We start from the raw sequence: 177,192 nt of genomic DNA, 5'->3' as shown, positions 1-177,192 counted from the left end.
GAGGGTTTATGGTGTTTAGGTGATCGGGGAATAGCCTTCGATTTCATCCGGCCAGGCGGTGAGGATTTCGAAGCCGGTTTCGGTGACCGCAACCATATGCTCCCACTGCGCCGACAACGAGCCATCCTTGGTCAGCACCGTCCAGCCATCCGGCATGTTCTTCACGTGACGTTTGCCGGCATTGAGCATCGGTTCCACGGTAAAAATCATCCCCGCCTTAAGCTTCATGCCCTGGTTGGGAAAGCCGTAATGCAGAATCTGCGGCTCGTCGTGATAGACCTTGCCGATCCCGTGCCCGCAATACTCGCGCACAACGCTGAAGCCTTCCTTCTCCGCCAGGCTCTGGATCGCGTGGCCGATGTCGCCCAACGTCGCGCCCGGTTTCACCACGCGAATACCCGCGCACATCGCTTCGTAAGTGGTCTTGATCAGGTGCTGCGCCTCAGGCGTCGCCTCACCCACCACGTACATGCGGCTGGTGTCGCCGAACCAGCCGTCCTTGATCACCGCGATGTCGAGGTTGACGATGTCGCCATCCTTCAGCGGTGTGCCCGACGGGATGCCATGGCACACCACATCGTTGACCGAGGCGCAGACGGTTTTCGGAAAGCCGTGATAGCCGACGTTGGCCGGCACGGCTTTCTGCACGTTGACGATGTAGTCATGACACAGTTGATCGAGCTGATCAGTTGTGACGCCCGCCTTGACGTGCTGCACCAGCATTGCCAAAACTTCAGCGGCGAGTTTGCCGGCAGCGCGCGATTGCGCGATGTCGGCCGGGGTGTTGATCTTGATCTGGTTTCTCATGCGCTGACGGCTTCCTGAGTCAGTTGTTGCAGATCCAGCCCGCCGTTCTGTTCGGCGCGGATCAGCAAGCGGCAAATGGCGCTGTGGTCGAGGTTGGGGTGCAGTTCGGCGAGCATGCCGATGCGCATCCAGTGCTCGGCCTGCGCGTTGATCGAGCGGCTGAGCGCATTGCTGGAGATACGCAGGTTCTCGTGCATGTCCTCTGAAATCTTTACGATGCCCATATATGAATCCGATACGATGTGTATATGGATCGTATATTAGCCAAGCATCCACCAAAATTGCAAACACACACGCTGATCGTTCCCACGCTCCTGCGTGGGAATGCAGCCCGTGACGCTCCGCGTCACTGGACGCGGAGCGTCCCTAGAGGCATTACCACGCGGAGCGTGGGAACGATCAGTCGCGGAGCGTGGGAACGATCAACAGCCAAATCGCGGGCAAAAAAAAGCTGCCAAATTCGGCAGCAAAAACTTTAAGAACACGCGATGTATTGGCCTCAGCATAGACGCCGGATAATGACAGTGTCATGACAGCCGCAAATTCATTGAACCGCCCCTGCCCCGTCATCAGGATGTCATCAAGATCACGGCAGAATCCTCGCAAACCGTCTTGAGCCTCGCGACGGATGCTCTGCAAGGATTCCCATGAAAGACGACGCCTCGCTGTTTGCCGCCATCGACCTGGGTTCGAATGCCTTTCGCCTGATGATCGGCCAGTCGGTGCGCAGTCGAAAGGGCTTGCAGATTCAGGAAGTGAAAACCTTGCGCGAACCGGTGCGTCTTGCCGAAGGCTTTGACGGTGGCGCGCTGGATGCGTTGGCGCTGGATCGCGGCTGGCAGGCGTTGGCGCGGTTCGGCAAAAAGCTGCGCGGTTTCGAGGCCGGCCGAGTCCGTGCGGTGGCAACCAGCGCAGTGCGCGAGGCTGATAATGCGCAGCTTTTTCTCGCCAGTGCCGAGCGGCATCTGGGGTTTCCCATCGACGTCATTTGCGGCCATGAAGAGGCGCGGCTGGTCTACGCCGGCGTGACTCACGCCTTGCCCAGCGCCGAAGACATGCGCTTGGTGGTCGATATCGGCGGCGGCTCCACGGAATTGATCCTCGGCCAAGGCTCACAACCGTTGCTCACCGAAAGCATCGCCATTGGCAGCGGCACCTTGAGCACGCGGTTCTTTCGCGGCGGTGATGTTTCCGCCGGCGCGCTACAGGAAGCCGAACGCTTCGCTATCCTGCAGTTTGAAAACGTCGCCCGGCGCTATCGTGCTCAGGGTTGGCAGCAAACCATCGGCTCTTCCGGCACCGCGCGCATGCTCGCCAAAGTGCTCAGGGCCAATCGCCTCAACGACTTCGGCCAGGACGGCATCACCTACGGTGGCCTGCTGCGTCTGTCGCTGCTTTTGCTGAAAGTGAACAATGTGCAACAGCTCAAGCTTGCCGGCCTGCAAGCACATCGTCAGAGCATTTTGCCGGCCGGTCTGGTGTTGATGCTCGCGGCGTTCAAGGTGTTCGGCATCGCGCAAATGCTGCCCTCCGAACCGGGCCTGCGTTTAGGCGTCTTGCACGGTCTGATGAGCCAGCACTAATCCTCGCCGCAACAGATTCGTCTCCCCTTCAGCGGCTTGATCGACTACCATGCCGCCGCTGGTTCCCGAACGGGACTAATAGGGAATCCGGGGTGTTTGCACAGCATTGACCGGAACTGCCCCCGCAACTGTAGGTGCCGAGCCTGCTCCACGACTGCCACTGGGTGAATCCCGGGAAGGCCGGAGCCAGGCGATGACGCATCAGTCAGGAGACCTGCCGGCACAGTGATTACTAACCGGCGGGGTGTCCGGGAAGGACATCGTGCCGTGTACTTCTGCTTTTGATGACCGGCCTTGCGCAGTTTCCCTGACCGCGTTCGATGGTGTGTTTCCAGACCGTACTCTCCCGCTCCCCGTACGGTTCCCCTGGAGACTGCCCCATGCTGCTGCCTCGCATCGCCACCCTCATCACCGGCCTGAGCCTTGGCGCCATGGCGCAAGCGGCACCGACGGTCTATCCGCTGACGGTCGAAAACTGCGGCAGCACACTCAATTTCCAGCACGCACCGACGCGCACGGTGACCATCGGCCAGGCCGGCACGGAAATGCTCTACGCCATGGGCCTGGGCGACAAAGTCGTCGGCACCTCGCTGTGGTTCAACAATGTGCTGGACAAATACAAGGCACAGAACGACAAGATCGAGCGTCTGGCCGATAACGAACCGAGTTTCGAATCGGTAATCGGCAAGCGCCCGGAACTGGTCGCCGTGGAGCTGGAATGGATGGTCGGCCCGCAAGGCGCGGTCGGCACCCGTGAGCAATTTCATGAATTGAAGATTCCGACCTACCTGCTGCCCTCCGATTGCGAAGCCAAGGACAACCTCGTCGGCGCCGACGGCACGCGACTGGCGCCGTTTCGCATCGAGACAATTTACAAGAGCGTGAGCCAACTGGCGCAAATCTTTGATGTGCAGGAGCGTGGCCAGCGGCTCAACGACGAACTCAAGGCCAGCCTCGCCAAGTCGATTGCCACCGCCCAAGGTAAACAACTGAAGGACGCCAGCGCGCTGGTGTGGTTCTCCAGTGCACAAATGGACATCGAGCCATTTGTGGCCGGACACAAAGGCATTCCCGATTTCATGCTCAGCACCCTCGGCGTGCGCAACGTGGTGGCGTCCGATGAAGAGTGGCCAACGGTCGGCTGGGAAACCATCGCCAAGGCCAACCCGACTTTCCTTGTGATCGCGCGCATGGATCGTCGACGCTTCCCCGCTGACGACTATGAAAAGAAACTCGCCTTTCTGCGCAGCGACCCGGTGACGCGCAACATGGACGCGGTGAAACACAACCGCATCATCATTCTCGACGCCATGGCCATGCAGGCGAGCCTGCGCATGTTCGACGGCATCGAGCAACTGGCCACGGCCATCAACGGCTATGACCTGTCGCAATGAGTGCCAGCCTGATCCGTACGTTGCTGGCCCTGGCGACGCTGTTGATTGCAGTGGTTGCGGGCGTGGCCATCGGTGAAACCTCGATTGAACCGGGTGTGGTGGTGCAAGTGCTGGCGAACAAGTTGTGGAACGCCGGTTACGCGCTCGACCCGATCGATGAAGGCATCGTCTGGAACTACCGCCTGACCCGCGCACTGGTCGCGGCCGCGTGCGGTGCGGGTCTGGCGACGTGCGGGGTGATTTTGCAGTCGCTGCTGCGTAATCCGTTGGCCGATCCCTACTTGCTGGGGATTTCTGCCGGCGCCTCGACCGGGGCGGTGATGGTCGCGCTGCTTGGCGTTGGCGCGGGGATGATCTCATTGTCAGTCGGTGCCTTCGCCGGCGCGGTCACGGCGTTCGTGCTGGTGATTCTGCTGGCGCGAGTCAGCGGTTCGGCCAGCGGCACCGGGCAGATCATTCTTGCCGGGATCGCCGGTTCGCAGTTATTCAATGCGCTGACGGCGTTTCTGATTACTCGTTCGGCCAGCTCCGAACAGGCGCGCGGCATCATGTTCTGGCTGCTGGGCAATCTCGGTGGTGTGCGCTGGCCATCGGTGTGGCTGGCAGTGCCGGTTGCCGTGCTGGGACTGGTCGTGTGCCTGTGGCATCGGCGGGCGCTGGATGCGTTTACCTTTGGCGCGGATTCGGCGGCATCCCTCGGTATTCCGGTGCGACGCGTGCAGATTTTGCTGATTGGTTGTGCGGCGCTGGTGACGGCGGTGATGGTGTCGATTGTCGGTTCAATCGGCTTTGTCGGGCTGGTGATTCCCCACGCCGCGCGGCTGTTGCTCGGTACGGGTCATGCGCGATTGCTGCCGGCCAGTGCCTTGGGCGGTGCGGTGTTTTTGATTGCTGCTGATGTGCTGTCGCGCACGCTGATCAAGGGCCAGGTGATTCCGGTCGGGGTGATTACCGCGCTAGTCGGTGCGCCGGTGTTCGCCTTGATTCTGGTTGGCCGCAGGTCCGCGCGATGAACAGTGTTTTGAGTTGTTCTGGTCTGAGCTTCAAGGTACGCGGCGCCGAGTTGCTCAACGGTGTCAGCCTTGACGTCCGGCGCGGCGAAACCTTGGGTATCGTCGGGCCAAATGGCTCGGGCAAATCCACCCTGTTGAAGTTGCTGGCCGGGCTGCGTGAACCGAGCGCCGGCGAGGTGCTGCTCGAAGGTCAGCGTCTCGGCAAAATGGCCCGGCGCAGCATTGCGCAGAAGCTGGCGGTGGTCGAACAACAGGCCGACACTGATGACGGCATTCGCGTGTTCGACGCGGTGGCGCTGGGGCGCACACCCTGGCTGTCGGCGCTGCAACCGTGGTCGCAGGCAGACGACGCCATCGTCCAGCAGGCGCTCACCGATGTAGACGCCATGCACCTGCGCACGCGTCTTTGGCGCAGCCTGTCGGGTGGTGAGCGGCAGCGAGTGCATATCGCTCGGGCACTGGCGCAGCGGCCGCAGATTCTATTGCTCGACGAGCCGGCCAATCACCTCGACATTCAGCATCAACTGACCATTCTCAATGTGGTGCAGGCGTTGCCGGTGACCACGCTGATCGCGCTGCATGATCTTAATCAGGCGTTGAAGTGTGATCGTCTGGCGGTGCTGGAGCGCGGGCGGCTGGTGGCGTTGGGCGCGCCGCTGGAAGTGCTGACACCGCAGCGGTTACAGGACACTTTCGGGGTCAGGGCGCATTACCTGACGGACCCGTTCGATGGGGCGCAGATTCTCCGGTTTCACTCATGAGATTGTGCATGTGGGTTGTTTGCCAGACCGGGTCAGCGTCGACATCGATAATCTCGAAGCCTTGGCGCTGCCAGAACGCGATGGCGCCCGGCAGAAATGGATGAGTATGCAGGTAGATCACTTCAACTCCGTCGGCGAGTGCCAGGTCTTTGAGTGATCGATACAGCGCACCGGCCAGGCCTGAGCGGCGCTGTGATGGCAGGACAAACAGACGGACGATTTCCACCACTTTAAGGTCCGGATAGAGCAAGTGCGGGAAGCGTCGGTCGTAAGGGAGATAGCCGATTGAGGCGACAATCTGCCCTTCGTGACGAGCGATCAGAAAGCGCCCTGCCCCACGCAGATAAGCCTCGGCAAAACGCGCCAGATCGTCGGGCATGCCGGTCGCGCTGAGCTTGGGGAAAAGCTCGGCGCGGGCGCTTAGAACAAAATCCAGCACCTCGGGAATGTCTGCGTCGGACACGGTTTGGATAACGGGTTGATCACTCATGTAGCGGCAAATACCTAGGATGCGGCTGGGCACAGTAGCAACAGCTTTTCGGCGATGCCATGAGAATTCCCGTTTCTGAAAATACATACACAACCCCTGTAGGAGTGAGCCTGCTCGCGATAGCGGTGTGTCAGTCACCGATGATTTGACTGACACACCGCTATCGCGAGCAGGCTCACTCCTACAAGGGGTTGTGTTTATTCAGGTGGTTAAGGTGTCAGGCCAGCTCTTTACGCAATTGCCGGGCGGCGGTGACCATATGCACCAGCGCCGCTTCCGTCTCCGGCCAGCCACGGGTTTTCAGGCCGCAGTCCGGGTTGACCCATAGCCGCTCGGCCGGAATACGCTTGGCAGCCTTGCGCAGCAGATTAGCCATTTCCGAAGCATCCGGAATGCGTGGCGAGTGGATGTCGTAGACGCCCGGGCCGATGTCGTTCGGGTAAGCGAACGCTTCGAAGGCCTCCAGCAATTCCATGTCCGAACGCGAGGTTTCGATGGTGATCACGTCGGCATCCATCGCCGCGATGGACTCGATCACATCGTTGAACTCGCTGTAGCACATGTGCGTGTGGATCTGCGTTTCGTCGCGCACACCGGAAGCACACAAACGAAACACCTCAGTCGCCCAGTCCAGATAATGCTGCCACTGCGCCTGACGCAACGGCAGACCTTCACGGAACGCCGCTTCATCGATCTGCACGATCTTGATGCCGGCGGCTTCCAGATCCACCACTTCATCACGAATCGCCAGCGCCAGTTGCCGCGCCTGCACTTCACGGCTGACGTCTTCACGCGGGAACGACCACATCAGCATGGTCACCGGCCCGGTCAACATGCCTTTCATGACCTTGTCGGTCAGGCCTTGAGCGTAGCGGATCCACTCCACGGTCATGGCTTTCGGGCGGCTGAGGTCGCCGAAGATCACTGCCGGTTTGACGCAACGCGAACCGTAACTCTGCACCCAGCCAAACCGGGTGAATACGTAGCCGTCGAGTTGCTCGGCGAAGTACTCAACCATGTCGTTGCGCTCGGCTTCACCGTGTACCAGCACATCGAGGCCCAGACGTTCCTGGATTTCCACCGCGTGGCGAATTTCGCTGTGCATGGCTTCGGTGTATTCGGCTTCGGTCAGCTTGCCTTGTTTGAACGACTGGCGAGCGAGGCGGATTGATGCGGTTTGCGGGAAAGAACCGATCGTCGTGGTCGGGAACAGCGGCAGATCCAGACCGGCACGCTGCTTGGCGATGCGCTGGGGAAACAGCGACTGACGCTGGCTGTCCTTGGCCGTAATCGCGGTGACACGGGCCTGAACAGCCGGTTTGTGAATACGCGGCGAAGCGGCACGCGCAGCCTGCACCGAACGGCTTTCGGTCAGTGCGCGCAGCACTTTCGGCGCTTCGGGTTCATTGACGGCATGCGCCAGAATCGCCACTTCTTCGCACTTCTGCACAGCGAAGGCCAACCAGCTTTTCAACTCGGCATCGAGCTTGTCTTCGCGGCCCAGATCCACCGGGCTGTGCAGCAGCGAACAGGACGGCGCCACCCACAAGCGATCACCCAAACGCTCATGGGCATGGCGCAACGTCGCCAAGGCGTTTTCCAGATCGCAACGCCAGACGTTACGCCCGTTGACCACGCCCAGGGACAACACTTTGTAGGCCGGCAGACGATCGAGAATGGTCGGATACTGCTCCGGGGCGCGCACCAGATCGATGTGCAGACCGTCGACCGGCAGGTTCGCCGCCAGACCGAGGTTTTCTTCCAGACCACCGAAGTACGTGGCGAGCAGTTTTTTCAGCGGATCACGCTGAATCTGGTTGTAGGCACGCTCGAAAGCGTTCTTCCATTCCTGCGATAGGTCGAGTACTAGAATCGGTTCGTCGATTTGTACCCACTCGACACCTTGAGCAGCGAGGCGCGCGAAGATCTGCCCATACAACGGCAGCAAGCGATCGAGCAATTCCAGCTTGTCGAATTCGGCGCCCTTGGCCTTGCCCAGCCACAGATACGTCAACGGGCCGATGATCACCGGTTTGACGTTGTGGCCCAGCGCACGGGCTTCTTCGACCTCTTCGAACAACTGCTCCCAGCCCAGTTGAAACTGCTGATCAGCGCTGAATTCCGGGACGAGGTAGTGGTAGTTGGTGTCGAACCACTTGGTCATTTCCTGGGCGTGCGCCCCGCCGCAGCAACTGTCGCTGACGCCACGGGCCATGGCGAACAGGGTGTGCAGATTGGCTTTGCCATCGTGCGGGCGGAAGCGCTCAGGGATCACACCGAACATCAGCGAATGCGTCAGCACCTGGTCGTACCAGGCGAAATCGCCGACCGGCAGCAATTCGATGCCAGCGTTTTTCTGCAAGTCCCAGTGAGCCTTGCGCAGCTCGCGACCGACTTCACGCAGGCCTGCCTCGTTCAGTTCTCCTTTCCAGAACGCCTCTTGCGCTTTCTTCAGTTCGCGGTCGCGACCGATGCGCGGAAATCCAAGGGAATGGGCCAGTGCCATAACAAACAACTCCAGTGTTCTGTTGATGGCGGCCATTGTCGGCAGTGGTCGCTAGTGAGACAAACTCAATTTAATCTTGATCAACACAAGTTTCCCTCATGATCAAATGATCGCAGTCTGTCTCCTGAAAACACTCCGAGGTGAGAGCGTTTGGCACGGCTGAGCGTTTTTTGCGGCGGGAAACTTGTCGGCAATTCAAGCTGTTCGTCGCCATGAAGACGCCCTTTGAAAACTCGATGACGCCTCTGTGTAAACGCTCTCGAACCCGCCCCGGCAGGTCTTTGATTTCGATCTATCGTTAGATCGAAATGGCTGAATTGGCGACCGACTAAAGGTTGCGACAGCTGATGTCTGAGCCTATGTTGCACGCGTGTCTTTTCCCCGCGATTGGAACGCGATCAACACCACCAAGAGGTGAAGAAATGTCAAAGGAATCACGCCCTGCCGTACTTGGGCTGATAGGCAACACTCCGCTTGTGCAGGTCACCCGCTTTGATACCGGGCCGTGCACACTGTTTCTCAAGCTTGAATCGCAGAACCCTGGGGGTTCGATCAAGGATCGCATCGGTCTGGCGATGATCGACGCCGCCGAGCGTGATGGTCGTCTGCAACCCGGCGGCACCATCGTCGAAGCCACCGCCGGCAACACCGGCCTGGGTCTGGCCCTGGTAGGCCGCGCCAAAGGCTATCGCGTGGTGCTGGTGGTACCGGACAAAATGTCCACCGAGAAAGTCCTGCACTTGAAGGCCATGGGTGCCGAAGTGCACATCACCCGCTCCGATGTCGGCAAGGGTCATCCCGAGTATTACCAGGACGTCGCCGCCCGTTTGGCAAAAGACATTCCCGGCGCGTTTTTCGCCGACCAGTTCAACAACCCGGCCAACCCGTTGGCCCACGAATGCAGCACCGCGCCGGAGATCTGGGCGCAGACCGAACATGATCTGGATGCCATCGTTGTCGGTGTCGGCTCGGCCGGCACGCTGACCGGTCTGAGCCGCTTCTTCAAACGCGTGCAGCCGGATCTGGAAATGGTCCTCGCCGACCCGGTCGGTTCGGTGATGGCGCAATACAGCCGCGATGGCTCGCTGCCGACGCCCGGCTCATGGGCGGTGGAAGGCATCGGTGAGGACTTCATTCCATCGATCACCGACCTCTCCAGCGTGCGCCACGCCTACTCGATCAGCGATGAAGAAAGCTTCGATCACGCCCGTCAGTTGCTCAAGGCCGAAGGCATTCTCGGCGGCTCCTCGACCGGCACCCTGCTCGCCGCCGCATTGCGTTATTGCCGCGAACAGACCGAACCGAAACGTGTGGTCAGCTTCGTTTGCGACACCGGTACGCGCTATCTGTCGAAGGTCTACAACGACCAGTGGATGACCGATCAAGGCCTGTTGCAGCGCAAGGGTTACGGTGATTTGCGTGACCTGATCGCCCGCCGCTTCGAGGACGGCCGCGTGATCAGCGTCGGCCCTGACGACACCCTGCTGACCGCGTTCCAGCGCATGCGCCTGGCCGATGTTTCGCAATTGCCGGTGCTGGTGGAAGGCAAGCAACTGGTCGGTGTGATCGACGAATCCGACATCCTGCTGGCGGTGCACGAAGACGCCGCGCGCTTCAGCCAATCCGTCTCCAGCGTGATGACCGACAAACTGCAAACCCTTGCCCCTGGCGCCAGCCTTGCTGAGCTGGAAACGGTGCTCAGCCGTGGCCTCGTCGCGATCATTGCCGATGCATCGGGCTTCCATGGCCTGATCACTCGCACCGACATGCTCAACCAATTACGGAGATCCCTCGCATGAGTCAGCACGACGATAAATCCCAAGGCTTCGCGACCCGGGTGATCCACGCCGGGCAGACGCCGGACCCGACCACCGGCGCGCTGATGCCGCCGATCTACGCCAACTCCACGTACCTGCAAGACAGCCCCGGCGTGCACAAGGGTTTCGATTACGGCCGCTCGCACAACCCGACGCGTTTTGCCCTGGAACGCTGCGTGGCGGACCTGGAAGGCGGCACCCAGGCGTTTGCCTTTGCTTCCGGGCTGGCAACGATTTCCACGGTGCTCGAACTGATCGATGCCGGTTCGCACGTCATCTCCGGCAATGACTTGTACGGCGGCACGTTCCGCCTGTTCGACAAGGTCCGTCAGCGCAGTGCCGGACACCGTTTCAGCTACGTCGATCTGACTGACCTGGCGGCGTTCGAAGCGGCGCTGCAGGACGACACACGCCTGGTGATTGTCGAGTCACCGACCAACCCGCTGCTGAGCCTGTCGGACCTCGCCGCTATCGCCCGTATCTGCCGTGCACGCGGGATCATCAGCGTGGCCGACAACACCTTTGCCAGCCCATATATTCAGCGGCCGCTGGAGTTGGGTTTCGACATCGTGCTGCACTCGACCACCAAGTATTTGAACGGCCACTCCGATGTGATCGGTGGGATCGCCGTGGTCGGCCAGAACCAGGAACTGGCCGAGAAGCTGGGCTTCTTGCAGAACGCGGTCGGTGCGATTGCCGGGCCGTTCGATGCGTTTCTGACCCTGCGCGGGGTGAAGACGCTGGCGCTGCGCATGGAGCGTCATTGCAGCAATGCGCTGGACCTGGCGCAGTGGCTGGAGCAGCAGCCGCAGGTTAAACGCGTCTACTATCCGGGTCTTGAGTCACATCCGCAGCATGAGTTGGCCAAGCGCCAGATGCGCGGTTTCGGCGGGATGATTTCCGTCGACCTGAACAGTGATCTGGACGGTGCACGCCGTTTCCTCGAGAACGTGAAGATCTTCGCCCTCGCGGAAAGTCTCGGCGGCGTGGAAAGCCTGATCGAGCACCCGGCGATCATGACCCACGCAACCATTCCGGCTGATACCCGCGCAAAACTGGGGATTGGCGATGGCCTGGTGCGTCTGTCGGTGGGCGTTGAAGACGTTGAAGACCTGCGCGCCGACCTGGCGCAAGCGCTGCAATCGATCTGACCTGGCAAGAACGACAAAGCCCGCACGAAGCGGGCTTTGGTGTTCGAGTAGGCGGCCAGTGCTGGTCTCTGGCTTACAAGGTTTATCGGGCTTCCCACAGTACCGGGTCAAATTGAAAGTTAGTGCCTCGGCTGCTTCACACGGCATAAGGGCTGGATCTCAGCGCGGAGATCTTTCTAACCGTGTACCTTTCGGAGCGCGCCCCACGCCCCCTTGCTATCCGATTGCGCATCAGTCTGCGTCTTCGCCTACACCTTTGAGCCTAGCAAAGCCTCGTGGACTTGAATCAGAGTTTTTAGACTGATTTGAGCTTTGCTCAAAACGGGCAGGAAGATAAGCGCCTAAAGGCCGCCGATCCCCCCGCCGTACCGCCTCGCTATCGCGATCTATACTCAATCAGTTCGATCATGATTCTGTCGACACCCGCACGCCTGACGGTGTGCCCGTGCCTTTCGCCCACCAGACTGACCCAGGCCAATGAGTCATAACGCCAGCGAACAAGCGGCGGACGATGCCTTATCGCTTTGTGGCTGCCGGGTCATGGAGAAAACTATGAAACACAAGCTGTTGTCAGGCGTGCTTCTGGCGGTCGTGGCGACCGTGGTGGTGCCCAATGTCTGGGCTGCACAACCGCAGGCGTTGGCTTCCGATGGATCGGATCACGTCGGGGCCGGAGCGGTGGCTTCTGATGGTGCCGATCATGTCGGTGCAGGTGCGGTGGCTTCCGACGGCGCCGACCATGTCGGTGCAGGCGCGGTAGCTTCCGACGGTGCTGATCATGTCGGTGCAGGCGCCGTGGCTTCTGATGGTGCTGATCATGTCGGCGCGGGTGCGGTCGCTTCTGATGGCGCCGACCATGTTGGCGCGGGTGCGGTCGCCTCTGATGGCGCCGATCATGTCGGTGCAGGCGCAGTCGCTTCAGATGGTGCCGATCATGTCGGTGCAGGCGCCGTGGCTTCTGATGGTGCTGATCATGTCGGCGCGGGTGCGGTCGCTTCTGATGGTGCCGATCATGTCGGCGCGGGCGCAGTCGCTTCTGATGGTGCCGATCATGTCGGGGCAGGCGCAGTCGCTTCTGATGGTGCCGATCATGTCGGGGCAGGCGCAGTCGCTTCTGATGGTGCCGATCATGTCGGTGCAGGCGCATTGGCGGCAGATGGCGCCGATCGCACAGGCATCAACCGGTTTGCCTATTCTCGTGTCGGCGTTGGTTCTGATCGCGTCGCCTCCGCACTGATGACCGGCAGTTATTCCGACCAGTTCAACAGTCCCCAGTAATCCTCCTTCGGCGCAACAGGCGGTTTTAGCGAGCTGCCTGTTGAGCGCCGCACTAGCACATTTGTGCTAATCGACCGGCCTGTCCGCTGGCGTTATATTCCCCCGCAACCCCCGATGTTCCTCAACGTTGCCTGTTCGCAGCGTGCGGGATCGTTGTGCCTGGAAATCAGAACAACACCAAGGAAGAAACACCATGAAACTCCCTGCAAACCTCACCAAAATCGCCGTATTCGGTGCCGTGCTGCTCAGCGTGGCCGGCTGCCAGACCGTGAAACCGACTGAAGCGAGCATGAAGGAACGCGCTCAGACGGTGATCGGTAAACCGGTGTCGAAAATCGACAACATCCGCAACGACAGCACCCTCACCTACTACACCGCGTACACCCCGGCCGGGGAATACAACTGTGAATTGCCCAGCGGCGTAATCATCGCCGTGGCCAGCATGGGCATGATGTCGCCGCCGCTGTCGTGCCTGCCGAAAGGCGCCTCGCCAATCCCGCTGCAATAACTTCTCCGCCCGGTAAAGGACTCCGTTTGCTCATGAAAATCTTGATCGCGACACTCACCCTCAGCGCCCTGTTCCTCACTGGCTGCGCCACGCCAAAACAATGGGAAGCCACTGGCGGCAGCAAAAACGATGGCATCGTCCAGGTCTCCTATGAACTGGGCCAATTCGAAAGCGGCCAGACCAGCGCCGAACAAGGCCTGACCGTCGCCGCACAACGCTGCAAGACCTGGGGCTACAAGAACGCCGAAGTGACCGGCTCGGAGAAAAACATCTGCCGCACCATGGGCCAATACAACTGCCTGCAAACCACCATCACCCAGGATTACCTGTGCAAACGCTAGACGCTTGACCCTGTAGGAGCTGTCGAGTGCAACGAGGCTGCGATCTTTTGATCTTGCTCTTCTCATCAGCATCAAAAGATCGCAGCGTGCCGCAGCTCCTACAGCCCCATGGACACCTACAAGGCATTTTCGGTGGGTTCGGGCTGGCGATCGCGCAGGGCTCGCAAGGTCGCGCGCAGTTCGGCCGGGCGTACCGGTTTGGACAGGATGGCGATGTCGCGGTCGTGCAGGGCTGCCTGGATTTTCTCGACGTCATGCCCGGTGATGATCATCGCCGGTACCGCCCAACCGCGCTGCCTGCGCACATCATCGATACATTCGATGCCGGTGGCATGGGTGCCGAGGTCATAGTCGGCGACGATGATGTCGCAGTCGGTGACCAGATCCTGAGCCGTCAACTCGGCCTGAACCACACAGCCCCAGCGCTCCAGCAACGCTGAAGTCGCCAGCAGCACATTGCGGTCATCTTCCACCAGGCACACCTTCAGCCCGGTCAGCAAACCGACTTGGCGCGCCTCATTCCGATTAATCGTTAACGGCGCTGGCGCGGCGATCGGCAACCCGTACAAAGTCACCGCCGTTCCGCGCCCAAGCCGCGAACGCAGAGTAACGCCGACACCAATCAACTCACCCAGACGCTTGACGATCGACAGCCCCAAGCCCACGCCTTCGACGTCTTTGTCGCGCACTTGCCGTACCCGATAAAACTCCTCGAACACCTTGGCCTGATGCTCCTCGGCGATACCGTTGCCACGGTCATAAACCACGATTGACAGCCCTGCCCCGTGCCGACGCACACCGATCAATACCGGCCGATGCGCACCGTATTTGAAGCAGTTGGACAGTACGTTCTGCACCATGGTCGCGAGCAACGCCGGATCCGTGCGCACCCAATATTCACAGGGGCGCACATGCAATTCGACCCCGGCCCAACGCGCGGCTTCAGCGTTCTGGCGAATCAGATCCGCGAGCCATTCCCCTAAATTGAGGGTTTGCAGTTTGGGCAGAACCCGGCCGTTATCAAGGGTGTACAGATCGAGAATCGAGCGGAACAGTTGCGAAACGTTGAGCAACGAACGGTCGATATTGTCGACCAAGCGCCGTTCCTCCTCGCCCAGTCTCGACTCACGCAGACAGGCAGTAAACAGACCGATGGAATGAATCGGCTGACGCAAATCATGACTGGCCTGGGCGAGAAACCGCGACTTTTCCAGATTCGCCGCCACCGCCTCTTCGGAGGCCTTGCGCGTGCGTTCCAGCAACAAGTGCGCATAGAACGGAATCACCGTGCTGGTGAGCATCAGCATCAACACCATGAACGGTTGCGCCTGCCACACCGGCGTCAGGCGATAAACACACAGCAATGCCAGCAGCGCCAGCGCCGTGGCAATCGCCAGATAGCGCGAGCCATAGCGCATGCCATTGCCGAGGTTGACCCAGATGATCACCGCGTACAGCGGCAACGCCATCTCGCCGCCCACCACCAGACCAAAGCAGGTGCCGGTGTAATCATGGATCATGGCGAAAATCCGTCGCGCCGGGTAATGCCCTGGCCAGCGCGCAATCGCCTGACGCAGGGCGATCGAGGCCAACAAAAACACAATGATGTAGGTAATGATCGGCAGGTATGTATCGAAGCGCTGGCCTGGCAAAAAACCCAGTATCAGCATGTAAACCACGGCAATACTGGCAATGATAATGCGCAGGTTGGCCTGATCGAGTTCGGTGTTTTTCTCGAACTTCATGGTTAAACGTCCTTGTGCGGCAATCGTCAGTTTCCGAATCAGCCTACAGGCAACCTTCGCGCCCGGTGCTAAGGTGCAAGCCTTGAGTAACGCCTGACCCAGGGAGGGTCATGCCATGACCTGCCGAATTATCATAGCCGACGATCACCCGCTGTTTCGCGAGGCGATGCTGCGCACGGTGCAGCGGTTGCTGCCCGAAGCCGTTATCGAAGAAGCGGGCGATCTCGACGCCGTACTGGCGCTGCTGCCTTTGGGCGAGCCGGACACATTGATTCTCGACTTGCGCTTCCCCGGGCTCACGTGTGTGAGCCAGCTCGCCGAACTGCGTCGACGCTTGCCGCGTACCACGCTGATTGTGGTGTCGATGGTCGATGATGAGTCGCTGATCAGCGAAGTCATGACCGCTGGCATTGACGGTTTTATCGGCAAAAACATTGCCCCCGATGAAATCGGTCAGGCGATTCTGGCGATTCGTGAAGGTGAGGTGCTGGTGAAGTTTGCGCCGTCCGGCTTGCTGCCGCTGGAAACCGGCGCCGCCCTTACGCCTCGTCAGCAAGACGTCCTGCGCTTGATCGCGCAAGGCAAGACCAACAAGGAAATCGCCCGTGAACTGGATATTTCCCCGTTCACGGTGCGGATTCATGTGTCTTCTTTATTACGCACACTGAACGTGCCCTCACGGGCGGCTGCCGTGAAATACGCCGGAACTCTGTAGGAGCTGCCGAAGGCTGCGATCATTTGACTTTGTTTTTTAAAAGACAAGATCAAAAGATCGCAGCCTTCGGCAGCTCCTACACGAGGCGGTGCGTTATGGATCGACTTGCGCCATCAGCTCCGGCACCGATTCCGGCCGTTTCGCATAACGCTGAGCGAGCACCGCGCAGACCATCAATTGAATCTGATGAAACAGCATCAACGGCAGGATCAACACGCCAATCGTGCTGCCGGCAAACAACACCTGCGCCATCGGCACGCCAGTGGCCAGGCTCTTTTTCGAGCCGCAGAACAAAATGGTGATGCGATCTTCCTGGCTAAAACCGAACGCCTTGCCGAGCAGCGTCGACGCCAGCAAGACCAGCGCCAGCAGGATGCAGCAAACCACCACCAGCCCGAGCAGTTCGACTAGCGGGATCTGATGCCAGATGCCTTCGTTGACCGCTTCACTGAATGCGCCGTAGACCACCAACAGAATCGAACCCTGATCAACGAACTTCAGCCAGTTCTTGTTGCGCCCCACCCACGCGCCGATCCAGCGACGGGCGATCTGTCCGGCAATGAATGGCAGCAACAACTGCACGCTGATTTTCAGAATTGCATCCAGCGTAGAACCGCCATCACCGTGGACGTCGAGCAGCAGTGTTACCAGCAACGGCGTGAGGAAAATCCCGAACAGGCTCGATGCCGCAGCGCTGCAGATCGCCGCCGGAATATTACCGCGCGCCAGCGAAGTGAAGGCGATCGCCGATTGCACCGTTGCCGGCAGTGCGCACAGGTAAAGCATGCCCATGTACAGCTTGTCGCCGATCAGTGGAGACAACAGCGGTTTCAGCGCCAGCCCGAGAATCGGGAACAGCACAAAGGTCAGGCCAAATATCAGCAAGTGCAGGCGCCAGTGACCGGCACCGGCGATGATCGATTCGCGGGACAGTTTGGCGCCGTGCAGGAAAAACAGCAGCGCGATGGCGATGTTGGTCAGCCAGCCGAAGCCGACGGCGACCTGGCCGCTGGCCGGCAGGAAACTGGCCAGCAGTACGACGCCGATCAGCGTCAGGGTGAAGTTGTCGGGCAAAAAGCGTGGGCGAGTCATGGTCGGTTCATCCGGGGGTTGCCAGGGCGTGCCGACGACTCTAACGTGACTGCGAATTACCGACTAACGCCGAAGGGCCACAAGATGCCGCCTAAAGGACATGACAAAAGCGTTCGGCGCAGCATTCCCGGGCTGCCCAGCCTGCCGCGTCCACTGTACGGGCGCACCGAATCGCTGCCCAATCGCGCCCTGACCCGGCGCCACAGTCACCCGTGGGTGCAGTTGTCCTATGCGATTCAGGGCGTGCTGGAAATCCAGACCAGCGCCGGCCGCTTTGTCGCCCCGCCCGAACGCGCGGTGTGGATCCCGGCGGGCGTACCGCATCGGGTGTTCAGCTCGCCGCACACGGAAATGCGCAGCCTGTACATCGATTGCAGCGTCGCCGGGTGGGCGCTCGAGCGCTGTCATGTACTCGGCGTCAGCGATCTGCTCAGGGAGCTGATCCGCGCGTTCAGTCAGGTTCCGGTGGAGTACGACCAGAGCGGCCCGCATGGACGTCTGGCGCAAGTGATCCTCGATCAACTGGCCGAAGCGCCGCAGATCGACCTGATGCTGCCGCTGCCGCAAGACGCGCGCTTGAAGCAGATCTACCAGAGCCTTGAACAACACCCGGAACAACAGACCACGCTGAGCCACTGGAGCGAGAAGTTCGGCGTCACCGAGAAGACCCTCACCCGCCTGTTTCTGCGCGACACCGGCCTGACCTTCCGCGCCTGGCGCCAGCGCTTGCGCCTGCTCGGCGCGCTGACACCGCTGGAGAAAGGTGAACGCGTCACCGACGTCGCGCTGGCCTGCGGTTACGACTCGACATCGGCGTTTATCGCGGCGTTTCGTCAGCAGTTCGGTGAAACGCCGGGGGAGTTCTTTCGTTGATCAGCGATCCGCCAGCTCTTCCAGTAAATCCGCCGACGGCACGAAATACAGGCTACCGGTGACCGCCGTGCTGAAATCCAGCAACTTGTCGTAATTACCCGGCGGCTTGCCGACGAACATGTTTTCCAGCATCTGCTCCATCGGTTCCGGCGAGCGCGCGTAACCGATGAAGAACGTGCCGAACTCCCCTGCTCCAGGACGGCCGAACGGCATGTTGTCCCGGAGGATTTTCACTTCCTCGCCGGCTGCATTGGTGATGGTGGTCAGCGCACTGTGCGAGTTGCTCGGTTTGACCGCGTCGTCCAGTTCGATATCGGACAGTTTCGTGCGACCGATGACGCGCTCCTGCGCTTCAACGCTCAGGCCGTTCCACGCGGTCATGTTGTGCAGGTACTTTTGCACCAGCACATAACTGCCACCGCTAAAGCCCGGATCTTCGTCACCGACGATGGTGAAATTGACCGCTTTGCGTCCGACCGGGTTTTCCGTGCCGTCGACAAAACCGATGATGCTGCGCATGTCGAAATAGCGGAAACCTTGCACTTCGTCGACCACCGTCACCGCATCGCCGAGAACCGCCATGATTTGCGTGGCCAGTTCAAAACACAGATCCATTTGATCGGCGCGAATGTGCAGCAGCAGATCGCCCGGGGTTGCCGGCGCGTGCCGCCCTTCCCCGCCAAATTCGCGAAAACCGTGCAGCGATGCCGGGCGTGGATTACCGAAAAGTCGATCCCAGGCGTTCGAGGAAAAGCCGCAGATACAGGTCAGATTGCCTGTCGGTACGCGCTTGCCCACCGAACGCACTAGCCCGGCGACATCGCCGCACCAGTCTTTGACGGTTTGCGCGGCTTCAGCCCCGTCGTTGAGCGTCGCAACGATGAAAATCGCGCTGCTGGTGATCGGACTGCACACCGCTTGAGGTTCGAGAATGTCGGTATTCATCGCTGAAAACATTGCTCCGTAAAAAGTGCCCGAGCTGTTAACGAGGGCGGATAGTTCGTTTTTAACGAACTGTTGCGCAGAAATAAACGATTTTTCTTTGCCGCAAACTGGTCGCTAGCATGGCCTCGTCTGACCCCAATCCAAGAATAGACAGGGAGCGTGACATGCCAGCCACCAACATCAATATCGGCGAACCATGGATGTGGGGCGCCTTCATCGTCTTCGTACTTGCCATGCTGGCATTGGACCTGTTTGTCTTCGGTGGGCGCAAGGCGCATCGGGTCTCAGTGCGCGAAGCCTTGTCCTGGGTCATCGCCTGGTGCCTGCTGGCACTGAGTTTCGCCGCCCTGCTCTGGTGGTATCTGCACGGCGCGTTCGGCGCCGAGATTGCCCGGGAAAAAACCCTCGAATTCCTCACCGGTTATCTGATCGAGCAATCGCTGTCGATCGACAACATGTTCGTCTTCGTGATGATTTTCAGCTACTTCGCCGTGCCGCCGGAGCTGCAACGGCGGGTGCTGCTGTACGGCGTGCTCGGCGCGATCGTGATGCGCGCGGTGATGATTTTTGCCGGGGTGTGGCTGGTGTCGCAGTTCGAATGGCTGCTGTATGCGTTCGGCGTGTTCCTGATCTTCACCGGGATCAAGATGCTGGTGTTTGCCGACCACCAGCCGGACCTGGACAAGAATCCGCTGCTGCGCTGGGTGCGCGGGCATATGCGCATCACCAGTGGTTTTCACGGCGAACGGTTTTTCATCCTGCAGAACGGCGTGCGCTGGGCCACGCCGATGTTTCTGGTGCTGGTGCTGATCGAGGCCAGTGACTTGATGTTCGCGGTCGACAGCATCCCGGCGATTTTCGCCGTGACGACTGATCCGTTCATTGTGTTCACTTCGAATATCTTCGCGATCATGGGCCTGCGCGCGCTGTACTTCCTGCTGGCGGACATGGCGGACCGCTTTCACTTGCTCAAGTACGGGCTGGCGATTGTGCTGGTGTTTATCGGCGGCAAGATGGTGTTGATGCCGTGGTTGCACATGCCGGTGGAATGGTCGCTGGCGGTGGTGGGTGGGGTGATCCTGAGTTCGGTTCTGCTGAGTCTGGTGATGACTAGAGAATCCGAACGCAGCACGGAATGACACACCACAAAACCTTGCAGGAGTGAGCCTGCTCGCGATAGCGGTCTGTCAAACGACGCGATGTTGACTGATCTGGCGCTATCGCGAGCAGGCTCACTCCTACAGGGGGAGCGGTGTTACTTATCGGACTTGATGTTGGTCCACACGCGGGTGCGTACACGCTCAAGTTTTTGCGGCAACGGCTGCACGACGTAGAGGTTTTTCAGCGCTTCCGGGGTCGGTGTCAGGTTCGGGTTGTCAGTGATTTCCTTGTTGATCAGCGGCATCGAATCCTTGTTCGCATTCGGGTAGCCGAGGAAGTCGCTGATCGGCGCAATCACTTTCGGGTCGAGCAAGGTGTTGAGGAATTCATGCGCCTCGGCGACGTTCTTCGCGCTCTTCGGAATGGCGAAGGTGTCGAACCAGATCGGCGCGCCTTCCTTCGGCAAGCGCCAGTCGACCACCACGCCGTTTTTCGCCTCTTTGGCGCGATTGCCGAACTGGTAGAAGCTGCCGGAATAACCGATGGCCACGCAAATATCGCCGTTGGCGATGTCAGTCATGTATTTGGCCGAGTTGAAGTAAGTCACGTACGGGCGAACCTTGAGCATCAGCTCCTTGGCTTTTTCATAGTCGGCGGGGTTCTGGCTGTTCGGGTCGAGGCCCAGATAATGCAGGGCCAGCGGCAGGATTTCCGTCGGCGAATCAAGCATCGCCACGCCGCAGGATTTGAGCTTTTCCATGTTCTCCGGCTTGAACACCAGATCCCAACTGTCCACCGGCGCGTTGTCGCCCAGTGCCGCTTTGACTTTGGCCGGGTTGAAGCCGATCAGCACGGTGCCGACCATGTAAGGCACGCCGTACTGATTGCCCGGATCGTTCTTGCCCAGCAGTTTCAACAGTTCCGGATCCTGATGACTCCAGTTCGGCAGTTTCGATTTATCCAGTTTCTGAAACACGCCTGCCTTGATCTGCGTTTCAAGGAACTGATTCGACGGCACCACCAGGTCGTAGCCGGAGTTGCCGGTCAGCAGTTTGGCTTCGAGGGATTCGTTGGTGTCGAAGGTGTCCCAAGTCACTTTGATGCCGCTTTTTGCGGCGAAATCCTTGGGCACGGACGGCAGGATGTAATCCGCCCAGTTGTACACGCGCAGTTCGCGTTGCTCAGCCTGGACGGCGCCGGCCAACAGCGACAGCCCACACACAGTGGCACCCAGAATGCGTTTCATCGTGACCATGGTTGTTCCCCAAAAGGCAGCGTGAGTTCGATGGTTTTTATGTTCTGTACACGGCAGCGGCTGTAAAGGTAGCCAAGGGTAAAAAGGGTCGAGCGTCTCGTTGTGGTTTTGATTCTTGCTGACAGCGTAGCTGGAGCACAGTGGGGGATGGGCCAAAAGGGGATCGATGTGGCCAATTTGATTGACCGCCGGGATGCGTAAACAACAATGCCCGGCGAAGGGCCGGGCATTGTGCTGAAGCAGATCAGGTCAGTCGGTGTAACCCAACCTGGCCGCCCTGCTCTGCTGAGTCTGGCCGCGTGTCGCCAGGCAGTAATACAACGGAACGGTCACCACCAGGCCGACCAGCCAGGACAAGTCCGCGCCCTCAACCAGATTGGCGTACGGTCCGACGTACAGCGAGGTGTTGGCGAACGGCAACTGCACGAGGATGCCGATAAAGTACGCAATGATCGCGTGCAGATTGAAGCGCCCGTAAATCCCGCCATCGGCGCGGAAGATCGAGGTAATGTCGTAGCAGCCGCGCTTGATCAGATAGAAGTCGATCAGGTTGATCGACGCCCACGGCACCAGCACCAGCAGCAGCGCCAGAATCAAACCGATGAACTCGGAAATGAAATCCGCCGACGCGCCCAGCGCAACCACGCAGCAACCCGCGAGCACCACGCTCGACAACACGACGCGCACCTTGATGCTCGGCGTCCATTGGCTGGCGAAAGTCTGGATCGAGGTGATGATCGACAGCACAGCGCCATACAGATTCAGCGCGTTGTGGCTGATGATATTGAGCAGAAACAGCACCATCAGAATCGGCCCGAGCCAACCCGTCGACTGCTTGACCGCGACCATCGCTTCAGTGCCTTCCGGGGTCGCCAGCACGGCCACCGCGCCGAAGCTGAACGACAGAATCGTGCCCAGCGTCGCGCCCAGATAAGTCGCCCAGAACGGTTTGGCAATGCCAATATCCGCCGGCAAGTAACGCGAATAGTCGGACACATACGGCGAGAAACTGATCTGCCAGATGATCCCCAGCGACACCGTCGCCAGACACCCCGACAGGTTAAAACTGCCGCGAGTGAGAAAGTCCGCCGGTAAGTCATGGGCGAAGATATAGATGAAACCGGCGAGCAACGCGCTGCCCATCACCCAGGTGCCAATGCGGTTCAGCGTGTGAATGAAGTTGTAGCCGATCACCCCGATCGCCGTGGCCGCCAGTGCGCCGATCAGAATGCTCAGCGGCGCCGGCACCGACGGCGCAATGCCGACGATGGATTTGCCGGCGAGCACGATGTTGGAAATAAAGAAACCGATGTAGATCAGCGCGGCGAAGAACACGATCAACAGCGCGCCATAACGGCCGAACTGGCCGCGACTCTGGACCATCTGCGGAATGCCCATGCGCGGGCCTTGCGCCGACGCCAGCGCAATCACCACGCCGCCAATCATGTGTCCCAGCGCAATCGCCAGCAGCCCCCAAAGCAAATCGAGGTGGAACACCTGAACCACCATGGCGCCGGTGACGATGGGCAGTGGCGCAATGTTGGTGCTGAACCAAAGGGTGAATAGGTCGCGGGCCTTCCCGTGGCGTTCCGCGAGTGGGACGTAGTCGACCGTATGGTTCTCGATCAACGGATCTTGCCGGGACATCTGGGACATATGCATGAACTCGAGTTTGTCTGTTCTTATCGTTGTATGAAGCCAAACCGGGAGGACTCTATGGTCGCCCCTCAGATGCTGACCATATTATGGTATTCCAAACAATTCACAAGACTGATCCGCAGTTTGCGGCGCTATCTGATATGCCATGCTCGCTGAATCCTTGGTCTGCAGACCAGCCGAAAGCCCCATAAATGCTGAGTTTCCGACGAACGCGGCACGTTTATCGGTTCAGCTTAAAAGCCCTTGCAAAGATTGAATACTGGTATACCATCAGACCAACAAACACATAAAAACAGCAGCACCACACCCGAGGACCGACCAATGATCGATGCCGCCATCTACAAACAAGTCATGGGCTCGTTCCCGTCCGGCGTAACCGTTATTACCACCCTGGACGATGACGGTCAGATTGTCGGCCTGACTGCCAGTGCGTTCAGCTCGCTGTCGATGGACCCGGCGCTGGTGCTGTTCTGCCCCAACTACAGCTCTGATTCCTACCCGGTACTGATCAAGAACAAGCGTTTTGCCATCCACGTTCTGTCCGGCGGCCAGCAAAGCGAAGCCTACGCCTTTGCCCGCAAAGGCAAGGACAAGGCCCAAGGCATCGAATGGACCTTGAGCGAACTGGGCAACCCGATCCTCGCCAACGCGACGGCTATCATCGAATGTGAACTGTGGCGCGAATACGAAGGCGGCGACCACGCCATCATGGTCGGCGCGGTGAAGAATCTGATCGTCCCCGAGCAAATTAGCGGGCCGCTGGTGTACTGCCACGGCAAGATGGGCGCCCTGCCCGTCCTGGCCTGATCGTCAGCCCCGCACAATTCAACTGTAGGAGTGAGCCTGCTCGCGATAGCGATTTATCCGATGTCGATATGTTTTCTGACACACCGCCATCGCGAGCAGGCTCACTCCTACAAGTTTTGTAGCCTCAACAACAAAAAATCCGAGGAAGCGTCATGAAATTTTCCCTGTTCATCCACATGGAACGCTGGGACGAAAGCGTCAGCCACCGCCAACTGTTCGAAGACCTCACCGAACTGACCCTGATGGCCGAGGCCGGCGGTTTCAGCACCGTGTGGATCGGCGAACACCACGCGATGGAATACACCATCTCGCCAAGCCCGATGCCACTGCTCGCCTACCTCGCCGCCAAGACCACCACCATCCACCTCGGCGCCGGCACCATCATCGCGCCGTTCTGGCACCCGCTGCGGGTAGCCGGTGAATGCGCGTTGCTCGACGTGATCAGCAACGGTCGCATGGAAGTCGGCCTGGCCCGTGGCGCCTATCAGGTTGAATTTGATCGTATGGCCGGCGGCATGCCTGCCTCCAGCGGCGGCCAGGCATTGCGCGAAATGGTCCCGGTGGTCCGCGCCTTGTGGCAAGGCGACTACGCCCACGACGGTGACATCTGGAAATTCCCCACCTCGACCAGCGTACCGAAGCCGATCCAGAAGCCGAATCCGCCGATGTGGATCGCCGCCCGCGACCCGGATTCGCACAACTTCGCCGTGGCCAACGGCTGCAACGTGATGGTCACGCCGCTGATGAAGGGCGACGAAGAGGTCCTCGACCTGAAGAACAAGTTCCAGACCGCACTGGACAACAATCCAGACGTGCCGCGTCCGCAACTGATGGTGCTGCGCCACACCCACGTGCACACCGCTGATAATCCGGACGGCTGGAAAGTCGGCGCGAAAGCGATCTCGCGTTTCTACCGCACCTTCGATGCGTGGTTCGGCAACAAGCAAACCCCGGTCAATGGCTTCCTCGCGCCAAGCCCGGAAGAGAAGTTTGCCGGGCGTCCGGAATTTGAGCTGGAGAGCCTGCACAAGACGGCGATGATTGGTACGCCCGAAGAGATCATTCCGCGGATCAAGTACTACCAGGAACTGGGCGTGGATGAGTTCAGTTTCTGGTGTGACAACAGCTTGCCGCATGAAGAGAAGAAGAAATCGCTGGAGCTGTTTATCAAGCATGTGGTGCCGGCGTTTCGCTAAGTAACCTGGCATCGGAAAGACTTGAAACACGTCATCTGTGGCGAGGGGGCAAGCTCCCTCGCCACACTGAATCAGTGTTCTACGCCAAGCCGCGTCGCCACATCTGCGGGGCCAAGCGTTCGGCCATCGGCAGACTGCAATTCCAGCTTGCGAATGGGCTGGCGGTCCCTTGCATCGACCATCACCGAACCTGGCTCACCCGGCCCATACATGAACTCTCCCCCCCACTGCGATAGCGCAACGATCACGGTCTGCAAGGCTTTGCCGCGCTCTGTCAGCACGTATTCCTTATAGGCACCGCCATCAGCAGCCGGCGCGGTTTGCAGGATGCCCTGCTCCACCAGCCCCTTTAAGCGCGCACTGAGCATGTTTTTCGCGATATCCAGACTCTTCTGAAAATCATTGAAACGGCGAATTCCGTCCAGCGCATCGCGGATGATCAGTAGTGACCACCAGTCGCCGATCAGGTCCAGCGTGCGGGCAACGGGGCAAGCGTTGCCCTGCAAACTTTTGCGTTTCACTTAGACGTACTCCCTCGTATCAGTGGCCGACCGTGCGGCTTTGGGTTGCATCATACAACTCTGGAGCGGCTCCATGGCCGAACCGGCGCAAAACCAGCACCTGCATACAAGTAGCCGGCGCGCTTTGAGCTGATAGTGAATGCCGCCATTTCGGCACTGAACCCCGAAGCAGGAGTTTCCATGAGCACCTTCACCACGCAAGACGGTACCGAGATTTACTACAAGGATTGGGGCAGCGGCAAACCCGTACTGTTCAGCCACGGCTGGCCGCTGGATGCCGACATGTGGGAATACCAGATGGAATACCTGAGCAGCCGTGGCTTTCGCACCATTGCGTTCGATCGCCGTGGTTTCGGCCGTTCCGATCAGCCGTGGACCGGTTATGACTACGACACCTTCGCCGATGACATCGCGCAATTGATCAATCATCTGGACCTGCGCGACGTGACCCTGGTCGGCTTCTCCATGGGCGGCGGCGACGTCAGCCGCTACATCGCCCGGCATGGCAGTGAGCGGGTTGCCGGTCTGGTGTTGTTGGGCGCGGTGACGCCACTGTTCGGCAAGAAAGCCGACTTTCCACAGGGCGTCGACACCTCGGTGTTCGATGGCATCAAGGCCGGCCTGCTGCAGGATCGCGCGCAGTTCATCGCCGATTTCGCTGCGCCGTTCTATGGCACCAACCAAGGCCAGAAAGTCTCTGCCGGCGTGCTCACGCAAACCCTGAATGTCGCCCTGCTGGCGTCGCTCAAAGGCACGGTGGATTGCGTTACCGCATTCTCGGAAACCGACTTCCGCCCGGACATGGCGAAAATCGATGTGCCGACGCTGGTGATCCATGGCGACGGCGATCAGATCGTGCCGTTCGAAACCACCGGCAAACAGGCTGCCGCACAAATCAAAGGCGCCGAGTTGAAGGTCTACGCAGGGGCGCCACATGGCTTTGCGGTGACCCATGCGCAGGCGTTGAATGAGGATTTGCTAGCGTTTCTCAAACGCTGAATATTCGCCATTAAAAAAGTCCGTCGGCATCGGCTTGACGGACTTTTTTGTTACCCTCGTCAAATGACCCCTTCCGACCTCAACGCAATGGACGAAGACATCTCTGTGCAAGCCGCCGATTGGTGCATGCGTCTGCACGATGACGATTGTCTGCCGGCTGTCCGCCAGGATTTCCAGCGCTGGATAGAGGTCGACCCGCGCCACGCTTTCGAGTACGCCAAAATGCTCGAGATCTGGGATCTCAGCGGTCAATTGCCGGATGAACCCGAGACGGCGAAAAAACTCCTCACCGCTCATGGGGTAGCGCCTGAGCGCAAGCGTGAAATCTAGCCGCCAGGTTTTGCCCTTCCCTTCCCGCGGCCAGAGCTGCAGCCCGCATTGTTAAAGGCTTTCGCCGCTCTGCATCAGAATTTTATCTTCACATCCCAGCTTAATAATATTTTACCGATATCCCCCCTCTCCCTAGTCTGACCTCAAGCCAAACGGACAAGCCAACAGCGGCCCGAATCCCACTGCCTTGCTAGGAAGGATGTAGAGATGACCCCTGAAATAATAAAAACAGACACGCTGATCGTGGGTGCCGGCCAAGCGGGCGTGGCCATGAGCGAGCACCTGAGCAAACTCGGTGTGCCGCACCTGGTGCTGGAGCGCAATCGCATTGCCGAACGCTGGCGCACCGGGCGCTGGGACTCGCTGGTTGCCAACGGCCCGGCGTGGCACGACCGCTTCCCTGGCCTGGAATTCGATGACGTCGATCCCGACGGATTTGCCCCGAAAGAACGTGTGGCGGATTACTTCGAAGCCTATGCGAAGAAATTCAATGCGCCGATCCGCACCGGCGTTGAGGTGAAAAGCGTGGTGCGCAATGTCGGTCGCCCGGGTTTCACCGTCGAGACATCCGAAGGTGTGATCGAAGCCAACCGCGTGGTCGCCGCGACTGGCCCGTTCCAGAAACCGGTGATCCCGGCGATTGCTCCGCAAGACCAACGTCTGTTGCAGATCCATTCCGCTGATTATCGCAACCCGCAGCAACTGCCGGCAGGCGCAGTGCTGGTAGTCGGCGCTGGTTCTTCCGGGGTGCAGATCGCCGATGAACTGCAACGTTCCGGCAAGCAGGTTTACCTGTCGGTCGGCGCCCATGACCGCCCGCCTCGCGCTTATCGCAACCGGGATTTCTGCTGGTGGCTGGGCGTGCTCGGCGAATGGGATCAGGCGGCGATGAAACCGGGGCGCGAGCACGTGACCATCGCCGTCAGCGGCGCCCATGGCGGTCGCACCATCGATTTCCGTGGTCTGGCCCATCGCGGCATGACCCTGGTCGGCGTCACCGAATCATTCAATAACGGTGTGGTGACTTTCAAGCAGGATCTGCTCGGCAACCTCACTCGCGGCGACGAAAATTATCTGGCGTTGCTGGATGCCGCCGATGCCTACATCGAGCGCAACGGCCTCGACCTGCCGGAAGAACCGGAGGCGCGCGAAACCTATCCGGACCCTGAGTGCGTGAAGAATCCGCTGGCCGATCTGGATCTGGCCAAGGCTGGCGTCACCTCGATTATCTGGGCCACCGGGTTTGCCGTGGATTACTCCTGGCTGCAAGTGAAAGCATTCGATGACAAGGGCAAACCGGTGCATCAGCGCGGCGTGTCGAGCGAGCCGGGGGTGTATTTCCTCGGGCTGCCGTGGCAGTCACGCCGGGGGTCGTCGTTCATCTGGGGTGTGTGGCACGACGCCAAGCATGTTGCCGATCACATCGCCACCCAGCGCAAGTATCTGGACTACCGCGATGCCGAGCAGCGTGAAGCCGCACTGCATTCGAGCAGCCACAACAAAGCCGCCGATACCGTCGACGCTTGATTGCCTTTTTTCGCTCCGGCGCCGATTGCGCCGGGCCAACCTTCTTCAGGAGCCTTTCATGAGCCAGCCCACCCACACTCGCATCCGCATGTTCAACACCAAAGACACCTACCCCAACCAGACGCTGGACAACGATCTGTGCCAAGCCGTGCGCGCCGGCAACACCGTGTATGTGCGCGGTCAGGTCGGCACGGATTTCGACGGCAATCTGGTCGGTCTCGGCGACCCGCGCGCGCAGGCTGAACAAGCGATGCGCAACGTCAAGCAACTGCTGGAAGAAGCCGGCAGCGACATGAGCCACATCGTCAAAACCACCACTTACTTGATCGACCCGCGTTATCGCGAGGCGGTGTATGGCGAAGTCGGCAAATGGCTCAAGGGTGTATTCCCGATTTCCACCGGGTTGGTGGTGTCGGCACTGGGGCAGCCGCAGTGGCTGATGGAGATTGATGTGATTGCGGTGATTCCTGAGTAAGGCATCACACGGCGTTATGGCCATCGCTGGCAAGCCAGCTCCCACAGGTATCGGGTTGATCACAACATCTGGGCTTAACTCAAAACCCTGTGGGAGGAGCTGGCTTGCCAGCGATGAGGCCCTCAAGGACAACATCTTCCTAGAAAGGAATAAGCAGATGACCTTTTCAATCACAGCCCGCTGCGCCGAAACCGGCCAGTTCGGTGTCGCCATCAGCTCCTCCAGCATCGCCGTCGGCGCCCGCTGTCCGTGGCTGCTGCCGGGGGTCGGCGCGGTGTCGAGCCAGAACATCACCCTGCCGTCCCTCGGCCCGGAAGTCCTTGCGCTGATGGAGCAAGGTTTGACGCCGGACGATGCGCTGGACAAAGTCCTCACCCGCAACGGCTACAGCCAGTACCGCCAGATCACCGCGATCAACCACCTTGGCCAGACCGCGCATTTCAGCGGTGCGCAAACCCTCGGCGTGCACAACGCCGTGACCGGCGAACAGTGCGTCGCCGCCGGCAACATGCTCGCCGGGCGTTCGGTCATCGAAGCGATGGTCAGCGCCTTCGAGGATGGCGAAGGTCAACTGGCTGATCGCCTGCTCAAAGCCCTGCACGCCGCACAAGCGCTCGGCGGTGAAGCCGGCCCGGTGCATTCGGCCGCCGTTGTGGTGGTCGGCGAGCAGACCTGGCCGATCGTCAACCTGCGCGTGGATTGGGCCGATGAAGACCCGATCGGCCAGCTGCAAAAACTCTGGAACGCTTACGAGCCGCAGCTTCAGGACTACATCGACCGCGCCCTCGATCCGGCCAAGGCACCGGGTTATGGCGTGGCCGGGGATGATCGATGAACAGTGTCGAGTTGCTCAAGGCGCTGGTGGCGTTCGACACCACCAGCCGAGAATCCAACTTGCAGCTGATCGAATTCGTCCGCGATTACCTCGAAGGTTTCGACGTCCCGTGTGCGCTGATTTACAACGACGAGCGCAGCAAAGCCAACCTGTTCGCCACGATCGGCCCGGTGGATCAACCGGGCATCGTGCTGTCCGGGCACACCGATGTGGTGCCGGTCGATGGCCAGCCGTGGACGCTGCCGCCGTTCGAACTGACCGAACGCGACGGCAAGGTGTTTGGGCGCGGTACCGCAGACATGAAGGGTTATATCGCCTGCGTGCTGGCCTTGGTGCCGTTGCTGGTTAAAACGCCGCTGCGCCTGCCGGTGCACATTGCCCTGTCTTACGACGAAGAGGTTGGCTGCCTCGGCGTGCGCTCGTTGCTCAAGGTCTTGCAGCAACGCCCGATCAAGCCATTGCTGTGCATCATCGGCGAACCGACCGAACTGAAACCGGTGCTTGGCCACAAAGGCAAACTGGCAATGCGCTGCGATGTGCACGGCCATCCGTGCCATTCGGCGTACGCGCCGCTCGGCGTCAATGCGATTGAATACGCCGCCGAACTGATCGCTGAGCTGGGTCGTCTCGGTCAGCAACTGAAAGCGCCGGAGCATCACGATGCGCGCTTCGACCCGCCCTACAGCACGGTGCAAACCGGGGTGATCAGCGGCGGCAAGGCCTTGAACATCGTGCCCGCCGATTGCCGTTTCGATTTCGAAATCCGCGCCCTGCCCTCGCAGGATCCGGCGCTCGTTGCCGAAGCGCTGCAAACCTATGCTGAACGCGAAGTGCTGCCGCGTATGCGCGCGGTCAGTGCGCAGAGTGATATCCGCTTCAGCGCCTTGTCGGCGTATCCGGGATTGGCCACCGATGCACAAAGTCAGGCCGCCGAGCTGATTTCAGTGTTCTGCGGTTCAAAGGATTTCGGCACTGTAGCGTTTGGTACCGAAGGCGGACTGTTTGATGCCGTAGGGATTCCCACGGTGGTCTGCGGCCCCGGCAGCATGGATCAGGGCCACAAACCCGACGAGTTTGTCAGCCTCGAACAGTTGCAGGCGTGCGATGCCATGCTGCAACGGATGTTGTCTTTCATCAGCCTCTGACCAGCGGCTCGACGGCACTCACGAGTGCAGTCGGGCCAACTCTTCGCGGCAATGATCGACAAACAACTGCACCGGTTTGGTCAGTTGCACCCGCCGCAACCAGGCCGCCGACAAGCCCGACCCGGTGACGTTTTCCGCCAGCGGCACACAGACGACTTGCTGGCCGTCGTAGGTGTAGTCGCTGAACGGTTTGGTCACCAGAATCGAGAAGCCGAAACCGTTGCCGACCATGCCGCGCACCATCTCGATCGATGGCGAGCTGAAGACGATGTTCGGCGTCAGCCCGCGCTCTTCGAAGATGCTCACGAAATAGGTGCGGCTCGGCACCACGTCGAGCAGAATCATCGGTTCCAGCACCAGATCATGCAGCGAGACTTTCGCCTGTTGCGCAAAGCGATGGCTGGCCGGCAGCAACGCATAAGGCTGCTGCGGCGGCATCAGCGGCGTGGTTTCAATGGTGCTGTCCAGATCGTGCTCGAACATCATCGCGACGTCGATGCTGCCAGCGGTCAGAGCCTGCACCAGCTCTTGTTGCTCGCCATCACGAATGCGGATTTCCACGCCCGGCCAGCGCGCCTTGAACCCGGCGATCAGGCGCGGCAGGTACAGCGGCGCGACGGTTTCGAAACAGCCGATATCGATCTGCCCCGCGACCACATCATTGTCGGCCAGGGCGTTCTGCTCAAACTCATGGGCCACCCGCAGCAACTCCAGCGCCTTGCGATAGAACCGCGAACCGCTGGGCGTCAGAGAGACCCCTTGGGCGTGATGGCGAATGAACAACTGCACGCCGAAACTTTCTTCCAGATGCTTGATGGCCGTGGAGACCGAGGGTTGCGCGATGTAGAGCTTGCGCGAGGCTTCGGCGACGCTGCCGCAATCAGCCGTGGTGACGAAATATTTGAGCTGGCGCAGGTTGTAGGCGGCCATGTGAGTCTCCCAAAGAGCGCGGGTGTTCGCCCTGTTTCCCTGGCGCACGATCAAGCTTGAACATACCGGACGCCGGCGCCAGCCGAAGCATATTTTTTTTAAGGTCTGAAGCAACAAACTTACTAATTTATCTATGCCGATGCTTTGCACATGATCACTTCAACAAGAAATGCGCCGCCCGTGCCGGCGCTTGCCGAAGTACGTCCACGTACTCATCCTTGCCTTGGAGTTCGTCATGGCTACCCCTGCAGCATCCTCCGCTCCGCTGATTGAAAAACACACGATAGGCTACGTGCCCCCCGAAGATCGCCACGGAAAGGTCAGGGATCTGTTCACGCTCTGGTTCGGCGGCAACATCGCACCGTTGCCCATCGTTACCGGTGCACTGGGCGTGCAGTTGTTTCACTTGAATCTGCTCTGGGGCATCGTCGCGATTCTCGTCGGCCATCTGGTCGGCGGCGTGCTGATGGCGCTGCACTCGGCGCAAGGCCCGCAGATGGGCATCCCGCAGATGATCCAGAGCCGCGCGCAGTTCGGCTCCCTCGGCGCATTGCTGGTGGTGTTGATTGCCGGCGTCATGTACATCGGCTTTTTCGCCTCCAACATCGTGCTGGCCGGCAAGTCGTTACACGGCGTAGTCGACAGCGTTCCGGTGCCGGTCGGCATCGTCATTGGCGCAGTCGGTTCGGGGATCATCGGCATCATCGGGTACCGTTTTATCCACGTGCTCAATCGCATCGGCACCTGGGTGCTGGGGATCGGCATCGTCGTCGGTTTCGGCTACATCTTCACCCACATTCAAACTGACGACTTCCTCACCCGGGGCAGCTTCAACCTCTCCGGTTGGCTCGCCACTGTGTCGCTGGCCGCGTTGTGGCAGATCGCGTTTGCCCCTTACGTGTCCGACTATTCGCGTTACTTGCCGGCGGACGTAAAAGTCTCGTCGACATTCTGGACCACCTATCTGGGTTCAGCGCTGGGTTCGAGTCTGGCGTTCATCTTCGGTGCCGTCGCCGTGCTGGCAACCCCGGTGGGCATGGACACCATGGACGCGGTCAAACTCGCCACCGGTTCCATCGGCCCGCTGATGCTGGTGCTGTTCCTGCTCAGCGTGATCAGCCACAACGCCCTCAACCTGTACGGCGCGGTGCTGTCACTGATTACCTTGGTGCAGACCTTCGCCTACCGCTGGATCCCCACCGCCAAGAGCCGCGCAGTGATCTCGATTATCGTGCTGCTGGCCTGCTGCTTTGCCGCTGTCGGTGCATCGAAAGATTTCATCGGCCACTTCGTCGACATGGTGCTGGTGTTGCTGGTAGTGCTGGTGCCGTGGACGGCGATCAACCTGATCGACTTCTACGCCATCCACAAAGGCCAGTACGACATCCAGTCGATCTTCCAGGTCGACGGCGGCATCTACGGGCGCTACAACCCGCAGGCGTTGCTGGCTTACGCGATCGGCATCGCCGTGCAAATTCCGTTCATGAACACGCCGCTGTACGTCGGCCCGGTGTCGGCGCACATCAACGGTGCGGATCTGTCCTGGCTGGTGGGACTGCTGGTGACCTCGCCGCTGTATTTCTGGCTGGCCAACCGCGACACCTCTTATCGTCGGCGAATGATGGGCGGGAAACTGGCGAGCAGTCTGTGAGATTGATGCGCTGAAAAAGAAGGCCCGCACTGTGCGGGCCTTCTCCGTTACGCTGTGGTATTTCTGTAGGTCTGACGACAATTGGGTAAGGGACATCCAATGCTGCGAATACTCGGTAAAGCCTCATCGATCAACGTGCGCAAAGTGCTGTGGACTTGCGCTGAATTGCACATTCCTTTCGAGCGCGAAGACTGGGGGTCGGGCTTCAAATCGACCAACGATTCGGCGTTTCTCGCGCTCAATCCCTGCGCCATGGTGCCGGTGATTCAGGACGGTGATTTCACGCTGTGGGAATCGAACACGATCATTCGTTATCTGGCCGCACGGTATGACGGTTCGCACCTCTATCCAACTGACGCGCAAACCCGGGCGCGGATCGATCAGTGGATCGACTGGCAGGCGTCGGAGCTGAATCGCTCGTGGTCGTACGCCTTCATGTCGCTGGTGCGCCAGTCGCCCGATTATCAGGACAATGCCGCGCTGGCGAACGGCATTGAGCAATGGTCGAAGACCATGGCCATCCTCGACCGGCAACTGGAAAAGACCGGCGCCTACGTCAGCGGCGAACAGTTTTCCCTGGCGGACATTCCCATCGGACTGTCGGTGAACCGCTGGTTCGAAACCCCACTGGTTCACCCGGATTTTGCCGCGGTGAAAGCCTATTACGAGCGCTTGAGCCTGCGTCCCGGCTACGTGCTGCACGGTCGCAACGGCACGCCGTGATCGAGGTTATTTGCTTTTGAACGCCTCACGCCGCGCCTGCCGTTCGGCGGCGTAGGCGGCTTGTGGCTGGCTGATCAGATCCTCCCGACGCAACGGTTCGCCGCAGTGCTCGCACAGCGGCCCGAGGCCGGCGTTGTGGTTGCAGCTTTTGTGGGTCATGTTCACCGCCAGCCCCTCTTCCGGTGTTTTGCACCAGGTTTCTCCCCACGCCCGCAACGCAATGATCACCGGATAGAACGCCTCGCCCTTCGCGGTGAGGTGGTACTCGTAGCGTTTCGGTCGCTCGTTGTACAAGCGGCGCTCGACCAGCCCATCCGCTTCCAGACATTTCAGACGCGCGGCGACCATTTGCGGCGTACCGCCGGTCTGCGCCTGAATCTCGTCATAGCGATGATTGGCCATGAACAACTCGCGCAAAACCAGCACCGTCCAGCGGTCGCCGACGATCGTTTCGGCCCGGGAAATCGGGCACAGCGTGTCGGGAAGACTATCGTTTACTGCCATTAGGGCTTGCCTCTTTTACAGTTACTATGATTATCATATCTACAGGATGCCGGGACAAGCCCTGTGCACCGATAATCCCATTGCCGGAGCAAGCCGCCATGTCGAATACCGCCTACCCGCTGGACAGAACCGCCTATCTGCTGGTCGATCCATACAACGATTTTCTGTCGGACGGCGGCAAGATTTTCCCTTTGATCAAACCGATGGCTGAACAGAACGGCCTGCTCGACAACCTGCGCAAACTCGACCGCACGGTGCGCGAGCTGAACATTCCGGTGGTCATCGTACCCCATCACCGCTGGGAAAAAGGCGACTACGAAAACTGGGATCACCCGACTCCCACGCAATGCAAAATCATGCACATGCATCATTTTGCTCGGGGCGAATGGGGCGGTGAATGGCACCCGGATTTTGCGCCGAAGGACGGCGATATCGTGGTTCAGGAGCACTGGGGTTCCAGCGGTTTTGCCAACACCGACCTGGATTTTCGCCTGAAGCAGCAAGGTGTCACCCACGTGATCATCGTCGGCTTGCTGGCCAACACCTGCATCGAAGCCACCGCGCGCTATGCCTCGGAACTGGGCTACCACGTCACCCTGGTCCGCGATGCAACGGCGGCCTTCAAAGCGGAAATGATGCATGCCGCCCACGAACTCAACGGCCCGACATTCGCGCACGTGATTGCCAGCACGGACGAACTGATTGCTCGACTCAAAGCCCAGGGTGAAGCGCAATGAATCTGACCGGCCACTTGCTGATCGGCGCGGCGGATGTCGCCGCCACCGAAGGCACGATGAAAGCCCTGAATCCGGCCACTGAACATTTGATCGAACCGGACTTCGCTTTCGGCGGTGCGGCACAGGTTGATCAGGCAGCGACACTTGCCGACGTGGCATTCGACCGCTACAGCCACACCTCGCTGGCCGAGCGCGCGGCGTTCCTCGAGAGCATCGCTGACAACCTCGACGCAGTACGCAGCGAACTGGCGGCACGCGCGGCACTGGAAACCGGACTGCCCGAAGCTCAGCTTGAGGGCGAAGCGTTGCGAGCCGCGACCCAGTTCCGCCAGTTCGCCGATGTGGTGCGCCGGGGCCGCTTTCTGCAATTGGCCATCGACCCGGCGCAACCCGAACGTCAGCCGCGCCCACGGATGGATCATCGCCTGCAAAAAATCGCCATCGGCCCGGTGGCGATTTTCGGCGCGAGCAACTTCCCGATTGCCTATTCGGTGGCGGGCGGCGATACCGCGTCGGCACTGGCGGCCGGGGCAACGGTGATTCTCAAGGCACACAACGCGCATCCCGGTGCCTCGGAAATCCAGGCCCGCGCCATTCGTAAAGCCGTGCAGGCGCATGGCTTGCCCGAAGGTGTTTTCTCGATGGTGCGCGGTGGCGGCAATGCCATTGGCCAAGCGCTGGTCGATCATCCGCTGATCAAAGCCGTGACCTTCACTGGCTCCGAACCGGGTGGCATGGCGCTCTATCGCCGCGCGCAATTGCGTCCCGAGCCGATCCCGGTGTTCACCGAGATGACCAGCGTCAACCCGACCTTCATCCTGCCCGAGGCACTGGCAGCTCGCGGCGCCGAGATCGGTGATGGCTTTATCGAACGCATGCTGGTCAACGTCGGCCAGGCCTGTTTGTGTCCGTCGATCCTGATCGCCATCCGCGGTGCGGGGTTTGATCAGCTGCGCAACGCCATGCGCAAACGGGTCAGCGAGGCACCGGCAAGGACAATGCTGACGCCGGGCATTCATGGCGCCTACGTCGAGGGGCTGATGGCCATGGAACGTGCCGGCGCGCAGCTGATCGCGGCAGGCACACCGGCCGAAGCCACGCTCGCCGGACGTGCTGCGTTGCTGGAAGTCGAGGGACACCAATTGCTCGGCGAACCAGAGTTGGCCCTCGAAGTGTTTGGTCCGTCGGCGCTATTGGTTGCTGTCAACGATGAGGCCGAGCTGCTGGCCGTCGCCCGTTCGTTCAAGGGTCAGCTCAGCGCGGCGATTCACCTTGAAACTATCGATCTGGAAGTGGCGCGGCGCCTGCTGCCGACTCTCGAACGGCGCACCGGACGCATCGTAGTCAACGCCTTCGCCCACCCACAGGAGGTGACCTTCGCCACCGTACACGGCGGGCCGTTTCCGGCTACATCGGACAGCCGCTTCACGTCGGTCGGCATGACCTCGATCGAGCGCTTCTTGCGGCCCGTGGCGTATCAGGGGTTTCCCGATGAGTTGTTGCCAGAGGTGTTGCGCGAAGGGAATCCGCTGAATCTGCCGCGCAGCGTCGACGGGCAATAACGGCGATCCGGTGCGCGGCAGCTGCGATCAAGCATCTGCACGCACCACCCCGCGCTCTTCCAGCAAGCGCACAAACATGCTCAAACTGCGCGACACCGTGCCCCGCCGCCACACCAGCCAGGTGGTCAGATAACGAAAGTCCGCCGCCAATGGCCAGACGCTGACGGTCGCACTGCCGGGCATGCTCTGGAGCATTTTGCGCGGCATCAAGGCCAGCCCGGCACCCGCACTGACACAGGCGAGCATGCCGTGGTACGACTCCATTTCGAAGATCTTGCCCGGGACCGCCGCGTCGGTGCTGAACCATTTTTCAAAGTGGTGACGGTAGGAGCAGTTGGAGCGGAAGGCATAAATGTTCTCGCCGTTTACGTCCGCTGCGCGCTCGACGGGGGCGTGATTGATCGGGGCGATGATGACCATTTCTTCCTCGAACGCCGGCACGCCTTCCAGCGTCGGATGCAGCACCGGGCCGTCGACAAAGGCTGCGGCCAGGCGCCCGGAGAGCACGCCGTCGATCATTGTGCCGGACGGCCCAGTGGACAGGTCGAGATCGACTTTCGGGTGCAACTGGTTGTACGCCGCCAGCAATTCGGGAATGCGCACCGCCGCCGTACTTTCCAGCGAACCCAAGGGAAAAGCGCCCTGCGGTTCCTCCCCCGCCACCGTCGCCCGCGCCTCTTGCACTAAGTCGAGAATGCGCCGTGCATATTCGAGAAAACTCCACCCTGCCGGCGACAGGCGCAAACGGCTTTTCTCGCGAATAAACAGATCAACACCCAGATCCTGCTCAAGCTGTTTGATCCGCGTGGTCAGGTTCGACGGCACGCGATGGATCTGCGCGGCGGCGGCACTGATGCTGCCGTGTTCGGCAACGGCTTTGAAGATTTCCAGCTGCACCAGATCCATAGTCATTCTCCATTCGTGAAAGAAACGATCTTTATTATTCAGTTTCCAGAAAACAAACACCACCCTACTCTAGGCTCATCCGACGAACCTGCAGGACGAAGCCATGAGCCAGATTTCCAGCCAGACCCACGCCATCTCGATCAACCCCGCCACCGGCGAGCAGATCGGCCACTACGCGTTTGAATCCGCCGCCGCCCTCGACGCCGCGCTGACCCGCGCAGCTTTCGGCTTCGGCAAATGGAAGCGCAAGCCGTTGCAGGATCGCTCGCGCTTGTTGACCGCGCTGGCCGCTGCGCTGCGTGAAACCAGCGATGCCATGGCGACGATGATCAGTCAGGAAATGGGCAAGCCCATTGCTCAGGCCCGTGGCGAAATCGAAAAATGCGCCAAGCTCTGCGAGTGGTACGCCGAGAATGGCCAGGCGATGCTCGACGCTGAGCCGACCCAGGTTGAAGGCGGCAAGGCGCGCATCGAGTACCGTCCGCTCGGCCCGATCCTCGCGGTCATGCCGTGGAACTTCCCGATCTGGCAAGTGCTGCGCGGTGCCGTTCCGGCGTTGATCGCCGGCAACACTTACGTGCTCAAACATGCGCCGAACGTGATGGGCAGCGCCTATCTGTTGCGCGATGCCTTCACCCGCGCCGGTTTCGCCGAAGGTGTTTTTGAGGTGATCAACGTCACTCCGGAAGGCGTTTCCACGGCCATCGCTGACCCGCGCATTGCCGCCGTGACCCTGACCGGCAGCGTACGTGCCGGCATGGCCATCGGCGCTCAGGCCGGTGCCGCATTGAAAAAATGCGTGCTGGAACTCGGCGGCTCCGATCCGTTTATCGTGCTCAACGACGCCGATCTGGATGAAGCAGTGCAAGCCGCTGTGATCGGTCGCTACCAGAACTCCGGCCAGGTTTGCGCCGCCGCAAAACGCCTGATCATCGAAGAAGGTGTGGTCGAGGAATTTACCCGCAAGTTCGTCGAGGCTACGCGAAAGTTGAAGGTCGGCGATCCATTGTCCGCTGAGACCTACATCGGCCCGATGGCGCGTTTCGATCTGCGTGATGAACTCGACCAGCAAGTGCGCGACACCCTGGAAGAAGGCGCGACGCTGTTGCTCGGCGGCGGCAAGTCCGAAGGTCCAGGCAACTACTACGAGCCGACCGTGCTGGCCGATGTCACCGACCGCATGACCTCGTTCAAACAGGAACTGTTCGGCCCGGTCGCTTCGATCATCACCGCCCGCGATTGCGCGCATGCTGTGGCCCTGGCCAATGACAGCGAGTTCGGCCTGACCGCAACCATTTACACCGCCAACGTGGCACTGGCGCAGCAACTGACCAGCGAACTGGACACCGGCGGCGTGTTCATCAACGGCTACTCCGCCAGCGATCCACGGGTGACCTTTGGCGGCGTGAAGAAGAGTGGCTTCGGTCGTGAGCTGTCGCACTTCGGCGTGCGCGAATTCTGCAACGCGCAGACCGTGTGGCTGGATCGCAAATAACCCAGACACCGGAAAACCCTGTGGGAGCGAGCCTGCTCGCGATAGCGGTGCATCAAGCGATGAAGATGCTGAATGCACCGGCCCCATCGCTGGCAAGCCAGCTCCCACAATGACTGCGGTGTAACCACTGATGCTGCAGACACCCTGGAACCCTGTGGAAGCTGGCTTGCCAGCGATCGCGGTGCATCAGTCGACGTTTATGCCAACTGATAGTCCGCTTTCGCGAGCAGGCTCGCTCCCACATTGGGTTTATGCGGCAGCCTGTTGTGGCTCTGTGACGCTGCGATCCTTGCTCAACAACCCCAGCACCACCGCCGCCGACACCAGCGTGATGACCGTCAGGATGTGCAGCAGATACTGGAACGCTGACGCATACCCTTCCACCAGACGCCCGTTGGCCAGCCCCGGAACAGTATTGATCGCATGCGCCATATCACCCGTGGTCACCCGGTGCGCGGTCTCGGCGATCAGCGACGCCTCGGCACTGCCTGTCACCGCGTGTACGGCACTCGACAGATCAGCGTGCAGCAATGACGCCAGCATCGCCGCGACAATCGCCAATGCAATCCCCTCACCCGCCACTCGCACGGTGCTGAAGATGCCCGCCGCCATGCCTGCGCGCTCTTTTGGCACGACACTGACCGACAAACCATCCATCAGCCCCCACGGCAAACCGGCGCCAATGCCGATCAGCAGCATCGGCACCACCAGCGCAAATTTCGCGTCACCGACGTTGTACAGGCTCAGCCAATGCAGGCCCACGGCAGCAATCAGGAACCCCGCGCCAGACAAGATGCCAGCGGAAACAAAACGCGCCAACGAGGCCGCCAGCATCGGCACCACCAGCATCGGTGCGGACAACGCCAGTAGCAGCAGACCGGCATCGATTTCGCTCAAGCCCTCAACGCCGATGAAGCGCAGCGGCAACATCACCACCAGCACGATGTAGCAGAAACACGTGCCGATCGGCAGCATCTGCACGCCAATGAATCGCGGATAACGGAACAGGGTCAGATCGAGCATCGGCCGTTCGACACGCGTTTCGACGATCACAAAAGCTGCCAGCAACAATGCCGAAGCGCCCAATAAAGTGATCACCAAAGGACTGTCCCAACCACTGTCCGGCGCCTGGATCAGGCCAAACGTGAACAGCGCCAGCATCACACTGAAAAGCAGTGTGCCCGGCCAGTCCAGCCCCTTGGCATCGGGGTCGCGGGTTTCGCGCATGCGCGGCAGACCGAAGACCATCGCTATCACGCCGATCAACGCCGTAAAGACAAAAATCGCCCGCCAGTTGAAGGCTTCAATCAATGCCCCTGCCACCAACGGCCCGAAGGCCAGACCAATGCCGAACGTCGTGCCGAGCACGCTGTACGCGCGGGTCCGGGCATGCCCTTCGAACTCCTGCGCCAACGCCGCCGAACCGCTGGCCAGCGCCGCTGCGCCCGCCACACCTTGAACGGCACGCAATACATCCAGCCAGAACACCGAAGGCGCCAGACTCTGCGCGATCGACGCGGCGGTAAACAACAACATGCCAACGGTGAACAGGCGTTTGCGTCCGTACACGTCAGCCAGCGCGCCAGCGGCCATCAGCAAACTGCCGAACGACAACATGAACGCATTGGTGATCCAGGTCAGCGCCACCGGACTACCGCCCAGATCGCGACCAATCGCGGGTGTCGCCACCGCACCGCCGGTAAAACTGAGCGGCAGCACCAGAGCCGAAAGGCACACGGCCGCGAGTATGAGCAACTTGTCGCGCGTTCCGTGCGGCTGAGTCATAGCGTTCATCATTCCATCCTTTGAGAATCAAAAAGCTGCATTACGCAGCGAATAAGGCGTGAAAAATCCAGAAAAATCCACCGAAGTTTGCAGGCCGTGAAAGTGAGAGCGAGCGGCCTCGAACGGGTCGAAGTTAAAGCGACTTTAAAGGCGTGCTACTGATGCGATAATCCCAACAATTTTGCATGACTTTGTGAAAGGCGTTCACAGATGAAATCGCCTTCAGCGGCGGATCTCAGCGTTTTCCTGTGCACCGCGCAGCACCTGAACTTCAGCAAAGCGGCCATCGAACTCGGCCTGAGCCCCTCCGCTCTTAGCCATTCAGTGAAGGCGCTGGAAAATCGCCTGGGCGTGCGTCTGTTCAATCGCACCACCCGCAGCGTGGCGTTGACCGAGGCTGGTGAGCGCCTGTACGCGCGATTGAAACCGGCCTTTCGCGACATCGACGATGCGCTGGAAGACCTCAACCATTTCCGCGACAAACCCTCGGGTAATTTGCGCATCACCTGCGGGCGGCAAGCCGGCGAATTGGTGTTGCTGCCGATTGCCAGTGAGTTTTTGCAGGTGTATCCGGACATTCGTCTGGAAGTGGTCGAGAGCGATGCGCTGCTGGATATCGTCGCCAATGGATTCGATGCCGGGGTGCGCTTCGGCGATCGCCTGGAGGCCGACATGGTGTCGCTGCCGATTGGCCCGACAATGCGTTCAGTGGTGGTCGGCTCACCGGCGTTTTTCCAACGCCACGCGGCGCCACAAAAGCCTGAGGACCTGCACGGACTGCCGTGCATCCGCCACCGCTACCCCAGCGGTTCGATGTACCGCTGGGAGCTTGAGCGCGGTGGCATTGCCCAGGAAATCGAAGTCAACGGCCCGCTGACCCTCGGCGATGTCAGCCTGATGGTCGGGCCAGCGCTGCAAGGGCTTGGTCTGGCTTATGTGTTCGAAGACATGGTCAGCGAACACCTGGCCAGCGGGCAGCTGGTGCAAGTACTGGCTGACTGGTGCCCCTGGTATCCGGGTCTGCACCTGTACTACCCGAGCCGGCGTCATGTGCCGGCAGCGCTCAAAGCGTTTATCGACTTCGTGCGCAACCGGCACTAGCGCTTACAGGTACTTCAGCCAGGCGATGTCGCGGCGACGGGCCTTCAACGCCGAGAACCAGCGCACCGCCGGGAACAGCGCAATCGCCAGAAAAACGGCCGCCAGCCAGATCGCCGAGACGGACGAAAAACCGAAATAGCTGCCCTGATTCATCCCGAACAGGGCCACGCCGATCAGGTACAACACCTTCAACGCGTACAGATGCAGCAGGTAGAAAAACATCGGTGCCGAACCGAAAACGGTTAGCCAGCGAATCCAGCGACGATCCTGTAACCGCTCGAACGCCAGTAGCAGCAACAGCCCGACGCTCACCGTCAGCGCGATAAACAGCAACGACGGTGGGTACTTGGTGATGTTGAAAAAACTCATCAGGGTTTGCAGCAGCGTGTCACCCACGGCCCATGGTTTCTCGCCATAACCGTTGATCAACCGCAACCCGACAAAACCCAGCAGTCCGGCGCTACCCGCAATCAGCAGATGCTGTTGACGAAACCCCGCTTCAACGCCGCGAGCAAACCACGGCCCCAGTGCATAACCGAGAACGATCACACCAATCCACGGCAACAACGGATAGGAGGTACGCAAACGCAGATTTTCGCTGACGTCGATCCAGCCACGATCATGCAAAATCGCCCAGGGCACATGCAGCGCCGACTCAATCGGAAAGTGCACCGCGTCGAGCAGGTTGTGTCCGGCGATGATCGTCAGGCTCAACGTCAGCAACAACCAGCGCGGCAGCCAGACCAGCAGCGACAAGGCGATCATGCTCAAGCCGATGGCCCAGATCACTTGCAGATAAATTACGCTCGGCGGCAACTGGAAGGTCCACGCGAAGTTCACCAGCGTGAACTCCAGCACCACCAGAAACAGACCGCGCTTGAACAGAAACGCACTGACATCGGCCTTGCCCGCGTACTTTTCACCGAACAACCACGCCGACAACCCGGTCAGCAAGACAAACACCGGCGCGCACAGATGCGCCAGAGTGCGGCTGAAAAACAGTGCCGGCTCGGTGCTGGCAATGTCCATCGGGTCACTGACCTGGCGGTGCAGCAAAAAGGTTTCGCGCACGTGATCCAGCAGCATGAACAGAATCACCAAGCCTCTGAGGGCGTCAATGGACAGCAGCCGGCCAGTGGTCAATGGGGCAGAACGAGGGAGCACAATCGTCATAAGCGTTTCGCAATCGAAAGGAAAACAACAGGGGCCACAAGGGCTACCCCTTAAAATTTGCGTTACCTTATAACATCAAAAAACAAAATCCAAACCCGGATCGACCGCGATATTCGGAAAAAACCCAGCTGATCGCGCCGCGCCATTTGCCCAATAGCCTCAGGCTTCTATAGTGATCAGGTCTCCCTTGCCCTTGCGGCCTGCTGTCGAGCGTTGTCCATGGTCAACACCGAACACCTGATCATCTGCGAGCACTGCGACTGCGTGTACGAAAAAGCCGTGCTGGCCAAACACCAGAAAACCTTGTGCGTGCGCTGCGGCGGCGTTCTCCAGCGTTTCAACGGTCTGAGCGTCGAACAGCGTTTGGCCCTGACATTCACGGCGGCGATGCTGTGGCTGTTCGCCAACTTCTATCCGGTGATGAGCATCAGCCTCAAAGGCCTGAAAAACAGTGCGACGCTGTGGGATTCGGTGCTGGCGCTGAGTCAGGGACCGATCACCTTCATGGCGATGGTCGCGGCGATTTCGATCATCATTGCCCCGGCGTTTCAACTGGTGCTGCTGGTCTGGGTGCTGAGCTTCGCGTTGTCCTCCCGACGCGCGCCGGGCTTCAAGCTGTGCATGCGCTGGCTGGAAACTCTGCGGCCGTGGAGCATGCTCGAAGTGTGCCTGCTGGGGGCGATGGTGGCGGTGTTCAAACTGGCCGGATTGCTCGACGTGTTGCCCGGCATCGGCCTGTTCGCGCTGGCCGTGCTGAGCTTGATGATGATCAGGATTGCCGGCCGCGACATCCGCGACCTCTGGGACATTTTATGAAACGGCCACCGACCGCCAGCGAACTCAATCTGTGCTTGTGCCACAGCTGCGGACTGGCCTGCGACATGACCGACGAGCCGCATGAATGTCCGCGTTGCGATGCGCCGCTGCACCGACGCAAGACCAACTCGCTGACCCGCACCTGGGCCTACATGCTCGCGGCGCTGGCGTTTTACGTGCCGGCCAATCTGCTGCCGGTGATGAACACCACCATGCTCGGCAGCGGCGCCGACAGCACGATCATGAGTGGTGTACTGGAGTTCTGGGAGCACGGCGCGTGGGACATCGCCCTGATCATTTTCATCGCCAGTATCGCCGTGCCGGGAGTCAAGTTCGTCGCCCTCACGCTGCTGTTGATGACCGTGCAACGCGACAGCGCCTGGGCGCGCAAGGAGCGCTCGAAGCTGTACCGCTTCGTCGAGCTGATCGGCTATTGGTCGATGCTCGACGTGCTGGTGGTGGCGCTGGTCGCAGCATTGGTGAAGTTTCAGGCGCTGGGCGATATCGAACCACGACCGGGCATTCTGTTTTTCGGCCTGGTCGTGGTGTTTACCATGCTCGCGGCGATGAGTTTCGATCCGCGCCTGATCTGGGACAAGGACACGGGCGACACCCTCAGCGACGCTGAACCTCAAGCAGCACCTGCAACGGATGACGCAGTGCCTGATCCGACTGGCGCTTGACCTGACTGCGGCACGAATAACCGGTCGCCAGTGCTTCGCCCTGCTCCGCCGGCGCGTCGACCTGACGGGCCCACGACTGCTCGTAGATCACCGCCGAGGTCTGGCGATTGCGCGCCTCGTGGCCGTAAGTGCCGGACATGCCGCAGCAACCGGTGGATTGTGTGGCCAGCTTCAAACCAGCGCGTTCGAACACCTGCTCCCACTGTCGGGTCGCGGCCGGGGCGTTGGTTTTCTCGGTGCAATGGGCGAGCAGTCGGAACGCTGCGGTTTTATCCTGCGCCGCCTGCTCCGGCATCACCTTGAGCAACCACTCCTGCACCAGCGCCACTTCCGGGCATTGCTGCATACCGGGGACTTTCAGGTATTCCTGGCGATACACCAGCGTCATCGCCGGATCGAGGCCCAACAACGGCACGCCCACATCGGCCAATTCGCGCAACTGTCGGGCATTGCGCAGTGCCGCGCGGTTGAACGCCGAGAGGAAGCCCTGCACATGCAATGGCTTGCCGTTGGCGCTGAACGGTGCGAGATACACCTGATAGCCAAGGCGCGAAATCAGCTCGACCAGATCGGCCAACAGTGGCGCTTCGAAGTAGCGCGTAAAGGCGTCCTGCACGATGACCACGCTGCGCTCGCGTTGCGCCTCGGTCAGCGCCGACAGAGTCGACACCGTCGCCGGTTGCACCTGCCAACGGCGCATCGCCGCATGGAAATCAAAACGACTGAGTAACGGCACGTCGATCATGCCGCCGACCCGTTCCAAGCTGCCGCGAACAAATGAAGCGCTCATCAAGCCGTTGTACAGCGCCGGAATCCGCGCCATGTACGGAATGCTGTACTCCAGCGAAGCAATCAGATAATCGCGTGCCGGACGCAGATAACGGCTGTGATACAGCTCGAGAAAGCGCGAACGAAACTCCGGCACATTGACCTTCACCGGGCACTGCCCTGCGCAGGATTTGCACGCCAGGCAGCCGGCCATGGCGTCGTAGACTTCGTGGGAGAAGTCTTCGGCCTGCGTACGGCTGTTGCGCCAGCGCTGCCACAAGGTGCTGAAAAACGCCGGTTTGCGAATGGCATCGGACAACACGTCGACACCCGCCTCGCCCTGCAAACGCAGCCACTCGCGAATCAACGAGGCGCGGCCCTTGGGCGATTGCGCACGCTCGCGGGTGGCTTTCCACGACGGGCACATCGCATCGTCAGGGTCGAAGTTGTAGCAGGCGCCGTTGCCATTGCAATGCATGGCGGCGCCGTAGTCCTGCCAGACTTTTTCGTCGATCTGCCGATCCAGTTCACCGCGCAAAGTCACTTCGTCGATTTTCAGCAGCGCCGCGCCGGTGTTGGCCGGGGTGGCAATTTTGCCCGGGTTGAACTGGTTGAACGGGTCGAACGCGGCTTTCAAGGCTTGCAGGGCCGGATACAGCTCACCGAAAAATGCCGGCGCGTATTCCGAGCGCAAGCCTTTGCCATGCTCGCCCCACAGCAGGCCGCCGTAACGTTGGGTCAACGCGGCGACGCCATCGGACACCGGACGCACCAGCGCCGCTTGCTGCGGGTCTTTCATGTCGAGGATCGGCCGCACGTGCAGCACGCCTGCATCGACATGACCGAACATGCCGTACTGCAAACCGTGGCTGTCGAGCAGGTCGCGCAACTCGGCGATGTACTCGGCCAGGTGCTGCGGCGGCACCGCAGTGTCTTCGACAAACGGCTGCGGCCGCGCTTCACCGGCGACGTTGCCGAGCAGGCCTACCGCACGTTTGCGCATGCCGTAGACTTTGTTCACCGCTGCGTGGCCGACCGCCAGCGTGTGGCCCAAACGCTCAACCGTGCGGTCGCTGCTCAAGTGTTCGACGAATGCTTCGACCCGGCGCTGCAAATCCTCCGGATCGTCGCCGCAGAACTCCACCAGATTGATGCCCAGGGTCGGGCGCTCGGCGCTTTCCGGGAAATACTCGGCGACGCCGTGCCAGACGATGTCCTGCATCGCCAGCAGCAAGACTTTCGAGTCTACGGTTTCGATCGACAACGGTTTGAGCGCCATCAAGGCGCGGGCGTCGCGCAACGCGTCCATGAACCCGGCGTAGCGGATGTTCACCAACATCGTGTGTTTGGGGATCGGCAACACGTTCAGACGCGCCTCGACGACAAACCCCAGCGAGCCTTCAGCACCGCACAGCACGCTGTTGAGGTTGAAACGGTTATCCGCCTCACGCAGATGCGCCAGGTCATAACCGGTCAAGCAGCGGTTGAGATCGGGGAAACGCTCTTTGATCAGCTCGCCCTGTTCATCAATGATCTGCCGCGCGCAACGGTAGACTTCACCGACGCGATCGTCGCGGGCGCACAGTGCTTCAAGTTCACTCTCTTCCAGTGGCTGGCCGTGCAGGCGCTCGCCACCGCGCAGGACCATATCGAGTTCAAGCACGTGGTCGCGGGTCTTGCCGTAGGTGCAACTGCCCTGACCGCTGGCGTCGGTATTGATCATGCCGCCGACGGTGGCGCGGTTGGAGGTCGACAGTTCCGGGGCGAAAAACAGCCCGGCGGATTTCAGCGCAGCGTTGAGCTGATCCTTGACCACCCCGGCCTGCACGCGCACCCAGCGCTCCTCAACATTGATTTCGAGGATGCGGTTCATGTGCCGCGACAGGTCGACGACGATGCCATCGGTCAGCGATTGGCCGTTAGTGCCGGTGCCACCGCCGCGCGGGGTGATCACCACTTGCTGGTACGCCGGTTCGGCGATCAGTCGTGCGACCCGTGCCACGTCATCGGCATCCATCGGAAACACCGCCGCTTGCGGCAGGCGCTGGTAGATCGAGTTGTCGGTCGCCAGCACCACGCGGCTGGCGTAATCGGCGCTGATTTCACCGCGAAAACCGCTGTTCTTCAGGGCGTTGAGGAACTGTTGGTAATCGCTGGTCAGGACTTTCGCGGGGGACAGCTGGGCAATCATCGGTCAGGTTATCTCGGTCAAATCGGGCCGTGTGGCGGTGAACAGTTGTACGCAACGAATGATTGCGTCAGGCTCCGCCATCTCATGGTGCCCATGTTCATTGCTGGCGAACGCCGGGACAACCGTAAATTCGACCCGCTATTGATGACTTTTACGAATGAATCCGCGCACGCTCACGCCCTCCATGTCGTTATTGCTGGCTTTCGAGGCCGCCGCGCGCCACGAAAGCTACACCCGCGCCGCCCATGAACTGTCGCTGACGCAGAGTGCGGTCAGCCGTCAGGTGCAGATTCTCGAGAAAATGCTCGGCATGCGTTTGTTCAGCCGCGAAGGCCGGCAAGTGGTACTGACCGATGTCGGGCGCATGTATCAGCGCGAACTCGCCGAAGCGCTTGGGCAGATTCGCAGCGCGACGTTGCAGGCTATGGCATTTGGTTCGGGCATTCACAGTTTGCGCCTGGCGACGCTGCCGACCTTCGGCTCGAAATGGTTGCTGCCACGGCTGAAGGATTTCTACACCGCGCATCCGGGCATGACCGTGCATTTGCATTCGCGGATCGAAGCAATCGACTTCGATACCAGCGAAATCGATGCAGCGATCTGTGTTGGCGGCGGTGACTGGCCGGGATTGACCGCCCTGCCCCTGCATACCGAAGAATTGGTAGTGATCGCCAGCGCGCAGTTGTCCGACGCCGAACGCGATGACGCCCAACAGCACATCGCCGGGCAACTGCTGCTCAATGTCAGCAGCAATGCTCAGGCCTGGGCGGAGTGGTTCAGTCATCACGGCTTGCCGCACCGCAGCATGCGCATCGGCCCGAGTTTTGAAATGACCTCGCACTTGATTCAAGCGGTGCGGGCCAATATTGGCGTGGGGCTGGTGCCGCGAATTCTGGTTGAGGATGAGTTGTTGAATGGTGAACTGCTGCAACTGGGTGAACCAATTACCAGTCGCCGCAGCTATTACCTGGTATATCCGCCGCGCAATGAGAATTTGCCATCGCTGAAAGCGTTTCGGGATTGGCTGCTAGAAACGTTGTAACCATGAGGACGCCAATCGCGAGCAGGCTCACTCCTACAGTTGGAATGCGTTTCCCTGTAGGAGTGAGCCTGCTCGCGATGGCGTCAATTCAGACACCTCAAAATCTCGGCTTGATCGCCCTCCAATCCGGCTTGTAACGCTGCATCTGCCGCACATCATCACGCTGGCGAATCCCGCACGTCAGGTACTGATCATGCAGCTTGCCCAACTGATCATGGTCCAGCTCCAGCCCAAGCCCCGGCGCCCGAGTGATCTTCACGCAGCCATCGACAATCGGCAGTTTGCCGCCCTTGATCACTTCTTCGTCCGGTTCCTGCCACGGGTAATGGGTGTCACAGGCGTAATCCAGATTCGGCACCGCCGCCGCGACATGCGCCATCGCCATCAGGCTGATGCCCAGGTGCGAATTGGAATGCATCGACACACCAACGCCGAATACATCGCACATCTTCGCCAGCGTTTGCGTGTCGCGCAGGCCGCCCCAGTAATGGTGGTCAGCAAGGACGATCTGCACGCTGTTCTGCGCAACGCTGCGACGGAACTCGGCGAAATCGGTGACCACCATGTTGGTCGCCAGCGGCAGACCAGTGCGCTTGTGCAGTTCGGCCATGCCGTCGAGGCCAGGGGTCGGGTCTTCGTAATATTGCAGATCATCGCCGAGCAATTCGGCCATGCGAATCGAGGTTTCCAGTGACCAGTTGCCATTCGGATCGATGCGCAGCGGGTAGCCGGGAAAGGCTTTTTTCAGCGCCTTGATGCACGCCACTTCATGCTCCGGCGGCAACGTACCGGCCTTGAGCTTGATGCTCTTGAAGCCGTACGCCTCGATCATCCGCGCAGCTTGCGCAACAATCTGTTGTTCGCTGAGTGCTTCGCCCCAGTTGTCCGGTTTATAGGGCGAATCGACATGCTGCGCGTACTTGAAGAACAGATAGGCGCTGAACGGTACCTCATCGCGAATCGCGCCGCCGAGCAGGTCCACCAGCGGCACATTCAGGTAATGCGCCTGCAAATCGAGGAAAGCCACTTCGAACGCCGAATAGGCATTGCTCACCGCTTTACTGGCGTGGGAACCGGGGGCCAGTTCGGCACCGGCGAGACTGGCAGGTTTGTTCGCGGCAACGGTCGCCTGGACGATGGCGCGCAACTGGTTGAGATTGAACGGGTCGAGGCCGATCAGTTGCGCCTGCAATTGCTGCTGGATCGCCAGCGCCGGGGCATCGCCATAACTTTCGCCGAGGCCGATGTAGCCGTTGTCGCTTTCGATCTCGATGATCGAGCGCAAGGCGAAGGGTTCATGAATGCCGCTGGCGTTGAGCAGCGGCGGATCACGGAAGGCAATCGGGGTCACGGTGACTCGGGTGATTTTCAAGATAACGCTCCTGACAGATCAACAATCAATTCAATGGCTCGCGGCCGGGCTGGCCGTCACAACAACGGCGGTCTCGTCATGGGGCTTTGCCAGGGATTTACCCTTGGCACCCGGCGCGGTGCGGGCGAAAAAGATCACCACCGCAGCGATCAGCGACGTCGCCGCCAGGCCATACAGTCCGCCCTCAATGGAGCCAGTGGTTTCTTCGAGGAAGCCGAACGCCGTCGGCGCAACGAAGCCGCCGAGGTTGCCGATGGAGTTGATCAGCGCGATCACCGCAGCGGCGATACGCGCATCCAGATAGCTTTGCGGAATCGGCCAGAACAACGCCGACGCAGCCTTGAAGCCGATGGCGGCGAAACAGATGGCAACGAAGGCGAAGATCGGCCCGCCAATGGTCGACATGAACATGCCGATCGCCGCGATCACCAGCGTCAGCGCCACCCACGCCTGCTGGAATTTCCACTTGCCGGCCATCGCCGCAAAACCGTACATGGCGACAATCGAAATGATCCATGGGATCGAATTAAGCAGGCCAACCTGAAAGTCGCCGAGATTGCCCATTTTCTTGATCATGCTCGGCAGCCAGAACGTCGCGCCGTAAATGGTCAGGGCAATGGAAAAGTAGATGAAGCAGAACAGCGCAATCTGCCGGTCCGCCAACAACTTGAACATCGACGGCTTGGCCACCTGCACCGCTTCGCGGGCACGCTGTTCTTCGGCAATTGCCGCCACCAACGCCTCACGTTCCTCCTCGCTCAACCACTTGGCCTGACGCGGATGCGATTGCAGCCAGAACCAGACAAACGCGCAAAGCACCACCGAGGCTGCGCCCTCGATCAAGAACATCCACTGCCAGCCATGCAGACCCAAGCCGCTGATGTGCAGCAGCGCACCGGACACCGGACCGGAGATCACCGAGGCAATCGCCGAACCGCTGAGAAACACCGCCATGGTCTTGCCGCGCTCGGAGGCTGGCAGCCATTGGGTGAAGTAATAAATGATTCCCGGAAAGAACCCCGCCTCGGCCGCACCAAGAATAAAGCGCAGCACATAGAAACTGGTTTCACCTTTGACGAAGGCCATGGCCATGGCGGCAGCGCCCCAGGTGAACATGATCCGCGTCAGCCAGACTCGCGCGCCGTAACGTTGCAGAAGCATGTTGGACGGCACTTCGAACAGCGCATAGCCAACGAAGAACAATCCGGCGCCGAGGCCGTAAGCCGCCGCGCCGATGCCCAGATCGGTTTCCATGTGACTGCGCACGAAACCGATGTTGACCCGATCGATGTAGTTGACGATGAACATCACCACGAACAGCGGCAGCACGTGGCGCTTGACCTTGGCGGCGGCACGGGCGAGCACCGTGACGTCCAGCGGACTCTGGAGGGTTTTCAAAGGCGACTCCCGATCTTGTTTTTTTAGGGATGGCGTGAAGCGTTGAGCCGATCATGGACGGGGTCATTGATCCCGTCTAATCTAACTTGGCATTCGATTGATACCCGGATTAGATCAATGTTCGAACTGACCCAACTGCGCTGCTTCACCACCGTCGCTACCGAACTCAACTTTCGCCGCGCCGCCGAACGGCTGAACATGACGCAGCCGCCGCTGAGCCGGCAGATCCAGTTGCTCGAACATCACCTCGGCGTCGAGCTGTTCACCCGCAGCACCCGCAGCGTCGCGCTGACCGCCGCCGGCCGTGCTTTTTTCATCGAAGCCCAGAACCTGCTGGAACGCGCGCAGCAAGCGGCAGTCACCGCCCGGCGGTTTGCCGAAGGCGACATTGGTTCAGTGAACATCAGTTTTGTCGGCAGCGCGGTGTATGAGTTTTTGCCCAAGGTGATCGCCGAGGCGCGACTGAAACAGCCGCAGGTGAAAATCGATCTGACGGAGATGAACACTTACCAGCAGCACGAAGCCCTGCGCGCGCGCCGCATCGATCTGGGCATCGCCCGTGCGCCATTATTGGAGCCGGGCTACGCGACTGAATGCCTGGTGCGCGAGCCGTTTGTGCTGGCAGTGCCGAGCGGTCATCCCTTGGCGACGGCGGCTGAAGTGGCGGTCAGTGACCTGGATAAACAACCGTTCCTGATGTATTCACACGCAGCTTATCCGCCGTTCAACGAATTGCTGACCGGCATGTTGCGCTCAGCGCGGGTTGCGCCGGATTACGTGCAGTGGCTGGGCTCGTCGCTGACGATTCTGGCACTGGTCAATGCGGGCATGGGCCTGGCGCTGGTGCCGCGTTGCGCCACCAGTGTGGTGTTCAAGAATGTAGTGTTTCGCGATATCGATTTGGGCGAAGGGGTGCAGAGCGAGCTGCATCTGATCTGGCGGGAGAACAACGACAACCCGGCGTTTGCGATGTTGCTGGAAGCGATTCGCCGGGCGGTGGCTGAGGGTTGGGGGTGAAAGGATGACGGTGCTGATCAGCGCTTTGGTGGAGGGGGCGCACTTGGCCCTTTGACTAGCGGTTTTGCCAATGGCTTGCCGTCTGGCCCCACGAAGAGACGCGCCACGTGAGGTGGCATGGGATTGGGTGCTTTGGCGCTCATGAAACAACCTCCTCGACAGAATTGAATTCGACCCACTGAACTTTCGAGGAATCTATCACCATTAATTCGGCGCCAAAAGTGAGCACCTCGCCACCATCGCCAAGCCATTGTGGATTCAGCAAGATGAATTGTCCTTCCGAGGGACCGGAGGGCCACTCCAAAGGCCAGCCAAACAATCGCCTCTCGTCATTCAGTTGCAAAGTGACAAGGCGATCCTGTCGCTCAAAGGCGCTGTACCACTCGCTAGGATGGGAGCTTTTGCGTGTCGGGTGTCGCTTGCGTAGCCACACATGCAACACCCCGTTTGAAGCCAGATAACAGAAAAGCCCTGCGAGACATACTGAAACAATAAATGCCCACAATGCCTCCGCCCGAGCATCCCATTTCCCTACAGAAAAGCCTTTCGAACCCACCCACAGACAAATTGCCCCAATCCCCAATACCGCGCCCTGAATCACAAACGTGAAAATCAGCGCCTGCACAATCTGCCGGAACGTATCGGGTCGCTTGAACGCCGTCAGCGAGTAAAAAATCCACGCCGACAAAAACCCGGGAATCAAGTACTGCAACAACGGGATAACTTCTTTGACCAGATCATCCATGATCCGCGACTCCTTGAAAGACCGGCCGATCTGACTATCGACCGCCCCTCAAAAGCCTAGTGCACACGGAAAAAACCCTTCGTGCGCAACTGTCACCGTTCATTTCGCGAATCAAATCCACACCTTTCAGCCTCCAGGCAGCCAAAAAAAAGCAGAAACCGACGATACGGCTTCTGCTTTTTTGCCCCTGCAGGCGTCGTTACAGGCAGTCACGCACCGATTGGCGCAACGACCCGGACTTGGCCCACGGCGGGCCCTGATACAACGAAACCCGGCTGCCGTCCTTGTATTTGACGATGTCGAGAATCTCGTCCGCCGTGATGATGCTCGGCGCAGTGATGCGGTAGCCGTTGGAAATCGATGTCTGATAAGTCTTGGCTACATCCTTCTGCCACAAGGGTAATAAACACGCAGCATAGTCTTTGGGCGACTTGGCGCTGGTTTTGCTGATATTCGGCTCACCCGGCACCAGCGACGCCGGCAACGAGCAGCCTGCCAACAGGGTCAACGCCAGACTCCCGATCCATATCCGCATGGTGTATTCCTGATCTGAAAAAAAGTGAATGTAGCGTGTAAGCGGCGCTACATCCATCGTGGCACCGCGCCCTCGGCGCAATCTGCACAACTTTTCACAACCGTTCAGCGTGCTGACGAACAGGCTTTGCCCATCGACGAAAAATGCGACTACTCTTTTCTACCGAGAATGTTCTGGAGGTGATCATGCGGCTCAATGAATACGAACACGAACTTCAACGCGACCTGCAAAGCGTTGCATCGGACTTGAGATGGTCGGCGGTCGACCTGAAACGTATCGCAGAACAACTGCGCAAATCCGGCAATGAGGCAGATGCGCAAAGCGTGCTGAGATCCTGTGAGGTGCTGCAAAGCGATGAAGAACGGCTGCAACTCTATGCCAGGGAAGTGAAAGCCCGCGCCATCAGCCGGACCAAGGTCCACTAAGCCACTCTCCCCCCAAAAAACAGAAGCCCCGACAATTGCCGGGGCTCTTTCATTACAGCCAGCCTGTCAGTGGGTTTTGTGACTTTGCGCGCGCGCCGAGCGTTTTTTGTAGCCAGGCAGGGCGGCGGCGTAGGCCAGCGCTTCCTCCCGGCTGCCAAACGACGCCAGCCGATCGCCCTGAGTACAAACCCGCCATGGGCCATTGTTCACGCTAAGCACGTCATAGCCGTTCATGTGCATCTTGTTCAACATCGGCATGCTCATGGACACCTCCATTTTTTGCTAACGGTCAGATCCAGCTTCACGCTTTTACCTTACACCTTGATTCGCACGAAATACCGACCGAGTGTCGCAAGCCGCGACAGTCACGGTGTCGGCACTTTTCGCCGCTGCGAACGCTCCAAACTTCAATGAAACCTTTGCCGCAGGCTTCGGCTCAAATATTGCAGTTTTATTTCTATTTTGTGACAAGCGGTAAACAGGTAACAGATGAAAGTACGCGCAACCGTTATATGCGAGCAGGATCGCCACGTTCTCCTGGTACGCAAACCCCACTGCCGCTGGACATTGCCCGGTGGCAAGGTCGAGCCCGGAGAAACGCGAGCGCAGGCCGCCGTACGTGAATTACAGGAAGAAACCGGCCTGGATGCTGACGCTGTGCTGTACCTGATGGAACTGCACAGCGGCAGCACGCAGCACCATGTCTACGAGGCGTCCGTGTCGGACTTTGAGCAAGTGCGCCCGCAAAACGAGATCATCGATTGCATCTGGCATCCGCTGGATTCAGTGCGCAATCTGCACACCAGCGAGGCGACGCTGCGCATCGTTCAAGCGTTCCAACGGCGTTTATGAGGCATTAGCCGGCGAAGGCTCGACGACCAGCGCTCATTTCGGTGCGTAATTCACCGATGAAATTGGAAATGTCACGGATCGTGACGAGGTGCTCCGGGGAAACGCCATTCAATAGTAATTCGACGCGTCCGCTGTCCGGCTCGTACACCTTGATTTGCAAAAGGCCTTGCGAACTCGGAATGCAATCGCACTTGAACGCAGGAAAGCCGGATTCGACAATCCGGCAGATATCGTCAATGGCAAGCATGAGTGAACGCCTCGCAGGCGGGTCGATCGACTGGTTGAGCATAGATGAGCAATGTGTGACCCGCCCGGTACAAAAATGCCAACCCGATCACAACTTTCCACCCTGCCCTCAGTGCGCATCGTGATCCCAAACCCAGTTCCACATTCCCGGCAAATTCACTGGCTCCGAGCTTTTACCCACGGTACGCGCCAGCGCAGCTTTCTCCAGTTCGGCGTGATCATCGTAGAAAGGCTTGTCCGCCAGCTTCACGCCTGTCGCGGCGGCGCTATCGAGCAGAATCTGCAGGTATTCGCGCGTGTGCCGCGCGGTATAGCGGTTGAGATCATGAAACGTCACCACCACCGGAATCACCCCGTCCACAGTCGGCAACTCGCCGAGGGCAATACGTTCACGGACTTCCGATAACTGCCGCAGCATGTTTGCCCGACGCCGGGGGCTGGCATTGAAGCCCCAGATCTTGCCGTCGTTGGCACTTAAATCCGTCAGCAACACGTGCAAACCGTGCTGTTGATAGGCGGCGAAGGTGCGTTTGTCGTAATTCCAGAACGGCGGGCGCAGCAACGTCGGCGGCGCCCCGGTGATGGCTGCGATATCAGCCGTGCCGTTGGTCAGTGACTCTTCGAGTTCTTGCGGGTCGAGCAAGCGATGATTGGTGTGCCAGTGGGTGGCCGTGTGAAACGCCAGTACGTGCCCCTCGTCATGCTCACGCCGCATGATGGCGCGACCGATGTCACTGTTGCCCGCTCGTGGCGCGCGCGTCTGCACGAAGAACACCGCTTTGATATTCGGCAACAGCGGATTGTCCTTGAGGCTGTCGAGCACCGTCGCCGACGGATTCCAGAAACTGGATGCACTGGGGCCATCGTCAAACGTCAACAGAAAGCGCACCGGTGCCTGGGTTTTCAGGCGTGATTCGGTTTGCGCAGTCATTTCTATCGGGGCGGCGATACAACCGGCCAACCCGAGGGCGATGAGCGCTGCACAGAGAAACTTGAATCCGGATGTCATGTTTTGCCTTGAGCACGGCGACGGCCGTCATGTTGTCGATTGGCAAAACTCCCTCGCCCTTATCCATCCTTGCGCTCCGATACGCGAGCGGAGGTTGGATAAGGTACACAGGGTTTGGTTCCGGCGCTCGCTCAGTGCGCCAATGCCTGTTGAAAAGACGTGTCGATAATCCCGGCGGTGGCCAACGGTGCCGGCAGCGCTTTGACTTTGAACAGGAAGTCGGCGGTGCTTTGCAGGTCCGTCGCCGCTTGCGTGTCGACCGGTCCCACCGTCATGTGCGCCTGACGTAACCAGTGGCGCGACACCTGCTGATCGAGATTGGCTTTCTTCGCCCACAGATCGGCGTACTCATCCGTATGACTATCAACCCACGCCCGTGCCTGTTTCAAACGACCGAGAAAATCCGCAATGGCCGCACGTTTGCTGTCGATCGACGGCGTCGATGCAGCGATTGCACTGAGCCCCGGCATCAGATTTTTTGCGGTCAGGATCGGCCGCGCGCCGGAGAACACGACCTGCTGGGAAATGTACGGTTCCCACACCGGGAAGGCGTCGATGCTGCCCTGTGGCAGGGCTGCGGCGGCATCAATCGGCATCAACTTGACGAAATCGACGTAGTTTTCCGGCAGACCGCCCTGCTCCAGGGCGCGCAAGGTCAACTGCTGACTCCAGGCGCCGGGCCAGTAGGCAACTTTCTTGCCCTTCAGGTCGGCGATGGTTTTTACCGGCGAATCCTGCGGCACCAGCAGCGCGATGGTGTCCGGGTTTTGCCGCGAAACGCCGATCAGCTTTACCGGCGCCTGCTTGGCGGCCAGAAACAGAAAACCGGAATCGCCCAAAAAGCCCAGATCCAGCGAACCGGTTTGCAAGGCTTCCGCCAAGGGTGCAGCGGCCTGGAAGTGTTTCCAGTCGACGGTGTAAGGCGCGTCTTTCAACACGCCGGAGGCCTCCACCGAGGCACGGATGTTGTAGTAGTTCTGATCGCCGACATGCAGGACCAATGGCTCATCTGCATGGGAAAGCGGCGAGGCAAACAGTGCGGTGATTAGCGCACTGCGCAGGAAACGAGAAAGCTTCATGGGCTGACCTGCAAAGGGAAATTGCATAGACCATAACGCTGTTATTTCCTGGTTTTGAAATTCGATTAACGCATAAGCTCATCACCGTTGATCACGGCTGTTTGCTTGGCAACAGTGACGAATCACAGTGTTGCTCAAGCAACAGCTGGATTCCTGCAACATCCCCTCAAGCCCTTTTAAAACGGCGCTTTCAAGTACATGGCACAGAGCCTGCAATATTCCATTCATGCAGGAAGCATTCGATAAAAATATCTTTTTGGACATAAGAAATCTGTGCCTTTGCCGGAGCGCCCCATGACATCGTTCTTTCCTCGACTCAAAAACCTGCTGGCTGCCAGCGCCATGGTACTGAGCCTGCAACCGCTCGCCCACGCGGCTGAAACCGCGCCGGCAGAAGTGCATCTCGACTACGCCTATTACTCGCCAGTCAGCCTGGTGCTCAAGCACTTCGGCTTCCTCGAAAAAGCCTTGCCGCAGACCAAGGTCAGCTGGGTACTGAGCCAGGGCAGCAACCGCTCGCTGGAATACCTCAACAGTGGCGGCGTGGATTTCGCTTCCAGCGCCAGCCTCGCCGCGGTGCTGAGCCGCGCCAACGGCAGCCCGATCAAATCGGTCTACGTTTACAGCCGTGCCGAATGGACAGCATTGGTGGTGCGCAAGGATTCGCCATATCAGACCATCGCCGACCTCAAGGGCAAAAAGATCGCCGCCACCAAAGGTACCGACCCGTATCTGTTCACCCTGCGCAGCCTGCAACAGGCCGGGCTGAAAAAAGACGACGTGGAACTGGTCCACCTGCAACACCCGGATGGTCGCACTGCGCTGGAAAAGGGCGATGTTGACGCCTGGGCCGGACTCGATCCGCACATGGCCGCCAGTCAGGTTCAGGCCGGTTCGCGCCTGCTTTATCGCAACCCGGCGTTCAACAGTTACGGCGTGGTCAGCGTCACCGAGCAATACGCCAAAGAACATCCGCAAACCATCGACACCGTGATCAAAGCCTACGAACAGGCCCGCGACTGGGCGCTGAAAAATCCCGATGAGTTCGCCGCCCTTCTCGCCAAAGAGTCCGGCTTGCCACTGGACGTAGCCAAGCTGCAACTGTCGCGTACCGATCTGAGCAGCCCGCAACTGACCCAACAGGACATCAGTGCCTCCAAGGCAGCGGCGCCGATTCTGGTCTCCGAGGAACTGGTGCGCCGTGGGGTGAATGTCGATCAAGTCATCGATCAATTACTCGACAGCGGCGTGCAGCAAGCCGTCGCCCACCAGTAATCGATCAGTCTCACGATACATCCGCTGCTGTCGCGGATGTGTCGTGAGCGGAGCTCAACCATGACCACTCACAGCAAAGACTTGCCCGCGCCACTTGCCGTGTCGCGCCAGCGCCCGGCGGGTTTCAGTCCGGCGTGGCAGCGCCGTTTCAAAGGCTTGGCCGTGCCGCTGCTGATCATCATCGCCCTGGAAATTATCGTACGCATCGGTTGGTTGCCGTCCTACCAGATGCCGGCGCCGAGCGAGATCGCCCTGACCCTCACCGACCTCGCTGAAGGCGCACTGTGGAAACACATCGGCGCCAGCCTGATTCGCGTGTTGCTGGGTTTTGCCATTGGCGCCAGTCTCGCGCTGGTATTTGCTGCCTGGGTCGGTTTGAGCCGCGAAGCCGAGGCCTATCTGGAACCGACTTTTGCAGCGCTGCGTTCCATTCCGAGCCTGGCCTGGGTGCCGCTGCTGCTGTTGTGGCTGGGCATCGACGAGACCTCGAAAATTGTCTTGATCGCTATCGGCGCGTTCTTTCCGGTGTACGTCAATGTGGTCGCGGCCATTCGCAACATTGATCGCAAACTAGTGGAAGTCGGCCGCATCTATGGCTTCAGCCGCTTGCAACTGGTGCGACGAATATTGCTGCCCGCTGCCCTGCCCGGCCTGTTCACCGGGTTGCGCAGCGGCATGAGTCTGGCGTGGATGTTTCTCGTGGCAGCAGAGTTGATCGCGGCCACCAAGGGCCTGGGCTATCTGCTCAGTGACGGCCGGGAAACCTCGCGGCCGGACATCGTGCTGGCTGCGATCATCGTGCTCGCCTTGCTCGGTAAACTCAGCGACGGCTTGCTGGCCATGCTCGAACGCCGCTGGCTGAGCTGGCGCGACACGTTCACCGGCCAAGGTGCCAGCGACTAAGCTGAAATCTCCAACCGGAGATTCAGCCCATGTGCGGAAGACTCTCGCAGTACCGAGGCATTCATGACTTCGTCGCGGTGCTGAGCATTCCCGACGCGTTGATCAATCATGTTGGCGATGCGCCGCTTGATCGCTATAACGCGGCGCCGACCACCGCGCTGGCCGTCCTGCATCAACAAGGACGGCACCTGCAGGCCGACAATCTGCGCTGGGGCTGGCGCCCGCATTGGGCCAAGGATCGCCCGCCCCCCATCAATGCCCGGGTCGAGAAAGTCGCCCATGGTCCGTTCTTCCGGGCGATCTGGCGACATCGCTTGATTGTGCCCGTGGACAACTGGTTTGAATGGGTCGACAGCGGCGACAAAACCCGGCAACCCTGGCTGATTCGTCGCGCGGATCATGCAGCGGTTTTCTGCGCCGCCATCGGACAATTTCCGACAACCGAAACGGCGGCCCGGGATGACGACGGTTTCGTGATTATCACCGCCGACGCCGCCGGCGGCCTGCTCGACGTCCACGATCGCCGACCGGTGGTATTCCGCGCAGAGTTGGTGCGCGAATGGCTCGACCCGGCGACACCCGTTGAACGCGCTGAGCAAATGTTGCTGTTCGAAGGTGAAGGCAGTGAAGTGTTCGAGTGGTACAAAGTCGGCAAAGCCGTCGGTAACGTGCGCAATCAGGGGGCCAGTTTGATTATTGAGCAGACTTAAACATTTGCCGACTTCACGCGTCTATCAATGTAGGAGCTGTCGAAGGCTGCGATCTTTTGACGCAGCGCTATATGAGATAAACCCATTGCAAATTTTAGCAACTCATAAAGCGAATCACTGCCGTTACAAACCCTGTTTCATTTTTGAGACGGCGCACATAAAACACACGTTCGAATGAACTAACCGCCTGTCTGACATTTCAACCGTCATACATACATTTAGATGCACTACGGATAGCATGCGCGCCGCATTTCCATTTGGTATACCAGTTGACCAAAGAGTCAACAAACCAGGAATCCCCTAACGTCTACAAGCCTTGCAGAGAAATAAGTTGCGCGACGATTTTGCAATCAAACAGGTCAGCGACCTGGAGTGTATTTATCTGTCGATGACAGAACGCTTTGAACTCGACTGTTTTATCGGCCACTACATCAAGACCCGAAACCTGCGTGCCGTACCCGATATCGAACGCGTCCTGCGCACCACACTTGAAGGGTATCCCGGCCACGCGCCGGTGATGGTCAACGAGCTGAATGCGTGGATTGATCGAACCTTGGGATATCGGGCCACACACCCCGATTTCACGCAGTTGGACGATCTCTGAAACCGTAAAAAAGCCCTGCGTTTGCGGGGCTTTTTCGTAGAAATCACTCAAAACTTGCGATCGGGGTCTGAAAGCTCTCTGCCGTCATCGTGCTTCCAGGTTTGTTCCTTATGCTTCTCCCGCTCTATTTCCTCTTCAGTCGGCTCATCCGTCTCTTGCTCATCCGTCTCCGGAAGCTTCTGCTCAGTCGCCATGTGCACCTCCCGTTATCAGTAAACCTGCATGCCTGAAGCGTAGAACAGACAACTTACAACCACCAGCGCAGCAAAAAGAAGAACGCCATGCTCAACAGCATGCTGAGCAAAGTATTGCGCGTGTATATCACCAGTGCGATCGCCACCAGCGAACTAAGCAAATACGGATTATCCCATTGCAGATTCAGCTGTTTGTCCGGCATGAAGACAATCGGCCCACAGATAGCGGTCAACATCCCCGGTACCGCAAACCCGAGAAACTGCCGCGCATTGCTGCTCAAACGCACGGGCAATCGCGGCTCGAGAAACACGTAGCGATTGAGAAACACCAGAATCCCCATGCCAAAAATCACCGCCCAAACCATCATGTGCGCTCCCGGTACAGCTTGTTGCAGATAAACCCGGCAGTCATTCCGGCCAACCCGGACAACACCAGCGCCGAACCCCATTGCCAGTAACTGAACAGCACCGAACAAAACAGCGACACCGCTACACACACCACCGTCGGTACGTTACGCACCACCGGCGTGATCAACGCGATAAACGTGGCGGCAATCGAGAAATCCAGCCCCAAGTGTTCAAGCCCCGGAATGCTGCTGCCGAGGACAATGCCGGCCAGGGTGAACAGATTCCAGGCGATGTAGAACGTCAGGCCGACGCCCAGCGCATACCAGCGATTGAACTGCTGGCGATCATGCTGACTGGTCAACGCGAACAACTCATCAGTGAGCAAAAAACCCAGCCCTATGCGCCAGCGCCCCGGCAGCGGCGAAATCACCGAACGCATGCTCATGCCATACAGCAAGTGCTGCGACGTCAGCAGCAGCGTGGTCAACAAAATCGAGAAAATCCCCGCGCCGCCCTTGAGCATGCCGATCGCGACCAATTGCGCCGCACCGGCAAACACGATGCTCGACAAGCCTTGGCCTTGCAACGGCGTGAGGTTAGCTTCAATCGCCATGGAACCGGCCAGCAGTCCCCACGGCGCGGTGGCCAGAGACAATGGCATGATCGCCGCCGCGCCGCGAAGAAACGCACTGCGCGGCATAAGTGAGTCAGACATAAACGTTCTTCAACCAGGAAAACGGTCGCAGACTGTGCCAGCCATTTCGTCTTTTTGGCTTGAACAATCTTGCGCACTTGTGGGAAATCGGCCGGATGCGCGCGCAATTCGCTGATTTTCGCACTGACCTGTAATGCCCTGAGCGGCGTAACATAGCGCCATTCACAATCGCGTCAGGGAGACGACATGCTGTACCGAATCGCAGCCGACGGGCTGGTGCTGTTCCATTTGTGCTTCATTCTGTTCGTGCTGTTTGGCGGGCTGCTGGTGCTCAAATGGCCACGTTTGATGTGGCTGCATTTGCCGGCTGCCGCCTGGGGCGTGGCGGTCGAGGTGTTGCACCTGACCTGCCCGCTGACCTACTGGGAAAATCTCATGCGCCACGCTGCCGGGCAGACTGAATACGCCGGCGGCTTCATCGAGTATTACATCTGGCCGATCATCTATCCGGCCGGGCTCACCCCGCAGATTCAACTGGCGCTCGGCAGCGTGGTGCTGGCGGTCAACCTGTTGGTGTATGGCCGCTTGATCCGTTCGTGGAAGTTGCGCCGAGCGCTGTAATCAGCGCGACGTCGGCTTCAACGCCTCCAGCCAGGCCGGATCCAGGCACATCTGCTCGGTATCGAGTCCCTGCGCCTGCATCCGCTCCTTGTGCGCCTCGACTTCGCGCCACAGCTGCCCATGATCGCTGGAGTTACCGTCCAGTTCATGCATCTGCGTCAACCCAAGATGATAGAAACGCAGCACTTTCATGGCCGTCGCATCGTTCTGCTCCACCGCCGCCGTGACCTGATGCATCACATTGGTGATGCTCATCAGGTTGCGCTTGAGTCGCCAGCTGTACACGGCTGGCGCCATCCAGCTCTGATTCCAGAAACGCCCGCGCAATAACGCAGCCGTCAGCAGAAATGCCACAAACACCCCACCGACATTGAAGCGCAGGTTATCGCCGCCAGGCTCGCCAAACAGCGCCACGGCCACGCTGGAAAACAGCATCGCCAGCACCAGGAACAGCACGGCGATGATGATCGTGCTGCGTCGCGTCTGCTGGCGAAAAGTGGCGGCATCCATCGGCTGAATCTCGAACATCACAAATGACTTCCTTGAGCGACAAAAGGGCTAACTGAAAAAACCGGCCGGCGCATTATCGCCTCTGCCGCGGATTTAGCTATGCTGGGGCTCCTTTTCATCTTTTCAGCGTCCAACGGGGACATGGCGGTATAGCGCAGATCGTGCCATCTTCATTCATGGATACACACTATTCGGATGCCATTGCTCAGCTTCGTGATGACATCGTTTTAAGGATCATTGCATGACCCAACGACACGTAATCAATGCCTCGGTCAGCCCGAAAGGCAGCCTGGAAACCCTTTCTCAACGTGAAGTTCAGCAACTGAGCGAAGCCGGATCCGGCAGCACCTACACCCTCTTCCGCCAGTGCGCCCTGGCCATCCTCAATACCGGCGCCCATGTCGATAACGCCAAGACCATCCTCGAAGCCTACAAGGACTTCGAAATCCGCATTCACCAACAGGATCGCGGCGTGCGCCTGGAGCTGCTGAACGCTCCGGCCGACGCGTTCGTCGACGGCGAAATGATCGCCAGCACCCGCGAAATGCTCTTCAGCGCCCTGCGCGACATCGTCTACACCGAAAACGAACTCGACAGCCAACGCATCGACCTGAGCACCTCGCAAGGCATCAGCGACTACGTTTTCCACCTGCTGCGCAACGCGCGCACCCTGCGCCCGGGCGTCGAGCCGAAAATCGTCGTGTGCTGGGGCGGCCACTCGATCAACACCGAAGAATACAAATACACCAAGAAAGTCGGCCACGAACTGGGTCTGCGCAGCCTCGACATTTGCACCGGTTGCGGCCCCGGCGTGATGAAAGGCCCGATGAAAGGCGCGACCATCGCCCACGCCAAACAGCGAATCCACGGCGGTCGTTATCTGGGTTTGACCGAACCGGGCATCATCGCTGCCGAAGCGCCGAACCCGATCGTCAACGAATTGGTGATCCTGCCGGACATCGAAAAACGTCTGGAAGCCTTCGTGCGCGTTGGCCACGGCATCATCATTTTCCCGGGCGGCGCCGGTACGGCAGAAGAATTCCTCTACCTGCTGGGCATCCTGATGCACCCGGACAATAAAGGGCTACCGTTCCCGGTGATCCTCACCGGGCCGAAGCACGCCGCGCCGTATCTGGAACAGCTCGACGCCTTCGTCATCGCCACTCTCGGCGAAGCGGCCAAGCAGCACTACGAGATCATCATCGACGACCCGGCCGAAGTGGCGCGGCAGATGACTCAAGGCCTGAAAGCAGTGAAGCAGTTCCGCCGCGAGCGCAACGATGCGTTCCATTTCAACTGGCTGCTGAAAATCGACGAAGGCTTCCAGCGTCCGTTCGATCCGACCCACGAAAACATGGCGAATCTGAAACTGCACCGCGACCAGCCACCGCACGAACTGGCGGCCAACCTGCGCCGGGCGTTCTCCGGTATCGTCGCCGGCAACGTCAAGGACAAGGGCATTCGCCTGATCGAAGAACACGGGCCGTACCAGATCCGTGGTGATGCGGCGATCATGCAACCGCTCGACGCACTGCTCAAAGCCTTCGTCGCCCAGCACCGGATGAAACTGCCGGGTGGCGCGGCGTATGTGCCGTGCTATCGAGTGGTGGCGTAACCTACAAGCATGAAGATCCGAAGATGATGCTTCGGGTCTTCGTGGCGGTTCGACCTGTTCAATTTGGCCTGAAACGTATTTCCCGATAGCGCGGTACCGACAGATGCCAGCCGACGTTGCCAAGCCATTGCACTCTGAATGCCTCGGCGCAGCGCAATGCTTGCTCGCGCACGTCGGTTTCACACCCAATTTGATCAAGCTCGTCGGGTAGTCGCGCCTGCAGTTCGAGAAACTGTCGCATCCACACCTCAATTCTCTGATTCACTTCAGTCGCTGCCTGATCCGGACTCAGTCCATGATGATGTCGAAGGTGAGTCAGGAGGTTGTAAACGTCCTCATCTGGATTAGCCAAGATGCAGAACGACAGCACATCGTTGACCGCTTTCATTAAATTCAGTGATAGCCTGCGCAATTCCTGCCATAGCGAACAGTAATAAACCGTTGCGGGAAGATTTATCTGATGGGCAAAGTACGTAAACTCAAAGCACACCTGAAAACCTCCGGCATTGCGCCACACACTTTCATAATCGGCCAGTCCAGGCTGGGTTCCGCCGAGGCGATGCGTCGAAGCACTGACGCAGCAAAACAGATAGCTGCTGTATTGATCCAGTGTTCTTCGTACCCACTGCTCAGGCATTGACGCCCCTGCGCGACGTATAATGTCTCTCAATCCCCCGGGCAGTCCTGCGCACTGACCTGCGCCACGCTCGCTCGCAACTTCGTGCACTTGTCGCAACGCCCTCTCCAAAGCATCAGGAGAGCAACTCAGATCCTCATCGGCCAAATCATCCTGACAACTGAACCACCCGGTCAGATCAGAGAGTACATTCAGCGTTTGCGCGTTCGCATGGGGCCACATGAAGGCAGCGTATTTGCCTGGTAGATAAATATCCAACTGGTGTATCGCCCGTTCGGAATCTGTCAGCCCCAGACTTTCAAGCCAGGCACGCGTCTGTTGTTCGGCCTGGTCGGCCATAGGACTTGGTGCGACATCAATCAATTGCAAGGCCGGTGGCAGTGAGTAACTCATGCGGCAACTCCATGATTATCGAGTGAAATATCACGCAGCGTGCTGAAGAAGACCGGAATAAACATAACGTCATATTAGAGAAACAACATTGTTCCAGGCGCAGCGAGCTCAGACAGTCCCACTAACCCTAGCTCAGCAAAACAAGGTTTCAACTCTCCGTATTACCGTCCATCGACTATCACGGCCAACCTGACATAGAACGCAATCGCGAAAACTTTATAATTAATAAGTCCTAAAAAAACCAAACACCCAACACTCTTTACGCTACTTTCTAGAGACGTTGACTGTGACACCCTGGCAACCAGGTATTCAAACGCCGCTCTGATTGACACCGGGAGTAAACTGCCATGTTTCCTTCAAACCCTCAGCAATATGCGGCTGCCAAAAAAAGCTGGGTTGTTGCGTTCGAGTATCAGGAGCAGCATGCGGGCATGAAGGTCAGAACAGACCTGACACGGGCCTTGGCGAATGTATATCGACTCTCTTCCGATAAAACCCGAATAATTTGTGACTGTGTCGAACGTTTCAACACGGCCTCGCTGATACACGATGACATTATCGATCAAGACCGGATTCGTCGTGGAGCCGACTCCGTGTGGGTCAGATACGGAGTGGCCGCAGCACTGATTTCAGGCATGTATGGTTACATTCAAGGGTTGAAATCGCTCAGTGAATCAGGACGCATGACATTGGTTCAAGCAGGCCTCGATAGCCTGGAGGAATTGCACATCGGCCAGTACCTCGACACCTTGCTCAGCGCGGGAACGGACTTACCCACCATGGAGCAATACCGCTATGTTGCTCAACTGAATACCGGGTGTTTTTTCATATTCATTCTTAGAGCCTGCCAACAACTCAAGCCCCTACCCCAGCAATGTTACCGATCACTGAAATCAATGCTGCTTGAACTTGCCGTCTACTATCGCTTTGTTAACGATTACTGCGACATCAATCACATTCCGCATTATGCAAAAAAAGGGTTTGCGCCCGATCTTGAAGCAGGCCCCAAATCGTTCCTGATGATTATTGCAAACCAGCCATTACCCAAGAGCAATAGAAGCGAAATACAGAAACGGCAGATAATAATTAATTGGGGAAACGCTGATGTATTTTGCAAAGCCTTGAAGATCATGGAAGACAGCTATGCAATCCTGCCAGGCTTTCTCCAACGCGCACAGCAACAGTGCAATGAACTGGACTTCAGCCAACTTCATAAATTTCTCGATACCGTGCACTTCCAACAAAAACCGGTGGATGATTTCTATGCATCCCTTCAATTGAATACTTGAGAAATCGCCTCTTCGAAAATTCATGTCGCGGTGTACTACAAGCAGAACTGCCTCAACCAAGGCCTGACAGGCGCAATGCCAAAGCCTTGGCCTGCAATGCCACATCCGTCACCGCCGTACTCTCCCACCACATCCCGCGCAATGGCGGCCCCATAGCAAACAACTGCTCAGCCGCACATCCCTCGGCATCCAGCACCGCGCCATCCACCGCCGCTGCGATTCCCAACGCCAACGGTCCCGGTTGCACCAAACCGCGCGCCAGCACCTGCTGCGGCAACGGTCGCGCCACTCGGCGCCAGTCGTATTCGATACCGCTGGAATTGATCAATGCGGCGCCTTGCACCACGCAGGTTTGCGACTCACCGCGCCGCCGAATGCGAATACGAACGCCACCGTCCGGACTTGCCTCAAGCCCTTTGAACGAAGCCGCCTGAATCCGCAATCGCCCTTCTTTATAAAGACGCTCAACCAGCGCCGCACTCAACGGTGGCGAACGGTGGTGATGACTTTCCCACCACGGCCGTACATGCCGTACGAATTGTCGACGCTGCGTGTCAGTCGCCTGACTCCACAAACGAGCGATATGCACCCGAACCGTGTCCAGTGGCGCCTGCCAATCGATGCCTTGTGCAATGGCTGCCTGGCATTGCCGACGCAATTCGCGCAGCAGCTGTCGTGGCGTTCGAATGCTGTGATCGCTGCCAAGAAAATCGATCCAGCCCGGTGGCTGTCGGCGCACATGGGGCAACAAGCCGTGCCGGGAAAACACTTCGATCGGCCCGCGATGCCCGGCTTGCTCCAGCGACACCACGGCATCGACCATGGTCAGGCCGGAGCCGATGATCAGCACCGTCGCTTGCGGGTCGAGTTGATGCATCGCCGCGACATCCCACGGATCAAGCGCGGCGGCGTTGAGGCCGCTGGAGGTTTTCTGCGGGGTTCGCGCGGCAGGGAACATTCCGGTCGCCAAAACCCCGTAGCCACCGCGCAGTGCCTGACCATTGCTCAGCGTGAGCTGCACCGAACCGGCATCGACTTGCAGGTCGACGACTTCCGCACGAATGTGCTCAACGCTTGAGCCAGTCTGCGCCCCGACTTTACGGGCTTCGGCCAGACGCTGCTGCACATAGACGCCGAACAATCCACGCGGCGCAAACAGTTCGCTGACCGGCACGTCCTGCTCGGCCGATTCAGGCCAGCCACCGCCGGCAATGTGCTCGGTCAGCCATTGCGTCAGATCATCAGGATTATCCGGATCGACGCTCATACGTGCGGCGTTGCCGTTGAGCGTGTGTCCCAACTCGACCGCGCTGTACGCCTCGCCCCGTCCCAGTTCCGCACGCGGCTCAATGATCAGGACCTTGCGCCGGCCAGGCAGACGTAGCAATTGCACCGCCAGCATCGTGCCGCTGAGGCCACCACCGATAATCAGGATGTCTGCGCTCTGACTCATTCAAATCACCACATTGCGAACAAACCGCGCCGCAACATCCCCATCATTGCGATAGGAATGCGGCTGGTTGCTGGCAAACATAAAAAACTCACCGGTGCCGATGTGCTGCGGCTGATCCCCGAGCATCAGGGTAAGGCAGCCTGCAAAGACGAAAATCTGCTCGCTCCAGCCCTCGGCATCTGCTTGCGACGGGTAGACCTCACCCGGTTGCAGACACCATTCCCATTGCTCGACTTCACGAGTCGCCGTGGCTTTGGAGAGCAACACCGCTTTGCTGCCCGGGTGGGTTCCTGCCCAGGCCACCTCGTTGATGCGGCTCGGGTCGCGGGCATCCGGCGCTTGGATCAGATCGCTGAACGCGACATCCAGCGCTTCGGCAACGCGATCGAGGGTGGTCAGGCTGACATTCTTCTCGCCCGCCTCGATCGCCACCAGCATGCGCCGGCTGACCCCGGACTTTTCTGCCAGCGCGGTCTGGCTCATATCGGCGGCATGCCGTAGACGCCGCACATTCAGGCTGACGTGTTGCAGAACGGACGCCCGTTGCGTTGAATCTTTGTGCACTATATTGCTCACTCGGTGAGGTTGGGCAGTATACTGCGCAACGTTGGGCGCATTGTGCGGCCTCCTTTTTAAAGTGCGCAAGGTCATGACGTCGCAGAACAGCTCCTCCACTCCTCTCCGTTTCTCTCGTTTCAGCAAAGCCGAGTGCGTGCTGGTGCTGATCACCATGATCTGGGGCGGTACCTTCCTGCTAGTTCAGCACGCGATGACCGTCAGCGGCCCGATGTTTTTTGTCGGTCTGCGTTTTGCGGCGGCGGCTTGTATCGTTGCGCTGTTCTCGTGGCGTCATCTGCGCGAACTGACCCTGTTTGAACTCAAGGCCGGCGCCTTCATCGGCGTGGCGATCATGCTCGGCTATGGCTTGCAGACGGTCGGTCTGCAAACGATCCCGAGCAGTCAGTCGGCGTTCATCACCGCGTTGTATGTGCCGTTTGTGCCTTTGCTGCAATGGCTGGTGCTGGGGCGACGCCCGGGGCTGATGCCCAGCATCGGCATCATGTTGGCGTTTACCGGTTTGATGCTGCTGTCAGGCCCGTCCGGCGCAGCGCTGAATTTCAGCCCTGGCGAAATCGCCACGCTGATCAGCGCTATCGCCATCGCCGCCGAAATTATTCTGATCAGCACCTATGCCGGTCAGGTCGATGTGCGCCGAGTGACTGTCGTGCAATTGGCAACCACATCGGTGCTGTCGTTCCTGCTGGTGGTGCCTACCGGGGAAATGATTCCGGATTTCTCCTGGACGCTGCTGGTGACCGCCCTGGGGTTGGGCGCGGCGAGTGCGGCGATTCAGGTGGCGATGAACTGGGCGCAGAAAAGTGTTTCGCCAACCCGGGCGACGTTGATCTATGCGGGCGAGCCGGTATGGGCCGGGATCGTCGGGCGGATTGCCGGGGAGCGCTTGCCAGCGATTGCGCTGGTGGGCGCGGGGTTGATTGTGGCGGCGGTGATTGTCAGTGAATTGAAGACCAAGGGCAAAGTTGCAGTAGCCGAAGCTGAGCTGGAGCGGGAAGCACAGGGGTAAAGCTCCGAAGCCTTCATAGTCTGAATTATTGCTATCGCGAGCAGGCTCACGCCTACAGGGGAACGCATTCCAAATGCAGGCCTTCGCCTGCTCGCGATGAGGCCAATCGAAGCAACATCGATCTACCTGAAACAATGCCAAACAGAAAATTCCAGACTACTTTGTAGGATTCTGAGACATCCTGGCGTTTGGTGATCAGGGAGCTGGCACGTATGATGCTTCACAAACTTCCGCAGATTAGAAGCCTATGTCCCTGATAGTTCTACTGCTTCTGCCATTCATTGGCAGCTGTCTGGCAGCGGTGCTGCCACACAACGCGCGTAATACCGAATCCCTGTTGGCAGGTCTGGTCGCTTTGATCGGCACCGTCCAGGTCGCGATGTTGTACCCGCAAATTGCCCACGGCGGCGTGATCCGCGAAGAATTCATGTGGTTGCCCAGCCTCGGTCTGAACTTCGTTCTGCGCATGGATGGCTTCGCCTGGCTGTTCTCGATGCTGGTGCTGGGCATCGGCACCCTCGTCTCTTTATATGCCCGTTATTACATGTCGCCGGACGATCCGGTGCCGCGTTTCTTCGCGTTTTTTCTGGCGTTCATGGGCGCCATGCTTGGCCTGGTGATCTCCGGCAACCTGATTCAGATCGTGTTCTTCTGGGAGCTGACCAGCCTCTTCTCGTTCCTGTTGATCGGCTATTGGCACCACCGCGCCGACGCCCGTCGCGGCGCTTATATGGCGTTGATGGTCACCGGTGCCGGCGGACTATGCCTGTTGGCGGGGGTCATGATTCTCGGCCATGTCGTCGGCAGCTATGACCTCGACAAGGTCTTGGCCGCCGGCGACATGATTCGTGCACACGCCCTCTACCCGATTCTCCTTCCTCTGATTCTTATCGGCGCACTCAGCAAAAGCGCCCAGTTCCCTTTCCATTTCTGGCTACCGCACGCGATGGCGGCGCCGACACCGGTTTCGGCTTATCTGCACTCGGCCACCATGGTCAAGGCCGGGGTTTTTCTGCTCGCACGCCTGTGGCCGTCGCTGTCCGGCAGCGAAGAATGGTTCTACATCGTCAGCGGGGCTGGCGCCTGTACGCTGTTGCTCGGTGCGTATTGCGCGATGTTCCAGAACGATCTCAAAGGTCTGCTCGCTTACTCGACCATCAGCCACCTCGGCCTGATCACATTGTTGCTGGGCCTGAACAGTCCACTGGCTGCCGTGGCGGCGGTATTCCACATCCTCAACCATGCGACATTCAAAGCCTCGCTGTTCATGGCCGCCGGCATCATCGACCACGAAAGCGGCACCCGTGACATCCGCAAACTCAGCGGCCTGATCAAACTGATTCCCTTTACCGCGACGCTGGCCATGGTTGCCAGCGCCTCGATGGCAGGTGTGCCATTGCTTAACGGCTTCCTGTCGAAAGAAATGTTCTTCGCTGAAACCGTGTTCATCAACGCCACGGCGTGGGTCGAAGCGGCACTGCCGATTGTCGCGACCATTGCCGGTACGTTCAGCGTTGCCTACTCGCTGCGCTTTACCGTCGATGTGTTCTTCGGTCCACCGGCTACCGACCTGCCGCACACTCCGCACGAGCCGCCGCGCTGGATGCGTGCGCCGGTGGAATTGCTGGTATTCACCTGCTTGCTGGTGGGGATTTTCCCGGCGCAGATCGTCGGTCCATTGCTAGCGGCAGCGGCATTGCCCGTCGTCGGCGGCGAACTGCCGGAATACAGCCTGGCGATCTGGCACGGCCTGAACGCACCGATGATCATGAGCCTCATCGCCATGTCCGGCGGCATCATTGTCTATCTGTTGCTGCGCAATCAGCTCAAGCGCGGACGCTTCAAATACCCGCCGTTGGTTGGCCGCTTCAACGGCAAGCGCCTGTTCGAACGCAGCCTCGTGGTGATGATGCGCCTGGCCCGACGTCTGGAGCGGCGACTCGGCACCAAGCGTCTGCAGATGCAATTGTTCCTGATGGTATTGGCGGCGGTGCTCGCCGGCCTGATCCCGATGTTGCACAGCAGCCTGAGCTGGGGCGACCGGCCAAAGATTCCCGGCTCCATCGTCTTTGTCACCCTGTGGCTGCTGGCGATTGCCTGTGCCCTCGGCGCCGCGTGGCAGGCCAAGTATCACCGTCTCGCTGCTTTGACCATGGTCAGCGTCTGCGGCTTGATGACCTGCGTCACCTTCGTCTGGTTCTCCGCACCGGATCTGGCGCTGACGCAACTGGCAGTCGAAGTGGTCACCACCGTGCTGATCCTGCTCGGTCTGCGCTGGTTGCCACGCCGTATCGAAGAAGTCTCGCCACTGCCAAGCAGCCTGCGCAAGGCACGCATTCGTCGTCTGCGCGACTTGCTGCTGTCGATTGCCGTCGGCGGCGGCATGGCGCTGCTGTCCTACGCCATGCTGACGCGGCAGACGCCGAACGATATCTCTTCGTTCTACCTCAGCCGCGCCATGCCTGAGGGCGGCGGCAGCAACGTGGTCAACGTGATGCTGGTGGACTTCCGCGGCTTCGACACCCTCGGCGAAATCACCGTGCTGGTCGCCGTGGCGCTGACCGTATTCGCCCTGCTACGGCGTTTCCGCCCACCGAAAGAAAGCCTGCAACTGCCTGCCCAGCAACGCTTGCTGGCGCCGGACGTGGTCACCGATCTGGTCAACCCGCGCTCGGCGAGCGACACCGCGCTCGGCTTCATGATGGTGCCGGCCGTGCTGGTGCGCCTGTTGCTGCCGATTGCGCTGGTGGTGTCGTTCTACCTGTTCATGCGCGGGCACAACCAACCGGGTGGCGGCTTTGTCGCCGGTCTGGTGATGTCGGTGGCGTTCATCCTGCAATACATGGTCGCCGGTACACAGTGGGTCGAGGCGCAAATGAGCCTGCGGCCACTGCGCTGGATGGGCACCGGGTTGCTGTTTGCCACCGCTACCGGCCTCGGGGCGATGGTCGTCGGTTATCCGTTCCTGACCACGCACACCTGGCATTTCAGCTTGCCGGTGCTGGGTGACATCCATATCGCCAGCGCATTGTTCTTCGATATCGGCGTGTACGGCGTGGTGGTTGGTTCGACGCTGTTGATCCTCACCGCCCTCGCCCACCAATCGGTGCGGGGCCACAAGACCGCATCGCTGCCCAAGTCCGTCGCCAGCAAAGGAGCCGTCTGATGGAAGAAGTCATCGCAATCGCCATCGGCGTGCTCGCCGCGTCCGGCGTCTGGCTGATCCTGCGGCCACGGACGTTCCAGGTGGTCATGGGCCTGTGCCTGCTGTCGTATGGCGTCAATCTGTTCATCTTCAGTATGGGCAGCCTGTTCATCGGCAAGGAGCCGGTGATCAAGGACGGCGTCACCCAGGATTTGCTGCACTACACCGACCCGCTGCCACAGGCCCTGGTACTCACCGCGATCGTCATCAGCTTTGCCATGACCGCGCTGTTCCTCGTCGTGCTGCTCGCCTCGCGCGGCCTGACCGGCACCGACCATGTCGACGGCCGGGAGCCTAAAGAATGATGGCAATGACTCACCTGATCGCAGCACCGATTCTGTTGCCGCTGCTGACCGCCGCCATCATGCTGATGCTCGGCGAGCGGCACCGACCGCTGAAGGCGAAAATCAACCTGTTCTCCAGCGTCGTCGGTCTGTTCATTTCGGTGCTGTTGCTGCAGTGGACGCAAACCACTGGCGTACCCGGTTCCATCGGCGTGTACCTGCCGGGCAACTGGCAGGCGCCATTCGGCATCGTGCTGGTGGTCGATCGGCTGTCGGCGCTGATGCTGGTGCTGACCGGGATCATCGGCGTCAGCGCCCTGCTCTTCGCCATGGCACGTTGGGATGGCGCCGGTTCGAGCTTCCACGCGTTGTTCCAGATTCAATTGATGGGCCTGTACGGCGCGTTCCTGACGGCGGATCTGTTCAACCTGTTCGTGTTCTTCGAAGTGCTGCTGGCCGCGTCTTATGGCTTGCTGTTGCATGGATCGGGTCGGGCGCGGGTCTCGTCGGGGCTGCATTACATCTCGATCAATCTGCTGGCCTCTTCGCTGTTTTTGATTGGCGCGGCACTTATCTACGGCGTCACGGGCACGTTGAACATGGCCGATCTGGCGCTGAAGATTCCGCTGGTGCCGGAAGCTGACCGTGGCTTGCTGCACGCTGGCGCGGGGATTCTCGCCGTCGCGTTCCTGGCCAAGGCCGGTATGTGGCCGCTGAACTTCTGGCTGGTGCCGGCCTACTCCTCGGCCAGTGCGCCGGTCGCGGCGATGTTCGCGATCATGACCAAGGTTGGCGTCTACACCCTGCTGCGCCTGTGGACCCTTCTGTTTTCCGGGCAGGCCGGAGCCTCGGCATTCTTCGGTGGCGACTGGCTGATCTACGGCGGCATGGCGACCATGGCCTGCGCGGCGCTGGCGATTCTCGCCGCGCAACGCCTGGAGCGCATGGCCAGCCTGAGCATTCTGGTGTCGGCCGGTATCCTGTTGTCCGCCGTAGGCTTCGCCCAACCGAACCTGATCGGCGCAGCGCTGTTCTATCTGGTCAGCTCAACGCTGGCATTGAGCGCGCTGTTCCTGCTGGCCGAGCTGATCGAACGTTCTCGTTCCGCCAACGAGATCCCGCTAGAGGATGAAAGCGAACTGCTGCCGCGCCCGCAGGAATCCCTACAACCGCCCAAAGGCATCAACCTCGATGACGAGCAGAAAGCCGTGGTCGGTCAGGTCATCCCGTGGACCATGGCGTTTCTCGGCCTGAGCTTTATTGCTTGTGCGCTGCTGATCATCGGTATGCCGCCGCTGTCTGGCTTCATCGGCAAACTCAGCCTGATCGGCGCATTGCTCAATCCGCTGGGCCTGGGCACCGCTGCGCCGATTTCCATCGCTGCATGGGCGTTGCTGGCGCTGCTGATCCTCACCGGCCTCGCGTCGTTGATGGCGTTCTCGCGCCTCGGCATCCAGCGCTTCTGGACGCCGGAGGAGCGCCCTTCGCCGCTGCTGCGCAAACTCGAATGTGCGCCGATCTTCCTGTTGCTGGGGCTGAGTATCGTCCTGACCTTCAAGGCTGAACCGCTGCTGCGCTACACCCAAGCCACCGCCGAGGCGCTGAACAACCCGCAGCAATACGTCATGGCGGTGCTCGGCACCCGCGCTGTTCCGAGTCCGGAAGCCAAATCGGCGATGCTGGAGGTGCAGCCATGAAGCGCGTGTTTCCTGCACCGTTGTTGTCGTTGGCATTGTGCGTTCTGTGGCTGACCCTGAACCTGTCGATCAGCCCGGGCAATCTGCTGCTCGGCGCGATGCTGGGTTTTGCTGCACCGTTGATGATGCGCAAACTGCGTCCGAAACAGGTACGCATTCGCCGCCCCGGGACAATCCTGCGCCTGTTCTTCCTCGTCGGTCGTGACGTGGTGGTGTCCAACCTCATCGTCGCGTGGGGCGTGCTCAACGCCGGTCGTCGCCCGCTGCGCTCGGGCTTTGTCAAAGTGCCGCTCGACCTGCGCGATGCCCATGGCCTCGCGACCCTGGCAATGATCTGCACGGTGGTGCCCGGCACGGTGTGGTCGGAGCTGGCGCTGGACCGCAGCATTCTGTTGCTGCACGTCTGGGATCTGGATGATGAAGCGCAATTCATCGAGCACTTCAAGACCACCTACGAGCGGCCGTTGATGGAGATTTTCGAATGAGCCCATTACTGTCGAACGCCATCCTGCTGACGCTGTTCCTGTTCTCGCTGGCCATGGTGCTGACGCTGGTGCGTTTGTTCAAAGGCCCGTCGGCACAGGATCGAGTCCTGGCGCTGGATTACCTGTACATCGTCGCGATGTTGATGATGCTGACCCTGGGTATTCGTTATTCCAGTGACACTTACTTCGAAGCGGCGCTGCTGATTGCGCTGTTCGGCTTCGTCGGCTCGTTTGCCCTGGCGAAGTTCCTGCTGCGTGGCGAGGTGATCGAATGAATGCTGAATTGTCGCTATGGATCGAGATTCCGGTGGCGATCCTGCTGGTGCTCAGCGGTCTGTTCGCGCTGATTGGTGCAATCGGGTTATTGCGCATGAAGGATTACTTCCAGCGCATGCACCCGCCGGCACTGGCCTCAACGCTGGGGGCGTGGTGTGTGGCGTTGGCGTCGATCATCTGCTTCTCGGCGCTGAAATCCGGGCCGGTGATACATGCCTGGCTGATTCCGATTTTGCTGGCGATCACTGTGCCGGTGACGACCTTGCTGCTGGCGCGGGCGGCGTTGTTCCGCAAGCGCATGGCCGGGGATGATGTGCCGGCCGAGGTGAGCAGCCGCCGCACCGAGAGCGGTAGCTGAACCGTTACAAGATCGCAGCCTTCGGCAGCTCCTACATTGGAATGCGCTCCCCCCTGTAGGAGTTGCCGAAGGCTGCGATCTTTTGATCTTGCTTTTCTAGACCCAAGCCACCGCCAACAACCCCGCCCCCAACACCGCACACAACGGCGAATACACCCAGGTATCCAGCCGCGCAAACCGCGAATCCTTCACTTCCTTGAAAAAACCGACCAGGTTCGAATCACCAATCGCCCGGGCAAACATCAACAGCGCAATCGCGCTGATCACCCATTGCAACGCCTTGTGCGTCACCGCCGGCATGCCCCAGCCCACCCGCATACACACCAACGCCGCAATCACCAACAATGCCGCCGCCACAATCAACGTGAGCCAGCCAGACGGCTTGAACGCCGGCCGCACCGTTGCGACAAATCCGCGCACCGGCACCTGCGGCACCACCACCGCAGCCGCCCACTGCCCGCCCAGCGCCCAATACACGTGCATCAAGGCGATCACCGCAAACGTTGTCACCAGCCATTGAGCCAACACAAAGGTCATGGTTGAAATCCTTGGAAAGGGATTTGAACAAATCATCCTAGTCGGATTTTTTTCAAGTGCACGACCGATCAGCGGTACGGTAAAGTGCCGCCCCATGAAATTCTCCCGTTCCGATCGCTCACTGCTGGCCTGGATGCTCTATTGCTGCGTCCTGTTCAACGTGTTCGCCTGCAGCATCGGTCACGGACAAATGGTCGGCATGCAGCTCAACGGTATCGGCGGCCAGTTCTGTACAGTCGACCCGGCCACTCAAGCGCCGCTCGCCAGCAACCCCACCGAAGAACAACTGCCCACCCTGTCCAAGGCATTTGGCTGTCCGCTGTGCTCGGTCGGCGGTGGCATGGGCCCAGCATTCAACTCCAGCCTCACGCTGGCGATCCTGCCCGAACACCACAGTCCGCCGCTGGCGCCCATCGTCAGCGCCGACCTCCCTGCCCGCTTCACCTGGCCTTCAGCCAACCCTCGCGCCCCACCGCTCGCCTGAGTGTCTCTGCCTTTTTGATTTGTCAGCCCACTGCGCCAACGCGCGGCGTTCGCCTGTGCGCTGACTCCTAGATAAGCATTCAGGATTCAAATGATGAAACAACTCACTTTGCTGGCGAGCCTATGCGGCTGCCTGTCCGTTAACGTCTGGGCGCAATCCACCGTGGATCTGGCGCCAATCACCATCGATGGCGAGTCCGGCAGGGAACCGGGCCTGAGCCTCGACCAATCCAGCGGCATGGCCTCGCGCCTCGGCTTGAGCGTGCGCGACACACCCGCCTCGGTGGCCATCGCCAAGCGCAACGACATCGAGCGCCATGGCGCGCAGAACTTCCAGGACGCCGCCAACACCTTGCCCGGGGTCAACGCCAGTGCGCCGCCGGGATTTGGCGGTTTCGTTTCCTATCGCGGCTTCACCAGCAGCCAGATCACCCAGATGTTCAACGGCATCAACGTTTCCGGCGGCCTCGCGCGGCCTGTCGATTCGTGGATCTATGATCGTGTGGAACTGGTCGGCGGCCCGTCATCGCTGATCAACGGCGCGGGCTCCGTTGGCGGCTCGCTGAACTACGTAACCAAACTGGCCACCCGCGATGAACAAGCAGTTGAAGGCCGGATCAGCTACGGCACTTACGACACCACCGAAACGGCGTTCGGCCTCAACCATGCCCTGACCGACCCAAGCGCCGACGTCCAGCATTACGCGCGACTCGACGTCAGCCACAACACCAGCAACGGCTACATCGACCGCCAGGAGCGCGATGCCTGGAGCGTGGCGTTCTCACTGCTCAGCGATCTCACGCCCGACCTGTCGCACACGTTGGCGCTGGAATATCAGGACGAACACGAAGACAGTCCGTACTGGGGCACGCCCGTACTCAATCCCAAGGCCGGCGAGTTGAAAATCGATAAACACAATCGCTTCAACAACTACAACGTCGAGGACGGTCGCTACGAGCAGCGGACAATTTGGGTGCGCTCGATCATCGACTACCGGATCAACGACAGCACCACCCTGCGCAACACGCTGTATCACCTCGACAGCCAGCGCGATTACCGCAACCTCGAAACCTACCAGTACAACGCCGACAACACGGCGGTGAACCGTTCGACTGCCTATCAGGTACGCCATCAGGGCGAGCAGAACGGCAACCAGTTCGAACTGCGCCACGACAACACGCTTTTCGGTCTCGACACGACGTGGTCGGGGGGCTTCGAATACAAGGTCAACCAGACCACTAACTCGCCACTGAACGTCAAAGGCGCGAGCACGGTCGATCCGAACAACTATCGTCCGGGGCACTTCTACGACATCCCGGGCACCAACCCCAAACTGATCAGCGACAAGACCAACGAGGTCACCACCAAGGCGCTGTTCGTGGAAAACCGGCTGGCGTTGACCGACAAGCTGTCGCTGCTCACCGGTCTGCGTTATGACGACATTGATCTCGACGTGACCAACCATCGCACCGTGACCGCTGCCAATCCCAAGCACCTCAAGCACAGTTGGGAGCCGGTCACAGGCCGCGCCGGCCTGACCTACCAATTCATTCCATCGGCCAACGTCTACGTGCAATACAGCACCGCCGCCGAGCAGCCGAACGGTACGCAGGACTTCGACGTTTCGACCGGCAAACAGTGGGAGATTGGCAGCAAATTCGATTATCTGAATGGGCGTGGCTCGGCGACGATTGCCGCCTACACCATTGAGCGAAAGGACTTCGCGGTGACCGATCCGCTGGACCCGACCACCAGCATTCCGGTCGGCCAGCAAACGTCAAAAGGCATCGAAATCGCCAGTTCGCTGCGGATCACCGACAAGTTATTGGCCGAAGGTAACTTCGCATGGGTCGATGCGCAGTACGATGATTTCACCGAAAAGAATGCCGCCGGGGTGGTGGTGTCGCGCAAGGGCAACACGCCGACCAACGTGCCGGATCGGGTCGGCAATCTGTGGCTGACGTATGACTTTTCACCGCAATGGCAAGGTGGGGTTGATGCGCGGTATGTGGCGTCGGTGTACGCGGACACCGCCAACACGATGACGGTGCCGTCGTACACCCTGTTTGGCAGCTTCCTCAGCTACAAGGTGGATTCGCACACCACCGTGACCGGTCGCGTGCGTAACCTGACCAATGAGGTGTATGCCGAATTTGCGCATGTTTCGCCGGCGTATTACCTGGGGACACCGCGCACCTTCGAACTGGCCGTGCAGACGAAGTTTTAAAAGCATCGCGGGCAAGCCCGCTCCCACAGTGTTTGGTGTCGTACATAAAATTTGCATTCGACGACAATACCTGTGGGAGCGGGCTTGCCCGCGATGAGGCCGGGCGCTACAGCCTCTATTTCAGATCAGCCGAAACCTTCTCCGCCACATCCTTCGGCAACCAGGCCTGCCACACATCCGGGTGGGCCTTCATGAACGCCACCGCCGCATCACGCGGCGCCGTGTGCTTCTCGCTCATCTCGGCCAATGCCTTGTTCAACGGTTCGATCGGAAAATCCACCTTGCTGAAGAACTCGGCAATCTGCGGATACTGCTTCTGAAACGGCGTAGACACACCGATCGATAGCTTCGAGGCCAGTGACCGAGTGGGTTTCGGATTGGGATTATCAGCATCAGTCAGCGTCTTCCACGCTTCGGCGTCAAACGGCGGCTCTTCAAGTTGCACCAGTTTGAATTTGCCTAGCAGCGGCGTCGGTGACCAGTAGTAAAACAGCACCGGTTTGCCGCGACGAATCGAAGAGCTGATCTCGGCATCCAGCGCCGCGCCCGAACCACTGCGGAAATTGGTGTAATCGTCCTGCAACCCATAAGCCGTCAACTTCTGCTTGTTGACCACTTCCGAGGTCCAGCCGATCGGGCTGTTGAGGAAGCGCCCCTTGCCCGGGGTTTCCGGATCCTTGAACACGTCCTTGTACTTTTTCAGATCACTGACACTGCGCAGCTCCGGTGCCAGCGGCTTGATGCCTTTGGCCGGATCGCCTTTGATCACGTACTCCGGCACCCACCAGCCCTCGGTAGCGCCCTTGACGGTATCGCCCAGGCTGACGACTTTGCCTTCGGCCTCGGCCTTGACCCACACTGGACTGCGCCCGGCCCACTCCTCGCCAATGACCTGGATGTCATTGTTGGCCAGTGCGGTTTCCAGCGTGATGGTGGTGCCAGGCAAGGTGTCGGTCGGCAAACCATAGCCCTTCTCGACGATGATCCGCAGGACATCGGTAATCAGGCTGCCACTTTCCCAGTTCAGGTCGGCAAAATGGATCGGCGCCTGGGCGGCCATCACCGATGGCGCTGATGTCAGCAAACCGAACGTGGCCACGCTGGCGGCCAATAACCGTCGAAATCCGTTCATGCATTGCACCTCGTGCTGTTCACAGCAATGGCAGGATGGCCTGACAGAAGACCGCAAGCCTCTGAATACTCAGTCAACTGACTGTAGCCGAGGTTCCTGCTTTTTCCGGGTCATGCTGCGGACGAGGTTATCAATCAGACTTTTCCTGCAAGCGTTGCAGCTCGCGTCTGACCATGCTGGCGTATTCCGCAGGGCGCAACTGGTAGATCTGCGCAGCCAGCCAATTCAGCCAGGCGCCTTGCAGCTCAGCCTTGGCGGCGAACAAACGCTGGGCTTCCTCGCGTGCAGTGTCGAGGTTCTGCGAATGGAAATCCGCGCGGCTCACTCGCTGGCCTTGAACGTCACCAGTTCGCCCTTGCGCCACTTGGCGGCTTTGGCGGTCACGGCTTTCAGCGTTTTAGTCAGGCCTTCCTGCAATTGCTGATGAGCGGCGAACACGGTCACCACGCTGTGGCCTTCCTTGAACAGGATCGCGTGCCCGTCAGCGGTCTCGACGAAAGCGTAATCGCCCAGTCCATAGACCGTGAGTTTGATTTCGCGAAAACGGATATCCATCTTGCCGCCTTCACGGCTGGGCAAGACCGATGCACTGAAATGATCGCCGACCTTGAGCTTGAGCCCCGGCTTGTCATCAACCACCAAGGCGCTTTCGGTGTCGATCTCGGCCACGTAAATGCCTTCGGCGTTCTGCTCGGTGATGTAAACAAAACGCGACTGGAACAACTTGACCAGCTTTGCACGCAAATCACCCAACACGAACAAAGCATGCATATCGAGATTACTGACTGCCAAAGAAACATCCCCACATCTGAAAAAACCGCACACGGAAAACGCGCACGGCAAAAAAACGGCCAGGCCGATGTCACTGCCAAATAAATCAATAAAGCCCGAATCGAGCAGAGTGCTCATTCAACACGAGGCTGGTAAGACTACCGGATTGTCACTCGCGAAACTCATCCCGAAGTCGCCAAAGCTTGAAGGAAAAATCCTCACCGTTGGCAAGAGCAGTCTGACTACGAACTTTAGGGAAAATTCTCACGAAAAAAAGCACTTTTCCGACATATCGCTGGCGAAAAATTGCTTTAGATAAGCCCTGTCGCCAACGGGTACTGGCGATTCTAGAGCAGCGATGCTCATTCCGACTACCCGCAACGGCCTGTAAATATCGGCCAACTGATGAAAAGGACTTCATATGTGCACTCGGACTCACTTTGCCATGACCACAGACGCCCGGATCGAATCACCGCTGATCCTGCGTGCCACTGATATGAGCGACCATTGCCCACGTTTTCAAGTCGTACCGGCCGGCAACGCCTTCTTCCACATAAAGGAAACATCGACCGGCCGTGTAAGAGGTTTCCGTGAAGATCACAACGAAGCCTGCGCCCTCGCCCGCTCACTGGAATCAAAGATCGAACTCCTGGCGAGTGGCTGCCTCAGATAAAGAGAGCGACCGATTGTGCCGCCCCGGCGCAAATCAAAAAGGAGAACACGATGGATCTTGAAGGTTATAACTTGAAAACTCTGTTCGATCAGTTGGGTCTTCCTTCAGAAGGACCGGAGATCGACGATTTCATCGAAGCGCATTCTCTCGATGCTGACACCAAACTAGTCGATGCCCCTTTTTGGTCGGACTCTCAAAAGCAAACGCTGCAAGAGTGGATCGGCAAAGACGATGACAGGGCAATCGTCTTCGACGAACTGAACGTACGCCTTCACGACGGCAAGTAAACGCACTCAGTGCAGGCTGTCACCACACTCGGCTTGCAACTGCGCGAGCCATGCAGCCTTGCACTCCTCGGCCTCGTCGCGACTGGCAAACGCGGTGCCGCGACGCTCGCCATTGAGCAATACCACCCAGCAAATGCTGCGCCCCATTGCGCGCAGTCCGGCCGGTACGCCACTGCCGATCATCACCGCGACATCAACTCTGCACTGCATGCAGCCCTCCCGAAATCATTAGCAACCTAACTAAGTCGTCAGATTAATGGTTTCCTTCGAGCGGAAACAGCAAGCTCCGTGCACAGATTCATTGCATCAGAAGTAACAATCGCTCAACGCGGTTTTTCCGGCTTATAGCCCAGACGCAATCCACCCCAGTGCCGGCCCTTGATCATGATCGGCACCGACAAATCATGCATCAGCTCACCGGTGTCGCGGGTGTAAGTCTGCAACAACACCGGTTGTTGATGGCTGCCGCAGCGAATACCGGTGCGGTCAGCAAACTTGCGTTTGGTGCGATTGTTCACTGCGTCGACCTGCGCATCGCCGGTTAACGGCTGACTGAACATCTGATTGTGCGTCGGCACATAACCCTGTTGCGTACAGGCAATGGCGAATACCAACCCCTCGTGACGCGGCAACAATGGCTCCTGAATCGCCGGCAGCACCTGATCGGTGTAGCGGTCGAAACGGGTTTGAAATTTCGCCGGTTGTGTATTCGGGATCGGCTGATACTGACGATCAAACAGGTCCTCAAGGCTGATCCGGCCCTGCTCGACATCCGCCTCGAAACGCGCAGCAATCTGGCTCGCGCCCTCGCGGGCCAGATCGTAGATGCGCTGGTGATAGTCATCCAGCCCGACTTCGGCAAGACGCTCACTGATGGTTTCCGCCTGCCCTTCCATTTGCACTGCGGCTTCAGCGAGGCGGCGAGTCTGTTGATCGCTGATCGCCAGATCGCTACGCATCTGTTCGATGGCCTTGAACAGGCTGTCGAGTTGCTCACGATTGGTTTCCGCGCCCTGAGCAATTTCACCGACCTGACTTTCCACACCGGCTGCCAGTCGCGCGATGTTCTCCAGATGCTGACCGGTGTGCTCGACCTGCTCGACACCGGTCTGCAGATCACTCGACAGCTGGCGAATCTGCTCCACCACCTGCGCCGTGCGTTGTTGAATGTCAGCGACCATCTCACCCACTTCACCGGTGGCCGACGCCGTGCGCGCCGCCAATCCACGAACCTCATCCGCCACCACGGCAAACCCGCGACCATGCTCACCGGCTCGCGCCGCTTCGATCGCCGCGTTCAATGCGAGCAGATTGGTTTGACTGGCGATCGACTGAATCACCAGCGTCACGCGCTGAATATCATCGCTGCGCAGACTCAAGGCTTCGATCAGTTCACGGCTGGCATTGGCGCGCTGACTGAGTTGATGCATGCGCGAGATCGAATCCACCAGCTCCGTGCGCCCCGCTGCGCTGCTGTGATGCGCCTGACTGGCCGCCTCAAGCGCGGCACGGCTGAGTTGTGAAGTGGCGTGTTCGGTCGCGATCATCACCTCGGCATTGCTGACAATCTGCGCCGCCGCATCGAGTTGCGATTCGAGTTTGCTCGCCAGTTCCTTGACCGAGAATGCCACGCCAGCCGCCGACAAAGCGTTATGACTGGTGGTGTAGGAAAGGTCGCGGGTCAGTTCGGACATTGCGCTGCCAGTGTCGGCAGGCTGGACCTCGGGGATGGCGCGAGAACGCAGGCGCGGCAGCCAGACGATCAGCACCGCCAGCGGCATGCCAATGTACAGCGACCATCCACCCAGCGTCATGCCGGCCAGCAACAGCATCAGGGCGATGCTTTGCAGGGTCGGTGCGATCCAGCGGTTTTTCGGCAAAAGCACTGGTGCAGGCAAAGCCCCAACCAGAGATCCGTCTCTCGTCATATCAACACCCCACGCTTGTTCTCGTTATTGTGACTGCATTAAACGCCACTACAACGCCATTATCCATGGTCCGTTAGTCGTGGGGTCTGTGGCAGGTCAATGGAACGGCGCGGGCTTATTGCAGACGAGCAAAAACAAAGATCGCAGCCTTCAGCAACGCCCATGTAGGAGCTGCCGAAGGCTGCGATCTTTTCAAGGTGCCCTGTTGAAAGGGTCACCCCACAGAATCAGGCCTGACGCTGGTGCTTGTCGATCTGCTCGTGACGCTCTTGAGCTTCGATGCAGTACTTGGTGGTCGGGCTGATCAGCAGACGCTTCAGGCCAATGGCCTCGCCGCTGTCATCGCACCAGCCAAAACTGTCTTCCTTGATGCGCTCAAGGGCTTGTTCCAGTTGCGGCAGCATGCGCTGGTCGCGATCGATCGCGTTTACCAGCCAAGTGCGCTCTTCTTCAACCGAAGCCGCGTCCGCCGGGTCAGCCGGGGTGTCCAGGCTTTCGATGGCGATACGATTTTGCTCAATGCGCTCGTGGGTTTCGACTTTCATGTTCTGCAGCAGCTCAGTGAAGAAAGCGTGCTGCTCTGCATTCATGTAGTCATCTGCCGGCATGGCCAGCAACTTGTCCTTTGTCATTGATATCTCTATAAAAAAACGTGCATTAAGGCGAATTAGGGAGCGTTTCGGCGAACCGCGAGCGGTCGGCGAAAAGGCATCGTTTATTGCAAATGCCACCCGGCACTCAATTTACGAGGGGCGGCAGTCTAAGGCCCGAATGAGGCCTCAGCAACTGTAAATACAGGGAATTTGTCCGACAACGTCCGGAAAGTGCTCTGACACAGCGTTCACACGGCCATCGGAGTGCGTTTATAGCAAGAAATTCAGTCGAGCGGCTGTATATAGAAGACAAACGGCTAACCACACAGCGCCCAGACGCAATTTTTTACCACGCACTGCATCGTTTCAGCAAAGCAGAACCGCAAAAGCCCCCCTACTATCAGGCCCACCGTGTGATCAAACAGTCTGAAGGATGACCTATGCCCCGCCCCGATCTGCCGGCCACCGACGAGGTTTCACTCGCCAGCCCCCCGATCAATGCCGAGCGCCTGCTGCAACTGATCACCGACGAATACGACGCCCTGCCGCGTCAACTTAAACGCATCGCCAGCTACATCAGCCAGCAGAGCGACCGGATCATGGTCGACCGCATCAGCGACATCGCCCGCGAGTGCGAAGTCCACCCGTCCGCCATCGTGCGCTTCTCGCAACGCTTCGGTTTCAGCGGCTTCAGCGAAATGCAGGCACTGTTCCGCAGCGCCTACACGCACAAAGCCTCACCGGTGCAAAACTACCAGCAACGCATCCGCAGCATGATCGCCAACCAGTCGCAGCAAGCCAGCGCCGGCGACCTCGCCCGCGAATGCATCGACGCCACCCGCTCCGGCATCGAACGCCTGGGCCGTGAACTCGACGACGCCGCGTTCGAAAAAGCCGTCGACCTGATCGTCAACGCCGACAACATTTATGTCGTCGGCGTGCGCCGCTCCTTTGCCGTCGCCGACTACCTCGTTTACAACTTGCAACACACTCAGAAGCGCATTCACCTGGTTTCGGGGCTAGGCGGTAGCTATCGCGAGCAAATGCGCAGCGTGCGTGCGAACGATCTGGTCATCGCCATCAGCTTCGTGCCCTACGCCAAGGAAACCCAGCACTGCCTGCGCTTCGCCCGACAACAGCAGGCCAACACCCTGATCCTCACCGACAGCCACCTCTCGCCGCTGGCGAAACTCGCCGACAGCGTATTGCTGATAAACGAAGGCAGCGCCCTCGCCTTTCGTTCGCTGAGCGCGACGTTGTGTTTGTGTCAGGCGTTGTTTGTGGCGGTGGCGTATCGGCTGGAACTGAATGTTGATGAGATCCACGAACAGGCGGGGTTTGACGACTGACAACCCAATACAGCGACGACCTGCCCGAGCAGATCGACGCTGTGATTTGCTGCCACCTACTCGAGATTGACCTTGATGATCTGTTTCAACGGAAAGGTATCAATATTCGACGCTTCGACGACTTTGCGATCCTTGATCAACGTGTCGATATCAATGTTGATGCCCGAATAACCGATAGCCACCGGTGTATCGAAAACTTGACGCAACGTCAGACTCGTCGCGGAGGACTTCACCACTGAACCGGTCACACCCGGCATCGCAGGCGTTACGGACTCCACGCGTTTACGGATATCAGCGTTGACCTGTGCCAGTTCCGCCTCTTTCTGTTTAACAAGCGCCTGATTGGTCGCCGGCACGACGGCCGCTGGCTTGTCGGCAGCCGCCTTGGTATCGCCTGCCTTGGCCACTGCGGACTTCCCGTCTGCCGCGCCATCCCCCTTGGCAGTTGGCTTTAGCGCGCGAAGCTGGTTCTCAATAGCCGTTTTGCGCTCATCCAGATCTGTCAGTGCCCGTGTAACCGCAGCCAACTGCGCACCGTTGCTTTCGGTCGAGGAAACCACCACATCCAACGAGCGCGCCAGATAGACCTGGGTTACCAGTACAAGCACAGACGTCGTGTCATTCTTGTCGTTGACCTTCGCATCGTTTTTCAGCGAAACCACCGCATTTGTCAGCTTGTTGCGTTGAGCGTCGGTGTATTTGCTTAAATATTTGTCGGCCGCAAGATGGGCATCGCTATACAGCACCCCATATGTTTCCGCCAATGGCACCGAGTACGCCACCGAATATCCCGACTTGCGCGCGCCCCCAAAAAATGCGCCGATCGCGCTATTGCTGACCCCTAGCCCGATATCACTCTCAGCCAGTGAGGCAAAGGTGAAACCGGGAAAGGCCACCAGTGCATTCATTTTCACGTTGGTGTTCGGTACAAAAAGGTCCGGAACACTGGTCGCCGTCACAAGTCCGGATTTGTCCACCGGAGTTTTCTGCGCGGTGATGTAAGGCGCGGCCTTCTTCAGTTCCTCATCCAGCCTCATCCGATCAAACCAGACCGAACTCATGTAGTAATCAGCGGTTTTCATTTTGTTACCGGCCTTCGCGGCTCTTACCACATAAAAATCGCCTACTTCAAAGTTGCCACGCGGCGGAAATATCGGTTTGAAGTTCAACTGCTCCGTATTCGCCGACCACTGCTGCACGACCGCCCCGCGCTCCGGGCGGCTACTGCAAGCGACCAACCCAATACACAACGCACAAATCGTCAAACGATGAAAATTGTTCATGACATGCCCCTCGGACCCTTTTATGTGACCGACGGCGCGCACTCTTACTGCGCGCACGGCAGTGCCTCATCGCTCTAGGGTTGATGGACTGCAAGGGAGTAATACAAACGAGTACTGAATCAGAGGGCCTGAGCTCGCTTAACTTTTCCATCCCTGGACGGTGCTGGCACTTTGACTATAGATCCGCCAAAACACCTCGCAAGGTCAATGAAAGCCTTTATTTTCGGATGTTTCAGCGATGTAACAGTTTCTGTTTCACGGCTATTACAGAAGGCCAAAACTTTTTTCCCGGTAGTCAACCAACAGCTTTTCCCGCTACATTCGATCCCCATCGTCAGGTCGTGATTTGCCAAAGGAGTTGCACATGAAACTGATCGGAATGCTCGACTCACCCTACGTGCGCCGCGTAGCCATCTCCGCCAAACGCCTTGGCATCGACCTCGAACACGAGTCGGTCTCGGTGTTCCGCCACTTCGAGCAATTCCAGCAGATCAACCCGGTGGTCAAAGCCCCCACGCTGCTCCTCGACGACGGCGTGGTCCTGATGGACTCGACCCTCATCCTCGACTACCTCGAATCCAGTTCCGGCAAAAGCCTGCTACCGACCGACCTGAAACAACGCGCCCACGCCCTGCGCCTGATCGGCCTCAGCCTCGCCGCCTGCGAAAAAGCCGTGCAGCTCTACTACGAACGCAACCTGCGCCCGGCCGACATCCAATACCAGCCGTGGGTCGAACGCGTCGAAGGCCAACTCGCCGCCGCCTTCACCGCCCTCGAGCAAGAACTGGAAAAAACCGGCCTGCCCACCGACGGCACCCTCACCCAGGCCGGCATCAGCCTCGCCGTCGCCTGGAGCTTCACCGACCTCGTCGTCCCCGACCAGATCGACACCCGCCGCTACCCCCACATCGCCCAATACACCGCCTACGCCGAAACCCTCGAAGCGTTCGTCAGCACCCCGATGACCTGACCATGAGCACCACCGACACCGCCGCCCCGGCGTTAAAGGAAATCTTCAACGCCGAGCGCTTGCAGCACATCGCCCGCGAAATGAGCGCCGTGTACCCGGCGTTCAAGGCCAAGGCGTTTCTCAAACACGCCCAGGCCGGACTCGCTGAATTATCAGTGATGCAACGCATGGCGCGTGTCAGCGAAAGCCTGCACGCCGTGTTGCCGCTGGACTACCAAGATTCCCTAGAAGTGCTTTTCGAACTCGCGCCAAGGCTGAACAGCGGATTCGTCAGCATGTGTTTGCCGCATTACGTCGCGAGCTATGGCGGGCATGCGTTCGACACCTCCATGGACGCCCTGAAGTACTTCACCACCTTCGGCTCCTCCGAATTCGCCATCCGCCACTTTCTGCGCAGCGACCTGGAGCGCTCGCTGGAACGGATGCACGACTGGACCCGAGATGAAAATCACCACGTTCGACGCCTCGCCAGCGAAGGCAGCCGCCCTCGCCTGCCTTGGTCGTTTCGGTTGGACGCGGTGCAGGCGGATCCGCAGTTAGCCGCCGGGATACTGGATCGGTTGAAAGCGGATGAGAGTTTGTACGTGCGCAAGTCCGTGGCGAATCATTTGAATGATGTGACGAAGGTGCATCCGGAGTGGGTGTTGGACACGATTGAAGGTTGGTCGTTGGAGAACAAGCACACGGCGTGGATTGCGAAGCATGCGTTGCGGAGTTTGATTAAGCAGGGGGATTTGCGGGCGTTAACGGTAATTGGCGCCGGGGCGAAGGCTGAGGTTGAGTTGCTGGATGTGCGGGTTGAGCCGGCGGTGGTGAGGTTGGGGGAAGCGATTACGTTGTCGTTTGTGGTGAAGTCGACGGTGGCGCATGAGCAGCGGTTGGTGATTGATTATGCGATTGACTATGTGAAGGCGAATGGCGGGGTTTCGGGGAAGGTTTTTAAGTTGAAGACGGTTGTGTTGGTGGGGTTTGAGAGTTTGGTTGTGGGGAGGCGGCAGGTGATTAAGGATTTTACGACACGGAAGCATTTTGTGGGGCGGCATGGGGTGCGGGTTATGGTTAATGGGGAGGTTTTGGGTAGTGTTGCGTTTGACATTGTTGCGGGATGAGGTCGTGTTTGGATTCGTTGACCTGGCAGTACTCGGATTGATTGGGAGTTACGGATGGGGCTGCTTTCGGCCAAAAGCGGACAGTCTGCATAATAAATATTTCCCCTTTTTTTCTTAAGCAAATCCGCCGATTTGTCGCGAATCAACCACGGTTGGCGACTGGGGGGCTAGTGAAGCTATCGCTTACCAATGAAGTGCAACGTGCCCGGCCAGTCAACGATCCTTGCTGATCTCAGTGAGAAGGCAGGAGAAAATAGACAAGGTTATGAGCGAGGCTGTCATGCCAAAACGATGGCATTGATATAGTATGTAGACATCCTACAATTTCTGATTAAAAGTTTATTGACTTAAATTAATGCAAGAGCGTGTCTTCTTTGCTCCATAAGGAAAGATAATATGTTAGCAAGTAGTAAGCAGTACAAAGAAAATATTGAGCTTGCGCCAAGTGACTGGTTGTTCTGGAAGGATGAAGACTTTAATAATTGGAGGCGACAACATGACTTCCCTAGGATTGTCGCATTCTTGTTTGATAGTTTACCTTATTTTTCCTTATGGCTGTCTGAACAGGTTGGATTGACTGAAGCAGATTTGCTGTTTCACGGCCCATCCAGATTCATAAAATCCTATGGAGAAAATGCAACTTATATCGAACACGACGTGGGAGTCTCAATTTTTAAAGAATTCCCCGCCAATGAAGTTGTCAGATATGCGTTTTTTGGGAAAAGCGATTCTGGAAAAACAGCTCGCTTTAAGATTTTGAGACAGGTTTTATTTGTAAGCTATATTGATTGGGCCTATTCTAGAATGGAATGGGCTTTTCCTAACAAGCTAAAAGACATCAGGGGTATCGCTCTGTTCTTAACGCCTTCAGGAAGAACATCAAAATCCTCAGACTATTTGAACAGCAATTCAAATATACAACTAAACATACCATTATTCATGCCAAGCTTTACCGTGGACTCATTGAAATCAATGCCTTTTGTAAAAGCTGCACCGAGGCTCGAACTGCTCAAGCTTGGTGGAGGCGGAGTAAAAATAGCAGACGGTGTAGTGGGGGAAAAAAATCTCGAATTTACAAATATTGACAACCTGACTCTTATCTCTCCAATCATCACCAGCTTTCAAATCATCGCATTTTCCACATTGAGAAACTTCAAAGTTGTTGGTTCTATTCACGCGATAACGTTTCATCAATGTTCAGTTGAAATGACCGTAAAAAATGGCGATTTATCTTCCTGTCAGTTTGAGCATGGCGATCACAAGATAGAACTGAGCAACTCAAAGCTTGACAGGTCTTCGATAAGGTCGCGGCGACTTGATCTGAAGCTGTCTGCTACCGAGCTTTTAGATTGTCGCTTAGAATATTCTGATATATTCAATTCCTCACCCAATGAAAAGAAAAACCTCCACAAGTCTGCAAAAATGATTTTTTCACATTTAGGGTATCCTGATTTGGCTGGAAAGCATTTTTTGACAGAGAAGAAATCAGACCGGAAACACAGGTGGAAAACCTTCTCAAGTCCTAAGTCTGCCACAGGAATAGGACGCAGATTATATGCGCTGATTGGTTACTTATGGATGTCTCTACAAGAATTATATTGGGGGTATGGGGAGAGACCTTTCAATATAATACTATTTTCAATAGCTATTATTTCTATAACTTCGTCACTCGGTTACTTCAAGCAAGACTCTAGCACCTATAGCGATGCGTTAAGATCGATTACATTTTCCTTCCAGTCTTATACTAATATCTCGATAGTGGAAATAAATCAGGCCAGTGAAGCACTTAATATGATCGGGGCAGCCATGTCATTTTTTGGTTTAATATCAGTAGGCCTACTGGTGGCTTCGTTGGCATCTAAATCAAAAAACTATAACTAATGGAATATAAAGAAAGAGGGCCGATCCTCTGGGCACTTTCCGCTCTTGGCCGACTCCCGCCTGTCGTGATAGACAGAAATCGGCCAGAAGCAGCCGATCAATAGCTCTCATCAAACTATGGGAAATTCGTTCATTCCCGTGTTGGATTAGCGGGTTCGAGTTTCAGTCGCACATAACTCGCCTCGCCTCGAAGCCCGTCCGCTGCATATGTCTTAACCAGTTGAAGGTTCTCAACATCATAACTGATGCCGTCTACAAGGCAAGCTTCAGCGACGCGGGGGGTATTAATGTGCAACGAGACATAATGAGCCTTCGTCCATCCAAGAATCGACTTGTGCAACGGCCGATTTTCTTTGTCGTAATCTCCGTCCCGCATTTTCAGTCCCATAACATTCAGGCAGAACCCGAGAATTTTTGCCCCTTTAAAATTCGGGAAGCTATTCATTCCGATTATTTCGTCATACAAAAGCCGGCGCAGCTTGAATTTTATCACCCGGCCTCCGGGTCCATTGAGCTCGCGGGAAATCGGGCCCCAAATCGAGTTGTGCTGGATAGACCAGCATTCCCACTGCGGCGAAACTACGGACGAAGCATGAAAGATGACCTCGAAAATCATGCTGGCTATGTCATCGTAGAGCGACTCACGTGGGTGGCCGTACTCCGCTCTCACGCGAAGACGGACATGGTTGGGTTGTCCTTTTTTATCGAGAATTTTTACCGCATCTCTAATGAAATCCATGACTACCTTGAGGCACTGAGCGGCATCGCTTTCCCAGGTATTGGCTACCGTATTAAGCTTATACAAGCCGGAAACGGCATTCTCAATGTAGTCCTTGGCGCGATACAGCGCAGTAGAGTGATTCCAGTGTGGGTTATCCACCTGGTCGCGCAGAGTGATCAAAACCAGTCTGCAGTAGGCCTGCCACTGTACGGCGGTCCATTTAAATCTTCCGACACTATCAGGATCAAGCAGCGTCCGTATGGTATCGACCATCATGTGGTTTCCGAACATTGCATGGCTTAGTGGTTTATGGTAGCCAATCAATCCTGACTCATATCCCATTGCTTCGTGATAGAGAAACGAATTTGTATTCAACAGAGCTTCTCTCACGATATTTTTAGCGAAAATTTCGACTTGGATGTCGTATTTTTTCGTCTGGCCCATTTCATTAAAGAACGCCAAGGCGGTACCCGATGACGACTCAACGATTACACGACAGAGGCGCTTGTCGGCGATAAGAAGTAGAATATCGTTCGCATAGGCCTCCACGACCGGCAAGTCCGGTTGTCCGTCGTCATTCTGTATGCGACGACTATTTCGAAGTACTCTTCGCTCCGTCGCATAGTGCACTAGCGCCTTAGCCGAGTACGTCAGTTCGTCAGCGATTACACTCAGCTCTTTTGAGTCGCCTTTAAGAATGCGGCGGTACAAAGTTTCCGCGTAGCGCTTGGCATTGCGCTTACCGAAAGTCGGCCGTCTGATAAAAGCGAACCATGTCCAAGTTAGGAACGTAAGGAGGAAGATCCCTGCGAGGAAGGCCTGCCATAAGGGTGGTGTTAGCATACCGCCTTTGGGCACTAGCCATCCTTGAGCACGCCATAAGTCGGTCAACAAGGTGAGTACACCTACGATAGCGACAACGGAAAAGGTCAAGCGTTGAAGGGGTATCGGCGCTGTTTGCACGCGGAAGTGGTAACGAACGTCGCCAATTGTCCAAGCGAGAACCATGAGAGCAAGACCGGCGAGAAACTCCGAGAAGCCGAAAAATTTAGATCCGTTCGGATCAAGCGGAATGAAACACACAGCCGCAAAGCACTTTTCCATTACCATGACTATCCTTTTACGCAACTGTCGAGCGTGGGCCGTGCCTTAGATGCGGGTGTTCGGCGAGCATTGTCTGCGCGAGGTTGAATTCGTTGGACGCAGAAAAAACATACCGCTCGCTCCATGCAATTTGTAGTGAGTTGAAATTTTCAACATTGGCAACTGAATACTGCACCGGTTTACCACTTAAAAGGGTTTCGCTCTTGGCAACGATTCCCTCAGGATCAGCCACCTCATCTGCTCCTCGTCCGTCGATCAATGATCCTGCGCTACGGTGTACAAGATCTGTCAGGGTTGGACACCACATCGCCAGGGCGCGAGTGGGTGAAAGTGGAAGGTAGATTTCAATGCCTGGGCTGGTCAGTCCAAGATTCCCACGGTGAACCCGCTCAGTCATGTTCTGACGCGTTAACGGATTATCGCTTAGAAGGAAGGGATGTTGTCTCGATGTCGCAGCTAGAGCCCAATCCTTACTTAGGAAGTGAGCTGCATAAATCGATGGCGCATTGAAGACAATCCTCGCTGTGTGCTCTTTCGAATCGCTGTCTGGAATATCGCGAAGTAACTCTTCGGCTTGCGACCCTGGAACGATTAGATCGCCTTTATGCTTGAGGTGGTCCCTCAGCAACGTCGGGAACGCGCTCCACTCTTCGCGAAAGGTCTTGGTTCTGGTGAGTTGCACTGCAAGGAACGAAGCTAAAGTGACCTTTTGCTCATCCGAAAGGTACGAAAGCGAGTCAGCATCGAGGATCGTGCTGACCACTAATTTAGTGCGACCCTCTAACTCAGAGAGCCACGGCTCGATCGATAGGGGCTGTCCTTGATACTCAAAGTCGTAGAAACGGCCCTCACTGGCAAGATTCTTTGTATTTGAAGGAAAGCTTCGACTAGTGGACTTGTCATAGGCCCAAACCTGGTCTTTCTTCCCGTTACCGAAGTTCCGCATGAGAAATTGCGGCACGTAGTGCTGAACTTTTGCGTTCTTCATCTGAGCGGTGGCCTGTGGTGTGTCAGAAGTGTTCGTGGAGAAAGATACCTCACTCAGTGAGAAAAGCGACAAGGATGACGACACGCCGTAACGACCAAGACTACAAAGCAAAATCAATGACACAGCCTATTCGACATCACCGTGTCCAGCGTCCGCTTCTGGCCGAAAGCGGACCTTCGTTGAAACCAAAACTGACGCGCTAGCTGTCAAAGATGATTACTAAAAACAATGCCACTAAAAGACAGACAGGAGAAGTGTCTCCTGCCTGCTTCTACCAACTCCCGTACGGTATGCCGAATTTGTCGATATACCACTTGGACTTTTCGCTAACGGGATACGCATAGCGCCCATGGTTCTTACCTTGACTAGGCCCTAGCGGTTCAACTTCTGCCTGTGCTCTAGCGACCTTGACGGGACGATGGCACTCGTCCCGAACAAAAACCTGTACAACGCCCCCTGGAGCCAAACCCAAATAAATAGATGCGCTATAGCTGGCCTGTTCCTCCGGTGTTTCCGGGCAGCGCTGACTGACTGATTGCACCATCAGTTGCCTCGCCTCTTCAGGCACACCCAACCAAACCTGATAGGTCTGCGGTTCAACAATGGATTGCCAGCGCACATAAATGCGTTTGGGCAAGCCAGCGCCAATCACTGGTGTCGCAGCCGCACCTAGCGCATGCCAACCGCGCGCGGGCTCTTTGCCATTTTCTGGTTCTCCACCAGCGGCCGTCCCTCCTCCTGTGCGCGTGAATAGCTTGCCGTTTATGTCTTCGACGGCACTGTCCTCAACCCAAACCTTCATGTAATAAGGTTCGGTGAACGCAAGCTCCCACGATTCGGACTTCGGGTTTTCCCGGATAGAGGAGAGGCAGACTGGCAACCGCTCAGGAACAACACACATACCGCCACGATGCATTGCTTCATTGGTTTATCGCTTACCAACTACCGTAAGGGATGCCGAACTTATCGATATAGCGCTTGGACTTTTCACTGATGGGATAAGCGTAACGCCCTTGGGTTTTCCCCTGACTCGGCCCCAACGGTTCGATTTCGGCCTGCGCTTTCGCCACTTCCACTGGATGGTGACATGAGTCTCTTACCCAAACCTGGATGGCCCCGCCGGGAGCTAAACCCAGATAGACCGAAGATATATAGGTAGCTGTCTGGCCTGGAGTTTTCGCGCAGCGTTGATTCACGGATGTCAGCATCAGTTGTCTGGCCTCTTCGGGTATATCCACCCAGGCTCTATAGGTCTGAGGTTCTACGATGGACTGCCAGCGAACGAAGATCCGTTTCGGGAGATCAGCACCCACTACTGCTTTCGCGGAACTGCCCACACCGTGCCAGCCTCGCGCCGACTCTGTTCCATCTTCTGGCTGCCCACCCGATGCGGATCCCTTTCCCGTACGAAGAAACGTCTTTCCTTTGATGTCTTCGACGGAAGTGTCTTCAACCCACACCTTCATGTAGTCAGGTTCGGTGAAGCCTAGCTCCCACCAAGGAGATTTGGGGTCGTTTTTGGCTGATAGCAGATCGTTTGATTGGCAACCGCTAATCAACAGGACACAAAGCATCGTTGTAAGTTGTTTCATCGGATGATGATTACCAACTCCCATACGGAATACCGTACTTGTCGATATAGCGCTGGGCCTTTTCACTCACAGGGTAAGCATAGCGCCCACCGTGCTTCCCTTGCTCCGGACCTAGCGGTTCAACTTCGCCTTGGGCATGAGCGACTTGGACCGGGCGGTGGCATGAGTCTCTGACCCACGCTTGTAATACACCACCCGGGGCTAGGCCCACGTAAAGAGAGGCCATATATCGCGCCACTCTTTCTGGAGTTTCCGGGCAACGTAGGTGCGTTGAGTCCACCATCAATTGCCTGGCTGATTCTGGGATTTCGATGAATCCCTTGTAGGTCTTCTGCTCTGATATGGACTGCCAACGAACGAAGATGAGTTTGGGAAGATCGGCACCAGTTACCGGAATACCAGAGCCACTGACAGTGCCCCAACCACGGGCGGACTCTGTGCCATCTTCGGGTTCACCTCCGGCAGCGGTTCTCCCTCCTGCCTGGAAAAACATCCTGTTTTGAATGTCCAGAACGGAGCTGTCCTCTACCCATATTTTCATGTAGTCCGGCTCAACAAACCCTAGTTGCCACCACGGGGACTTAGGGTCACTTTCGCCACTTTCTGCGGCTCTCGTCTGGCAACCCGCCAACAGAAAAACGCCCAGCAGAACAATCAACGCTCTCATTACCAAAGCTTCCAATCAGGTACGTGTGGGTGTTGTACGCGAATTGCGTCTGCCGTCGGCGCGTTGATGTAAACGGCTTCTATGCCGCTTGCATCCCTCCTGCCGAGGGGATGATTCCAGTTCGCGGAGGTGTGAATGTATTTGAGCTTTAGCAGCTTTTCTTCCTCAGCCGTGGTGCTGTAGTCGCCGGCGACAAAACGATTACACAATGCTTGCAAGTCATCTGGCACAGCGTACTCATCGCTCTCAGGCATATCGATGAACTGGACGCCCTTTTCCTTCGCCAGTTGATACATGACTCTCAAGTAGACGCGCGAGAGCTTGCCGCTCACTGGTCGCTTGAGTTGCAGCGCGGCGTACACACGCTTCTCTCGGGGTGCCAGTCGATCCTGATTGTCCGTAGGGAGTAAGAGCGCGGCCGGTGTGACAACTTCCAGTAGATTTGCAGGCCACCCTTTGGCAACCCACTGACTTTTCAGGCGTGCAGCATCCCGGTAGATCGATGTAGTTGCAACGTCAGTTTGGACTGAGACTTCAAGCGCTTGCATGGGACTGACCAACACGCATTCCTCGACTTCATCGAGGTAGCTTCCTCCGATATCCGAATGGACGCCGGGAAAGGTGTATTCCGGATGGTCGGGCTTAACCCGACTGAGCGCGAAGTTGGCGCGGCACTCATCGCGAGCTACGAGATGGACAACATCTTTGAAGAATCTGCGATCCAGATAAAGCTTCACACCGGGAGCGATAGGGCTCGTCACTTGACCAAGGTTGGTAAAACCGGCGATGGATGGCACCGTGTCGAACAGGCCGATAAATCCCATTTTGATGCCGTTGCCATACTGGCTATCAAAACTGCGGCTGAAATCTTTGGCGCTGTTGTTCAAAAAGCTTCCTAGTGGCCCTTGCTTGCCTCGCACGATTTCATTTGAGAAGTGCCGTGCAGCTGCTGCACCACGACTGAAGCCAAACGTATCAAAAGTCAGAGACACTATTTCACTGCCAGGACTATCTAGCAGGGCTTCTTCGATAGTTTGTTTTATTTGTGCGAATGACGCCTGAACACGCCCCGCAACACCGGTATCACCCCGGCCCATGCCAGAGCCTACGGCGCTGTCTTTCTCATTGTTTACAGTGCCAATACCGTCGACATAGATAGGACGCGATATGCATCTAAAGGCGCCTGCGCCCTCAGCTTTCTCAGTCTTTTTGTATAAATCATGCAGTTTTTTAACATTGGTTAGGCCGGCTCCGTAACTGCTGTCCGGGTCGCTCATGTACGGCATGCAACTGACAGGAATATCCTGAGGCGCAATCGGATGCTGCGCCCCACACAGCAACCCCGCCGCCGTGTTGTTCGCATTATTCCCAGTGCCATCAAAGAACACCCCAATTCTCAACGCAATCCCGATTTTCTCAGGTTCGCGCGCAGGTTCTTTCCCGTGCTTCTCATATTCCGCCCAACGCTGGGCGTGAATATCGACGGGTTTGGCTTCTTCGTAGCGATAGTTTTTCGGGGGGTTGGGTACGTAGCCACTCATCCATGTTTCCTGGTTCTGATCCTTGAGAACGGCCCGAAGGTTGACAGCCGAGGCTGGGGGGCGCAAGCCGTGGCCGTTTGCCAGCCGGGGTGTTACCGCAGGGTTCGACGAGGGTTTCCCCTCGCCGGGGTGGGGATTAGCTGGCGATTTCGACGTTATCCAGCGCTTGGTTGACGGCGATTTCGCCGAGCATCACGACTTGAGCGATGCCCAGTGCGGTTTTGCGGTGTGGGGTGTCGAGCATGGCGGCGAAATTGAGGAGCATTTCGCTGGCGGAGCCGAGGGTTTCGCTGGCGTTGGCGAGCAGGGATTCGCTGTCGTACTTCGGGTTGGCGAGGTACATGCGTTCGGGTTGTTGGGTGCTGGCCATGATTTGGCTGGCGGGTTTGAGGTAGTGGTCGAGGGCGCGTTCGGCGGCTTCGTGGAATCGCTTGGAATCGGGGGATTCGTAGGGGGATGTGGGGTCGGTTTCGGGTGGGTTGGGTGTTGGTTTGATCATGGTGAAACTCCTAGTTAATAAAAAGGAGCCTTCACATTCGCTACCAAACGAAGGTGGCGGCCATACGCGGGTTGGTAGACCGGTAACTAGGACCCGGCACACCCGAAGGTGTCCTGCGCATGGCCACCATTGAGCAGAGACCTGATGAGGTCTGCAAACGGTTCGCGATGCGACTAGTTATGGCGGGCTACCAAACCCGATCGCTGTTTTTCAGCGACCGACAGACGATAGAACCCGCGACCTAGACGCACAAGCCGGCGGATTCTGGCTTAGTCGTAGGTAACGGCGCAAGGCGTTGTAGGGTTTCGGTGGTTACTTGAGGCTTCGTTTAAACAGTGGTGGTTTTTACTGTTTATTTCGGTCAGTGGTTGATGGGGTGACTGGGTGGGCGACTTCGCGAGCAGGCTCGCTCCCACAGGGGATTTGTGGTGGGTTTGGGATTTGCGGTGACTGGGCTGGCGTTATCGCGAGCAGGCTCACTCCTACAGGGGATTGTGGTCACTTGAGGTCGAATTGGGTGTCGGGGATTGTGCCGGAGAAAGTGGGTTCTACCGGGCCGCTCAGGGTTACGGAGCCTGAGCCATTCCAGTGGACGGTGACGGGGCCGCCGTCGCATTCGACGTTGACGGTGTGGTCGAGCAGGCCTCGGCGGATGCCGTTGACGGCCGCGCCACATGAGCATGAGCCGGAGCCGAGCGGGATGGCGCCGTTGCGCTCCCAGATGCGCAGGCGGATGTGTTGGCGGTCGATGATCTGCACGAAGTGGACGTTGGTTTTTTGCGGAAATAACGGATGGGTTTCGAGGCTCGGGCCGAGGGTGGCGATGTCGACGGTGCCTAGGTCGTCGACGAAATACGTGCAGTGCGGATTGCCCATGTTGCACGCGGTTGGAGCGCCGGCGAGCGGTAGAAATAGTGTGTCGTGTTCTTGCGCCAGAGGGATGTCTTGCCAGTCGAACAACGGTTCGCCCATGTCGACGGCGATCAATCCGCTGGGCGTGCGTTCGCAGGTGAGCAGGCCACGGTTGGTGCGCAGGGTGATCGATGTTCGGCTGGCTTCCCGCATCAACCTGTCCGCCACGCCACGGGTGGCGCTGCCGCACACGTCGAGCGCTGAGCCGTCGGCGTTCCAGAACTCCACGCGCGCATCGGCGTCTGCGCAATCGAGGACCACGGCGAGTTGGTTGAAACCGATGCCGCGATGGCGATCTCCCAGACTTCGGGCGAGCTGACCGGTGACGGGGTTGGTGATGTTGCGTGAGTCGATCACGACGAAGTCATCGCCGTTGGCGTGCATCTTATGGAAGGTGAGTGGCATTCGCTGCGCCTCTGCTGCGCGTCATGTTGATCAGCGCTGAACGTTTGCCACCCGGCGCCGGGCGTTCTTCGATGGAGTACGGCATGAAGCCAAGTTTTGGGTAAAGCAGCAGGCCTGCGGTGTTTTCATTGAAGCAAGACAGTTGCACTTCCTTGGCCTGGTATTTTTCGAAACCCAGCGCGGTCATGGTCTCGACAATGTACCGCGCCACACCCTGGCCACGGGCATATGGCGCGACGATGACGTTGCCAATGCAGCAAATGCCATCGTGCTCAGCCCGGTAGAAATTGGCGAAGCCAACAAACTCGCCGTTGGCCAGAAAAGCCGTGGAGTCGAAGCGTTGGCTGATTGCGCTGTGCATCTGCTCTTCCGTCAGCGGGAAGTTGGCTTTCGGGAACATGAAGAACAGCTCTTGTTCGCCCTGGGGAAAGCTGCAGAGGGTGTTGACGTCGTCGGCCGTCACGGGCCGGTGGGAGAAATTCATCGCTGCCCTGCCCTCACTGTTTACCCGCCAGATGATGCGCAACCAAGGCGTTGGCATGACCGTGGCCGATGCCGTGTTCCTGCTTGAGCCACGCCACCAGTTCCATGTGTTTCTTGTCGGTGATGCCGGCGAGCAGGCTCAGCCAGTGATCGATGGGCTGGCCGTATTTTTTCTCGATGGAGGGGAAGTACGACGCCGGGCCTTTTACCTTGTTGTCTTCGCTCATGCTGCAAGCTCCCTGTGGTCACGACGGAGGGTCGGCGGACGCTCCTTGTCGGCAGGTCATAGAGTGGACGCGAAGTGCGGTTCCGGCAACTGCCCCGCTCTGCCAGACACCACAAAAACCTGTGGGAGTGAGCCTGCTCGCGATGGCGTTTTTTCAGTCAACACTTACATTGACTGGACTACCGCAATCGCGAGCAGGCTCACTCCTACAGTGATATCTGCGTTATTCGGTGCGGCCCGGCAGCATCCGCACCAGCGTGTTATCCCGCACCCAATAATGGTGAAACAACCCCGCCGCTGCGTGCAGCCCGATCAGCCAGTAGCCGGTGCTGCCGATCAGTTCATGCCAGTACTTCAGTTGTTTGCCGAAGTCCGGGTCGATGGCCACGGGTGCCGGGACGTGGAAGCCGAAGTACGGGAACGGTTTGTCGGCGGCGGCGAGCATCAGCCAGGCGAGGATCGGTGTGGCGATCATCAGGCCGTACAGCGCCAGGTGTGTCAGGTGCGCGATACCGGTCTGCCACGCAGGGGGTTTGGGGGTGATCGGCGGGCGTGGCGTGAGACGGCCGAGCAGGCGGATCCACACCAGGGCGAAGATGCTCGCGCCGAACAGGCCGTGGAAGCCCATCAGCAAGCCGCGTGCTTCGCTGCCCTTGGGCAGGTAGCCCTTGATTTCGACGCATGCGTAAACGCCGACAAACAGCGCCAGCATCAGCCAGTGCAGGGTGATTGAGAGTTTTCCATAACGGGTTACGGCGGTGTCGCGGGTCATAAGCTGCGCCTCGTGATTGTCGTGAGTGACGGCCGATTCGTTCGACCGCCTCGCTCCGGTTGTTGGGCGAACCGACGGCGTTACCCTGCCCGCCCAGTCTTAAGAGAGTCTGAAGACAGACCCTCAGGTTAACCTTTTTTTACCTTCAGACTTCGTTAAGAAATGGCTTGGATACTCCGCTCAAACCTATTGAGGGAGGCGTTCTGCCCATGCCCGAATTTGACTGGAACATCCCCCTGCCCCTGCGCTTCGGTCAAGCCGAAACACCGCAGATGACACTGACCGGCGCGCTGCCCGACGACACTCTGCGAGCGACGTTTGAAAGCTTTATCCAGCAACGCTTTCGCAAAGCCCATGGCGCCGATATCCGCCACTTCATGCCCGAGCTGTTCGGCATGCACAACGGCAATGGCGAGTTGTGCGCCGTGGCCGGGGTGCGTCGCGCGCATCTGGAATCACTGTTCCTTGAGCGCTATCTGGATGAGCCGATCGAGCCGCTAATCAGCGCGGCGGCGGATCGTGCGGTCGAGCGCAGCGCCATCGTCGAAGTCGGCAACCTCGCCGCCAGCGACACCGGCAGCGCGCGCCTGAGCATCATCGCCATCACCTACCTGCTGGCCATGGGCGGCCTGGAATGGGTGACGTTCACCGGCAACATCGGCCTGGTCAACAGCTTCCATCGCCTGGGCCTGAAGCCAGTGACATTGTGCGCCGCTGATCCGGAACGATTGGGTGACGAGCGTCAACACTGGGGCAGTTATTACGAAAGCAAACCTTGGGTGCACGTCGGCAACATCCGCGCCGGGTTCGTCCATTTGCGCGATATCGGCCTGTTTACTCGCCTGGGTTTGCCGACTTCGATTGAAGGAGCCTGTCATGTCGCTTGAACTGCAACGCTTCCAGGAAACCCTGCGCGACCATGCCCGGCGCAATGACCACGCGACGGCCCTGTGGGGCGACACGCTGAAACTCGATTACGCCACGCTGTACGCCGAGGTGTTGTATCGCCAGGAGCGTTTGCGCGATGAGCAAGCGCAGGTGATTGCGCTGGCGTTGGACAACGGCGTCGACGCGATGCTCTGGGATCTTGCCGTGCTGTTTGAAGGCCTGACCTGCGTGACGCTGCCGCCATTTTTCAGTGCGGCGCAGCGCGCCCATTGTCTGCAACAGAGCCAGGCCGAGCGGGTGATCGCCGAGCCGGAGCTGGGCGCCGAACTGCTCGCGGCTGGCTATGAACAACGTGGCGAGTTCTGGTGCCGCGCGTTCAGTGGCCCCAGTCGTATGCCGGTCGGCACTGCGAAACTCACCTTCACTTCCGGCACCACCGGCACGCCGAAAGGTGTGTGCCTGAGCGCCGACAGCCTGCTGCGCGTTGCTCGGGAGCTGGATCAGGCCAGCGAAGCCACCGGCCCGCAGCATCATCTGGCGCTGTTGCCGTTGGCGATCCTGCTGGAGAACCTCGGCTGTTACGCCGCGCTGTATGCCGGCGCCATGTTGAGTTTGCCGGGCCAGAAAACCCTCGGCATTCAGGGCGCCAGCGGCGTCGAGATTCCGCGTCTGCTCGGTTATCTGGCCAGCCGTGCGCCGCAGAGTCTGATCCTGGTGCCGCAGTTGCTGCTGTTACTGGTCAGCGCCGCCGAGCAGAAAGCCTTCGACCCGCAAACCCTGCGCTTTGCCGCTGTCGGTGGTGCGCGGGTCTCGGAGGATCTGCTGCACCGCGCGCAACGGGTCGGGCTGCCGGTTTACGAAGGCTACGGCTTGTCCGAATGCGCTTCGGTGGTGTGCCTCAATCGGCCCGGGGCACGCCGCCCGGGCAGTGTCGGCCGACCACTGCCGCATGTCGAAGTACGGCTGGCCGAGGACGGCGAAGTGCTGATCAAGGGTTCGACGCTGCTCGGTTATCTGGGCGACGCGCCGTACGCCGATGAGTGGTGGCCGAGCGGCGATCTGGGCGAGTTCGACCCGGAAGGTTTTCTCTATCTCAAGGGCCGCAAGAAGCACCAGTTCGTCACCAGTTTCGGGCGCAACGTCAACCCGGAATGGGTTGAGTCCGAGCTGACCCAGCGCCGCCACATCGCCCAGGCCTTCGTTTACGGCGAGGCCTTACCGCGCAACCACGCCCTGCTCTGGCCGCATCGCCCGGACTGCACCGACGCCGAACTGGCCGCTGCCGTCGCCGAAGCCAACGAGGCTTTGCCCGATTACGCCCAAGTGCATCAGTGGACGCGCCTGCCGCACCCCTTCACTGCCGCCAATGGCTTGCTCACCGCCAACGGCCGCCCGCGCCGCGACGCCATCGTCGCGCAGTACCACAACCAATTGACCGAATCCGCTGTTTCCGAGGAGTCCGCATCATGAGTTTTTTTGACACCCTGCAAGAAGCCACGCAACAGGAACGCCACGCACTGTTCAACCTGCCGATCATCGTCGATGCCCTGCAAGGCAAGGTCAGCCTCGACAGTTATCGGGCGTTTCTGGCGCAGGCGTATTACCACGTGCGCCACACCGTGCCGCTGATGATGGCTTGCGGTGCACGCCTGCCGACGCGTCTGGAATGGCTGCGCAAAGCGGTGGCCGAGTACATCGAAGACGAATACGGCCACGAGCACTGGGTACTCAATGACATCGCCGCGTGTGGTGGTGATCGTGATGCGGTGCGCGACGGTCAGCCGTCGTTGTCGATCGAACTGATGGTCAGCTTCCTTTACGACCTGATCGCCCGGGGCAATCCGGTCGGTCTGTTCGGCATGGTCAATGTGCTCGAAGGCACCAGCATCGCCCTGGCCACCCACGCGGCGGGCAGCATTCGCGAGCGCCTGGCGTTGCCGGAAACCGCGTTCAGTTACCTGAGTTCCCACGGTTCGCTCGACATCGAGCACATGCAAACCTATCGGCGGCTGATGAATCAGCTCGAAGATCCGGAGGATCAAGCCGCCGTGATCCATGCCTCGAAAGTCGTTTATCGCCTGTACACCGACATGTTCCGTGGCTTGCCGCGTGACGCGGAGGCTCAACATGCAGCTGCGTGATGCGCGGGTGGTGCTGACCGGTGCCAGTGGCGGCATCGGCCTGGCCATCGCCGAAACCTTGTGCGCCGCCGGTGCCCATGTGCTCGCGGTGGCGCGGCATCAGGAGGCACTGCTGCCGCTGCTCAAGCGCTACCCCGAGTCGTTGTGCTGGGTCGGCGCCGACCTGACCTTCCTCAGCGACCGCCGTAAAGTGCTGGTCGCCGCCGAAGCCATTGGTGGTATCAACCTGCTGATCAACGCCGCCGGGGTCAATCACTTCGCCATGCTTGAACAGCTGGATGACAGCGACATCAACGCGATGCTGGCGGTGAACATCAGTGCGCCGATGTGCCTGACCAAACTGCTGTTGCCGCTGCTCAAGCAGGCCGACAGCGCCATGGTGGTCAACGTCGGCTCGACCTACGGCTCGATCGGCTACCCGGGTTACGCCAGTTATTGCGCGACCAAGTTTGCTTTGCGCGGATTTTCCGAGGCACTGCGCCGGGAGCTCGCCGACACCCGGGTCAGCGTGCTGTACGTCGCGCCGCGCGCCACGCGCACCTCGATGAACAGCGCCGCCGCGCAAGCACTGAACGACGCACTCAAGGCCAACGTCGACGATCCGCAAACCGTAGCCTCAGCGGTGACCCATGCGATTGCCGGTGATCGCCGCGACCTTTACCTGGGCTGGCCGGAACGCTTCTTCGTCCGCCTGAACAATCTGCTCCCGCATCTGGTGGATCGAGGCCTGCGCAAGCAGTTGCCGCTGATCCGCCGTCTCAGTGAAAAACCTGACCACGAGTCGCCAAAGCCATGAAAAAACTATCCGCATGCCTGTTGCTCGCCGCCCTCAGTCAAAGCGTCTGGGCGCTGGAACCAGCCGACCAGCAACGCCTCGAGGGCATCCAGCAGAGCTGGGCGCACATTCAATATGAAGTGGCGGAAAAACAGCGCGCCGCCGCGTTCGAACAATTGGCCAACGAGGCCAACGCGTTCACCACGCAGCGCCCGGCGGTTGCCGAAGCGTGGATCTGGAAAGGCATCGTCACCAGCAGTTGGGCCGGTGCCGAGGGCGGCCTCGGTGCCTTGGGCAAAGCCAAGGACGCCAAGGCTGACCTGGAGAAATCCCTGACCCTCGACCCCAAAGCCCTGCAAGGCTCGGCTTACACCAGCCTCGCCGCACTGTATGACCGCGTGCCCGGCTGGCCCATCGGTTTCGGCGACAGCGACAAGGCCGAGCAACTGCTCAAGCAAGCCTTGCAACTCAACCCCAACGGCATCGACAGTCTGTACTTCTGGGGCGATCACCTCTACCGTCAGAAGCGCTACGCTGAAGCCAAAGCTGCGCTGCTCAAAGCCCAGCAAGCCGCGCCGCGCCCGGGCCGCGAAAGTGCCGATGCCGGGCGCCGCAAAGAGATCGCCGCCCTGCTGGTGGACGTGAACAAGAAACTCGACTGACAGGAGTCCGCGTGCGTTTATTACTGGTTGAGGATGACGTGGCGCTGGGTGAAGGCATTCATCAGGCGCTGGGGCGCGAGGGTTACACCGTCGACTGGCTCAAGGACGGCAGCAGCGCGTTGCATGCGCTGCTCAGTGAAACCTTCGATGTCGCCGTGTTGGATCTCGGTCTGCCGCGCATGGACGGCCTGCAAGTGCTGCGCCGCCTGCGCGACAGCGGTTCGAATCTGCCGGTGCTGATTCTGACCGCCCGCGACGCTACCGAAGATCGCATCGCCGGGCTCGACGCCGGGGCCGACGACTACCTGATCAAACCGTTCGACCTGGATGAGCTCAAGGCACGCTTGCGCGCCTTGTTGCGCCGCAGTGCTGGGCGCGCCCAGGCGTTGATCGAGCATGCCGGCATCAGCCTTAACCCCGGCACCCAGCAAGTCAGCTATCAGGGCCAGCCTGTGGCCCTGACGCCCAAGGAATATCAGTTGCTGCACGAACTGCTATCGCCGCCGGGCCGAGTGATGACCCGCGATCAACTGATGCAGCTGCTTTACGGCTGGAACGAAGAAGCCGAAAGCAACACCCTCGAAGTGCACATCCATCACTTGCGCAAGAAGTTTTCCACCGACCTGATCCGCACCATTCGCGGCGTGGGTTATCTGGTGGAGGAGCGTCGATGACCTCGATCCGCCGCCGCACGCTGACCTTGATCATCGGCCTGTTGCTGGCCGGCCTCGCGGTGCTCAGCACCTTCAACCTGCACGACAGCAACCACGAAATCGCCGAAGTCTACGACGCACAATTGGCGCAGAACGCGCGCCTGCTGCAAGGCGTGATGCGCATGCCCTTGGCCAGCAAACAGCACGCCGAACTGTACCAGGCGTTCAACTCGGCGCTGGGCGAAGCGGTGCCGCGCGGCGAAGGTCATCCTTACGAACGCAAAATCGCTTTTCAGGTGTGGAATCCTGCCGGTGATGTGCTGGTGCACACCGCCAGCGCACCGTCCTTCAGGGCGCCGCCGACTCAGCCCGGCTTCAGCGATGTGGTGGATCTGAACAATCGGCACTGGCGCGCTTTTCTCCTTGAAGACAAACAGAACGGCCTGCGCATCTGGGTCGGTGAGCGTGACGATGTGCGCGCCGATCTGGTCGACCGCATCGTCCGCCACACCCTGTGGCCGAATGTGGTCGGCAGCTTGCTGCTCGCGGCGATGGTCTGGCTGGCCATCGGCTGGGGCCTCAAGCCCTTGGCGAACATGGCCGAGACCTTGCGCGCCCGCCACAGCGGTTCGCTGGAGCCGTTGCAACTGGCGCCGCTGCCCAGTGAGCTGGAGCCGATGCAGGCGGCGCTCAACCGCATGCTCGCGCAGATCCAGGAAGTGCTTGGCCGCGAGCGGCGCTTTATCGCCGATGCCGCCCACGAAATGCGCACGCCGCTGGCGGTGCTGCGGGTGCATGCGCAGAATCTGCAGGAGGCTGGCACCGAACAGGAGCGCCGCGAATCGCTGGCGTTTCTGATCGCCGGGGTCGACCGCACCAGTCGCTTGGTCAACCAGTTGCTGACCATGGCGCGCCTGGAGCCGAAACCCAATCCACCGCCGCTGCAACCCATCGACCTCAGCGAAACCGTGCGCAACAGCCTGGTGCAACTGACGCCATGGTTGCTGAGCAAACACCTGGAACTGGCTTTTGAAGACAGCGCTGAACCGTTCAACATCATGGCCAGCCCCGGCACGATCGACATTGCCCTGAACAACCTGATCACCAACGCTGCGAACTTCTCCCCCGAACACGGCGTGATCACCGTGCTGCTCAGCCAGTCCGAGGGGTTTTATCACTTGAGTGTCGAGGATCAGGGGCCGGGCATTGATGAAGCAGATCGGGCGCGCTTGTTCGAACGTTTCTACAGTCGCGGCAATGCCCACGGCGCGGGGCTGGGGCTGACTATCGTCAACACCATCGCCACGCAGTTGGGCGGACGAATCACGTTGGCCAACCGCGCCGAAGGTGGTTTACGCGCAACCTTGTCGATTCCCGACGGGCATCCGCGCCCCGCATCGCAACGCAGCACCCGCGAACCGCCGCAGAGTTGAGCCTGTTGCGGAAACAGAAGCACCATCGCCCGCTGAAAAACAGTGGCCGCGCGTCGGAATCTGATCCAGATCAGTTCCCGGGGCTGACATCGGTGTAGAACAGACTCAGCGCACTCTCCTGCGCGTTGCTCGTTCAGCCCCGATGGAGGCTCATCTCATGCTCACTGTCAAAGACCACAATGACCGCGCGGCGCCGGCCTATGCCGCGCACCAAGGTGAATACTGGATCGAGTCGCTCAAGGATGGCCGCCACGTCTTGATCCGTGCCCTGGCCGCCAAGGATCGCCAACGCGAATATGCGTTCATCAAGCGCTTGTCGCCCGAGTCCCGACACCTGCGCTTTCTCGCACAGATCAGTGAGCCGGGCACCGCGTTGCTCGATCAATTGATGGACGTCGATTACAAACAACGCGCGGCCTTCATCGCACTGGTTCACGAAAATGGCGAATTGATCGAGATCGGCATCAGCCGCTACGCCGCCACGGGCGAGCAGGACTGTGAATGCGCCGTCACGGTCGCAGATGAGTGGATGCACCTCGGCCTGGCCACGTTGCTGATGGAACATTTGATCAAGGCTGCCCGGCACAACGGTTTCAAACATCTGTATTCGGTGGATTCGGCCAGCAACACGGGCATGCGCGACCTCGCCCGATCAATGGGCTTTGAAACCCACAGCGATCCTGATGATCCGCACCAGGTCATTCATCGCCTGAGTCTGCAGCGCATTCCTGCGTCCTGCACCTGTAAACAGTGCGGGGCGCATTGCCGATCAAGGCGTGATCGCCACCTTCATCACCCCATCGCGCTGATGCGCGAACAGTTCATACGCGGCTTCGATATCGTCGAGCTTGAAGTGGTGGGTCACCAGCGGCGACAGATCGACGCCACCGCTTTGCACCACCGCCATCAACCGGCGCATGCGTTCCTTGCCGCCGGGGCACAGGGTGCTGACGATGCTGTAATCGCCCAGCCCTGCCGCGAAGGCATCGTAGGGAATGCGCAGGTCCGATGCGTAAACCCCCAGACTCGACAGGCGTCCGCCCGGGCGTAACACCCGCAAGGCAGACTCGAACGTGACTTGGGTGCCCAAGGCTTCGATAGACACATCCACGCCGCGCCCGTCGGTCAACGCCATGATTTGCTCGACCACGTCGCCGTCCTTGAAATTGACCACATGGGTCGCGCCCAACTGCCGCGCGACACTCATGCGCTCGGCCACCGCGTCGACACCAATGATCACGCTCGCGCCCTTGAGCCGCGCCCCGGCCACCGCACACAGGCCGATTGGCCCCAGCGCGAATACCGCAACGCTGTCGCCGATACTGACTTCGCCACGTTCGGCGCCGGAGAACCCGGTGGACATGATGTCCGGGCACATCAGCACTTGTTCGTCGCTGAGCCCGTCGGGAATCGGGCACAGGTTGGCCGAGGCATCGGGCACCAGGACGTACTCCGCCTGACAGCCATCGATGATGTTGCCGAATTTCCAGCCGCCGGTGGCGCGAAAACCGTGGCGAGTGTCCGGCCCGTCCTGGGAGCCGCAGCCACACAGGCAGGCGTAGCTTTGGCCGCTGGGGGTAATCGCGCCGGCGATCACCCGCTGGCCTTCGAAAAATCCGCGCACCTGTGAGCCAAGTTTCTCGATCACGCCCACCGGTTCGTGACCGACGGTCAAACCTTTGGCCACCGGATACTCGCCACGCAGGATATGCACGTCGGTGCCGCAGATCGTCGTGGTGGTGATGCGCACCAGCGCGTCCAGCGGGCCAACCTCGGGGATCGGCTTGTCATCCAGCACGATGCGATTCTTTTCGACGAATATCGCCGCTTTCATCATGGCCATGATCAAGACTCCTGTGCAGGTGTTTGCAGTGAGTTCAGCACCTTTCCAAGGCTGCGCCGAACTGACCGACACAAGGTTGATAACGATCAATCAATGCAGGATTGCGCATCGCCGATGCCGCACGTCGGACGCAGGCATTATTGGGCCGCGTCATTGACAAAGATCAAGCCACGCCCGGCGGCACGGAGCAACATGAACTGACGCCGTTGCGTCTGGCCGGCCAATGCCGCTACCCACAGGAGATTCGTCATGTCCGAGCAAGCACGTTTCATGCTGGTAGCTTCACCGCTGATGAAACACAGCCCTGCGTTCGATCGGGCCGCGGCCCTGGCCAAGGCATCGGGGGCGGCGCTGCACATCGTGGCATTCGATTACCTCGAAGGGCTGGCGACCGCCGGATTGGTCAACGAGCAGGCCCTGGAACAGATGCGCCTGGGTTATGTCGAGCGCCACCGCCAATGGCTAGAGGACCAGGCGCGGCCCATGCGCCACCTCGGCGTGACCGTGACCACGGAAGTGGTATGGGTCGACAATCCGTTGCATGAAATCCAGATTCACCTCAAGGAGCAGCCGATGGCCCTGCTGATCAAGGATCTACAGCACGCCTCGTTCATGTCGCGGTTGATGTTCACCCCGCTCGATGTTCATTTGCTGCGCGAATGCCGGGTACCGCTGCACTTCGTCAGCCATGTCCAGCACGCCCGGCCCCGGCGGATCGTCGCGGCGATTGATCCGTTTCATCGCGACGAGCAATACGCCGACTTCAACGACCGTATCCTGCGCGAGGCCGCGAAACTGGCCAGCCTCTGCGATGCCGAACTGGATGTGGTCTATGCCTACGACCTGTCATCAATCAGCGCCGACGAGTTCGGCTTTGGCAACGCCTCGACGTTTTTCACCGAGGGCAAGGCGAAAACTCTGTTCGATGCGCAAGGCGATGCATTCCGCGAACTGGCCGAGCGCAACGGCATTGCGCCGGAACGCCAGCACATGATCATGGGCAATCCGGCCAACGTGCTGTGCAGCTACGCCGATGCCTATGACATCGATGTGATCGTCATGGGCCGTATCGGCCATCGCGGCCTGGGTCGGTTGATCGGTAGCACGGTGGAACAGCTGCTGTACAAAATGCCCTGCAGCGCCTGGGTGGTTTCGCCACAAGTACTGGTCGACTGAACGCAGCCGTCCCTCGCCGAGGGACGGCCTCAGATCGAACGCTGATTCACCCGCGCCATCAGTTGCTCGGCGCTTTCCTTGCGCTCGGAGTAGCGGTCGACCAGATGCGCCTGTTGATCGCGCAGCAGCACGGTGAACTTCACCAGCTCTTCCATCACATCGACCACACGATCGTAGAACGGCGACGCTTTCATTCGCCCGGTGTCGTCAAATTCCGTGTAGGCCTTCGGCACCGAGGATTGGTTGGGGATGGTGAACATGCGCATCCAGCGGCCCAACACGCGCAACTGGTTGACCACGTTGAACGACTGCGAACCGCCGCAGACCTGCATCACGGCGAGGGTCTTGCCTTGGGTCGGGCGTACCGCGCCGAGTTCCAGCGGGACCCAGTCGATCTGTGCCTTGAACACGGCAGACATTGCGCCGTGCCGTTCTGGTGAGCACCAGACCTGGCCTTCCGACCACAGCACCAGCTCGCGCAGTTCCTGCACCTTGGGATGGTCGACCGGAGCGTCGTCGGGCAGTGGCAGACCGGACGGGTTGAAGATGCGCGTTTCGGCGCCGAAGTGTTCGAGCAGGCGCGCGGCCTCCTCTACCAGCAAACGGCTGAACGAGCGTTCGCGGGTCGAGCCGTAGAGCAGCAGGATCCGCGGTTTGTGCGCGCCCGGTTGCGACGGTTTGGCGTTATCGAACAGATTGAGATCGAGGTTGGGCAGTTCGGACATAAATCCTCCTTAAAGCGCGCCGATGCGGTCGAGCTCAGCCTTGAGTTGATCGCGGCTGAGCGAGTGGAAAGGCAGATCGAGGAAGGCCTGACAGCGTTGGCCGATGCGCATAAGGGTGGCGTGAAAAGCCGCGTCGACAGTGGCTTCGTCGCCCTTCACTTCGGACGGATCTTCCAGCCCCCAGTGGGATTTCAGCGCCGGGCCGAAATACACCGGGCAAGTCTCGCCAGCGGCTTTGTCGCACACGGTGATGACGATGTCCGGCGGGTTGCTTTCAAAAGCGTCGTTGCCTTTGCTGTGCAAACCATCAATGGCGATGCCGGCCTGTTGCAGCGTCGACAGGCTGCGCGGCAAGACCTGACCTTTGGGAAAACTGCCGGCACTCACCGCTTCGAATCCCGCTGGTGCCAGATGATTGAACATGGCTTCAGAGAGGATGCTGCGGCAGCTGTTGGCCGTGCACATGAACAGAACTCGCATGGATTGCTCCTACCGCTTTTGGCGGACATCAAAGGCTCAGGCGCAGTGCCAGGGCCGAAAGAGTGATCAACAGAACCGGAAGGGTCAGCAGAATGCCGACCTTGAAGTAGTAGCCCCAGGTGATGCGCAGACCTTTGCGTTCCAGCACATGCAGCCAGAGCAACGTGGCGAGGCTACCGATGGGGGTGATTTTCGGGCCGAGGTCGCAGCCAATGATGTTGGCGTAGATCATCGCTTCGCGAACGAGCCCTTGGGCGTCGCTGGCCTGGATCGACAACGCACCGATCAGCACGCTGGGCATGTTGTTCATCACCGATGACAACAGCGCGGACAGCAGGCCAGTGCCGAGGGTGGCACTCCATAAACCTTGCTCGGCCAAGCGGTCGAGGACGACGGCCAGCAGGTCAGTCAACCCGGCATTCTTCAGGCCATACACCACCAGGTACATGCCCAGCGAGAACACCACGATCTGCCACGGCGCATCACGCAAAACCCGTCGGGTAGCGATCTTGTGGCCCTTGGCAGCGACCGCAAAAAGGATCGCCGCACACACTGCCGCGACGGCACTGACAGGAATCCCCAGCGGTTCCAGTGCGAACAGTCCGACCAGCAATATCAGCAGTGTCCAGCCGCCGACCACGAAGGTGGCGTGGTCGCGAATCGCTGCTTTGGGCTCCTGAAGCGCCTCAACCGGGTAGCGCTGTGGCACATCGCGCCGGAAGTACACAAACAGCACCAGCAGCGTCGCCGCGACACTGACCAGACTCACCGGCACCATCACCGATGCGTATTCGGCAAAGCCCAAGCCGAAGTAGTCGGCGGAGACGATGTTGACCAGATTGGACACCACCAGCGGCAAGCTGGCCGTGTCGGCAATAAACCCGGCGGCCATGACGAATGCCAACGTCGCCGCCGGTGAAAAGCGCAGCGCCAGCAACATCGACATGACAATGGGCGTAAGGATCAGCGCCGCACCGTCGTTGGCGAACACTGCCGCCACCGCCGCGCCGAGCAACACGCAGAACGCGAACAATCGATAACCACTGCCCTTTGCCCATCGTGCAACGTGGAGTGCCGCCCACTCAAAGAAGCCGGCTTCATCCAGCAGCAGGCTGATGATGATCACCGCGATAAACGTGGCGGTGGCGTTCCAGACGATGGCCCACACCGTGGGAATGTCTTGCAGCGAAACGGCACCGACGGCCAGGGCGATCACAGCACCGAACGTGGCGCTCCAACCGACGCCTAATCCTTTGGGCTGCCAGATGACGAGTACGAGGGTGAAGACGAAAACAGCGAAAGCCAGCAACATTTCAGAACTCTCTAAATCCGGATTCAGCAGCAGGCGGCTTCGCGCACCGGACGCCCGTCCATGTTCTGCAGGCGGGCGACGTTGTCCTTTAGCCAATCAGCATTGGCCAGGGACGTCACTTGCAGGATTTCGCGCACCCACGCTGGCAGATCCGGGTTGAGACGGTAATAGACCCACTGGCCCTGACGGCGATCAAGCAACAAGCCATTGCTGCGCAGTTGCGCGAGGTGGCGGCTGATTTTCGGTTGGCTGTCGTCGAGCGCACACATCAGCTCGCAGACGCAGAGTTCACCTTGATCGGAAATGAGCAGCATGGCGCGCACGCGGGTTTCGTCAGCGAGGCTCTTGAAGACTTCGGTGGGTGTGATCATGGGACGGGCTCATCACATACGGAAATCCGAATATACGGATATCCATATATAAATCAACCCGGCAAATGCCATCGACCAAAGAACCCTGTGGGAGCACCAGTCGTCACCAGCGTTTTCAACAGCGAATGACGACTCCACGGGCCGCAGTACTCAGGCACATGCGCGATCAATCTATATCCGCAGCGGATGTACCACCGGGCGACGTTGTCATCCAGCGTTTCGATCAAGGCATCCACGCACGCCCTTTCAACCGCTAACGCCTCAAGCTTGTGCAACGCCTCAGTACCCAGCCCGGTTCCGCGCCATTGCGCGTCGATCCACAGGTAATTGACAAACAGACGCCGGAATTCGGTTCTGCCGGTAGCGCCGCCGATCAGTGTTCCCTCCTCCATCAGCGCACAGGCGATGGCTTCAGCTTGCCCGCCGCGCGCCTCAGACAAGGCTCGGCCATGCCGCAAGACGCCGTCACTGATGGCCTTCAAGGTGTCCGCATTGATGTCGCGAACGCTAAGCCATTCCCTCATTGCTGCTCTCCATTGCCAAAGGCCTTGGTGCTACTCAAGCAAAAGCGGCGCCAACAGCAGCACAGCAAAAAGGATTAACGGATGCCGGCCTGCGATCTGCCCAGCAGCAAGCCCTGCTCCGCCTCACACAACCCCACCACATAATCCCAGACCACCCGCAGCCGCACCGACTTGTGCAACTCCCGTCGCGTGCTGATCCAGTAACTGCGCTCGATGCTTTCATCCGGCAGCAACGGCACCAGATCGGGATCCGACTCGGCCATGTAGCAAGGCAATACGGCAATACCCAATCCCGACCGCGCTGCTTCCTGCTGGGCGATGACGCTGGTGCTATGGAACACCACGCGCGGACTGCGGCAGAAACTGTTGAGAAACATCAGTTCCTGGCTGAACAGCAAATCATCGACATAACCAATCCACGCATGCCGCCCAAGGTCTTCGCGACTTTGCAATGGCGGCGCCTTATCGAGATAGCGTTGGCTGGCGTAGAGCGCGAGTCGATAGTCGGTGAGTTTGCGCGTAACCAGCATGTCCGCCGCCGGGCGCTCCAGGTGAATGCTGATTTCCGCTTCACGGTTGAGGATGCTGACGAAGCGCGGCACGGCGACCAGTTCCACTTCCAATCCCGGATAGCGTTCGAACAAGCCGATCATGCGGCTGGCGAGAAACTTGATGCCCAGCCCTTCCGTCACCCCCACACGAATCTTGCCCAGTGGCGCGGTGGATTGGGTGATCTCTTCCTGCGCCAGCAACGCCACGTTTTCCATCGCTTCAGCATGCTTAAGCAGCGCCTCCCCCGCTGGGGTCATTTCGTAGCCTTGCGCGTGCTGGACGAACAGCGCGGTGCCGAGGCTTTTCTCGATGGCTTCGATGTGGCGGGCGACGGTGGCGTGGGTGGTGTTGAGGCGGCGGGCGGCGGTGAGCAGGCGGCCGCTGCGTTGCAGCTCGAGAAAAAACCGCAGGTCGTTCCAGTCGAACATGGCGTGTCCTTGTCGGCTAAGGTCTATGCAGGCTGTTTGAAAACGCACAGCGGCTGCGCAAAAACTAACATTCTTTTAACGAAAGCTAACAACTAGAGTGTCCGACAATAAAAACAAAAAGCGAGGTCAGGGAATGCAGACTTCCCTCGATGAATACGACTACATCGTGGTCGGCGCCGGCCCTGCCGGGTGCTTGCTGGCCAATCGGCTGTCGGCAGATGCGCAGCAGCGCGTGCTGTTGCTCGAAGCCGGCGGGCGCGACAACTATGCGTGGATTCACATTCCTGTCGGTTACCTGTTCTGCATCGGTAACCCGCGCACCGACTGGTGCTTCAAGACCGAAGAACAACCGGGCCTCAATGGCCGCGCGCTGAGCTATCCGCGCGGCAAAGTGCTCGGTGGTTGTTCGTCCATCAACGGCATGATCTACATGCGTGGCCAGGCCAACGATTACGATGGCTGGGCGGCCGAAGGCAATCCGGGCTGGGCCTGGAACGACGTGCTGCCGCTGTTCAAACAAAGCGAAAACCATTTTGCCGGCGCGGCTGAATTCCACGGCGCCCAGGGTGAATGGCGGGTCGAACAACAGCGGCTGTCATGGCCGATTCTGGATGCCTTTCGCAGTGCCGCCGAGCAAAGCGGCATCGCCAGCATCGATGACTTCAATCAGGGCGACAACGAGGGTTGCGGCTACTTTCAGGTCAATCAGAAATCCGGCGTGCGCTGGAACGCAGCGAAGGCTTTTCTCAAGCCTGTACGTGATCGGACGAACCTGACAGTGCTGACTGGGGTTGAGGTGGATCGCGTGTTGCTGGAGGACGGTCGCGCCTCGAAAGTCAGTGCGCGCCACGAAGGCCAGATCAAACAGTTCAAGGCGCGCAGAGAGATTGTCCTGTGCGCCGGCGCCGTTGGCTCGCCGAGCATTCTGCAACGCTCCGGGATTGGCCCGCGACCGTTGCTCGAACGCTTGGGCATCGGCGTGATTCATGAGTTGCCCGGCGTTGGTGGCAACCTGCAGGATCACCTGCAATTGCGCCTGATCTACCAACTGGAAAATGCGCGCACGCTGAACCAGATCGCTGGCAGCGTGTGGGGCAAGATGGGCATGGGCCTGCGTTATCTGTATGACCGCAGCGGGCCGCTGTCGATGGCGCCGAGTCAGTTGGGCGCGTTTGCGCGGTCGGGGCCGGAGCAGACCACGGCGAATCTTGAGTACCACGTGCAGCCACTGTCGCTGGAGCGCTTTGGCGAACCGTTGCACAGCTTTCCCGCCTTTACCGCTTCGGTTTGCGATTTGCGTCCGCAGAGTCGGGGACGCATCGACATTCGTTCGGCGGATCCACAGGAAGCGCCGCTGATCCAGCCCAACTATCTCAGCCATCCTGAAGATTTGCGCGTGGCAGCGGATGCGATTCGTCTGACCCGACGCATCGTCAGTGCCCCTGCCCTGCAAGCGTTCAAACCGGTCGAGTATCTGCCCGGCGCCAACCTGCAAAGTGAAGAGGAACTGCAGGAAGCGGCGGCGAAGATCGGTACGACGATTTTCCATCCGGTCGGCACCTGTCGCATGGGCAATGACGGTGATGCAGTGGTCGACGCACAGCTGCGCGTCCACGGCGTGCCCGGGTTGCGCATTGCCGATGCGTCGATCATGCCGCGCATTACCTCGGGCAACACCTGTTCGCCTACGCTGATGATTGCCGAGAAAGCCGCACAACTGATCCTCAACCCCAACACCAGGAGCAGCACCCCGAAATTGGAGCTGGCCCAAACCCTGTAGGAGCTGCCGAAGGCTGCGATCTTTTGACTTTGGATTTTCCAGATCAAAAGCAAGATCAAAAGATCGCAGCCTGCGGCAGCTCCTACAAAGAACCGCGTTTAATTCAAGGCATCACCCGGACACGCAACACCAGTGGAACAACAAAAACAATCACTGTGAGGGATACCGATATGTCAGAACACGTTCAGCCGTTGGACGCCGTGCGCAGCGTCGAGACCAGCCCGGATACACGCAAAGTCATCTTCGCTTCATCACTGGGGACGGTGTTCGAGTGGTATGACTTCTTCCTCTACGGCGCCCTTGCAGCGGTGATCAGCAAGCAGTTTTTCGCCGGGGTCAACGACACCACGGCGTTCATCTTTGCGCTGATGGCTTTCGCTGCAGGGTTTATCGTGCGGCCATTCGGGGCGCTGGTGTTCGGTCGGTTGGGGGACATGATCGGGCGCAAATACACCTTTCTCGCGACGATCATTCTGATGGGCGTGGCGACGTTCTGCGTCGGCCTGCTGCCGACCTACGCCAGCATCGGCATCGCCGCGCCGATCATTCTGGTGGTGCTGCGCATGCTGCAGGGCCTGGCGCTCGGCGGTGAATACGGCGGCGCTGCGACCTACGTGGCCGAGCACGCGCCGATTGGCAAACGCGGCTTCCACACCAGTTGGATTCAGTCCACCGCGACCCTCGGCCTGTTGCTGTCGCTGCTGGTGGTGCTCGGTTGCCGCTATTTCACCGGCGATCAGTTTGAAGTCTGGGGCTGGCGGATTCCGTTCCTGCTGTCGATCGTGCTGCTGGGCATTTCCACCTGGATCCGCCTGAGCCTGCACGAGTCGCCGGCGTACCTGAAAATGAAAGAGGAAGGCAAAACCTCGAAAGCGCCGATCCGCGAATCCTTCGGCAAATGGGAGAACCTCAAAGTCGTGCTGATCGCCCTGTTCAGCATCAACGCCGGGCAAGCGGTGACCTTCTACGCGGCGCAGTTTTACGTGCTGTTCTTCCTCACCCAGTTCCTGAAAATGGACCCGGCGGTGGCCAACACTTTGTTGATCATCAGCGTGGTCATCGGCGCACCGTTCTTTATCTTCTTCGGCTGGCTGTCGGACAAGGTCGGGCGTAAACCGGTCTTGATGCTGGGCCTGCTGCTGGCCACAGCGCTGTACTTCCCGATCTTCAAATCCCTCGCCCACTACGCCAACCCGGCGATCGATCAGGCCAGCCGTCAGGCGCCAATTACCGTACTGGCGGATCCGGCAACTTGCACCTTCCAGTTCGATCCGGTGGGCAAAGCCAAATTCGACAGCCCGTGCGACAAGGTCAAAACCTTCCTGGTCAAGCAAGGCCTGCCCTACTCCAGCGCCGCCGCCCCGGCTGGCAGCGCCGTGCAAGTGAGCGTCGGCGACGTCAAACTCGACGGCTTCGATGAGGCTGCCCTGCGCGGCGCGATCACCCTCGCCGGCTACCCGCAACAGGCCGATCTGCAGCAGATCAACAAGCCAATGATCGTCGCCCTGATCGTGGCACTGATCATCATCTCGGCCATGTGCTACGGCCCGCTGGCGGCGCTGATGGTCGAACTGTTCCCGACGCGCATTCGCTACACCTCGATGTCGCTGCCATACCACATCGGCAACGGCTGGTTTGGCGGGTTCCTGCCGACGGTGTCGTTCGCGCTGGTGGTGTACACCGGGGACATTTTCTATGGCTTGTGGTACCCGGTGTTGATTACCGGGGTGAGCCTGGTGGTGGGGATGATCTGTCTGCGTGAGACGAAGAATATCGATCTCGACAAGAACTGAAACTCAACCAGAAAAATCAATCGGCGAGGGCTTTGACCCTCGCCGTTTTTTTTGCTCAGGCATCTGCCTTGATCACTTCGAACTTCACCTGATCCGGATAAAACGCCACGTAGTCGCGGATCGGTGCCACTGACACTTTCGGATTCTCGTAGGTCCACACCGCGTTCGCCCCTTCATGCCCCGGCACTTGCAGGCTGAAGTAATTGGCATCGCCCTTGTACGGGCAGTAACTGGTGTGGTCGGTGCGGGCGAAATACTTTTCGTCGATGTCTTCGCGCGGGACGTAATAGACCGGCGGATAGTTGGCTTCGTTGAGAATCATGACGTGGGAAGAAGCGGCAACCTGGATGCCGTGGAATTTCACTATCAGGCAGCCGGAAAGTTGTTCGAGGGCAATGACGGGACTGGGACCGGGGCTTTTCATGGGTTTCTCCTGAATACGGCGAAGAGACCGGTTCAGGTATAGCCCATCGGTTCTGGTTAGGGTGGGTTTACAGCCGAACGGCCCATCAACCTCAGAAGCCCCTCACCCTAGCCCTCTCCCTGAGGGAGAGGGAACCGATTGGGGGATATTGGCGAACTTCACCGACTTGAACGATTGGCTTTGAATCCATAATCGACCCGATTTTTCAGGTCGATGTATGTCGCCAGAGAACTCGGTTGGTCTCCTCTCCCACCGGGAGAGAGAACCGATTGGGGATACTGGCGAGATTCACCGACTTGAACGACTGGCTTTGAATCCATAATCGACCCGATTTTTCAGGTCGATGTATGTCGCCAGAGAACTCGGTTAGTCTCCTCTCCCACTGGCAGAGGGAACCGATTGGGGATACTGGCGAGATTCACCGACTTGAACGATTGGCTTTAAATCCATAATCGACCCGATTTTTCAGGTCGATGTATGTCGCCAGAGAACTCGGTTAGTCTCCTCCCACTGGCAGATAGAACCGATTGGGGATACTGGCGAGATTCACCGACTTGAACGACTGGCTTTGAATCCATAATCGACCCGATTCTTCAGGTCGATGTATGTCGCCAGAGAACTCGGTTAGTCTCCTCTCCCACTGGGAGAGAGAACCGATTGGGGATACTGGCGAGATTCACCGACTTGAACGATTCGCTTTGAATCCATAATCGACCCGATTTTTCAGGTCGATGGATTTCGCCAGACAACTCGGTCAGTCCCCTCTCCCACTGGGAGAGGGTTAGGGTGAGGGCCGCTGCTCAGGCATCACGCAACGATATCAGTCGCCACCGCTTGCCCCACCACACCCACGGCAAAGTCCACCGAACCCTGCCCCGTCAGGTCAACCATCAGGCTGGTCTGATTGGTCTGCTCGAAGTAGGTCAGGATCGCATCGCCCGCATGCCCAGTGAAGCCGCTGACGAAGTTCAACGACGCCGCGCCCGTGGTAAAACCGGCGATCCCCGATAAGTCGATCTTGTCCAGGCCGCTGGTGAAATCCATGATCCAGTCCGGCGCGGTCATGGTCGAGTCGCTGGCAGCACCGAACACAAAGGTGTCTGCACCTGCACCACCCCACAAGGTATCGCCACCGCCACCACCGTAAATGATGTCATTACCGGCACCACCGATCAGTTCGTTGGCAACGGCGTTGCCGATCAGCAGGTCATTGCCTGAACCACCAATGGCATTTTCCACGGTCACGCCGTGAGCGATGGAGACGTTACCCACCAGGCCGCCGACATCGGAGAAGGAACCTTCATTGAGGTTGATCTTCTGGTTCTGGTTGAAGCCGGAGAAGTCCAGCGTGTCATTACCGCCGCCATCCCACACCGAGAAAACCACTTTGGAAGACGCCGAAGTGGCGCTGTAGAAGTCGCGCTCGGCATTGGAGTTGAAACCGTAGGTGGTGTCATCGGCGCGGGTCGCGTAGTTGGCGCCATACAGTTTTTGCACCGCGACGATATCGTCCAGCAATGGCGCCGAAGCATACGCACCGCTGCCGTCCTTGCTGAAGTTCTGCTCGGTGTTGGCTTCGCTCCAGTAGCTCATCAGGCTGTAGCCGCGAGTGTCTTCGGCGTACTTGGCGTCGTTGTAGGTCGGGTTGCCGTTGCCGGCGTTGTAGGCCCCGGGGTGCGACAGGCCGAGGGTGTGGCCGATCTCGTGGGTCAGGGTCTGGCGCCCGTAGTTGTTGGTGTCCGGGGTTTTGTTGACCTGATATTGATCATTGATCAGATACCACGACTGGCCGTCATAACCGCCGCCGCTCGGCAGGTAAGCGAAGGCCGCGCCACCGGTGCTGACGTCATAATTGCCGAAGGTCATGTGGCCATCGCCGCCCTTGCCTTCAGTGAAGGTGACGTTGGCGACATCAGCCCAGGATTGCATGGCCAGCACCGCCTGGGCTTTTTGCTGGGCACTGAACTCGCTGAAGTTACCCAGTTTGACGTTGTAGTTCGCCGGTTTCTCGGTCAGGAAGGTGTAACTGAGGTCGATCTTGCCGTCAGCGTTCTTGTCGCCCCACGACAGGCCTTTGCGCAGGATTTCATCAGCGGCCTGGTCGGCGGTGAATGAGGGTTTGCCATTGACCAGCCCGACGCCACGGTCATACAGGTGGCTGAAGGTATCGATTTCGTCGAAGGCGCTGGTTGTTTTGGATTTGGCTTGAGCCATGATGGACTTCCTTGTTTCTGAGTAGTCAGTGTCGACAGACCACGGCGATCTTCTGGCGAGATCGTCCTGTCACTCGCGTGTTTGAATCGGCGAAAAACCTGACACAGGCGCAAACCGGGCGCTAATCAATTTCTCGATAGCCCTGCCTGCGTCCCTGTATTACCCGTCACCTGCTGCAATGCTTTTTATCTGTATATCCATACAGATAAAAGTTGCCCCTGACGCCAAGTCCGGCCATTCTGTGCACCTGTTCCGACCTTGATCGACGATGGTGGCTATGCGGCTGTACCTCTGTGAAAAACCTTCTCAGGCCAAAGACATTGCGGCCGTGCTCGGCGCCAGGCGTCGGGGCGACGGCTGCTGGCTGGGAACGGACGTCACGGTGACCTGGTGCATCGGCCACTTGCTCGAAACGGCCCCGCCGGATGCCTATGACGCACGTTACAAGCGCTGGGTGCTGGCCGATCTGCCGATCATTCCGGACAAGTGGAAAATGACCGTCAAGCCGCGCACCGCCAGCCAGTACAAAGCGGTCAAGCGCCTGCTCGGCGAGGCCAGCGAACTGATCATCGCCACCGACGCCGACCGTGAGGGCGAGATGATCGCCCGGGAACTGGTCGAGCACTGCCGTTATCGCGGGCCGATCCGCCGCTTGTGGCTGTCGGCGCTGGACGAAGCCTCGATCCGCAAGGCTCTGGCCGCCCTGAAACCCGGGGCAGAGACGTTCAGCCTGTATCACTCGGCGCTGGGCCGCTCGCGGGCGGATTGGCTGATCGGCATGAACATGAGTCGGCTGTTCACGCTGCTGGGGCGTCAATCGGGTTATCAAGGGGTGTTGCCGGTGGGTCGCGTGCAGACGCCGACCTTGCGCCTGGTGGTGGATCGCGATCGCAGCATCGCCGATTTCGTGCCGGTGCCGTTCTGGGCGATCGATGTCGATCTGCTGCACAACGGCACACCGTTTACCGCACAGTGGCGCGCGCCGCCGGATGCCTGTGACGATCAGGATCGCTGCCTGAATCAGGCGCTGGCCCAGCAAGCGGCTGCGGCGATCAGCAGCGCTGCCAGTGCTCGAGTGATCAAGTTGAAAACCGAGCGCATGCGTGAAGTGGCGCCCCTGCCCTTCGATCTCGGCACCTTGCAGGAAGTGTGCTCGAAGAAACTTGGCCTAGGCGCGCAGGAAACCCTCGACATCGCCCAGGCGCTCTACGAAACCTACAAGGTCATCACTTACCCGCGCAGCGATTGCGGCTACTTGCCGCTGAGCCAGCACAGCGAGGCACCGGGGATTCTCGCCGCGTTGCGTCAGGCTGATCCGGGTCTTGAGGCGCTCAAGGGGTTTCTGGAGCCACAACGCAAATCCCGCGCGTGGAACGACGCCAAGGTCAGCGCTCACCACGGCATTATTCCCACCGCAGCGGCGAAAAATCTTGAACGCCTGACCGGCAAGCATCGCGCGGTGTACACGCTGATCCGCGCGCGCTATCTGGCGCAGTTCCTGCCCAATCATGAATACGATCGCACCCAGGCCGATTTCGATTGCGCCGGTGAGGCGTTGCGCGCAGTCGGTAAACAAATCATCGAACCGGGCTGGAAACGCGCATTGCCCGAAGCACTGGCAGCGGCCAAGGGCCGCGAGGCGCCCGCGCCGCAAACCTTGCCGACACTTACGCAAGGCGTGGAGTGCGCGGTGGCTGACGTTAAGTTCAAGGACCTGTGGACGCAACCACCGAAACCCTACACCGAGGGCGATCTGATCAAGGCGATGAAAAACGTCGCCAAACTGGTCGAGGATCCGCTGCTCAAACAGAAACTCAAGGACACCACCGGCATCGGCACCGAGGCCACCCGCGCGTCGATCATTCAAGGGTTGCTGGATCGTGGCTATCTGGTGAAAAACGGCAAGGCCCTCGCCGCCACCCCGGCCGCGTTCAGCCTGATCGATGCGGTGCCCCGCGCAATTGCCGACCCCGGCACCACGGCGATCTGGGAACAGGCGCTGGACATGGTGCAAAGCGGCGAAATGAGTCTGGAAGAATTCGTCACCAAACAAGCGGCGTGGATGAGCAAACAGGTGACACGCTGCTCGAGCCTCAGCCTGACCATCAGCGGCCCGCCACCGGCCGGTAAAGCGGCGGCACCGTGGAAGAAGAAACGCAAATCGACCCGCAGCAAAACCACGGGTACGACAAAACGCACAGCGAAACCGTCAGGCAAATAAAACCCGCTAGTGTTTCTGCAAGGCTCAGCACTTTCAGGAACCCGGCGCATGGCCAATATCGAACTGCACCCTGCTCAGCGCGATGAGCTGGATATCATCGAAAACCTCATGCAGTTCTACATGTACGACTTCAGCGAATGGCTGCCGCTGAAGCTCGCCGAACACGGCTTCTTTTCCATCCAGCCGAAAATCGACTACTGGCGCCACCCGGCCACTCGACCACTCCTGATCCAGGTCGATGGCGAACTCGCCGGTTTCGTGACCGTCGATAACGAAATCCATATCCCCGGCGCAGAACACAACATCGGCTACTTCTTCATCGCGCGACGCTTTCGTGGCCAAGGCGTCGCGCAGTTTGTCGTCTCTGCCCTCTTGAGCCAGATCCCCGGTCAATGGCAGATTTTCCATATCGACGCCAACCTGCCGGCACAGCGCTTCTGGGCTGGGCTCATCCCGCAATTGAGCGGCGGCGAGTTCACCCGCCAGCAGCGTGAAGTGGACGGCTATCCGTGCACGTTCTACCGCCTGCACACGCCTTTTTCCGTTGCCTGAACGGATTCTTTCTCATTCCAAAACAGCTTTGTCCGACAATATGTAGTGAGCAAAAATAATCACTACAAAACCGTTGACGGCGTCGTTTTGCTTTTGCATGATGAAGACGTTCCCCGATCGGGAACATCGGTAACACGCTTGAGCAAACTCGTCTGACCGCCGAGTTGTTTTTTCCGGATACACGCTGCCCACAAGGCAGATTGAAGAAGCTGACCTGGCCTGAACGTCCAGTACAAGGACGAGAAGCGCTGGCGAAAATTCTCAAGACGCTTGTGGTCGACACGGTAAATGTCGTCAAGGAGCCTCCCGGTTTTCGCTGCTTCTCCTCGTTGTGACGCTATTGCGTAGCAGTTATTCAACACGACTACATGCACAGATGCACGACCCCGTACTTCACACGGGCGAGCGCTGACGTCCTGGTTTCGGTGCCAGGGATCAACTAACCGATGGGCTACCTGTATTAGCGAATCAACTTTGAAAGATCACCAGACTGGTCAAGGGGCAAAATCATGAATCTGAACAATCAACCTACTATCGAAGAACTGGCTCGTATGTTCGCTGCGCAGAAAGACAGCCACGACAGCCATATTCTCTGGATCAGCAAGTCGGGGCAGGTGCATATCGACTGCCTGGCGACCCATGCTGACGAAGACGAGTTCGACCGCAATCATCAGAACCTGCTGGCCCGCCTGAAGATGTACCGCCGTGGCCACGGTTATGTTGGCAAGAAGGCTGCGGCCGACAAGGACTTCATCGGTAATGTTCTGCAAACGCTGAAACAGGCGTGGGAATCGATGCAGAACAACAATGAAGTTCGGGTGATTGATCGGTTCTGCTGAGTTAGTCATTAAATAATTGAAAGGCCTGCTTCTTTAAAGGAAGCAGGCCTTTTTTTGTTCGCTTGCATTGATTTGGCGTGACTGGAATTGTAGCCCCTCACCCCAGCCCTCTCCCGAGGGAGAGGGAGCCGATCGAGTTGTATAAAGTCATCCTTTAACCCGGAACACCGAGTTGATTATGGATTCAGCAAAACACTCTCAGGTCGGCGTATTACTCCAACATCCCTCGGTCAGTCCCCTCTCCCTCTGGGAGAGGGTTAGGGTGAGGGGCTTCCCATGTCCAACACCAACTCCACAAACGCCACTGCCGCCGCACTGTGATAATTATTGCGCCGCCGCAACAACGCAGCCCCACGCTGCGGCGCATCACCTTCAACCCGCAACCGGCGCAATGCCCGATCCTCCGTCGCAATCGCCTGCGGCAACATCGTCGCCAGCGGCGAAAAACGCACCACTTCCAGCAACGTACTCACCGAATTCACCTCGATCCGCACCTGCGGCGTAATCCCGTGCTGCCGGAAATACTCATCCACCGATAACCGCGTAATGAAGTCCGGCGCCAACAAGGCGAAATCCAATGAAGCGATATCCTCCGGTGTCAGCACCGCCACACTGTCATACAGCGGATGCTCCCGCCCAACCATGATCCCCAGCGTTTCGGTAAACGCCGGAATACATTCGATATCGACGTTACGCACCGGCGTAAACGCAATCGCAATATCCAGCGAGTCATCCGCCAGCCCCGCCTCGATGTCGTCCATCGACAGCTCGAAAATCTGCAAATGAATCCCCGGATACCGCGCGGCAAAGTCGCGCACCAACGGCCCGACCAGATAGGCCATGAACGTCGGCGTCATCGCCAGACGCAACGTCCCGCGAGACAAATCCTTCACGTCATGCAACGCGCGCTTGCCCGCCTCCAGCTCCACCAGCACCCGCCGCGCGCATTCGATGTAGGCCTCGCCGGCATCGGTGGGTTTGACCGTACGCGAAGTGCGATCAAACAAGCTCACCCCAAGGGTTTCCTCCAATTGGCGAATCTGCTGCGACAGGGTCGGCTGCGACACATGCAATGCCTCGGCAGCACGGGTGAAGCCGCCGTGATCGGCAACGGCCAGCAGATAACGCAGATGTCGCAGCAGCATGGGAAACACCATCTATAGGCAGGGCTTATGCCAAGCATTGTATATCGGTCTTGGACGCTATGGATCAATCAGCAGAAGATCAATCCCACACAGCAAGCCAACCCCCGAAAGGAGTGACACCATGCAACAGTCCCACGCCTACAACGACACCAGCCTGGCCCTGACCACCCGCGTTCTCGACGCCAAGGCACGCAAAGATCTGTCGTGGCAGGATCTGGCCGACGGTACAGGCCTCAGCCTGGCGTACGTCACCGCCGCCCTGCTCGGCCAGCACCCGCTGCCGGAAAACGCCGCCCAAGTGGTCGGTGACAAGCTCGAACTGAGCGCTGAAGACGTCGCGGCGATGCAGATCATCCCGCTGCGTGGCAGCCTCAGCGGTGTGCCGACCGACCCGACCATCTACCGCTTCCACGAGATGATCCAGATCTACGGCACCACCCTCAAAGCGCTGGTTCACGAACAGTTCGGCGACGGCATCATCAGCGCGATCAACTTCAAACTCGACATCAAGAAAGTCGAAGACCCGGAAGGCGGCTCCCGCGCCGTGGTCACCCTCGACGGCAAGTTCCTGCCCCTGCGTCCGTTCTGATCCGCACCGGCCCGCACCCTGCGTGCGGGCCAACACACCTCAAATGGCTACCCGTCACCAAACACATCTGGAGGCTGCCCCATGCAAAAAATTCTGTTGATTCTGGCCCTGCTCGGCGGCATTTGCGCCCAGGCATCTGCCGCTGACGAGGCCGTTGCCTACCGCTACGGCATGCAACTGGACATCGCCCACGTGCTGAGCATTACCCCGGTTGCCGATGTGTGTGGCGTGGTGCCGGTGGAGATGACGTATCTGGACAGCAGCGGCGGCAAACACATTCTTCAATACAGCGAATTCGGCAGCGGTTGCTCGAACTGAGAGGACAACACCATGAAAAACCTGATTGATGGCTTCCTGAAATTCCAGAACGAAGCGTTTCCACAACGCACCGAACTGTTCAAACACCTGGCGACCACGCAACAGCCCGGCACCTTGTTCATCACCTGTTCTGACAGCCGTGTCGTGCCGGAATTACTGACCCAGCAAGAACCTGGCGAGCTGTTCGTGATCCGCAATGCCGGTAATATCGTGCCGTCCTACAGCCCGCATCCGGGCGGGGTTTCGGCGACGGTGGAGTACGCGGTGGCGGTGCTTGGGGTGACCGACATTGTGATCTGCGGGCATTCTGACTGCGGCGCGATGACCGCGATCGCCAAGTGTAAATGCATGGATCACCTGCCCGCCGTCAGCGGCTGGTTGCAGCATGCCGAGTCGGCGAAAGTGGTTAACGAGTCGCGGCCGCATGCCAATGACGCGGCGAAATTGAGTTCGATGGTGCGCGAGAACGTGATCGCGCAACTGGCGAACATTCAGACCCACCCGAGCGTGCGTCTGGCACAGGAGAAAGGTCTGCTGAACCTGCACGGCTGGGTGTATGACATCGAGACGGGCTCGATCGATGCGCTGTCCTCGGATCGTCGCACGTTTGTGCCGCTGGCCGAGCAACCGGCGACTTGCGCGATCCATGCACAAACCACCCATGCTGCCTGAGCAACTGATCGTTCCCACGCTCTGCGTGGGAATGCCTCCGGGGACGCTATGCGTCCAGTGACGCGGAGCATCACGGGCTGCGTTCCCACGCTGGAGCGTGGGAACGATCACTGACTACGAGATCAGCGTTTTACGGTGAGGTCGATCTGGCTCATCCGGCTACGAACAGTGAATACGCCATCCCCTGAAAGAATCGCACTGCGCGCAAACAAGCGCCCGCTCTCCCAGTTCGAAAGGCCTAGCTCCGGCTTGTTCAACGCATATTGCCCATCGACCCAACGGGTAATGCCATTGCCCACGAACGGAGCATTGACCGCGTTGTAAAAACGCTCCTGAACCTGCGCATCCTCACTGATCAGCGACACGGTAAATTGCGGGCTGTAGCGATTGAACAGCGCAATCGCCTGATCCAGATCGTCAACGATCATCAGGCTGACTTCCGGGGTTTCTTCCCATTCCCACTCACAGCCCAATGCGGATTCCGCCAAGGGTTCTGCCAGTGCTTCGGTCTGATAACCCTCGGCGCGATAAACCTCGACCGTCGCGTTCTGCCACTCACTCGGCAAGCAGCCTTCGCTACCTTCGACGATATGCAATTTGCAGCCCTGGCCACGCGCAGTACCGGCCTGTTGCAGCGCGTCGAGAAACAACGGCACCAGTTCCGCCGCGCGATCACGCTGGATCAGGCAGACATTGAGCGTGTTGCAGACTTTGCGGTCCAGCGAGTTGCGCACCACCGCGGCAAAGCGATTGGCGTCCGCTGCACGATCGGCGATCAACCACGCGCCACCCGTGCCATGCAGGCTGACGGCGGTGCCGGCTTGCTGGGCAATGCTGCCCAACTGACTGACCGCACGACCCGAACCGCGCGCCACGGCCAACGACAAACGCCGATCAGCGAACATCGCCCAACCGGCGGCATGATTGACACTTTCCACCAACGACACCGCACCGGCCGGCAGACCGGCGTCGGCCAGCGCCGGGTTCAAGGCATGAGTGACGATGGCTTGCGCGGTGCCCAAGGCATCGCTGCCGATGCGCAGCACAGCGGTGTTGCCGGTGCGCAAGACACCGGCGGCGTCGGCGAACACGTTAGGGCGTCCTTCGAAGACAAACGCGACGATGCCCAATGGCGAGACAACCTGTTCAACCTTCCAGCCGTCGTGCTCGACGCTGCTGATGACTTTGCCGCGCGTGGCGGCGGCATCACGCCAGGCGCGCAGGCCGGCGATCATGTCGCGACGCATGCGCTCATCAGCGAGCAGCCGGGTGGTGGAGCGGCCGCGCGCTTTGGCCCTTTCGATGTCGGCGAGGTTGGCGGTTTCGATGTGCGCCCAGCACGCCGGGGTTTCCAGTCGTTGCGCAAACAGGTCGAAAAACTGGCTGATGGCCTCATCGGACACCGCCGACAGCGCGGTGAACGCCGCTGCCGCACGCTCGATCGCCACGGACGCTGCTTGTTGATCGGCCACGGGGATCAACAACAGCTCGCCACTGACCTGCTCCACCAGCAGGTGGTCACCGGGTTGAAAGCGCGCGGCCAGTTCGGGGCTGACCACGGTGACGCGGTTACCAGCGAAAGGGATCGGCGTGCCAGCGACTAGACGTTCGAGCGCAAGAGACATGAAGCGAATTCACCATGCAGGGAGCGGCCGGAAAATGTAGCGGATTACTCGATGAAATACACCTCTTCAAACACTTAAGAAACCTGTGGGAGCTGGCTTGCCAGCGATAGCGGTGGTTCAGTCAATTTATAGTGACTGACAGGCCCTCATCGCTGGCAAGCCAGCTCCCACAGGGTTTTGTGGTGTCTGTGTGATCGGATCAGAATACCGACCAGCCAATCCGCGCACTGAGCATCTCCAGCGCCGCCATCCCCGCCAGCGAATTCCCCGCAGCATTCAACTCCGGCGACCACACGCACACCGTGAACTGCCCCGGCACCACCGCAACAATCCCGCCACCGACGCCGCTCTTGCCCGGCAAGCCGACGCGGTAAGCGAAGTTACCCGCTTCGTCATACAGCCCGCTGGTGGCCATGATCGAGTTGACCTGCTGGGTTTGCCGACGTGTGAGGATCTGTTCGCCGCTGTGTTTGCAAAAACCGTCGTTGGCCAGAAAGCAGAACGCCCGCGCCAGATCGATGCAGTTCATGCGCAACGCGCAGTGACTGAAATAGCTGCGCAGCACCGCTTCGACATCGTTGTGAAAATTGCCGAACGACTGCATCAGATACGCCATCGCTGCATTGCGCGCGCGGTGCTGGTATTCCGAGTCGGCGACTTTGCCGTCGATCATGATCTGCGGATTGCCCGACAGTCGGCGGACGAAATCGCGCATCGACAGGGTTGGTGCGGCAAAGCGCGACTGGTTGATATCGCAGATCACCAGCGCACCGGCGTTGATGAACGGATTGCGCGGCCGACCGCGCTCGAATTCCAGCTGCACCAGCGAGTTGAACGGTTGCCCGGACGGCTCGTGACCGAGGCGTTCCCAGATCGCTTCGCCGGAATGATCGATCGCCTGCACCAGGCTGAACACCTTGGAAATACTCTGCACCGAAAACGGCGTCTCGGCGTCACCGGCGCAGTACATCTCGCCGTCGTTGCCGTACACGGCGATGCCCAGCTGATTGGCCGGCACGGTGCCGAGGGCGGGAATGTAGTCAGCCACCTTGCCCTGCCCGATCAACGGGCGGACAGCGTCAAGAATCTCGTTCAACAGCGCTTGCATGCCGGGTTCCGAAGTCTCGCCCCATGGGATTGCGGGGACACTGGGGCTAGACGCTGCGCCCGCCCGTCGAATCACACCGGCCACCATCGCACTGAATGTTCTAGGCTCAAGCGCACATTCAAAAACGGGAGAGCAACCATGCAGCTCGAAGGCTCCTGCCATTGCGGCGAGGTCACGTTCAGTCTCACCAGCGCCCACCCCTACCCTTATCAACGCTGCTATTGCTCGATCTGTCGCAAGACTCAGGGCGGCGGCGGTTATGCGATCAACCTCGGCGGCGACGCGACCAGCCTCAAGGTGCGCGGGCGCAAACACATCAGCGTCTATCACGCGAAGATGAAGGACGCTGACGACCAGCGCGCCCATCGCAGCACCGCTGAACGGCATTTCTGTTCACTGTGCGGCAGCGGCTTGTGGCTGTTCAGCCCGGAATGGCCGGAGCTGATCCACCCGTTTGCCTCGGCCATCGACACGCCGCTGCCGGTGCCGCCGGAGCACACGCATCTGATGCTCGGTTCGAAAGCGCCGTGGGTAGAAGTAGACGCTAAATCGAAAGACAAACAGTTCGACGTCTACCCCGAAGAATCCATCGCCCAGTGGCATGAACGCCTCGGTTTGACCCGCTGAACCGTGCCCCCTGTAGGAGTGAGCCTGCTCGCGATAGCGGTGGATCAGACACACCCATGCTGACTGACCCGACGCTTTTGCGAGCAGGCACAAGCCACAGAACTAATCCAGATGCGCCCAGGTCATTCGGAACGACGCTCCACCCCAGGGAGAATCCCCCACTTCAACCTGCCCGCCATGCGACTGCGAGACGCGGCGCACCAACGCCAGGCCCAAACCAAACCCGCCGGTACGCCGATCCCGGCTGGCATCCAGCCGCGAAAACGGCTCAAAGATCTTCTCTCGCCCGTGCACCGGCACCCCCGGTCCATCGTCGTTGACCCGCACTTCGTAATAATCGCCGGTGCGCACCAGCGACACTTCAACGCGTTGCTCGGCATAACGAATCGCGTTGCGCAGCAAATTGATCACCGCCCGCGCCATGAATCGCGGCTCAATGCGCACGGTGTCGAGCCGGCAATCACCGATCAGCAACTGCACCCCCGCCGCTTCGGCCTCCAGCGCCACGCTGCCAACCACGCTATCAAGCCAATTGGCAGCCTGGATGTTTTCGCGTTTGATTACCGTCGCGCCGCGCTCAAGGCTGGCGTAGGTGAGCAGTTCGGAAACCATCTCCTCCAGCTCGCCGAGGTCGGCGTACATGTCGGCAATCAGCTCGCGGTTCTGGCTGGCGTCCGGCTGCTGTTTGAGCTGGTCGAGTTCAAACGATAGCCGCGCAATCGGCGTGCGCAGTTCGTGGGACACGGCGTTGGTCAGCTCACGCTGGTTGGCGATCAGGCCTTCGATGCGTGCGGCCATCAAGTTGAAGTGCTCGGCCAGATCGCGGATGTTCGAGCGTTTCGACAGTTGAATGCGCACCGACAGATCGTTGTCGCCGAAACGCTCGGCAGCCAGGCGCAGTTTCTCCAGATCGCGCCAGTGTGGACGTACCCAGAAAAACAGCACGATGCCGATCAGCACGGCGATCATCAGGTAGGCAGCGGCGATGTAGAACGGCATCAGGCTCGGCTCGGCCGGCAAGCGGATGCTGAGCAACTGCGGCCCCTCATCAATCGCGGAAATGTACTGGTTGTACTGGTCGCGGATCACCAGCAGCCCTTTGGCCAGTTCGGCTTTTTCCTCGTCGCTCAGGGCCAGTTCAGTGGTATCGACCAGCGTCAGCCCCAAACCGTAATGCGGGCGGATCGTTTCCAGTTGCTTTTCCCGGGCGGTGCCGTCGAGGTCACGCAACTGCTGGCCCAATGTCCATGCCTGGCCGCGCACGGCCTCACGGTTGTAGTCCTGCATCTGATAATCGAGCAAGGCATCAAAGGTGCGCTCGACCGTCTGCAAGGCCAGCACCAGACCCAACGTCATGACCAGAAACAGCCCAAGAAATAACCGCAGCATCTACAACTCCCACGCGAACGGATTGAACAGATAACCCTTGCCCCACACGGTTTTGATGCACATCGGCTCGCGCGGATTGTCTTTGAGTTTGTTGCGTAATTTGCTGATGTACACGTCGACGCTGCGGTTGAGGCCGTCGAAGGCAATCCCGCGCATGCGATTGAGGATGTCGTCGCGCGACAGCACTTTGCCGGCGGCGCTGGCCAGCAACCACAGCAGCTCGAATTCCATGGTGGTCATTTCGATGACCTCGCCCGCCAGCCGCACTTCACGGCAACTGCGGTCAACGCTCAACTGGCCAAACTCCATAAAACTCACCACGTTGCTGTCCGGCACCTGCCGCCGTTGCAACGCGCGCAGCCGGGCCAGCAACACCGGTGGCTTGATTGGTTTGATTACGTAATCATCGGCGCCGGACTCCAGACCGAGGATATGGTCGAGATCGTCTTCCTTGGCCGTCAGGATCACGATCGGCGTGTCCGACACGCTGCGAATTTCCCGGCATACGTGCAGACCGCTCTGCCCCGGCAGCATCAGGTCGAGCACCACGACTTTCGGCTTGAATTCCAGAAAGGCAGCCACGGCCAGGTCTCCACGATGCACCGTACGCACCTCGTAGCCGTGTTGTTCGAGAAAGTGGGCGATCAACGCCGCCAGACGCTCATCGTCTTCCACCAACAGGACTTTGCCAAAACCCAGGTTATCCATAACGCCCGTCTGCCGCCCTTGTGTGAAGTGGTCGGCATTATGGCGGCTTTCATGGCGCAGGCGTTTGTTTCAGGCAGCAAAAACCGGCCGCTTGGGCCGGTTTTCGGTGATGTTTCATACTCTTAAGAGTTTTTAACATTCATGCACTGATCGCTACATCTGTAGGAGCTGCCGAAGGCTGCGATCTTTTGATCCGGCTTCGTCAAAAGCAAAAGATCGCAGCCTTCGGCAACTCCTACACGGAGTCATGCGGTGGCCGGCACGCCGCTATGGAAGCGAAACTCGTCGTCCGGCGACTCGATCAGTTCCTGCTCGGCGGCGCGGACTTTCTCGATGACCTGAGCAATATCCTTCGCATCGCCGTACTGATAGGCCAGTTTCAGATAACCCTGAAAATGCCGCGCCTCGCTTTTCAGCAGGCCAAAGTAGAACTTGCCGAGTTCTTCGTCCAAATGCGGCACCAGCGCTTCGAACCGCTCGCAACTGCGCGCTTCGATAAACGCGCCGACCACCAGCGTATCCACCAGTTTCACCGGCTCATGGCTGCGCACCACCTTACGCAAGCTCGAGGCGTAACGACCGGCGTGGAGCTGGCGCAGTTCGATCTTGCGCCGCTTCATGATGCGCATGACCTGCTCGTGGTGCACCAGTTCTTCCCGGGCCAGACGCGACATCATGTTGATCAGGTCGACGTGGGAATGGTACTTGGCAATCAGGCTCAGGGCGGTGCTGGCAGCCTTGAACTCGCAGTTCTTGTGGTCGATCAGCAGGGTTTCCTGATCGGCCAGGGCGGCCTGAACCCAGGCGTCGGGGGTGCGGCAGCCAAGGAATTCGTGGATTTCGGGAAGGATCATGGGGCTCACGGTAAAAGGTGTTCGAGCGAAGGGCGCCGATTATACCGGCCTGTCCGCAGACCACCAGCGGCTGGCGTTGATATGCATCAAGTCGCGCACGATCGAGCAGCAACTATAGTTGTGCAACGCCGTGCCTTTTCTTTGCTGGAGACTCCGCTCATGCAAGCCATTCGCAGCATTCTGGTGGTCATCGAACCCGAACATTCGGAAAGCCTGGCGCTCAAGCGCGCCAAGTTGATCGCCGGCGTAACCCAGGCCCACCTGCACCTGTTGGTGTGCGACAGGAAACACGACCACGCCGGCATGCTTAGCGTACTCAAGGCTGCGCTGGTGGCCGACGGCTACAGCGTGACCACCGAACAGGCATGGAATGAAAGCCTGCACGAAACCATCATCGATGTGCAGCAAGCCGAGGGTTGCGGGCTGGTGATCAAGCAGCATTTCCCCGACAGCTCACTGAAAAAAGCCCTGCTGACCCCGGCGGACTGGAAGCTCTTGCGCCACTGCCCTACCCCGGTGCTGCTGGTGAAAACCGCAGGTTCCTGGAAGGACAAAGTGATTCTGGCGGCGGTGGACGTGGGCAATGCCGATGGCGAACACCGGCATTTGCACACGACGATCATTGATCATGGCTACGACATTGCCAGTCTGGCCAAGGCGCATCTGCACGTCATCGCTGCGCACCCATCGCCGATGCTGTCGGCGGCGGACCCGACGCTGCAACTGAGTGAAACCATCGAGGCGCGTTATCGCGAGCAATGCCGGGCGTTTCAGGCGGAATTCGATGTCGATGATGAACATCTGCACATCGAGGAAGGCCCGGCGGATGTGTTGATCCCGTTTATGGCGCACAAGCTGCAGGCGGCGGTGACCGTGATCGGCACGGTGGCGCGTACCGGGTTGTCCGGGGCATTGATCGGCAATACGGCGGAAGTTGTGCTGGATGCACTGGAGAGCGATGTGCTGGTGCTCAAACCGCAGGAGGTTGAAGATCATCTGGTGGAGTTGGCGGTGGAGCATTAAAGATCAAAAGATCGCAGCCTTCGGCAGCTCCTACAGGTAGAACGCATTCCCATGTAGGAGCTGCGGCACGCTGCGATCTTTTGACCTTCAGGCGCCAAAGGCGTCTTTGAGGAATCCGGGGGCGATGTAGCGCTGATAGTGCGCTTCCGACAGCAAGAAGAACTCCCGATCAATGGCATCACGCAATTCCGGCAGGTTCCAGTCGCGAAACTCCGGCAGCAACACCATCCCGTAGGCTTCCAGATTAATGATCACCCGCGCGCCACGGGCGATCAGCTGATACGCCCAGCAATACTCCGACTGATGCGGCACGAAGCGGATCTTGCGCTGTTCCAGCTGCTCGCGCAGGCGCGCCGAATCGAAAATCTCGACCTTGCCCGCCATCACTTGTGACAGCAATTGCTCCAGACGCAGCCACACTGCACGCTTTTCCTCCTCGTTGTACCCATTCCAGTGGATCACTTCGTGGTGGAAACGCTTGCAGCCACGGCACACCAGATCACCGTAAACAGTGGAGCAGAGGCCGACGCAGGGGGTCTTGATGGTCTGATTGGGCATAAGATAGGCAAAACACTGAAACGCGGAACAGGTCGGCATGTTAGCCCTTTGTCGGGCATTGATCACCCCTCAAACATCAGGGTCACAGCCGCGCGCGGCATTTGCCCCGGCCACGCGCATTGCCACGAAAGTCCAATAGAGCGCGACTTACCTTTAAATTTTTTTTGCCGTAGAATCAGCCAGCCTTTTAAGGCGCCAATGTCCGTTAGAAGCTGTTTTCAAAGCGTCACGAGCACAGTCGTTCCTTCAGAGCGGTGTTGGCGAGGGATTTTTCCAGCGGGGAAAAATCCACCGCCAACCCTCATCAGCTCCCCGTTCTGCAGGCGTAAAACTTTGAAAGCAGCTTCTGTAAGGAATTGCCGGTAATTCTGGCCGAACGACCCACAACGTCGTGAGGAGCATGAGTACGGCAATTTCGGGATGAGCGTCCCGGACACCCATTTGGGACCACTGATGAGGGTAATAACTGTGCTTGAAGCCTACCGCAAACATATCGAAGAGCGTGCAGCCCTGGGTATCGTTCCCCAGCCGCTTAACGCCGAACAAACAGCAGGCCTGGTCGAGCTGCTGAAAAACCCTCCGGCTGGCGAAGAAGAATTTCTCGTTGACCTGATCACCAATCGCATTCCACCAGGCGTGGACGAAGCGGCCTATGTCAAAGCCGGCTTCCTGTCTGCACTGGCCAAGGGCGAAGTTTCCTCCCCTCTGCTGGACAAAAAGCGCGCTGTAGAACTGCTCGGCACCATGCAGGGCGGCTACAACATCGTGACCCTGGTTGACCTGCTGGACGACGCCGAACTGGCGCCAGTCGCTGCCGCGCAACTCAAGCACACCCTGCTGATGTTCGATGCGTTCCACGACGTGGCGGAAAAAGCCAAGAACGGCAACGCTCACGCTAAAGCCGTGCTGCAATCCTGGGCTGACGGCGAGTGGTTCAAGAACCGTCCGACCCTGGCCGACAAGATCAGCCTGCGCGTCTTCAAGGTTACCGGCGAAACCAACACCGACGACCTGTCCCCTGCTCCAGATGCCTGGTCGCGTCCAGACATCCCGCTGCACGCCCTGGCCATGCTGAAAATGGCCCGTGACGGCATCGTTCCTGATCAGCAGGGCGCCATCGGCCCGATGAAGCAGATCGAAGAAATGCGCGGTCAAGGCTTCCCGATCGCCTACGTCGGTGACGTGGTCGGTACCGGTTCCTCGCGTAAATCGGCGACCAACTCGGTACTGTGGTTCTTCGGCGACGACGTTCCTTACGTGCCGAACAAGCGCGCTGGCGGTTTCTGCTTCGGCAGCAAAATCGCTCCGATCTTCTACAACACCATGGAAGATGCCGGCGCACTGCCAATCGAGTTCGACGTTTCCAACATGAACATGGGCGACGTGATCGACCTGTATCCGCATGCTGGCAAAGTCTGCAAACACGGCACCGACGAAGTCCTGACCACCTTCGAAATGAAGACCCCGGTGCTGTTGGACGAAGTCCGTGCCGGCGGCCGTATCCCGTTGATCATCGGCCGTGGCCTGACCGAGAAGGCTCGCGCCGAACTGGGTCTGCCACCGTTCGATCTGTTCAAGAAGCCGGAAGCTCCTGCTGAAAGCACCAAGGGTTTCACCCTGGCGCAGAAAATGGTTGGTAAAGCTTGCGGTCTGGCAGAAGGCCAAGGCGTTCGTCCTGGCACCTACTGCGAACCGAAGATGACCACCGTAGGTTCTCAGGACACCACCGGTCCAATGACCCGTGACGAACTGAAAGACCTGGCGTGCCTGGGCTTCTCCGCTGATCTGGTGATGCAGTCCTTCTGCCACACCGCGGCGTATCCAAAGCCGATCGACGTGACCACCCACCACACCCTGCCTGACTTCATCATGACCCGCGGCGGCGTTTCCCTGCGTCCGGGCGACGGCATCATCCACTCGTGGCTGAACCGCATGCTGCTGCCAGACACCGTCGGTACCGGTGGTGACTCGCACACCCGTTTCCCGATGGGCATTTCGTTCCCGGCCGGTTCCGGTCTGGTTGCGTTTGCTGCGGCCACCGGCGTTATGCCGCTGGACATGCCGGAATCGATCCTGGTGCGCTTCAAAGGCAAAATGAAACCTGGCATCACCCTGCGTGACCTGGTTCATGCGATTCCTTACTTCGCTATCCAGAACGGCCTGCTGACCGTCGAGAAGAAAGGCAAGAAAAACGCCTTCTCCGGCCGCATCCTGGAAATCGAAGGTCTGGAAGGTCTGACCCTGGAGCAGGCGTTCGAACTGTCCGACGCCTCGGCCGAACGTTCGGCTGCCGGTTGCACCATCAAGCTGTCGAAAGAATCGATCACCGAGTACCTGAACTCCAACATCACCCTGCTGCGCTGGATGATCGGCGAAGGCTACGGCGATGCTCGTACTCTGGAACGTCGTGCTCAAGCGATGGAAGCCTGGGTGGCCAACCCGGAACTGATGGAAGCCGATGCCGACGCCGAATACGCCGAAGTCATCGAAATCGATCTGGCCGACATCAGCGAGCCGGTCCTGTGCGCGCCGAACGACCCGGACGATGCCCGTCTGCTGTCCAGCGTTGCTGGCGAGAAAATCGACGAAGTGTTCATCGGTTCGTGCATGACCAACATCGGTCACTTCCGCGCTGCCGGTAAGTTGCTGGATCAGGTCAAGGGTCAGCTGCCAACCCGTCTGTGGCTGTCGCCGCCGACCAAGATGGACGCTCACCAACTGACCGAAGAAGGCTACTACGGCATCTACGGCAAGGCTGGCGCACGCATGGAAATGCCAGGCTGCTCGCTGTGCATGGGTAACCAGGCACGCGTTGAGCCGAACAGCACCGTGGTGTCGACGTCGACCCGTAACTTCCCGAACCGTCTGGGCGACGGCGCGAACGTCTACCTGGCTTCGGCTGAGCTGGCGTCCGTTGCTTCGATCCTGGGTCGCCTGCCGACCGTCGAGGAGTACATGGAATACGCTGGCAAGATCGACAGCATGGCGGCCGATATCTACCGCTACCTGTCCTTCGACCAGATCGCCGAGTTCCGTGAAGCTGCTGCGAACGCCAACATCCCGGTCGTTCAAGCCTAACGTAACAACGCAATGAAAAACGCCGCCCATCGTGAGATGAGCGGCGTTTTTTTATGCCTGATGGAGGGTGGTTGTCTGTTCGGGCCTCATCGCTGGCAAGCCAGCTCCCACAGGGGTTTATGGCGTTTTCAAGAGGCTGAGTTTTACACATGACCCTGTGGGAGCTGGCTTGCCAGCGATGGCGGAGTGTCAGTCGACATCGTTGCCAATGACTCACCCCTTTCGCGAGCAAGCTCAGCTCCCGAGCCAAAAAAAACCGCTGTGCCCGGGCAGGCACAGCGGTTTTTATCGATTGAAGCCGTGTTACATCGTCAGCTTGTAAACCAGTGCCGAAATCGCTACCAGACCTACCGCCGTCACAAACACGTTAGACGCCTGACCACGATAGCGTGCCATCGCCGGAACCTTGCGAATCGCATACATCGGCATCAGGAACAGAATCGCCGCGATTACCGGGCCGCCTACAGTTTCGATCATGCCCAGAATGCTCGGGTTCAGCGTCGCGATGATCCAGCAGATCACTAGCATGAACGCCGCCACGATACGATCCAGTGCCTTGGCGCTCGGACGCTTGCCGCTCTTCACGATCAAGCCTTTCAGGCCCTCACTGGCACCGATGTAGTGACCGAGGAACGATTTGGAGATCGCCACGAACGCAATCAGCGGCGCCGCAAAAGCGATGGTCGGGTTGCTGAAATGGTTGGCAAGATAAGACAGGATCGACAGATTCTGCTCTTTGGCTTCCGCCAATTGCTCTGGCGACAACGTCAGTACGCAACTGAACACGAAGAACAGCACCATCAGCACCATCAACGCGTGTGCGCGGGACAGAATCTGCGAGCTGCGCTCTTCAGCGTGGACGCCGTAACGACGCTTCTGATCGACTGCAAACGCCGAGATGATCGGCGAATGGTTGAACGAGAACACCATCACCGGAATTGCCAGCCACAGCGTGTGCAGCAACGCAGACGGTGCCGGCACGTGCGAAGCGGTGGCGAGGATGCCGCCGTTCCAGTGCGGAATCAAATAAACGGCGAGAAACAACAGCGCGACAATAAACGGATAGACCATCAGGCTCATGGCCTTGACGATCGCCTGCTCACCACAACGTACCACCGCGAGCAGACCGAGGATCAACACGAACGACAGCAGCGCGCGCGGTGGCGGTGTGATGTGCAGTTGATGCTCGAGGAAACTGGCGACCGTGTTGGTCAGGCCGACGCTGTAAATCAGCAGGATCGGGAAAATGGCGAAGAAGTACAGCAGCGTGATCAGCGCACCGGCCTTGATGCCGAAATGCTGCTCGACCACTTCAGTGATGTCGGCGCCTTCGCGACCGGAAAGCACAAAGCGGGTCAGGCCACGGTGGGCGTAGAACGTCATCGGGAACGCCAGCAGCGCGAGGATCACCAGCGGCCAGAAACCACCCAGCCCTGCGTTGATCGGCAAAAACAGTGTGCCGGCGCCGATGGCCGTCCCAAACAGTCCCAACATCCAGGTGGTGTCCTGGCGATTCCAGCTCGAAAGTTCAGCGGGTGCTGCTGCATCAAAGCGCTCTTCGACGCTATTGGCCTGATCATTCATCCGGTCGGATCTCCGCATTCCGGTCACTTGCCACTCGGTCAGGACGCGTCGGAAAAAACCGACAGACATGCTCCGGCCGAAACAGGGGCGCGATTCTCCGTGATAAATGAGCAGAAGCAAAGACTTAGCTGAGGAATGGTTGTGCGGAGCAGATCAGCGGGGTGTCGTTTTCGGATTAATAGCTGTCGCCCCCAGCTAAGTTGAATGTCGCTTTTAGCGCGCATCCAAGCTAAGCGGTCTCTGGAAAACATTTCAGATCGAACGAAGCACTATCGTCCCGATGGTGATGACGACCAGCGCAAATATTGCCCCCATACTGAACCTGAATAATTCTGAGCGAATCTCAGCCGGGGACAGACCTCTGGCCTCTTCAGCGAACTCGGCGTCCTCTCGTCGAAGTCGTTCAGCTCTGGCTTTAGGGTCCTCTATGTACATGTTTATTGTCCTTTGCGAGGTCACGAGACCAATCTGTTATGTAAACCGTTGTTAAGCATCCGGAACGCTTGAACACAAGCAATGATGTGTGAAGCGCTTCATTTAGAGCTTGGTCAATATCCCGATACAGCTGTAATCGCAGTCAGCAGCCCCGTGCCTACCGCTACCGGGTACCAGAACCTTTCTCGCTTTAATTTGTTTTCCTCAGCCATAAGCTTGCGCCTCTCGACAATGAGCTTGCGTGATTCGTTTTGTAGTCTTTCGAGTTCCAGATTTTCCCGATCATTCTGAAGCATGCGCCTTCCTTGGCTATTGGCAGCCGTTACCTTGGCTGCTTTGTACCCTCATGATTTCGCATTGATCACCTGCCGGGTAGCGGACGAGTCTGGCGGTTTCGTAGGCAAAATCCGTGAGTAAAGTAGGCAGCCTCATACAGTGACTTTTAAGGAACTGCGTCGATTTCAAGCCCCCAATCCTTTCAATTTGCCCCACATGATCTAGCGTGAGATGAGTCCCCTGCCCTGCGGAGCCTTCCCCATGCCACTGGTTCGTGTCGACATCAGACAAAACCCCGACCCCACTTTCGCCAAACGCATCGGCGAGCAGATCTACGCGGCCCTGCGCAGTTGTATCGATGTGCCCGAGCACGACAACTTCCAGACCCTCACCGAGCATGATGACCAACACCTCGTCTACGACCCGCAGTATCTGGGGATCCAGCGCAGCGATGGCGTGGTGTTCATTCAAATCACCATCAGCGAAGGGCGCACGGTGGAGAAAAAGCAGTTGCTGTTCAAAACCATCGCCGAAAGCCTGCACACACAATTGGCGGTGCGCCTGGAAGACGTGTTCATCAATCTGGTCGAGGTAAAAAAAGAGAACTGGTCATTCGGCAATGGCGTCGCGCAGTACGTCACTTGACCCGCTCATTGACAGCCCGTTATCAGCGCCAGCATGATCGGCCCATGAACATTCGCGCGCTGCAACTCACCCGTACCACCACGACCGCCACCGGCGGGTCGTGGTGTTTCTGTCTGAGGTAACCCCAGCGCAGCAAACCCAAGGCCCCGCCAGCAATGGACGGGGCCTTGTTGTTTCTCCCGTCCGTGCGGCATCTGCAGCACCCAAGGAGAAACACCATGCCCGCAGCACTGTTGATCATCGATATGCAGGTCGGTCTGTTCCACGGACCGGAAAAGCCCTATCAGGGCGAACGGATTCTGGCCAACATCCGGCGCCTGGTCGCTCAGGCCCGCGCGACTCAAGTGCCGATCTTCGCCGTGCGCCACACCGGCCCGGATGGTTCACCGATTGCCGCTGGCAGTCCATTCTGGCAATTGTTGCCAGCGCTTGAACTGGACGCTGACATCGACACCCTCTTCGACAAATCCCGCCCCGATGCTTTCCATGGCACTGACCTCGCACAGCAACTCAAAGCCGCACAAGTAGAAGACCTCTATGTGGTCGGCATGAAAAGCCAGTTCTGCATCGACAGCACCTGTCGCAGCGCTGCCGATCTGGGCTTCAGACCACTGCTGGTCAGCGACGCCCACACCTGCATGGACACTGCTGCGCTATCGGCCGAAGCGATCATCAACCATCACAACGCCACCCTCGGTGCCGCTTTCGCACGGTTAATCGACAGTGCGGAAGTGAAGTTCTAAGGAAGCCTCCCGAAATAGACGCAACTTCACTTGCTGCGGTTGCGTCAACCAGACATTTGTTACGGCATCCCTTGTCCTACGGCTTCGTGTAATCAGTTAATGACGCCAGCGACGTTAACCACAGAAAACGCCAACAAACAAACCAATCAACCAACAAACTTTCAGAATAATCCTACAAGTTAAACAGCCACAAATACTCATAACAAAATATTACTTAAAATCGAATACCAGCCATTTGTTACAAACAACTACCCAGCCATTGAACAATATTCCATGGCAGGTCTATATTTTTATCGCTCCGAATTCGAAGACTAATAATTCAAGTGTGATCAAGAGGACACAGCATGCACAAGAACATGATGACCGGCCTGTTGTTGGCCGCACTGCTTGCGCCGCTCGCCAGCGCCAACGCCGATGTCCGCGAGCTGGCTTCTTCGCCACGATGGCTGACCACCAAGGTCTATATCGACGGCGCCCCTGAAACCGACGTCAAAGCGAAGTACCCCGGCGTCGTTGGTATATCGACGTGGGATCCCGAGCGCAATCGATACGAATTCTTTTACACCGATACAGGCGAATCAAAGTACAACAATGGCGGTGGCGGGTATTTCTTTGTCACCGGCGATCAGCAACAGCACATTCTTGTGCCGGATATCGGCCCGACCAAAACATGGGTCAGGCGTTTGGAAACACTGAACAAACGTGAGTTCACTTATTCTCGGGAAGTCCCCCGCGACATGGTCGACAACAATCCTCTTGTGCGCATTCATGTCGTTCACGCGCCCTATACCGGAACGATAGAAACCAAGTCCGCCATCAAACAATAAAACCAGGAGTTCGCTATGCAAAAGTCAATTAAAACCCTGCTGATGTCGACGTTACTGATTTCTTCTGTCTATTGCGCCGGGGTCAGCGCACAAGCTGCCACCCAGCCCGCAAAAAACGCCGTCGCCACCGCCGACAACGCGATGATGCTGACCGTGTTTCTGAAACATGATCAAACCCGACCGTTAAGTGAACTAAAGGCTCAGCTTGCGCAACAGGGTTTCCATAAAACGTTCCCCCCGGCCGGAGTCGAGGTGGTGAGCTGGAACATCATGATGGGGATCGGCCAGGTCGTGACCGTGCGCTTTCCTGTCTCGCGTCTGGCGGAAGTTAACCTGGCGCTGGAAAACACCGCATGGGGCAGTTACCGCACCGAGTTCTATCCGACCTACGATATCAAGCCGCTCGCGATGGCTGAGCAAGCCAAAGCCCAAGCGGCCCAATGATGTCGACAGCACAGCGGATCACCGGTGTGCTGCCTAACCTTGCTTCTTGCCCGAAGCCGTCCAGAATCAAAGCACCACTGCGCCAATGACAACGATTGCCAAGTCGCTGCGGATTCAGCACTCTGAAACGACTTTCGCGACCAACCCGCCGACGTTCACAGGAGCCGCGCAATGCCCGCCACCGTTCTGGTACTGGTTGAAACCATCAATGACTACTTGCCGATTCTCGAACATCAGGGCTTCCACCTGATCCTTGCCCCCACGCCCGCTGAACGTGCGCAAGCCATTGCCACCCAAGGCAGCCGCATCGACGCGGTGCTGACCCGTGGCCCGCTGGGTCTGACAGCCGATGAGATCGCCGCCCTGCCCGCGTTAAAGATCATTACGGTCATCGGCGCCGGTTACGAACAGGTCGACCTGCAAGCCGCCAGCAACCGTGGCATTACCGTGACCAACGGAGCCGGAGTCAACGCCTCATCGGTGGCCGACCATGCGCTGGCAATGTTGTTGGCACTGGTGCGCGATATACCGCGTTGCGACGCCGCAGTGCGCCGGGGTGAATGGCCGAAGATCATGCGCCCGTCGCTGGCCGGCAAACGCCTGGGGGTTCTCGGGCTGGGCGCAGTGGGCATGGCGATCGCCAAACGCGCGAACCTCGGTTTCGACATGCAGATCAGCTATCACAGCCGTCAGGTGCGCAACGATGTGCCGTACGCGTTCTGCTCGACGCCGACCGAACTGGCGCGAGCGTCGGACTTCCTGATCGTCGCCACGCCCGGCGGTATCGGCACACAGCATCTGATTACCCGCGCGGTGCTCGATGCGCTCGGTCCGAAAGGGTTTATCGTCAATATTGCCCGCGCCAGTGTGATCGCCACGGCGGATCTGATCACCGCCCTTGAACAACGCAAAATTGCCGGCGCCGCGCTGGATGTGTTCGACCACGAGCCACAAGTGCCGGATGCGCTGAAAACCCTGAGCAACGTGTTGCTGACACCCCACGTCGCGGGGCTGTCACCGGAAGCGACGCAAGGCACGGTGGAGCTGGTGGGCAAAAACCTCGTGGCGTTCTTCTCGGGCGAGCCTGTGCTGACGCCTATCGCGCTGCCGCCAAAACTCAACAATCAACGCGTGCACTAAAGCACCCCGAGCAACGTCCACAAACGCCGCGATTCCGCATCGGCACTGATCAACTCACCGAGCAACTCGCTCAGCGGTTTGTTGCCCCACTCGACGCCGCGCCGAATCAGATACGGCACGGGGCTGTGAGGTTCGGTGCGGGCAAGGTATTCGGCGATCAGCAGCAATTGTCGGTAAGCCTCTTCGCGACTGGCCGGTTCGCGAAATACCTGGGCAGCCGGTGCAGGTTCTTCTGGTTGCGGCAAGGCGACGGGGGCTTCGACCACCGGTGCCGGCGAAGCCGGTTGTTGTGGGTGCATGGCGATAAACTCCTGAGCCAACGTCAGCAGCGCTTGAATAATGTCCTGCAAGGGCCGCAATCCCGGGCCTTGATCCCCTAGATAAGCATTGCTCCAGCTGTCGAGCCGCTGCAGATGTTGCAGGCTCAGCAGCAGATTGCCTTGGGTGCGCAACCAGAACGCCAGCGGCGTGGCGCGGATCTGATCGCTGAGTTTTTTCTGTTCGTTGCGCGCGGTTTCTGCCGAGCTCTTGGCATTCTTGCTGTCGTTGGCCTGCACCTGCTGAATCTTTAAACGCCGCCAGACTTCAAGCGTATAAACCTCGAAATCACTGTTGCGAGTGCCGAACAGCGGCACGCGAGTGAGCAAGACTTCACTGTAGCGACGCACCAGCCATTCCAGCGGAATCACGCGCCACGACTGATCGCCCTCCTCGGCTTGAGGGTGCAAGTGCTCGGGGAAACGCTCACATAAACCGGCGATCAGCGCCAGGCTGCCGGGCAAACCGTCCAACGCTTGCAGGTGCAGCCAAGCTTCGCCAAGCCACGCGCTGAGCATCAAGTCCTTGCTGCGCTCGAGCAATAACGCAGTGGAGAGCTTCTCGACTTCCGACCAGTTCGCCCGCTTCAGTGTCGACTGCCAGACGCCGGTCGGCAGGCTGGCATCGTCCTCGCGGCGCAAGTCGCGCAACTGATCGAACTCACGCTCATAGCGCAAATCGACGCCACAGGGCGCATCCGCGCTGATCGGCGCGAGCAATTGATCAATCAGATCTGGCACAGCGGCCGATGGCAGGTTCACAAATCTTCCTTCTGCGATTCAAGGGCGACGGTGGTGCCGGTCACCTGAAACGGCGAACGCGGCGCACGGGTGGGCAACGGCGCGATCGACAGCGGCAGTTTCGAGCCCTGGCTCATCAGCGACAGACGCACGAACATCCGCGTGAATTCGCTGGTGACGCTGTCCGGCGCCCCGGTTACAGGTAAACGCAACGTCAGCGGGAAATCGGTGTAATCCACGTTTGGCTGACGCTGCACCGAGAAATGCGCGCGCATCAGGCGCAGCAGCGACCATGGCCCGCCGTACTCCCAACCGGCCTCCAGATCACGCACCACCAGATTCGGTTGCAGCGGGTCGTTGACCGGACGCTCCTTGCCGTTTCGCGCCCAGCGCAGGGTCAGGCGGACAGGCTGGCCGACCATCCAGCGCAGATTCGGTTGCTCGGCTGCCGGATAGTTGATTTGCTGATTGCCGGCGAGCAAGCCCCAGGCAATCACCTGATCGGCGCCCAGCTCATCATCGCGATCGGTGCGCCAGCGCACGTCCAGCTCGACGCCAAGGATGCCGCTCTTGTCGCGCACGAACAGCGGCGTCAGCCAACTGCTGGCTTGCTTCAAGCGGTTGAGAAAATCCGCCGCGGCCAGGCGTTCCGGGGTCTGGTTGGTGGCAAGGCCGGCCTGCGCGACCGGCAGTTTTTTGTCGATCAGTTGCAGAAAATATTCAACCCGCGCCGGATCGGCGTCCTGCATCTGCACGCCGTTGGCGAACGGAAAGCGATCCGCCAGATATTGATTGAAGTAGTTGGCCAGCTCATTCCATGCCGCAGCGGCCTGTTGCACTTGCAGCATCTGGCAACGCTGCATGGCTTCCTGTTGCAGCTCCACCGCGCGCATCGCCAACGTGCCGCGTCCGCCGGCGATGTTAGCGGTCTGCAGCATTTGCAGGCAGGAATTGACGTCCATCTCGACGAAATCGCGGCTGACCAGTTGCTCGATCTGTGCCGGCGAACTGGCCGGGTTGGCCTCTTTGTATTTGCGCAGTTCGTCGTTGAGCGCACTGAATTGCGTCACGCGTTCGTAATCCAGGGCCGAGAGATTGGCTTGCTGTGTTGTCAGCCACTGCAACGAAGACGTGCGCCGCTCAGTGATGCCGAGCATGGTGTTGAACTGCTGCTTGAGGCTCAGTTTCAGATCCTGCACGTCGCTGGCGCCGAACAGTTCCAGACCAAGGTTTTTCGAACCGTCCCACTGGCTGATTTCGGCCCGTCCGCCGAACAGTGGTTGCGCGGTGATTTCATCCAGACCACCAATAAGCTGCGCCATGGCGCGGCGGTTGAGCGCCGCTTGCAGACGCGTGGCGAGATCCGCGCGGTGCACCTCGACGAAAGCCTTTTGCAGGGCCATGGCTTGCTCGGCCTGCACATTGAACACAGCGTAAGGATGCGCCTGATCGTTGTGATCCTTGAGGCTCAACCACATCGCCTGGGCGGCGGCACGCTCGGCGGCTTTGAGCACCGCAACGCGATAGTCCGGTGGAATGCGTGGCAGTTCTTCGGCGATGTAGCTGTTGTAGTCGGCGAAATATTTCAGCGATTCATTGAGGTCATCACCGTCCACGGTCTGGCCTTGCATATTGACGTTGTCTTCGCTGGCACGCAGGGCGACCGAAACGAAGTCGCGCTTGAACAGCGCCTGTATCGCGTTATCGAGTTTCACCACTTGCTCTTGCAACGCCAATTGCCCGCTGACTTGCTGTACCAGCAAATTGTCCCGCGAGCCAACCTGTGCGATCCATTGATCGCGGAAACTCTGCTGCAAGCGTGACGCTTGCGTGTCGAGGTCTTGTTGGACTTGCGCGCCCAACAATGTGCTCTTGCCCACTTTGGCGAGGAAGTCACCATAACCCGGCACCAATTCCTGGCCTTTGCCACGGCTCCACGTTGCATTGGTCAGGGCAATTGCCGCTTGCAGATCGTCGACCAGCGCGGTCAGCTCTTCGAGTTCGCGCAGGCTGTTGCCACTGCCGGCCTCCAATTGATCGAGGTGCAACTTGAGATAACCGGCCTTGCTGACAAAGTTGTCGGCGAGAAAATACTGATCCAGCCAGCGCTGCATCAATCCGGAAAAGTTGCTGACGATCAGTGGTCGGTCGACGCTCAGATCCAGCGCCTGCAAGCTGCCGTCTTCCGCGGCCACGAGCAGCCGATTGTAGAACGCCGCGTAGGGCAAGGTGCCGGTGTTGAGGTTCAGCGACAGCGCGTTGTTGCTCAATTGCACCAAGTCGTCCAGTGGCGCACGCGGGTTGTTCTGCACTTGATTGAACAACTGGTTCTGCTGTTCCAGACGCAAGGCCCGATCCACCAGATCGTTCGCCTTCAGATAGTTCTGCCACTGCGCCGGGTCGTCGCTTTCGACACTGCTGCGTCGGTCGGTGCTGCGGATCGCCTTGATCTGCGCCAGTTGCGCACTCAACAGGTCATGCAGCGGCACCATGATGTGGCGCTGGGTGGACTGCAAGACTTGCTGCTCAAGCTGATTGTCGAGCGAGGAAAACCACGACGTCGGGAACACCAGCGAAACGTAGTTCCAGTGCGGCGCACGCTCCAGCACGCGCCAGAAGGTCTGCACATTGCGTCGGGTCGAGTCGACGCGTTGCGCCTCGTCACTGATCGCCACGTAGCCCTTTTGCGCGCCTTGCATCTGCCGCGCCAGTTCGTGGGCATCCTTGACCGACACCTGCCAGACCCAGAGCATCGCCACGGCCCAGATCACCCCGACCACCAGCGCCACGCCGGCCGTCAGCCGCTGCCAACGCTGACGCAAACGCAGCAGGCGCGGCACGCCTTGCGCCAACCCGCGCTCGCCGACCAAGCGCTGACGCCACAACTGGCGCACAAACACACTCTGCTGCAAGCCGCTGTCGTCAGCGGAAAATCCATCTTTGGCATCCTCCGAGGCCTGACTGGCGCTGAAATAGACACCGCGAAAACACGGCGCTTCCCCCTGGGCGTTGCCTTGAAACACCGGTTCCAGAACACTCTGCAAACCGCGGCGCAAGGTTTCCAGACGCTCTGGCAAGGCGTACAGATCTGCGCTCAACTGGCCGGACAAGGTGCCGATTTCGATGATGGCTTCCGCTATGGCGCGATGGATGCGATCGAGTGCCTGATCGCTCCACTGCCCTTGCCAAACCGCATCGCGTGAATAAGGTGACGACCAGCCCAGGGTACGCTCGCGGGCCTCGTCGGGCAGCGCGCTGATCAGTTCCTGGAATCCCGGCAGTTCTTCGAGTCCGGTGATGATCACGTACACCGGCACACTCAATCCAAAACGTTGCAGCAGATCGATGAAGCGCCGGCGCGCCGCCAGACCGAGGCCGGCGGCCTGTTCAAGATTGCTCAAACGACTGACCGGCACCAGCCAGACCACACCGTCCAGCGGCCGCTTGCTGCGCATTCGCAGGATCAAACCAAGTAATCGCCACCAACCGCCACGCTGCAAGTGCATACCGTCGTCGGGCAGAAACAGCGCTTGCGGCACCACCAGCACGGCGCCTTCGGGATCTGACCACCAGCGACCGAACCAGGCGGGTTTGTCGGTCGGTTGCAGACGCCATTCACTGACCAGTTGCGTGCCCTGGGTTTCGTCACCGAGCATCAGCAGCCATGGCATCTGATAGCGGTCATGACTGCCCTGCTCTTGCTCCATTTGCCGTACGGCTGCGTAAAAACTGCGGATCGCTGCGCCACTCTGGGTGCGCAACCACCACACGGCCACGGCGATGATCACCACGACCAGCAGCAGCGCGACAACCCACGCAACCATCGTCAGGGTGCTCATGAGCCTTGCTCCGCAGGCACCACCGAGTCGATGATCTGCAGCACCGGGTCCAGTTCCGAACGAATGTCCCGCCAGAGCAACTGGCCAAGCCCGGTCAGCAACAGCAGCATCGCCAGAATCCCCAACGCCAGGCGAAAGCCATCCGGCAGCGCCGTGCGCACCGGCAGTTGCAATGGCGTGGTCAGCGACGGCTGCGTCAGACGCTGACTGACATCGACATAACTGGCCTCGCCCTGCCAGGCAAAGGTGTACAGCGCCAGCCGCCACTTCTCCAATTGCGCCTGACTGTGTTCACCGCGCAAACGCCCATGGAAACCGAGGATCAGGCATTGCAGATACACGTTGGCCAGATCGCGCGTGGTCGGTTGCTGTTCATCGAGCAAAGCTTGAATCGCCGCCGGCACTTGTTCGCCGGCCTGACGACTGGCATACAGACGCGACTCCAAAGGTTTGTCCTGCCACGCTGCTTGTCCAGGCCAAGGGGTGAACAGCAGGGTTTCATCGACCAGTGCGACGAACGCGTAAACCAACGCCTTGACCTGCTCGGTCGCCGAATCACCGACCCGCGCATAAGCGGTGCGCCACAATCGCTGCGAGGCCTGTGTCGAGAGTTCGACCACGGTCTCCACCAGCGCCGCTTCGTCCTCGCTGTCCTTGGGCAATTGCACCCAGTCCTGTTGCCATTGCTGCCACGTCTGGCGGAACGCGCTGCTCAACGGTGCGTCCTGCAACCCAAGGCTTGCGGCACTTCCTTGCGACATACGGCGTTCCTTGTGTGATCAGGCACTTTCACTGTTCTGGGCGACAAACAGCACCACTTGCCACGGGCTGCTGGTCAGTTTCGTCGCCGGCGCGGCGATAATCAGCGGCAGTTGCGCGTCGAACCACGTACCTTCGGCGGTGATCACAAACAGCCGCGTGTCCTCGCCAACGCTGTAGGCCACCTGTTCGCTGCGGCTCATGACCTGGTGCGACAAACCGCTCATGCGCTGGCGACTGAGCAGCGCAATGTGCGGTGCCGAGGCGATGATCGCGCCACGCAACCAGTCAATTGCCGCTTGTTCGCTGGCGCCGTTGGGCATGCGCAGACCGATCACCAGACGCTGACTCGGCTGCTCGTCCGGCAGTTGAATGGAAAAGCTGTGCTCACCGCGCTCGAACGGCAGGCTGCGATAGCCGGCGCGGATCAGTTCGAGGGTGATCTCCAGCCATTGCAGCACGGCGTCATAACCGCGCTGCAATTCGACAAAATCCAGCGCTGCAAACGCCGGCACGCCGGCCAGCGGATCGAGCGCCGACCACGCGCCGGCCAGACCGAGCAATTGCACATAGAGGGTTTGTGGATGAGCAATACGGCTGTTCAGCGCGCCTTCGACTTCCGGCAGACGCGCCCACAACGCCGTCAACTGGCGGCGGATTTCCAGCGCATCGTCCTGATTGCCGGCCTGCTGCGCCTGACGCAAACGGCCACCGAGAAACAGACACTTCTCCCGCGACCGCGCGCAGAGACCGGCGATGCGTCGACCGAGCGCCGACTCCGGCAACAGGATCGGCGTCGGCGCCGTGTAAGACAGCGGCAGAAAACCGCCACCCTCCTTGCGGATTTTCAGCAGCGGCAGGCAGATCGAATCGGCCTTGTTCAATTGCGTGCACAGGCGTGGATTAGGCCGCCACACGGTGATCGATTCAGGAAATTCACCGCTGGTGAGATCCGGCAGCGCGTCGCCCACCACCGACTGCAAGCGCCCTTTGAGCGGCAGCAACTGCCCGGCCCGCCACATCGGGCTGATCGCCAGGTAAACGGTAACGGTGGCGTCGTCGGTGGCATCGATCGCCGCGCCGACATCCAGTTCCAGCGCCGGCCCGATCCCGGCCTGCAAATCTACCGGCAGGCCGTCGGGCATCGTCCCCTGCAGCGACAAGACGCGCACCACGCCAGCGCTCAGCGCCGAAGGATCGAATTCCATGTGGCTGACGCCCCAGAACCACGGGTTGCACGCTTGCGCCAAATGCGCGCCGAGCGCTTCGGCCCGCAATCCTTGCAACTGAAAATGCTGCGGCAGCAATTGCATGCCTTCGTGCCAACAAACCGCGTCAGGTAGCAGACTCATACGACTCCCTTCGACAAGCCGCGATCCGGCGGCAGCGGTGGTGTTTCAGTGTTCGGTGGCGTTGACCAGGCTCATCTCGCGGCTGTCGAATTTCAGCCACGCCTCGCTCTGATCGTCGAGCCGCAAGCGGTGTGCTCCGGGTGTGTTATAGCTGGCGAAGACTAAAAGTCCAGCAGCCTTCTTGCCCCCCAACGGGAAGGGTTGGCGGTCGATGAATTGCCCCGGCACCAGCTCCAGTCCCCACACGCTCATCAACTGACGATAGTCGCGTTGGTACTGTTCGCGCCCGGCGAACCACTGGCTGGCACTGATGCCTGACAACTGCTTGAGCAGATCCGGGTCGGCGACTGCAATGAAGTCCACGGCAATCGGCGTGTCGTCGTTGGCTTTCGGAGCGACGTCGAGGGTCAGGCTGTCGAGGTCCACCTTCGGCCCGAAGAGGGAGCAACCGGCCAGGGACGCAAACAGCAGTGTTAGAAAAAGTCGTCTACGCAAAATGAATTTTCCTTTTCGCGAACCTGTCCAAAAATGTTTTTGCTTGCTTTTTTATAGACCTGTTCTAGCGTCTTGGGTAGTTCGGTTCCTACAGCCGAATCAAGAAGGTTTGTCAAAGGAACGACAGGTCATCTGCCTCCCTTTCTAACCTACGGTCCAGCAAGGGAAAGCGATGAACGGGCCTCCCCGATGCATTGCGCCCGCTCATCGCATCGGAGTCCGCCGTCATGGCAGAAAGTACTCAGCACAAGCTCGACCGGGTGCGCCCGCCCCGAGTGCAAATCACCTACGACGTCGAAATCGGCAACGCCATCGAGAAAAAAGAATTGCCACTGGTGGTCGGAATTCTTGCCGATCTGTCGGGCAAGCCGCTCGAACCATTGGCAAAACTGACTGACCGGCGTTTTACCGAAATCGACCGCGACAACTTCAACGAAGTGCTCGCCTCGATCGGCCCGCGCGCCACGCTGCAGGTCAACAACACCCTCAGCGGCGACGACAGCAAGCTCAACATCGAACTCAATTTCAAACACATCGACGACTTCGACCCAGTCAAGGTGGTGGAACAAGTCACACCGCTGCGCCGCCTGTTCGAGGCCCGCCAGCGTCTGCGCGATCTGCTGACCAAACTCGACGGCAACGATGACCTGGACAAGCTGTTGCGCGACGTCATCGCCAACACCGAAGGCCTGCAGGAAATCAAATCGGCCCGTCCGGACAACGCTACCCCGGCAGCTGATGCCGAGGCGCCGGCCGAACCGCAAGCCTGATCGTCCACTTACATCGAGGGGAGAATTCGCCATGCCCGCTTCAGCTCAGAAACAAGCCAGCGACAGTACGACCGAGACACTTTCCCTGCTTGACCAGATCATTCTCGACGGCCGCATGGCCCACGATGACAGTCAGCAGGATTACGCCCGCGACATGCTCGCGGAGTTCGCCACCCAGGTCCTCGACGAAGGCATGGCCATCGACAAGGACACCGTGGCGATGATCAACGACCGCATCAGTCAGATCGACGAACTGATCAGTGCCCAGCTCAACGAGGTCCTGCACCACCCCGACCTGCAAAAACTCGAAGCCTCGTGGCGCGGTCTGCACCTGCTGGTGCAGAACACCGAAACCAGCACCCGACTGAAACTGCGCCTGCTCAACGTCACGCAGAAGGAGTTGCAGAACGACCTGGAAAAAGCCGTCGAGTTCGACCAGAGCGCGCTGTTCAAAAAGATCTACGAAGAGGAATACGGCACCTTCGGTGGCCACCCGTTCAGCCTGTTGGTCGGTGACTACACCTTTGGCCGGCACCCGCAGGACATCGGCCTGCTGGAGAAACTGTCGAACGTCGCCGCCGCGGCCCACGCGCCGTTCATTGCCGCCGCCAGTCCTCGCCTGTTCGACATGAACAGCTTCACCGAACTGGCGGTGCCGCGTGATTTGTCCAAGGTCTTCGAGAGCCAGGAGCTGATCAAGTGGCGCTCATTCCGCGAGAGTGAGGATTCGCGCTACGTATCGCTGGTGCTGCCGCACTTCCTCCTGCGTCTGCCCTACGGCCCCGACACCTCGCCGGTGGAAGGCATCAACTACGTCGAAGACGTCAATGGCACCGACCACAGCAAATACCTGTGGGGCAACGCCGCGTGGGCGCTGTCGCAACGCATCACCGAAGCCTTTGCCAAATACGGCTGGTGCGCGGCAATTCGTGGCGCTGAAGGCGGCGGCGCGGTTGAAGGTTTGCCGGCGCACACCTTCCGCACCAGCTCCGGCGACCTGTCGCTGAAATGCCCGACGGAAGTGGCGATCACCGACCGCCGCGAGAAGGAACTCAACGACCTCGGCTTCATCGCCCTGTGCCACAAGAAGAACAGCGACGTCGCGGTGTTCTTCGGCGGCCAGACCACCAACAAGTCCAAGGTCTACAACACCAACGAGGCCAATGCCAACGCGCGGATCTCGGCGATGTTGCCGTACGTGCTCGCGGCCTCGCGTTTCGCCCATTACCTGAAGGTGATCATGCGCGACAAGGTCGGCAGTTTCATGACCCGCGACAACGTGCAGACCTACCTCAATAACTGGATCGCCGATTACGTGCTGATCAACGACAACGCGCCGCAGGAAATCAAGGCGCAGTACCCGTTGCGTGAAGCCCGCGTGGACGTCACCGAAGTCGCCGGCAAACCCGGTGCCTACCGGGCGACGGTGTTTCTGCGGCCGCACTTCCAGCTTGAGGAACTGACTGCATCGATCCGTCTGGTGGCGACGTTGCCGCCACCGGTTGCCGCTTAAAGCTCCAGAGAAAACCCTGATGGCGAGAGGATTTATCCCCTCGCCACGGGCTCCGTGTTCAGCCCATTTGCCTAATGTGAATTTCTTCAGGAGTTTCAAGCGATGGATGCAATCATTCTCGACCTCGGCGGCGACATCAAAGGCGACAGCCTGCTCGAAGGTTTTGCGGACAAGATCGAAGTCATGTCCTACAGCCACAACGTGGCGATGCAAGTCACCAACGACGTCAGCAACTCGGAGCGCACCTCCGGCAAACCCCATGTCGGCGAGTTCACGGTGACCAAGTTTATCGACAGCTCGACACCGTCACTCAACGAATACTGCTGCGCCGGCAAACCGATCCCCGAAGCCATCATCACCATCGGCCGCAACGCCGCCGAGGGCAGCGGGCAGTTGATGCCCTTTATTGTCTACACCCTCACCAACGTGGTGCTGTCCAACGTCAGCGTCAGCGGCGGTACCGGTGGCAAACCGGTGGAAACCGTGTCGCTGAACTTCACCAAGATCAAGTGGGAACTCACCGCGCAGAAAGACGACGGCACCAAGGAAGGCACGGCCGCGTCGACCTGGGACATGGCCGCCAACAAGCTTGTCAGCTAACCCGGCGCCTTGGCCATGGCAGGCACCGGCATGCGCGCGCCGCTGTTCGAACGCCTCGCGTCCAGCGAGGCCGAGAGCACGCGCGAGTTCGATCGGCAGGACTTGCTCGACTCGGTGCACGCCGAGCTCGGGCGCCTGTTCAACACCCGCCGTGGTCCACTCACGCGGACCACGCCAGCGAGTGTGATCGACTACGGCATCGCCGACTGGAGCGCCTTGCAACAGCAACGCAGCGATGATCGGCGGCGGCTGGCGCGGGACATCCGCGAAGCGATCATGCATTTTGAACCGCGCCTGCTGCTGGGCGAAGTTCAGGTCAATCCCTTGCCCGAACACCCGCAGCGCATGAGCATTCGCTTGCTCGGCGAATTACGCAGCGGCCAGCAGCACTGGCCGGTAGCCTTTGTCATCGAGCCTGGCGGCGAAGGGCTGGAGGTGCGCCATGAGCGACTCGATTGACCCGCAACTGCTCGATTACTACCAACGCGAACTGACCTGGCTGCGGCATGCCGGCAGCCAATTTGCCGAACGATACCCGAAAGTCGCGCGGCGTCTGGAACTGTCCCCGGGCGAATGCCCCGATCCGCACGTTGAGCGTTTGCTGGAAGGTTTTGCACTGCTCGCCGCACGCCTGCAACGGCGCCTGGATGACGACTACGCCGAGTTCAGCGATGCGTTGCTCGAACAACTTTATCCGTTGGCGATGCGGCCGTTGCCGTCCTGCGCCATCGTGCAGTTCGAGCCAGACCCAGGCAAAGGCAAACTCGACGAGGGCTATCCCCTGCCCCGCGATACGCCATTATTCGTCACCACCAGCAAGGGCGAGAGCATTCACTTTCGCACCTCGGCCGCCGTTCGGTTATGGCCGATCGAAGTCACCGAAGCGCTGTTGCTGGGCAGCGATGAAGCCCAGGCGTTGACCGGCGTGGCGCAATCGCGCTCGGCATTGCGTTTGAGTCTGCGCTGCCTGGGCGAGAGCCAGTGGGCTGATCTGGGCATTGAGCAATTGCGCATCCACCTGGCCGCTTCCCCGGTGGTCAATGCTTGCCTGTATGACCTGCTTGGCGCGCATGCGATGCAGGTATTGGCGGGATCGCCGGGCAGCGTTCCGACGGCGCTGAAAGGTTTGCCGAACATCGTCGGTTTCAGCGATGACGAAGCACTGTTGCCGGATGAAGACGGTGTCCATCCGGGCATGCGCTTGCTGGCCGAGTATTTTGCTTTCCCGGATAAATTCCACTTTTTCGATCTGCCCTTGAGCGGTGTTTCCAGCGACAGTCAGGCCCTCTATCTGTATATCGTTTTCGACCGTGTCCCTGCTAGCCGCCTGCACTTGCAGGCCAGTGATATCGCCTTGGGCTGCGCACCGGTAATCAACCTGTTCCCGCGGACTTCCGAGCCGCTGCGTCCCGACGGCACGCGCAGCGAGTATCGACTGATCGCCGACAGCCACCGCGAGAACAGTGTCGAAATCCACAGCATTCGCGGCATGCGCGCCAGTACTCGCACCGGTGTGCAGCGCCTGCCGGCGTATTACGGCAGCCAGCACAGCGGCGGCGACCAGCAGCGCTACTGGCATGCGCGACGGGTCAACGGCATGACGCCAAACCGGCTCGGCAGCGATTTATTGGTGAGCGTGGTCGACACCCGTTTTGAACCGCAAACCGATCTGCCTGATTACAGCCTTACCGCCGAGTTGCTCTGCACCAACCGTCATCTGGCGCAAACCCTGCCGGCCGGTACGCCGCTGGGTTTCGAGCGCCCCGGCCCGGTTGCCTGGGCCCGCCTGCGCAATCCGCCGAGTGCACAAAGTCAGCCGCGGCTGGACGGTGATTCGCGCTGGCGCCTGGTGTCGCAACTGACCCTCAATCATCTGTCGCTGGTTGAAGGCCCGCAGGCGCTGGATGCACTGAAAGAGATTCTGCATCTGCACAACCTGCGCGATGAGGCCAGCGCCTTGAGGCAGATCGAAGGCCTGGTGCACCTCAGCTGCGAACGGGTAATCGGCCATGTTGGCGCTGATGCCTGGCGCGGCTGGCGCAATGGTCTGGAAGTGCAGTTGCAGCTTGATCCGCAGCATTTTGTCGGCAGCAGCGCGGTGTTGTTTTCGGCGGTGCTGGCGCAGTTCTTTTCCCTGTACGCCACGGCCAACCGCTTTGTGCGCACCGTCCTGATGCAGTCCGACAAGGAGGTCAAGGCATGGCAACCCCAAGCCGGCATGCCCCTGTCGCTCTGACCCTGAGCCAGCGCCTGCGCCGTGAGCCGCAGGCCTTCGAATGGTTGCAGGCGTTGCTGTTGCTCGAACGCGAGCAGCCGCAGGCCGACCCACTCGGCAGCGGCACCTCGCCGCAGACCGAAGCGCTGAAACTGCGCGGACCACTGACGCCGGCGTTTGCCGCCAGCCAGATTGAAGCCCTGCACGAAGCGCCTGGCGAACCGCTGACACTCGACACACCGATATTCGGACTCGGCGGCCCGGACGGCCCTCTCCCCTACGCCTATCAGGATTGGCTGCAACAACGGGCGCGGGCCAAAGATCATGCACCGGCCGCGTTTCTCGATCTGTTCCAGCATCGCTTGCTCAGCCTGCTGTACAAAGTGATGCGCAAACACCGGGTGGCGCTAGGCTTTGTCACGCCGGGGGCGTCGCCGGTACAGGCGCAATTGCGCGCGCTGACCGGTTTGCTGCCCAAGGCGTTGCAGGAGCGCCAGGCTGCTCCCGACTGCGCCGTTCTTGCCTGTACGGCGTTGTTTGCCGATGGCCGTCGCTCACTGGCGGGATTTGCCGCGATCGTGCGCGAGCAGTTTGCCGTGCCGGTCGAGTTGAGCGCCTACGAAGGTGCCTGGCGGCAGATCCCGTCCGCCAGCCGTAGCGTAATCAAACCCGGCGGACGCAACCTGCAACTGGGCCGCAGCGCCGTGGCCGGCACGCGGGTCTGGGATGAGCACGCCGGCATTCGCCTGACCCTCGGACCATTGCCGTCGACGCAAGCGGCGCGCTTTCTGCCGGATGGCGAAGCACACCCGGCACTGGCCAGTCTCGCGGCACTGTATTTCGGCCCGGATCTGGACATCAAACTGGTGCTGCGGGTACGCGGTGCCGGGCCGCTGAAACTCGCTCGCCAGACTCCGGTACTGTTGAGCTGGAACGGTGGGTTGCAGCGTCAGGCCAGCCTCGGCGTGCAAACCATCGAAACCCGACTGCGTCAGCTGGAGATTACCTGAACATGGAACTGGCCAGCCTGATCGGACGCCTCAACCCGGACAACCGTCGCGCCCTCGAACGCGCCGCGCAGCGCTGCTTGCAGCGCGGGCATCACTTTGTCGAGATCGAACACCTGTTGCTGGAACTGCTCGATATCGAGGGTGGCGACTTGGCTTTTCTGCTACCGCGTTTCGGCCTCGAACGTGATGCGCTGACGGCCGAGATCAACAAGGCGCTGGACCTGTTCAAGGCAGGCAGTACGCGCACACCGGCACTGTCGTCGCACACCCTCGGCTTGCTCGAAGATGCGGTGGTGCAGGCCAGTGTGTTGGGACTCGACAGCATTCGTTCCGGCTTGCTGTTGTTGGCGTTGGTTGATCGCGATGAGCGCCGCAGTCTGCTGCTCAACAGTGCCTCGTCGTTGCTGCGAATTCCCAAAGAAGCGCTGCGCGCGAATCTGCTGGAGTGGACGGAAAACTCTCGTGAACATGTCGGTCCGCGCACAGGTTCACCCGCCCATTCAGCACCGCGCCAAGACTCGCTACTCGATCAATACACTCAGGATCTGACGGCCGACGCCCATGCCGGGCGCATTGATCCGATCGTTGGCCGCGACGGCGAGATTCGCCAGTGCATCGATATCCTGCTGCGGCGCCGACAAAACAATCCGATTCTGGTGGGTGCACCGGGCGTGGGTAAAACCGCCGTGGTCGAAGGCCTGGCCCTGCGCATCGCCGCCGGTGATGTACCGCCATCGTTGCAAGAGGTCAGTCTGCGCGTGCTTGACCTCGGTCTGCTGCAGGCCGGTGCCGGGGTCAAAGGTGAATTCGAACAGCGTTTGAAAGGCGTGATCGACGCGGTGCGCAATGCTGACAAGCCAATCATTCTGTTTATCGACGAAGCCCACACCCTGATCGGTGCTGGCGGCGCCGAGGGCGGCAGCGATGCGGCCAACCTGCTGAAACCGGCGCTGGCGCGGGGCGAGCTGCGTACCCTCGCCGCCACGACATGGATGGAATACAAAAAATACTTCGAGAAAGACCCGGCCCTCGCCCGTCGCTTTCAACTGGTGCAGGTCGAAGAGCCGGATGAAATCACAGCAGTGGAAATGCTCCGAGGCGTGGCCGCCAAACTCGAACAGCATCATGGCGTGCAGGTACTCGACGCGGCGATTCATGAAGCGGTGAAACTTTCGCATCGTTACATTTCCGGCCGCCAGTTACCGGACAAAGCCATCAGTGTGCTCGACACGGCATGCGCCCGGGTCGCGCTCGGCCAGCACGACGTGCCGCCGCCGCTGGAGAGCCTGCGTCATCGGCAAAACAGCCTCAAGGATGAAGTCGAGCGCCTGCGTCGCGAACAGGCCACAGGGCTGGATCACCGTGAGCGCATCACCCTGCTGGAAACTGAATCCAGCGTAAATGTGCAGGCCATCCGCGAACTGGAAACCCGCTGGGGCGAAGAGCGCGTAGCTGTCCGCGAACTGCTCGACACGCGTCGTGAGTTGCTGGCCTTGAGCGAGCGCGCCGACAGCGACAAACCCGATGAAGCCACCGACAGTCGCATTGATCATCTCGCGGCTGAATTACTGCGCCTTGAGGCCGGACTGGACGCCATCCGCCAGGACGATCCGCTGGTGCCCGAACAGGTCGACACTAAAACCGTCGCTGCGGTAATCGCCGGCTGGACCGGCATCCCCGTCGGCAAAATGCTCGCCGACGAAGCCCACGCCGTGCGCACCCTCGGCACGCGCATGGGGCAACGCGTGATGGGCCAAAGCACCGCGCTCAATACCATCGCCCAACGTTTGCAGGCCTACCGCGCCGGACTCACCGACCCACAAAAACCGGTGGGTGTGTTCCTCCTCGTCGGCCCTACCGGTGTCGGCAAAACCGAAACCGCTTATGCATTGGCCGATGCGTTGTATGGCGGCGAACGCAACCTGATCAGCATCAATCTTTCGGAATATCAGGAAGCTCACACCGTCAGCCAACTCAAAGGCGCACCACCGGGTTATGTCGGTTATGGCAGCGGCGGCGTGCTGACCGAGGCGGTGCGGCGCAAACCGTATTCGGTGGTGTTGCTGGATGAGATCGAAAAGGCGCACCCGGATGTGCTGGAGGCGTTTTACAACGTGTTCGATAAAGGCTTGATGGAGGACGGCACCGGGTTGGTGGTCGATTTCAAGAACACCGTGATGCTCGCCACCAGCAACGTCGGCGCCGAACTGTTGCTCGACACACCGGTTGCGCAACTCGGCTCCGAAGCCTTCAACGAAGCCCTGCACAAGGTCCTCCTGCAAGCCTTCCGCCCGGCATTTCTGGCGCGCATGACCGTGGTTGCGTATCGGCCGCTGGATGAGGCGACGCTGGAGGGGATTGTGCTGGCCAAGCTTGAGAAGTTGCGTGGCCGCTACAAGGCAGCGACCGGCAAACAGTTCGAGTTTGATTCGGGAATTGTCAAAGCGGTGCTCGCCAAGTGCAGCGCGGCCGGTGCGCGGGATGTCGAGAATGTGTTGATGACGCAAGTGACGGGGAAGTTGGCGGAGTGGGTGTTGGAATAGCTTGACGTGATAGGGAGACACCAATCTCAGTAGTTGCGTGCTAACAGCGGTTCATTCTCAGCGATGCTCCCGTCCAGACGGGCCTTTCAACCATCCAGCGGCAGATAAAAAATGTCCAAATACCTATCGCAAGTCCTCCTGTCTTTCCTTTCAGGACACGGTGACGACACCATCAATAACGGGACGAACTCCATAATCGCCAAAGGAAATACAACCGGGGTCACATCGCACTCGTTCATTGCCAATACAACATCCCCTCAAACCGTCGCACAGACAACGTCCGGAACGATGGGGCCATGGCGTCTCTACGTGCGTGGACATGGCAGTCATTCCAAGCAAACGCTGGGATCATTCTCCGTTGATCAGGTTGCCTGGTATCTCAGTGAGTGTGGGCTCGGCACCAACTTGCCAGACGTCATTTCGGTGACTTCGTGCAAATTGGCACTCGGCACAGATCAATCCACCACCGAAAAAGTTTTTCAGCCCTCTTATGACAGCTTCGTCGGCAGGCTACATAAGCTGCTTGGAAACAAGTACAACCTGTACACCACCATGCACGGCAGAACAATGAACAATAGTGTCGTTAAAAATGCAGGCGCCCATACAGGTCGAAAAACAACCCGCACGCCAGGGGGCAAACATCTTCATCAACAGTCATTCGCAAAAGTTACTTACTACTGGGATAGCAGCAAAAACCAGCAGGTGAAATTTTCCTATAACGAAATGGAGATTGACGCCGAAGTCAGCGAAGCAATGGATATTGACTGGACTCCCGACATGATGGACATCGGGTAAGCGCTGACAACGTCTACCCATAAATAAATAAACAAACAGCCCCTCCCATCCCCAACCGAGAAGCGGTGCATCATGTGCAACTTCAAAAAGATAATTACGATCGAAAGCATTATTGATGAGTTTCGGCTAACCATAGACCCCCATCAAAGCAAACCGCTGGAGTACACCATTTACTCTGCACCTGCTCGTTTCGATGATTCAACTCCGCTGAATTTCGCTGAGAACCAAACCTGTTTCTATCGGGCGATGACCGCCGAAGAGTTCGAGGCGTTCCGGTTCGGCACCGTGTTATCCGCCGCTGGCCATCAGGGATTCGCATCATTCCGCAACTACAGCAAAGCCTACCTCAACAAAATGTTCGGGCGTAGTAACTATGCGGTACTCGTCGAAGTTTATGCTCCCCAATGGATCAATGAGCTTCACACTCACGGGTGGTCAACCGGAAAGGCGGAAAGCGGCGACATGTCTTGGGGTATTGGCCAGACTCAATCCAATGGTTGGACCAACAAGGGAACAATCAAGGCTTCCAACAAAAACCTCGCACGCTCCCCTCTAAGCATATTTCAGACCACTCGTCGTACATTCAAAGTCGTCAATCTCATCATCAAAGCCAAAACCAAGAAAAATGAAGCCCTTAACGCGCCTTCCGACGCACCATGGTTCGGGATATTCAGCACGATAGACACTGACCTGATTTCACCCAAGGACATCGAGTTACTCAAGAAAAGCAACGGTTTTTCATCAGATCTTCCGCGACTACCAATCAGTGAATCTCGTGATGAAAATGGAATACCCACAGATGGCAACTGTTTGTTCCATACGCTCTCAAGATGTCTTCAGCAAAGGGGTATGCATGGAATATCACACGAGGATCTCAGAAACTACGTTTGCTTGTACATGGATAACAACCCGGCCTTCTGTGAAACCTGGGGCATCACGGTGGCGTACATTACAAACATGCGACTATCCGGAACTTGGGGTGGAGGTATAGAAATAGCGATCATTGCGCAAATATATAATGTAAAGATCAACGTCATGATCCCCAATCAGGGATTTACTTCAATGATTGCGTTCAATGCAACGACTGAAACAGCGCCCATTCAAATTGAATACAGAAACGGCAATCACTACACCACGCCGTGAGTGCTGCCAGCGGAAAAAATCGTCACCGTCCTCCATGAACTGAAAGCTCACCAAAGGCCAATTCATGCCTCGCGCCACCGACAGCAGCACTACGATTTCACTCACCGCCACTTCGCTGTCGGCGCTGTTCCCTGAGTCGTTTTCAGGTGACGAAGCCCTGAACATATTGGGTTCACAAACCCTCAACGGTCTCAACGACGGCACTTCTCTTACGCTGACCAGCGCTATCGCTACCCACGTCACCACCACTCTGCACAACGATGCGCAGATGCGCGAGTTCGACGCACTGGTAGCCGAGATCCGCCAACTGCCCGCCGATGCCACAGCCGAGCGCTATAAGATCCTGCTCAGACCGTGGCTGTGGTGGCTGACCCTCGCGAGCAACAACCGCGTGTTTCAGAACCTCGCCACGTCGGACATCGTCACGACGATTTTCAAGGCCCATGGCTTCACCGATTTCAAACTCTCGCTGACCGGCAGCTACACGCCCCGTGAATACTGCGTGCAGTACGGCGAAAGCGATTTCGCTTTTGTTTCGCGGCTACTGGAAGAGGAAGGCATCTTCTGGTTCTTCACCCATGACGAAGGCAAGCACACGCTGGTGCTCGGCGACAGCAACGATGCCTTCGTGCAAATCCCCAACGGGCCGAAGGTCAAGTATTTTGGGCAAGGTCTGGGTGAGCGTGAGTTGCACGGCATTCGCTCCGGGCAGGTGTGCCTGCAAGCTGTGTCCGGGGTGTACCGGGCAACGGATTACGAATTCACCACGCCAACCACTTCGCTCTACGGCCAGGCCGAAGCCGTGGCCGGGCCGCTTTCGATCTACGAGCACCCGGGCGGCTACAACGCCAAGGCGCGCGGTGATGCGCTGACCAAGCAACGGGTTGACGGCTTGCGCAGCGAGGAGAAACGTTTTGTCGGCGAAAGCGACTGCCGTTGGCTGATTCCGGGGCACTGGTTCACCCTCGAAGGGCACGACGATGCCAGTCTGAACATCGATTGGGTCGTCACGCGGGTCACCCATGACGCCAGCCACGACAGTTATCGCAACCGCTTCGAAGCCATCCCCAAAGCCACGCCGTTTCGTCCGCAACGTGTGACGCCAAAGCCGCGCATGCATCCGCAGACTGCAATCGTCGTCGGTAAATCCGGTGAGGAAATCTGGACCGACGAATACGGCCGGATCAAGTTGCAGTTCCCCTGGGATCGCGATGGCAAGAACGATGAAACCAGCTCCTGCTGGGTGCGCGTGGTGTTGCCGTGGAGTGGCAAGGGTTTCGGCATGCAGTTCATTCCGCGCATCGGCCAGGAAGTCATCGTCACGTTTATCGACGGTGATCCGGACCGGCCACTGGTCACCGGTTGCGTGTACAACGGCGACAACGCCCTGCCCTATGCCTTGCCGGCCAATCAAACACAATCGGGGATCAAAACCCAGTCATCCAAGGGTGGCGGCGGTTTCAACGAGCTGCGCTTCGAAGACAAAAAGGACGCTGAAGAAGTGTTCTTGCAGGCGCAGAAGGATTTCAACATCAACGTCCTCAATGACACCACTGCCACCGTCGGCCACGACGAAACCCTCACCGTGCAGAACGCGCGCACCCGCACAGTGAAGGACGGCGACGAGACGGTGACGCTGGAAAAAGGCAAACGCAGCGTCACGATTCAGACCGGCAGCGACAGCCTCGATGTAAAGGACAGCCGCACGGTGAAGGTCGGCGCTGATCAGAACCACAGCACCGGCGGCAACTACACCGACAAGGTCAGCGGTGATTACAGCCTGACCGTGGATGGCAACCTGACGATTAAAGTCAGCGGCACCCTGACCCTGCAAAGTGGCGGCAGCTTCACGATCAAGAGCGGCGCCGATCTGGCAACCTCGGCCAGCACCTCGATCACGCACAAGGCCGGCACTGCCTTGACCAATCAGGCCGGTACTTCACTGGACAACAAGGCCGGGACGACGTTGACCAACGACGCCGGGATCAGTCTGACCAACAAGGGCGCAGCCTCACAGACCGTGGACGGCGGCGGCATGCTGACCATCAAGGGCGGTCTGGTGCAGGTCAACTGACAAGGAGAAACCATGGCGATCACACCGCTGGATCTGCAGCAGGATGACAAGCAGCTCAAGGGGCGTTTGCAGGACGGTCAACTCGATGGCCCGTTGAACATCAAGGATGACGGGCGCAAACAGGCGGATCTGAATTACAACCAGGGTGAATTGCACGGCACCTCACTGCTGTATCACACCAACGGTAAGGTCTCTGCACAGATGCCGTTTGTACGCGGCAAGTTGCAGGGCGTTGCCAGTTTTTATGCGCCCGAGGGTTTTCTGCAACGTAAAGCGACGTATCGCCGCGGCTTGTTGCATGGCGAGGCGTTCAATTACTTTGCCGACGGACAAGTGGCGGAGGCTGAGTTTTATCGCGATGGTGTGCGTGAGGGGCGCTATCAGCGCTTTCACCCCAATGGCAAACCGGCGGTGGAGGCGCGCTATGTGAATGGCCAGTTGCTGGAGCCGGAACAAGGATTTGCCGAGGACGGGCGGCCTTTGGGTGCGGATGGCAAGCCGATTTCGCGGGTGCGCTGGTGGTATCGGCAGTGGGCGGATCCGCAGCAGACCTGAAAACCCGGAAGAGCCCCTCACCCTAGCCCTCTCCCAGAGGGAGAGGGGACCGACCGAGCTGTCTTGCTTCATACATCGACCTGTAAGACCGAGTCGATTATGGATTCACAGCTAGACTTTCACGTCGGCGGAGCTAATCAATCCCCCCCAATCGGCTCCCTCTCCCCCTGGGAGAGGGCTGGGGTGAGGGGTTTGGATTTCACGCCAAGTAAAAAACTCAGGGAATAAGCATCTGCATCTGCCCTGGCACCACAATCTTGATCACCCCCGCCCAGTTACACATCAACGTTGAGTTGGCATCGATCGCCGGCATCCCGCCCAGCAACAACGTCGGCGCCCCGCCGGGAATCCACGGTGTGGCCGTCGCCGGAATACACGGCATCGGCGTCAACACCCCCAGGGCGGCCGCAGTTGCAGCGGCGACCATCGGATTGGCCATGCTCATGCACACCCCGAACGGCAGGATATTCACCAGCGGGATGTGATCCATGATGTTCGCCGCCGGCATCCCGCCGGTCAGCGTGCGATTCACCGGCAACACGTTGAGCATCGACGGCGCGGCGCCGAAGCTGCATTGCAAAGTGGCCGTGGCACAGACTTGCGGACAGCCCATTTCAAAGCTCCTTTTTGCCCATGGCATACCCGCTAAACCTTAGTCTGCTGCGGCCCGTCGCGCACATTCTCAAAGGTGATTATCCGGCAACACGCTAACCTATAAGACCGACCTGCGCTTGTGACTGCCCGAGCGCACCATTAGATTAGCCAATGATGTCTGGCCTCCAAAATAAGCAGAAGGGATAAGCATGGCGCTTACTGACCAGTCCACCCGTATCCGCTCTGGCGAAGAACTCGATGCCAGCCTGATTGATCCGTACCTTAAGGCGCACATTCCGGGCCTGAGCGGCTTGCCTGCGATCAGCCAGTTCCCCGGCGGTGCCTCGAACCTGACCTACCTGCTGGAATACCCGGAACAGGAATTCGTCCTGCGCCGCCCGCCGTTTGGCCACAAAGCCAAGTCTGCCCACGACATGGGCCGCGAATTCCGTATCCTCAATCAATTGCGCGACGGTTTTCCGTATTGCCCGAAAGCCTACGTGCACTGCACCGACGAATCGGTGATCGGCGCCGAGTTCTATGTGATGGAACGGGTCAACGGCATCATCCTGCGCTCGGAGCTGCCGCCGGAACTGGGCCTCGACTCAGCGAAAACCGAAGCCTTGTGCAAAAGCTTCATCGACCGCTTCGTCGAACTGCACCGCGTCGACTACAACGCCTGTGGCCTCGGTGATCTGGGCAAGCCGGAAGGCTACGTTGCCCGCCAGATCAAAGGCTGGAGCGAACGCTACGAAAAGGCCCTGACGCCCGACGCGCCACACTGGGAAAAGGTCAAAGCCTGGCTCAACGACAAGATGCCGGCTGACCACCCAACCTCAAGCATCGTCCACAACGACTATCGCTTCGACAACGTCATTCTCGACCCGCAAAATCCGATGCAGATCATCGGTGTGCTGGATTGGGAACTGACTACCCTCGGCGACCCGCTGATGGACCTGGGCAACACCCTCGCCTATTGGATTCAGGCGGACGATCCGGCGCCGGTGCAACTGATGCGCCGCCAGCCGAGCCACGCACCGGGCATGCTCACCCGCCGTGAATTCGTCGATTACTACGCCGAACGTTCGGGCATCCAGATCGACAATTTCGACTTCTACTACACCTACGGCCTGTTTCGCCTGGCCGGCATCGTGCAGCAGATCTACTACCGCTTCTACCACGGCCAGACCCAGGACAAACGCTTCGCGCAGTTCATTCACATGAACAAACTGCTGGAGCAGATGAGCTTGCAGGTCATTGCGAAATCGAGCCTCTGACGGCCCACACCCAGGAACCCTTATGTCCAAGACTCAGTTGTTCGACCTCGACGGCAAGATCGCTTTCGTCTCCGGCGCCAGCCGCGGCATCGGTGAAGCCATCGCCAAACTGCTCGCCCAGCAAGGCGCCCACGTGATTGTCTCGAGCCGCAAACTCGACGGCTGCCAACACGTGGCCGATGCGATCATCGCTGCTGGCGGCAAAGCCACCGCTGTGGCCTGCCACATCGGTGAAATGGAGCAGATTGCCCAAGTGTTTGCCGGGATCAAGGAACAGTTCGGCCGCCTCGATATTCTGGTCAACAATGCCGCGACCAACCCGCAGTTCTGCAACGTGCTGGACACTGACTTGGGCGCGTTCCAGAAGACTGTCGATGTGAACATTCGTGGCTACTTCTTCATGTCCGTCGAAGCCGGCAAACTGATGCGCGAAAACGGTGGCGGCAGCATCATCAACGTCGCGTCGATTAACGGCATTTCACCGGGGATCTTCCAGGGCATCTACTCGGTGACCAAGGCGGCGGTGATCAACATGACCAAAGTCTTTGCCAAGGAATGCGCGCAGTTCGGCATCCGCTGCAACGCCCTGCTGCCGGGCCTGACCGACACCAAGTTCGCCTCGGCACTGGTGAAAAACGATGCGATCCTCAAGCAGGCACTCACGCAGATCCCGCTCAAGCGCGTGGCGGATCCGAGTGAAATGGCCGGTGCGGTGTTGTACCTGGCCAGCGATGCGTCGAGCTACACCACCGGCGTTGCGCTGAATGTGGACGGTGGTTTCCTGTCCTGATCCCGGGTAAATGATTAACCCCCTGTAGGAGTGAGCCTGCTCGCGATAGCGGTGTGTCAGATACATAAATGTTGACTGACACACCGCTATCGCGAGCAGGCTCACTCCTGCAAGGGTTGTGCATCAGGCAATGACTTTCGGCAATTGCCAGCCGTAATGCACCGACAGCAAACGCAGAGCCAGACACACCGCCCCCGCCAGCAACGCCGCCGCGACCGGTGAAACGCCCAGCCTGCACGCAACGGCAACCAGCGCCACCCCCGCCGCCGAGGCCGACGATAAACGCAATCACCATCACCCCAAACAAGTCGGGCTGACTGTGCATCGCCGCAATGGCGCCTTCCACGGCCACCACCGCCGTACCGTCCAGGACGGCGACCAGCACAACCCGCTCAACCCGAGACTTGCGCCCCGCCGGCGCTACTGCGTGACACAACGGGTAGTGGTGATGTGTCGAGTAACCTGCCCGTCGGCGTACACGTCACCGGCGACTTCAGTATTTTCGAGCACCTGGCAAGTACGTTCCGGTGGCGGAGGTGGCGCAACCGGTGGAGGGGGTGGAGGACTGGCACAACCCGCCAGCAAAACGGCAAAAAAAGCCAACGGCAACACGCGTTTCCCAAGATTGTTCATAGGACGACCCGCGATGAATGGAAGAGCAACTTCCGCGACCCAACCGACCACGGAAGACCTGACCACTCATTCTTTATAGCCGAGCGCCCTGCAAGCGCCAGTGAATTGGCCCGATTGGGTGGTAATGGCTGTCGATTTTGCGTCGAGGTTTGAGCGAGTTAGCAGAGTGAAACGCACATTGCCAGACAAGGCCCCTTCGCAAGCAGGCTCGCTCCCACAGAAAAGCAGAGGCAGAAGCAGAAGCAGAAGCAAACAGCGCAACCCACACACCGCTTCTGCTCCTAGCCACTCAACAGGATGAGCGTTAGCTCGGCTGCGGCTTTTGATCTTGACCTGGGAGCCCGTCGGCAGGCTGAGTGGAGGGATTGATCCGGGGGTGGGAGCGCAGCGACCGTTCGACGAAGTCGAACACATCGAGAGGAGGTGCAGCGAAGCAAACCGTAGACGATGCCCCCGGATCGATCCCGGAGCGAAGGAACCCCGAGCCCCAGCGAGCGGGCCGAACGTCAGGGCGCAGACCTTTGGTTCCTTTGGGGCGTTTGCCAAAGGGACTCGCCGTAAGGGCGAAACCGCCAGCGGCAACACCCGCAGCAACGGATCTACCCCCACCCCCCAACAGCATGGTCGGCCCAAAGGCCGCCAAGAACCAAAGGGCGGCGCTAAGCCAAATCCGGATCCCGAAACGAACGCAAAGAATTGCTCTCAAGCTCATACCGCAATTCTTCAATCAAAGCATCAACCGACTCAGGCGTCCGCAGCGCATTAAGTTTCAGCCCACTGATCACCAGATCCACCTGCCCCGACACCGGGTGATAAAGCTTCACCGTCAGCGAATGATCGCCGTCCACCAGACACTCACACGCCAGCGGCGAAAAACTGCGTTCAAGCTGCGTGCGCAACTGCGCAAGATTCATCATCAGACTGTTCCTATAACGACTGCGAAGGGCCGCGATCCCGAGCCAAAAAACCTCGTATCGCACCCCACCAGACTAAGAACAGACCTCACCCGCCAACACCTCAATTTGCACCAGGCCAACTAGTGCATTTGCACCCTATCGTTGACCCTTGGCGCTCGATTCGCCGGCAAACAGCCCACGCTCCCGCGCCCAGACAATCGCCTCACTGCGGCTGTGCACATCAAGCTTGGAATACACCGTCGCCACATGATTTCGCACCGTATTCGGAGCGAGTTTCAGCCGCGCCGCGATCTCCTTGTCCGCCAGCCCTTCACAGATCAACCCCAGCACATCACGCTCACGCGCCGTCAGATCAGTGAACGAAACGCTGGGCAGTTGCGGCGAGTTGACCTTCTTCACATTGGCCAGTTTCTCGATCAACGTGCGGCTGAACCAGGAAGCGTCCTTCATCACCTCCTCAATCGCCGCCACCAACTCAAGCTCGGTGCGCTTGCGCTCGGTGATGTCCATCAGCACCAGCAAATAACACGGCGTGTCCTGAATATTCACGGTATCGGCGGATAGCGCACATTCGAGCAGGTCCGCATCCTTCTTGCGCACCCGCACATCGACCCGATCCACCCGACCGTTTTTCGCCAGCGCCGCCAGCAACTGCGTGCGTGCACCACTGTCATCGATGAAATCCAACTGCGTCACGGTTTTACCGAGCACGTCCTCGCTGTCGAAGGCCAAGGCCTCAAGGAACGCCTGATTGACGTCGATCACCTGCTGCTCGTCGGCACTGCAAATCAGGATCGGCACCGGTGTCAGGCGAAACGCCTTGGCAAAACGTTCCTCACTCTGACGCAACGCCACCTCGGCCTTGTGCCGCATCTCCATGTCGACGAAGGAAAACAACATGCAATCCTCATCGTTGAGCGTCAGCGGCTGCCCGGCGACGATCACTTGCTTGCTGCCGCCGTCAGGCAGGCGCAGTTCAGCCTGCATCTGCGGGATGGTCGCAACGTCGCGCAGGCGCTGAATCGCCAGATCCCGGTGTTCGGCCTGCTCGAAAATGTCGATTTCATAAGAGGAAGTGCCAATCACCTGTTCACGGGTGTACCCGGTCATTTCCAGAAACCCCGGATTGACCTTGATGTAACGCAAATCACTGAGCCGACAGATCACCGCCGGCGCCGGGTTGGCGTTGAACGTCCTTTCGAAGCGCTGCTCGGCGTTGGCCCAATCGGTGACGTCGCTCATGATCAGCACCAGCGACTCGGGCTGCCCTTCGCGGTCCGTGAGAATCATGCTGCGCACGCTGTGCACCCAAATACGTTCCGGGTCGTCGGTCGGCGACACTTCAATCAGCACGTCATTGAAACTCTCACAGCGCGCCACCCGGCTGATCGGGTAGTTTTCGGCGGTGATCGAATGATTATTGCGGTAGCGCAGGTTGAACTTCTTGGCGTATTCGTCGGCATTGTGGCCCAGATCGGTGATCCGCTTGACACCGTGCATGGCCAGCGCGGCTTCGTTGGCCCAAAGAATGCTCTGATCCAGCTCCAGCAAAATCACCCCGTCGGACAGCCCGGCGATGATCTGCTGCAACTGGCGGCGGTTGGTTTCGGTGGTCAGGACTTCCTGGCTCATTGGATCTCCACAAGTGATACGCCCATGTGAAGAGTACGACCGCGGCGGCCCGTGATCGTGCCGAGCATAAATGTTCGCAACGGCACAAATCCCTTTGTTGGAGTGAGCCTGCACACGATAGCGGTGTGTCATTTGACTTTTATATTGACTGTCACACCGCTATCGCGAGCAGGCTCACTCCTACTGGGGATGACGGTGCATTCGCGACTTCCTGCTTTGTCGACTAACGTTAATACCTCATCGGATTGAGCCCCTGCCCGCAACACCGGGCTCTTGATCAAGGAGAGACTGATGACGTCGCGTCGCACCATCGAACAGACCTACCGCACCTGGTCCAACCCGATTCTGCTGGAGTTGAAAAAACGTGAGCACCAAATGGCGCCAGTCGAGCGTCAGGCCCTGGAGAATGTCTTGGTGGAAAGAAGGCTGCTGGACATCGGCGGCCCGGAGGGTATTGAACGTCGACGAAACAGCGGTGCCTGACACTGCGCTTTCGCGAGCAGGCTCGCTCCCAGAGGGTTTTGGGTAACTCACAAAGCTTGTGTTCACCCGCAATCACTGTGGGAGCGAGCCTGCTCGCGAAGGGGCCAGCAAAGATGCCTTGATCATTGAGGCCGACGCACCGCTCTCACCCGTCCACTGTCACCGCCACCGCAATAAAAGCGATCCGCGCTGCCAGCGCCACCTCGGCCTCGGCCTCGGCGACCACACAACGCGCCCGTGACAGCGGCTCATTGCTGCCGAACGCCTTTATCGCCCTTTGCAACAACGCCTTGGCGCGGGACAGATCACCGAGCTGAGCCATGGCAATTGCGCGCAGCGCGCAGCGCCAGCGCCGGCGGGTCCTCACGCAGAGCGACGTAGTTCAACGCGCCTAGCGGGTCACCAGCAGACAGCGCGCGGCCGGCGGCGTTGATCAGCGAATCCATGGCTCGTCCGTCCCTCGATGGCTGAATCGTGAGCTGAGTCTGATCGCTGATTATGGCGCGTTTGGGCGCTTGATCGGCTGTTTCAGTTGTTGCAACATCGGCACAGCTTTTCCAATGGATGGAGTCGAGCATGCTGGATGCAAACGCTAGCCACATTACCTTCACTGTCGAAGGCGCCAACGCCGACCTGCAAGTCCTCAGCTTCACCGGTCGCGAAGCCCTCAACCAACCGTTCCGTTTCGACCTCGAACTCGTCAGCGCCCGCCCCGACCTCAAACTCGAAGAGCTGTTGCACAAGCCCGGCGTCCTGACCTTCGGCCCGACCGGCGAAGGCAAGATCCACGGTCTGGTCTACCGCATCGAGCAAGGCGACTCCGGCAAAACCCTGACCAGTTACAGCCTCAGCCTGGTGCCACAACTGGCCTACCTGCGGCACAACCACGATCAGCAGATCTTCCAGCAACTGACCGTGCCGAAGATCATCGCTCAGGTCCTGGAAGATCGCGGCATCCTCGCCGACGCCTACAGTTTCCAGCTCGGCGCCGAATACCCGCAGCGCGAGTACTGCGTGCAGTACGACGAATCCGATCTACATTTCATCCAGCGCCTGTGCGAAGAAGAAGGCATTCACTTCCACTTCCAGCACAGCAGCAGCGGCCACAAACTGGTGTTCGGCGACGACCAGACCGTGTTCCGCAAGCTGAAACCGGTGAGCTACCAGCAAGACTCCGGCATGGCCGCCGACAAACCGGTGATCAAGCGTTTCAACCTGCGTCTGGAAACCCGCACCACCCGCGTCAGCCGCCGCGACTACGACTTCGAAAAACCGCAGATCCTCCCCGAAGGCGCGGTCAAAACCGAGTTCGCCCCGGACCTCGAGGACTACGACTACCCCGGCCGCTTCACTACTCGAGAGCGCGGCAAGTTCCTCTCCACCCGCGCCCTCGAACGCCATCGCAGCGACTACAAACTCGCCGAAGGCAAAGGTGACGAGCCGACCCTCACCAGCGGCCACTTCCTCACGCTGGCCGAACACCCGCGCGCCGAATGGAACGACCTCTGGCTGCTGCTGGAAGTCTTCCACGAAGGCAAACAACCGCAAGTCCTCGGCGAAAACGTCAGCAGCGACGTCACCGACCACAAAAGCGATTTTCACCAGGGCTACCGCAACAGCTTCCTCGCCACCCCATGGGACGCGAACTACCGCCCTGCCCTCGAACACCCGAAACCAAAAGTCCTCGGCAGCCAGACCGCCGTCGTCACCGGCCCGGCAGGCGAAGAAATTCACTGCGACCAATACGGCCGCATCAAAGTGCAATTCCACTGGGACCGCGACGGCCAGGGCGACGACAAAACCACCTGCTGGATGCGCGTCGCCAGCGGCTGGGCCGGCGCGGCGTACGGCGGCATCGCCATCCCGCGCATCGGCATGGAAGTCCTCGTCACCTTCCTCGAAGGCGATCCCGACCAGCCACTGGTCACCGGTTGCCTGTACCACAAGGAAACCGTCGTCCCCTACGACCTGCCGGCCAACAAGACCCGCAGCACCTTCAAAACCCTGAGTTCACCGGGCGGCAAGGGCTACAACGAGTTCCGCATCGAAGACAAGAAAGGCGCCGAGCAGATCTACATCCATGCTCAACGCGATTGGGATGAGAACATTGAGCACGACCAGAAGATCCGCGTCGGCAATGAACGGCACGACACCGTCGAAGCCAACACGCTGAGTGAGTTCAAGGTTGAAGAGCACCGGATTACGCATCTGGATCGCATCAGCGAGATGCGTGCGGATGATCACCTGACGGTGGGTGTGACGCAGCATCTGAAGGTAGGGACTGCGCAGTTTGTTGAGGCCGGGTCAGAAATCCATTACTACGCCGGCCAGAAAGTGGTGGTCGAAGGCGCAATGGAACTCACGGCCAAGGCTGGCGGGAGTTTTGTGAAGGTGGATGCCGGTGGTGTGACCATTAGCGGGGCTGAGGTGAAGATCAATACCGGCGGCTCGCCCGGCGTGGGCACCGGGATCGGGATTCTGGTGCCGTTGATTCCCGGCGCAGTTGACACCGATAAATTCGGCCAATTGCCTGACAGCGCGCCGCGCAGTCACAAGGCGCGCTACCTGTTGCTGGATGAGAAAACCGGTGAACCTCTGGTGGGTACCCCCTATACGTTGAAGCTCGCTGATGGCACCCGAATTGCTGGTTATACCAACGAAGAAGGAAAAACCTTTCAGGCACACAGCAGCAGCCCGGCAGAGGTTGAACTGCTGACACCTGTTCGCAAACCCGAGCCTGAAGAGCCGTTGATCAGGGCAGGGGAAAGCGCACCCAAGGAAATGACCCTGGACTTCAAAAACGCCAACTCGGAGGGCTGAATCATGCCGGTCATGCAACCACCTCAAACGCCACAAGGCTGCACGAACACCAGTATCGAAGGTACGGTCAAACAAGCACCGCTGCCCAATCCTGATAACAAACCGTATCTGATGGAAAAAGCCAATTACGCATCGCGGTTTCCCAGATTAACGATAAAAAAAGCCAAAGATGGCGACTTCACCGGCATGGAGCTTAAACAGCTGGTAATGAGTGGATTGATTCGGGCAGATGAATACCGCTGGGAATTCAAATGGGATTACAAAGCTGAAGTCTGCTTCGACATGTCGTCCCTCCCCCCCAAACCATTCCTGAGTTCCTCATGGCTGGGCGACGACGTGAAGCCAGACCCCACGCGGCGCCATTCACTCTTTCCATTCCCTAAAGGTTCAGTCAAAGGATTATTACGGCGTCCCGACGTTATCATCGTCAAGACACGCAGCTTGCGTTGGCCGGGACAAGCTGGAACAGATCATCAAGGTGTTGCGCACCCGGATAATCTGGAAAGGCTAGTGGAAGTGAAGTTTCCCGGGGACGTCCTCGGTATGGCACAGCGAGAGGCTTATCTAGATATAGCAGGTGGCCCAAACCGTTTTTCTGTACTCGAAATCAATGATTGTCGAGATGACGGCGAGCGTGAACGCGACCGCGAATACAACAGACAACATAAGCCTACTGGTGAGTTCAACCCACAGCAATGGCCTGTTTTGCTGCCCCCGACCGGAGGCCCGGGGCAAGCCCCAAGACCCGCTCCGGTCCCTGTTCCCGCGTACGGCCCAACAGCGACACCCAGACCGGCGCGGGTCGAAAGCTGGACGCAACTTCAAGAGGCCGTTGAAGGGCTCTTGGAGCAAGGTGCTCAGGGCATTCGAAGGCTATCGCAAGAAATGCAACAACACCTCGAAGACGCCGCTACGTGGCTCGGAATCAAGGGTCAATGGATTAGACGTGAGTCTCAAAAAGCCTGGGAATGGGTCAGTGAAACAGGTGCGAAGATCGTTCGCTGGACGGATGAGCAACTCAGGGCTGCGTGGAAGGAAATTCAGCATTTCACCGACCTGACCTTGGAAAAGCTCAAGGAAATCGACTGGATGCAAGTATTGATTGACGTAGGAACAGTCGTTGCCACCGTTGTGGTGGCTTTTGCTATTGGAGCGGCACTGGTTGCTGCCGGTGTGCCTGCTGCTATCGTCGCAGCAATTTTGGTTATCGTTCGACTGGCTCAGCTTTCATGGGCCGTGCTAGCCACCATTTTGGGCGGCGCTGCTATCACTGCTGCGGCGACAGCCTGATAAAAGAGAGCTTTATGAATACATTGGAAAAACTGAGCGAACAAGCTCCAGACCTGACGTTTGAGCTACCCGATAACACCCCCGTTGTACGACTCGGGCTGATCGCAACCCTCTACTTCAAGGAAGGCTACTCGCTGCAAAGCAAGCGCAATGTCATGCAATGTTTCACCCGATTCAAGGAAGAGTTCGGCCAGCATCTGAAGGGACAGTTCGACGACCGCTACAAGAAGCTGACAGATTCCGGATTCAGCAAAACCCAGGAAAAAATCCGCGAGTCAGGGCCAAACGAACAATACGAATGGCACATCAGCAGCGCCGCAACGGCGAACGAAGCTGCTGCGTACAGCCTGTCCGCACTGAACTCGTTCGAGGTGCATGGCGATCAAAAACGCTCATACCTGAAGATGACATTGCCCTGGAGTTTCCTGAAAGAGCCCGATGGCGTCGCGCGCTTTGAAGAATGGCTGGTTTACTTGTGCGATCAGGTTGAAGCCGAACATGGCTACGGCGGACTCTCGAGCATACTGCCCTACGACTTCGATCGTTACATGCCCATGGAATTTCAACTGGCGCAGCAATATGTCGGTCTGGAAGTTGACTCAATGGTGCACAACTTC

The 177,192-nt window shown here is 59.1% G+C and carries 173 protein-coding genes, 3 pseudogenes and 1 riboswitch (1 of these 177 running past the window's edge); of the genes and pseudogenes, 96 read left to right on the top strand and 80 right to left on the bottom strand.

What is annotated here, in order from left to right; genetic code table 11:
* Positions 1 to 15: 15 nt before the first annotated feature.
* The 3 genes from map to ACM6IN_RS02295 form a co-directional block, all read right to left on the bottom strand.
* A complete protein-coding gene (map, locus tag ACM6IN_RS02305; protein WP_414915334.1) occupies positions 16 to 807 on the bottom strand; it encodes a type I methionyl aminopeptidase in 792 nt (263 codons plus the stop codon).
* On the bottom strand, positions 804 to 1,031 hold the full coding sequence (locus tag ACM6IN_RS02300) for a ParD-like family protein (protein WP_007918027.1): 228 nt from the start codon (positions 1,029 to 1,031) through the stop codon (positions 804 to 806). Before ACM6IN_RS02300 ends, map begins: the two co-directional genes overlap by 4 nt.
* 175 nt (positions 1,032 to 1,206) lie before the next feature.
* Positions 1,207 to 1,446: a hypothetical protein gene (locus ACM6IN_RS02295; protein WP_414915333.1), complete on the bottom strand. Its 240-nt coding sequence runs from the start codon at positions 1,444 to 1,446 to the stop codon at positions 1,207 to 1,209.
* Positions 1,447 to 1,454: 8 nt separating this feature from the next.
* On the opposite strand from ACM6IN_RS02295, the gene ACM6IN_RS02290 reads away from it, so the two are divergent.
* From ACM6IN_RS02290 to ACM6IN_RS02275, 4 genes are all read left to right on the top strand, one after another.
* A complete protein-coding gene (locus tag ACM6IN_RS02290; protein WP_414915332.1) occupies positions 1,455 to 2,390 on the top strand; it encodes a Ppx/GppA family phosphatase in 936 nt (311 codons plus the stop codon).
* Between the two features lie 42 nt (positions 2,391 to 2,432).
* A riboswitch (cobalamin riboswitch) is annotated at positions 2,433 to 2,627 on the top strand.
* A 143-nt stretch (positions 2,628 to 2,770) separates the two neighbouring features.
* A complete protein-coding gene (locus tag ACM6IN_RS02285) occupies positions 2,771 to 3,784 on the top strand; it encodes an ABC transporter substrate-binding protein (protein ID WP_414915331.1) in 1,014 nt (337 codons plus the stop codon).
* 8 nt (positions 3,785 to 3,792) lie between these two features.
* Entirely contained in the window at positions 3,793 to 4,797 is a 1,005-nt protein-coding gene (locus tag ACM6IN_RS02280) for a FecCD family ABC transporter permease (RefSeq protein WP_185051904.1), read from the top strand.
* Entirely contained in the window at positions 4,794 to 5,558 is a 765-nt protein-coding gene (locus ACM6IN_RS02275) for an ABC transporter ATP-binding protein (protein WP_414915330.1), read from the top strand. The genes ACM6IN_RS02280 and ACM6IN_RS02275 overlap by 4 nt, the downstream gene beginning before the upstream one ends.
* Here ACM6IN_RS02275 and ACM6IN_RS02270 read toward each other — a convergent pair.
* Together ACM6IN_RS02270 and metE are read right to left on the bottom strand one after the other, a co-directional pair.
* Positions 5,497 to 6,048, bottom strand: coding sequence for a GNAT family N-acetyltransferase (locus ACM6IN_RS02270; protein ID WP_123374978.1), 552 nt, complete (start codon positions 6,046 to 6,048; stop codon positions 5,497 to 5,499). The two genes, ACM6IN_RS02275 and ACM6IN_RS02270, sit on opposite strands and share 62 nt — an antisense overlap.
* Positions 6,049 to 6,265: 217 nt before the next feature.
* A complete protein-coding gene (metE, locus tag ACM6IN_RS02265; protein ID WP_414915329.1) occupies positions 6,266 to 8,554 on the bottom strand; it encodes a 5-methyltetrahydropteroyltriglutamate--homocysteine S-methyltransferase in 2,289 nt (762 codons plus the stop codon).
* Positions 8,555 to 8,976: 422 nt separating this feature from the next.
* Here metE and ACM6IN_RS02260 point away from each other — a divergent pair, with 422 nt between their 5' ends.
* Together ACM6IN_RS02260 and ACM6IN_RS02255 are read left to right on the top strand one after the other, a co-directional pair.
* Positions 8,977 to 10,353: a pyridoxal-phosphate dependent enzyme gene (locus tag ACM6IN_RS02260; RefSeq protein ID WP_095111476.1), complete on the top strand. Its 1,377-nt coding sequence runs from the start codon at positions 8,977 to 8,979 to the stop codon at positions 10,351 to 10,353.
* A complete protein-coding gene (locus ACM6IN_RS02255) occupies positions 10,350 to 11,522 on the top strand; it encodes a cystathionine gamma-synthase (RefSeq protein ID WP_141128681.1) in 1,173 nt (390 codons plus the stop codon). The genes ACM6IN_RS02260 and ACM6IN_RS02255 overlap by 4 nt, the downstream gene beginning before the upstream one ends.
* A 570-nt stretch (positions 11,523 to 12,092) precedes the next feature.
* Here the strand turns inward: ACM6IN_RS02255 and ACM6IN_RS02250 are convergent.
* Positions 12,093 to 12,302 (bottom strand): hypothetical protein, encoded by a 210-nt coding sequence (locus ACM6IN_RS02250; RefSeq protein ID WP_414915328.1) that lies wholly within the window; start codon positions 12,300 to 12,302, stop codon positions 12,093 to 12,095.
* Here ACM6IN_RS02250 and ACM6IN_RS02245 point away from each other — a divergent pair.
* The 3 genes from ACM6IN_RS02245 (at position 12,301) to yecR (ending at position 13,649) form a co-directional block, all read left to right on the top strand.
* A complete protein-coding gene (locus ACM6IN_RS02245; protein ID WP_414915327.1) occupies positions 12,301 to 12,759 on the top strand; it encodes a hypothetical protein in 459 nt (152 codons plus the stop codon). The two genes, ACM6IN_RS02250 and ACM6IN_RS02245, sit on opposite strands and share 2 nt — an antisense overlap.
* 234 nt (positions 12,760 to 12,993) lie before the next feature.
* On the top strand, positions 12,994 to 13,308 hold the full coding sequence (locus ACM6IN_RS02240; protein ID WP_414915326.1) for a hypothetical protein: 315 nt from the start codon (positions 12,994 to 12,996) through the stop codon (positions 13,306 to 13,308).
* 32 nt (positions 13,309 to 13,340) lie between these two features.
* Complete coding sequence (yecR, locus tag ACM6IN_RS02235) at positions 13,341 to 13,649, top strand: YecR family lipoprotein (protein WP_123374976.1); 309 nt, start codon at positions 13,341 to 13,343, stop codon at positions 13,647 to 13,649.
* Positions 13,650 to 13,765: 116 nt separating this feature from the next.
* Here the strand turns inward: yecR and ACM6IN_RS02230 are convergent, their stop codons facing one another.
* A complete protein-coding gene (locus ACM6IN_RS02230; protein WP_095111478.1) occupies positions 13,766 to 15,394 on the bottom strand; it encodes a hybrid sensor histidine kinase/response regulator in 1,629 nt (542 codons plus the stop codon).
* A 115-nt stretch (positions 15,395 to 15,509) separates the two neighbouring features.
* Between ACM6IN_RS02230 and ACM6IN_RS02225 the strand changes: the two genes are divergently transcribed.
* Positions 15,510 to 16,109 (top strand): response regulator transcription factor, encoded by a 600-nt coding sequence (locus ACM6IN_RS02225; RefSeq protein ID WP_007910868.1) that lies wholly within the window; start codon positions 15,510 to 15,512, stop codon positions 16,107 to 16,109.
* 93 nt (positions 16,110 to 16,202) lie between these two features.
* Here ACM6IN_RS02225 and ACM6IN_RS02220 read toward each other — a convergent pair whose 3' ends face one another.
* Positions 16,203 to 17,201 (bottom strand): bile acid:sodium symporter family protein, encoded by a 999-nt coding sequence (locus ACM6IN_RS02220; RefSeq protein ID WP_414915325.1) that lies wholly within the window; start codon positions 17,199 to 17,201, stop codon positions 16,203 to 16,205.
* Between the two features lie 84 nt (positions 17,202 to 17,285).
* Between ACM6IN_RS02220 and ACM6IN_RS02215 the strand changes: the two genes are divergently transcribed.
* On the top strand, positions 17,286 to 18,074 hold the full coding sequence (locus ACM6IN_RS02215; RefSeq protein ID WP_095111479.1) for an AraC family transcriptional regulator: 789 nt from the start codon (positions 17,286 to 17,288) through the stop codon (positions 18,072 to 18,074).
* Here ACM6IN_RS02215 and ACM6IN_RS02210 read toward each other — a convergent pair whose 3' ends face one another.
* Entirely contained in the window at positions 18,075 to 19,019 is a 945-nt protein-coding gene (locus ACM6IN_RS02210; RefSeq protein ID WP_007910862.1) for a Dyp-type peroxidase, read from the bottom strand. It lies immediately after the preceding gene.
* Positions 19,020 to 19,183: 164 nt separating this feature from the next.
* Between ACM6IN_RS02210 and ACM6IN_RS02205 the strand changes: the two genes are divergently transcribed.
* Positions 19,184 to 20,158, top strand: coding sequence for a TerC family protein (locus ACM6IN_RS02205; protein ID WP_123374974.1), 975 nt, complete (start codon positions 19,184 to 19,186; stop codon positions 20,156 to 20,158).
* A 116-nt stretch (positions 20,159 to 20,274) separates the two neighbouring features.
* Here the strand turns inward: ACM6IN_RS02205 and ACM6IN_RS02200 are convergent, their stop codons facing one another.
* A complete protein-coding gene (locus ACM6IN_RS02200) occupies positions 20,275 to 21,375 on the bottom strand; it encodes a polyamine ABC transporter substrate-binding protein (protein WP_007910859.1) in 1,101 nt (366 codons plus the stop codon).
* A 249-nt stretch (positions 21,376 to 21,624) separates the two neighbouring features.
* The gene (locus ACM6IN_RS02195; RefSeq protein ID WP_414915324.1) at positions 21,625 to 23,031 is read right to left on the bottom strand and encodes a purine-cytosine permease family protein; all 1,407 of its coding nucleotides are present in this window, start codon (positions 23,029 to 23,031) and stop codon (positions 21,625 to 21,627) included.
* Positions 23,032 to 23,355: 324 nt separating this feature from the next.
* Here ACM6IN_RS02195 and ACM6IN_RS02190 point away from each other — a divergent pair, with 324 nt between their 5' ends.
* Positions 23,356 to 23,841 (top strand): flavin reductase family protein, encoded by a 486-nt coding sequence (locus tag ACM6IN_RS02190; RefSeq protein WP_007910854.1) that lies wholly within the window; start codon positions 23,356 to 23,358, stop codon positions 23,839 to 23,841.
* Between the two features lie 152 nt (positions 23,842 to 23,993).
* Positions 23,994 to 25,037, top strand: a complete 1,044-nt coding sequence (locus ACM6IN_RS02185) for an LLM class flavin-dependent oxidoreductase (protein WP_007910852.1) — start codon at positions 23,994 to 23,996, stop codon at positions 25,035 to 25,037.
* A 71-nt stretch (positions 25,038 to 25,108) separates the two neighbouring features.
* Here ACM6IN_RS02185 and ACM6IN_RS02180 read toward each other — a convergent pair whose 3' ends face one another.
* Positions 25,109 to 25,558, bottom strand: coding sequence for a winged helix-turn-helix transcriptional regulator (locus ACM6IN_RS02180; protein ID WP_095111481.1), 450 nt, complete (start codon positions 25,556 to 25,558; stop codon positions 25,109 to 25,111).
* Between the two features lie 180 nt (positions 25,559 to 25,738).
* On the opposite strand from ACM6IN_RS02180, the gene ACM6IN_RS02175 reads away from it, so the two are divergent.
* The 6 genes from ACM6IN_RS02175 (at position 25,739) to argE (ending at position 30,869) form a co-directional block, all read left to right on the top strand.
* The gene (locus tag ACM6IN_RS02175) at positions 25,739 to 26,557 is read left to right on the top strand and encodes an alpha/beta fold hydrolase (RefSeq protein ID WP_095111482.1); all 819 of its coding nucleotides are present in this window, start codon (positions 25,739 to 25,741) and stop codon (positions 26,555 to 26,557) included.
* Positions 26,558 to 26,620: 63 nt separating this feature from the next.
* The gene (locus tag ACM6IN_RS02170; RefSeq protein WP_414915323.1) at positions 26,621 to 26,887 is read left to right on the top strand and encodes a FecR/PupR family sigma factor regulator; all 267 of its coding nucleotides are present in this window, start codon (positions 26,621 to 26,623) and stop codon (positions 26,885 to 26,887) included.
* A 207-nt stretch (positions 26,888 to 27,094) separates the two neighbouring features.
* Positions 27,095 to 28,414 carry a flavin-containing monooxygenase gene (locus ACM6IN_RS02165; protein WP_007910845.1) on the top strand — a complete coding sequence of 440 codons (1,320 nt, stop codon included), beginning with the start codon at positions 27,095 to 27,097 and terminating at the stop codon, positions 28,412 to 28,414.
* A 58-nt stretch (positions 28,415 to 28,472) separates the two neighbouring features.
* Positions 28,473 to 28,889, top strand: a complete 417-nt coding sequence (locus tag ACM6IN_RS02160) for a RidA family protein (RefSeq protein ID WP_007910844.1) — start codon at positions 28,473 to 28,475, stop codon at positions 28,887 to 28,889.
* 157 nt (positions 28,890 to 29,046) lie between these two features.
* The gene (locus ACM6IN_RS02155) at positions 29,047 to 29,724 is read left to right on the top strand and encodes a DUF1028 domain-containing protein (RefSeq protein ID WP_007910843.1); all 678 of its coding nucleotides are present in this window, start codon (positions 29,047 to 29,049) and stop codon (positions 29,722 to 29,724) included.
* Entirely contained in the window at positions 29,721 to 30,869 is a 1,149-nt protein-coding gene (argE, locus tag ACM6IN_RS02150) for an acetylornithine deacetylase (RefSeq protein ID WP_414915322.1), read from the top strand. The genes ACM6IN_RS02155 and argE overlap by 4 nt, the downstream gene beginning before the upstream one ends.
* Positions 30,870 to 30,887: 18 nt before the next feature.
* Here the strand turns inward: argE and ACM6IN_RS02145 are convergent, their stop codons facing one another.
* Positions 30,888 to 31,799 carry a LysR family transcriptional regulator gene (locus ACM6IN_RS02145; RefSeq protein ID WP_414915321.1) on the bottom strand — a complete coding sequence of 304 codons (912 nt, stop codon included), beginning with the start codon at positions 31,797 to 31,799 and terminating at the stop codon, positions 30,888 to 30,890.
* Between the two features lie 235 nt (positions 31,800 to 32,034).
* Here ACM6IN_RS02145 and ACM6IN_RS02140 point away from each other — a divergent pair, with 235 nt between their 5' ends.
* Together ACM6IN_RS02140 and ACM6IN_RS02135 are read left to right on the top strand one after the other, a co-directional pair.
* Complete coding sequence (locus ACM6IN_RS02140; RefSeq protein ID WP_007910838.1) at positions 32,035 to 33,450, top strand: purine-cytosine permease family protein; 1,416 nt, start codon at positions 32,035 to 32,037, stop codon at positions 33,448 to 33,450.
* Positions 33,451 to 33,549: 99 nt separating this feature from the next.
* Positions 33,550 to 34,173: a glutathione S-transferase family protein gene (locus ACM6IN_RS02135; protein ID WP_414915320.1), complete on the top strand. Its 624-nt coding sequence runs from the start codon at positions 33,550 to 33,552 to the stop codon at positions 34,171 to 34,173.
* Between the two features lie 6 nt (positions 34,174 to 34,179).
* Here the strand turns inward: ACM6IN_RS02135 and ACM6IN_RS02130 are convergent, their stop codons facing one another.
* On the bottom strand, positions 34,180 to 34,677 hold the full coding sequence (locus ACM6IN_RS02130) for a winged helix-turn-helix transcriptional regulator (RefSeq protein WP_007910834.1): 498 nt from the start codon (positions 34,675 to 34,677) through the stop codon (positions 34,180 to 34,182).
* A gap of 98 nt (positions 34,678 to 34,775) precedes the next feature.
* On the opposite strand from ACM6IN_RS02130, the gene ACM6IN_RS02125 reads away from it, so the two are divergent.
* Positions 34,776 to 35,414, top strand: coding sequence for an isochorismatase family cysteine hydrolase (locus ACM6IN_RS02125; RefSeq protein WP_123374968.1), 639 nt, complete (start codon positions 34,776 to 34,778; stop codon positions 35,412 to 35,414).
* Positions 35,411 to 36,976: an aldehyde dehydrogenase (NADP(+)) gene (locus ACM6IN_RS02120; RefSeq protein WP_414915319.1), complete on the top strand. Its 1,566-nt coding sequence runs from the start codon at positions 35,411 to 35,413 to the stop codon at positions 36,974 to 36,976. Before ACM6IN_RS02125 ends, ACM6IN_RS02120 begins: the two co-directional genes overlap by 4 nt.
* 27 nt (positions 36,977 to 37,003) lie before the next feature.
* On the opposite strand, the gene ptrR is transcribed toward ACM6IN_RS02120, so the two are convergent.
* Positions 37,004 to 37,882: a putrescine utilization regulator PtrR gene (ptrR, locus tag ACM6IN_RS02115; protein WP_007910829.1), complete on the bottom strand. Its 879-nt coding sequence runs from the start codon at positions 37,880 to 37,882 to the stop codon at positions 37,004 to 37,006.
* Between the two features lie 103 nt (positions 37,883 to 37,985).
* On the opposite strand from ptrR, the gene ACM6IN_RS02110 reads away from it, so the two are divergent.
* Positions 37,986 to 39,377 (top strand): aldehyde dehydrogenase family protein, encoded by a 1,392-nt coding sequence (locus ACM6IN_RS02110; protein ID WP_414915318.1) that lies wholly within the window; start codon positions 37,986 to 37,988, stop codon positions 39,375 to 39,377.
* A 249-nt stretch (positions 39,378 to 39,626) separates the two neighbouring features.
* On the opposite strand, the gene ACM6IN_RS02105 is transcribed toward ACM6IN_RS02110, so the two are convergent.
* The gene (locus ACM6IN_RS02105; RefSeq protein WP_414915317.1) at positions 39,627 to 41,171 is read right to left on the bottom strand and encodes an MFS transporter; all 1,545 of its coding nucleotides are present in this window, start codon (positions 41,169 to 41,171) and stop codon (positions 39,627 to 39,629) included.
* 201 nt (positions 41,172 to 41,372) lie between these two features.
* On the opposite strand from ACM6IN_RS02105, the gene ACM6IN_RS02100 reads away from it, so the two are divergent.
* Positions 41,373 to 42,263, top strand: a complete 891-nt coding sequence (locus ACM6IN_RS02100; protein WP_414915316.1) for a LysR family transcriptional regulator — start codon at positions 41,373 to 41,375, stop codon at positions 42,261 to 42,263.
* A gap of 3 nt (positions 42,264 to 42,266) precedes the next feature.
* Here ACM6IN_RS02100 and ACM6IN_RS02095 read toward each other — a convergent pair whose 3' ends face one another.
* Positions 42,267 to 43,436 (bottom strand): DUF1624 domain-containing protein, encoded by a 1,170-nt coding sequence (locus ACM6IN_RS02095; protein ID WP_414915315.1) that lies wholly within the window; start codon positions 43,434 to 43,436, stop codon positions 42,267 to 42,269.
* Positions 43,437 to 43,655: 219 nt separating this feature from the next.
* On the opposite strand from ACM6IN_RS02095, the gene ACM6IN_RS02090 reads away from it, so the two are divergent.
* A complete protein-coding gene (locus ACM6IN_RS02090; RefSeq protein WP_007910822.1) occupies positions 43,656 to 44,252 on the top strand; it encodes a paraquat-inducible protein A in 597 nt (198 codons plus the stop codon).
* Positions 44,249 to 44,935: a paraquat-inducible protein A gene (locus tag ACM6IN_RS02085; RefSeq protein WP_414915314.1), complete on the top strand. Its 687-nt coding sequence runs from the start codon at positions 44,249 to 44,251 to the stop codon at positions 44,933 to 44,935. The genes ACM6IN_RS02090 and ACM6IN_RS02085 overlap by 4 nt, the downstream gene beginning before the upstream one ends.
* On the opposite strand, the gene ACM6IN_RS02080 is transcribed toward ACM6IN_RS02085, so the two are convergent.
* The gene (locus tag ACM6IN_RS02080; protein WP_414915313.1) at positions 44,868 to 47,894 is read right to left on the bottom strand and encodes an FAD-binding and (Fe-S)-binding domain-containing protein; all 3,027 of its coding nucleotides are present in this window, start codon (positions 47,892 to 47,894) and stop codon (positions 44,868 to 44,870) included. The genes ACM6IN_RS02085 and ACM6IN_RS02080 overlap by 68 nt on opposite strands.
* A gap of 157 nt (positions 47,895 to 48,051) precedes the next feature.
* Between ACM6IN_RS02080 and ACM6IN_RS02075 the strand changes: the two genes are divergently transcribed.
* A complete protein-coding gene (locus tag ACM6IN_RS02075) occupies positions 48,052 to 48,936 on the top strand; it encodes a LysR substrate-binding domain-containing protein (protein WP_042704979.1) in 885 nt (294 codons plus the stop codon).
* Positions 48,937 to 49,033: 97 nt separating this feature from the next.
* Here ACM6IN_RS02075 and ACM6IN_RS02070 read toward each other — a convergent pair whose 3' ends face one another.
* Entirely contained in the window at positions 49,034 to 50,308 is a 1,275-nt protein-coding gene (locus ACM6IN_RS02070) for a glucarate dehydratase family protein (RefSeq protein WP_095111498.1), read from the bottom strand.
* Between the two features lie 30 nt (positions 50,309 to 50,338).
* Complete coding sequence (locus ACM6IN_RS02065; protein ID WP_095111499.1) at positions 50,339 to 51,706, bottom strand: MFS transporter; 1,368 nt, start codon at positions 51,704 to 51,706, stop codon at positions 50,339 to 50,341.
* A 117-nt stretch (positions 51,707 to 51,823) separates the two neighbouring features.
* Here ACM6IN_RS02065 and ACM6IN_RS02060 point away from each other — a divergent pair, with 117 nt between their 5' ends.
* Positions 51,824 to 52,723, top strand: coding sequence for a LysR substrate-binding domain-containing protein (locus ACM6IN_RS02060; protein WP_095111500.1), 900 nt, complete (start codon positions 51,824 to 51,826; stop codon positions 52,721 to 52,723).
* A gap of 139 nt (positions 52,724 to 52,862) precedes the next feature.
* Here the strand turns inward: ACM6IN_RS02060 and ACM6IN_RS02055 are convergent, their stop codons facing one another.
* On the bottom strand, positions 52,863 to 53,468 hold the full coding sequence (locus ACM6IN_RS02055; protein ID WP_414915312.1) for a DUF6338 family protein: 606 nt from the start codon (positions 53,466 to 53,468) through the stop codon (positions 52,863 to 52,865).
* A 199-nt stretch (positions 53,469 to 53,667) separates the two neighbouring features.
* A complete protein-coding gene (locus ACM6IN_RS02050; RefSeq protein ID WP_007910806.1) occupies positions 53,668 to 54,003 on the bottom strand; it encodes a hypothetical protein in 336 nt (111 codons plus the stop codon).
* Between the two features lie 185 nt (positions 54,004 to 54,188).
* Here ACM6IN_RS02050 and ACM6IN_RS02045 point away from each other — a divergent pair, with 185 nt between their 5' ends.
* A complete protein-coding gene (locus ACM6IN_RS02045; RefSeq protein WP_007910805.1) occupies positions 54,189 to 54,428 on the top strand; it encodes a hypothetical protein in 240 nt (79 codons plus the stop codon).
* A 66-nt stretch (positions 54,429 to 54,494) separates the two neighbouring features.
* Here ACM6IN_RS02045 and ACM6IN_RS02040 read toward each other — a convergent pair whose 3' ends face one another.
* Positions 54,495 to 54,692: a hypothetical protein gene (locus ACM6IN_RS02040; protein ID WP_007910804.1), complete on the bottom strand. Its 198-nt coding sequence runs from the start codon at positions 54,690 to 54,692 to the stop codon at positions 54,495 to 54,497.
* Positions 54,693 to 54,917: 225 nt separating this feature from the next.
* Between ACM6IN_RS02040 and ACM6IN_RS02035 the strand changes: the two genes are divergently transcribed.
* Positions 54,918 to 55,280 carry an NUDIX hydrolase gene (locus ACM6IN_RS02035; protein WP_095111502.1) on the top strand — a complete coding sequence of 121 codons (363 nt, stop codon included), beginning with the start codon at positions 54,918 to 54,920 and terminating at the stop codon, positions 55,278 to 55,280.
* 4 nt (positions 55,281 to 55,284) lie between these two features.
* On the opposite strand, the gene ACM6IN_RS02030 is transcribed toward ACM6IN_RS02035, so the two are convergent.
* From ACM6IN_RS02030 to ACM6IN_RS02020, 3 genes are all read right to left on the bottom strand, one after another.
* The gene (locus ACM6IN_RS02030; RefSeq protein ID WP_007910802.1) at positions 55,285 to 55,527 is read right to left on the bottom strand and encodes a DUF1652 domain-containing protein; all 243 of its coding nucleotides are present in this window, start codon (positions 55,525 to 55,527) and stop codon (positions 55,285 to 55,287) included.
* Positions 55,528 to 55,635: 108 nt separating this feature from the next.
* A complete protein-coding gene (locus tag ACM6IN_RS02025) occupies positions 55,636 to 56,535 on the bottom strand; it encodes a polysaccharide deacetylase family protein (RefSeq protein ID WP_414915311.1) in 900 nt (299 codons plus the stop codon).
* Positions 56,536 to 56,666: 131 nt separating this feature from the next.
* Positions 56,667 to 57,614, bottom strand: coding sequence for an ABC transporter substrate-binding protein (locus tag ACM6IN_RS02020; RefSeq protein WP_414915310.1), 948 nt, complete (start codon positions 57,612 to 57,614; stop codon positions 56,667 to 56,669).
* Positions 57,615 to 57,908: 294 nt separating this feature from the next.
* Between ACM6IN_RS02020 and ACM6IN_RS02015 the strand changes: the two genes are divergently transcribed.
* The 4 genes from ACM6IN_RS02015 to ACM6IN_RS02000 all read left to right on the top strand — a co-directional run bounded on the left by ACM6IN_RS02015 (position 57,909) and on the right by ACM6IN_RS02000 (position 61,106).
* The gene (locus ACM6IN_RS02015; RefSeq protein WP_414915309.1) at positions 57,909 to 58,889 is read left to right on the top strand and encodes an aliphatic sulfonate ABC transporter substrate-binding protein; all 981 of its coding nucleotides are present in this window, start codon (positions 57,909 to 57,911) and stop codon (positions 58,887 to 58,889) included.
* A gap of 60 nt (positions 58,890 to 58,949) precedes the next feature.
* A complete protein-coding gene (locus ACM6IN_RS02010) occupies positions 58,950 to 59,792 on the top strand; it encodes an ABC transporter permease (protein WP_414915308.1) in 843 nt (280 codons plus the stop codon).
* Positions 59,793 to 59,821: 29 nt separating this feature from the next.
* Entirely contained in the window at positions 59,822 to 60,502 is a 681-nt protein-coding gene (locus ACM6IN_RS02005; RefSeq protein ID WP_007910787.1) for an SOS response-associated peptidase, read from the top strand.
* A gap of 331 nt (positions 60,503 to 60,833) precedes the next feature.
* On the top strand, positions 60,834 to 61,106 hold the full coding sequence (locus ACM6IN_RS02000) for a hypothetical protein (protein WP_007910785.1): 273 nt from the start codon (positions 60,834 to 60,836) through the stop codon (positions 61,104 to 61,106).
* 47 nt (positions 61,107 to 61,153) lie between these two features.
* Here the strand turns inward: ACM6IN_RS02000 and ACM6IN_RS01995 are convergent, their stop codons facing one another.
* From ACM6IN_RS01995 to ACM6IN_RS01985, 3 genes are read right to left on the bottom strand one after another with little or no spacing between them, the layout of a single operon-like run.
* A complete protein-coding gene (locus ACM6IN_RS01995; RefSeq protein ID WP_007910783.1) occupies positions 61,154 to 61,300 on the bottom strand; it encodes a hypothetical protein in 147 nt (48 codons plus the stop codon).
* Between the two features lie 53 nt (positions 61,301 to 61,353).
* A complete protein-coding gene (locus tag ACM6IN_RS01990; protein ID WP_176472272.1) occupies positions 61,354 to 61,665 on the bottom strand; it encodes an AzlD domain-containing protein in 312 nt (103 codons plus the stop codon).
* On the bottom strand, positions 61,665 to 62,363 hold the full coding sequence (locus tag ACM6IN_RS01985) for an AzlC family ABC transporter permease (RefSeq protein ID WP_016983007.1): 699 nt from the start codon (positions 62,361 to 62,363) through the stop codon (positions 61,665 to 61,667). The genes ACM6IN_RS01990 and ACM6IN_RS01985 overlap by 1 nt, the downstream gene beginning before the upstream one ends.
* A 186-nt stretch (positions 62,364 to 62,549) precedes the next feature.
* On the opposite strand from ACM6IN_RS01985, the gene ACM6IN_RS01980 reads away from it, so the two are divergent.
* Complete coding sequence (locus ACM6IN_RS01980) at positions 62,550 to 62,924, top strand: DUF2784 domain-containing protein (protein WP_414915307.1); 375 nt, start codon at positions 62,550 to 62,552, stop codon at positions 62,922 to 62,924.
* Here ACM6IN_RS01980 and ACM6IN_RS01975 read toward each other — a convergent pair whose 3' ends face one another.
* Positions 62,925 to 63,452, bottom strand: a complete 528-nt coding sequence (locus tag ACM6IN_RS01975) for a DUF3087 domain-containing protein (RefSeq protein ID WP_414915306.1) — start codon at positions 63,450 to 63,452, stop codon at positions 62,925 to 62,927.
* 223 nt (positions 63,453 to 63,675) lie between these two features.
* Between ACM6IN_RS01975 and ppnN the strand changes: the two genes are divergently transcribed.
* Positions 63,676 to 65,049, top strand: coding sequence for a nucleotide 5'-monophosphate nucleosidase PpnN (gene ppnN / locus ACM6IN_RS01970; RefSeq protein ID WP_007910770.1), 1,374 nt, complete (start codon positions 63,676 to 63,678; stop codon positions 65,047 to 65,049).
* 58 nt (positions 65,050 to 65,107) lie between these two features.
* On the opposite strand, the gene ACM6IN_RS01965 is transcribed toward ppnN, so the two are convergent.
* Positions 65,108 to 66,079 carry a terpene synthase family protein gene (locus tag ACM6IN_RS01965; protein WP_414915305.1) on the bottom strand — a complete coding sequence of 324 codons (972 nt, stop codon included), beginning with the start codon at positions 66,077 to 66,079 and terminating at the stop codon, positions 65,108 to 65,110.
* Between the two features lie 347 nt (positions 66,080 to 66,426).
* Here ACM6IN_RS01965 and ACM6IN_RS01960 point away from each other — a divergent pair, with 347 nt between their 5' ends.
* A complete protein-coding gene (locus ACM6IN_RS01960) occupies positions 66,427 to 67,368 on the top strand; it encodes a polyprenyl synthetase family protein (RefSeq protein ID WP_414915304.1) in 942 nt (313 codons plus the stop codon).
* Positions 67,369 to 67,420: 52 nt separating this feature from the next.
* On the opposite strand, the gene ACM6IN_RS01955 is transcribed toward ACM6IN_RS01960, so the two are convergent.
* On the bottom strand, positions 67,421 to 68,821 hold the full coding sequence (locus tag ACM6IN_RS01955; protein WP_414915303.1) for an FAD/NAD(P)-binding protein: 1,401 nt from the start codon (positions 68,819 to 68,821) through the stop codon (positions 67,421 to 67,423).
* Complete coding sequence (locus ACM6IN_RS01950) at positions 68,822 to 69,385, bottom strand: helix-turn-helix domain-containing protein (protein WP_150794648.1); 564 nt, start codon at positions 69,383 to 69,385, stop codon at positions 68,822 to 68,824.
* Between the two features lie 85 nt (positions 69,386 to 69,470).
* Here ACM6IN_RS01950 and ACM6IN_RS01945 point away from each other — a divergent pair, with 85 nt between their 5' ends.
* The 7 genes from ACM6IN_RS01945 to ACM6IN_RS01915 all read left to right on the top strand — a co-directional run bounded on the left by ACM6IN_RS01945 (position 69,471) and on the right by ACM6IN_RS01915 (position 76,711).
* A complete protein-coding gene (locus ACM6IN_RS01945; protein WP_414915302.1) occupies positions 69,471 to 70,406 on the top strand; it encodes a DMT family transporter in 936 nt (311 codons plus the stop codon).
* Between the two features lie 247 nt (positions 70,407 to 70,653).
* Entirely contained in the window at positions 70,654 to 73,572 is a 2,919-nt protein-coding gene (locus tag ACM6IN_RS01940; RefSeq protein WP_007910764.1) for a monovalent cation/H+ antiporter subunit A, read from the top strand.
* The gene (locus ACM6IN_RS01935; protein ID WP_007910763.1) at positions 73,572 to 73,916 is read left to right on the top strand and encodes a Na+/H+ antiporter subunit C; all 345 of its coding nucleotides are present in this window, start codon (positions 73,572 to 73,574) and stop codon (positions 73,914 to 73,916) included. Before ACM6IN_RS01940 ends, ACM6IN_RS01935 begins: the two co-directional genes overlap by 1 nt.
* On the top strand, positions 73,913 to 75,592 hold the full coding sequence (locus ACM6IN_RS01930; protein WP_007910761.1) for a monovalent cation/H+ antiporter subunit D: 1,680 nt from the start codon (positions 73,913 to 73,915) through the stop codon (positions 75,590 to 75,592). Before ACM6IN_RS01935 ends, ACM6IN_RS01930 begins: the two co-directional genes overlap by 4 nt.
* Positions 75,589 to 76,077 (top strand): Na+/H+ antiporter subunit E, encoded by a 489-nt coding sequence (locus tag ACM6IN_RS01925; RefSeq protein ID WP_007910759.1) that lies wholly within the window; start codon positions 75,589 to 75,591, stop codon positions 76,075 to 76,077. The genes ACM6IN_RS01930 and ACM6IN_RS01925 overlap by 4 nt, the downstream gene beginning before the upstream one ends.
* Positions 76,074 to 76,352 (top strand): K+/H+ antiporter subunit F, encoded by a 279-nt coding sequence (locus ACM6IN_RS01920; RefSeq protein WP_007910754.1) that lies wholly within the window; start codon positions 76,074 to 76,076, stop codon positions 76,350 to 76,352. The genes ACM6IN_RS01925 and ACM6IN_RS01920 overlap by 4 nt, the downstream gene beginning before the upstream one ends.
* Complete coding sequence (locus ACM6IN_RS01915; RefSeq protein ID WP_007910752.1) at positions 76,349 to 76,711, top strand: Na+/H+ antiporter subunit G; 363 nt, start codon at positions 76,349 to 76,351, stop codon at positions 76,709 to 76,711. Before ACM6IN_RS01920 ends, ACM6IN_RS01915 begins: the two co-directional genes overlap by 4 nt.
* Positions 76,712 to 76,807: 96 nt before the next feature.
* Here the strand turns inward: ACM6IN_RS01915 and ACM6IN_RS01910 are convergent, their stop codons facing one another.
* Positions 76,808 to 77,248, bottom strand: coding sequence for a DUF3995 domain-containing protein (locus ACM6IN_RS01910; RefSeq protein ID WP_007910751.1), 441 nt, complete (start codon positions 77,246 to 77,248; stop codon positions 76,808 to 76,810).
* A gap of 94 nt (positions 77,249 to 77,342) precedes the next feature.
* Between ACM6IN_RS01910 and ACM6IN_RS01905 the strand changes: the two genes are divergently transcribed.
* Complete coding sequence (locus ACM6IN_RS01905) at positions 77,343 to 77,732, top strand: DUF2946 domain-containing protein (protein ID WP_095111513.1); 390 nt, start codon at positions 77,343 to 77,345, stop codon at positions 77,730 to 77,732.
* Positions 77,733 to 77,825: 93 nt separating this feature from the next.
* Positions 77,826 to 79,958 carry a TonB-dependent receptor gene (locus ACM6IN_RS01900; RefSeq protein ID WP_414915301.1) on the top strand — a complete coding sequence of 711 codons (2,133 nt, stop codon included), beginning with the start codon at positions 77,826 to 77,828 and terminating at the stop codon, positions 79,956 to 79,958.
* Positions 79,959 to 80,073: 115 nt separating this feature from the next.
* Here ACM6IN_RS01900 and ACM6IN_RS01895 read toward each other — a convergent pair whose 3' ends face one another.
* From ACM6IN_RS01895 to ACM6IN_RS01885, 3 genes are all read right to left on the bottom strand, one after another.
* A complete protein-coding gene (locus ACM6IN_RS01895) occupies positions 80,074 to 81,090 on the bottom strand; it encodes an ABC transporter substrate-binding protein (RefSeq protein WP_414915300.1) in 1,017 nt (338 codons plus the stop codon).
* A gap of 130 nt (positions 81,091 to 81,220) precedes the next feature.
* On the bottom strand, positions 81,221 to 81,415 hold the full coding sequence (locus tag ACM6IN_RS01890) for a hypothetical protein (protein WP_007910742.1): 195 nt from the start codon (positions 81,413 to 81,415) through the stop codon (positions 81,221 to 81,223).
* On the bottom strand, positions 81,412 to 81,882 hold the full coding sequence (locus ACM6IN_RS01885) for a hypothetical protein (protein ID WP_038366424.1): 471 nt from the start codon (positions 81,880 to 81,882) through the stop codon (positions 81,412 to 81,414). Before ACM6IN_RS01885 ends, ACM6IN_RS01890 begins: the two co-directional genes overlap by 4 nt.
* 400 nt (positions 81,883 to 82,282) lie before the next feature.
* On the opposite strand from ACM6IN_RS01885, the gene ACM6IN_RS01880 reads away from it, so the two are divergent.
* Together ACM6IN_RS01880 and ACM6IN_RS01875 are read left to right on the top strand one after the other, a co-directional pair.
* Positions 82,283 to 82,534, top strand: coding sequence for a hypothetical protein (locus ACM6IN_RS01880; protein ID WP_095111515.1), 252 nt, complete (start codon positions 82,283 to 82,285; stop codon positions 82,532 to 82,534).
* Between the two features lie 50 nt (positions 82,535 to 82,584).
* Positions 82,585 to 82,821 carry a DUF2789 family protein gene (locus tag ACM6IN_RS01875; RefSeq protein ID WP_123374945.1) on the top strand — a complete coding sequence of 79 codons (237 nt, stop codon included), beginning with the start codon at positions 82,585 to 82,587 and terminating at the stop codon, positions 82,819 to 82,821.
* Between the two features lie 6 nt (positions 82,822 to 82,827).
* Here ACM6IN_RS01875 and ACM6IN_RS01870 read toward each other — a convergent pair whose 3' ends face one another.
* The 3 genes from ACM6IN_RS01870 to ACM6IN_RS01860 form a co-directional block, all read right to left on the bottom strand.
* The gene (locus ACM6IN_RS01870; protein ID WP_123374944.1) at positions 82,828 to 83,031 is read right to left on the bottom strand and encodes a hypothetical protein; all 204 of its coding nucleotides are present in this window, start codon (positions 83,029 to 83,031) and stop codon (positions 82,828 to 82,830) included.
* A gap of 113 nt (positions 83,032 to 83,144) precedes the next feature.
* Entirely contained in the window at positions 83,145 to 84,368 is a 1,224-nt protein-coding gene (locus ACM6IN_RS01865; protein ID WP_414915336.1) for a methyl-accepting chemotaxis protein, read from the bottom strand.
* A 608-nt stretch (positions 84,369 to 84,976) separates the two neighbouring features.
* The gene (locus tag ACM6IN_RS01860; protein ID WP_003225981.1) at positions 84,977 to 85,381 is read right to left on the bottom strand and encodes a TraR/DksA family transcriptional regulator; all 405 of its coding nucleotides are present in this window, start codon (positions 85,379 to 85,381) and stop codon (positions 84,977 to 84,979) included.
* Positions 85,382 to 85,782: 401 nt separating this feature from the next.
* Here ACM6IN_RS01860 and ACM6IN_RS01855 point away from each other — a divergent pair, with 401 nt between their 5' ends.
* Complete coding sequence (locus ACM6IN_RS01855) at positions 85,783 to 86,691, top strand: MurR/RpiR family transcriptional regulator (protein WP_007910728.1); 909 nt, start codon at positions 85,783 to 85,785, stop codon at positions 86,689 to 86,691.
* A 56-nt stretch (positions 86,692 to 86,747) separates the two neighbouring features.
* Here the strand turns inward: ACM6IN_RS01855 and ACM6IN_RS01850 are convergent, their stop codons facing one another.
* A complete protein-coding gene (locus ACM6IN_RS01850; RefSeq protein ID WP_095111518.1) occupies positions 86,748 to 87,974 on the bottom strand; it encodes a hypothetical protein in 1,227 nt (408 codons plus the stop codon).
* A gap of 364 nt (positions 87,975 to 88,338) precedes the next feature.
* On the opposite strand from ACM6IN_RS01850, the gene ACM6IN_RS01845 reads away from it, so the two are divergent.
* From ACM6IN_RS01845 to ACM6IN_RS01835, 3 genes are all read left to right on the top strand, one after another.
* Entirely contained in the window at positions 88,339 to 88,944 is a 606-nt protein-coding gene (locus ACM6IN_RS01845; protein ID WP_414915299.1) for a glutathione S-transferase, read from the top strand.
* Between the two features lie 2 nt (positions 88,945 to 88,946).
* Positions 88,947 to 90,053 carry a DNA alkylation repair protein gene (locus ACM6IN_RS01840; RefSeq protein WP_414915298.1) on the top strand — a complete coding sequence of 369 codons (1,107 nt, stop codon included), beginning with the start codon at positions 88,947 to 88,949 and terminating at the stop codon, positions 90,051 to 90,053.
* 396 nt (positions 90,054 to 90,449) lie between these two features.
* Positions 90,450 to 91,934 carry a hypothetical protein gene (locus ACM6IN_RS01835; RefSeq protein ID WP_414915297.1) on the top strand — a complete coding sequence of 495 codons (1,485 nt, stop codon included), beginning with the start codon at positions 90,450 to 90,452 and terminating at the stop codon, positions 91,932 to 91,934.
* Between the two features lie 130 nt (positions 91,935 to 92,064).
* Here the strand turns inward: ACM6IN_RS01835 and ACM6IN_RS01830 are convergent, their stop codons facing one another.
* From ACM6IN_RS01830 to ACM6IN_RS01780, 11 genes and pseudogenes are all read right to left on the bottom strand, one after another.
* Entirely contained in the window at positions 92,065 to 93,759 is a 1,695-nt protein-coding gene (locus ACM6IN_RS01830) for a hypothetical protein (RefSeq protein ID WP_414915296.1), read from the bottom strand.
* Positions 93,760 to 93,775: 16 nt separating this feature from the next.
* On the bottom strand, positions 93,776 to 94,747 hold the full coding sequence (locus ACM6IN_RS01825; RefSeq protein ID WP_414915295.1) for a DUF4238 domain-containing protein: 972 nt from the start codon (positions 94,745 to 94,747) through the stop codon (positions 93,776 to 93,778).
* 271 nt (positions 94,748 to 95,018) lie between these two features.
* Positions 95,019 to 95,671 (bottom strand): annotated as a pseudogene (locus ACM6IN_RS01820) (DUF2931 family protein).
* Between the two features lie 11 nt (positions 95,672 to 95,682).
* Complete coding sequence (locus tag ACM6IN_RS01815; RefSeq protein ID WP_414915335.1) at positions 95,683 to 96,339, bottom strand: DUF2931 family protein; 657 nt, start codon at positions 96,337 to 96,339, stop codon at positions 95,683 to 95,685.
* 10 nt (positions 96,340 to 96,349) lie between these two features.
* Positions 96,350 to 97,006: a DUF2931 family protein gene (locus ACM6IN_RS01810; RefSeq protein ID WP_414915294.1), complete on the bottom strand. Its 657-nt coding sequence runs from the start codon at positions 97,004 to 97,006 to the stop codon at positions 96,350 to 96,352.
* Positions 97,006 to 98,547, bottom strand: coding sequence for a phospholipase effector Tle1 domain-containing protein (locus tag ACM6IN_RS01805; RefSeq protein ID WP_414915293.1), 1,542 nt, complete (start codon positions 98,545 to 98,547; stop codon positions 97,006 to 97,008). Before ACM6IN_RS01805 ends, ACM6IN_RS01810 begins: the two co-directional genes overlap by 1 nt.
* A 136-nt stretch (positions 98,548 to 98,683) precedes the next feature.
* The gene (locus tag ACM6IN_RS01800) at positions 98,684 to 99,046 is read right to left on the bottom strand and encodes a DUF6124 family protein (RefSeq protein WP_099758690.1); all 363 of its coding nucleotides are present in this window, start codon (positions 99,044 to 99,046) and stop codon (positions 98,684 to 98,686) included.
* A gap of 498 nt (positions 99,047 to 99,544) precedes the next feature.
* Complete coding sequence (gene dapF, locus ACM6IN_RS01795; protein ID WP_414915292.1) at positions 99,545 to 100,363, bottom strand: diaminopimelate epimerase; 819 nt, start codon at positions 100,361 to 100,363, stop codon at positions 99,545 to 99,547.
* A complete protein-coding gene (locus ACM6IN_RS01790) occupies positions 100,344 to 100,847 on the bottom strand; it encodes a GNAT family N-acetyltransferase (RefSeq protein ID WP_414915291.1) in 504 nt (167 codons plus the stop codon). The genes dapF and ACM6IN_RS01790 overlap by 20 nt, the downstream gene beginning before the upstream one ends.
* A 13-nt stretch (positions 100,848 to 100,860) precedes the next feature.
* Positions 100,861 to 101,073 carry a DUF4287 domain-containing protein gene (locus ACM6IN_RS01785; protein WP_414915290.1) on the bottom strand — a complete coding sequence of 71 codons (213 nt, stop codon included), beginning with the start codon at positions 101,071 to 101,073 and terminating at the stop codon, positions 100,861 to 100,863.
* 222 nt (positions 101,074 to 101,295) lie between these two features.
* A complete protein-coding gene (locus ACM6IN_RS01780; RefSeq protein ID WP_414915289.1) occupies positions 101,296 to 101,844 on the bottom strand; it encodes a cytochrome b in 549 nt (182 codons plus the stop codon).
* Between the two features lie 209 nt (positions 101,845 to 102,053).
* On the opposite strand from ACM6IN_RS01780, the gene ACM6IN_RS01775 reads away from it, so the two are divergent.
* The 8 genes and pseudogenes from ACM6IN_RS01775 to ACM6IN_RS01740 form a co-directional block, all read left to right on the top strand.
* A complete protein-coding gene (locus ACM6IN_RS01775; protein ID WP_414915288.1) occupies positions 102,054 to 102,731 on the top strand; it encodes a thermostable hemolysin in 678 nt (225 codons plus the stop codon).
* Entirely contained in the window at positions 102,721 to 104,202 is a 1,482-nt protein-coding gene (locus ACM6IN_RS01770) for an AMP-binding protein (protein ID WP_414915287.1), read from the top strand. Before ACM6IN_RS01775 ends, ACM6IN_RS01770 begins: the two co-directional genes overlap by 11 nt.
* A complete protein-coding gene (locus tag ACM6IN_RS01765) occupies positions 104,199 to 104,873 on the top strand; it encodes a TenA family transcriptional regulator (RefSeq protein ID WP_150730013.1) in 675 nt (224 codons plus the stop codon). Before ACM6IN_RS01770 ends, ACM6IN_RS01765 begins: the two co-directional genes overlap by 4 nt.
* Complete coding sequence (locus tag ACM6IN_RS01760; protein ID WP_414915286.1) at positions 104,860 to 105,669, top strand: SDR family oxidoreductase; 810 nt, start codon at positions 104,860 to 104,862, stop codon at positions 105,667 to 105,669. Before ACM6IN_RS01765 ends, ACM6IN_RS01760 begins: the two co-directional genes overlap by 14 nt.
* Positions 105,666 to 106,310 (top strand): tetratricopeptide repeat protein, encoded by a 645-nt coding sequence (locus ACM6IN_RS01755; RefSeq protein WP_007910686.1) that lies wholly within the window; start codon positions 105,666 to 105,668, stop codon positions 106,308 to 106,310. The genes ACM6IN_RS01760 and ACM6IN_RS01755 overlap by 4 nt, the downstream gene beginning before the upstream one ends.
* Before the next feature lie 11 nt (positions 106,311 to 106,321).
* Positions 106,322 to 106,984, top strand: coding sequence for a response regulator (locus tag ACM6IN_RS01750; RefSeq protein WP_007910671.1), 663 nt, complete (start codon positions 106,322 to 106,324; stop codon positions 106,982 to 106,984).
* Positions 106,981 to 108,396 carry an ATP-binding protein gene (locus ACM6IN_RS01745; RefSeq protein ID WP_414915285.1) on the top strand — a complete coding sequence of 472 codons (1,416 nt, stop codon included), beginning with the start codon at positions 106,981 to 106,983 and terminating at the stop codon, positions 108,394 to 108,396. Before ACM6IN_RS01750 ends, ACM6IN_RS01745 begins: the two co-directional genes overlap by 4 nt.
* Positions 108,397 to 108,553: 157 nt before the next feature.
* Positions 108,554 to 109,114: pseudogene (locus tag ACM6IN_RS01740) on the top strand (GNAT family N-acetyltransferase); the annotation flags it as partial.
* Positions 109,115 to 109,165: 51 nt separating this feature from the next.
* Here ACM6IN_RS01740 and ACM6IN_RS01735 read toward each other — a convergent pair.
* Positions 109,166 to 110,239 carry an NAD(P)-dependent alcohol dehydrogenase gene (locus tag ACM6IN_RS01735; RefSeq protein ID WP_414915284.1) on the bottom strand — a complete coding sequence of 358 codons (1,074 nt, stop codon included), beginning with the start codon at positions 110,237 to 110,239 and terminating at the stop codon, positions 109,166 to 109,168.
* A gap of 249 nt (positions 110,240 to 110,488) precedes the next feature.
* Between ACM6IN_RS01735 and ACM6IN_RS01730 the strand changes: the two genes are divergently transcribed.
* A complete protein-coding gene (locus tag ACM6IN_RS01730) occupies positions 110,489 to 111,415 on the top strand; it encodes a universal stress protein (protein WP_102902053.1) in 927 nt (308 codons plus the stop codon).
* 29 nt (positions 111,416 to 111,444) lie between these two features.
* Here the strand turns inward: ACM6IN_RS01730 and arsH are convergent, their stop codons facing one another.
* The 6 genes from arsH to ACM6IN_RS01700 form a co-directional block, all read right to left on the bottom strand.
* Complete coding sequence (gene arsH / locus ACM6IN_RS01725; protein ID WP_414915283.1) at positions 111,445 to 112,140, bottom strand: arsenical resistance protein ArsH; 696 nt, start codon at positions 112,138 to 112,140, stop codon at positions 111,445 to 111,447.
* A 9-nt stretch (positions 112,141 to 112,149) separates the two neighbouring features.
* The gene (locus tag ACM6IN_RS01720) at positions 112,150 to 112,620 is read right to left on the bottom strand and encodes an arsenate reductase ArsC (protein ID WP_007910659.1); all 471 of its coding nucleotides are present in this window, start codon (positions 112,618 to 112,620) and stop codon (positions 112,150 to 112,152) included.
* A 28-nt stretch (positions 112,621 to 112,648) separates the two neighbouring features.
* Positions 112,649 to 113,932, bottom strand: a complete 1,284-nt coding sequence (locus ACM6IN_RS01715) for an arsenic transporter (RefSeq protein ID WP_007910657.1) — start codon at positions 113,930 to 113,932, stop codon at positions 112,649 to 112,651.
* Positions 113,933 to 113,955: 23 nt separating this feature from the next.
* Entirely contained in the window at positions 113,956 to 114,303 is a 348-nt protein-coding gene (locus tag ACM6IN_RS01710; protein WP_007910655.1) for a metalloregulator ArsR/SmtB family transcription factor, read from the bottom strand.
* Positions 114,304 to 114,356: 53 nt separating this feature from the next.
* Positions 114,357 to 114,827: a GNAT family N-acetyltransferase gene (locus ACM6IN_RS01705; RefSeq protein ID WP_007910652.1), complete on the bottom strand. Its 471-nt coding sequence runs from the start codon at positions 114,825 to 114,827 to the stop codon at positions 114,357 to 114,359.
* A 74-nt stretch (positions 114,828 to 114,901) separates the two neighbouring features.
* Positions 114,902 to 115,807 carry a LysR family transcriptional regulator gene (locus ACM6IN_RS01700; protein ID WP_110720479.1) on the bottom strand — a complete coding sequence of 302 codons (906 nt, stop codon included), beginning with the start codon at positions 115,805 to 115,807 and terminating at the stop codon, positions 114,902 to 114,904.
* 133 nt (positions 115,808 to 115,940) lie between these two features.
* Between ACM6IN_RS01700 and ACM6IN_RS01695 the strand changes: the two genes are divergently transcribed.
* Both ACM6IN_RS01695 and ACM6IN_RS01690 read left to right on the top strand, forming a co-directional pair.
* The gene (locus tag ACM6IN_RS01695; RefSeq protein WP_414915282.1) at positions 115,941 to 117,587 is read left to right on the top strand and encodes a GMC family oxidoreductase; all 1,647 of its coding nucleotides are present in this window, start codon (positions 115,941 to 115,943) and stop codon (positions 117,585 to 117,587) included.
* Between the two features lie 170 nt (positions 117,588 to 117,757).
* Positions 117,758 to 119,380 (top strand): MFS transporter, encoded by a 1,623-nt coding sequence (locus tag ACM6IN_RS01690; RefSeq protein ID WP_007910646.1) that lies wholly within the window; start codon positions 117,758 to 117,760, stop codon positions 119,378 to 119,380.
* Positions 119,381 to 119,435: 55 nt separating this feature from the next.
* Here ACM6IN_RS01690 and ACM6IN_RS01685 read toward each other — a convergent pair whose 3' ends face one another.
* Together ACM6IN_RS01685 and ACM6IN_RS01680 are read right to left on the bottom strand one after the other, a co-directional pair.
* Entirely contained in the window at positions 119,436 to 119,804 is a 369-nt protein-coding gene (locus ACM6IN_RS01685) for a DUF427 domain-containing protein (protein ID WP_123374916.1), read from the bottom strand.
* A gap of 807 nt (positions 119,805 to 120,611) precedes the next feature.
* The gene (locus ACM6IN_RS01680; RefSeq protein WP_414915281.1) at positions 120,612 to 122,018 is read right to left on the bottom strand and encodes a serralysin family metalloprotease; all 1,407 of its coding nucleotides are present in this window, start codon (positions 122,016 to 122,018) and stop codon (positions 120,612 to 120,614) included.
* 277 nt (positions 122,019 to 122,295) lie between these two features.
* Here ACM6IN_RS01680 and ACM6IN_RS01675 point away from each other — a divergent pair, with 277 nt between their 5' ends.
* The 3 genes from ACM6IN_RS01675 to ACM6IN_RS01665 all read left to right on the top strand — a co-directional run bounded on the left by ACM6IN_RS01675 (position 122,296) and on the right by ACM6IN_RS01665 (position 125,630).
* Positions 122,296 to 124,239, top strand: a complete 1,944-nt coding sequence (locus ACM6IN_RS01675; protein WP_414915280.1) for a DNA topoisomerase III — start codon at positions 122,296 to 122,298, stop codon at positions 124,237 to 124,239.
* A 48-nt stretch (positions 124,240 to 124,287) separates the two neighbouring features.
* Positions 124,288 to 124,791, top strand: coding sequence for a GNAT family N-acetyltransferase (locus ACM6IN_RS01670; RefSeq protein WP_414915279.1), 504 nt, complete (start codon positions 124,288 to 124,290; stop codon positions 124,789 to 124,791).
* Positions 124,792 to 125,300: 509 nt separating this feature from the next.
* Positions 125,301 to 125,630, top strand: a complete 330-nt coding sequence (locus tag ACM6IN_RS01665) for a hypothetical protein (RefSeq protein WP_414915278.1) — start codon at positions 125,301 to 125,303, stop codon at positions 125,628 to 125,630.
* Between the two features lie 257 nt (positions 125,631 to 125,887).
* Here ACM6IN_RS01665 and cynR read toward each other — a convergent pair whose 3' ends face one another.
* Positions 125,888 to 126,775: a transcriptional regulator CynR gene (gene cynR / locus ACM6IN_RS01660; RefSeq protein ID WP_123374913.1), complete on the bottom strand. Its 888-nt coding sequence runs from the start codon at positions 126,773 to 126,775 to the stop codon at positions 125,888 to 125,890.
* A 121-nt stretch (positions 126,776 to 126,896) separates the two neighbouring features.
* On the opposite strand from cynR, the gene cynS reads away from it, so the two are divergent.
* The 3 genes from cynS to ACM6IN_RS01645 all read left to right on the top strand — a co-directional run bounded on the left by cynS (position 126,897) and on the right by ACM6IN_RS01645 (position 128,354).
* Positions 126,897 to 127,364, top strand: coding sequence for a cyanase (gene cynS / locus ACM6IN_RS01655; protein ID WP_016982959.1), 468 nt, complete (start codon positions 126,897 to 126,899; stop codon positions 127,362 to 127,364).
* A gap of 81 nt (positions 127,365 to 127,445) precedes the next feature.
* Complete coding sequence (locus ACM6IN_RS01650; RefSeq protein WP_007910995.1) at positions 127,446 to 127,682, top strand: DUF2790 domain-containing protein; 237 nt, start codon at positions 127,446 to 127,448, stop codon at positions 127,680 to 127,682.
* Between the two features lie 12 nt (positions 127,683 to 127,694).
* A complete protein-coding gene (locus ACM6IN_RS01645) occupies positions 127,695 to 128,354 on the top strand; it encodes a carbonic anhydrase (protein WP_007910997.1) in 660 nt (219 codons plus the stop codon).
* Positions 128,355 to 128,476: 122 nt separating this feature from the next.
* Here the strand turns inward: ACM6IN_RS01645 and ACM6IN_RS01640 are convergent, their stop codons facing one another.
* Both ACM6IN_RS01640 and glsB read right to left on the bottom strand, forming a co-directional pair.
* Complete coding sequence (locus ACM6IN_RS01640) at positions 128,477 to 129,979, bottom strand: aldehyde dehydrogenase family protein (protein WP_414915277.1); 1,503 nt, start codon at positions 129,977 to 129,979, stop codon at positions 128,477 to 128,479.
* Positions 129,980 to 130,178: 199 nt separating this feature from the next.
* Positions 130,179 to 131,087: a glutaminase B gene (gene glsB / locus ACM6IN_RS01635; protein WP_007911001.1), complete on the bottom strand. Its 909-nt coding sequence runs from the start codon at positions 131,085 to 131,087 to the stop codon at positions 130,179 to 130,181.
* A gap of 138 nt (positions 131,088 to 131,225) precedes the next feature.
* On the opposite strand from glsB, the gene ACM6IN_RS01630 reads away from it, so the two are divergent.
* Positions 131,226 to 131,714 (top strand): GFA family protein, encoded by a 489-nt coding sequence (locus ACM6IN_RS01630; RefSeq protein ID WP_007911003.1) that lies wholly within the window; start codon positions 131,226 to 131,228, stop codon positions 131,712 to 131,714.
* Positions 131,715 to 131,816: 102 nt separating this feature from the next.
* Here the strand turns inward: ACM6IN_RS01630 and ACM6IN_RS01625 are convergent, their stop codons facing one another.
* From ACM6IN_RS01625 to ACM6IN_RS01615, 3 genes are all read right to left on the bottom strand, one after another.
* Positions 131,817 to 133,103 carry an ATP-binding protein gene (locus ACM6IN_RS01625; protein WP_007911005.1) on the bottom strand — a complete coding sequence of 429 codons (1,287 nt, stop codon included), beginning with the start codon at positions 133,101 to 133,103 and terminating at the stop codon, positions 131,817 to 131,819.
* Complete coding sequence (locus tag ACM6IN_RS01620) at positions 133,104 to 133,811, bottom strand: response regulator (protein ID WP_007911007.1); 708 nt, start codon at positions 133,809 to 133,811, stop codon at positions 133,104 to 133,106.
* A gap of 245 nt (positions 133,812 to 134,056) precedes the next feature.
* Positions 134,057 to 134,665, bottom strand: a complete 609-nt coding sequence (locus ACM6IN_RS01615) for a tRNA-(ms[2]io[6]A)-hydroxylase (RefSeq protein WP_414915276.1) — start codon at positions 134,663 to 134,665, stop codon at positions 134,057 to 134,059.
* Between the two features lie 159 nt (positions 134,666 to 134,824).
* Between ACM6IN_RS01615 and ACM6IN_RS01610 the strand changes: the two genes are divergently transcribed.
* Complete coding sequence (locus ACM6IN_RS01610) at positions 134,825 to 135,688, top strand: universal stress protein (protein ID WP_414915275.1); 864 nt, start codon at positions 134,825 to 134,827, stop codon at positions 135,686 to 135,688.
* Between the two features lie 87 nt (positions 135,689 to 135,775).
* On the opposite strand, the gene ACM6IN_RS01605 is transcribed toward ACM6IN_RS01610, so the two are convergent.
* The gene (locus ACM6IN_RS01605) at positions 135,776 to 136,246 is read right to left on the bottom strand and encodes a DUF1289 domain-containing protein (protein ID WP_038366489.1); all 471 of its coding nucleotides are present in this window, start codon (positions 136,244 to 136,246) and stop codon (positions 135,776 to 135,778) included.
* Positions 136,247 to 136,714: 468 nt separating this feature from the next.
* On the opposite strand from ACM6IN_RS01605, the gene acnB reads away from it, so the two are divergent.
* On the top strand, positions 136,715 to 139,324 hold the full coding sequence (gene acnB / locus ACM6IN_RS01600) for a bifunctional aconitate hydratase 2/2-methylisocitrate dehydratase (protein WP_042704862.1): 2,610 nt from the start codon (positions 136,715 to 136,717) through the stop codon (positions 139,322 to 139,324).
* Between the two features lie 303 nt (positions 139,325 to 139,627).
* Here the strand turns inward: acnB and ACM6IN_RS01595 are convergent, their stop codons facing one another.
* Entirely contained in the window at positions 139,628 to 140,908 is a 1,281-nt protein-coding gene (locus ACM6IN_RS01595; RefSeq protein ID WP_007911014.1) for an HAAAP family serine/threonine permease, read from the bottom strand.
* A gap of 548 nt (positions 140,909 to 141,456) precedes the next feature.
* On the bottom strand, positions 141,457 to 141,639 hold the full coding sequence (locus tag ACM6IN_RS01590; protein ID WP_414915274.1) for a hypothetical protein: 183 nt from the start codon (positions 141,637 to 141,639) through the stop codon (positions 141,457 to 141,459).
* Between the two features lie 241 nt (positions 141,640 to 141,880).
* Here ACM6IN_RS01590 and ACM6IN_RS01585 point away from each other — a divergent pair, with 241 nt between their 5' ends.
* The 5 genes from ACM6IN_RS01585 (at position 141,881) to ACM6IN_RS01565 (ending at position 145,418) form a co-directional block, all read left to right on the top strand.
* A complete protein-coding gene (locus tag ACM6IN_RS01585; protein ID WP_414915273.1) occupies positions 141,881 to 142,264 on the top strand; it encodes a tautomerase family protein in 384 nt (127 codons plus the stop codon).
* A 218-nt stretch (positions 142,265 to 142,482) separates the two neighbouring features.
* Positions 142,483 to 143,007, top strand: coding sequence for a cysteine hydrolase family protein (locus ACM6IN_RS01580; protein WP_007911018.1), 525 nt, complete (start codon positions 142,483 to 142,485; stop codon positions 143,005 to 143,007).
* Between the two features lie 344 nt (positions 143,008 to 143,351).
* Positions 143,352 to 143,834, top strand: a complete 483-nt coding sequence (locus ACM6IN_RS01575) for a DUF4822 domain-containing protein (protein ID WP_095111555.1) — start codon at positions 143,352 to 143,354, stop codon at positions 143,832 to 143,834.
* Between the two features lie 15 nt (positions 143,835 to 143,849).
* Positions 143,850 to 144,278: a hypothetical protein gene (locus ACM6IN_RS01570; protein ID WP_038366244.1), complete on the top strand. Its 429-nt coding sequence runs from the start codon at positions 143,850 to 143,852 to the stop codon at positions 144,276 to 144,278.
* A 171-nt stretch (positions 144,279 to 144,449) separates the two neighbouring features.
* Positions 144,450 to 145,418 carry a 2-hydroxyacid dehydrogenase gene (locus tag ACM6IN_RS01565; RefSeq protein WP_007911024.1) on the top strand — a complete coding sequence of 323 codons (969 nt, stop codon included), beginning with the start codon at positions 144,450 to 144,452 and terminating at the stop codon, positions 145,416 to 145,418.
* On the opposite strand, the gene tssA is transcribed toward ACM6IN_RS01565, so the two are convergent.
* From tssA to ACM6IN_RS01540, 5 genes are read right to left on the bottom strand one after another with little or no spacing between them, the layout of a single operon-like run.
* On the bottom strand, positions 145,415 to 146,497 hold the full coding sequence (gene tssA, locus ACM6IN_RS01560; protein WP_414915272.1) for a type VI secretion system protein TssA: 1,083 nt from the start codon (positions 146,495 to 146,497) through the stop codon (positions 145,415 to 145,417). The two genes, ACM6IN_RS01565 and tssA, sit on opposite strands and share 4 nt — an antisense overlap.
* Positions 146,494 to 150,315, bottom strand: a complete 3,822-nt coding sequence (locus tag ACM6IN_RS01555; RefSeq protein ID WP_414915271.1) for a type VI secretion system protein — start codon at positions 150,313 to 150,315, stop codon at positions 146,494 to 146,496. The genes tssA and ACM6IN_RS01555 overlap by 4 nt, the downstream gene beginning before the upstream one ends.
* On the bottom strand, positions 150,312 to 151,076 hold the full coding sequence (locus ACM6IN_RS01550; protein ID WP_414915270.1) for a DotU/TssL family secretion system protein: 765 nt from the start codon (positions 151,074 to 151,076) through the stop codon (positions 150,312 to 150,314). The genes ACM6IN_RS01555 and ACM6IN_RS01550 overlap by 4 nt, the downstream gene beginning before the upstream one ends.
* An 18-nt stretch (positions 151,077 to 151,094) precedes the next feature.
* Complete coding sequence (gene tssK, locus ACM6IN_RS01545) at positions 151,095 to 152,426, bottom strand: type VI secretion system baseplate subunit TssK (RefSeq protein ID WP_007911031.1); 1,332 nt, start codon at positions 152,424 to 152,426, stop codon at positions 151,095 to 151,097.
* Positions 152,427 to 152,471: 45 nt separating this feature from the next.
* Entirely contained in the window at positions 152,472 to 152,921 is a 450-nt protein-coding gene (locus ACM6IN_RS01540; protein WP_007911033.1) for a hypothetical protein, read from the bottom strand.
* Between the two features lie 227 nt (positions 152,922 to 153,148).
* On the opposite strand from ACM6IN_RS01540, the gene tssB reads away from it, so the two are divergent.
* From tssB to ACM6IN_RS01485, 11 genes are all read left to right on the top strand, one after another.
* On the top strand, positions 153,149 to 153,691 hold the full coding sequence (gene tssB, locus ACM6IN_RS01535; RefSeq protein WP_007911036.1) for a type VI secretion system contractile sheath small subunit: 543 nt from the start codon (positions 153,149 to 153,151) through the stop codon (positions 153,689 to 153,691).
* Positions 153,692 to 153,722: 31 nt separating this feature from the next.
* Positions 153,723 to 155,204: a type VI secretion system contractile sheath large subunit gene (gene tssC / locus ACM6IN_RS01530; protein ID WP_007911038.1), complete on the top strand. Its 1,482-nt coding sequence runs from the start codon at positions 153,723 to 153,725 to the stop codon at positions 155,202 to 155,204.
* Between the two features lie 102 nt (positions 155,205 to 155,306).
* Positions 155,307 to 155,804 (top strand): Hcp family type VI secretion system effector, encoded by a 498-nt coding sequence (locus tag ACM6IN_RS01525; protein ID WP_007911046.1) that lies wholly within the window; start codon positions 155,307 to 155,309, stop codon positions 155,802 to 155,804.
* Between the two features lie 15 nt (positions 155,805 to 155,819).
* Positions 155,820 to 156,263, top strand: coding sequence for a type VI secretion system baseplate subunit TssE (gene tssE, locus ACM6IN_RS01520; RefSeq protein WP_042704864.1), 444 nt, complete (start codon positions 155,820 to 155,822; stop codon positions 156,261 to 156,263).
* The gene (gene tssF / locus ACM6IN_RS01515) at positions 156,247 to 158,040 is read left to right on the top strand and encodes a type VI secretion system baseplate subunit TssF (protein ID WP_414915269.1); all 1,794 of its coding nucleotides are present in this window, start codon (positions 156,247 to 156,249) and stop codon (positions 158,038 to 158,040) included. Before tssE ends, tssF begins: the two co-directional genes overlap by 17 nt.
* Positions 158,004 to 159,029, top strand: coding sequence for a type VI secretion system baseplate subunit TssG (gene tssG, locus ACM6IN_RS01510; RefSeq protein ID WP_414915268.1), 1,026 nt, complete (start codon positions 158,004 to 158,006; stop codon positions 159,027 to 159,029). Before tssF ends, tssG begins: the two co-directional genes overlap by 37 nt.
* A 2-nt stretch (positions 159,030 to 159,031) precedes the next feature.
* On the top strand, positions 159,032 to 161,572 hold the full coding sequence (tssH, locus tag ACM6IN_RS01505; protein ID WP_414915267.1) for a type VI secretion system ATPase TssH: 2,541 nt from the start codon (positions 159,032 to 159,034) through the stop codon (positions 161,570 to 161,572).
* Positions 161,573 to 161,683: 111 nt separating this feature from the next.
* Positions 161,684 to 162,367, top strand: a complete 684-nt coding sequence (locus tag ACM6IN_RS01500; RefSeq protein ID WP_414915266.1) for a hypothetical protein — start codon at positions 161,684 to 161,686, stop codon at positions 162,365 to 162,367.
* 72 nt (positions 162,368 to 162,439) lie between these two features.
* Positions 162,440 to 163,510: an OTU domain-containing protein gene (locus ACM6IN_RS01495; RefSeq protein WP_007911069.1), complete on the top strand. Its 1,071-nt coding sequence runs from the start codon at positions 162,440 to 162,442 to the stop codon at positions 163,508 to 163,510.
* Between the two features lie 64 nt (positions 163,511 to 163,574).
* On the top strand, positions 163,575 to 165,584 hold the full coding sequence (gene tssI, locus ACM6IN_RS01490; RefSeq protein WP_414915265.1) for a type VI secretion system tip protein TssI/VgrG: 2,010 nt from the start codon (positions 163,575 to 163,577) through the stop codon (positions 165,582 to 165,584).
* Between the two features lie 12 nt (positions 165,585 to 165,596).
* On the top strand, positions 165,597 to 166,139 hold the full coding sequence (locus ACM6IN_RS01485; RefSeq protein ID WP_007911071.1) for a toxin-antitoxin system YwqK family antitoxin: 543 nt from the start codon (positions 165,597 to 165,599) through the stop codon (positions 166,137 to 166,139).
* A 217-nt stretch (positions 166,140 to 166,356) separates the two neighbouring features.
* Here the strand turns inward: ACM6IN_RS01485 and ACM6IN_RS01480 are convergent, their stop codons facing one another.
* Entirely contained in the window at positions 166,357 to 166,752 is a 396-nt protein-coding gene (locus ACM6IN_RS01480) for a DUF4280 domain-containing protein (RefSeq protein WP_007911072.1), read from the bottom strand.
* Between the two features lie 190 nt (positions 166,753 to 166,942).
* Here ACM6IN_RS01480 and ACM6IN_RS01475 point away from each other — a divergent pair, with 190 nt between their 5' ends.
* Positions 166,943 to 168,010 carry a phosphotransferase family protein gene (locus tag ACM6IN_RS01475; RefSeq protein WP_007911073.1) on the top strand — a complete coding sequence of 356 codons (1,068 nt, stop codon included), beginning with the start codon at positions 166,943 to 166,945 and terminating at the stop codon, positions 168,008 to 168,010.
* A 22-nt stretch (positions 168,011 to 168,032) separates the two neighbouring features.
* On the top strand, positions 168,033 to 168,800 hold the full coding sequence (locus tag ACM6IN_RS01470) for an SDR family oxidoreductase (protein ID WP_007911074.1): 768 nt from the start codon (positions 168,033 to 168,035) through the stop codon (positions 168,798 to 168,800).
* A 123-nt stretch (positions 168,801 to 168,923) separates the two neighbouring features.
* Here the strand turns inward: ACM6IN_RS01470 and ACM6IN_RS01465 are convergent, their stop codons facing one another.
* The 3 genes from ACM6IN_RS01465 to ACM6IN_RS01455 all read right to left on the bottom strand — a co-directional run bounded on the left by ACM6IN_RS01465 (position 168,924) and on the right by ACM6IN_RS01455 (position 171,982).
* Positions 168,924 to 169,088 carry a hypothetical protein gene (locus ACM6IN_RS01465; protein ID WP_414894169.1) on the bottom strand — a complete coding sequence of 55 codons (165 nt, stop codon included), beginning with the start codon at positions 169,086 to 169,088 and terminating at the stop codon, positions 168,924 to 168,926.
* A gap of 1,004 nt (positions 169,089 to 170,092) precedes the next feature.
* Positions 170,093 to 170,350 carry a DUF1652 domain-containing protein gene (locus tag ACM6IN_RS01460; protein WP_007919628.1) on the bottom strand — a complete coding sequence of 86 codons (258 nt, stop codon included), beginning with the start codon at positions 170,348 to 170,350 and terminating at the stop codon, positions 170,093 to 170,095.
* Between the two features lie 135 nt (positions 170,351 to 170,485).
* Positions 170,486 to 171,982, bottom strand: coding sequence for a helix-turn-helix transcriptional regulator (locus ACM6IN_RS01455; protein WP_095111564.1), 1,497 nt, complete (start codon positions 171,980 to 171,982; stop codon positions 170,486 to 170,488).
* A 291-nt stretch (positions 171,983 to 172,273) separates the two neighbouring features.
* Between ACM6IN_RS01455 and ACM6IN_RS01450 the strand changes: the two genes are divergently transcribed.
* Positions 172,274 to 172,465: a hypothetical protein gene (locus ACM6IN_RS01450; protein ID WP_007919624.1), complete on the top strand. Its 192-nt coding sequence runs from the start codon at positions 172,274 to 172,276 to the stop codon at positions 172,463 to 172,465.
* 184 nt (positions 172,466 to 172,649) lie between these two features.
* On the opposite strand, the pseudogene ACM6IN_RS01445 reads toward ACM6IN_RS01450, so the two are convergent.
* A pseudogene (locus tag ACM6IN_RS01445) lies at positions 172,650 to 172,911 on the bottom strand (helix-turn-helix domain-containing protein); the annotation flags it as partial.
* 130 nt (positions 172,912 to 173,041) lie between these two features.
* On the opposite strand from ACM6IN_RS01445, the gene tssI (ACM6IN_RS01440) reads away from it, so the two are divergent.
* The 3 genes in view from tssI (ACM6IN_RS01440) to ACM6IN_RS01430 are tightly spaced (at most 14 nt apart) and all read left to right on the top strand, a layout consistent with a single transcriptional unit that may run on beyond the window.
* Positions 173,042 to 175,285 (top strand): type VI secretion system tip protein TssI/VgrG, encoded by a 2,244-nt coding sequence (tssI, locus tag ACM6IN_RS01440; protein WP_414915264.1) that lies wholly within the window; start codon positions 173,042 to 173,044, stop codon positions 175,283 to 175,285.
* A gap of 3 nt (positions 175,286 to 175,288) precedes the next feature.
* Positions 175,289 to 176,575, top strand: coding sequence for a VRR-NUC domain-containing protein (locus ACM6IN_RS01435; RefSeq protein WP_007919616.1), 1,287 nt, complete (start codon positions 175,289 to 175,291; stop codon positions 176,573 to 176,575).
* Positions 176,576 to 176,589: 14 nt separating this feature from the next.
* A protein-coding gene (locus ACM6IN_RS01430; protein WP_150752206.1) for a DUF3396 domain-containing protein crosses the window boundary here: on the top strand, positions 176,590 to 177,192 show its 5' portion. It continues 522 nt past the right edge of the window; the window shows 603 of its 1,125 coding nt (coding positions 1-603); the start codon lies at positions 176,590 to 176,592; its stop codon lies off the right edge, out of view.

The organism is Pseudomonas sp. IT-P395 (assembly GCF_949767675.1).
GTDB lineage: Bacteria > Pseudomonadota > Gammaproteobacteria > Pseudomonadales > Pseudomonadaceae > Aquipseudomonas.
Note: the sequence above shows the minus strand (reverse complement) of the source record. Positions and strands in the feature narration are given on the sequence as shown.

Excerpts from the sequence above, each read along its gene's own strand:
- ACM6IN_RS01800 (WP_099758690.1), bottom strand. The coding sequence starts at position 99,046 with ATGATCAAACCAACACCCAACCCACCCGAAACCGACCCCACATCCCCC.
- ACM6IN_RS01585 (WP_414915273.1), top strand. The coding sequence starts at position 141,881 with ATGCCACTGGTTCGTGTCGACATCAGACAAAACCCCGACCCCACTTTC.
- ACM6IN_RS02040 (WP_007910804.1), bottom strand. The coding sequence starts at position 54,692 with ATGAGCATGCCGATGTTGAACAAGATGCACATGAACGGCTATGACGTG.
- ACM6IN_RS01565 (WP_007911024.1), top strand. The coding sequence starts at position 144,450 with ATGCCCGCCACCGTTCTGGTACTGGTTGAAACCATCAATGACTACTTG.
- ACM6IN_RS02175 (WP_095111482.1), top strand. The coding sequence starts at position 25,739 with ATGAGCACCTTCACCACGCAAGACGGTACCGAGATTTACTACAAGGAT.
- ACM6IN_RS02055 (WP_414915312.1), bottom strand. The coding sequence starts at position 53,468 with ATGGATGATCTGGTCAAAGAAGTTATCCCGTTGTTGCAGTACTTGATT.
- ACM6IN_RS01695 (WP_414915282.1), top strand. The coding sequence starts at position 115,941 with ATGCAGACTTCCCTCGATGAATACGACTACATCGTGGTCGGCGCCGGC.
- ACM6IN_RS02285 (WP_414915331.1), top strand. The coding sequence starts at position 2,771 with ATGCTGCTGCCTCGCATCGCCACCCTCATCACCGGCCTGAGCCTTGGC.
- ACM6IN_RS01615 (WP_414915276.1), bottom strand. The coding sequence starts at position 134,665 with ATGATCCTTCCCGAAATCCACGAATTCCTTGGCTGCCGCACCCCCGAC.
- ACM6IN_RS01630 (WP_007911003.1), top strand. The coding sequence starts at position 131,226 with ATGCAGCTCGAAGGCTCCTGCCATTGCGGCGAGGTCACGTTCAGTCTC.
- ACM6IN_RS01775 (WP_414915288.1), top strand. The coding sequence starts at position 102,054 with ATGCCCGAATTTGACTGGAACATCCCCCTGCCCCTGCGCTTCGGTCAA.
- ACM6IN_RS01910 (WP_007910751.1), bottom strand. The coding sequence starts at position 77,248 with ATGACCTTTGTGTTGGCTCAATGGCTGGTGACAACGTTTGCGGTGATC.
- map (WP_414915334.1), bottom strand. The coding sequence starts at position 807 with ATGAGAAACCAGATCAAGATCAACACCCCGGCCGACATCGCGCAATCG.
- ACM6IN_RS02195 (WP_414915324.1), bottom strand. The coding sequence starts at position 23,031 with ATGTCCCAGATGTCCCGGCAAGATCCGTTGATCGAGAACCATACGGTC.
- ACM6IN_RS02030 (WP_007910802.1), bottom strand. The coding sequence starts at position 55,527 with ATGCTTGCCATTGACGATATCTGCCGGATTGTCGAATCCGGCTTTCCT.
- ACM6IN_RS01990 (WP_176472272.1), bottom strand. The coding sequence starts at position 61,665 with ATGGTTTGGGCGGTGATTTTTGGCATGGGGATTCTGGTGTTTCTCAAT.
- ACM6IN_RS01645 (WP_007910997.1), top strand. The coding sequence starts at position 127,695 with ATGAAAAACCTGATTGATGGCTTCCTGAAATTCCAGAACGAAGCGTTT.
- ACM6IN_RS01830 (WP_414915296.1), bottom strand. The coding sequence starts at position 93,759 with ATGGAAAAGTGCTTTGCGGCTGTGTGTTTCATTCCGCTTGATCCGAAC.
- ACM6IN_RS01625 (WP_007911005.1), bottom strand. The coding sequence starts at position 133,103 with ATGCTGCGGTTATTTCTTGGGCTGTTTCTGGTCATGACGTTGGGTCTG.
- ACM6IN_RS01700 (WP_110720479.1), bottom strand. The coding sequence starts at position 115,807 with ATGTTCGACTGGAACGACCTGCGGTTTTTTCTCGAGCTGCAACGCAGC.
- ACM6IN_RS01925 (WP_007910759.1), top strand. The coding sequence starts at position 75,589 with ATGAAGCGCGTGTTTCCTGCACCGTTGTTGTCGTTGGCATTGTGCGTT.
- ACM6IN_RS01685 (WP_123374916.1), bottom strand. The coding sequence starts at position 119,804 with ATGAAAAGCCCCGGTCCCAGTCCCGTCATTGCCCTCGAACAACTTTCC.
- ACM6IN_RS02155 (WP_007910843.1), top strand. The coding sequence starts at position 29,047 with ATGACCTTTTCAATCACAGCCCGCTGCGCCGAAACCGGCCAGTTCGGT.
- ACM6IN_RS02170 (WP_414915323.1), top strand. The coding sequence starts at position 26,621 with ATGACCCCTTCCGACCTCAACGCAATGGACGAAGACATCTCTGTGCAA.
- ACM6IN_RS01780 (WP_414915289.1), bottom strand. The coding sequence starts at position 101,844 with ATGACCCGCGACACCGCCGTAACCCGTTATGGAAAACTCTCAATCACC.
- ACM6IN_RS01590 (WP_414915274.1), bottom strand. The coding sequence starts at position 141,639 with ATGCTTCAGAATGATCGGGAAAATCTGGAACTCGAAAGACTACAAAAC.
- ACM6IN_RS01450 (WP_007919624.1), top strand. The coding sequence starts at position 172,274 with ATGACGTCGCGTCGCACCATCGAACAGACCTACCGCACCTGGTCCAAC.
- ACM6IN_RS01500 (WP_414915266.1), top strand. The coding sequence starts at position 161,684 with ATGTCCAAATACCTATCGCAAGTCCTCCTGTCTTTCCTTTCAGGACAC.
- ACM6IN_RS01930 (WP_007910761.1), top strand. The coding sequence starts at position 73,913 with ATGATGGCAATGACTCACCTGATCGCAGCACCGATTCTGTTGCCGCTG.
- ptrR (WP_007910829.1), bottom strand. The coding sequence starts at position 37,882 with ATGGATCTGGTGCAGCTGGAAATCTTCAAAGCCGTTGCCGAACACGGC.
- ACM6IN_RS02215 (WP_095111479.1), top strand. The coding sequence starts at position 17,286 with ATGCCGCCTAAAGGACATGACAAAAGCGTTCGGCGCAGCATTCCCGGG.
- ACM6IN_RS01855 (WP_007910728.1), top strand. The coding sequence starts at position 85,783 with ATGCCCCGCCCCGATCTGCCGGCCACCGACGAGGTTTCACTCGCCAGC.
- ACM6IN_RS01790 (WP_414915291.1), bottom strand. The coding sequence starts at position 100,847 with ATGAATTTCTCCCACCGGCCCGTGACGGCCGACGACGTCAACACCCTC.
- ACM6IN_RS02160 (WP_007910844.1), top strand. The coding sequence starts at position 28,473 with ATGAGCCAGCCCACCCACACTCGCATCCGCATGTTCAACACCAAAGAC.
- ACM6IN_RS01575 (WP_095111555.1), top strand. The coding sequence starts at position 143,352 with ATGCACAAGAACATGATGACCGGCCTGTTGTTGGCCGCACTGCTTGCG.
- ACM6IN_RS02225 (WP_007910868.1), top strand. The coding sequence starts at position 15,510 with ATGACCTGCCGAATTATCATAGCCGACGATCACCCGCTGTTTCGCGAG.
- ACM6IN_RS01905 (WP_095111513.1), top strand. The coding sequence starts at position 77,343 with ATGAAATTCTCCCGTTCCGATCGCTCACTGCTGGCCTGGATGCTCTAT.
- ACM6IN_RS01980 (WP_414915307.1), top strand. The coding sequence starts at position 62,550 with ATGCTGTACCGAATCGCAGCCGACGGGCTGGTGCTGTTCCATTTGTGC.
- ACM6IN_RS01730 (WP_102902053.1), top strand. The coding sequence starts at position 110,489 with ATGTCCGAGCAAGCACGTTTCATGCTGGTAGCTTCACCGCTGATGAAA.
- ACM6IN_RS01470 (WP_007911074.1), top strand. The coding sequence starts at position 168,033 with ATGTCCAAGACTCAGTTGTTCGACCTCGACGGCAAGATCGCTTTCGTC.
- ACM6IN_RS02130 (WP_007910834.1), bottom strand. The coding sequence starts at position 34,677 with ATGGCAGTAAACGATAGTCTTCCCGACACGCTGTGCCCGATTTCCCGG.
- ACM6IN_RS02260 (WP_095111476.1), top strand. The coding sequence starts at position 8,977 with ATGTCAAAGGAATCACGCCCTGCCGTACTTGGGCTGATAGGCAACACT.
- ACM6IN_RS01975 (WP_414915306.1), bottom strand. The coding sequence starts at position 63,452 with ATGTTCGAGATTCAGCCGATGGATGCCGCCACTTTTCGCCAGCAGACG.
- ACM6IN_RS01955 (WP_414915303.1), bottom strand. The coding sequence starts at position 68,821 with ATGAGTCAGAGCGCAGACATCCTGATTATCGGTGGTGGCCTCAGCGGC.
- tssF (WP_414915269.1), top strand. The coding sequence starts at position 156,247 with ATGAGCGACTCGATTGACCCGCAACTGCTCGATTACTACCAACGCGAA.
- ACM6IN_RS01770 (WP_414915287.1), top strand. The coding sequence starts at position 102,721 with ATGTCGCTTGAACTGCAACGCTTCCAGGAAACCCTGCGCGACCATGCC.
- ACM6IN_RS02240 (WP_414915326.1), top strand. The coding sequence starts at position 12,994 with ATGAAACTCCCTGCAAACCTCACCAAAATCGCCGTATTCGGTGCCGTG.
- ACM6IN_RS02035 (WP_095111502.1), top strand. The coding sequence starts at position 54,918 with ATGAAAGTACGCGCAACCGTTATATGCGAGCAGGATCGCCACGTTCTC.
- ACM6IN_RS01620 (WP_007911007.1), bottom strand. The coding sequence starts at position 133,811 with ATGGATAACCTGGGTTTTGGCAAAGTCCTGTTGGTGGAAGACGATGAG.
- ACM6IN_RS01705 (WP_007910652.1), bottom strand. The coding sequence starts at position 114,827 with ATGAGGGAATGGCTTAGCGTTCGCGACATCAATGCGGACACCTTGAAG.
- ACM6IN_RS02105 (WP_414915317.1), bottom strand. The coding sequence starts at position 41,171 with ATGAACGCTATGACTCAGCCGCACGGAACGCGCGACAAGTTGCTCATA.
- ACM6IN_RS02090 (WP_007910822.1), top strand. The coding sequence starts at position 43,656 with ATGGTCAACACCGAACACCTGATCATCTGCGAGCACTGCGACTGCGTG.
- ACM6IN_RS01810 (WP_414915294.1), bottom strand. The coding sequence starts at position 97,006 with ATGAGAGCGTTGATTGTTCTGCTGGGCGTTTTTCTGTTGGCGGGTTGC.
- ACM6IN_RS01735 (WP_414915284.1), bottom strand. The coding sequence starts at position 110,239 with ATGGCCATGATGAAAGCGGCGATATTCGTCGAAAAGAATCGCATCGTG.
- ACM6IN_RS01640 (WP_414915277.1), bottom strand. The coding sequence starts at position 129,979 with ATGTCTCTTGCGCTCGAACGTCTAGTCGCTGGCACGCCGATCCCTTTC.
- ACM6IN_RS01995 (WP_007910783.1), bottom strand. The coding sequence starts at position 61,300 with ATGGCGACTGAGCAGAAGCTTCCGGAGACGGATGAGCAAGAGACGGAT.
- tssH (WP_414915267.1), top strand. The coding sequence starts at position 159,032 with ATGGAACTGGCCAGCCTGATCGGACGCCTCAACCCGGACAACCGTCGC.
- ACM6IN_RS01845 (WP_414915299.1), top strand. The coding sequence starts at position 88,339 with ATGAAACTGATCGGAATGCTCGACTCACCCTACGTGCGCCGCGTAGCC.
- ACM6IN_RS01720 (WP_007910659.1), bottom strand. The coding sequence starts at position 112,620 with ATGCGAGTTCTGTTCATGTGCACGGCCAACAGCTGCCGCAGCATCCTC.
- ACM6IN_RS01670 (WP_414915279.1), top strand. The coding sequence starts at position 124,288 with ATGGCCAATATCGAACTGCACCCTGCTCAGCGCGATGAGCTGGATATC.
- ACM6IN_RS01870 (WP_123374944.1), bottom strand. The coding sequence starts at position 83,031 with ATGCAGTGCAGAGTTGATGTCGCGGTGATGATCGGCAGTGGCGTACCG.
- ACM6IN_RS02010 (WP_414915308.1), top strand. The coding sequence starts at position 58,950 with ATGACCACTCACAGCAAAGACTTGCCCGCGCCACTTGCCGTGTCGCGC.
- dapF (WP_414915292.1), bottom strand. The coding sequence starts at position 100,363 with ATGCCACTCACCTTCCATAAGATGCACGCCAACGGCGATGACTTCGTC.
- metE (WP_414915329.1), bottom strand. The coding sequence starts at position 8,554 with ATGGCACTGGCCCATTCCCTTGGATTTCCGCGCATCGGTCGCGACCGC.
- ACM6IN_RS01840 (WP_414915298.1), top strand. The coding sequence starts at position 88,947 with ATGAGCACCACCGACACCGCCGCCCCGGCGTTAAAGGAAATCTTCAAC.
- ACM6IN_RS01865 (WP_414915336.1), bottom strand. The coding sequence starts at position 84,368 with ATGATCGCGACCGAACACGCCACTTCACAACTCAGCCGTGCCGCGCTT.
- ACM6IN_RS01960 (WP_414915304.1), top strand. The coding sequence starts at position 66,427 with ATGTTTCCTTCAAACCCTCAGCAATATGCGGCTGCCAAAAAAAGCTGG.
- ACM6IN_RS01460 (WP_007919628.1), bottom strand. The coding sequence starts at position 170,350 with ATGATGAATCTTGCGCAGTTGCGCACGCAGCTTGAACGCAGTTTTTCG.
- ACM6IN_RS02120 (WP_414915319.1), top strand. The coding sequence starts at position 35,411 with ATGAATCTGACCGGCCACTTGCTGATCGGCGCGGCGGATGTCGCCGCC.
- ACM6IN_RS02135 (WP_414915320.1), top strand. The coding sequence starts at position 33,550 with ATGCTGCGAATACTCGGTAAAGCCTCATCGATCAACGTGCGCAAAGTG.
- ACM6IN_RS01945 (WP_414915302.1), top strand. The coding sequence starts at position 69,471 with ATGACGTCGCAGAACAGCTCCTCCACTCCTCTCCGTTTCTCTCGTTTC.
- ACM6IN_RS01835 (WP_414915297.1), top strand. The coding sequence starts at position 90,450 with ATGTTAGCAAGTAGTAAGCAGTACAAAGAAAATATTGAGCTTGCGCCA.
- ACM6IN_RS02100 (WP_414915316.1), top strand. The coding sequence starts at position 41,373 with ATGAAATCGCCTTCAGCGGCGGATCTCAGCGTTTTCCTGTGCACCGCG.
- ACM6IN_RS02075 (WP_042704979.1), top strand. The coding sequence starts at position 48,052 with ATGAATCCGCGCACGCTCACGCCCTCCATGTCGTTATTGCTGGCTTTC.
- tssC (WP_007911038.1), top strand. The coding sequence starts at position 153,723 with ATGCCCGCTTCAGCTCAGAAACAAGCCAGCGACAGTACGACCGAGACA.
- ACM6IN_RS01935 (WP_007910763.1), top strand. The coding sequence starts at position 73,572 with ATGGAAGAAGTCATCGCAATCGCCATCGGCGTGCTCGCCGCGTCCGGC.
- tssK (WP_007911031.1), bottom strand. The coding sequence starts at position 152,426 with ATGAGTCTGCTACCTGACGCGGTTTGTTGGCACGAAGGCATGCAATTG.
- ACM6IN_RS02275 (WP_414915330.1), top strand. The coding sequence starts at position 4,794 with ATGAACAGTGTTTTGAGTTGTTCTGGTCTGAGCTTCAAGGTACGCGGC.
- ACM6IN_RS01825 (WP_414915295.1), bottom strand. The coding sequence starts at position 94,747 with ATGAAGAACGCAAAAGTTCAGCACTACGTGCCGCAATTTCTCATGCGG.
- ACM6IN_RS01875 (WP_123374945.1), top strand. The coding sequence starts at position 82,585 with ATGGATCTTGAAGGTTATAACTTGAAAACTCTGTTCGATCAGTTGGGT.
- ACM6IN_RS01495 (WP_007911069.1), top strand. The coding sequence starts at position 162,440 with ATGTGCAACTTCAAAAAGATAATTACGATCGAAAGCATTATTGATGAG.
- ACM6IN_RS01525 (WP_007911046.1), top strand. The coding sequence starts at position 155,307 with ATGGATGCAATCATTCTCGACCTCGGCGGCGACATCAAAGGCGACAGC.
- glsB (WP_007911001.1), bottom strand. The coding sequence starts at position 131,087 with ATGCAAGCGCTGTTGAACGAGATTCTTGACGCTGTCCGCCCGTTGATC.
- ACM6IN_RS01570 (WP_038366244.1), top strand. The coding sequence starts at position 143,850 with ATGCAAAAGTCAATTAAAACCCTGCTGATGTCGACGTTACTGATTTCT.
- ACM6IN_RS02140 (WP_007910838.1), top strand. The coding sequence starts at position 32,035 with ATGGCTACCCCTGCAGCATCCTCCGCTCCGCTGATTGAAAAACACACG.
- ACM6IN_RS02050 (WP_007910806.1), bottom strand. The coding sequence starts at position 54,003 with ATGCGGATATGGATCGGGAGTCTGGCGTTGACCCTGTTGGCAGGCTGC.
- ACM6IN_RS02080 (WP_414915313.1), bottom strand. The coding sequence starts at position 47,894 with ATGATTGCCCAGCTGTCCCCCGCGAAAGTCCTGACCAGCGATTACCAA.
- tssE (WP_042704864.1), top strand. The coding sequence starts at position 155,820 with ATGGCAGGCACCGGCATGCGCGCGCCGCTGTTCGAACGCCTCGCGTCC.
- ACM6IN_RS01940 (WP_007910764.1), top strand. The coding sequence starts at position 70,654 with ATGTCCCTGATAGTTCTACTGCTTCTGCCATTCATTGGCAGCTGTCTG.
- ACM6IN_RS01880 (WP_095111515.1), top strand. The coding sequence starts at position 82,283 with ATGTGCACTCGGACTCACTTTGCCATGACCACAGACGCCCGGATCGAA.
- ACM6IN_RS01485 (WP_007911071.1), top strand. The coding sequence starts at position 165,597 with ATGGCGATCACACCGCTGGATCTGCAGCAGGATGACAAGCAGCTCAAG.
- ACM6IN_RS01765 (WP_150730013.1), top strand. The coding sequence starts at position 104,199 with ATGAGTTTTTTTGACACCCTGCAAGAAGCCACGCAACAGGAACGCCAC.
- ACM6IN_RS01475 (WP_007911073.1), top strand. The coding sequence starts at position 166,943 with ATGGCGCTTACTGACCAGTCCACCCGTATCCGCTCTGGCGAAGAACTC.
- ACM6IN_RS02095 (WP_414915315.1), bottom strand. The coding sequence starts at position 43,436 with ATGACGATTGTGCTCCCTCGTTCTGCCCCATTGACCACTGGCCGGCTG.
- ACM6IN_RS02025 (WP_414915311.1), bottom strand. The coding sequence starts at position 56,535 with ATGACATCCGGATTCAAGTTTCTCTGTGCAGCGCTCATCGCCCTCGGG.
- ACM6IN_RS02045 (WP_007910805.1), top strand. The coding sequence starts at position 54,189 with ATGCGGCTCAATGAATACGAACACGAACTTCAACGCGACCTGCAAAGC.
- ACM6IN_RS01920 (WP_007910754.1), top strand. The coding sequence starts at position 76,074 with ATGAGCCCATTACTGTCGAACGCCATCCTGCTGACGCTGTTCCTGTTC.
- cynR (WP_123374913.1), bottom strand. The coding sequence starts at position 126,775 with ATGCTGCTGCGACATCTGCGTTATCTGCTGGCCGTTGCCGATCACGGC.
- ACM6IN_RS01985 (WP_016983007.1), bottom strand. The coding sequence starts at position 62,363 with ATGTCTGACTCACTTATGCCGCGCAGTGCGTTTCTTCGCGGCGCGGCG.
- ACM6IN_RS02205 (WP_123374974.1), top strand. The coding sequence starts at position 19,184 with ATGCCAGCCACCAACATCAATATCGGCGAACCATGGATGTGGGGCGCC.
- ACM6IN_RS01605 (WP_038366489.1), bottom strand. The coding sequence starts at position 136,246 with ATGCCCAATCAGACCATCAAGACCCCCTGCGTCGGCCTCTGCTCCACT.
- ACM6IN_RS02125 (WP_123374968.1), top strand. The coding sequence starts at position 34,776 with ATGTCGAATACCGCCTACCCGCTGGACAGAACCGCCTATCTGCTGGTC.
- ACM6IN_RS01785 (WP_414915290.1), bottom strand. The coding sequence starts at position 101,073 with ATGAGCGAAGACAACAAGGTAAAAGGCCCGGCGTCGTACTTCCCCTCC.
- ACM6IN_RS01610 (WP_414915275.1), top strand. The coding sequence starts at position 134,825 with ATGCAAGCCATTCGCAGCATTCTGGTGGTCATCGAACCCGAACATTCG.
- ACM6IN_RS02270 (WP_123374978.1), bottom strand. The coding sequence starts at position 6,048 with ATGAGTGATCAACCCGTTATCCAAACCGTGTCCGACGCAGACATTCCC.
- ACM6IN_RS02165 (WP_007910845.1), top strand. The coding sequence starts at position 27,095 with ATGACCCCTGAAATAATAAAAACAGACACGCTGATCGTGGGTGCCGGC.
- yecR (WP_123374976.1), top strand. The coding sequence starts at position 13,341 with ATGAAAATCTTGATCGCGACACTCACCCTCAGCGCCCTGTTCCTCACT.
- ACM6IN_RS02250 (WP_414915328.1), bottom strand. The coding sequence starts at position 12,302 with ATGATCAGCACCGTCGGAAGCTACCGCGCCTGCACCGACATGGTCGGC.
- tssG (WP_414915268.1), top strand. The coding sequence starts at position 158,004 with ATGGCAACCCCAAGCCGGCATGCCCCTGTCGCTCTGACCCTGAGCCAG.
- ACM6IN_RS01680 (WP_414915281.1), bottom strand. The coding sequence starts at position 122,018 with ATGGCTCAAGCCAAATCCAAAACAACCAGCGCCTTCGACGAAATCGAT.
- tssI (WP_414915264.1), top strand. The coding sequence starts at position 173,042 with ATGCTGGATGCAAACGCTAGCCACATTACCTTCACTGTCGAAGGCGCC.
- ACM6IN_RS01760 (WP_414915286.1), top strand. The coding sequence starts at position 104,860 with ATGCAGCTGCGTGATGCGCGGGTGGTGCTGACCGGTGCCAGTGGCGGC.
- ACM6IN_RS01435 (WP_007919616.1), top strand. The coding sequence starts at position 175,289 with ATGCCGGTCATGCAACCACCTCAAACGCCACAAGGCTGCACGAACACC.
- ACM6IN_RS01455 (WP_095111564.1), bottom strand. The coding sequence starts at position 171,982 with ATGAGCCAGGAAGTCCTGACCACCGAAACCAACCGCCGCCAGTTGCAG.
- ACM6IN_RS02005 (WP_007910787.1), top strand. The coding sequence starts at position 59,822 with ATGTGCGGAAGACTCTCGCAGTACCGAGGCATTCATGACTTCGTCGCG.
- ACM6IN_RS02255 (WP_141128681.1), top strand. The coding sequence starts at position 10,350 with ATGAGTCAGCACGACGATAAATCCCAAGGCTTCGCGACCCGGGTGATC.
- ACM6IN_RS01900 (WP_414915301.1), top strand. The coding sequence starts at position 77,826 with ATGAAACAACTCACTTTGCTGGCGAGCCTATGCGGCTGCCTGTCCGTT.
- ACM6IN_RS02015 (WP_414915309.1), top strand. The coding sequence starts at position 57,909 with ATGACATCGTTCTTTCCTCGACTCAAAAACCTGCTGGCTGCCAGCGCC.
- ACM6IN_RS02085 (WP_414915314.1), top strand. The coding sequence starts at position 44,249 with ATGAAACGGCCACCGACCGCCAGCGAACTCAATCTGTGCTTGTGCCAC.
- ACM6IN_RS01665 (WP_414915278.1), top strand. The coding sequence starts at position 125,301 with ATGAATCTGAACAATCAACCTACTATCGAAGAACTGGCTCGTATGTTC.
- arsH (WP_414915283.1), bottom strand. The coding sequence starts at position 112,140 with ATGTCCGAACTGCCCAACCTCGATCTCAATCTGTTCGATAACGCCAAA.
- ACM6IN_RS02290 (WP_414915332.1), top strand. The coding sequence starts at position 1,455 with ATGAAAGACGACGCCTCGCTGTTTGCCGCCATCGACCTGGGTTCGAAT.
- ACM6IN_RS02110 (WP_414915318.1), top strand. The coding sequence starts at position 37,986 with ATGAGCCAGATTTCCAGCCAGACCCACGCCATCTCGATCAACCCCGCC.
- ACM6IN_RS02145 (WP_414915321.1), bottom strand. The coding sequence starts at position 31,799 with ATGGCCGCCTACAACCTGCGCCAGCTCAAATATTTCGTCACCACGGCT.
- ACM6IN_RS02060 (WP_095111500.1), top strand. The coding sequence starts at position 51,824 with ATGTTCGAACTGACCCAACTGCGCTGCTTCACCACCGTCGCTACCGAA.
- ACM6IN_RS02245 (WP_414915327.1), top strand. The coding sequence starts at position 12,301 with ATGTCGGTGCAGGCGCCGTGGCTTCTGATGGTGCTGATCATGTCGGCG.
- ACM6IN_RS01805 (WP_414915293.1), bottom strand. The coding sequence starts at position 98,547 with ATGAGTGGCTACGTACCCAACCCCCCGAAAAACTATCGCTACGAAGAA.
- tssB (WP_007911036.1), top strand. The coding sequence starts at position 153,149 with ATGGCAGAAAGTACTCAGCACAAGCTCGACCGGGTGCGCCCGCCCCGA.
- ACM6IN_RS02210 (WP_007910862.1), bottom strand. The coding sequence starts at position 19,019 with ATGAATACCGACATTCTCGAACCTCAAGCGGTGTGCAGTCCGATCACC.
- ACM6IN_RS01895 (WP_414915300.1), bottom strand. The coding sequence starts at position 81,090 with ATGAACGGATTTCGACGGTTATTGGCCGCCAGCGTGGCCACGTTCGGT.
- ACM6IN_RS02220 (WP_414915325.1), bottom strand. The coding sequence starts at position 17,201 with ATGACTCGCCCACGCTTTTTGCCCGACAACTTCACCCTGACGCTGATC.
- ACM6IN_RS01580 (WP_007911018.1), top strand. The coding sequence starts at position 142,483 with ATGCCCGCAGCACTGTTGATCATCGATATGCAGGTCGGTCTGTTCCAC.
- ACM6IN_RS01480 (WP_007911072.1), bottom strand. The coding sequence starts at position 166,752 with ATGGGCTGTCCGCAAGTCTGTGCCACGGCCACTTTGCAATGCAGCTTC.
- ACM6IN_RS01915 (WP_007910752.1), top strand. The coding sequence starts at position 76,349 with ATGAATGCTGAATTGTCGCTATGGATCGAGATTCCGGTGGCGATCCTG.
- ACM6IN_RS02200 (WP_007910859.1), bottom strand. The coding sequence starts at position 21,375 with ATGGTCACGATGAAACGCATTCTGGGTGCCACTGTGTGTGGGCTGTCG.
- ppnN (WP_007910770.1), top strand. The coding sequence starts at position 63,676 with ATGACCCAACGACACGTAATCAATGCCTCGGTCAGCCCGAAAGGCAGC.
- ACM6IN_RS01755 (WP_007910686.1), top strand. The coding sequence starts at position 105,666 with ATGAAAAAACTATCCGCATGCCTGTTGCTCGCCGCCCTCAGTCAAAGC.
- cynS (WP_016982959.1), top strand. The coding sequence starts at position 126,897 with ATGCAACAGTCCCACGCCTACAACGACACCAGCCTGGCCCTGACCACC.
- ACM6IN_RS02020 (WP_414915310.1), bottom strand. The coding sequence starts at position 57,614 with ATGAAGCTTTCTCGTTTCCTGCGCAGTGCGCTAATCACCGCACTGTTT.
- ACM6IN_RS01690 (WP_007910646.1), top strand. The coding sequence starts at position 117,758 with ATGTCAGAACACGTTCAGCCGTTGGACGCCGTGCGCAGCGTCGAGACC.
- ACM6IN_RS02185 (WP_007910852.1), top strand. The coding sequence starts at position 23,994 with ATGAAATTTTCCCTGTTCATCCACATGGAACGCTGGGACGAAAGCGTC.
- ACM6IN_RS01745 (WP_414915285.1), top strand. The coding sequence starts at position 106,981 with ATGACCTCGATCCGCCGCCGCACGCTGACCTTGATCATCGGCCTGTTG.
- ACM6IN_RS02230 (WP_095111478.1), bottom strand. The coding sequence starts at position 15,394 with ATGAAGTTCGAGAAAAACACCGAACTCGATCAGGCCAACCTGCGCATT.
- ACM6IN_RS01675 (WP_414915280.1), top strand. The coding sequence starts at position 122,296 with ATGCGGCTGTACCTCTGTGAAAAACCTTCTCAGGCCAAAGACATTGCG.
- argE (WP_414915322.1), top strand. The coding sequence starts at position 29,721 with ATGAACAGTGTCGAGTTGCTCAAGGCGCTGGTGGCGTTCGACACCACC.
- ACM6IN_RS01555 (WP_414915271.1), bottom strand. The coding sequence starts at position 150,315 with ATGAGCACCCTGACGATGGTTGCGTGGGTTGTCGCGCTGCTGCTGGTC.
- ACM6IN_RS01860 (WP_003225981.1), bottom strand. The coding sequence starts at position 85,381 with ATGACAAAGGACAAGTTGCTGGCCATGCCGGCAGATGACTACATGAAT.
- ACM6IN_RS01595 (WP_007911014.1), bottom strand. The coding sequence starts at position 140,908 with ATGAATGATCAGGCCAATAGCGTCGAAGAGCGCTTTGATGCAGCAGCA.
- ACM6IN_RS01650 (WP_007910995.1), top strand. The coding sequence starts at position 127,446 with ATGCAAAAAATTCTGTTGATTCTGGCCCTGCTCGGCGGCATTTGCGCC.
- ACM6IN_RS01710 (WP_007910655.1), bottom strand. The coding sequence starts at position 114,303 with ATGATCACACCCACCGAAGTCTTCAAGAGCCTCGCTGACGAAACCCGC.
- ACM6IN_RS02300 (WP_007918027.1), bottom strand. The coding sequence starts at position 1,031 with ATGGGCATCGTAAAGATTTCAGAGGACATGCACGAGAACCTGCGTATC.
- ACM6IN_RS01965 (WP_414915305.1), bottom strand. The coding sequence starts at position 66,079 with ATGAGTTACTCACTGCCACCGGCCTTGCAATTGATTGATGTCGCACCA.
- ACM6IN_RS01715 (WP_007910657.1), bottom strand. The coding sequence starts at position 113,932 with ATGTTGCTGGCTTTCGCTGTTTTCGTCTTCACCCTCGTACTCGTCATC.
- ACM6IN_RS01815 (WP_414915335.1), bottom strand. The coding sequence starts at position 96,339 with ATGAAACAACTTACAACGATGCTTTGTGTCCTGTTGATTAGCGGTTGC.
- tssI (WP_414915265.1), top strand. The coding sequence starts at position 163,575 with ATGCCTCGCGCCACCGACAGCAGCACTACGATTTCACTCACCGCCACT.
- ACM6IN_RS02190 (WP_007910854.1), top strand. The coding sequence starts at position 23,356 with ATGATCGATGCCGCCATCTACAAACAAGTCATGGGCTCGTTCCCGTCC.
- ACM6IN_RS01550 (WP_414915270.1), bottom strand. The coding sequence starts at position 151,076 with ATGTCGCAAGGAAGTGCCGCAAGCCTTGGGTTGCAGGACGCACCGTTG.
- ACM6IN_RS01850 (WP_095111518.1), bottom strand. The coding sequence starts at position 87,974 with ATGAACAATTTTCATCGTTTGACGATTTGTGCGTTGTGTATTGGGTTG.